The organism is Caldimonas mangrovi, from assembly GCF_023721835.1.
Lineage (GTDB): Bacteria > Pseudomonadota > Gammaproteobacteria > Burkholderiales > Burkholderiaceae_C > Caldimonas > Caldimonas mangrovi.
In genome coordinates this window covers 1-223,765 of record NZ_JAMKFE010000004.1, presented here as the reverse complement: position 1 = coordinate 223,765, position 223,765 = coordinate 1, and the positions used below count along the sequence as shown (strand labels likewise).

Genomic DNA, 223,765 nt, shown 5'->3' with positions numbered 1-223,765 from the left:
TTGCCGCGGCGGTTTGCATGGTGGCTGCGGCGCCCGTCGTGTGGGGGGCGCAATGCGACTGCCAGCAGGTGCTAGGCCAATGCACCGGCGCGGTCGAAGTCACGAAAACTTTCGGCAACGCGCCGAGCTACGGGGCCGAGATCGCTGTCTACAGCTCGGAGAAGGTCTGTTCGAAGGTCGAGTTCTATGTCGATTCCACGCCCTACCAGACGGTGCTGGTGAACAGGAACAAGGACACCGAGAACGTCTTTGGCACCAGTCCCGTCAAGAACGGTTCGGTCCGGTACATCGCATGTTTCGTCTGCAAGAACCTCGAAGGCCCGGGTTCCACGCAAGCCGCAAAGCAGGCCACTGAAACGCCACCCTTCCATGGCAGTTGGAGTGGCTACACCACCAGCCTTTTCGGCCGGCAGGACGGCGGCTTTCAGATCTCGGTCGCCGACGGCAAGATCGGCGGCACCTATCAGCATCCCAAGATGGGCACACTGAACCTTTACGATGCAGCGTACGCGGACGGAGTGCTACGCGTGAAGTGCGATTCGAAGGATGGCCCGGTTCAGTTCGTTCTCACGGTCAACGCCGATGCGATGCGGGGCACCTGGTCGGCAGGAATTTTCAGTGGTCAGGTCGAGATGACGCGGCGGTAGCGCGGGTCGCCGCCTCTCGCTCACGCGAGACACGAGGGCCAGGGCTTGCTGGGCCGGTCCCCGCGGGCGGGTACTGGCTCGACGTGCTTACTTCAGACCATAGGACTGCAAGGGCTCGCATGCTTCCTGCGTCGAACCCGAGTGCACGTATTCGGCCAAGCAGCCGGCGCTGCGCCGGGTTTGCTCGCGCTGCTGGGGTGACAACTCGGGCACGGCCGCGTCGGCGGCCAGCGCCGAGCGGTAGAGCTGCTCCGCCGAAGTCAAATCGCGCTGCTGGTGCTCGGCGTAGCCGTTCTCGCGTGCACGTGCCTCGCCGAGCAGTCGCAAATGCGCCTCGGCATACTCGATGAGCGTGGGAGCCGAAGGCCGGCGGATCGCGCTCTCGCCGAACGACTTGAGCGCCGGGCCCCAACGGCGCTGCTGCTTGCTCTGAATGCCCTGTTGGAACAAGGCCTGAGCGGCCTTCGTGTCCAGGGCATGCTTGTTTGCCGTCAACCACGCCGCCACCCGCTCGGGGTGGTGGAAGTCGCGCTGAGACAGCGGCGCGGCGGCGGCGCCGCATGCAGCGGCCAGCAGCGTTGCGCCGGCGAACCACGCTGTTCGTGCCCTTCGTTTTTTTCGTTGCCGACTTTCTGAAGCGGGAGGCATCGTAGTACTTCCCCAGCACCTGCTCTACCTGCGCGGTCGAGGGTGATGCGGTGTGGCGGTTGGTGAGGCTGTCGGCCATGGAAACGCTCATGGCTGGTGGTTTTGGCGGATGCGGCTTCGGTGATCGAGTTCGTCTGGGTGAAGTTGCGGCCTTGCACCGGGCAAGTGCGGCCCCGCTGTTCTGACCAACAGTTGCGGTACCGGGTTTTCGTCGTCCTGGTTCGTCGTCTCTCGGTCGCCGCCGCGGCCTGGCAAGTCACAGAAGCTCGCGAGGCGCGAGCTTGCGCTCGGCGGCCTGGTAGCTCAGCGGAGGGCGCACGCCCCGCTCAGCGAGGGACGTCACCCGTCTTCGCAACATGCTAAGCAGCCCGTACGCCCGTCCTGGATGACGTCATGGATCGCGTACGTCGCAATTGCACCACCAACAGACCCAGCCCGACGAGCAACAACGCGTAGGTTTCGGGCTCGGGAATGGCTTCCACGTGCCCTCCGGACAGCGTTATGGTGACTGGTCCAGTCGTCGCCGGTCCTATTGTCAGAATGTAGGTGTCGCCGTGCGATTGGCTTGAGCCAACCACTGGATGATCTGCGCCACCCATGTGCAGCGGGTCACCGACGCGAGCAAGATGGCTAAAGCTGCTCGCGGTACCGTCGTGGTCATGAGGTTTTCCGAGGTGCCGCGCTGTGACTTGCACCCGGGGTGCGAGCGGCACAACGGCAGGAAACGCTGACAGCGATGCGTCCCAGAACGTCAGTCCCGAATTCAGGCTGAGATCCATCTCGGTTTCCTGATCCCAGACCCATACAACGCGCAGCTCACTCACAGTGTCCTTGACTATGGTTCCAATAAGGCCCTGCGCGTAGGACGACGCGCAGAGTCCGACGGCTGAGACGATGGCAACAACGGCTTTGCTCAGGTTCATGGAGACCTCCGGAGAACGTGGCTATTGTGAAAGCACGACGGCGTCGGCAACCGACAGGTTTCATGATGCCGCCGCCAGTCGCAACGGTCTCTCTTGAACAGCATTCGAGAGATGGAACAGGGTAGCGATCAAGCGGCGTGCCATACCCCCCTTTTCCGGGGGAGCACCCACCGTTTCATCGAGCTCGTGTGCTACTACGCGCAAGTAGGCAATTCATCGCAAGGTCGCGGGTTGCTTGCCCCCGGGCCGGTTGCCTTCCGGTTGATGCCTTTGATGGCGCGCAGGTTTTTGCGCAGGCCTTGCTTCAAGCCCTCGATGCGTTCGCCCGATTTTTGGCGGTCGAGATACTCACGCTTCGCATAGGGCTCGGACGACTGAACTGGCGTGCTGAATGAAGGCTTCGACTTCCACAGGGCGAGATGAAAAGTCGTCCATGGCCTGGCCCAGATAGGCGGCCTTCGCGTCCGTCAGCAAGCCCTTGTGAGCGAGCGGGACCCGCTCGAGCAGCCAGTCCACTGCGGCATCCTTGGAGGCGATCTCATTCGTAGCGGCCGAGAACCAGATTCGCGCGAGCGCAAGGACGACGTTGCGTTCATCGCCGATCCAGGCGTCGGGCGCCGCCCACTGGGCCACGGTGTCCAGCAGCGCTTGCTTCAGGTCTGCAAGGGGCACTGCGTTGAACAGGGTCGAGGCGTCAGGACCGCGCAGAGCCAAGCTGTGCTTGCGCACCTTGGTCAGCAGGATCGCCAGATCATGATCCTGCATTGGCGGCTCGAAGATGCCGGACTGCAGGTCGTTGCGCAGCCACTCCCCAAATTGAAGCTGTCGTATTGCAGGATAGCGCCAGGGCAAGACGTCCGATTGCGCCACCACAGTCACTTCAAGCGGACGCAAACTCTTATCCTGAACGCTGCCACCCGAGGGGGCAGAAACGTTCAGCAAGGACATCATGAGCTCCTTGCGCTCGATGTCGGACAGACGAGATGAAACAGTCACCAAGATGTCGATGTCGCTGTTGGGCTTGAGTCCGCCCTCGACAGCCGATCCGAAGAGGTGGATGGCGACGAGAGATTTGCTGAGGTGACGGTCCAACTCTTCGAGGGCACGGGTCAACTGAAAGGCGATTCCGGAAGGTCCAGTCGTTCGATCCATCGTGTCATGATATTTTGCTTGGAGCATGCACAACGATCGTTCGTCAGCAGGCCCACCAGCGCCCCGGCCCCGGCGGCCAAAAGAACCCTCGTGGTTCTCAAGTTGCGCCCCCGACGTCGCTCAGCCCACGCTGAGCCACCCCCACCGCTGCCGATACGACGCCGCCTTGCGCTCGAACAGCTCCCGGTGCGGCACCAGCGGGTTCATCGCCAGCACCCCGCCATACAGCAGCTCCAGCCCGTTCGGCGCATACACCTGGCCCGGCCGCACGCCCACGCAGGTGGCCGGCACCAGAAAGCGCCGTATGCCGTCTTCCACGCTGCGCAGCGCGTCATACGGCTGCCCGAAATGCGCTTCGTACCAAAGGTGCACCCGCGCCTGGTTCGACGCTTCCACGGTGATGCCCAGGTCGCCCAGCACCTGCTCCACGCGCGCCTGCACGCGCTGCTCGCCGGCTTCGCTCAAGTCAGCGCCGTCGAAGTAGAACAAGTCGTAGTCCTTGATGTCCTGCTCGGGCGGCCGGCCGGACAGCAGGTTCCAGACGGACTGGAACAGGCAGCCGGCCACCAGCCAGCCGTGGGGCAGTGACAGGTCGTTCCAGCGGTCGAGGATGAGGCGGTTGTAGCGGTTGGCAAGAACGTCGGCCATGAAACGCTCATCGCCGATGGACTCGGCGAACAAGCGTCTCGCCGTATCGTCTTTCACCTCGAAATTTTTGGGATGCATCGGGGAAGTTTGCCACTGTCTCCCCACCATTCCGGCAGACGCCCTCACATGCGAGTGCCGCTTTGTGGGCACCGCCATGGGCCGGCTCAGCCGGCCCGGCGTCTCGCTTTGAGCCCGAGCAACAGCAGGCCCGCCGACATCAGCACGACGGTCTCGGGCTCGGGCACCGGTGTCAGCAGCAAGGTGCGGTAGTCCCAGGACGAGGGGTCATAGGCAGACACCAGGATCTGGCCGCGATCGTTGATGTCGTACGCGTCGTTGAGCACCCACCGGGCACTCACGGTGGGGTCCAGCAGCCCTTGCAGGTCGACCACCTTGCCGTCGCTCAACAAGTAAGCGCCGTCGCGTGCCCCTGAATGGTCGGTCAACCGGCCCACCACATCACCGTGCTCGTTGATCGCCATTGCGCTGCGCGTCAAGACGCCCGCCTCGAACGAGTCGATTCTGTGCATCTGCTGGGATTCGGGGTTCCAGATGAAGCCGAAGAGGTCGCCGTATTCGGCCGTGCCGACGACCTGCCCTCGGTTGTTGATGTCGTACGCCCAACTCATCATCCCGCCCGGCAGTGTGCCCAGATTGGTGAACTGGCCGCCGCGATATGCGAACGCGTTGGGGTAGGACCAGACCGACGCTTGGCTGCTGCCGACGATGTCGCCGAGGTCGTTGATAGCGTTCGCGCGATGGCAGCAATCGGTCCCGTCGACGATCTGCATGGTGCTGCCGTCGTGGACGAACGGCCGCGGGACGCCATCGGCCAGCTCGACTGTTCCCGTCATCTGGCCGCCGGCGTTGATGCCGTTTGCCCAGGAACTCAAAGCGCCCGGCGTGTCGAGGGCTCGCACGGCCCCCTGATCGTAGATGAAAGCGTGGCTGCGGCCATTGGCCAGCTGGTAGCTGCCGACGATCTGGCCGCGGTCGTTGATGTCCCGTGCCATGCTGCTGGTTCCACCCAGGGTGCCGAGGCCGAGCAGGCCGGTTTGACGGCCCCAGACAAAGGCCTGCTGGGCAGATCCTGGCCCTGCTTCGAGCCACCCGGTCACCTGCCCCTCTTCGTTGAGGGCCGACCCGATCGCACGAGGGCCCGATTCTCCGATGACGTCAGCGGTGTATCGCGGTGCCGCGGCGGCGCTCGCCTGCGGCAGCGGGGCGCCGAACAATCCCAAGCCGACAGCGAGGGTGGCCGACGCAAGAACGGGGCGGAAGCGGGACATGAGGTTCTCCTGTAGCGACGGCGCCATGTGCCCAAAGCTATGTCATAGGCGGCGTGCCGTGCCCCCTGGAACGCGGGGGGCACGCGCACTCATTTGTCATCGATTGCAACCTCCCCGTCGACGCCTTCGATCGCCGGAAGCACATTCAGCAAACCTTGCTTCAACGCTTCATAGGCCCACTGTGTTGTCGCGAGGGCTGGCCAGAATGGCGGCCCGGGCTCGAAGCGCGCTCGGCGGCCTCGGTGCCGACGGCGGTTCGCGCGCAGAGACAGGCCTTCGCCTCCCGTGGGCCTGCAGGCCGGGCGGCGCGACACAGTGCCATGGCGTGCGAACTGGCGCGCGAACCCATAGAACACAGGAGAGCCATCGATGTCGAACTCCATCGAAGCGATCGGCGGCCCCGGCGGCGCGAACATGGTGCGTCGCATCACGGACATGCTCGATCTGATGACACAGGCGGTGCAGCCCCCCAGCGGCGGCGCGTCGAACACCGGCAGCGACCTGCTGCAGCCCCTGGCCTCGCTGTTGATGCAGGTGCTCGGCAATGCAGCCAAGCTGCTCGGCGGCGGCCAGGAAGGCACCGCAGGCGCTGGTGCGGCGGGGCCGCAGCAAGACCCGGCAGCCGGCAAGCAGAACCTGGCGTTGCAGGCCGCGCTGCTGCAGATGCTCGGCACGCTGATGAAGACCGTGGCGGACGTTCTGCAGCCCGGCGCCGAGCAGCCGCTCCTGGCCACGCCCACCGCGCAGGGCGTCGGCCAGGGGCTGGGCCAACCTGGAGCGCCCGCCTCCGCAGGGCCGACGCCCCCGTCACCCGGTGCCGAGTCGCCTGGTACGCCGACCACCCCGAGCACTCGCCCTGCCGAAGCCACGCACGCCCCGACGCCTGCGGAGCCTGCCACCTCACCGGCCACACCCGGCGACCAGGCGCCCGCCCAAGCCGGCGCTGCCGGCACCACCCCGCAGTTCTCGATACCGGACGTGGGCAGTGGCGGCGACCTGTCGCCCAGCCAGATCGCAAGCACCTACGGCCGCGAGATCCAGCGCGCATCGGACGCAAGCGGCATCGACCCCTCCATCCTGGCCGGCATGATCTGGCAGGAGTCCAAGGGGCGGCCCGGAACGCCGAACGGCGGTCTGATGCAGGTCGGGCCGCACGAGTTCGAGACGTATGGCGGCGGCGACGTCTCGAACGCGGGCGACAACATCATGGCTGGCGCGATGTACATGAAGGAGCTGAAGGCCCAGTTCGGCAGCACCGAGGCCGCCTTGCGCGCCTACAACTCGGGGCCGAACGGGGTCGACCCGAACGACTTCCGCGCCACGCCGAAGGGCACCGGCGACCCGACCTACGTCGACAAGGTGCTCCAGGCCGCCGAGAAGTCAGGGCTCTGAGCGGCCGTGCCGAGCGCTACGACAGCGCGGGAGCGTCGTGCCTCCCCTCGCGGGCGCACTGCTCCCGCAGCCACTCGGCAAACACCTGCGCGGCAGGCGACCGCGGCGTATCGGGCAGCGACAGCAGCATGTAGCGCGCACGAGCAGGCACCCTGGTCCATTCCACATAAGGTGGCGCACCGTCCCAAGGCGAGGCATCGTTCAGGATGCGGCGGCCATCTGACCGCTGCAGCAGTTCGTCGGGCGGATGCCTGGCGAAGAAGTCCGGGCTGCCGACCGGCAGCAGCCATTCGTCCATCAGTGCCACCGTGTCGAACCCCGGGTAGGCTGCCACGTCGTAGCGGATCGCCAGGTGGGTACGCTCGCGGCGCATGGCCTCGGCCTCCAGGTGGTGGAACTCGGCCTTCACGCGCAGCTGGATGCCCGGATGGACCTGGTTGAAAGCACCCAGCCGCGGCACCAGCCACATCAACGCACCTTCCACCGCTTGCATCTGGCGTCTCCAGCAAGCGCCCGTTTCGCATGCAATCACATGAAGGCCGTGCGCATGCTCGGCCGCGTGCAGCGAAACGCACACGGCATCGCCAGGCGGTCCCCGGCCCGGCAACCGAAAGTGTGCCGCCGCCCGGCGCGGGCGTTCACGCCGACTCGCCGGATCTCTCGTCCGCCAGGGTTGCCACTTCCCAGTCGACCCCTTCAATGGCACGCAGGGTGTCGATCAGGCCTTGCTTCAACGCTTCGATGCGCTCACCCGCCAACCTGCCCTGCACGACCACCCGCACCCCGAGCCCATCGCTTTCGTCGAAGCGCACCACGGCGCCGTCGATGCGCGTTTCGTGGATGCCGAACGCGTCCTCGTCCACGGCCAGTGCTTCGGCATCCGGCCAGGGCTGGTAGAGCCGCTCCAGCAAGGCGGGGTCAGGCACGAAGCCCAGGCCCTCGGTCAGCCGGGCCCGTTCTTCGTTCACCTCCTTCTCCCAGTTGACGGACTGGTACCAGGCCAACTGACGCAGATTCCACAGGTGGTTGCGCTGCCGGTCGGCGCGCGTGAACCAGAACTGGGGCCACTCGCGCAGCGTGCGGCGCTGCCATCGCCACGTCGACACGTCGAGCGCCCACTCGTCGGTGCTGGCCCGCATGGGCTCGTCGGCCCCGGTGTAGACCTCGCCGCCCTGAATCACGACCTGCCCGGTGTCGGGCTCGTACCTCGCGGTGTGGCGCGAGATCCAGCCCGGCCCTTCGCCCTGTGTGCGCAGGCGGCGCACCTCGAACGTCGACAGGTCGAGCTCCAGCACCGGGGTGTCGCCGGGGCGCCGGTCGTCCAAATAGCCCAGGTTGCCGATCAGGACGAGCCGGTCGCCCACCAGCGTGGCCGAGTGGAAGTCGGTGGGCGGGAAGTCCTCACGCGGGTAGCCCAGGATGGTGAGGTTGCCATCCGGGTGCTCGACGATCACGTCGTTGTAGATGTAGAAGTCGGGGTCGTAGTAGTCCTCGTGCTCGCCCGCGACATACACGGTGCGGCCATCGGGCAGCACCGTACGGCTGGTGCCGAAGCGATGGAAGCACCACATCGGCCCGGCGGTGAACGAGCTGGGGCCCTTGAACCGCTCATTGGCGGTGTAGGCGTACAGCCGAGACCGCACCAGCCACGCCCACAAGGGGTTGCTGAAGTCGGTGGGGTGCCGCGTGCCGTAGCGCGGGGCGCGCCAGGCCAGGAATTCCTCGCGCGAAATGTCGGGCGCGGGCAGGTCGAAGTCGGGGTCGTCGTACGGGTTCATGCGTCGGCATCGCGCGGTGCGCGGGTGGGGTCACGGAACCACGCGGGTCGATGGATGGCGGCAGCGGCCTCGCCCTCCGGCTGACGGGACCGCGGCGCCCACCGGTCGGACGCCTCGCGCTGCAGCAACGCGCAGACATGGCCGCCCAGGTCGAGGCCCAGCGAAGTCGCCCTCTTCTTCATAGTAGGCCGAGACGTAGGCGTAGTAGCTTTCGTCGTCGTCGAACACGATGAGGATGCTTTTCTCGTCTTCCGGGAAGACGCACAGTTCGCGCAGCGTGGCAGCCACGCGTCGGCGAGCCTTGCCGATGAACCGGGCCGTCGCGTTGACCACGCTCCGCTCGAGCCCACCATTCATGGGTGGGAGTGTAGGGCGCTGTTGCTCCGTCCTCCACCCTGGTGGATGTGAATGTGGGCATGACGGGTGCACGCATTGCGCCGATCCAGACGCGGAGATCGCGCCGACCACACCCAAATGGATCATCTATGTTGTTGATTTGAAAGAAGTTTCAAAGTAAATTGCAGAAATGCTGATCAACTTTGAAACCATCACCTTGCCTGAAGGCGCCATGCGTCAGTACATCGACGCCCGGCAGGCGTTCACGGCTCTGGAGCAATTGCGCCCACGACAGAACGAGTTTCGCGGCGGCATGGTGTGGCGCACGTCCAAGGGACACCAGTATCTGGTACGTACGAGCCCTGGCGGGGCGCAGAAAGGCCTGGGCCGGCGCAGCCCGGAAACCGAAGCCATCTACGACAAGTTCGTCGGCGGCAAACAACGGGTTGCCGAAATAGCGTCCGGTCTGCGCGACGCAATCAAGCGCCATGAACGGGTCAACCGCGCCTTGTATGTCGGCCGCACACCCCGGATCATTGTCGAATTGTTGGCCGCGGTGGAAGCATCGGGGTTGTCGAGCCAGTTCATCGTCATCGGCACCAACGCGCTCTATGCGTACGAAACGGCCGCGGGCGTGCGTCTCGACCAGACCATCCTCGCCACACAAGACCTCGACCTGCTGTGGGACAACCGCAAGACCCTGAGCCTGGCGGTGCAGGAAGGGCCGCTGGCCGAAGGCATGCTGGGGCTGTTGCGCAAGGTGGACCCGACGTTCGAGCTGCGTCGAGACCAGCTGTACACCGCCGTCAACAGCAAGGGCTACGAGATCGACATCCTGCGCAGGCTCGGGCCCGGAAGCGACGAGCAGCCGCGCCAGTTGAAACCGGGCGCCGACGACTTCTGGGCGGTACAGGCGCGCAACTCCGACTGGCTGCTCAGTGCGCCGAAGTTCAGTGAGGTGATCGTCTCGGAAACAGGCGGCATGGCCCGCATGCACACGGTCGACCCGCGGGCCTTCGCGTTGTTCAAGCTATGGATGGCGCAAGACAAGGAACGCGAGGCGCGCAAGCGCCAGCGGGACGGCATGCAAGCGCGCGCGGTCATCGAGCTGATCGAAGAACGGCTGCCGCAGCTGCGCTTTGAGGACATCCACATGTTCCCGGCCGAGGTGCGCAAACAGGCCGAAGCCGTGACGCAGGACATCGCACGCGAAATGCCGGCCGGCCGGCGCACGCGCACACGCTGATCCGGCCGCGGGCTACCCGCCACCCCGGCGCGTATGCAGGTCGAAATAGCGCATGAACGCGTCACGCTCAGCCGGCGCCACGCCCTCGAAGCAAAAGCTCACGTGCAGCCGCGGAATGCGCACCAGCGCCATCACCCGGGGCGTCAGCACCTGCCACTGCAAGGCGAGCCGCCCCGGCCCCAGCGTCACCTGCGCACGGCCGGTCTCCACTTGCAGCGGTGCACCTCTCACCGCGCCGGGCAGCCATCGCAGCCACTCGGCTTCGGTGCAGCCCATCTCACGCTCGAAAGTGGGCGGGCAGGTGCCCTCGTCCGCCTTGCTCATCCACCGGCTATGGGCGGCCAGATCGCCAGCACGTCGCCTTCCTGCAGCCGGTGCCCGGCGCGCTGCTCGGGCGCGATGTAATGGCCGTTCACCAGCACCAGGTGCACCAGCTGGCGCGGCAGGTTGAAGGGCTCGGTCACCTGCTCGATGGTGGCGCCTTCGGGCACTTCCAGGTCGACCACGTTGCCGATGCGCGAGTGCGCGGGCAGGTAGTCGGTCAACGTGGCGTAGAGCTTGAACGTGATCTTCATGTCCATGGGTCAGGCCACCTTGGCGGCGGACCACCGGTCTTGCGCCTGCGCGCGGGCCAGGTAGGCCTCCATCAGGCGGGTCGGGTCGTGCAGCAGCCGGTCTTTCCAGTCGCCCAGGGGCACGCGGCCCTCCACCAGCCCGCGCATCACGCCCACGTGGTCGGTCCAGCCGATGCTGTTGCAGCCCACCAGCCGGTCGCCGTCGAACTGCAGGCTCAGATGGCGGAAGGCGTTTTCGTCGGTCAGCTCCGCGTGCTGGCCGCCGGGCACGCCCTGCCAGTCGCCGAAGCTGGCGGAAATGAGCCCCAGCGTGTCGAGCACGTTGATCTGGGTCACGCCTTTCAGCACCGCGGGCCGGCCGGCCATGTTCACCGCCGCCACGTAGGCCTGGTCGGCGGCGTTGGGCTGGATGGCGCTGACGATGGTCTTGCCGCTGACCAGGTCGTAGGCCTCGGCACAGTCGCCGGCCGCGTAGATGCCCGGCACGTTGGTCTGCATGTGCTCGTCGGTCAGCACGCCTTGCAGGCACTGCACGCCCGAGTTCTCGAGGAAGCCGATGCTCGGCTTCACGCCGGTGGCGCTGATGACGAGGTCGAAGCTTTCGTGCAGGCCGTTGGACAGGCGCACCGACAGCGGCGTGCCGCTTTCGATGGCTTCCACGCGGGTGCCGGTCAGCACGCGCACGCCCTTGTGCTCGCACCAGCGCTTGATCATGCCGCCGGCGGTGGGGCCCATCATGCGCGGCACCATGCGGTCGCCCATTTCCACCACGGTCAGTTGCACGCCGCGCGCGGCGAGCGCCTCCAGGATGATGCAGCCGATGAAGCCGGCCCCCATCTGCAGCACGCGCGCGCCGGGCGTGGCCAGGCGCTGGATGGCACGGGCGTCTTCGAGCGTCCAGCAGGGGTGCACCTGGGCCAGGTCCATGCCACGGATGGGCGGGCGCACCGGCCGGGAGCCGGTGGCGACCAGCAGCGTGTCGAAGTGGATCGCGGTGTTGTCGTCGAGCACCACGGCCCGCGCGGGCACGTCGACGCGCTTGGCGCGCTGGCGGCGCACGTCGAGGCGCAGGTTGTCGTAGTGCGCCGGGTGCTTGCGCAAATAGGTGCCGCGCTCGTCGATGCGGCCCACCAGCAGGTAGGGGATGGCCATGCGCGAATACGGCGGCTCGGGCTCGTCGCCGATCACGACGATGGCATCGTCGGGCGCGTGCTTGCGCAGCGTCTCGGCGGCGATCACGCCGGCCGGGCCGGCACCCAGGATCACATGTCTCTTCATTGCTGGTCTCCACCGCGCGCTTCAACAACGCGCGGGCACACCGAGGCGCTATCGCCCGAGTGACGCCGCGGATCCGGCTTTGCCGGTCCGCTGGTGTCGCCCCCTGGAGGGGGCGCGCGAAGCGCGTAGGGGGTGGGCCATCACAGCCCGAGGCGGGTGCGGGTCTCGGGCTTGAGCTGGCCGTTGGCGTCCCAGCCGCGCGCTTCGTAGTACTTGGGCAGCATCTCGCCCAGCTTGCTGGTCAGCCCCTTGGCCGGGCCGCTCTTGGCGCCTTCGGTCAACAGGCGCTTGGGCAGCATGTCGTCCTGGGCGGTGAAGCCGGCCTGGTTGTTGAAGTCGCGCTCCATGTTCCAGATGCGTTCACCGATGGTGTTCAGGTTGTCCATCGTGAACTCGGCGCCGCAGGCCGCGGCCACCTGCGGCTGCACGTCGGACAGCGTCCACGCGAAGCTGGTGAAGATGCAGATGCCGGCCGAGTCGAACACGGCGGTGGCGTCCTGGAAGGCCTTCACCAGCTCGGGCTTGCCGTCGGCGGTGAGCGGGTCGGTCTTGACCGGGATGCCCAGCACTTCGGATGCGACGGTGTAGCCGCGCAAATGGCATGCACCGCGGTTGCTGGTGGCATAGGCCAGGCCCATGCCCTGGATGCCGCGCGCGTCGTAGGCCGGGAACTCCTGGCCCTTCACGCTCATCGTCAGGTCGGGGTGGCCGTACTTGGCGGTCAGGCGCTTCGAGCCCTGCCCGATCTCCTTGCCGAAGCCTTCGCCGCGGGCGGTGATCTCCGCAAAGTAGGCCAGCGCCCGAGCCGAGCCGAATGGTGCCTCGATGCCGAGCTGCTCCTTCGTCAGCACGCCCATCTCGTACAGCTCCATCACGGCGCCCACGGTGGCGCCGAACGAGATCGGGTCCATGCCCTCTTCATTGCACAGCAGGTTGGCGTATTGCAGCACTTCCAGGTCGTTGACGCCGTTGGCGGCGCCCAGCGCCCAGGCGGCTTCGTATTCCAAGCCGCCCGAGGCTCCCCAGTACTGCGGCTTGTTCTCGACGCTGAAGTGCTTTTCGTCGATCTTGCTGATGCGCCCGCAGGCGATGGTGCAGCCGAAGCAGGCCTGGTTGGTCACCAGGTGGGGCTTGCCGTCGGTCTTGCGCGGCACGGCCATGGCTTCGGCCGAGATGTCCTTGGCGCCTTCGAACTGGCTGTCGCGGTGGTTGCGCGTCGGCAGCGCGCCCACTTCGTTGATGACGTTCATCAGCACCTGTGTGCCATAGGCCGGCAGGCCCTGGCCGGTGACGGCGTTGTCGGCCAGCACCTTCTTCTTCTCGAAGGTGACCTTCATGAATTCCTTCGGGTCGGCGATGTTGCCCACGCCCTGGGTGCCGCGCACGGCGATGGCCTTGAGGTTCTTGGCACCCATCACCGCGCCCACGCCCGAGCGGCCGGCCGCTCGGTGCAGGTCGTTCACCACGGCGGCGAACAGCACCTGCTGCTCGCCCGCCTTGCCGATGCACGACACGCGCACCAGCGGGTCCTGCAACTCCTTCTTCAGCGTGCCTTCGGTCTCCCACACCGACTTGCCCCACAGGTGCGCGGCGTCGCGCAGTTCCACCTTGTCGTCCTCGATGTACAGGAACACCGGCCGGGGCGACGCGCCCTCGAAGATGACCATGTCCCAGCCGGCCATCTTGAGTTCGGCGCCCCAATACCCGCCGGAGTTGGAGCACGCGATGGCACCGGTCAGCGGGCCCTTGGTCACCACCGTGTAGCGCCCGCCGGTGGACGCCATGGTGCCGGTCAGCGGCCCGGTCGACCAGATGATCTTGTTCTCGGTGGACAGCGGGTCGACCTTCGGGTCGATCTCGCTGGTGAGGTATTTGGTGGCCAGGCCGCGCGAGCCGAGGTAGGCGCGGGCCCATTCCATGTTCAACGGTTCGCTTTTCACCTCGCCGGTGGTGAGGTTCACGCGCAGGATCTTGCCGGCCCAGGACATGGTGCTTCTCCTTGAAGTGCGGTCGCGTCAGGCGGCGGGGTTGGCGGCATGGTTGCCCAGCTTGCCGGCCCAGGCGCGCATGCGGTCCAGCCCGGTCCAGTTGGCGTCCACATACGTGATGGCGGTGGTGGGGCAGGCTTCGACGCAGGCGGGCGCGCCGCCGCACAGGTCGCATTTCTGCACCTTGCCGGTCTCCTGCACGTAGTTCACGGTGCCGAACGGGCAGGCGATGGTGCACACCTTGCAGCCCACGCAGGTGCTGTCGTTGACCACCTTGGCGCCCGTCAAGGCATTGATGGTGATGGCCTCCACCGGGCAGGCGTGCAGGCACCAGGCTTCGTCGCACTGGGTGCAGGTGTAGGGCACCTTGCGGCCGGTGTCATGGAAGTCGAACACTTTGATGCGCGACTTGGCGGTGGCGTAGACACCGTAGTTCTCGTAGCTGCAGGCCATTTCGCACTGCAGGCAGCCGGTGCACTTCTCGGGGTTGATGTGCAGAACCTTTTGCATGGCTGGCCTTTCGGTTGGCTGGTGTGGGGTTCGTGCGTGGCCGGGCAGGACAAGGCCTGCGCGGCGGGCTATGAAATGTTGTTCCTAGGTGCGCGGCCGGGAAACTTAGGCGTAACCCCTAATAAAACGGCCTTGAAAGCGCCGGTTGCGCCAAGCTGGAACACTGTGCGCCAGAACGGCCCAGGGAATGTCCGAGTGGCAGGCTGCATTACTGGCAACACCGGAGCGTCAAAGCGGTGCCCAGGGCGCATCATCGGCGTCCAAGAGCCGCCCCACGCGAGGCGGCCACGCCGGAGACCCCCCGATGGCCCACCCCACGCCCTTGCAGGCTGCCGCCCTGCCGGCCCACACGCCGGCGCACGCGCAGTCCATCTCGCAGTCGCATGCACGTTGCCAGGCCATGGGCGTCGAAGAAAACCGCCTGCCCGACCTGAGCCCGGTCTCGCCCGGCGCCTTGCGAGACATGCGCGAGCGCAACCGGCGCTTGTTCGAGCACGCGGCGCCGGTGATGGAACTGCTGTTCGAGCAGATCGTCTCCACCCGCAGCCTGGTCGTGCTGACCGACACGCACGGCACCATCCTGCACAGCGTGGGCGACGACGGCTTCATGGAACGGGCGCAGCAGATCGCGCTGGCGCCGGGGGTCAACTGGTCGGAAGCGACCAAGGGCACCAACGCCGTGGGCACCGCGCTGTTCGACGAGGCCGCCACACTCGTGCACGGCAGCGAGCACTTCGTGCGCGCCAACCGTTTCCTGACCTGCTCGGCCTCGCCGATCTTCGACCACGCCGGCAAGGTGCTGGGCGTGCTGGACGTGTCAGGCGACCAGCGCTCTTATCACCCGCATACGCTGGCGATGGTGACGATGTCGGCACGCATGATCGAAAACCAGTGGTTCGCCGACAGGTTCCGCCACGGGCTGCGGCTGCACTTCCACCACCGCGTGGAATACCTCGGCACGATGCGCGAAGGCATGGTGGCGCTGTCGCCGGAAGGGCAGATCCTGGGTGCGAATCGCAGTGCGCTCGACCAGTTGCGCATGAGCCCGGCGGCGCTGCGCATGCGCGGGCTGGAGCCGGTGTTCGGCGTGTCGCTGGCCCACATCGTCGACCACTGCCGCCGGCACCACGACACCCCACTGCACCTGCCACCGGCCAATGCCGATGCGGCGGGGCCACCGTTGTATGCGCGGGCCTATTTCAACTGGCCGACACTGTGGCCGGCCACGGCGCCGGCCCCCTCGCCGCTGTCAGGCCCTCCCGCCCGGCCCGAAGCCGCGCCGACCGCACGGCTGGAAGACGTGGAACTGGCGACCATCCGCCGGGCGCTCGACGCGGCGAACGGCAATGTCTCCAAAGCGGCCCGTCAGCTCGGCATCGGACGCAACACGCTGTACCGCAAGCTGCGTAACAGCACGCAGGCGCCATAGCACCGGCCGGTCGGCGCTCCAGACCCGGCCACCGGGAATGGGATTTGCTGAGCTGTTGGCACACTGGGCAGGAAGGACGTGCCGGCAGACCGATGACTCAGCATGCGAGCCGTTCACAGGGCCATCGAGGCCGAAACGCCGCCAGCCTCGGCCGCTTGACCGAACGCAACGTCGAAGCGATCGTCGCGCTCGACCAGGCGGCCCGCGCCGGCACCAGCTTTTCGCAGCGCCTGGCGCGCCGCATTGCCACGTTCTGCGGCTCCATGCCTTTCATTTGGCTGCACGCGTTCGCCTTCGCGGCTTGGATCACGCTGAACGTCTGGCCAGGCGCCGATCATCCGGACCCCTACCCGTTCATCTTCCTCACGCTGATGGTGTCGCTCGAGGCCATCTTTCTGTCGACCCTCGTCCTGATCAGCCAGAACGACGATGCACGTGTGGCAGAGCGGCGCAACGCGCTGGACCTGCAGATCAACCTGCTGAGCGAACAGGAAAAACACCAAGATGCTGCAGCTGCTGGCGGCCATCGCACGCAAGCTCGACATCCCCGTCGACGATGACGGCGCGCTGTCGGTGCTGGAGCAGGCCACCCGCCCCGAGAAGCCGGCCGAGCAGATCGACCGGGCCGCCGCGCGCGGGCTCACGTCCGGCCATTCGCGCTCGTAAGCCCTCGCTTTGCACCGCTCAGCGCTCGTCGTTCGCGTTGGGAAAGAACAGCTGCTCGCCGTTGATCTTGTAGTCGGCAATCGTGGCCTGCCCCTTCGGCGAAACGACCCAGTCGGCGAAGGCCTGGGCCAGGTCGCGCTTGACGTGCGGGTGCTTCGCCGGGTTCACGACGATCACGCCGTACTGATTGAACAGGCGCTTGTCGCCTTCGACCAGCACCGCCAGCTGGCCGCGGTTCTTGAACGACAGCCAGGTGCCGCGGTCGGTCAGCACGTAGGCGTCGGTCGACGAAGCGATGTTGAGCGCGGGGCCCATGCCGCAGCCGCACTCCTTGTAGCCGGGCGCCCTGCCCGCCGGCGTGTCGATGCCGGCGGCCTTCCAGTAGCGCAGCTCGGCCGCGTGGGTGCCGCTCTTGTCGCCGCGCGAGACGAAGGCCGCGCTGCCGGCGGCCAGCCTGCCGAGCGCCGCCACGACGTCCCGGCCTCGGACGCCGGCCGGGTCGGACCGCGGGCCGACGATGACGAAGTCGTTGTACATGACCGGCCGGCGCATCAGGCCGTGGCCGTCGCCGACGAACTTCTCCTCGGCCACCCTGTCGTGCACGAACACCACGTCGGCATCGCCGCGGCGGCCCATGTCGAGGGCCTGGCCGGTGCCGAGCGCCACCACGCGGACCTCGATGCCGGTCGCCTGCCTGAAGGCCGGCAACAGATGGCCGAACAGACCCGACTGTTCGGTCGAGGTGGTCGAGGCCATCACGATGTGGCGCTCCTGCGCGCGGACTGCCACGCTCGACGCAGCGAGGACCATGCCGCAGCAGGCCAGCAGCGCCCGGCGGCGCAGGGACGGGGTCAACGCCATGGAAGTTCTCCTCGGAGAAAGAGTTCGGCTTCGCGCGGGAGCTCGCCGTGAAAGAAGCGCCCGGTGTCCACGTCGCACAGCAGGCGGCCTTGTTCGAGATAGATCACGCGGCCCGCCAGGCGCTTGACCTGGCCCAGGTTGTGCGAGCTCATCACCAGGGTCATGCCGGCGTGGGTGAACTCCTCGACCAGCGCCTCGACCTCGCGCTTGGCCGTAGGGTCGAGGCTGGCGGTGGGCTCGTCGAGCAGCAGCACGTCGGGCTGCAGTGCCCAGGCGCGCGCGAGCGCGAGGCGTTGCTGCTGGCCGCCGGACAGCACCCGCCCCGAGCGCCGCGCTTCGCCGTCCAGGCCCACGCGCCGCAGCGCCGCCTCGGCGCGTTCGCGCCGCTCGGCTCGCGCCACGCCGGCGAAGAACAGCGCCAGTTCGACGTTCGCACGCGCCGACAACCGCAGCATGAACGGCCGCTGGAACACCATGGCCAGCTGCAGGCCGGGCGCGACATCGCGGCTGCCCTCGGCCAGCGGCACCAGCCCGTGCAGCGCGCGCAGCAGCGTGCTCTTGCCGCTGCCGTTGGCGCCGACCAGCGCGATACGCTCGCCCGCTTGCACACGCACGTCGGCGCCGCACAGCGCGAGCTTGCGCCCGAAACGCACGCTTGCGCCGCGCAGTTCGATGCAGGGACCGGGTGCCGCCACCGAGTCGGCCCGGTTCGATGCGGCCGCGGGCTTGGAAGCCGGCGCCACGGCATGCGATTCAGCGTGTTTCATGCGTAGGCCTCGTCGGTGCGCGCCCGCCAGCCGCGCAGCACGGCGATCAGCACGTTGAGCACCAGCACGATGGACAGCAGCACCACGCCCAGCGCCAACGCGAGCGGCAGATCACCCTTGCTCGTCTCCAGCGCGATGGCCGTGGTCATCACACGCGTGACGCCATCGATGTTGCCGCCGACGATCATCACCGCGCCCACCTCGGACACCGCCCGGCCGAAGGCCGCGAGCGCGAGCGTCAGCAGCGCCATGCGCTCGTCCCACAGCAGGGTCAGCGCGCAACCGAGGCGCCCCGCGCCGAGCGAGCGCAGCTGTTCGCCGTGGTCGCGCATCGCGTCCTCGATGGCTTGGCGCGACAGCGCGGTGACGATGGGCAGCACCAGCACCGTCTGCGCGATCACCATGGCCGACGGTGTGAACAGGATGCCGAGCGTGCCGAGCGGCCCCGCACGCGACAGCAGCAGATAAATCACCAGCCCGACGACGACGGACGGCAGCGCGAGCAGCGTGTTCAGTACCACCAGCAGCGCGCGCCGGCCGGGAAAGCTGCTGACTGCAATCCAGGCGCCCAGCAGCAGCCCGGCCGATGCACCGATGAGGGTGGCCATGGCGCTGACGCTGAGCGACAGCCCGGCGATCTGCAGCAATTGCGGATCGAGCGTGACGAGCAGGCGCAAGGTGCTGCCGAAGGCTTCGAGGAAGGAATTCATGCGACCCTCAACCGCCGGAAATGCCGGGCGGCCGCGGCTATCCTAGGCGGGCCTTCGTCAACAGGCGATATGAACACGCATGCATAGGATCCAGCTCACCTACTCGCTCGGCCCCGAGAACGCGGCCGCGGGCGACCTGCAGCACCCGCTGCTGCACTTGCTGGAGGCCATCCATCGCAGCGGCTCCATCTCTGCCGCAGCGCGCGAGGTGCACTTGTCGTACCGCCACGTCTGGGGCGAGTTGAAGCGCTGGGAGCAGGAGCTCGGGCAACCGCTGGTGCTGTGGGCCAAGGGCCAGCGCGCGCAGCTCGCACCGTTCGGCGAAAAGCTGCTGTGGGCCGAGCGCCGCGCCCGGGCGCGCCTGGCGCCGCAGGTCGAGGCCCTGCGCAGCGAGCTGGAGCGCGCCTTCGCGGTGGCCTTCGACGCCGACGCCGGCGTGCTGACGGTCTATGCCAGCCATGACGCCGCGTTGCCGAAGCTGCGCGAGATGGCGGCGTCGCAGCACAACCTGCACCTCGACATCCAGTTCACCGGCAGCGTCGATGCCCTGGCGGCCTTGAACGAGGGGCGCTGCCTGATGGCGGGTTTTCATGCGCTGGTCGAGTCGCCGCTGCGCTCGCCGACCGCCCGGGTGTACCGGCCGATGTTCAAGCCCGGCATGCACAAGCTGATCGGTTTTGCCGAGCGCGCGCAGGGCCTGATCGTCGCCGCCGGCAATCCGCTGGGGCTGCAGACGCTGGCCGATCTGGCGCGGCCCGGCCTGCGCTTCGCGAACCGGCCACGCGGCACCGGCACGCGCGTGGTGCTCGAGCAGTTGCTGGCGAGCCAGCGGCTGGTGCCGTCGGCCCTCGCCACCTGGGAGCGCGCCGAGCCTTCGCACGAGGCCGCGGCCGAAGCGGTGGCGAGCGGCAGCGCGGACGCGTCCTTCGGCATCGAGCCGGCCGCGCGGCGGCGCGGGCTGGAGTTCATCGAGCTGGCGCGCGAGCAGTACTTCCTGGCCACGCTGCGCTCGCACCTGGAGCAACCCGAAGTGCTGAAGCTGCGCGCGCTGCTGCGCAGCCAGGCGTGGCAGCAGGTGCTGGCCGCCCTGCCCGGCTATGCACCGGCCCGCAGCGGCGAGGTGCTGTCGCTGCGGCAGGTGCTGCCGTGGTGGAGCTGGCGCAAGCCCAAGGGTTGAGCGCGCGTCAGGCGGCGCCGGCTTCAGGCAGTTTGGCGATCACCTTGATCTCGAACTGGAAGCCGTAGAGCCAGGTCACGCCGATGCCCGTCAGCGTCGGGTGCGGTGCTTCGCCCCAGTATTCGCCCACCACTTTCCAGATCGGTTCGAACTGCGATGCGGGGTCGACGATAAAGACCGTCACGTCGACCACGTCCTTGAAGCTGCAGCCCGCGGCCACCAGGATGGCGTTCAGGTTGTCGAACGCCAGCCGGACCTGCGCCTCCAGCTCGGGCTCCGGCGACCCGTCGGGCCGGCTGCCGACCTGCCCCGAAACGAACAGGAACCCGTTGGAACGGATGGCCGGCGAGTAGCGGTTCTTTTCGTACAAGGCCTGGCGCCCGGCCGGAAAAACGACATCACGTGCAGACATGCATCACCTCTTGCTTGGTATGGATGGATGGGATGACGGCACTCTAGAGGCGGGCTTCGTGCGGATAAACAAGCAGGACGCACAATCACTGTTTGCAGATTCCAAACAATCCTCGAAGCGCCAGGAGCCGACATGGACCGTTTCGATGCGCTGCGGGCCTTCGTCCGCGTGGTGGAGGCGGGCAGCTTCACCAAGGCGGCGCAGACGCTGCACATGAACAAGACCAGCGTGACGCAACTGGTGCAGCAGCTGGAGGCGCGGCTGCGCGTCCAACTGCTGCACCGGACCACTCGCCGGGTGCGGATCACCGCGGACGGTGCCGCCTACTACGAACGCGTGGTGCGCCTGCTGGCCGATCTGGAGGACGCCGACACCAGTTTGTCCAGTGCTTCCGTCTCACCCAGGGGCCGGCTGCGGGTGGACGTGCCGAGCCCGTTCGCACGCATGATCCTGGTGCCCGCCTTGCCGGCCTTTCACGCGCGCTACCCCGAGATCCAGCTCGACATGGGCGTCAGCGACCGCATGGTGGACCTGATCGGCGACAACGTGGACTGCGTGCTGCGCGGCGGCGAGCTGACGGACTCGTCCTTGGTGGCCCGCCGCGTGGGCGAGCTGCAACTCGGCGTCTACGCGGCCCCCGGCTACCTGCAACGCGCCGGCACGCCTGTGCATCCGCGCGAGCTGGAAGACACGCACCATCGCATCGTCGGCTACCTGCGCGCACGCAGCGGCAAGGTGGCGCCCGCCCCCATGTGGCGCAATGGCGAGCACCTCGACGTGCAGGGGCGCTACGTGGTGGCGATGGATGACGGCAACGCCTACCTGGCTGCCGGTCTGGCGGGCATGGGCGTCCTCTGGTTGCCGCACTACATGGCCGCGGCGCACGTGGCACGCGGCGAACTGGTGCCGCTGTTCGGCGACTGGCATCTGGAGCCGATGCCGATGTACGTGGCGTTCCCGCCGAACCGGCACGTCAGCGCCAAGCTGCGGGTGTTCGTCGACTGGGTGGTCGAACTGATGGTGCAGCACGCGCCGATCGCGGCCCGGCCCGATGTCGGTGCGGCCAGCCCAGGGCCTCAGAGCGCGCAGGACCGGAAACCGCTGAAGACGTCGTCGCGCTCGGGCCGATAGAAATTGCGGTACTTCACGTGCTTCATGCGCGGGCGGGTCGCGAACGAGCCGCCGCGCAGCACGCGATGCGTGCCGAACCACGGCTGCGAATAGTCGGCATACGGGTCGGCCTGGAATCCGGCGTAGGGCTCGAAGCGGCTGGCCGTCCATTCCCACACCTCGCCCCAGCGAAAGCCCCGGCTGCCGGCGATGCCGGCGGCCACTTCCCACTCGGCCTCGCTGGGCAGCCGGCGGCCGGCCCAGCGGCACCAGGCCTGGGCCTCGTGCCAGTTCACGTGCATCACCGGCGTGTTGAGCGCCGCGCGCACCAGCGCGTCGCCGCGCTGCACCAGCAGGCCGTGGCGCACCTGCTCGACGTGGCGCGGCGCACGCCGGCCGCTGGCCTGCAGCCAGGCCCAGCCCTCGGCCGACCACCACAAGGCTTCGTCGTAGCCGCCGTCCTCGATGAACTCGATGTACTGCGCCCAGGTGACCGGCTGCGCGTCGATCTCGAACTCGGGCACGCGCTGCTCGTGCGCCCATTTCTCGTTGTCGAACACGAAACCGTTGCCGGGCCGGCTGCCGAGCTGCCAGCGGGTGGCCGGCACACCGACGGCCGGGCGTTGCGCGACCGGAATGGGCCACGGCAGCTCGGGCATCGGCAGCCCCAGCGTCTGCGCCATGTAGGCGAAGGCTTCGGCATGCATGTCCTCGTGGAACAGCGCGAGGCGGAAGAAGTACAGGCCGTCGTCGGTTTCCGGGGCATGCGCCAGCATGTCGAGCGTCGATTCGAGCGTCTCGACGAGATAGGCGAGCGTGCTGTCGGGCTCGGGCAGTTCGAGGTGCCAGCGCTCGTCGTGCGACACGTTGGACGAGTCGTACAGCCGGTCGGCGGACGGTTCGATGGAGCCGAGCCGAGGGCGGGTGCGGTCGGCGGCCGGGCCGAGATGGCGCTCGACGTTGCGGCCGATCCAGTACTCCTGGAACCAGCCGACGTGACCGAGTTCCCACAGCGGCGGGTTGAGCTCGGCCATCAGCGGCACCTGCAAGGATTGCTGGTACATGCTGAAGCGATGCAACGTACAGTTGCGGCTGTCGATCAGGGCCAGCGACAGGAGGTCGCGGCCGCTGCGACGCATGTCTGGCGTATCGATGTCCACCTCTGCTGCACCTTCAGTCGTGATCGTGAGCCCGTCGCTGGCGCAGGCCAACAACGGCAACTGGCGTACAGCCTACCGCTGGTCGCGCTTTCTGGGCGGTCATTGTCGCACCCGCATCGTGACCGAATGGACAGGCGAGCCGTGCGATCTGCTGATCGCGCTGCATGCGCGCCGCTCGGCGGCGTCGCTGGCCCGGCACGCCGCCGAGACACCCGATGCGCCGCGCGTGCTGGTGCTCACGGGCACCGACCTCTACCGCGACCTGCCGTTCGACGAGAGCGCCCGGCGCTCGATCCAGCTCGCGAGCCGGCTGGTGGTGCTGCAGGAGGCCGCCGTCGGGCAGCTTCCCGAAGACCGGCGTCCGCACTGCGTCGTGATCTACCAGTCCGCGCCGCGCCTCGCCCCTGCCCCGACGCCCCGGCAGCGGCTGCGCGTGGTGCAGGTCGGGCACCTGCGCGACGAGAAGGACCCGCTCACTTTCATGCTGGCCGCGCAGCGGCTGGGCGACCGCAGCGACATTCGCTTCGAGCAGATCGGCGAGGCGCTCGACGAGATGCAACGCATCGCGGCACAGGCCTGCGCACAAACGCAGCCGAACTACCGCTGGCTGGGCGGAATGGCCCACCACCTCGTACGCCAGCGCATGCGCCGCGCCCAGGTGCTGGTCAACAGCTCGCGCATGGAAGGCGGCGCCCAGGTGATCGTGGAGGCGGTGCAGTGCGGCACCGCGGTGCTGGCCTCGCGCGTCGACGGCAACGTCGGCATGCTGGGCGCAGGCTACGACGGCTACTTCGAGCTGGGCGACGACGTGGCGCTGGCGCGGCTGATCGAGCGCTGCCGCGACGAGCCGACCTTCCTGGCGCACTTGCGCGGGCAGGGGCAGCAGCGCAGCTCGCTGTTCGAGCCCGACGAGGAACGGCGCCACGTCCTACACTTGGTGCACTCGCTTCTCTCTCCCTTCTCACGATGACTGCCTCCTCCCCCGTTGCCGCCCCCCGCCTCACGTCCTTGTCCCACGGCGGCGGCTGCGGCTGCAAGATCGCTCCCGGCGTGCTGTCGGAGATCCTCAAGGGCACGGCCGGCCTGCCGGTGCCGCCCGCGCTGCTGGTGGGCATCGAGACCGCCGACGATGCGGCCGTCTACCAGCTCAACGACGAACAGGCGCTGATCGCGACGACCGATTTCTTCATGCCCATCGTCGACGACCCGTACGACTTCGGGCGCATTGCCGCCACCAACGCGATCTCCGACGTCTATGCGATGGGCGGCCGGCCGATCATGGCGCTGGCGCTGGTCGGCATGCCGATCAACGTGCTGCCGCTGGACGTGATCGGCCGCATCCTGAAGGGCGGCGAAAGTGTGTGCGGCGAGGCCGGCATCCCGATCGCCGGCGGGCACACCATCGACTCGGTCGAGCCGATCTACGGCCTGGTGGTGATGGGGCTGGTGCACCCCTCGAAGGTGAAACGCAACGCCGATGCCAAACCCGGCGACGTGCTGGTGCTGGGCAAGCCGCTGGGCGTGGGTGTGCTGTCGGCCGCGCTGAAGAAGGAGCGCCTGGGTGACGAGGGCTATCGCCAGATGATCGCCAGCACGACGAAGCTCAACACGCCGGGGCCGGAACTGGCCGAGTTGCCCGGCGTGCATGCGCTGACGGACGTGACGGGCTTCGGTCTCGCGGGCCATGGGCTGGAACTTGCGCGGGGCGCCAAGGCGACGGTGCAGATCGATTGGGCGAGCGTGCCGCTGCTGCCCGGCGTGCGTGAGCTGGCATCGCAGGGTCTGGTCACCGGTGCTTCTGGGCGCAACTGGACGAGCTATGGCGAGCAGGTGCAGTTGCCCGAAGGATTTGCCATGGCCGAACAGGCCCTGTTGACCGATCCGCAGACGAGTGGCGGCCTGCTGGTGTCGTGCGCGCCGGAAGCCGCAGAGCGCGTGCTGCAAGTGTTCCGCCAGCGGGGGTTCGACATGGCGGCGGTCATCGGCTCGGTGGGCGAAGGGCCGGCGCGCCTGGTCGTGCGTTGACGTCCGCGGCCTGGGTGCCTCCGGCGGTGCAGCCGCCGATCGAGTTCACGACCGGGCGGCTGCGCCTGCGACGCTGGCAAGACGAGGACCGCGCTGCGTTTGCCGCCCTGAATGCCGACCCGCACGTGATGGCGTTCTTTCCGTCCACGTTGAGTCGCGAGCAAAGCGATGCTGTCGTGGACCGTCTGCAGGCGCACTTCGCGCGGCACGGCTGGGGCTTCTGGGCCGCCGAGTTGAAGGCGACGGCCCAGTTCATCGGATTCGTCGGGCTGAACGTGCCGGCGGCGCAGCTTCCTTGCTCGCCGTGCGTTGAAATCGGCTGGCGGCTTGCTCGGGCTCACTGGGGCCAGGGGTATGCCACCGAGGCCGCGCGTGCGGCGTTGCGCGTGGGCTTCGACCGATTGGCACTGGACGAGATCGTGTCCTTCACCGCGCTGGCCAACCTGCGCTCGCAGGCGGTGATGGAGCGGCTGGGAATGCGACGCGATGCGCAGACCTTCGAACACCCCGCCGTCCCCGCAGGGCATGCGCTGCGCGAGCATTGCCTGTACCGGCTCCGCCGCGGCTGGCGGCCGGCTCAGCAATAGCTCGGCACGGCGGTCTCCACGAGTTGCCGCATCGCCTCGCGCACCGTCGGGTCCGGGTCGTCCATCAGGGCATCCGCGGCCGACCGCCAGGTCGGGTCGCCGACCATGCGCAGGCACACCACCTTGGTCGAGGGTGACAGGTCTTCGGGCAGCTCGTTCATGTAGCGCAGCGCGTCGAGGTTCTGGCCGCGGCTCATCATGATGAAGGCCGGAATGACTTTGGTCAGCTCGGGAAGCGGCCCCAGGTATTGCAGCCGGTGCCAGTCGGCTTCGGCATCGTCAGCACGGCACTCGGCGCAGGCCTTGAAGATGGACTGGACCAGTTCCCGGGCTTCGGGTGATTCGATGTGGTTCATGCGGGGCCTCAGGTGAAGGCGGTTGCGCACCGGAGCGGCCGGCCGCGGTCGCCGCCGGCCGTGCCCGTCCACGCAGGCGTGTTCAAGCCTGCTGCGGCTTGGGCTGCTGCGGCGGGTTCAGGAGGCTGGAGATGATGGGCTGTGCGCCCGTCTGGAGGATTTGCCCCGCAGGGCTGTTGGCTGCGCCAAGCACGGTGCGGCCGACAGCGCCGAGCGCCGGGAGAACGGCGGGAAGAGCCATCGCGATTCCTTTCTATGCAATGAACTGCTGCGAGAGACGTCTCGCAGTCAGGTCACTGTGCTGAGGAAGGGTGATGACGAAGGGAGGCGGCGCGAAGGCGCTGGGGTCCACGCGAAGCGGGCCGCGCTCATTCTCGCTCGATCATCGCGAATGCCGAGTGGTTGTGCCGAGGGGGTACCGTCCAGCCATCGTCGGCGCAATGCGCCGGCGGCCTGGCGGCCGCGCTCATTCGCGCTCGATGATCGCGAATGCCGAGTGGTTGTGACAGTCGGCTGTAGCACGATCAGGGCCGACTGCCCAGCCACGGCCCGCGCATTCGCGCCGTGCGCATCCCTTCAGGCTGCGCTCATTCGCGCTCGATGATCGCGAATGCCGAGTGGTTGTGCCGGGGGGTACCGTCCAGCCATCGTCGGCGCAATGCGCCGGCGGCCTGGCGGCCGCGCTCATTCGCGCTCGATGATCGCGAATGCCGAGTGGTTGTGAATAGACTCGAAGTTTTCGACTTCGACGCGATAGCGCCCGATGCGCGGCTCGGCGTTCAGCCGCAGCGCCACGTCACGCACCAGATCTTCGACGAACTTCGGGTTCTGGTAGGCACGCTCGGTGATCCACTTCTCGTCGGTGCGCTTGAGCAGCGGCCAGATCTCGCTGGACGCGCTCTCTTCGGCGAAACGCACCAGTTCGTGCCAATCGAGGTTGCCGAGCAGCTCGGCGCGGATGGTCACGTGCGAGCGCTGGTTGTGGGCGCCGAACTCGGAGATCTCCTTCGAGCACGGGCACAGCGACTTGACCGGCACCACCACCTCCGCCCACACCGTGGTCTGGCCGGCCCGGGTCTCGGCCACCCACTTGCCCTGGTAGTCGAGCAGGCTCTGCACGCCGGACACCGGCGCCGTCTTCAGGATGAAGAACGAGAAGCGGGCCTCGATGCGGCCTTCGTTCGCGTTCAGCAGCTTGAGCATGCCGGCGAGGTCGTCGCGCAGGCCGGTGGCCTCGATCGGCTGGGCGTGGTGCTCGTTGAGCCAAGCCACGAAGCGCGACATGTGCGTGCCCTTCTGGTCGGCCGGCAGCGCCACGTCGAGGTTCCACACGGCGACGCTGGGTTGCACCTGGCCGCCGATGCGCAGCTGGATGGGGTAGCGCACGTCCTTGACACCCACGCGCTGGATCGCGAGGCGGCGCTCGTCGCGCGTGCTCTGCACGTCGGGCATGGCCTCGGACGAGGGCATCAGGTTCTTCAGGCTGGTCATGTCGTTCATCGTTGTCCTCAGCGACGGGCCGTGTCAATCGCCCGCGCGACAGTCTGAGGCCTTGGGACTTTCCCTAGGGCTTACAGGGGGATGGCGGCCCTCTCACTGGTTGGCCGCCGGCCGCACCAGCTCGAGCTTGCCGCCGAAGCGCTGCAGCACCGAGCGCTCGATGCCCGCGGCATCCAGGCCCTGCAGAGCCAGCAGCTTGGCCGGGTCGCCATGCTCGATGAATTCGTCCTTCAGGCCCAGCATCAGCACCGGCGTGGTCAGGCCGGCGGCATGCAGGGCCTCGGCGACCGCGCTGCCGGCGCCGCCCATCAGGCAGCCCTCTTCAATGGTCACGAGCGCATCGTGCGTACGGGCCAGCTGCTCGACCAGCGCGGTGTCGAGCGGCTTCACGAAACGCATGTTGGCCACCGTGGCATCCAGCTTCTCGGCGGCCTGCAGCGCGGGATACAGCAGCGTGCCGAAGGCCAGGAAGGCGATGCGCTGGCCGGTGCGGCGCACCTCGCCCTTGCCGAACGGCAAGGCGGCCATCTGCTGCTGCACTTCGACGCCGGCACCGGCGCCGCGGGGGTAGCGCACGGCGGTGGGGTGGTTCTGCTGGAACGCCGTGTACAGCAGCTGCCGGCATTCGTTCTCGTCGGCCGGCGTCAGCACGCCCAGGTTCGGGATGCAGCGCAGGTAGGCGATGTCGAAGGCGCCCATGTGCGTGGCGCCGTCGGCGCCGACGATGCCGGCGCGATCAAGCGCGAAAACCACCGGCAGGTTCTGGATCGCGACGTCGTGGATCAGTTGGTCGTAGGCGCGCTGCAGGAAGGTCGAGTAGATCGCGACCACCGGCTTCAGCCCTTCGCAGGCCATGCCGGCGGCGAAGGTGACGGCATGCTGCTCGGCGATGCCGACGTCGTGGTAGCGCTTCGGGAACCGCTTCTCGAACTCGACCATGCCCGAGCCTTCACGCATGGCGGGCGTGATGCCGACCAGGCGCTCGTCCTGCTCGGCCATGTCGCACAGCCACTGCCCGAACACCTGCGTGAACGTGGGCTTGCCGCCGGCCGCGGCCTTCTTCAACCCCTCCGCGGGATTGAACTTGCCCGGGCCGTGGTAGGCGATGGGGTCGGCCTCGGCCAGCTTGTAGCCGTAGCCCTTCTTCGTGACGATGTGCAGGAACTGCGGCCCCTTCAGGTTGCGCAGGTTCTCGAGCGTGGGGATCAGCGAGTCGAGGTCGTGGCCGTCGATCGGCCCGACGTAGTTGAAGCCGAATTCCTCGAAGATGGTCGCCGGGACGATCATGCCCTTGGCGTGCTCCTCGAAGCGGCGTGCCAGCTCGAACAGCGGCGGCGCGGCCTTCAGCACCTGCTTGGCGCCTTCGCGCGCGACGGCATAGAAACGCCCGGACATCAGGCGTGCGAAATACTTGTTCAGCGCCCCCACCGGCGGCGAGATCGACATGTCGTTGTCGTTCAGCACCACCAGCACGTCGGCCGAGCCCACGGCATGCGGGTCGCCGGCGTTGTTGAGCGCCTCGAAGGCCATGCCGGCGGTCATGGCGCCGTCGCCGATGATGGCGACCGCCTTGCGCTCTTCGCCCTTCTGCTTGGCGGCCAGCGCCATGCCGAGCGCGGCCGAGATCGACGTCGACGAATGCGCGGTGCCGAAGGTGTCGTACTCGCTCTCGTCGCGGCGCGGAAAGCCGCTCATGCCGCCGAGCTGGCGCAGCGAGGGCATGCGCTCGCGCCGGCCGGTGAGCACCTTGTGGGGGTAGGTCTGGTGGCCGACGTCCCACACCAGGCGATCGCACGGCGTCTCGAACACGTAGTGCAGCGCGATCGTCAGCTCCACGGTGCCGAGGTTGGACGACAGGTGCCCGCCGGTCTGCGAGACGCTCTGCAGCACGAAGTCGCGCAGCTCGTCGGCCAGGCGCTTCAGCTCGGTACGTGGCAGGCGGCGCAGGTCGGCGGGCGACTGGATGGTTTCGAGGAGGGGATACTTCATCAGCTTTGCCGATCCACGACTTTGTCTGCGAGCACGGCCAGCAGGCCGGCATCGCGAAGGCCGGCCCTCGCCAGCGCCTCGTGCGCCTGCTCGCGCAGTTGTGCCGCATAGCGACGCGCGGCGTCGAGCCCGAGCACCGACACGTACGTGGGCTTGCCGTTGTCGGCATCCTTACCGGCGGTCTTGCCCAGGGTTTCGGAGGCCTGCGTCACGTCCAGGATGTCGTCGACCACCTGGAAGGCCAGCCCGACGCTCCAGCCGTAGTCCGACAACGCGTCCCAGGCGGTGGCGTCGACAGGGCCGCACGCCGCACCCATCTGCACGCTGGCGCGCAGCAGCGCGCCGGTCTTGCGGCGATGCATGTCGCGCAGTTCGGTTTCGTCGAGCGAACGCCCGACGCTGGCCAGGTCGATCGCCTGGCCGCCGGCCATGCCTTCGTGCCCGGACGCCCGTGCGAGAAGGCGACACAAGATGGCCTGCAGCGCGGGCGGGACCGTCGCCTCGTCGGGCGTCAGCACGTCGAAGGCCAGCGCCTGCATCGCGTCGCCGGTCAGCATCGCGGTGGCCTCGCCGAACTTGACGTGCACGGTCGGCTTGCCGCGGCGCAGCACGTCGTCGTCCATGCAGGGCATGTCGTCGTGGACCAGCGAATAGGCGTGGATCAGCTCCACCGCGCAGGCGGCACGCAGCGCGGCGTCGGCATGGCCGCCGACGGACTCGGCCGCCGCCAGCACCAGCAGCGGGCGCAGGCGCTTGCCGCCGTCGAGCACGCCGTAGCGCATGGCCTCGCCCAGCCCGGCCGGCGCGTCGGCCGGCACCCATTGCGACAGCGCCGCCTCGACCCGTTCGAGCCGTACCTGCGCCCAGCGGTCGAAGCCGGCTGCGACGGGCGAGAGGGCGGCCACCAGGCCGCTCGAAGAAAGGCTCATGCTTGCATCCAGGGTTTCAGCTGGCCGTCTTCCAGCACCTTGACCTGCTGCTCCACGGCCTCGAGCCGGCCGCGGCAGTAGGTGAGCAACTGTGCGCCACGCTGGTAGCTCTGCAGCAGGCGGTCGAGCGGCAACTGGCCCGACTCGAGTTCGGACACCAGCCGCTCGAGTTCGGCCAGTGCGTCTTCATAGCTCGCCGGCTCGGTACCTGTCGGGGGGGGCGGGGTCTTCGGCATGACGTGCAGGTGAAACCACCCATTGTAGTCAGGGGCACCCGCACCAGCGCGGTGCATTCTGGAGCGTCAGGTCGAATTCGCCGGTGTGATGGCCGGTCGCCACCCCCTGCTTCTCCGTGCCGTTTAAAATGTCCGGTTCCCTTCGCAAATCATCGCGGCCTCGCATTCGACAGGAGGTTCCGGCCTTGCCGCGCCTGAAGTGCCTCGACCCGGGGAGATGGGCCCACCGTGGGGGTGGTTGGACATTGGTTTTTGGAGATCCTGGGGATCATGTCAGACCTAAGCATTGCCCTTGAGCAAAGCCACACGCAACTGCCGGTATCGGCATATTTCGACGGCGATCTGTTTCGCCGCGAGATGGAGCTCATCTTCCATGGCGGTCCCCGGTATCTCGGGCACGAACTCGCCGTGCCCGAGGTCGGGGATTACTACGCCCTGCCCCAGGAAGGCGAAGGCCGGGCGCTGGTGCGCACGCCCAACGGCGTCGAGCTGATCTCCAACGTCTGCCGCCACCGGCAGGCGGTGATGCTGCGCGGGCGCGGCAACACGAAGCGCAACATCGTGTGCCCGCTGCACCGCTGGACCTACGGCCTCGACGGGCAATTGCTCGGCGCGCCGCACTTCGCACAGGACCCGTGTCTGAACCTCAACAACTACAAGGTGCAGAGCTGGAACGGGCTGGTGTTCGAGGACAACGGCCGCGACATCGCCACCGACCTGGCTAAGCTGGGCCCGGCAGCGGAACTCGACTTCAGCGGTTATGTGCTGGACAAGGTGGAACTGCACGAGTGCGACTACAACTGGAAGACCTTCATCGAGGTTTACCTGGAGGACTACCACGTCGGCCCCTTCCACCCCGGCCTGGGCAACTTCGTCGCCTGCGACGACTTGCGCTGGGAGTTCGGGCGCGAGTATTCGGTGCAGACCGTCGGTGTGGCCAACGCGCTCGGCAAGCCGGGTTCGGACACCTATCGCAACTGGCATGACGCGGTGCTGCGCTTCAACGGCGGCGTGCCGCCGAAGCATGGGGCGATCTGGCTGACCTACTACCCGAACATCATGGTCGAGTGGTATCCGCACGTGCTGGTGGTCTCGACGCTGTATCCGAAGGGCCCGCAGAAGACGCTCAACGTGGTGGAGTTCTTCTACCCCGAAGAGATCGCCGCCTTCGAGCGCGAGTTCGTCGAAGCCGAGCAGGCCGCCTACATGGAGACCTGCGTCGAGGACGACGAGATCGCGCTGCGCATGGACGGGGGCCGCAAGGCGCTGTTCGAGCGCGGCGACAACGAGGTGGGCCCGTACCAGAGCCCGATGGAAGACGGCATGCAGCACTTCCACGAGTGGTACCGGCAGATGCTGCAATACAGGGGCTGACAGCCCTGCCCGAGACGCCCGGCCCGGCCGGGCGTTTTTCATTCTGCGCAGCGCACGGGGGTGGTCTTATCATCCTCGTCGTGTCGCCCCGACTCGCCTTAGCCTCCTCGTGAACGCCGCGCCCGCTGAACTGCAGCGCCGGTCCCTCAGCCGCACGCTGCCTGCAGCCGTGCTGCTGCTCACCATCGTGCCGCTCGTGATCGCAGGGCTGCTGTCGCTGACCGAGAACTCGCAGCGGCTGAAACGCGAACAGGAACGCCGCACCCGCCAGACGGCCGAGCTGATCGCCGGGCGGGTCCGGCAACTGATGCTGAGCGGCGAACAACTGGCGCGGATGGTCGCCGCGACGCCGGCTACCGTCGAAGTGCTGGCCGGCACCCTGCCGTCCGATGACAGCCTGCGCGCCGAGTTGCGCAGCCTGGTGCGCAGCCATCCCGAGATCGACCGTGTGCAGGTGCTCGACAGACACGGCCGCGCGCTCGTGAGATTTCCCGAACTCAGCACCCGCACGCCGGCCATCGGCTCGCTGCCCGCCACCACCACCTGGGTGGCTCGTCGCGCGCCGGACGGCGGCGCCGACGTGGTGCAGCCGGCGCGCGATGTCAACGGCGGCACGTCGCGCCTGCTGGGCTGGGTCGTCGTCGGACTGCCGCGAGAGGCCATCGCAACCACGATCGCCCTGCCGGCCGACGCCTCCGAAGAAGTACGCGCGCTGCTGCGCGACGACACGCAGGCGCTGGTTGCGTCGGTGGCGCGCTCGCCCGACGTCGGCGCCGCCGTGCCGATCGCGAACCGCAACGGCACGGCCGCCGACGCAGTGGTGGCCGAGGCTCCGGCGCACGCCGGCTGGAGCGTGCGGGTGATCGAGTCGCTGGACGCCTACCGCGCGCTGGTGCGCGAAGCACTGCTGAACTACAGCCTGATCGTGCTCACCGTTTCGTGCCTTGCGGCCGGCATCGCGTGGCGCTTCGCACGCGGGCTGGCGCACGACGTGCGCCACGTCGCACGGTCGGCACGGGCCATCCTGCGCGGCCACTACCTCAACGCGCACGTCGAGCTCGACCGCGACGACGAGCTCGGCCTGCTCGCGCGGTCGTTCAACCACATGAGCTGGGAGCTGGAAAAGCGCGAGCGCGAGCGCGACGTGTTCGGCCGGCTGGTGTCGCCGGAAGTGCGCGACCAATTGCTGCAGGGCGAGCTCATGCTCGGTGGCCACGAGGTCGAGGTGACCGTGCTGCTGAGCGACATCCGCGGCTTCTCGCAGTTGTGCGAAGCGATGAAGCCGCGCGACATCGTGCTGACGCTCAACGAATACTTCACCCGCATGACCGAAGCGGTCCAGCGCTACGGCGGGTACGTCAACAACTTCATGGGAGATGCGATGGTGGTGGTGTTCGGCGCCCCGACGCCCGACGAGCACCGGGTCGAGCGCGCGCTGTATGCAGCGGTCGAGATGCAGCGTGCGCTGGGAGAGTTCAATTGCGAGCGAGCGGCGTATGGTGCGCCGGCGTTGGTCGCCGGCATCGGTCTGGCGAGCGGCACCGCACTGGCCGGCCAGATCGGCTCGCCCGAGCGCTGCATTTACACGGTGATCGGCGATACGGTGAACATCGCGGCAAGGCTCGAAAGCCTGAGCAAGGAGCACCCGGAAGTCGCGCTGCTCGTCAATCGCCAGACCCGCGACCTGCTGCCCGAGGCCCTGGGCACGCTGCTGGCACCGCTCGGGGCACGGCAGGTCAAGGGCCGCGACAGCACGGTCGAGGTGTTCGCGCTGCCGCGCGATGCCGAGCTGCCGCCGCCACCCGCCCACCTGATGCGCATCGAGGAGGATGTGCTGTGAGCCAGGCGCCGGTGTTGATGATGCTCGCGTCCTTCCTGTTCGCGACGATGGGGCTGTGCGTGAAATACGCGTCGGCCTACTACTCGCCGGGCGAGATCGTGTTCTACCGTGGCCTGGTCGGCGCCGTGATGCTGTCGCTCCTCGCATGGCGGCGTGGCGGCACGTTGCGCACCCGCGTGCCGGCGATGCACTTCTGGCGCAGTCTGTCGGGCGTGGCAGCGCTGTGCATGTGGTTCTACGCGATCAGCAACCTGCCGCTCGCCACCGCGATCACGCTCAACTACATGTCGTCGGTATGGATGGCCTTGTTCCTGCTCGGCGGGGCCATCCTGCTCGGCGGTGCGCGCATCGACTCGCGGCTGATCGCGACCGTGCTGACCGGCTTCGCCGGCGTTGCGCTGATCCTGCGGCCGACGATCGACCAGCAGCAGTTGTGGCACGGCCTCGTCGGGCTGCTGTCAGGCATGCTGAGCGCCACCGCCTACCTGCAGGTCACGGCGCTGGGCCGTGCCGGCGAGCCGGAGTACCGCGTGGTGTTCTACTTCTCGCTCGGCGGCGTGGCGGCCGGTGCGCTGACGATGGTCTACACCGGCATCAGCGCGCACAGCGCCACCGGGGTGGCGCTGCTGCTGGCGGTCGGCCTGCTGGCGACCGTCGCCCAGCTGATGATGACGCGCGCTTATGCCACCGGCAAGACGCTCGTCAACGCGAGCCTGCAGTACCTCGGCATCGTCTTCGCCTTCATCTACGGGGTGCTGCTGTTCGATGACCCCGTCACCTGGATGGCGCTTGCAGGCATGCTGTTGATCGTCGTGGCCGGTGTTGCGGCCACGTTCCTGCGGGCCAAGGCCGCGCCGGCCACGTCCGCTACCAACACCACCGAGACATGAACACGACACCGCTGATTTCCGCCGAAGAACTGCTCGCCCAGGTGCGCGGCCCGCAGCCGCCCGTGCTGTGGGACGTCGGCTTCGACCTGGCCGACCCCTCGGCCGGCGAGGCGGCCTACCGCGCCGGCCACCTGCCGGGCGCGCACTATGTGCACCTCGACCGCGACCTCTCGGCCCCCAAGACCGGCCGCAACGGCCGCCACCCGCTGCCGCCGCGCGAGGCCTTCGCCGCCACCGCCACGCGCTTCGGCGTGACGCCGCAACGCCATGTGGTGGTGTACGACCGCCAGGGCAGCATGTACTGCGTGCGAGCCTGGTGGATGCTGAAGTGGCTGGGACACGACGCGGTGTCGGTGCTCGACGGCGGCGTCGCCGCCTGGCTGGCGGCCGGCGGCACGCTGAGCACCGACGGGCCGACACCGGTGCACGCGTCCACGTATCCCCTGAGCGAGCCACTGGTGGCCAGCATTGACGCCGCCGGGCTGCAGGCTCGCCTCGGTTCGCCGGCACTGCGCGTGCTCGACGCCCGCGCCCCCGAACGCTACCGTGGCGACACCGAACCGCTGGACCCGGTCGCAGGCCACATTCCCGGTGCAGCGAACCGCTTCTTCAAGGACAACCTCACGCCCGAGGGCCGCTTCAAGCCGGCGGCCGAACTGCGCCGCGAGTTCGAAGCGCGGCTGGCCGGGCTGCCGCCCGGGCAGGTGGTGCACCAATGCGGCTCGGGCGTCACCGCCTGCCACAACCTGCTCGCGATGGAGCTGGCCGGGCTCGGCGGCTCGGCGCTGTACCCCGGCTCGTGGAGCGAATGGTGCGCCGACCCGTCACGGCCGGTCGAGCGGGGTTGAGGGCAGCGCCTGGCGTGGCGCCGCCGGTGGGGACATCCGCGATTCCACGTGTGTGCTGCGGGGAGATGCGCTTGCGCGGCACGCTTGAGATGGGTCAACATGGTCGGGCTCGATGAGGGCACGATGCAGTGCAACGCCACCCGGATTCCAAACCACGGAGGTCTCCATGTACAAGCGCATCCTCGTTCCCACCGACGGCTCGGACATCACTCAGCGGGCCATATCCACGGCCGTGTCACTGGCGAAATTGACCGGTGCCGAGGTCTACACGATCAGCGTCAAAGACCCTTATCCGTACAGCGCGATCTCCGAGATGCAGCCGACGCTGCCGCAAGAGTTCCTCGACGCGCAGGAGCGCATGGCGAGCAAGAACGTCACCCAGGTGCGTGAAGCCTGTGCCGCCGCCGGCATTCCCTGCACCGGACACACCGTCGAGTCGGTCAGTGTCTGGGAGGCCGTGGTCGACCACGCCAAGCACAACCACTGCGACCTCATTGTGATGGCCTCGCACGGCCGCCGCGGCGTGCAGGCGCTGCTGCTCGGCAGCGAGACCAACCGCGTGCTCACCCACAGCGCCATTCCGGTTCTGGTGGTCAGGTAGGACCACCCCTACGCGCCGCGCGCGCCCCTCAAGGGGCAACACCAGCGGCCCGGCAGAGCCGGCTCCGCGGTGTTCGCTGGGCCGGCACGGGCCGTGCGCGGCAATCGTGCCTGCGCTCGGCCTGTGCGGAGCGCCTGAATGACTTCAATGCGAAAGGTAGTGGAGCTTGTGCCGCTGCCTGCTTCAAGCCAGAGGTGACGAGCGGCTGACGCCCTTTCCACGATGCTCGGCACCCCGCGTACGGCTTATGCCGGCCCAGCGAACACCGCGGAGCCGGCTCTGCCGGGCCGCTGGTGTTGCCCCCTGGGGGGCGCGCGCAGCGCGTAGGGGGGGACCCGTCAATGCCCGTGGAACTGCCCGACGATGAAGGTGATGAAGGCGAGGCCCGCGCCCAGCCACATCAGCTGGGACGCGGTTTCCTTGAGCGACAGGCGCCGCTGCAGCTGCGGGATCAGGTCGGCCACCGCCACGTAGATGAAGCTCGACGACGCGATCACGAGCAGGTAGGGGAACAGGTCTTCCCAGGGGCCGACGACGAAGTAGCCGAGCACGCCGCCGAGCACCGCGGCCAGCCCCGACAGCGCGTTGTAGGCCAAGGCCTTCGCGCGTGAGAAGCCGGCGTTGAGCAGCACGATGAAATCGCCCACCTCCTGCGGGATCTCGTGAGCGATCACGGCCAGGGCCGTGACGACCCCCAGGCGCGGTTCGGCCAGAAAGGCGGCGGCGATGATGATGCCGTCGCAGAAGTTGTGGATGCTGTCGCCCACCAGCACGCTCCAGCCGCCGCGCCCGGCCTGGTCGTGGTCGAAGCCGTGGTGGTGGTGGTCGCCGTCGCCTTCGTGGTGATGCCCGTGGCGGTACAGCTCGGCCTTCTCGAGCAGGAAGAAGAACAGCAGCCCGGCCAGCAACGTGAGGAACAGTTCATGCGCCCCGGCCGAGCTTTCGAAGGCCTCGGGCAGCACGTGCAGCAGGGCTGTGCCGAGCAGCACGCCGGCCGACAGGCTGACGAGGTGCCGCACCAGCTTGCTCAACACGGTAAGCGTCAGGCTCGCTGCGATCAGCACCGAGAGCACACCCCCCAACAGTGTGGCGAGGACGATATAGGTCAGCGTCATGTCGAACCAAAAAAAGAGCCGCAAGAACGAGGACCCCCAGGCCGGGCTGCGCCCTGCCCGCCCCCAGCGGGGTCAAGGAAACCTGGGGCGGCCCTGCTTTTCCTTGGGAGCGCGGCTCTTCACCGTGAAGTCAGGCGACACCGTGCTTCTTGAACCAGGCCGTGCAGCGCTTCCATCCGTCTTCGGCGGCTTCCTTTCGGTAGCTGGGCCGGTAGTCGGCGTGGAAGGCATGCGGCGCGTCAGGAAAGACCACGAACTCGGACTGCTTGGCAGCCGCGCTTCCTGCGGCCAATGCGGCCTTCATCTTATCAACGGTGTCAAGCGGAATGCCGGCATCCTGCCCGCCATACAGGCCCAGCACCGGCGCCTTCAACTCCTTGGCAAGATCGACGGGGTGCCTGGGGGTCAGCTCGGTATTGTTGCCGACCAGGCGGCCGTACCACGCGACGCCGGCCTTGACCGGCCCATGCGCGGCATAGAGCCAGGTGATGCGTCCGCCCCAGCAGAAGCCGGTGATGCCCAAGCGGCCGGTGTCGCCGCCATTGGCCTTGGCCCACGCCACCGCGGCGTCGAGATCGCCCATCACCTGGGCGTCCGGCACCTTGGAAATGACCTCCGCCTGCAGCTTGGCGATCTCGCCGTAGGACTGGGCGTCGCCCTGGCGCACGAACAGCTCGGGCGCAATCGCCAGGTAGCCCAGCTTGGCGAAGCGCCGCGCGACGTCGGCGATGTGCTCGTGCACGCCGAAGATCTCGGAGATCACCAGCACCACCGGCAGGTTCGTCTTGCCGGCAGGCTGCGCGCGATACGCCGGCATCTTGAAGCCGCCGACCGGCACCGTCACCTCGCCGACCGTCAGCCCTTCGCTGTCGGTCTTGAGGGTCTGCGCCGTCACCGGCAGCACGGCGGCGGCAAAACCGCTGCCCACGGCCGTTTTCACGAAGCTGCGACGAGAGAAGTCGCGGGTCGGCGTGAGGCTGTCCAAATCTTCCGTTTGCATCGTCAGATCTCCATCGGTGAAGAGCGCGGTCCAGCTGACGCCGCCCCAGCATCGGACCCGACCGCTTGGATCCGACGAGGCAACTACCGGGCAACGGCAGGAAGAGCCAAAGCCGCGCAGCGTACACGACCGACGCCGATCTTGCAGCGGGCTCTCGGCGTACCACCTGCAGCGTCACGAAATGCAGGGACAATGCGCGCCATGAGTTGGCACAGAACCGATCCGCAGACCACCGACACGCCCGCCCTGCTCGCTGCCGTGGACATGGGCTCGAACAGCTTCCGGCTGGAAATCGGCCAGGTGCAGCGCGGCCGCTATCGCCGGCTCGACTACCTGAAGGAGACCGTGCGGCTGGGCGGCGGGCTGGATGCGCACGGCATGCTGACCGAAGAGGCGACCCTGCGCGGCCTGGCCTGCCTGGCGCGCTTTGCCGAGCGACTGCATGGTTTCGGCCCGCACCAGGTGCGCGCGGTGGCGACCCAGACGCTGCGTGAAGCCAAGAACCGCGACGTGTTCCTGGCGCGCGCACAGGCTGTGCTGGGGCACCCGATCGAAGTGATCTCGGGCCGTGAGGAGGCCCGTCTGATCTATGCCGGTGTCGCCCGGTTGCTGCCGTCGAGTGCCGGCCGCCGGCTGGTGGTCGACATCGGCGGTCGCTCGACCGAGATGATCCTGGGCGAAGGTCGCACGCCGCTGGTGGCCGAGTCCTTTCAGGTCGGCAGCGTCAGCCTGTCGTTGCGCTATTTCGACAAGGGCCGCTTCACCGAAGCAGGCTTTCGTGCCGCGCAGATCGCGGCCGGGGCCGAGCTCGAAGAAGCGCTGGAGGTGTTCGCGCCGGGACAATGGCGCGAAGCGCTGGGCTCCTCCGGCACAGCGGGTGCGGTGTCGCAACTGCTGGCGGCCAGCGGCATCACGGACGGCACCATCACGCCCGATGGGCTGCGCTGGTGCATCGAGCAGTGCCTGAGCGCGGGCCGCGCCGAATCGCTGGCGTTGCCCGGCCTGAAGGACGACCGGCGCGCAGTCCTCGGCGGCGGCTTGTCCATCCTTTACACGCTGGCCATGCACTTCGGCATCGATGCGCTGCAGCCGGCACGCGGCGCATTGCGCCAGGGCGTGATCTTCGATCTGCACGAGCGCGCGCACGCCGCGCTCGACGCGGTGCATGCGCACGACATGCGCGACGACTCGGTGCAGCAGCTGCAGGACCGCTTTCATGTCGACACCGCACAGGCCGATCGCGTGCAGCAGGTGGCGCGCACGCTGTATGCGAGCGTCGAGCCGAAGGCGAAGCTGGACGCCCAGCGCGAGCTGCAATGGGCGGCGGCGCTGCACGAGCTGGGCATGATGGTCTCGCACCACGACCACCACCGCCACAGCGCCTACCTGCTCAGCCACGTCGACGCGGCCGGCTTCTCGCAGTCGCAGCAGCGGCGGCTGGCGGCGCTGGTGCTGGGCCACCGGGGCGGCTTGCGCAAGCTCGACGAGAGCCTGCGCGACGACAGTTCGGCATGGCAGGTGCTGTGTCTGCGCCTGGCGGTGCTGTTGTGCCACGCCCGGCGCATGCCCGAACTCGGCGCGCTCAAGCTGCAACGGCGTGGCAGCGCCGCCCAGCTGAGCTGGCCCGCGGACTGGGCCGAAGCGCACCCGCGCACGCTCTACCTGCTGCAGGAAGAACGTGCCGTGTGGGACCGCAGCGGGCCGTTGAAGCTGGTGTTGCCGGAGTGAACCGCGGGCGCAGGCGTTACAGGCAGTCGGGCGACTGCACCGCCTGCAGCACCACCTGGTCCTCGCCTTCGCGCACGCGCTGGCGCAGCCACCACACCGCCCCCTTCTTGATCGCCCACGGCTGAGGCTCGCAGGACAGCAGTTGCGACGCCACCATGCCGAGGGTCGGCTGGTGGCCGATGATCAGCACCGGCTCGCTGCCGTCGGGCCAGCGGGCGGCCTGCAAGATGGCATCGACCTCGGCTCCCGGGGCCAGCGTCGCCACCGTCTTGAACGGCCGGCCGAGAGCCTGTGCGGTCTGCTGCGTGCGCACCGCAGGGCTCACCAGCACGCGCGTGGACTGCGCCAGCCGCTGGTTGAGCCACTCGGCCATGCGGGTGGCCTGGCGCTCGCCCTTCGCGGTGAGGGCGCGTTGCAGGTCCTCCTCGGGCGTGTCCTTCTCAGGGCGCAGCATCTGCGCTTCCGCATGGCGCCAGAGGATCAGGTCCATCACACCACCGGCGGCGCACTGTAAACCGCCATCAGCGCCTGCTGCGCGCTGTGCCCGTCGATGTCGAGCCGCTCGTAGTGCCCGTCGGCCTGCAGCGTCCAGGCGTCCTTGGCGTCGTGCAGGTAGGGCACCAGGCACTCGTCGATGATGCGCTGGCGCAGCGCGACTTCACGCACCGGCCACGCCACCTCGATGCGGCGGAACATGTTGCGGCTCATCCAGTCGGCACTGGACAGGTAGAGCGCTTCGTCGGCCCCGTCCTCGCCCCAGCGGAAATACAGCACCCGCGTGTGTTCCAGGAAACGGCCGACCACCGAGCGCACGCGCACGCGCTCGGTCCAGCCGGCAACACCCGGCGGCAACATGCAGGCGCCACGCACGATCAGGTCGATCTGCGCACCGGCCTGCGCCGCCCGCACCAGCGCATCGATCAGCGGCACGTCGGTGAGCGCGTTGATCTTCACGACGATGCGCGCCGGCTTGCCTGCAGCAGCAGCCTCGCCGACCTGCTCGATGTGCCGCACCATCTGCTTGTGCAGCGAAAACGGCGCCATCAGCAGCTGCCGCGGCGTGCGCAGCTTGGTCAGGCTGGCCAGCTGCTGGAACACCGTGTCGGCATCGGCGGTGATCTCGGCATCGGCGGTCAGGTATCCGACGTCGGTATACAGCCTCGCCGTGCGCGGGTTGTAGTTGCCGGTCGACAGGTGCGCGTAGCGGCGCAGCACCGGGCCGCGCGTGCCCTCTTCGCGCCGCGTGATCAACAGCAGCTTGGCGTGCGTCTTGAGGCCGACGATACCGTAGACCACTTGTGCACCGACCGCCTCGAGCTGTTCGGCCCAATTGATGTTGGCCTCCTCGTCGAAGCGCGCTTTCAGTTCGACGACGGCCATCACTTCCTTGCCGCGACGCGCCGCCTCGAGCAGCAGGTCCATCAGCACCGACTCGGCGCCGGTGCGGTAGATGGTCTGCTTGATCGCGAGCACGTCGGGGTCGTAGACCGCCTCGCGCAGCATCTGCACGACCGGCTCGAAGCTCTCGAACGGGTGGTGCAGCAGCACATCGCCGTGCTGCAACTGTTCGAAGATCGGCACCGACCGCTGCAGCGCCGCGGGCCAGGCCGGCTCGTACGGCGCGAAGCGCAGCAGCGGCGCGTCGGCCTGGTCGATCAGCTGGTTCAGCCGCACCAGGTTGACCGGCCCGGCGACGCGGTACAGCGCCGCCTCCGGCAGGCCGAAATGGTGCAGCAGGTAAGCCGACAGCTCCGGCGGGCAGCTGTTGACCACCTCGAGGCGGATCGCCTGGCCGAAGTGCCGGGTGCTCAACGACGTGCGCAGAGCCTGGCGCAGGTTGGTGACGTCCTGCTCGTCGACCGCGAGGTCGGAGTCGCGCGTGACCCGGAACTGCGAGAACGCCTCGACCGATCGGCCGGGAAACAGCTCTTCGAGGTGCGCACGGATCACGCTGGACAACAGCACGAAGGCCTGCTGGCCGGGGGCGGCGAGCTTGTCCGGCAGCCGGATCACGCGCGCCAGCACGCGCGGCACCTTGACGATCGCGATCGAGTTCTCGCGGCCGAAGGCATCCTTGCCGCCGAGCTTGACGATGAAGTTGAGCGACTTGTTCGCGACCTGCGGAAAGGGGTGGGCCGGGTCGAGCCCCAGCGGCACCAGCAGCGGCCGCACCTGGCGCTGGAAGAACTGGTCGACCCAGCGACGCTGCTCTTCGTTGCGCTCGGCGTGATTGAGGATCACGATGCCTTCGCGCTGCAGTGCAGGCATCACCTCGTCGTTGAACAGCGCGTACTGCCGGTCGATCAGGTCGTGCGCGGCCGCCGCCACTTCGGCGAGGTCGCGCGCCGAGACGCCGGCGCCGGGCTGGCGCGACGCCTCGATGTAGTCGCCGAAGCGCACCTCGAAGAATTCATCGAGGTTGGACGAGACGATGCAGACGTATCGCAATCGCTCGAGGAGCGGCACGTCGGCCCGCTGGGCCTGGGCCAGCACGCGGTAGTTGAACTCGAGTATGGCGCGCTCGCGGTTGAGCAGCGTCAACCGGGCGCCTTGTTCCGACCCCTCAGTATTCATGAAATTCAGTATATGACCGGCGTATGACGGTTCTAAGACAGTGCGTAGCAAGCTGTTTGCCTTTTCAAGGGCCGGCGACGGCCCTGCCCGTCCTGGGAAAGGCCTCCTGCGCGGCCGGTACCAGGCAGGACAGGAACTGGTCGCATACCGCGGCCCAGTCGAAACTCGCCGCACGCGCCCGAGCGCGGTCGGACGCGATGCCCAGGGCGTCGATCGCCGCAGCACGCAGGTCTTCGCACAGCACCCCGCCGTCGGAGTCCGCGACCACGTCCAACGGGCCGGCCACCGGGAAGGCGGCCACCGGCGTGCCGCAGGCCATCGCTTCGAGCATCACCAGCCCGAAGGTTTCGGAGCGGCTCGGGAACACGAAGGCGTCGGCCGCGCTGTAGATGAACGGCAGTTCGCTGCGCGGCACGACCCCGCGCCAATGCACGCCCGGGTAGGCACGCTGCAGCTTGTCGAGCACGGGCCCGACGCCATAGACCACCTTGGAGCCCGGCAGGTCGAGCGCCAGGAAGGCTTCGAGGTTCTTTTCGTACGAGACCCGGCCGACATACAGGAACACCGGCCGCGGCAGGCCCAGGTCGGCGCCCTCGACCGGACGAAACAGGCTCAGGTCGACGCCGTGCGACCACTGCTTCAGCGAGACGAAACCGTGCTGCTGCAGCAAGGCATGCATGCCGGCGGTCGGCACCATCACGCCGGACGACGGCGCGTGGAAGCGGCGGAACCAGGCGTAGCCCCAGCGGTTGGGAATGTGCAGCGCCTGGGTCAGGATGTCGGGAAAGCGCGTGTGGAAGGCCGTGGTGAACGCGAGCCCGCGCCTCAGGCAGTAGCGCCGTGCTGCACTGCCCAGCGGGCCTTCGGTCGCGATATGGATCGCATCGGCCTGCGCGGCATCGAGCTGGCGCGCGACCTGCGCACCCGGCCGCCACGCCAGCTCGATCTCGCGGTAGCCGGGGCATGGAAAGGTGCGGAACTGCGACGGCTCGATCACCTCGACCCGATGGCCGCGAGCCTCGATGCCCTGCTGCAGTTCGACCAGGGTCGTCACGACGCCGTTGACCTGCGGCCGCCAGGCGTCGGTGACGAGCGCGAGCTTCATGCCTCGACTCCCCTCTGCACCGGTTCCGCCGCCGCGGGCCGACCTTCGCATTGCCAGGTCGACCAGTCGATGATCTCGAGACGGCCGTCGTGGTGCTCGACGAGCGCCGTGAGGCTCTCGACCCAGTCGCCGTCGTTGGCGTAGAGGATGCCGTCGATGTCGCGCAGCTCGGCGTGGTGGATGTGCCCGCAGACCACGCCCTGCACCCCGCGGCGCCGCGCCTCGCGTGCCACCGCGACCTCGAAATCGCTGACGTAGCTGACGGCGCGCTTGACCTTGAGCTTCAGGTACTTCGACAGCGACCAGTACGGCAGCCCCATGCGGGCGCGCAGCGAGTTGAACCAGCGATTGAGCTTGAGCGTGAACTCGTACAGCGAATCACCGACATGCGCCAGCCACCGGGCACACTGGATCACGCCGTCGAACAGGTCGCCGTGCGTGACCCACAGCCGCCGGCCGTCGGCCGTCACGTGGATGCAGTCCTCGACCACATCGATGCCGCCGAAGTTGTGTTGCACGTACTTGCGGGCGAACTCGTCGTGGTTGCCCGGGACGAACACCACGCGCGTGCCCTTGCGGGCCTTGCGCAGCAGCTTCTGCACGACGTCGTTGTGGGCTTGCGGCCAGTACCACGAGCGGCGCAATTGCCAGCCGTCGATGATGTCGCCGACCAGGAACAGGTGCTCGCAGTCGACGGCCTTCAGGAAGTCCATCAGCGGGCGCGCCTGGCAGCCGGGCGTGCCGAGGTGGATGTCGGAGATGAAGACGCTGCGCACTTGCAGCCTCGGGGGCTCCGGCGTCTCGGCCGGTTCGTCGATCGGCCCCAGCGGCAGCGCGGCGGCCGCGGCGCCGCCCGGCGGCTGGAACAGTTGCGAGTCTCGATGCCAGGGGATCCAACGCATGGACCCTCATGGTGGCGGCGGGCCGTGACGCCGCCGCGTCAGCCGGATGACGCTTTGGTGAAAAGCCACGCGGCCGGTGCAGGCGCGGTGCGTGCCCTACAGACCCTCGGTGGTCAGCGCCTCCCGGACGGCCGCCACCTGGCGGCGCGACACCGCAAGCCATTCGCCGATGCCTTCGACACGCACCGCCCAGCCTTCCTTGCCGGCGTCTTCGTCGTCACCTGCCACCATGCGCCGTTCGAGCGCCCGTATCGCGCGCCGCGCGACCAGCGCGTTGCGGTGGATGCGCAGAAAGCGCGGGCCCAGCCGCTCTTCCAGCTCGGACAACGAGTCGTCCAGCACGTAGGTGTGGTGCACGGTGCGCAGCGTGACGTACTTCAGCTCGGCCTTTAGATACAGCACCTCGGACAGCGGCACCCGCGTGACCCGCCCGCGGTCGTTGACGACCAGCACCGGCTCGTCGGACTCGGGGGCGGCGGCGCGGGTCTTGAGCCGCTCGGCCGCGCGTGCGAGTGCGGCCTGAAGCCGCTCGCGCCGTACCGGCTTGGTGAGGTAGTCCACGGCGTCGAGTTCGAAGGCGGTGACGGCGTGCTCGGCATGCGCGGTGACGAACACCACCGCGGGCGGGTCGGCCTGGCTGCGCAGTTGCTGCGCGAGCTGGGTGCCGTCGGCTCCCGGCATCTGCACGTCGAGCAGCACCACGTCGCAGCGGTGCTGCGCGAGCCAGCTCAAGGCCTGCACCGCACTGCCCGCTTCGCCGGCCACCTCGGCCGTCGGCGACTGGCATTCGCCGAGCAGGCTGCGCAGCCGCAGCCGCGCCAGTTCTTCATCGTCGACGATCAGCACCCTCAGCATCTGCGTCTACCCCTCCGCTTGTTCGGTTCACTCCACCGGCACGGCGATCTGCACGCGCCAGGTGTCACGCTCGGGCCCGGCAGCGAAATGCACGGTGACGTCGTGCATCAGCCGCAGCCGCTCCTTCACGTTGCGCAGCGCGATGCCGTGGCCGGCCGTGCTCGGGCCCGGCGCGCTGGGCATGGAATTGGTCACCGAGACGATCGCCTGCCCGCGGCGCAGCGTCGTGCGCACCCGCACCCAGCCTCCCTCGGGCGACGGCTCGACGCCGTGGCGCACCGCATTCTCCACCAGCGGCTGCAGCAGCAGCGGCGGCACGCGCGCCTTGCCGGCCGTGGCGTCGAGTTCCCAGATCACCTGCAGCCGGGTGCCGAAGCGGATCTGCTCGATCGCCAGGTAGCGCTGCGCGAGGTCGACCTCCTCGGCCAGCGTGACCGAACTGCCCGACTCGATGAGCGCCACGCGGAACAGCTCGGACAGGTCTTCGAGCACGCTTTCGGCGCGCGCCGGGTCGATGCGCACCAGGGCGATCGCCGTGTTGAGCGTGTTGAACAGGAAGTGCGGCCGGATGCGCGACTGCAGCTCGTTGAGGCGGGCCTGCGTGACGGCCGGCAGCTCGCTGCGCGACCGCAGCCTCAGCGCATAGAACAACGCCGCAGCGAGGCCGGCGCCGGCCAGCATCGGCGCGATCTGTGTCACCTGCTGCGTCAGTGGCAGCTCGAGCAGGCCGACCTGCCACCAGCCATAGGCGGCGCACAGCGCCCCCAGGCCGGCCGCCACCAGCCACTGCAGCGGCTCCGACAGGCGCGCGAGCGGCTTCTTGAGCGCACAGGCGACCACCAGCCAGGCCAGCGTGGCCGGCAGCGCGACGCCCGCGCCATAGGCGAAGCCGAGCAGCCAGCCGCCGAGGTCGGCGACGACAAAACTGATCGCCACCGCGACCACCGCATGCACGAACAGCACCGCCCGCAGCACGACGCCCACCTGGCAGGCGTCGAACGGCGACAGCGCGGCGGCCGCCTGGCTCGCCGCGGCCGCGCCGCCGACATGGTCGAAGATCGTGGTGGCGCCGAACTGGCTGGTCGGCTGGGTCGGCCGCGCCTTGCGGGCGGGCGTGCCGGGGGTGGGCAAGCGGGAGTCTCCTAGAATCTGGGCACTTTCGCGCCGCGTGGCGCCCAAGTGCAGTCCGCCGATTCTCCAAGACAGCCCCAGCCTGCGGCAAGCCTCATGCGCCGCGCCTGTCGGGCGCCACACCGCCGCTCATCATGTCCGCCAACCAACTCGACAAGAAATCCGAAGCCTGGTCCGCCCTGTTCTCCGAGCCGATGAGCGAGCTGGTCAAACGCTATACCGCGAGCGTGTTCTTCGACCAGCGCCTGTGGCGCGCCGACATCGACGGCTCGCTCGCGCACGCCGAGATGCTGGCCGCGCAAGGGGTGATTTCCGCCGACGACCATACAGCCATCCAGCGCGGCCTGGCTCAGATCGCCCAGGAGATCGAGTCCGGCGCGTTCGAGTGGAAGCTCGATCTGGAGGACGTGCACCTGAACATCGAGGCCCGCCTGACGCAGTTGATCGGCGACGCCGGCAAGCGGCTGCACACCGGCCGCTCGCGCAACGACCAGGTCGCCACCGACGTGCGGCTGTGGCTGCGCGGCGAGATCGACCTGATCGACGGCCTGCTCGGCGACCTGCAAGGCGCGTTGCTCGGGCTCGCCGACCAGAACGCCGAGGTGATCCTGCCCGGCTTCACGCACCTGCAGGTGGCGCAGCCGGTCAGCTTCGGCCACCACATGCTGGCCTACGTGGAAATGTTCGCGCGCGACGCCGAACGCATGGGCGACGTGCGCCGCCGGGTCAATCGCCTGCCGCTCGGTGCAGCCGCACTGGCCGGCACCAGCTACCCGCTGGACCGCGAACGCGTCGCGAAGACGCTGGCCATGGACGGCGTGTGCCAGAACTCGCTGGACGCAGTGAGCGACCGCGACTTCGCGATCGAGTTCACCGCCGCCGCGTCGCTGGCGATGGTGCACGTGTCGCGCCTGTCCGAGGAGCTGGTGCTGTGGATGAGCCAGAGCTTCGGCTTCATCGACATCGCCGACCGCTTCTGCACCGGCTCGTCCATCATGCCGCAGAAGAAGAACCCCGACGTGCCCGAACTGGCGCGCGGCAAGACCGGTCGCGTGGTGGGCCACCTGATGGGCCTGATCACGCTGATGAAGGGCCAGCCGCTGGCCTACAACAAGGACAACCAGGAAGACAAGGAGCCGCTCTTCGACACCGTCGACACGCTGAAGGACACGCTGCGCATCTTCGCCGAGATGGTGGGCGGCATCACCGTGAAGCCGGAAGCGATGGAGCGCGCGGCGCTGAAGGGCTATGCCACCGCCACCGACCTGGCCGACTACATGGTCAAGAAGGGCCTGCCCTTCCGCGACGCGCACGAGGTGGTCGCGCACGCGGTGAAGACGGCGTTGCAGCAGGGCGTCGACTTGTCCGAGCTGCCGATCGAGACGTTGCGCGGCTTCTCGCCGCTGGTGGGCAACGACGTCTACGAGGTGCTGTCGCTGCGCGGCTCGCTGAACGCGCGCAACATCCTCGGCGGCACCGCGCCGGCCCAGGTGCGGGCGCAGATCGCCCGGCACCGGGCGCGCCTGGCGACCTGAGCACGCCTCGCCCGGGCCGTGCCGGGCGGCCAGGCGTCTTGCACCAGCGCAAGGCGGCGATGACGCTGAGCGGGTCGTCGGGACCTGCGGAACCCGGAGCTGATCACGGGGTGCGCAGCAGCCGTTGCTCGTGAGCGGCGCGCGTCTCAGGCGTGGGCGTGAGCCCGCAGCTCGTGTCGAGCGCTGCGCAGCACCCGCAGGCCGCCCGAGACACCCAGCGCGGCGATGATGCCGGCCACGACGAGGTCGGGCCAGGCCGCGCCGGTGCCGAACACCCCGAGCGCCGCCAGCACGATGGCGATATTTGCCAGCGCGTCGTTGCGGGAGCACAGCCAGACCGATTCGGCATTCGCGTCGCCCTTGCGGAACCGGTACAACATGACGGCCACGCCGAGGTTGGCGACCAGCGCCAGCAGGCCGATGCTGCCCATGGTCGGCGCGTGGGGCGAGGAACCCTGCCACGCCAGCCAGCCGGCATGGACGAGCACGCCCAGGCCGTACAGCGCCATGGCCCAGCCCTTCAGCCACGCGACCCGCGAGCCCCACACAGCGGCAAGGCCGATGACGGCGAGCGACAGGCCGTAGTTGACGGCGTCGGCGGCAAAGTCGACGGCGTCGGCCAGCAGCGCGGCCGACTCGGCCGACAGGCCGCCGGTCACCTCGACGAGGAACATCCCGGCGTTGACGACGAGGGCCACCCACAACGCGCGGCGCCAGCGAGGGTCGCGCGCCTGGGAGGTGTCGGCGTTGCAGCCATGGTCATGACAATGTGCGGACATGGGTCACCTTTTTCGAAGTAGATTCGATTGAAAACCCTGTAGCCGCTCCAGAGTCAAGCATGAAAATCGGTGACCTTGCCACCGCCAGCGACACGCCGGTGGAAACCATCCGCTACTACGAACGTGCCGGCCTGCTGCCCGAGCCGCCGCGCACCGAGTCGAACTACCGCCGCTACGACGACGCGCACGTCGGCCGGCTGCGCTTCATCCGCCACTGCCGGGCGCTCGACCTGTCGCTCGACGAGATCCGCACGCTGCTGGCCCTGCGAGACCGTCCGCAGGACGACTGCGGCGAAGCGAATGCGGTCATCGACGAGCACCTCGACCACGTCGCGCAACGCATCCGCGAGCTGAAGCAGCTGCAGGCGCAATTGCGCGAGTTGCGAGTGGCCTGCACGCAGCCGGGAGCGGGCCGCGATTGCGGCATCCTCGAGCGGCTGGAGCAGCAAGACCCGGCGCCAGCCGTGGCGCCGGCCGGCGGCGCCACCGACCACATCGGGCGCGTGCACCGGCGCTGAAACCTCGAAGAAAAAAGGGCGGCCCCGCAGGGCCGCCGCGTTTCTCCCCGAGCAGGGTGCGTGCGTCAGTCGTCGAAGCGGATGACGCTGGCGTCGAGTTGGGCGCCGCTGTCGGTCAAGCCGCCCTCGACCTCGACACGCGCGCCGGTCTGCAGGTTCAACAGCGTGCCGCCCTCCAGCGTGGCACCCGCGAATTCGACCGTGACGCCCTGGACGACGAAGGTCTGCGCCAGCAGGTTGATCGATTCGATCAAGCCGCTGACTTCGAACTTGTCCTCGTCATCGTCGTCGTCCTCGAACTCGACCTTGCGTGCCACCAGCACACCGTCGAGGATCTCGCCCTCGACCTCGACGCGCACGCCGTCGACCACCCCGGCGCTGCTGCCGTCCTCGAAATCGACGCCGGCACCGGACGCATCGACCGGCAGGCCGTCGACCTGGAACTCCGCCAGCGAGGCGAACCCGCTGACGTAGCCCTCGACTTCGGCGGCCTCCACGTCCTCCACCTCGCGCCGCGAGTCGCGCAGTTCAGTGGCGACCCAGGCACCCGACTGCTGGGTCGTCTGCAGCAGCGCCCGCACCAGCAGGCCGTTCTCGAGTGGCGGCCGATCGCCGGACGCCACGGCGGCGTACGAAATGGTCGCGCCGCCGATCGTGAAGGTCTGCGCGCCGGTGTTGAGGTTCGCGACCCGCCCTTGCAGACGGTAGCCGTTCAAGTGGTCCTCGAACTCGACGCGGCTGGCCGCATAGGCGCCCGTCCCGGCGTCCAGGAAACCGGAGACCTCGACCAGATCGCCGACGTCGAGCCCCGCGCGCCCGCCGGTGAAGCCCTCGAATACCGTGATGGCGCTGAGCGACACCGTCTGGCCGAGCACCGTCATCGAATCGGCACCGAGCGCGGTCACGGGGCCGCGGATCTGGCTGGCGAAGCGCAACTCGCTCGCAGTGCTGCGCGGCACGCCGCTCGCGTCGACCGAGATCGGGCCGCCGACCACGTCGACGACGGTGCCCAGGCGCAGGTAGGCGCTGTTGACGGTGTTGCCGTCTTCGTCGCGCACGGTGGCTGACGCGTGGTCGTAGTGCACGCCGTTGACGACCACGGAGCCGTAGCCTTCGACACGGCCCGAGGCGTAGACACCGGCGCGCTGCTCGCCCCCGCCTCCGCCCCCGTCGTCATCGTCACCACCACCGCCCCCACCGCCGCAGGCGACCAGGGCCAGCGCAGACGCGAAGGCCAGCGCCGCGGTGCGCGCGCGGCGGTTGAGCACGCTGAAAGGCTGCAACATCTTGTACTCCTTGATATGTCGAATCTGTCAATGGGCGGACCATGGCGTCGGGTCCGCGGACTGCCGCTACGCCGCAGGCGGAGCGAGAAGGCCCAGATCAATCAGCGTGCCCGCCCGGCCCGGCGGCTGCCGACCAGGACGGACAACGCGGCGGCCCCCGGATGCCCGGGCTGGGGCGGGCCGGCTACCGGCAGGAAGGTGATCGCCCACGTCCGCCGTGGCAGCCGGCACCGCACGCAGCTGTACCGGTTGGTAACGGCATGGCTCGTTGCAACAGCGCGAAAAGAAAAAAGGCAGCGGGGCACCGCTGCCTGGTGGTCGCCCGGGCGGATCGATCAGCGCACGTTCACGCGAAACGTCAGCTCGGCAAGGGGCGCCGGCGCCCCGGATTGCGCCCGGTACGCCAGACGCAGCGTATAGGTCCCGGGCTGTGCGGGCTGATAGCGAAAGAGGTCGTAGCCGGTGCCGTTGGCGTCGGGGACGTGCACCGGCTCTCCCGTCGGCGCAAGTTGCGGCGGCGGGCCGTCGATCACCGCCCACCCGTAGCCCGCACTCGGTTGGCTGGCGAGCATCAGGACCACCTGTTGCCCGCTCGGCACGTCGACCGGCTGGGCAGCGTCGCCTTGCGTCAGCACGATGGCCGACGTCGGCAGGTTGTCAGGCACCCGCAGCAGACTGCGCGGCATGTGGGCCGGCAGGTCGCCCAGGTTGGCATCGAGCGCGCGCAGCACCCGCGGGCCGATCTGGCGAAAGCTGCGCCCGCGGCCGGGCTGCCCGGCGTCGAGCTGGATCACGAGGGCTTGCTGGTCCTGCGGCACGCCACGCCCGGAGCTCCAGGGCCCCGAACTGGTGAAGCTGCGGTCGCCATCGCGCGTGCCGAGGTAGGTCTGGATCAGCTCGTAGCCTGCCGGCGCGCCGCCCGGCTCGGTGTAGAGCAGCAGGTCGGCGCGCACGCCGCGGCAGTCGGCACACGGCAGGACACCGATGTAGCGGGCCGCGACCACGCGGTTGCCGGCCGGCTTGGCCTCCTGCCCGGGCGTGCTGCCGCACGCTGCAAGCACCACCGCCGCTGCCAGGATCCAGTACCGTCGCGTCCACATGCCGAGTCGCCCTCCGTTGTGACCATGGGAAAGGCTGCAACCGTAGCGGCAAAGCGGCCGGCGTGCAAACCCGCGCTCGGGTGGCGCAGGCTCAATCGCCCAGCGGCGAGACGCGGAATTCCTTGACGATTTCCAACGTGTCGAGCATGTCGGCCAGCGCGCTGGCGTTGGCCGCACTGCCGGTGCGCACCACCATGCGGTACTCGAAGAAACCGGCATCGGAGTCGAGCCGGTAGTTCAGGTTGGCGATGGTGAAGCCGTAGCGCTTGAGCAGGCGTCGCAGCTCGGTCTCGTCCATCTTCGCATGGCGGTCGAAGCGCACCGCGAAGTGCGCGTAGAACTGTGAAGGCATGCGGCTTTCGACCCAGCGGAACAGCGACAGCGTGCCCAGCGTCAGCACCGTCGCCAGCAGCGCCGGGAAGAAGAAGCCGATGCCCACCAGCACGCCGATCGCGGCGGTGGTCCAGATCGATGCGGCGGTCGTCAGGCCCCGCACCGACAGTCCCTCCTTCATGATGGTGCCGGCCCCCAGGAAGCCGATGCCGGTCATGATGCCCTGGGTCATGCGCGTCGGGTCGAGCGTGATGCGCCCCCCGGTCAGCTCCGGGAACCAGCGCGTCTCGTAGACGGTGATGAGCATCAGCAGCGCCGTCGACATGCACACCAGCGCGTGGGTGCGAAAACCGGCCGGGCGGCCGTGGTAGCTGCGCTCCAGCCCGATCGCGGCGCCGATCAGCAGCGCGGCGACCAGGCGCTGCGTCATGTCCAGATAGGCCGGGTCGGCCAGCAGCGTGCGTACGTCCATCTGCACGGCAGCCGTCGCCCGAGCGGGTGGACAGCCGCGTCTCCTTGTCTGTTCGTGAGGCGCCCGAAGGACGCTTGTGTCCCGATTCAAGCACGACCCGTACCGGGCGGCGAGGGCCGGCCCATTCTGCCCGTGATTTCGGTCACAGGCGGCCTGCGGCAGTTCTTACCGCCGCCTTTCCGTCACAGCGTCCCACGGCTGGCCGGGCGCCACCGCCGGCGCAGGCAGACCCAAGGCCGAGCGCAGGCCGGCCGCGTCGAAGGGCGCATGGACCTTGGCGTCGTTGTCGAAATAGCAGTACACGTCGCGCGAAGCGCGCGGGCGCGGCGCCCGTTCGGGGTCGATCAACCTGGCGTCGGCGGGCTGGTCGCCGCGGGCCCAGCGTTCCATGCGTTCTGCCCAGCGCGACAGCGCCTCGGGCGAGTAGCCGCTCGCATAGAGCTCCTGATCGCCATGCAGGCGCATGTAGACGAAATCGCCGGTGACGTCCTCGCGCCACGGCCACTTGCCAGCGGTGTCGGCCACGACCAGCGCCACCTTGTGACGACGCAGCAGCTTCACGAAGGCCGGGTCGAGGAAGCTGTCGTGGCGAACCTCGACCGCGTGGCGCAACGGCCGCTCGGCATCGATCGCCAGACAGGCGCGGCCCTTCATGCGCTCGTCGCGGCGGCGTGCCAGCGCCAGTGCCTGCCCCGTGTTTTGGGGCAGTAGGCGCAAAAAGGCATCGAAGGTCTGCGGCTCGAAGCGGAAGCTGGGCGGGAACTGCCACAGCAGCGGCCCGAGCTTGTCGCGCAGCTTGAACAGGCCCGAGGCGAAGAAATTCGCCAGGGCCTGCTCGGCGCCCTTCAATCGGAGCACGTGCGTGACATAGCGCGGTCCCTTGACCGCGAACACGAAGCCCGGCGGCGTCTCGTCGTGCCACTGTTCATAGTGTTGCGGACGCTGCAGCGAATAGAAGCTGCCGTTGAGTTCGATGCTGTGCGCAGTGCGGGACGCGTACGCCAGTTCCAGCCGCTGCGGCAGCCCTTTCGGATAGAAGACACCCCGCCACGGAGCGTAGCGCCAGCCCGAGATACCGATGTAAATTTTCCCCATGTGGCGGCAGAAGCTGCAAGCAGCGTGCGCGCCGCGGTGTGCACGGCGCCCGCTGCGCCGAAGTGCGGCCGCCGCGCCCCGCTGTTCCGGCGATCGCGGCGAGGTGTGGTTCCTAGACTCGGGATTCGCAATCCCGCGCCCACGCACACCCCGACCGCGATGACACATTCCTCCGCTGCCACCCTGAGCGTCGACTGGGAGTCCGGCGAAGGCCGGCTGGACATCGGCACGTTGCTGGCGCAGGCCCACCCTCGCCTGCGCCGCGACGTGCTCGCGGACTGGAAGGACGAGATCGAACGCCTGCTCGCCGAGGCTCAGACCGCCCTGCAACCCGACCAGCACGACGTCGAGCTGGTGCAGCAGCGTCAGCGCAACCTGCGACGTCGGCTGGTCTGCGAAAAGCTGGAGGAGCAGTCGATCCGGATGGCAGAGCCGCTGGTCAACGGCGACGTGCTGCTGCACTTGTCGGATGGCCAGGCAGTGGTGTTGTACGCATATGACGAGGACGTGAAACTCGAAGCGGTCGATGCACAACGCGCGCGCGCCCATGCAGCCGAGGCCGGCACCGGCGACTACTACGTGCGAGAGGATCTGCCGGAAGCGCCGGCCGTCGACGCGTATACACCGGTCTCGCTGGCCAGCTGACAGCGCGTCCGGCCGGGCGGGTACGGCACTTGCCCCTTGCTTGGCGCGCCGCCTGGGCGCTGCAGCCGGGAGCCGGAGTGGACTCAGAACAAGTGATGGAGCGCTTCTTTCGCATCGAGCGCTACCTGGACTGGGCGGCGCTGCTCGGCCGCAGCGCCCTCCGGGTGCCGCCGGCGCTGCGGCAATGCCTGGACGAACTGGAGCAACGCTCGGACGAGCTGAAGCACCTGGTCGCCCCGTCCTACGACCCGGCGGCCCTGACGGCCTGGGTCGACGCCCTGAAGCAGCTCGGAGACCGGGCCGCCGAAGCCAGCGAAGCCGCACAAGACCTCGACCGCGATCTGCGCAACGCGATCGAAGTGGCGCAGAACGAGATCGCGCACCTGCGGCGACAGCTGCACTGACGGCGCCGCGTCACCGCTGGATGCCGGGCTCCCGGCAAGCCGTTTCCACCAGGCCCCGGACCTCGGCCAGCCATCGGCTGCGCTGCTCGGCACTGCTGTCGCTGACCGGCCCGTACATCCGCCGCACCACGTTCGACACGCCGCACAGGCCGAAGACGCAACGCTTCCACAGGGCCTCCAGCGGATCGCCGAACACCTCGGCCTCGCGGGCGGCCGGTGTGTTGGAGGTGTTGAAGACCAGCGCGCAAGCCGCGCGCAGCCTGCCCTCCGGCACGCCGTCATAGCCCACCCCCGGCGGGTAGTCGTAGGCGGTGCCGAGCCGGAACACGCGGTCGATCCAGCCCTTCAGGATCGCGGGCGGCTGGCCCCACCAGTTGGGGTGGAACACCAGGATCAGGTCCGCCTGCGCGAGTTCGCGGCAGTGCTGCTCCACCAGCGGATCGGCGGACGAGGTGTTCTCGCTTTCGCCGTGCGCTTGCACCGGGTTGAACCGCTCGGCATACAGGTCGTGCACGACCACGTCGCAGCCCTGTGCGGCCAGCACCTCCTGTGCGCCAGCCGCCATCGCATGGCTGAAGCTGCGGGTTCCCGGGTTGGCGATGATCAGCAAGGAACGCATGAAGACCTACAGGCAGGCGAAGCATGCATTGTGCTGGTACGCACCGGACCGTGCTACACGATCAGCCAGCATGCCGCTCGACCACGCGCACCACGGTGTTCCAGCTGCGGGTGGTTGCCGGCAGCCCGAGCCGCTTCTCGAGCAAGGCGTTCGGGCTGCCGGGCGTGTTGCCGACCTTGCGGCTCACGCTCAGCACCTCGGTGCCGGTATGGCGCAACAGCTGCAGGTCACGGCGCGGCGATTCGAACGGCAACCCTTCGAGCGGCTCGCTGTGCGGGTGCAGGAAAGTCACGCAGCACTCGTAGACATCGCTCCGGTCGATGCCCCCGAACGGGTCGGCGGCCACCAGCGAGGCCAGCTCGTCGACCCGCCGCAGGAAAGCCGGCTCGCGCAGGCCGCAGGCTTGCCGCAGCAGCGCGCACGCACGCGACAGCAGCACGCGGGGCCGCCCGCCCGGCGCAGGCGCGAACACCATCGTTCCGTTGGTCAGGAACGACTGCGCCGACGTTGCACCCGCCGTCAGGAAGGCGGCTTCGAACTCCGTGCGTGTGGGGCAGTGCGGGCGCCCAAGGTTGAGGTTGCGAAAAAAAGCGACGTATTTCAAGACGGATCGAGGCCCGACAGGCGGCCCGGGTGCAGCAAGGCCCGCGAGCTTACCCGCAAAGAGCGGCGCGCTCCGGTACGCTTGCGGCTTCGATGTCTTCCGGCCCATGCCGTACCGGCCCTTTTCGATGTCCCGCCTGATCGCCCACCTCGACATGGACGCGTTCTATGCGTCGGTCGAGCTGCTTCGCTACCCGGAGCTGAAAGGTCTGCCGGTGGTGATCGGCGGCGGGCGCCGGCACCAGCCCGCGCTGCGCGACGACGGCACGCGCGAGTTCTCGACGCTGCGCAGCTATGTCGGCCGCGGCGTCATCACCACCGCCACCTACGAGGCCCGCGCACGGGGCGTGCATTCCGGCATGGGGCTGATGAAGGCCGCCGCCCTGGCGCCCGACGCGGTGTTGCTGCCGACCGATTTCGACGAGTACCGGCGCTATTCGCGGCTGTTCAAGGCGGCCGTCGCCGAGATCGCGCCGCACATCGAGGACCGCGGCATCGACGAGATCTACATCGACCTGAGCGACATGCCCGGCGCGCAGGAGGCCATCGGCCACGATGCGATGGGCGGCGTGCGAGCCCTGGCACAGGCGATCAAGGACAACGTGCGGCGCGCGACCGGCCTGAGCTGCTCGATCGGCGTCACGCCGAACAAGTTGTTGTCCAAGCTGTGCTCCGACCTGGAAAAGCCGGACGGGCTGACCTTGCTGGCCGAAGGCGACCTCGAAGCCCGCCTCTGGCCGCTGCCGGCCAAGCGCATCAACGGCATCGGCCCGAAGGCCAACGCGAAGCTGGAACTCTTCGGCATCCGCACCATCGGCGAGCTGGCCGCGGCCGACCCGCAATGGCTGATCTCCCAGTTCGGCGAGAGCTACGGCGCCTGGCTGCACGATGCGGCCCACGGGCACGACACGCGGCCGGTGGTCACCTACAGCGAGCCGAAGTCGCTGAGCCGCGAAACCACCTTCGAGCGCGACCTGCATGCCCGCCAAGACCGCGAGCGGCTGGGCGACATCTTCACCCGGCTGTGCGAACAGGTGGCCGCCGACCTGGCGCGCAAGGGCTACGTCGGCAAGACCATCGGGCTGAAGCTGCGCTACGACAACTTCAAGACCGTGACGCGCGACCATACCCTGCCCCACTACACCGACGACGCGAAGGTGATTCGCCATGCGGCCGGCCAATGCCTGAAGCGGGTGCCGCTGGAGCGGCGGCTGCGGCTGCTCGGCGTGCGGGTGGGCAGCTTGTGCAAGGCCTCGGAGGTGCCGGCGGCCGGGCTTCAGACTGGGCCGGCGACGAGCGAGAAGGCGACGCCGTATACGCTGCCGCTGTTCTGAAGCCCCTACCATAGCGCCATGTCCACCCCGCCCGACCTGCGCCTGCCCTCGCTCGAGGGCCTGCGTGCCTTCGAGGCCGCCGCGCGGCTGGGCACCTTCGAGCGGGCGGCGGAGGAACTGAATGTCACCGCCAGCGCCGTCAGCAAGCGCGTCGGCACGGTGGAGGAACTGCTCAACACCCAGTTGCTGGCGCGCAGCGGCAAGAGCCTCGCGCTGACCGCCGCGGGCAAGGAGTACCTGGCTCAGGTGCGCGCCGCGCTCGGGCTGCTGGCCGCCGTGCCGCTGCACCAGCGCGCCGCACAGCGGGTGCAGCGGCTGCGGGTGTGCAGCCCGCCGACCTTCGCGCGTCAGATCCTGGTGCCGCACCTGGAGGGCTTCACCGCCGCCCACCCCGACGTGGAGCTCGAAGTGGTGCTGAGCATTCCCTATCTCGACGCCGCACCGGCCGACGCCGACGTGGAGGTGCGCAACGGCGACCCGTTGGCCGTCGGCGCACGGCCGCTGATGCACGACGTGGTGGTGCCGGTCGCTGCGCCTGCGCTGCTGCAGCGCCTGCCGCCCATGCGCACACCGGCCGATCTCGCGCACGCGCCGTTGCTGCGCACCCCGCTGGAGCCGTGGGCACCGTGGTTCCGCGCGGCCGGGCTGGACGAGCCGGAACCGTCGCAAGGCCCCAAGCTGGTCGACCTGGGCCTGTTGCTCGAAGCCGCGGTCAGCGGCCAGGGTATCGCCCTGGCCCGGCCCAGCCTGGCGCGGCACTGGTTGCGCACCGGCACGCTGGTGCCGGTGTTCCGGCTGACCGCCCCACCCGTGCACCAGTACTACCTGCTGCCGCACGCGGCGCAGGGTGCGGCGCCGGCCTTCGCTGCGTGGCTGCAGCAGGTGTGCGCCCGGGTGGCCGCCGAAGGGGCGGAACTTCTTTCGCGCGGGACCTGAGAAACTTTCCGGGCGCACGGCCTGCGCCTTTCCTAGCATGGCGGCCACGGCTTGAGCCGATGGAGACGACCATGAACCCCCCCGTGACCTGCATCGAAGACCTGCGCCTGATGGCGAAGCGGCGTGTGCCGCGAGCCATCTTCGAGTACGTCGATCGCGGCTCGTACGACGAAGTGACGCTGCGCGCGAACAAGAACGACCTCGACGGGATCGCCCTGCGGCAGCGCGTGGCGATCGACGTCGAGCACCGCTCCACCGCCACCACGCTGCTCGGCGAGGCGGCGACGATGCCGGTGGCGATCGCGCCGACCGGCCTGACCGGACTGAACTGGGGCAACGGTGAAATGCTGGCCGCGCGCGCCGCGCAGCGCTACGGCGTGCCCTTCACGTTGAGCACCATGTCGATCTGCTCGATCGAGGACGTGGCCGGCTTCGTCGACCAGCCGTTCTGGTTCCAGCTGTACGTGATGCGTGACCGCGGCTTTGCAGCCTCGCTGATCGAGCGCGCCAAGGCCGCGAAGTGCTCGGCGCTGGTGCTGACGCTGGACCTGCAGATCCAGGGCCAGCGCCACCGCGACATCAAGAACGGGCTGGCGGTACCGCCCAGGCTGACGCTGGGGAACGCGCTCGACGTGGCCACCAAGCCAGCCTGGGCGCTGCGCGTGCTGGCCGGCAAGCGCAAGAGCTTCGGCAACCTCGACGGCTACGTCAAAGGCGCCGACACGCTGGCCACGCTGAGCCAGTGGATCGCCGGGCAGTTCGACCCGACCCTGAGCTGGGCCGACGTGGAATGGGTGCGCAAGCTGTGGGGCGGCAAGCTGATCCTGAAGGGCATCCTGGATGTCGAGGACGCCAAGATCGCTGCAAGCACCGGCTGCGACGCCATCGTCGTCAGCAACCACGGCGGGCGCCAGCTGGATGGCGCGGTCTCCAGCATCCGCGCGCTGCCCGAGATCGCGCAGGCCGTGGGCGACCGCACCGAGGTGCTGTTCGACGGCGGCGTGCGCTCGGGCCAGGACGTGCTGAAGGCCGTGGCGCTGGGTGCGCGCGGCTGCATGATCGGCCGCGCCTTTCTCTATGGGCTGGGTGCGATGGGCGAAGCCGGTGTGACCAGCGCGCTGGAGATCATCCGCCGCGAACTCGACGTCAGCATGGCGCTGACCGGCACGCGCGACGTGCAGGGCGTCGGCCCGCAGATCGTGCATCTGCCGCCCGGGCATGCGCTGGCACCGCTCGCCGTGACATCGACGCAGCCGCCCTCGCTGAAGGCGGCCTGACGACCGCTGCCGCCTGGGCGGCGGCGGGCGCTATTCCAGTTCCTCGATCGCCGCCTGCACCATCGCCTTGACCAGCGGCTCTTCGATCGGATGCCGGTAGCGGCACTTCAGATGCCGCACGCCCTTGCCGGTGCCCTCGAGCTGCGGGAACTGCGGCGCGATGCCCGCGCCCTGGAAGAACTGCAGGTTCGCATGCGTCTTGTGGGTGACGATGGCGAACGCATTGGTGCCGTGCCACGTGAACACGAGGTTGCCCCATTTCACGGTCTGCTCCAGCGCAGGGGCGGCGTCGAGCACCGCATGCTGCAGCGCCTGTGCGGTGACCCGCTCGTCGGGCAGCAGGTTGTCGAAGTAGGCCGCGACCAGGGCGGCGGGGCGGACGTTGGTTCGCATCGTGAAGCGGGTCCCTCTATCGGTGTCGTTCAGACCGGCCGCATCCCGCTGGCGGCCGGTTCTCGTCAAAGTTGCCTGGCGTCGAAGGTGTTGCACTGCTGCAGGTCGCCGCCTGCCAGGCCGCGCCGGAACCAGCCGACGCGCTGCGCACTGGTGCCGTGCGTGAAGCTCTCGGGCACCACCTCGTTGCCGGAGCGGCGCTGCAGCGTGTCGTCGCCGATCTGCGACGCGGCGTTGAGCGCCTCGTCCACGTCGCCTTGCTCCAGCACTTGGCGCGCCTTGTCTGCATGGTGGGCCCAAACGCCTGAAAAACAATCGGCCTGCAGCTCGAGCCGCACGCTGAGCGCGTTGTATTCGGCCTCGCTGACGCGCCCGCGCATCGCCTCGACCTTGCCGGTGATGCCGAGCTGGTGCTGCACGTGGTGGCCGACCTCGTGCGCGATGACGTAGGCCTGCGCGAAATCGCCCGGCGCACCGAGGCGGTGCTTCAAGGTCTCGTAGAACGACAGGTCGATGTAGACGCGCTCGTCGGCAGGGCAGTAGAACGGGCCCATCGCAGATTGCCCCTGCCCGCAAGCAGTGGGCGTCGCCCCGCGAAAGAGCACCAGCTTCGGTTCGCGGTACTGAACGCCGCTGCGCGCGAACACTTCTTTCCAGACGTCTTCGGTGTCGGCCAGCACGACCGAGACGAAGCGCGCCATCGTGTCGTCGGCCGGCGGGCGCTGTGCGGGCACCTGTTGCACCGCCCCCTCGCCGCCCTCGAGCACGCCCAGCAGCGTCAGCGGGTTGATGCCGAAGATCCAGCCGGCCAGCACGGCAACGACGACGGTGCCGAGGCCGATACCACGGCCACCGACGCGCATGCCGCTGCCGGACGCGCGGCGGTCTTCGACATTGCTGCTCTCTCGCTGGCCTTGCCACTTCATGATGATCGTCCTGGTGCCTGGCGGTGGGGAATATGCCGAGCAATCGTAGCGTGCGCCGGCGCACCGTGAAACTCCGACAGGCATCCTGCGGCGTGCAAAAACTACTTCGATACCGCGTCACCGATGCAGCAAGCATCGATCCAGCCCGCGTCGGGGCTGGCTGCGGCGGCGGCATACGGGTTGCTGGATCTGCTTCCATGGGCTCGCCCCAGGCGAAGGCCGGCCCCCAACCCACGAGGACTCCCATGGCCAACATCGATTTCTTCAGCGCGAAGGGCTGCCCGCTCGCCCAGCAGCGCTTCACCTGGAAGGACCTGAACCCCAAGCCGATCAGCAAGCTCGATGACGATGCGTTTACGCGGGTGCGCATCATCCTGATGAACGGACTCGAGATCGACGCGCTGCGGCTGAAGCACCTGATCGCGCGCTTCAATGGCGATCTGCGCGTGCCGTTGGCCGAGGTGCGGCGCATCGAGCATCACCAGGCGACGACGATCAACTGGATGATCGGCGCCGACCACTCGCCGATCGAGACCACGATCGCCTACGAGCAGGTCGCGATCGAGGTGACCGCCGCCGTGGCGCAGAACGAGCCCGACCCCTATCTCGCGCAGGCCTACCGTTTCGGTCTGCTGGAAGATTTCGATCACCTGTACCGCTACTCGGCGCTGCTCGACCGGCTCGAAGGCAAGGACGCAAACAACATCCTGCAGGGCTACACCGACATCGTGCCGGGCCGCCCGACGATGCTGGAGCATCGCGCGCCGATCGACGACGTGCGCGCGCCCTATGACCGCACGGCGGCCGCGACGCTGAGCAAGATCCACGCGGCCATGATCACCGCGGCCGAATACCAGACGCACGACTACTACATGAACATCGGCCCGTTGTTCGCCGACCCGGTCGCGCGCGAGCTGTACGCCGAGATCGCCTCCATCGAGGAGCAGCACGTCACGCAGTACGGATCGCTGGAGGACCCGAACGAGAGCTTCCTGGAGAAATGGCTCATTCATGAAGCGACCGAGGTCTATGCCTATCACTCGTGCGTCGAGCAAGAGAGCCATCCGCGCATCAAGGCGATCTGGGAGCGCTTCCTCGACTACGAGCTGGGCCATCTGAACCTCGTGAGCCGGCTGTTCAAGGACATCGAACGCCGCGACCCGGCCGAGGTGCTGACCGCGGTGTCCCCGATGCTGCCGTTCAAGAGCCAGCGCCCGTTCGTGCGCGACGTGCTCGAGAAGGAGGTCGGCTACCGCGCGGTGGGCACGCAATTCACGACCGACGGCAGCGAGAGCGAAGCCACGCTGGCCTATCGGCAGGCGATGAACGCGAAAGGCTCGCCGTCGCAGGCCGTCTCGGCCGGCTACCGGTGGGCGCCCGGCACCGAGCTGAGCCGCAAGGTCGCCAACTACTGACACGAGGAGCACCAGATGCAGAACGCCACCCACATGGGGATGAACCGCACCGGCGCGAAGATGTCCCCCATCGACGTCAGCCGCATGCAGGAAGCGGCGATGAACGCGCCCGAGACCCAACTCGAAGGGGCCAGCGCCGCGACGATGCGTGGCGAGGCGATCGCCGAGGCCGACCGCGTCGGCTCGGTGCCGCTCCCCGGCACGGTACGCGGCGTCGTCGCGACCGGAATATCCAAGCTCAAGGGCGAGAAGCCGGAAGTGCTGATCGACAAGCTGGGCGAGCGCCTGGCCTTCGAGCGCAGCGGCACGCGGCTGTACGAGGCGCTGATTGCCAAGTGCGAGCAGCCGCCCGACGAAGGCATGGTGCCGCCGCTGGTCGAGCTGCGCCGCATCCACGACGAGGAGGCGCAGCACTTCCGCCTGCTGACCGAGGTGCTCGAGTCGCTGGGGGCCGACCCGACCGCACAGACGCCGAGCGCCGACGTGTCGGCCGTGATGACGCAAGGCATTCTGCAGGTGGTCACCGACCCGCGCACGACCATCCCGCAGTGCCTGAACGCGATCCTGGTGGCCGAACTGACCGACAACGCGAGCTGGGAACTGCTGGTGCAGCTGGCCGACGACGGCGGACATGACGCGCTGGCCGAGCGCCTGCGCGGAGCGTTGGCCGAAGAGGCGCAACACCTGTTGAGCGTGAAGCAGTGGCTGGCGGCGGCACTGGCGAGCGAGGCGACGTAGGCGGGCGGGTGCGCCGGTACGGGCCGGCGGCCCGCCGTTCAGCTGCCGCCCCAGCCGGCGCAGGCCGCCGCGGCCCAGCGCCCGCCGATGGCGAGCACGCCGTCGCGATAGCCGCTGTCGACCGCACGACCGGGTGGCAGCGCCAGCACCCAGACGGTGCCCGCCGGGTCGACCCAGGCGATGCGCGCGTCCACCGCGTGCACGGCGGCCAGGGCCTGCGCCGGCCGCGTGCCGGGCGCCAGCAATAGCGTCAGACGATCTTCCGCACCGGGTGGCGGACGCGTCGCCCAGCCCGCTGCCGCGACCGTCACGGCGCCGAGCAGCACCGCCAGCCTGCCGGCCTTCCGCTCACGCCGCCCGGGGCCGCGTCCCAAGCGCCAGGCCGCGAGCAACGGCACCAGGCCGAAGGCTGCGAGCCAGCCCAGGTCCCACAGCAGCGGCTGCGCGGTGTCCATGCGGATGCGGTGCAAGCCGAGCCACCAGTGGCTGAGCACGGCATCGAGCAGATGCCAGGCGCCGAAACCGGTCAGCGCGGCGGCCAGCAGCCGCCGCTGCGAGCCCGGCCCCTGCAAGCACCGACGCGCGTGCACCAGCAGCCCCAGGCCGACCGCCGCAACGACGTACATGAAGAGGTGGAAGAGGCCGTCGGCCAGCACCTGCGTGCGCAGGTCCTGCCATCCCGGGCCGTCGAGCCCGCTGAGCAGGTGATGCCACTGCAGCACCTGGTGCAGCAGGATGCCGTCGAAGAAGCCGCTGAGCGCAAAGCCGATCAGCGCGCCGGCCCACAGCAGCCGGAGATCGCTGCGGCGGGGGCCGTTCAGCGGCGGGGGAGCGGTTCGCATACCGGCGCTCGGGCAAACCGCACGCCCGGTATGCGCAGGTCAGGGCGGCAAGCGTCAGTGCGTGCGCCGACGCAGGTGCTCCAGCGGCAGCAGGTCGTCGACGGGCCGAGACAGCGCCGCGCTCGGCTGCAATATCTCGATCAGCGGCGCGCGCTGCGCCCGCACGGCGGGTTCGCGCAGCGCCGCAAAGGCGGAGCCGGCAAATTCGGAAGGCACATCGTCCAGATACTCGATCACTTCAGGCAGCAGCATCATCTCGTTCCCCGTGTCTTTGCGCTGCCATGGCAGCCATGACGCAACGATAGGGGATGCTGCGGCGGCCGATCGGCCGATAAAGGCGGCTGCCGCGGCGCAGTTCGGCTCGACGCTCAATGCACGACGGCGAGGTCGAGGCAGCGGGACTGCAGGTCTTCGGCGCGCTGACGCAGCGGCTCGCAGCGGCTGGCCAGCGCCGAGGCGATGCAGCCGTCGGCATAGGCGGCATCGCGCTGGAGCCGCGTCAGGTCGACCCACCAGCCTTGGCCCGCCATCAGCCACTTGAAATCGACCAGCAGCAGGAAATCGACGGGCTGCTCCTGCATCCAGGTCGATGGAACGCATCGGGTGTTCATGCTTGCCTCCACTCGGTCCGACTCGACGTGACCATGCAGGCAACAGTAGACGAAGCGCCGCAGCACCGCCTCCCTAGAAGGGGTGGTGAGGCCCCCTCGTCTTCGGGGGGGTGGACAGGTTTTCGCAGCGTGGGCTTCGGCGCGGCCCACGCGCTCAGGTCTTGGGCAGCGTCACGCCGTGCTGGCCCTGGTACTTGCCGCCACGGTCCTTGTAGCTGGTCTCGCAGACCTCGTCGCTCTCGAAGAACAGCACCTGCGCACAGCCCTCGCCCGCGTAGATCTTCGCCGGCAGCGGCGTGGTGTTGCTGAACTCGAGCGTCACATAACCTTCCCACTCGGGCTCGAAGGGCGTGACGTTGACGATGATGCCGCAGCGTGCATAGGTGCTTTTGCCCAGGCAGATCGTCAGCACGTTGCGCGGAATGCGGAAATATTCGACGGTGCGCGCCAGCGCGAAGCTGTTGGGTGGAATGATGCAGACGTCGGACTCGATGTCGACGAAGCTCTTCTCGTCGAAGTTCTTCGGGTCGACCACCGTGCTGAAGATGTTGGTGAACACCTTGAACTCCCGCGCGCAGCGGATGTCGTACCCGTAGCTGCTGGTGCCGTAGCTGACGATCTTGTGGCCGTCAGCGGCATGGCGGACCTGGCCGGGCTCGAAGGGCTCGATCATGCCGTGCGCTTCGGCCATGCGCCGGATCCATTTGTCGCTCTTGATGCTCATGCGGTTCCCCGGAAGTCCGCGCATTGTAGGGAAGCACCGGCAGCGCCCCCTTGCGCCCGGTCGCTGCGCCGAAGCCCCGGGTAAACCTGGGTACGAAAGCTGCAACAAATGTCGGGATTTTGACGCTCCGGCATCGCCGAAAAGTCCTAGCATTGCGTCATACGCCTGTCGCAAAGGAGCAGGAGACCTCTCATGCGCACCGCCCTCGACCTTCTCACCCAGTACGCCGAATACCACCGCGATCGGCGCAACATCGCCACCCACTTCGTCGGCGTGCCGATGATCGTGTTCGCCGTCGGTGTGCTGCTGGCGCGGCCGTCGCTCGCCGTCGGCGACATGGTGCTCACCCCGGCCTGGATGGCGTTCACGCTGGCCGCGCTGTGGTACCTGACGCGCCACTTGACGCTCGGACTCGCGGTGAGCCTGGCGGTCGGCGTGCTGATCGCGCTGGGCCACGAGGTGGCACAGCGCAGCACGGTGGTCTGGCTCACCACCGGCATCGGCTTTTTCCTGATCGGCTGGATCACCCAGTTCGTCGGCCACTACTACGAAGGACGCAAGCCGGCTTTCGTCGACGACATCGTCGGCCTGCTGGTCGGGCCGATGTTCGTGGTGGCCGAGGCGATGTTCGCCATGGGCTGGAACCGTGAAATGCTGCACGAGATCGAAAAGCGCGCCGGGCCCACCATCCTGCGCGACCTGGCCAACGCGCGGCCCTGAGCCGCAGCTTTCCTGCCTCAACCGGCCGCCACGGCCGGGGGGGCGAGGTCGGGCTGCGCGGCGAAGCGGTCGCGCCCGGTGTAGAGCAGAAAGTGACGGTTGGTGCAGCGCGCGAACAGCGCCATGCCCAGGCGTTCGGCCAGGCGGTGGCCCATCTCGGTGATGCCCGAGCGCGAAACCACCACCGCCACCCCCATCTGCGCAGCCTTGATGACCATTTCGCTGGTCAGCCGGCCGGTGGTGTAGAGCGTCTTGCCGTCGCCGTCGACACCTTCGAGCCACATCCAGCCGGCGATCGCGTCGAGCGCGTTATGGCGGCCGACGTCCTCGGTGAACAGCAGCAGCTGCGGTCCCTGGAACAGCGCGCAACCGTGCACCGAACCGGCCGACTTGTAGACCGTCTCGTGTCGGCGCATCGCGTCGAGCAGGCCGTACAGCTCGGCTTGCGTGATCCGCGTGTCGCCAAGGCACAGCGAGTCGACCTCGTCCATCAGCCCGCCGAACACGGTGCCCTGCCCGCAGCCGGTCGTGACGATGCGGCGCGAGGTGCGCGCCTCGATGTCGCCGACGCCGCCGCGGGTCGTGATCGCGCACGCGTTGACGTCCCAGTCGACCTGCACGCTGTCGATCTGCCCGAGATCGTCCACCAGGCGCTGGTTGCGCAGGTAGCCGAGCGCCAGCAGCTCGGGCTGCCCGCCCATGGTCATCAGCGTGACCAGCTCGCGCTTGTCGAGGTAGAGCGTCAGGTCGCGCTCGGCCGGCATCTGCACCTCGCGCTCACGGCCGTATTCGTCGACGACGCTCGCGCCGTGGGTGAAACGTGCCGACGCGGCGCTCAGACGTGGGCGCTCGGGGCTGGGGACGAGATCTTCAGGCAGGGCAGACATGCGAGGCAGGCGGTGGGTCAGCATACCCGCAATGGCGCTGGCGCGGTCGCCCCGGTCGGCGACCTCACTTGCCGGGCGCCGGAGCCTGTGGGACCGGGCTGTTGTGGGGCTTCGCGGCCGTCTGCGCCGGCGAATGGGCACCGGCCTGCTCCAGCGGCGGTGTCGGCGCGGCATAGGGCCCGGGGTCGGCGCAGGCCGCGGTCTGCAACGGCGCAGGCGCGTCCTTGCCCTGCGTCCGGGCTTCGCGGCGGTAGTGTTCGGCGGCCCGGTCCTGCGCCAGACACAGCTTGTAGCCGTCGATCTTGGCGGTGTGGTCGGCCTTGGCCTTGGCCTGCGCCGCCTGGGCTTGCGCCTCGGGCGACGGTGGCGGAAGTTTGGCGGCGGCGATACCGGCCGCCAGGATCAGCGCCGCAGGCAATGCGGCAAGCACGGTTCGCTGCATCTCGATCCTCTCCTCAGGCAGACGGGGTGACGGGTCGCGCGGCCCCAGCCGCGGGCTGCGAGCGCTGCGCAGGGATCTTGCCGGCGCGGATGTCGTCGTACCAGAGCTCGTGGTGCTCGCGGGCCCAGGCCTCGTCGACATAGCCGGTCTTCATCGCGCGGTAGGCGCCTTTCATGCCGATCGTGCCCATGTAGATGTGGCCGAGGAACATGGCCATCATCAGCACCGCGGCCGTCGCGTGGACCATGTGGGCGACCTGCATCTGGCCGCGCGTGTCGCCCCAGCCCGGCACCAGCTTGTCGAGCACCAGGCCCGAGCCGACGACGACCAGGCCGAGCGCCAGCACGCCGGCCCAGAACACCAGCTTTTCGCCGGCATTGAAACGATGCGACGGCACGTGCGTGCCCGAAGCCAGCCCGCCGCCCTTGGCGAGCCACGTCAGGTCGTCGCGGCTGGGCAGGTTGTCCTTGATGAACGTCAGGATCACCACCAGCAGCGACACCGCGAACACCGGCCCGGCGAAGTTGTGCAGGTTCTTCAGCGCATAGGCCAGCCAGCCGAACACCGTGCCGCCGAGGATGGGCAGCAGGAAAAACTTGCCGAAGGCCATCACGATGCCGGAGATCGCCAGCACCGAGAACGCGATCGCGTTGGTCCAGTGGGCGGCACGCTCGAAGTAGGTGAAGCGCTCGATCAGGCGACCGGTGGGCGGCTCGTGCACGTCCATGGCGCCCTTGCGCCAGTAGAACAGGCCGATGGCCACGGCGACGATCAGTATCAGAGCGCCGCCGTACGGGATGATCCAGTCGTTGCGCACCTGGCGCCAGGCCTCGCCCGCCGTGGTGCGCAGCGAGCCGGGGTACTGCACGGTCTGCTGGATCAGCACGCCTGCCTCGCGCGCAGGCAGGCTGCTGTAGCCGGCCTGATCGCCGGAGTTGCGCACGGCGCGCCAGAACGGCGCGTTGTTGCCGGGCTGGGTGCGCGCGCGCTCGGCGTTGGTGTCGTCCGGCTTGGGCTCGGCCGGCGCGACCGAGCCCTGCGGTGCAGCGCCGGCCGGCACCGCTTGCGCGAACGCCCACGCCGGCAGGCACAGCGCCGCGGCAAGCATCACTCGGGGAATCAGGCGTTGCATGGCGTCTCCTGCCGCGGGTGGGCCGTCAGCGCACCCGCGCGTATTCGTTCTGCCCCTGCGTGCGGGCGCGGATTTGCTGCTCCCAGCTCTTCTCGTCGCCGCGCTGCCAGCCACCGGTCACGTAGGGGTTGTCGGTGCCCTGCCAGGCCGGCGTGTCGGCCTGCTTGCGCGCGGCGTCGGCGGTCTGTGGCCGCTCGGTGCAGCCACTCAGCGCGAGCGCGGCGAACGCGACTCCGACGACCCAGCGCGCCGGCCTCATGACTTGCCCCCTTCGGCCGCGGCCGCCGGCTGCGGCACGGCCCCGCCCTGGGCGGGTTTGCCGTAGGCCGTGCCCCAGCCCCACACCTCACTGCCCTTGCCTCGGGTCAGCACGCGGGTGCGGAAGATGTCGGCCACCACGTCGCCGTCGCCGCCGAGCAGCGCCTTGGTCGAGCACATCTCGGCGCAAGCCGGCAGCTTGCCTTCGGCCAGGCGGTTGCGGCCGTACTTCTCGTATTCCGCTTCGCTGCCGCTGGCTTCCGGGCCGCCGGCACAGAAGGTGCACTTGTCCATCTTGCCGCGCAGGCCGAACGTGCCGTTGGTCGGAAACTGCGGCGCGCCGAACGGGCAGGCGTACGAGCAGTAGCCGCAGCCGATGCAGATGTCCTTGTCGTGCAGCACCACGCCCTCGTCGGTGCGGTAGAAGCAGTCGACCGGGCACACCGCCATGCAGGGTGCGTCGGAACAGTGCATGCAGGCGACCGAGATGCTCTTCTCGCCCGGCACGCCGTCGTTCATCGTGACCACGCGGCGGCGGTTGACGCCCCAGGGCACGTCGTGTTCGGCCTTGCAGGCCGTGACGCAGCCGTTGCACTCGATGCAGCGCTCGGCGTCGCAGATGAATTTCATTCGGGCCATGTGTCTCTCCTGCTTCAGGCCGTGGCCTTCTCGATCTGGCACACCGTGGTCTTGGTCTCTTGCATCATCGTGACGCTGTCGTAGCCGTAGGTGGTCGCGGTGTTGACGGCTTCACCGCGCACCACCGGCGCCGCGCCCTGCGGGTAGTACTGCAGCAGGTCGTTGCCCTGCCAGCGCCCCGAGAAGTGGAACGGCAGGAACACGGTGTTGCGGTCGACCCGCTCCGTCACCAGCGCCTTGACGCGCAAGCGCGCGCCGGTGGGCGTCTTCACCCACACCGCCTCGCCGTCGCGGATGCCGCGATCGTTGGCGGCGGCCGGATTGATCTCGACGAACATCTCCTGCTGCAATTCGGCCAGCCAGGGATTGGAGCGCGTCTCCTCGCCGCCGCCCTCGTACTCGACCAGGCGCCCGGAGGTCATGACCAGCGGGTAGGTCTTGCCGATGTCCTTGTTCTGCTCCTGCAGCGTCTTGTAGAGCGTCGGCAGCCGCCAGAAGGCCTTCTTGTCGTCGTGCGTGGGGTACTTGGCCACCATGTCGGCACGCGGCGAATAGATCGGTTCGCGGTGCTGCGGAATCGGGTCGGGGAAGTTCCACACCACCGCTCGCGCCTTGGCATTGCCGAACGGGTGGCAGCCGTGGTTCTTCATCGTCACCCGGATGATCCCGCCCGACGGGTCGGTCTTCCAGTTCTTGCCCTCGGCCGCCTTCTGCTCGGCCTCGGTCAGCTCGCCCCACCAGCCCAGCTTCTTCAGCAGCACGTGGTCGAACTCGGGGTAGCCGGTGGTGATGTCGGCGCCCTTCGAATGCGAGCCGTCGGCCGCCAGCAGCGACACGCCGTCGCGCTCGACACCGAAGTTGGCGCGGAAGTTGCCGCCGCCGTCCATCACGTGGCGCGAGGTGTCGTAGAGGTTGGGCGACCCCGGGTGCTTGAGTTCCGGCGTGCCGAAACACGGCCAGGGCAGGCCGAAGTAGTCGCCGTCGAGCGAGTAGCCTGTGTCCTTGTCGACGCCACCCCGGGCGCGCAGGCTCTTGACGTCGAAGACGTGCATGTTGCGCATGTGGGCTTTCAGCCGCTCCGGGCTCTGGCCGGTGTAGCCGATGGTCCAGACGCTGCGGTTGATCTCGCGCAGGATCGACTCGGGCTCGGGCTCGAGCAGGCCGGCCTTGGCCGGCACCATCTTGTAGTTCTTGACCAGCTCCTTGCCGAAGCCCAGCTTGTCGGCGAGCTGGTACATGATCATGTGGTCGCTGCGCGACTCCCACAGCGGCTCGATGACCTGCTCGCGCCACTGCAGCGAGCGGTTCGAGGCGGTGCACGAGCCCGAGGTCTCGAACTGCGTGCACGCCGGCAGCAGGTAGACCGCGCGGTTGGGGTTCAGGTCTTCGGCCTTGCCGGGCATCGCCGCCATCGCCGCCGTGGCCGACGGGAAGGGATCGACGACGACCAGCAGGTCCAGCTTGTCCATCGCCGTCTTCATCTCGAGGCCGCGGCTTTGCGAGTTCGGCGCATGGCCCCAGAAGAACAGCGCCTTCAGGTTCGAGTCCTGGTCGATCAGCTCGTTCTTCTCGAGCACGCCGTCGACCCAGCGCGAGACGGTCATGCCGGACTTGCCCATCATGCCCGGCGCGTATTGCTGCTTGATCCAGTCGAAGTCGACGTTCCAGACCTTGGCGAAGTGCTTCCAGGAGCCCTCGGCCAGCCCGTAGTAGCCGGGCAGCGAATCGGGGTTGGGGCCGACGTCGGTGGCGCCCTGCACGTTGTCGTGGCCGCGGAAGATGTTGGCGCCGCCGCCCGACACGCCGATGTTGCCGAGCGCCAGCTGCAGGATGCAGGATGCGCGCACCATCGCGTTGCCGATCGAGTGCTGCGTCTGGCCCATGCACCAGACGATGGTGCTCGGCCGGTTCTTGGCCATCGTCTCGGCCACCTTCAGGCAGGTGGCCTCGTCGACGCCGCAGACCTCCAGCACCTTGTCGGGGGTCCACTTGGCCAGCACGTCCTCGCGCACCTTGTCCATGCCGTAGACGCGGTCCTCGATGTACTTCTTGTCTTCCCAGCCGTTCTTGAAGATGTGATGCAGCACGCCGAACAGGAAGGGGATGTCGGTGCCCGAGCGGATGCGCACGTAGTCGTCGGCCTTGGCCGCCGTGCGCGTGAAGCGCGGGTCGACGACGATCATCTTGCAGCCCGTTTCCTTGGCGTGCAGCATGTGCAGCATGGACACCGGGTGCGCCTCGGCGGCATTGGAGCCGATGTACAGCGCCGCCTTCGAGTTCTGCATGTCGTTGTACGAGTTGGTCATCGCGCCGTAACCCCACGTGTTCGCGACGCCGGCGACCGTGGTGGAGTGGCAGATGCGGGCCTGGTGGTCGCAGTTGTTGCTGCCCCACAGGCTCATCCACTTGCGCAGCAGGTACGACTGCTCGTTGTTGTGCTTCGACGAGCCGACCACGAACAGCGCGTCGGGGCCGCTGGTCTTCTTCAGGTCCAGCAGCCGGGCGCTGATCTCGTCGAGGGCCTGGTCCCAGCTGATGCGCTGGTACTTGCCGTCGACCAGCTTCATCGGGTACTTCAGGCGGTATTCGCCGTGGCCGTGCTCGCGCACCGCCGCGCCCTTCGCACAGTGCGCGCCGAGGTTGATCGGCGAGTCGAACACCGGCTCCTGCCGCACCCAGACGCCGTTTTCGACCACGGCGTCGATTGCGCAGCCCACCGAGCAGTGGCCGCACACGGTGCGCTTGACCTCGACCTTGGCCGCGGTGCCGTCGGCGGCCTTCGGCGCGTCGGCCGCGCGGGCCTTGCGCACCAGCGTCAATTGCGACGCGGCGAGCCCTGCGCCGACACCGATGCCGGAGCGGCGCAGGAAGGCGCGCCGGTCCATCGTCGGCACGGTGCGCGACAGGCCGCGCGCCAGGCTGGACACGAGGGTGGAGCCACGGGCGGCGTCGGCCGGCCCGGTCGATTTGCGGGTGAGCAGCATGATGTCTCCTGGCGGCTGCTGGGGACGGCGTCGGGCGAAGGCGCGCGCCTTCAGACGCGCGCTGTCTGGTAGTAGCGCTGTACGTGTTCGGTGAGCTGGTAGCCCTTGCGGCCGGGGTCGGCAGGCTCGGGCGGGGCTGCCACGGCTTCGGGTTCGGGCGCCTGCGGCACGAGAGCCGCTACGGCGGCCACGGCGGTTGCCGCTCCCGCACCGGCGAACAGGCGCCGCCGGGAAATCTGCGCATCTGGCTGGCTCATGGTCTTCTCCTGGACCTGCTTCGCTGTGGCGCGGCGTGCGACTCGTGGAGGGCGAAGCTGAATCATCCTATCGGCCTTGGCACCCGATTGCACGCCGCCGCGTACGCAGTTCGCGCGCAGCCAGGCAGAAACCACTGCTGCATCGCAGCATTGATGCTTCTCGCTGCCGCCGCTGTTCGAGCCGAAGCGGGTTCCGTGCCAGGCACCGTCGCCGTCGCTGCCGCAACGGGCGCTCCTCGGGTCGCCGGCCGCGTCCCTGCGCGGCCCCCACCCTGCTCCCGTCCCGTATGCGACAAATTGTCGCGGCTTGGTGGCGACAACTTGTCGGCTGCACCGCAGCATGGGTGCCTATGCAATTCGTTGCATACCCTACTGGATCACTTAGCTTTTTCGTCATCGGCAGGGCTCTTGAAACGCAGGCGGCAGCTCCTATCTCGCTTGTCAGATGCCGGCGCGCCGTGTCACGCCGGACCCGGCATCGAAACTGTCGAATGGAGGAACCGTCATGTATGAATCGATGCTCAGCTTCCCGGGCAGCCTGTTCGGAGAATTCGACCGTCTGCGCCGGGAGATGAACGACATCTTCGGCACGGCCGGCCTGCCGGCCAGCATCCGCTCGGTGGCGCCGGGCTCCTACCCCGCGCTGAACATCGGCAACACGCCGACCAGTGTCGAGGTCTACGCCTTCGCGCCCGGGCTCGACGCGTCGAAGATCGAGGTCTCGCTCGATCGCGGCGTGCTGACGCTCGCCGGCGAACGCTCGCCGGACCTGCCGCAGCCGGAAGGCAAGGCCACGGTCTACACCCGCGAACGCGTGGGTGGCAAGTTCAAGCGCGCGATCAGTCTGCCGCAGGACATCGACCCCTCGCGGGTCAGTGCCACATATCGTGACGGCGTGCTGCGCGTCAGTGTCGCGCGCCGCGAATCGGCTCAACCCCGGCGCATCGCGGTGCAGTGAGACGCGCCGACCAGATTCAGGAGAAATGCATCATGAATGACCGCCAACTCGCCAAACCGGGCGACACCGAAGTGCGCGCCATGGTGCCGCGCGTCGACGTGCTGGAGGACGATACCGGCATCACCCTGCTGGCCGACCTGCCCGGCGTGCCGAAGGAGCAGCTGGAACTGAAGGTCGAAGGCGACACCCTGCACATCGAAGGCGGCATGGCCCCGCAGCTGCCCGAAGGGCTGGAACCCGTGTACGCCGAAGTGCGCGTACCGCGCTATCGCCGCTCGTTCACGCTCAGCCGCGAGCTGGACGGGGCGCGCATCGAGGCCAACCTGAAGAACGGTGTGCTGGAGCTGCGCATCCCCAAGCAGGAACACGCGCAACCGCGCCGCATCGAGGTACAGGTCCACTAGGGCCTGTGTAGGGCTACCATCGCGGTCGCGGGCCCTTGACGCCCAGCGACCGCCGTGACCCTCCTCGCCCCCTCCACCGACCGCGCCGCCGACGCCTGGCGGCACAGCAGCGTGCTCGTCGTCGACGACGAACAGGGCATGCGCAACTTCCTCGAGAAGACGCTGGCACCCCGCTGCGGCGAGGTGCACGGCGCCGACAGCGCGGAAAGCGCCGAGGCACTGGCGCGCACGCACCGCTATGACCTGGTGATCCTGGACATCGCGCTGCCGGGCAAGAACGGGATTGCGCTGCTGCGCGAATTGCGCGAGCACGGCTACTCGGGCGAAGTGATCCTGATCACGGCGTTCGCCGACCTGGACACGGCGATCGAAGCGCTGCGTGCCGGCGCGTCGGACTTCATCCTCAAGCCTTTTCGCGTGACGCAGCTGCTGAACTCGGTGCAGCAGTGCCTCGAACGTTCGCGGCTGGCGCGCGAGAACTACGTGCTGCGGCGCACCATCTCGCAGCGCACACCGCCGTTCGCGGGGCTGGTGGGCCAGTCGACCCAGATGGTGGACTTGCAGCGCTCGCTGCTGCGCGTCGCGCAGGTCACCAGCACGGTGTTGTTGAGCGGCGAGTCGGGCACCGGCAAGGAACTCGCGGCGCTGGCACTGCACCGTCACAGCCCGCGCGCGAACGGCCCCTTCGTGCCGGTCAACTGCGCGGTGATGTCGCCCGAGCTGATCGAGAGCGAACTCTTCGGCCACGCCAAGGGCGCCTTCACCGGTGCGACGAAAAGCCGCGACGGGCTGTTCTATTACGCGCAGGGCGGCACGCTGTTCCTCGACGAGATCGGCGAGCTGCCGCTGACACTGCAGGCGACGCTGCTGCGCGTGCTCGACGACCGGCGCATCCGCCCGGTGGGCAGCGAGCAGCAGGTGCCGGTGGACGTGCGCATCATCGCTGCGACCAACCGCTCGCTTGCCGCGGAAGTCGCCGCCGGCCGCTTCCGCGCCGACCTGTACTACCGGCTGCAAGTGGTCGAGATCGCACTGCCGTCGCTGCGCGAGCACAAGCAGGACATCCCGGCGCTGGTGGAGCACTTCATCACCACGCTGGCGCCGCAGCTCGGCGTCGAGCCGATCGAGGTCACGTCCGAGGAACTGGACTACCTGCAGCAATATCACTGGCCCGGCAACGTGCGCGAGCTGCGCAACCTGATCGAGCGTTCGCTGATCCTCGGCTCGCTCAACGTCTCGGCGCTGTACCAGGGTCTGCCGCCGGCACCGCCGGCTGCCGGCAAAGCCACCGACCTGCACACGCTGGAAAAGCAGCACATCCTCTCGGTGCTGGAGTCGGTGCAGGGCGACAAAACGCGCGCCGCCCGGCTGCTCGGCATCTCGCGGCGCACGCTGGAGCGGCGCTGCGCGGAATGGTCGCTGTCGTGAGACGTCGCGTGTGGTGAAGTTCGAGCGCCTGCCCATTCGCGCCAAGCTGCTGTGGATGGTGCTGCTGCCGCTGGCGGTGGTGCTACCGCTGCTCGGCGTGATCCTGCTGTGGTGGAGCGATACCGCGATCGACCGCCTGCTGATCACCAAGGTGCGCAGCGATCTCGCTGTCGCACAAGGCTATTTCGAGCGTGTGCTCGGCGAGGTGGGCGCCGGCACCGACGCCGTGGCGCAATCGCACCCCTTGCACCTCACGCTGGCGCAAGGCACCTCACCGCAAATGCAGGCGCTGCTGCAGCGCTTCCAGCAACGGGCAGCGCTGGACTTCCTGAACGTCTACGACGCGTCCGGCCGGCTGGTCGCGGCAAGTTGGGGGGCGCCGGCCTCCACGGTGCAGGCACTCGATCGCGCTCCGGTGTCCGACGGGCCGCCGCAGGCCAGCGTCGAGTTGCTGGGCTTCGAGGAAGTCCGCCGCATCGCCCCACCGCTGGCCGAGCGGCTGGGCATTCCACTGGTGCCGACCGAAGGCGCGGCTCCGACCGACCGGCGCACCGAGGATCGCGCCCTGCTGGTGCTGGCGACGGCACCGGTGCTCGCCCCGGACGGCCGCCTGCTGGCGCAGGTGCGCGGTGGCGTGCTGCTGAACCGCAACCTCGGTTTCATCGACCACATCAACGAGATCGTCTACCCGGAAGGCTCGCTGCCCTTCGGCAGCCAGGGCACGGCCACGCTGTTCCTCGAGGACGTGCGCATCACCACCAACGTGCGCCTGTTCGGCAAGGAGCGCGCGATCGGCACGCGCGTCTCGCAGGCCGTGCGCGACGCCGTGCTCGGCCGCGGCAGCACCTGGCTCGACCGCGCTTTTGTCGTCAACGACTGGTACGTGTCCGCCTATCAGCCACTGCAGGACCGCCAGGGTCGGCGCGTCGGCATGCTCTATGTCGGCTACCTGGAACGGCCGTTCACGCTGGTCAAGTACGCCGCGCTGGCCAGCATCGGCGTGATCTTCTTCGGTGTCATGGTCGGCGCTGCCTGGGTGTCGCTGCGGCTGGCTCGCGGCATCTTCCAGCCGATCGAGCAGATGGCGCGCACGATGAGCGCGGTCGAGGCCGGCCATCCGCGAGCGCGCGTCGGCCCGGTCGCGTCGCACGACGAGATCGGCCGGCTGGCCGGCCACCTCGACCACCTGCTCGACGTCGTCGACGACAAGACCCGTGCGCTGCAGCGCTGGGGCGAAGAACTCGACCGCAAGGTGGCGGAGCGCACCCGCGACCTCGAACTGGCACAGCAGCAGCTGGTGAAAAGCGAGAAGCTCGCCGCGATCGGACAGTTGACGGCCAGCGTCGCGCACGAGGTGAACAACCCGATCGCGGTGATCCAGGGCAATCTCGACCTCGTGCGCGAGCTGCTCGGCCCGCATGCGCAGCGCGTGGCCCCCGAGCTGAAGCTGATGGACGAGCAGATCGAACGCATGCGCCTGATCGTCACGCAGCTGCTGCAGTTCGCCCGCCCCACCGAATACGCAGGCTATGTCGAGGCGGTCGACGTGCACGAAGCGCTGGAAGCCAGCCTGGTGCTGGCCAGCCACCTGCTCGCGAAGACGAAGATTCAGGTCGAACGCGATTTGCAGGCCACGCGGCCGGTGGGAATCAACCGGCAGGAACTGCAGCAGGTGCTGATCAACCTGATCGTCAATGCCGTGCAGGCCATGCCCGAGGGCGGCGTGCTGCGCCTGTCGGCGCGCGACTGGAGCGACGTCGGCGTGGTCGTCGAGGTGGCCGACACCGGGCCGGGGCTGAGCGAGGAGCTGCTCGCGGAGCTGTTCCAGCCGTTCGTCACACGCAAGAAGGACGGCACCGGCCTGGGCCTGTGGATCAGCCGCTCCATCGTGGAGCGGTATGGAGGCGACCTGAAAGGAACGAATCGGCCGGAAGGGGGAGCGCTGTTTTCAGTCTGGGTTCGAGGGGAGCCGTTCGACGGTGCGGCTTGAGGGACCGCCACGTCTTGCCGCAGCCCCCCGCGGCCGGCTCGCCGCGAACGGCGCCCGGTTCATGTCTCCTCCACCCAGGGCTGGAACCAGCTGTAGGGGATGTCGAGATTGCGCTCCGGTCCTGCCGGCGGTGTGACCGCCTTCAACGCCAGCGGCCCGAGCGCCAGGCTTTCGATGGCCGCAGGTCCCTCGTAGAGCGGCAGGGTGTTGCCGTCGCCGTCCTTCAAAGTGAGCGTATAGCGCGGGAATTCGTCGTGGTGGCACGTCACCTTCGCCGTCCAGGTGCCGATGCTGCTGGGTTGGATGCGCACGGTGAAGTCGAAGTTGATCTCGGAGCCCATCCATTGATCGAGCGGTTCATACAGCGAGTCTCTCCACCAGTCGAACCAGCCTTGCACGGCGGCGCCGAGGCCGCCGACGACATCGTCCACGCCGAGCTTTTCTGCCAGCACGGTCAGGACGCCCTGTTCGGCACTCGCCCGCTCCGCAATGTCGGCCAGGGTGTCCTGCGCCTGCCCGAGAAGGTCGTATGCCACGCCGACCCAGCTCATCGGCAACTTGGGCGAGCCCGTGAGCGAGACGACGTACGCGCCTTCCGCATCGATTTCGGCATGCCCGGCGAGTCGAGAGTTGTCGAACATCGTCTTGATGTTGGTGGGGCTCATGCCTGCCGCAGCCCACCAAGGCATCTCCGCGTTGCGCTCGACATGCGTGAGCGCGCCATACCGGACCTCGGTGGAATTGGGCAGCACGCTGTAGTTGAGCTGGCCGTTCTCGACCAGCACACCCACCTCGATCGAAAGCCAATGGTCGCCGATGATGGCGGGCAGCATCGCTGCCTGCAGCAACCGGATCAGTGCTCCCATCTTCTCAATGAGGAAGTCGAGCGTTTCCTGGCTGATCAGGCCCTCGGCGCCGAGCAGATCGATCAACGCCGACAAACCCTCGTAGATCAGCACGATCTCGCCCAGCCCGGGAACGGTGAGCGTCGCGAGATAGGTCAGCGCTTCGGTCAGCCCGGCTGTGTCCTCCGCGTCGAAGCCGACCTGCTCCTGCCAGCCAAGCATGATCTCCAAGGGCGTGGCGAGCAGAGTCGGCAGGTCCTGCGGGATCGCATTCCTGGCTGCGAAAGCCGGTGCCATCAGCACGCACGGATAAGGTACGGTGAGGTCGAGCACGAAATGCCGCTGCGGGGGGGCATCCTCCTCGTCCTCCTCGGGCTGCGGGACGGGCGCGGGTTCCGGTGCAGGCGGGGGGACGGGGGTCGGCTGCGGATCGGGTGGGGGCGCCGGCGTGGGCGTGGGCGCTGGCGGGTTGCCGGGCCCAGGCGACGGTGCGGGAGACGGTGCGGGAGACGAGGACGGCGCGGGTGCGGGCGCCTGCGGCTTCAGCAGGCCGGCGTTCATCAAGGCGCCGGTCATCGACGCCGAGGAAGCGACGTCGGCCGCCGTGGCGAACGCCTGCTGTGCAGCATTGAGCGCTGCCTGGTGCGCCGCGAGGGAGGCCGCGGTGGCAGCGTTCAGCGCGCCGATGTTCTCACCGCCGAAGCTCATGTCGCGAAAGATGTTGGCAGCCTGCAGCAGGCCCAGCGTGGCGCCGATGCCGGTCGGGTCTGGCATCGGGTTGGGTTGAACCAGATTGACGATCGGCGCGTCGAGCTGCCCGGGGGTGGGCGCGGACGTCGAGGTGTGCTGCCCGGCCTGCAGCGCCGCGATGGCGGGAGGAAGGAGCGGAATCGGCGATTCCTGCCAGTTCCAGAACCGCGTCAGGTCCAGCTTCTCCGCCGCATTGGAACGGCCGAGCACGGCTTCGGCGAACACACCGCCCGTGGGCAGCGGCACCAGGTCGTCGCGCTGGCTGTCGGGCCCGGTCAGGCCCCACTCGTCCAGTTCCTTCAGCCACGCGGCCTTGCCCGCGTTGTCGAGCAGCATCCTGAACACGGCGTGCGTGCCGGTCACTGCCAACAGACGCGGGTCGACTGTCGACAGCAGCGGGCGGCCCTGGTAGCGATACTGCGCGAGCAATGCGGAAAGCGTGGTCGTGTCCACGCGCTCCCAGATGCGGGCGGTGTACCAGGCCGCTTCGGCGATCAGGTGGGCACGCGCGAGGGCCAGATCGGTGGCGCTGACGTCCCCGCCCACGACCACCAGCGCCACCAGTTGAAGATGTTCCAGGTTGGGCTGCGCGCCGGCGGTCGGCATGGTGATGCGATAGCGCTCGGTGATGCTGCCTGCGGCGATGCCGAGTTCGAGCTGCACCTCGCTGGCGCCGAGTTCGGGAGGGATGAGTACGACCAACGACTCCACGTCCAGCACCGGCCGGTCCAGCGAAGTGCCGGCCAGGCTCACGGCCATGCCGTCGCTGAATGTCACGGTCACCGGGATACTGGTATCGCCCGCCTTGGCGGAGACCGTCTTGAACAGCGCGGTCGGCGTCACGCGCAGGGGGCCGGGAATCTCGGCCGCTGCAGTCGGATTGAACGAGTCCCACGAGGTGGGCGTGCCATTCACTTCCACGCCCGTCCAGCTGCCCGTGTCCAACCTGCGGGTTCTGTCGGCGGGCGCGAGTCCGGACGGGCCCTGAGGCGCGGAGGCCAGGCTCGGCAAGCGCTCGTAGCGAGCGCCGTTCACCGGTGCGACCAACGAGGTTCGTACCGGCATGCGGAGCATCTTGGCAAGGTGCGGGTCGCGGGCCACCTGCCGCAGGATCGGCGCGAACCGTTCGATCATCGCGTCATCTGAAAAATCGAGCGGCGTGATGGGCACGAACGCGCACTTCTCGGCACGGGCCACGCGCAGCGACACGCGATAGACCTGCACCACTTCGTAGTACAGAACGGACAGCGCGTGCATGTGGTTGTAGTTGGCGACCACGCGGGTCTGCAAGGTCTCACTGGTCGACTCGCGCACCTCCTGCACCACCGATGCCCGCCGGCTGCGCGCCGATGTGGCGTGCTGTTGCGTCGACTCGGTGATGTTCTGCGCGTACTCGGCAAACGTCTCCCGCGTGCCGGCCGTGTAAGTCACGGTGGTCGATTCCCCCGACGTGTTCGACGCCCCCGCTCCTGCACCAAAGCCGAGCGCCGCTGTGATGGAGGCCAGAACGGGCGTGTCGGGAATGGGAATCAACGCGCCCAGCCCCCCGGCGCCGCCGCCGGTGACCGCAGCGCCGGCCGTCGTCGAATGGGTGGAGGTGTTCGAGAACCCGTTCTGCACCTCGCTGGTCACGCCATGCGTCACCTCTGACAGGGCCCGTTTCTGCTCGGTGGAGGCCGACAGGGATTCGAGCTGATCGATGGATTCCGCCGTCGACGCCGACAGGGTGCGCGTCCAGTCCACGACGGCGATCATGGTGGCCTCGCCGGGAGCCAGCGCCAGCGAGTGCAGCAGGTTGCCCAGCACCAGCCCCTGGCCGAACCACACCTGCTCCCAGGTGACGTAGGCGCCGTAGCCGAAACCGCTTGCGGCGTCCGAGGTCACCAGGCTGAGGTCCAGACCGCCTGCCTTTTCGAGCGGGATGCCGTCCTCGGCATCGGCCAGCTTGCGCAGCAGGATGCTGCGGTAGTACGCTCGGTCGGTCGGGTACTGCCCATTGGCGGGCAGCAGGTCGGCCGGTGTCGACCCGTCATCGGGTTGAGGCGGTGCCTCCAGCCCGGCCGCCAGCTGCACGATCTCCTTGGCGTTGCGGTAGGGCTGCCAACCGGCCAGTTCGCCGATGGTATGCAGATCGAACTGCTGTGCCAGTTGAGACTCGACCTGCGGCCCCACTGCGCTGAGCAACGCCGTCCGCTGCAGCGGCCATTGCTCGACCGGCAACTGCGTCCCGCTTCCCTGTACGAGATCGCTGCCGACGCGGCCCAGGCGATGGAAAGGGTGCGAGGTGTCCTGCGCGGCACGCACCAGTTCCTCCGCGGCCATGAAGGCCGAGGCATGCGCAAGGTCGAAAATGCTGACGATGCCCAGGCGACGCAGCAGGCCGGCCCCCGGCAGGTCGATGCCGACGAAGGCCGTGACCGGTACGGACAGAAGGTCTTGGTACTCGGTTCGCTGCCACGCAGTGTGCAAGGCGGATCTCGGGTCGATCATGGCGTGTTCTCCCTGTGTTGCGAATCACGATGCAGGCGATCGCGACGCGGCCGCCATGCCGTGCCAGTGTGTGAAGCGCCACACCGGTTGACCATCGCATGGACGTGCGACCCCCAAACGGGGGAAGTGCGCCGCAAGATCGCCGCAGCGCCTGGAACATCCATCGGCCGCTGACTACACTGCCTGTCACTGCGGGCATTCATCACGACGCCGATGCAAGACATCCTGCTGGTCGAGGACGACGTGGCAACGCGCTCGCGGTTGCAGCATCTGCTGTCCGGCCGGCCGGGTGCCCGCGTCGCAGCCGCATGCTCGACGCTGAGTGACGCGCTCGACTGGCTCGCGTCGCACCGGCCCGACGTCGTGCTTGTCGACCTGGGCCTGCCCGACGGCTCCGGCCTGGACGTGATCCGCTTTGCAGCGGCCCGCCACCCCGGCTGCGACATCCTGGTGATCACCGTGTTCGGCGACGCCGCGCACGTGGTGGCCGCGATCGAGGCGGGAGCGACCGGCTACCTGCTGAAAGACTCGAGTCTCGACCACATCAACGAGCATCTACGGTACTTGCGTCTGGGCGGATCGCCGCTGTCGCCCCGCGTGGCCCGACTGCTCATTCGACGCCGGTCGGTCGCGGCGCCGCACGGCGAGCCGACGCCGCCGCCCGAGAGCCAACCGCTGTCCGACCGCGAACTGGAGGTGCTGACGGGCATTGCCAAGGGCTTCAGTTATTCGGAAGTGGCCGAGGCGCTGGTCATCTCCGCCAACACCGTGCGTACGCATGTGCGCCGCATCTACGAGAAGCTCGCGGTGAACTCGGGCAGCGAAGCCGTCTACGAGTACAACCGGTGGCGCGCGGCGCGCGGGCATCCCCCGCTGTGCTGAAGCCGAGGGGCGAAGCAGGCGCCAGGGCGCCTGCAGCAACGAACTGGCTCGCAGTCTTGCTTCTGCCGCCGCTGTGCGCCTGTCAGCCGCCGCCGGCGCCCGGCGGCCTGCGGCTCATCGAGGCGCAATCGCAGGAGAGCGGCAAGACGAACGGCGCCGCTCCATCCGCTGCGGCGACCTGGCGCGCGACGACACTGCCCGACAACTGGGACGGGCAGCGCCCCGGATACGAAGGTCACGTACGCTACCGGCTCACCTTCGACACATCGAGCCTGGCGGCGGGCCGGCTGGGGGTGTACCTGCCCGCGGTCGGAATGAACGCCTACCCGCTGGTCAACGGCGTGTCGCTCGGTGCGGTGGGGCGAATGCAGCCGCCCGTCACTCGCCATTTCTACACGCCGCTGCTGTGGGAGCTTCCACGAGGGCTGTTGAAGCCGGGGAACAACGAATTGACGGTGGTGGTGGCAGGCCACCCCGGATACCGGTGCGGCCTTGCCCCCGTGGAAATCGGCCCCTATGACTCCCTGTACCGTGCCTGGCAGATACGCGGCTGGCTGCAGAACACCGGCACCCTCGTGACGTCCACTCTCATCGGTGCACTCGGCGTGTACGTCTTGCTGCTGTGGCTGCGTGAAAGGAACAACCGCGTGTTCGGCTGGTTTGGTCTGGCTGCGGTCGTGTGGGGGGTGCGCAACCTCAACTACGTGATCACCGATCCGCCGTTGCCGTCGCTGCTATGGAGCCAGCTCACCGTGGCCGGCGCAGCGGTGTTCCAGGGGCTGTTTGCGCTGTTCACGCTGCACTACTGCGAGTCGGTCGATCCCGACGATCGCGCGCCCCGCTGGCTGGCACCGGCCCTGCTCGCGTACATGGCCGCCGCGCTCGTATGGTTCGTTGCCGCACCCGGTTTTGCCCAGTCGCGTGCGGGCTTCGTGCCTTTTGCCGTACTGGGCCTGGCCATCACGGCATGGAGCCAATGGCGGCTGGTGCGGCTGGCCGTCCGGCAGCGCCGAGCGGAAGTCGTCGCCATCGCAATGAGCGGCCTCCTCTACCTTGCGCTGGTGCTGCACGATTTCGCGATTGCGCGCGACATTCACAGTGTGGGCGAGGTCTTCCTCCGGCAATACGCATCGCTGCCGCTGTTCCTGTCGATCGGCTGGATGCTCACGCGCCGCTATCTCGATGCGCTCGAGGAGGCGCGCTCGGCATCTGCGCTGCTGCAGTCTCGGGTCGAAGAGCAGCGCAAGCTGCTGGAGCGCAACTTCCAGCAACTGCGCGCCGCCGAGCGCGAGCAGGCTCAGGCGGCCGAGCGTGACCGAGTGATGCGCGAACTGCACGACGGACTCGGCCTGCATCTCATCACGGCGTACGAGCAGTGCCAGCGCGCCGAGGTCGACCGGTCGAACATTGCCGAATCCCTGCAGGACTGCCTGACCGACTTGCGCGTGGCGATCGACTCGCTTGCGCCTGAAGAACGGGACCCGCTCGCCGTGCTGGGCAGCCTGCGCTTTCGCATGGCCCCCAGACTGGAGGCCTTCGGCATGCAGCTGCACTGGGAGGTGGACGGCGACGTCCCTGAACTGCCCGACCTGGATGCGGCACGGGCACTGCACCTGTTGCGACTGGTCCAGGAGGCCCTGACCAACGCATTGAGGCACAGCGGCGCAAAAACCGTGACGCTACGCGTGGAGGGGCAGACGGCGTCGGTGACAGTCATCGTGCGTGACGATGGGCGCGGCTTCGACCCCGGTCGGCCCGGCGGTCGCGGCCTTGCTCACATGCGGCAGCGTGCACGGCAGATCGGCGGGCAATTGAGCGTGAGGACGGGGCCTGAAGGCTCGGAAGTGAGACTCGAGATTCCTGTGTCGTGAGGCCGGCGTCGCGCGTGCATCTCCGCCCCGCCGGCCCGCACGGCCCGCCTATCCCGCCACCGTGGCGAGCACCGCCACCCAATCTCTGACAAACCGCTCGATCCCGAATCGCTCGTGCGCCACTCGCTGGCCCTCTTTGCCCCATGCCTGTGCCAGCGAAGGCTGCGCGATCAGCTGCTGCATCGCGTCGACCAGCACCGGTACACGCGTGTCCACAAACCCGCTCCCGCCGTTGCGTATGACGGTGACCAGCTCCGTGGTGGCCAGCCCCACCACCGGCACCCCGGCCATCATCGCCTCGATGATGGACAGCCCCAGGCTCGTGTACCGGATCGGATTGAAGAAGAACCGGTATTGAGAAACCACCTCGGCCAGGCGGTGGTTCTCCACCTCTCCCAGGCCGCCGGCATCCGCCAGCTCGAGCGACCCCATGCCGACCAGGCTCAGCGGCACCGCTTCGCGCGCCTGCAGGTAAACGTCCAGCCCCAGGCGCCGGCCGCGCCGCTTCAGGTTGTTGACGACGACGATGCCCTCGGCCTTGTCGCCGCGGTAGCTTGCAGGCGCCATCGGCTTCACGCCGTGCTCGACCACGCACGTCGGCGTCACGCCGCTGTCCCACATCAACGCGTTGAAGTGCGTGCAATGCACCAGCATCACGCCGCGGTCCTGCACCCAGTGTTTCGTGTTGGTCGGGTGCTCCTGCGGCGGGTCGTGCTCGAGGTACACGCGCGGCAGCGACAACTGCGCGGGACTCAGCAGCTCGTGCTGCTCGCGCTCCCAGGCATCGCGCGACTGGAACAGGATCACGTCGAACGCCATGTCGCGGATCTGCTCGACGTGCGCCTCGAACACGTTGTCGCCCCACGGCAGCGTGCCGCTGCGGCCGGTGTGGTGCGGCGAGCGTTCGGTGTCGGTGACGAGGTAGAAGTCGTGCGGCACCTGGGTCAGGTAGTACAGGTAGTTGCCGTGCACGTGCCAGGTCAGGATCTTCAGGCGCCTAGGCGGCATGGATGTTCTCTCCGAGTGAATCGAGCGCCGCCTCGACGACGGCGTCGGTGGACACCCCCAGGGCGCATTCGTGCGCCGACGGGCACAGATCGTGCGCACAGGGCCGGCACGGCACGTCGTGCCACAGCACGCGGTGGCGCCGCGCATCCAGCGGGCGCCACCGGGCGACGTCGCCACCGGAGCTGACCACCACGCTGGGCGTCCGCAGCGCAGCGGCCACGTGCGAGATACCGGTGTCGTTGCAGACGACCAGTTGAGCGCCCTCCACCAGCGCACCGAGCTCGAACAGGCTGGTGCACCCCGCCAGGTTGACGGCCGGCACACGCATGCGGCTGCGCAGTTCACGCACCAATGCGCGTTCCGCCGCCGTGCCGGTCAGCACCACGGTGCAGCCCAGCCGACCCAGCACATCGGCCACCTGCGCGAACCGTTCCAGCGGCCAGCGTCGGGAGCGCAACTGCGAGCCGGCGTGCACGACGACGTAGCGGCATTCCGGGTCGAACCCATGCCGGCGCAGTGCGCGGCGGTCGGTGTCGTGCACGGGGAATTCGAGCGAGGTGCCGCACTGCGGCAGGCCGAGCGCGTCGGTCAGGGACAGCAGGCGTTCGATCTCGTGGCCCTGCGTGGGCCACGGAACGAAGCTGTCGGGATCGGGGCAGTAGGCGCCGGGTACGAAGTAGCCCGCCGTGCGCCGGCCGCCGAAGCACATGACAAGCGGGTTGGCGATGGCGCCGCTGCCATGCATCTGCAGCACCAGATCGAAGCGCTCGCGCTGCACCCGCTCGAAAAATCCGGGCAGCGCGCAGAGGTCGCACGGCCGCTCCGGCAGACCGGGATAACCGGGGAAGGCGATGAAGTCGTCCAGGCAGTCCAGGCGCTGCGCCAGCTCAGCCGCCCACGGCAGGCCGATCAGCGTGATGCGCGCCGACGGGTATGCGGCTTTCAACGCGCGCCACGCCGGCACGGCGCACAGCACGTCCCCGAGCACCAGCGCGCGAAACACCGCGATGCGCTGGACGCTTTCGCGCACCGGCATGACGGCGGCCCCTTCAGAACGCTCCGCGGTACAGCGCGCAGTGGCGGCACACCGCAGGGGGGACGGGGCTCTCGAGCTGCGCGCGGAAATGCTGCGCCGCCTCGCCGTGCCAACGCGCCAGCACGCCGTCGTCTTCCACGTTGCCGAAGTTCGCCCGGTCGGGCGTGCCGGCCATGCAGCACGGCAGCATGTCGCCGCCGGCAGTGAGATAGAGCTGCTCCCAGGGCCACATGCAGCGAGGCGGCTGCGGGTTGGGCGACAGGCGCGGCAGGTGCAGCGTGACGCCCAGGGCGGCGGCCAGACGCGAGGCATGCGCGAAAACGGCGCGCGCATGCACCAGATCGGCCGGCGCCAGCTCGGCCTGGCGCACGTGGTCGCGGATCGGGATGTAGCGCGCCGGCAGGTCGGCCTGTTCGAGGTCGCTCGACAGGCGCTGCACCTGCACCGTGTGCACGCCGGAGCGCTGCGCAAGGCGCAGCACCGGCGCGAGCTGGTCGAGCGTGCGGCGCATCAGGACCATCACGAGCCTCACCTCCGGGCCGGCGCCGTGGGCCCGGGCCCGTGCCGCCGACAGCCGGCTCAGGTTGCGCACGACCTTGTCGTAAGAGGCCTGCACGCGGATCGACTCGTACACGTCACGGTCGGCCGCATCGATCGATATCGACAGTGCGTGCAGGCCGCTGTCGACGCAGCGCTGCGCGCGTTCCGGGGTCAGCAGCGTCAGGTTGGTGTTGGCCGACACCTGGATGCCCCGTGCACTGGCCCATGCGACCATTTCGAAGAACTGCGGGTTGAGCAGCGGCTCGCCGAGCCCCTGCAGGTGCAGCTCCTCGAGTCCCGGCAACTGCTCGACCCAGTGCTGGAACCGCTCCAGCGTCAGGTGGCGCGGCGCATCGGCGCGGTGGTTGACGGTGCACATCGGGCACGCCAGGTTGCAGATGCCGGTCGGCTCGATCTGCGCAAAGCGCGGCAGCGATGGTTGCCGGCGCGCCGGCACCGGGTCGGCAACGGGCACACCGGTCGTCATAGGCACCTCAGAGGAACGGTACGCGAAAGCGCAAGGCCCCCGCGATGCGCCAGAACACCGAAAGGAACGGAATCGCGGCCGAAGTGACCAGCATCTCCGCCACATGCCGCGGGGCATGCGAGGTGCCGTTCAGCCGCTGCCAGGCGAAGGCGCCGATGAAGCCCATCGCCACCAACGCGAGCAGCATCGCCCAGCCCGACGATCCGCCGAGCGCGCAGACGAGTGCACCGACCGTGGATGCCACGATCACGTAGTAGCGCCATGGCGGCAGCCGGCGGATCACTTCGCGGTACTGCTCGGGGTGCTTCTTGTAGAGCAAGGCGTCGAAGTACATGTTGGCCTGCTGCTTGAGGCTCACGCCCCACGGCGCGTCCCGCACGGGGTGGACGACCACCGCCGCGGCGACATGCGCGACCGTGCCGAACCGTCGCATCAGCGCGAAGTACAGGTCGGCGTCTTCGCGCCAGGCCCGCTTGAAGCGCTCGTCGAAGCCGCCGACCGCCTCCAGTGCGTCGCGCCGCACGAAACAGTTCGCGGTGACGAACTCCGCTCGCTCGAGGCCCTGGGTGTTCTTCTCGTGGTCGGTCGGCACCGACGGGGTCGGCACGACGATGCGGCCCCAGACGGCCGCGCGGTCGATGCTCATCGCGAGCACACCGTAGCGCAGCCAGTCGGCGTCGGGAATGGTGTCGTCGTCGGTGAACGCGACCACCGGCGCCTGCGCAGCGCGCCAGCCGCGGTTGCGCGCTGCCGCCGGCCCGCGCGTGCCCTCGGGCCGCAGGTAACGCACCTCCGGGTTGCCGCGGGTCTGCTCGGCGACCCGCGCGACGACCTCCTCGGTGTCCTCGCTCTGCCCGTCGTCGACCACAATGATCTCGTACCACGTCGGGTCGAGGCGCTGCTCCACCAGCGCGTCGAGACAGCGTCGCAGCAACTCGGGTCGCTGGTAGGTCGGGATCACGACCGACACGCGCAGACCGACCCCCACCGCCTCGCGCGGCGCCCCTTCGTCATAGGTCAGTGCAGGCGCGGACACGGCGGGCTCGGCCTCGGGCCGCTCGTAGCGCTCACGCGCGGCGGGCGTCAGGAACTGGTCGAAGGCGATGCCGTCTGCCGCCTCCAGCGGTCCGCTGTGCGAGTAGTTCATGTTCTTTTCTCCAGCAGAAAGGACCCGATCACCAGCGCGTCCAGCGGCGTGCTGTAGAACGCATTGATGGCATCGCGCGGCGTGCACACCACCGGTTCGCCGCGCACGTTGAACGACGTGTTGACCAGCACCGGCACGCCGGTCAGCGCACCGAAGGCCTTCAGCAGGTCGTGGTAGGGGGGGTTGGTGTCGCGCCGCACGGTCTGCACGCGAGCCGTCCGGTCGGCATGGCACACGGCCGGGATGCGCGGCGCCTGCTCGGGCTTCACGCCGTAGACGAACAGCATGAAGGGTGCTTCGCCGCCGTTCGCATCCGCCGGGGTGAACCAGTCGGCGAAGTCGTCCTGCGCAACGACGGGCGCCACCGGCCGGAAATCCTCCCGATCCTTGAGTTCGTTCAGCCGGGCCTGCATCGACGGGTCGATCGGCGACGCCAGGATGGAGCGAGCGCCGAGCGCGCGCGGCCCATACTCCATGCGGCCCTGGAACCAGCCGATGATGCGGCCGTCGGCCAGCAGCCTGGCCGTCTCGCTCGGCACGTCGGCCAGGCGCCGGTACGGCAGCTTGGCCCAGCGCAGCAGCGCCTCGACGGTGTCGTCGGCGTAACCGGGACCCCAGTACGCGTGCTGCATCGTCCAGCGCCGCGGCGCCGGTGCGCCGAGGGAAGCACTGCGCTCTCGCCAGTCGGTCCACAGCGCGGCGCCGAGCGCCGTGCCGGCATCTCCCGCGGCCGGCTGCACCCAAACCTCGTCGAAGATGCCGGCGTCGCGCAGCTTCGCGTTCATCACGCAGTTCAGTGCAACGCCACCGGCCATCGCAAGCCGGCGTTCGCCGCTGCACTCGCGCAGCCACCCTGCCAGCTTCAACACGGTCTCTTCGAGTACGGCCTGCAATGACGCGGTCAGGTCGAAGTGATGCTGCTCCAGCGGCGCGCCGCGCTCCCGCGCAGGCCCGAACAAGGCCACCGGGTCGAAGGCGGCGATCTCGTAGCGGCCTTCGGCACCGATACGCACGATGTGGCGGAATGCGTCGAGCCAGCGCGGACGGCCCAGCGCGGCCAGCGCCATCACCTTGTATTCGTCGCTCGAATGCAGGAAGCCCAGGTGGCTGGTGATACGCTCGTACAGCATGCCCAGCGAATGCGGCATGGTCACCTCGCCGAGCGACTCGTAGCGGCCCTCGTGGAAGCGGCCATAGGTGGTGGTGGCATCCTCGCCGCGGCCGTCCAGCGTCATCACCGCACAGCGGTCGAACGGCGCGGCGAGAAAGGCACTGGCTTGGTGCGACACGTGATGGTCGACGAAATGCCAGCGGAACGGGCCGTCGTGCCGCACGCCGGCGAAGCGCTTCTTCAGGTGGTGCGGCGCGCCGTCGGCCAACTGGCGCGGCGCATTGACGATGTAGCTCGCAAACAGCGGGTCCCACGCGCTTTCCCAATCGCCTGCGTCTACGGCAGCCGAGGGCTGCATCGGCAGGCTCACGCGGTCACCCCGTATGCGGTCGCGGATGAAGCGCTGCGGGTCGTAGCTGTAGGCGACGTGATCGACCTCGGCCAGGTTCACACCGGCCTCGGCGAGGCAGTAGTCGATCGCGTGGTACGGCAGCTCCCAGGCGCTGAAAGGCACCGGGCGCTTGCCGTGCTTGATGTGGGTGAAACGTTCCTCCTCGGCGGCCGCGATCAGCTCGCCGTCGCGCACCAGCGCAGCGGCACTGTCGTGAAAAGCGGCGTTGATGCCCAGCGTGATCATGCGTAAACGGCCTCCGTCGATGGGGATCGGCCTGCTGCGTGCGTCTCGCGGCGCTCGGCCAGCAGTTCGGCGGCGGCCGCGACGACCGCCCGCGGCTCGACCTTGCTCAGGCAGTCGTGGTGCCCCTGCGGGCAGACGCTCTTCAGGCAGTTGCGGCACGGCACGTCATGGTTCAGCACGCGGTGCGCCACGCGCCACGGCGTGTGCTGCGGGTTGGTCAGTGCGTAGAGATCGACCACCGGGGTACCGAGCGCAGCGGCCAGATGCACCGGGCCGCTGTTGTTCGAGACCAGCAGTTGCGCACGCTCGAGCACCGCCGCGAACTCGCCGAGCGACAGCCGGCCTGCCAGGGATACCGAGCGCTGCCGCATCGCGGCCTGTGCCTCCTGCACCAGCGGTTCCTCGTCGCGCCCGCCGGTGAACAGCACGGTACAGCCGCTGTCGCGTGCGATGGCGTCGGCAGCGACGCCGAAGCGCTGCGCCGGGTAGCGCCGCGAGGCCGCCGTTGCGCCGGGGTGCACGACGATGAAGCGCTCGCCCGGCGCAATGCCGGCACGAGGCAACAGCGCCTGCACCGCAGCGCGGTCGGCCTCCTCGCAGTTGAAGCGCAGGCGGTCGTCGCGGGTGCGCAGGCCGACGCTGCCCACCAGCGCGAGCTGCCGCTGCACCTCATGCCGGATCCCCTGCCCCGGCTCCGGGTCGGGCACCCAGTGGGTCAGCAGGTCGTACGGGTTCTCGCGGCTGTGCGCCAGCCGCAGCGGGATACCGGCGAGGCGGCACAGCATGGCCGCCGGCAGCGCGCTTTGCGTGTAGACGGTGAAGATCACGGCGGCGTCGAAGTCGCGCCGCGCCAGACGTTCCACCATCTCGAGGTCGTCGTCGACCGCTCGGGGGGCACGGCCCTTGACCCACGGCGCGTCGTAGACGATGGTCTCGTCGATGTCGCTCAGATGCCGGGCCACCGCGCCGCCGCTGGACGAGCACAGCAGTGCGATATGCGCTTCGGGCAGGCTCTCGCGCACCGCGCCGAGCGCCGGTGTCGTCATCACGACGTCGCCGAGGTTGTCCAGCCGTACCGCCAGCACGCGGCGCACGTCGCGCCAACCTTCTGCAAGAGGCATGGCGGTCTCAGGCGATCGGCTGCACGGCGACGGTTTCGCGGCCATGCGCCGGCAAGGTCGTGCGACCGTCCGCTGCAACGATGTGGCGTGCGGCGCCGAGCAGGTCGGTCGCGGTGTGGTGCGGCGCGCGCAGCTCCGACGTGCGCCAGACCGTCTCGTTGCCGACGTCGAGCATCACGGTGCGGCAACCGGCTCGCCGCCCTGCCTCGATGTCGTCGAGGATGTCGCCGATCATCCACGAGCGCGACAGATCCAAACTCAGTTCGTCGGCAGCGCGGTGCAGCAGCCCCGGTGCCGGTTTGCGGCACGCACAAGCCGGGCGTGACGGGTCCAGGCTGGGTGCGTGGGTGCAGGCATAGAAGCCGTCGAGCGGAATGCCGTGCGCGGCCAGCCGCTCGGTCAGCGCCTCCTGCAGCCGCGTCAGCGCTGGCTCGTCGAACAGCCCCAGCCCGACGCCCGGCTGGTTGGTGATCATCACCAGCCGATAGCCGGCGTCGGCCAGCCGCTGCAGGCCCTCGACGGCAAACGGCGTGAAGCGCAGCCTGGCCGGATCGACGTTGTAGGGCACGTTCTCGACGACGGTGCCGTCCTTGTCGAGGAAGACTGCGGGCGCATGGCCCGCCTCGCTGTGATTCAGGGCCATGAAGTCTCCATCACCGGCAGCACCATCATTTCGGGGATCACCGAGTCACGCGGCATCGTCAGCAGGAAACGCACCGCCTGCGCCACGTTGGCGGGCTCCTGCAGCGTGCTCTGGTCGATGCCTTCGAAACGGTCGAGCAGGAAAGGTGTGCGCATGCCACCGGCCACGAGCGTCGAGACGCGCACCCGGTGCGGCCGCAGTTCTGCATGCAGCGCGTGAGACAGGCCCACCAGGCCCCACTTGCTGGCGTGGTAGGCGCTGGCGTTGGGCCACGCGCGCTTGGCCGCGGTGGAAGCGACGTTGACGATCTGGCCGCCTCGCCCGCCATCGCCCTGGCGCAGCGCGTCGAGCGCGCACTTGCTCATCACGAAGGGACCGCGCAGGTTGGTCGCGATCACGCGGTCCCATTCGTCGAACGACAGATCGTCGATCGACTTGGTCACGTCGGTGCCGGCGTTGTTGATCAGGATGTCGAGCGAGCCGAAATGGCCCACCGTCTTCACGACGGCTTCGCTCGCCGCCTTCGGGTCGGCGACGTCGAGTACCAGCGGCAAGGCATGGCCGCCGGATGCGTCGATCTCGCCGGCCATCTTGTCGGCCGCCGCCCCCTTCAGGTCGGCGACGACCACGCGCACGCCGGACGCGGCGAGCGTGCGCGCGATCGCAGCACCCAGCCCCTGGCCGGCACCGGTGACCAAGGCCACCTGGTTCTCCAGCGAGGTCATCTCGGGAGCTTGGGGTGTCGTCATGCAGGTCTCTCCTTGTGATTTCAGGTTGTTGCGGTCTGGATGGCCGTGAGCCGCATCGCCGGCCGGCGTCGCATCGGCACGACGGTGGCCGAAGGCGCCGGCATCGTCACGCCGTGCAGCGCCGCGAGCGCTGCCGCGATCTGCGTCGCGACCCGGTCCCAGGTGAACATCGAGCGTGCACGCCGGATGCCGGCGCGCCCCAGGGCACGCGCGAGCGCCGGATTGGCCTGCAGCGCGGCCAGCCGTTCGGCCAGCGCCTGGGGGTCGTGCGGCGGCACCAGGTAGCCGGTGACGCCCTGCATCACCGTGTACTGGATGCCGCCGACCTCGCTGCCCACCACCGGTGCGCCGCAGGCCATCGCCTCCAGCGGCGTGATGCCGAACGGCTCGTACCACGGGGTGGTGACGAACACGTCGGCGGCACAGTAGTAGCGGCGCAGTTCGTGGCGTTGCCGACGGCCGGTGAAAGTGATGCGCGGCTCGACGCCGACGTCGCGCGCGACACCGCGCAGTCGGCCGATCTCGGGGGTGACGCGCTCGTCCGGCTCGTCCGATTCGCCGCCGACAACCAGCAGCCGTGCCGGCAGGTCGCGCGGCAGGTGGGCCATCGCGCGGATCACGTTGTCGATGCCCTTGCGCGGCACCAGGCGACCCAGCTGCAGCACGACAAATTCGTCCGGGTCGAGCCCCAGCTCGCGCCGCGCCGCGAGCCGGTCCATCGGGGCGAACTCGTCGGGGTCGAAGCCGCAGGGCACCATCACGGTCTTGCCGGGGTCGGCACCATACAGCCGGATCAGGTCGGTGCGATCCTGCGGGCATTCGGCGATGATGCAGTCGGCCTCTTCGACCAGCGTGCGCTCGATGTCGATGCGTTCGTCCGGGAACGCGTCGGCCGAGCGCTGGTGCTCGCGGCGCACCAGGCCGAGTGCATGGAAGGTGATCGCGAACGGCAGCCCGAGGGTCTGCTTCAGGTGCAACGCCACCCAGCCGGACATGAAGAAGTTCGCGTGCACGACGTCGTAACCGCCGACGTTGCGGCACAGCACCTCGCAGGCATGCGCGAACTCCGGCATGTGCTGCAGCAGTTGCTCCTTCGGCACGAAACGCGCGGGGCCGGCGTCGATGTGTATCACGCGCAGACCCGGGCGCAGATAGACGACGGTCGGCAGTTTCGTGTCGTCACGCCGTGTGAAGACATCGACCTCGTGGCCCGCATGCGCCAGGCACTGGGCGACGTGCATCACGTAGATGTTCTGCCCGCCCGCGTCGATGCCCCCCAAGGTTGCGAGCGGCGAGGCGTGCTCGCTGATCAGGGCAATCTTCATCGGGGACCTCCGTGGGCTGCGACTCATGGTGATGCGGGTGTCGAAGTGGTGACCGGTTTCTGGCAATCGGCGTGCCGCACCCCCCTTCGATCGAGGGCTGGACTTCAAGCGTTTTGCATGTAAGTTCCGCGGCCGCCGGGCGGTAAATCTTCCAGAAGCCCCCCTGCGCCGACGCGCCGCACGCGTCCGGACAAACAAGGCGGCCGCACCCCTGGTGGCAGGAATGCGGCCGCGACGGCCTTGCAGCCGGCAGGACTCAGAACGACGACGGCGCGCCGTTGCCGGTCAGCGGCGAACGCGACGTGGTCGGCGACGCGGTACCGATACCGGGGTTGCGGCCAGCGCCCGGCGTCGACAGGTCAGACGACGCCTCGTTGCTCCAGCGGTCGAGGTATTCCGGGCCCACCGCCGAGCGGCGTACGCGCTGGCGAGCCCGGTAGGCCGCGATGCTGGCACCGGCCAGCAGGCCGGCGCCCAATGCCATCCACAAGCTCCTGTTGCTCATGGCTTCACTCCCAGTACGGGCGGGTCTTGTAGTGCTGATGCACGCTCTGGTGCCAGCCCATGTCGGCGTCGCTCGGCCAGTGGTCCTTGTCGAACCCCGGCGCGTTCTCGAACATCGACTTGTCGGCGTCGAGCACGAAGCATTTGCGCTCGGTGTCGAGCGTCAGCGCGCTCCACGGGACGGCGAACAGCTTGTCGCCCATGCCGAGAAAACCGCCCGACGACATCACCGCATAGGCAATGCGCCCGCGCGGCACGTCGAGCATGATGTCGGTGACCTTGCCGAGGGTGTCTCCCTGGCGGTTCACGACCTTGTCGCCATCCAGCGTGTCAGCCGTCATCAGCCGGGGACCGGGACCGCTGGCGTTGATGTCGATGCGGGCGCCTTCGCCCGGAGAGATGTTCGCCATCATTGACTCCTTTCAGTTGACTTCAATGAGATAGAACTGGCGGCAGCGCGCGACCGTGAAGGTCACGCACCGCTGGCCAGCCGTCGGGCGCGAACCTGTTCCGAGGGCCATCGCCGCGCAGCGAGGCGGGCTGCGCGACCGGCTCCTGCGCCCGCCCTGCCGCCGCGTGCGCAGGCGAGTTGCGCATGGCGATCATGATTGCGATCGCCGCCATCCACAGCAGAAGAAAACGCAAGCCCATCGGCACACTCGCAAAGAAAAGGTTGCTATCGGGTACACGGCAAGCCCCATGCCCATACGGCCCCGATTCGTGCCGATGCGCGCAGGCCTGTGGAAAGGCCGGCGGGATGCCAGAGTCTGTATGCAACGGTTACATCCGAAGTGCCGTGCGGCGGCAGACTCGATGCCGGCGGAGCTTGATGCGGCAGGCACCGCCGCTACGTTCATCAGCCGCCGATCCGACTCCGTCCGAACTTCATGTCCGACCCGACCCGCAGCCGCCTGGGGCTTGCCAGCCGTCTTCGCAGCCTGTCGCCGCACCCGCGCGGCTGGCTGAAATGGCCGGCCTCGTCGCTGCGCGCCTATTTCGTGATCGTGATCCTCGTGGCGACCGTGCCGCAGGCGGCTTTCGTCTCCTACCTGATCTACCAGGAGACCCTGGCTGCGCGCACGCAGATCGAAGACGGGCTGCGCCGCACCGCCAGCACCTTCGCGCTGGCCGTCGAACGCGAAATCGTCTCGTCGATCGACGCGCTGGCCATCCTGGCGCAGCTCGACTCGCTGCAGACCGGTAACGTGCAGCGCTTCTATCGCACGCTGACGCAGCGGCCGACCATGCGCAACACATGGCGCAGCGCCTATCTCGTGGCCGACGACGGCCAGATGCTCTTCTCGACCGATCGACCGTTCGGCTCGTCGCTCGGCAACGTCGACGGCGCCCCCGAGTTCGAACGTATCAAGCGCACCCAGCGCCCGGTCGTCACCGATCTGGTGCTCGGGCACGACACCGGTGAACTCGTCACCGGCATCCAGGTGCCGGTGGTGGTCAAGGGCGAGTTGAAGTACGTGCTGGGCGCCCGCATCACGACCGCGGAGTGGCAGGCGTTGATGGGCCAGGCCAGCGTGCCCAAGGGCGGCTTCCTGTCGCTGTTCGACGCGAACTCGCGCATCATCGCGCACAGCCTCAACGCCGAGGCCTCGGCCGACGCGCTGGTCCCTTCGACACCGGGTGCCGATGGCGGCCCGTTGCACGACGCGGCGATGGTCGGCAGCACCACCTATGCGGCCTGGCACAAGGTGCCGCCGGCCGGCTGGGGCGTCGGAGTCGGCATTGCCGCCGAACCCCTGAACCGCGCCCAGCTGTCGGCCGTGGCGGCGGCGATGGGTGCCGGCTTGCTCTCGCTGTCGCTGGGGCTGCTGCTGGCCCTGGTGGTTGCCCGCCAGGTGACCGACCCGCTGCTGCTGCTGGCCAAGGACGGCCCCAAGTCGACACGCCGCCCGATCGTCGTGCGCGAGATCGCCGCGTTGCGCGACGCCCTCGTCTCGGCCGCCGACCAGCGCGAGGTGGTGCGTGCACGGCTGCAGGCCAAGGCAGACGAATTCGAAACGCTGTTCACCACCAGCCCGATCGGCTTGGCGATCGCCCAGGACCCGGAATGCCGCGTTTTGCTGATGAACCCGGCGCTCGCCGCCATGCTGGATGCCACTGCCGGGCGCAACGACATGGCGCGGCCGGCGCCGCCGGCCGGGGACTCGCCGCGGGTGTTCCGGCGCGGGCGCGAATTGCCGGTCGAGCAGTTGCCGATCCAGCAGGCCTGCCGCGAGGCGGTGGAGCTGCGCGACGTCGAACTCGACGTCGTGCATGCCGATGGCCGCACCATCAACGCGCTCGCCTACGCGGTGCCGCTGCTCGACGCCCAGGGCCGGCCGCGCGGCGCCATCGCCGCCTTTGCAGACATCACCGAGCGCAAGCGCGCCGAGGAACGGCTGATCGCGGCCGAACGGCAGTTGCGCGAAAGCCAGAACCTGGTCGAGCTGGCGCAGGAGGCCGGCCACGTCGGCTTCTTCGACTACCACTTTGCCGAAGACATGGCCATCTGGACCTCGGGCCTCGCCAAGCTGTTCGGTGTGCGACTCGATGAGATCGACCCGCGCTGGCAAGGCTGGGCCCGCCGGGTGGTCCCGGAAGACGCGCAGGCCGTGCGCGAGGCGGTCGATGCCGCCATCGCGCAGCACGCCGCGCAGACGATCTTCGAGTTCCGCGCCATACGGGCCGACGGGCAGATCCGCTGGCTCGCCAGCCGGGTGCTGCTGTCGTACGACGAGCAGCGCAGCGCGACGCGCATGATCGGTGTTGCCGTCGACGTGACCGACCAGAAGCTCGCCGAGCAGGCTCGCGCCGAACTGATCGCGCGCGAGCAGGCGGCCCGGCGCGATGCCGAGAACGCCAACCGCGCCAAGGACGAGTTCCTGGCCATGCTCGGCCACGAGCTGCGCAACCCGCTGGGAGCGATTGCAGCCGCCGTCGAGGTGCTGAACCGCGTCGGTGCGCAGAACGACACCGCGCAGAGCGCACGGCGCATCATCGGACGCCAGACCAGCCACCTGGCACGGCTGATGAACGACCTGCTCGACATGGCACGCGCGACCGCCGGCAAGATCACCCTGGCTCGCCAGGGCATGAACCTGGCGCAGCTGGTGCAGCGCCCGCTCGGCGCCCTCGACGTGTCCGGGGCGCTGAAGCAGCACACTGTCACGGTGGACCTGCAGGAAGTGTGGGTCGAGGTCGACGCGATGCGCATCGAACAGGTCGTGACCAACCTGCTGACCAACGCGGCGAAATACACGCCGGCGGGCGGCACGATCGCCGTACGCGTCGGGGTCGACGGCGACGAGGCGGTGCTGGAAGTGCGGGATACCGGCGTCGGCATTCCGCCGACCCTGCTGCCGCGCGTGTTCGACCTGTTCGTGCAGGGCGAACGCACGCTCGACCGCCGCCAGGGCGGTCTCGGCATCGGGCTGACGCTGGTGCGGCGGCTGGTCGAGCTGCACGGCGGCAGAGTGCAGGCGCAAAGCCCGGGGCCGAACCTCGGCAGCACCTTCACGGTGAGACTGAAGCGCGCCGCGCCCCCGTCCATGGCGCCGAACGCCACGGGTGCCGCCAGCACCGCCGCCAAGCACGTGGTCGTGGTGGAAGACAACGAGGACGCGCTCGCCGCGATCGAAAAGCTGCTGACATTGGCGGGGCATCGCGTCACGATCGCCAGCGACGGCGCAACCGGCCTGCAGAGGGTGATGGACGCATCACCCGATCTCGCATTGATTGACATCGGTCTGCCCGGTCTCAACGGCTACGAGGTGGCGCAGCGCCTGCGTGCTGCAGGTCGCAGCACGCGGCTGGTGGCGCTGTCAGGCTACGGGCAGCCGCAGGACATCGAACGGGCGCTGGCCGCCGGCTTCGATGCCCACATGGTGAAGCCGGTCGACGTCATGCAGTTGCAGGGCTTCCTGGCGCAGACCTGAGCCGTGCGGGCGCCGTGGCGAGATCGCCGAGCTGCGTCCGCGTGCAAGCGGCAACGGCCCGTGCAGCAGCCTGCATCGAACTCAGGGACGCCGATCCGCTGCGTCGTCCGGATCCTCGGCGGAGCCCTCGTCCTCGTCGACGACGAGGTTCTCCCCGGAGATGCCGTCGAACTCTTCTTCCGACATCGCTTCGAGTTGCGTCGCGTCGAGCGGGTCGAGTCTCTCGACGCGATCGGGCGAGATGTCGCCCGCCTCCTCGAAGCCGGCGTCCCGGTCGGCCAGCGCGCGCTCGCCGGTGCCGGTCGAATCGCTCTGCGCGTCGAGCTCCGGGTCGCCATAGTCCGCGCCGGCCCCCAGGCTGCGGTCGATGTCCGACGTGGTGCCTTCATCCAGTCCCTGGGCCTGCGCATCGGCAAGGCCGGGGCCGCCCATGATGTCGCTGCCGCTGTCGGAGGTGTCGCTCGGACCGAGCAGGCCCGCGCGGCTGCCTTCGTCGCGTTGCGGCATCCGGCGGCCGCCCGCCACGCTACTTTGTGCCATGTCGATACTCCTTCACTGGCTTGAACATGTGTCCGTACCGTCCAGCAAGCGAGGTGCCACAGGGAGCGCGGCGCGAGTCAATGGTAGGTCGCCGAGGCGTCCTCACCGCGAGATGCGGTGGCTACCGACGCCACCGGCCGGGCCAGGGCCGCCTCACCGGTGGTGTGAGCCGTGCGCATCAGCTTTTCGACCGGATAGCCTTCCCGGCGGGCCCGGTCGACCAAGGCGGCATACACGTCCTCGTCGATGCCTTGCACGCGCGACAGCACCCATAGCTCGTCGCGGTCGGGCGTGCCGACCAGCGCGGTGGTGTAGTCGTTGTCGACTTCCAGCACCCAATAGTCAGCCCACGCCCCAGGCCACCAGTGCAGCCATTTGGGGGCAAAGCAGACTTCCAGCCGCCCCGGCGACATCTCGTCTGCAATGCGGGCCAGGCCCTCGACTTCCTGCACCTCGCCGTCGCCGCGCACGCAACGGTTCACCACGCGCAAGCCGCCCTCGGGCAACCGCTCGTACAGCGCGTGCACGTCGCTGGCGCACTGGCTCTCGTGCCGGGTCGGCAGGCGGGCCACCTCGTACCACAGCCCGGCATAGCGGGCCAGGTCGACCGGCGCCACGGCCAGCCCCGCCGGTTCCGTGTGTGGAAACGGCAGGCCCAGCCGTGCCAGAAAGGAAGACCCCTTGCGACCGATCAGCGGCGTCACGAGGGATGCGGCCAGCGGCAGCAGCGCCGGCGTCAGCAGCGGGCGCAGCCAGCCGTAGCTGCGGCCGCCACCGTGGGCCGCCGCACGCCGGCGCTTGCGCCCGAGCCGGCGCAGCAGCAGCCCGCTGACCAGCGTGGTCGCCCCGCCGATCAGCACCGTGCGCAGCCGCTGCCCGCCCGCGACGCGCAGCTGCCGGCAACTCGCCAACGTGCGCGCGTCCTGGCGCTGCACGCGGGCCTCGGCCTCGCGGATGCGCTGCTCGATCTGGGTCAGCATCGAATTCAGCATGGTGCTCTCTTTCAGGACACGTGGGACCGCTGCGTGATCGACTGCAGCTGCCGGACGGTGGCAGGGAAGCCCAGCCGGGGCACGAGGCCGCGCATCGACCAGGCCAGGGCAGCAGCGGCAACGAGATTCAGCACGATCAGGACGGCCACCGCGACCGACCAGTGCATGCCCCCGTGCAGCACCAGCCAGGCGCCGATGCCGCCCACCAGCGCCAGCCAGGCGGTCACAGCAAGCACGGCCGCCATCACCGCATAGAGCACCAGCTGCACCAGCGTCAGGCCGGTGCGCTGGGTCTCCAGCGAGAAAAGTTGGGCGCGCTCCTGCAGGCTGGCGCGGAACTCGCTCCACGCCGAATTCGCCGCTTCCGAGAGCGACTCCGATGGCGTACCGGCGGATGCGGCTGCCGCCGCGGCGGCAACCGTCTCGCTCGCGGCAGCGGCGGGTTCGGCGGGCATGGTCGCGGCCATGATCAGCGGTTCGACGAGGTCATCTTGGCGATCAGCATGCCGGCGGCGGCGGCGATCGCCAGCGCGGTGAACGGATGCTCGCGCACGTAGCCGCGGGCCGATTCCAGCCACTGCTCCTCCATCGCGCCGAACTGGTCGGCCTTGGCATGCAGCTGCTCCTTGTAGCTGCTGGCGCTGCCGCGCACCTTCTCCATCGCCGGGCCGGCCTTCGCAGCCACGCGATCGATCGCCTCGTGCGCGCTCTGGGCCACGCGGTCGACGACGTTGGCGCTCGAACCGAGGCCGTTGCTGGAAGCGGTCGTGGTGCCTGTGCCGCTCATGGTTCCGGTGGTCGTTCCAGGCTGGTTTTCCATGATGGTGGGACTCCTGTTGTGCGGTTGCCCCGTGCCCGAAGGCTGGAAAGGGACAAGACCCGCTGGGTTAGTAGGAATTGCAGAGTGATTTGCACCGGGCCCCGTGCTTCATGAGCGAGGCAGCGCGCGGCTTCCATGCCGGGACACCGGCAACCGCGCACGCCCCGCCCTGACGTATCGCTCGGAGCTGTTCACGGCACGTCTACCGTACGCTGCCGCGCCGCAGCAGGTTGACGATGGCAAGCAGCACGATAGCGCCCACCAGCGACACCAGCAAGGCGCCGATGCTGAAAGCGTCCTCGTTGATGCTGGGGACCCCGACCAGCGGCGAGATCAGCCAGCCCCCCAGCGCGGCGCCGACGATGCCGACCACGACGTTGAGGATGACGCCCTGCTGGGCGTCGGTACGCATGATCATGCTGGCGATCCAGCCGACCACGCCGCCAACGACTAACCAAACGATGAAGTTGATCACGGGCATGCTCCTGTCAAGTTGGTGGGACAAATACGCGTGTGCAGCACTCTTGCGCCCGGCTCGCGCCGGCGGCACTGCTCACGACGGGTATCCAGCAACCGGCGTGCCGTTCGACGTCGTCGCGGGGTGCGAGCGGCCGCCGTGCACACTGGAATTCAGGATTTGCAGCACACCGCATGACCGTCCGCCGGGCTGGCCGACACCCCTCGAGTCCTGGCCGCACGCCAGGCTGCGGCCCGGCGCGTCGCTGGGCACGCAGCTTGCGTCTCGACAGCAAGCCCCCTCCAGGAGAAGTCTTCCATGTCCACGCCCAGCCGCCATGAAGATCCGCGCTCGCCGCCCGGCCGGTCGAGCGCTCTCGATCTCGTTGTCGGCGCCGCAGCGGCAGTCCCCCGGCAGGCGCCTTGCACTTGCGCCGCGGCGCTCGCCGGTTGCTGTGCCGGGTCCGAGGACGACGTCGCGCACCAGCAGCGGCAGCCACAGCCAGAGCCATGGCAGCGGTCGGCCCGGTACCGGTAGTGCGAGGAGCCTCGCAGCCACTGCCCGGTGTGACGGCCCTGCCCTGTCTGGCCCATTGAAAGCGGAGCATGCAGACGCATTCGCCTGCGAGTTCGACGGCGCCGTTTCTCGCCGATGCCGGCGTTTCGCTCGGTGAGCTGACCTTCGTCGCCGTCGAGTCGAGCGCCGACGGGCGTCCGTGGGTGGCCAGCGCCGCTGGCGCACTGAACGAGCTGTTGGGCAAGGAACCGACCGAGGTGCTCGGGCAACCGCTGAACAACCTGCTGGAGGGCGTCGATGAGCTGCTGGACGCCGCCGGCTCGACGGCCGATGCCTCGCACACCTCGATCGCCCGACTCAAGACCGGTTCACATGCACAAGGGTACGTGCGCGCCCAGCCGCTGCATGCGATCGCGAACACGGCCTGGCTGGTCAGCTTCCATACATTGCGTCCGTCGGCGGACGACGCGCAGCAGCGCTTGCCGGCGCTCGCAGGATTGCCCTTTGCGGGCCTTGCCCATGCAGTGCCCGCACTGCTGTTCGCCGCATCGCCCGACGGCGCCTCGGTGTACGTCAACCGCCACTGGTTCGACTACACCGGCTTGCCGACGCACCGCTCGCTGGCCGACGAGTGGCTCGCACTGATCCACCCGGACGACCATTCGTCGCTGATGCGGAGCTGGCACCATGCCGCCGCGCAGGGTGGCCGCTTCGAAGCCGAGTTTCGGCTGCGCAACGCCGACGGAGAGTTCCGCTGGCACCTGTGCCGCGCACGCCTGATCACCGACCACCTGGGTGAACCACTGCTGTGGGCCGGCATGGCGACCGAGATCGAGCACCAGAAGCGCGTCGAGGATGCGCTCGATCAACGCGAGCGCGAGTTCCGCACGCTGGTCGAGAACGCGCCGGACATCATCACGCGCCTCGATCGCGAGCTGCACCACGTCTACGCCAACCGCGCCACCGAGAACGCCTTCGGCGTGCCTCCCGCGCGCCTGATCGGCCGCACGCCGGAGCAAGCGGGGCTGCCGCGCGTCGTGGCCGACCATTGGCGCGCGGCAGCCGTCGCCGCCCTGGCCAGCGCCGAAGAGCAGGAGTGCGAGTTCAGCGTGAGCCAGCATCCTGGGCGTGCCGGGCCGGTCAGCCACTACATCTGCCGGCTGATCCCCGAGCGCAGTCGCGACGGCGAGGTGGAGACCGTGCTGTGCATCGGCTATGACATCACGCAGCGCCGCCGCGCGATGGCCGCGCTGGAAGAGAGCGAACTGCGCTTCCGGCAGTTCGCCGAAAGCACGGAGGACGTGTTCTGGCTGGCCGACGTGGCCACCGAGGAACTGCTTTACGTGAGCCCGGCCTTCGAGCGCGTATGGGGCATGGGCTGCCAGTCGCTGTACAGCGACCCGGCACGCTGGAACGAGGCCCTGCTGCCGCGCGACCGAGAGGAACTCCCCGAGCCCTTCTTCGGTGGCATCGGAGGGGGGACCAAGCCGCCGCCGGTGCGCGAGTACCGCATCCGCCAGCCGGGCGGGCAGGTGCGATGGATCCGCGACCGCCGCTTCCACCTGCGCGACGACGCCGGCCGGGTGGTGCGCGTTGGCGGCGTTGCCGAAGACATTACCGAACGCAAGGAGCGCGAGCTCGAGCGCGATGAGATGCTGGAGCGGGAACGTGCGCTGCGCGAGCAGGCCGAGGCGCTGACGTCGGCAAAGGACGAGTTTCTCGCGGTGGTTTCCCACGAGCTGCGCTCTCCGCTCAATGCCATTCGCGGTTGGGCTCATGTGCTGCGTCAGACAGGTCAGTATTCGGCGGCGCAGTTGCGTGCGCTCGACGCGATCGACCGCAACACGCAGACGCAGGCGCGCATGGTGGACGACCTGCTCGACATGCAGCGTGCCCTGCGCGGCAAGCTGCAGCTCGAAGCTCGTCGCACCGCGCTGGCGCCGATGCTGGAGCAGGCGGTCGACACCTTCCGGCCGAACGCCGAGGCCAAACGCATCGCGCTGGAGCTGCGGCACGACCCGGGCATCGACATGGTGTGTGTCGACGTCGACCGGCTGCGGCAAGCGCTGGTGAACCTCATCTCGAACGCCGTGAAGTTCACGCCGGAGGACGGCCGCATCGACGTGTCGAGCCGACTGCGGCCGCATGCGCTGGAGATCGAGGTGCGCGACTCGGGGATAGGCATCGAAGACACGGTGCTGCCGCAGTTGTTCGAGCGTTTCCGCCAAGCCGACGGCTCAAGCACGCGTCGCGCTGGCGGGCTGGGGCTGGGCCTGTCGCTGGCACGCCAGCTGATCGAGCTGCACGGCGGTCGGTTGAGCGCGCACAGCGAGGGCGTCGGGCGGGGAACGTCCTTCGTGATCGAGTTGCCGCGCCGCCTGGCCGAAGAGGCTCCATTGCCGGATGCAGCCGTGAACGGCGACACCCCGGCACTGGCCGGCAAGCGCCTGGTGGTGATCGAGGACGACGCCGACGGGCGCGAGATCCTCGGTTTCATCCTGAGCGACCAGAACGCACAGCTTTCCGCTTTCGACCGGGCCCCGGCGGCGTTTGAACATTTGTGCTCGCTGCAACCTGGACAGCGGCCCGATGCCGTGATCTCGGACATCGCGATGCCGGAGGAGGACGGCTACAGCTTCATGCGCCGCTGGCGCCGCTATGAGGCGGAGCACGGACTGCCGCGTGTGCCGGCGCTCGCATTGACGGCGTTCTCGAGCGCGTCGGAACGTGCCAAGGCGCTGAAGGCCGGTTTTGACGGGCACCTCGGCAAACCGATCGACTCGCCCGCATTGATTGACACGCTGTTGCAACTGCTGCGGCGGACTCAGGCAGCATAGTCGGCACGGTTCGCGCCTCGTGCCCGACCGCGCTGCAGGCCGATGCCCACACTTGGGGAAGGGCGTCACATCCTGCAAAACATACCGTCATAACTAGCAGGGTGCATTCTTCATCGAAATCATTGAAATGCCGGGCCCAAGTCCCATAATTGCCGCTCGTCGGGCGCAAACCGTGTGTGGCCTGCCAGGGCCGCGGCACTCGCGCCAGGCCGACGAGCGGGACCCGCGGCCGCAGGCGTACAGGATGTGCGACGGATCGGCGGGCAGGATGCATCAGAAGACTCCCAACCAACATGGGGGCCACCGAGGGACAGGGTCGTACCGGCGTTGCCGCGAACCGAGGTTGCCTTGGCATTCCCGCTTTCGGCATGCCGGATGCTTTTCAGCAGGCCGCCGCAGGGGCTTCACTGCGGCAGCTTGCGTCCACACGCGGATGCGAAGCCAGGCATCGTCCGCGTCATACGGAGGAAGAAGATGGGGCACGCACTCATCGTCGAAGACGATGCAGACTCGGCCGAAATGATGGCGGCACTGATCGCCAGTGAAGGGTTCACGGCGGCGACTGCGAACAGTCTGCGTGACGCACGCCGACAACTGGCGCTGCAGGAGCCGGACATCGTTCTGCTCGATCTGATGCTGCCGGACGGCAGCGGCATGGAGCTGTTCAACGAGCCGGAGACCCTGGCCAACACCGAGGTCGTGCTGATTACCGGGCACGCCAGTCTCGACACCTCCATCCAGGCGTTGCGCCTGGGCGCCGCCGACTACCTGATCAAGCCGGTCAACATCAAGCAGTTGCAAGGCATTTTGTCGCGCGTGATGCGTCCCTCGACGCTGAAAGCCGAGCTCGCCGACATGCGTGCCGAGTTCGAGCGCAGCGGCCGCTTCGGCATGCTGTGGGGCCGCTCGGGGGCGATGCAGCGCGTCTACGAGCAGGTCGCGCGGGTCTCGAGCACGGCAGTCACCGTGCTGATCACCGGCGAGAGCGGCACCGGCAAGGAAGTGGTCGCGCAGACCATCCACGAACTGAGCCGGCGACGCAAGAAGCCGTTCCTTGCGGTGAACTGCGGCGCCATTTCGCCGCAACTCATCGAAAGCGAGATCTTCGGCCACGAGAAAGGCGCGTTCACGGGCGCCGACCGCATGCACCAGGGCTTCTTCGAGCGGGCGCACGGCGGCACCTTGTTCCTCGACGAAATCACGGAGATGCCGCTCGAGCTGCAGGTAAAGCTGCTGCGTGTGCTCGAGACCGGCACCTTCATGCGCGTCGGCTCGACGCAATCGCAGGAAGCCGATGTCCGCGTGATCGCGGCGACCAACCGCGTGCCCGAACAAGCGGTGCAATCCGGCAAGCTGCGTGAGGACCTGCTGTACCGTCTCAACGTGTTCCCGATCAACCTGCCCCCGCTGCGCGATCGCACCGACGACGTGCCGCTGCTGGCCGAGCATTTCCTGCAGGACATCTGTCGGCGTGAAGGCGAGAACAAGCGCTTCGGCCAGCAGGCGCTGGACAAGATGCGCAGCTACCGCTGGCCCGGCAACGTGCGCGAGCTGCGCAACGTGGTGCAGCGCGCCTACGTGATGGAAGAAGGCCACACCATCGACGACGAGTGGCTGGTGTTCGACACGCCGGCGGTGCAGGAGCAGCGCGGCCCCTACATCACCGTGAGAGTCGGCACGCCGCTGGCCGACGTCGAGCGCTCGCTGATCCTTGCGACGCTGCAGCATTTCGGCAGCCACAAGGAGAAGACCGCGGCCGCGCTGGGCGTGAGCCTGAAGACGCTGTACAACCGGCTGAAGGAATATTCGCAGGAACCCGGCGGTACCGGCGGCGAGTCCTGAGCGCCAGGCCCCGCGGCCGAGCAAAGGGGCAGGCTTCGCAGCCTGCCCTTTCATTTTTTAGCTGTCGAGCGCGACGTTGACGAGCGTCGGCTGCAGCACGCGCACCACGTCCTTCGGGTCCATCGCGATGAGGAAGCCGCGCCGCCCCCCGTTGATGTAGATGCCGGGCAACGCCGCGATGCCCGCTTCCATGTAAACAGGCATCGACTTGCGAGTGCCGAACGGCGAGGTGCCCCCGACCAGATAGCCGGTGTGGCGCTGCGCCACCTCCGGTTGGCAGGGTTGCACCGTCTTGAGCTTCGCCTCGCGGGCGAGCTGCTTGGTCGAGACGCTGCGGTCGCCATGCATCAGCACGATCAGCGGCTGGCGGCGCTCGTCTTCCATCACCAGCGTCTTGATCACGCAGTGCTCGTCGACGCCCAGCTCGCGCGCCGACACGCGCGTGCCGCCGTGCTCCTCGTACTCGTACAGGTGCGGCTCGAAGGCGACGCCGTGCCGGCGCAGGAAGGCGGTCGCGGGCGTCTCGCTCGCGTGGTCTTTGCGTGCCATGCTGCCCTTCGACCCTTTACTGCGCCGGGTCGCGCATCTCCCAGCGGATGCGGTCGATCTGGGCAAGCAGCTCCTCGCTCAGCGTGGTGCCCCAGGCGTCGAGGTTCTCGTCGAGCTGGGCGCGGTTCGTCACGCCGATGATGGTGCTCGCGACCTGCCACTTGGTGTAGCAGAAGGCCAGTGCCAGGCGCGTGGGCGACAGACCGTGCTCGCGCGCCAGTTCGTTGTAGCGACGCGCAGCCGCCAGCGCCTCGGGCCGGCCCCAGCGCTGCTTGCGCATCGACTCGAACAACGCCATCCGGCCGGCCGGCTCGCCTTGCGACGCAATGCCGGACGTGTCGTATTTGCCGGTCAGCAGACCGAAACCGAGCGGCGAGTAGGCGAGCAACGACACGCTGTAGCGGTACATCGTCTCGTCGAGGCCGTTCTCGAGGCTGCGGTTGATCAGGCAGTACGGGTTCTGCACGCTGGCGATGCGGGGCAGGCCGTGCTGCTCGGCCACCCGCACGAACTCGGCCACGCCGTACGGAGTTTCGTTCGACAGGCCGATCGCCCGTACCTTGCCGTCACGCACCAGGCGGCCTAGCGCGTCGAGCTGCTCATGGATCGAGTTGACCGGCTTGTCGCGTTGCGGGTCGAAGTACAGGCTGCCGAACATCGGCACGTGGCGCACCGGCCAGTGGATCTGGTAGAGGTCGATACGGTCGGTCTTCAACCGCTTCAGGCTGTCTTCGCAGGCAGCGATGATGTCGGCCCCAGTCAGATCGGGGCTGGCATTGCGGATCCAGTCGTAGCCGCGCACCGGGCCGGCGACCTTGGAGGCCAGGACGACGCGCTCGCGCATGCCGGGGCGCGACGCGAGCCAGCGGCCGATGATGCTCTCGGTGTGGCTGTAGGTCTGTGCCCGCGGCGGCACCGGATACATCTCGGCGGTGTCGAGGAAGTCGACGCCGCGCGCCACGGCGTGGTCCATCAGGGCGTGCGCGTCGGCTTCGCCGACCTGTTCGCCGAAGGTCATCGTGCCCAGGCAGATCTTCGCGACCTTCAGGCCGCTTTGGCCCAGCGGGGTGTACTCCATTGCTCGTGCGTCCTCGTGCGGAATGAGAAGAAAGGCATCCAGTGTGCCGCAAGCGACGTGACCGTGCATATATGAACGACCTGGGTGCAGCCCGACAATTCTCGCTTTACTTTGTGTTTTTATCGTTTTACGATAAATAACTGTCACCTTCCCCCCATTGGAGTCGCCATGCCGTCCCTTCCTGTCCCGTTGGCGCGCGTGCGCCGGCTTTCACGCTGGATGCGCGGCCTTGCAGCCTTCGGCATCGCCACGCTGGGCGTCACGCCCTTCCTGCTGTGGGCCTCGCCCGAATGGATCCGCTTGCTCGCCAACGGTTATGGCCACTTCGCGCAGCACCCGATCACGATCAATCCTGTCGTGCAGGTGCTCGGCGCGCTGGCGATGCTGCCGCCGAGCGCGATCGGCATCTATGCGCTGGCGCAGGTCTGGCAGCTGTTCGGCGAGTACGCGCGCGGCGAAGTGTTCGGCGCGCGTGCCTGCCGCCGCCTGCGCCGCATGGCACTCGCATTGATCGCGGTCGCTGTCGCTCAGCCGCTGTCGCGCACGCTGACCGTGCTCGCGCTCACGCTGTACAACCCACCCGGCCAGAAGGTGCTGGCCATCGGCATTTCATGGCACGACTACACCTTTTTGCTGGTCGGCGGGGTGCTGCTCGCCGTCGCGTGGGTGATGGTCGAAGCGACGCGCCTGGCACAGGAACACGCGGAGTTCGTCTGATGCCCATCGTCGTCAACCTCGATCTGATGCTCGCCAGGCGCAAGATGCGCTCGCGCGAGCTGGCCGAGCGCATCGGCATCACCGAGCAGAACGTGTCGCTACTGAAGTCCGGCAAGGTGCGGGGCGTGCGCTTCGACACGCTGGAAGCGATCTGCGACGTGCTGCAGTGCCAACCCGGCGACCTGCTGGAATATCGCCCCGACGACGGCTCGCGGGCCTGACCGGTTGAACACCGCCGTCCTGCGGCCGGGTTTCGGCCGCCCCCCGTGGCTGCACGCCGGCTTTCTGCTGTCGCTGCTGGTGCACCTGGCCTTGCTGCTGTGGCTGGCAGGCTGGAAGGTGACGTCACCCGAGCCGGGCACGACGATACCCCGTCCTCTCGAAGTGAGGTGGCTGCCACCCGCCGAGCCGGCCGCCGCACGGCCACCGAAGATCGCTTCGAGGCCCGCCCGTACCCGGGCGAGAGAACGCATTGCGGTGGCGCCGCCGCAAGCCGCGACGACGGCGACGGTGAACGACACGACGGTGCCGCCCTCACCCGCACCACCCTCGGCCGCACCGCCCGCTGCGGCAGCGCCCTGGTCGCTCGATCTCCGTGTCCCGCCCGTCCCCGCGGCGCCGTCGCCGGCCGGGCAGGCGATGGCGGATCCGCGCGCGAACGTTCGAAGCGCCCCGGTCGACGCCATGGCTCGCCGGCTCACCGGGACCACGCACCGCACCGAACAACGCATGGCTCGAGGGTGGGTCGTGCGCGAAGGCACGCGTTGCTGGGAAGTGCGACCGGCACGCGCGAACGATCTGCATCCGTTCGATGCGACGATGCAGCCCATCCCCCATGGGGTGCGCTCTTGCGAAGACGATTGACGCACCGATGCAGCGCCGCTCGGCTCGCCGCCATGGCGGTGTGCCTCGGAGCGCGACCAACCTCAGCGCTTCGCTGCCGCCCGTTCTTCCTCGCGCAGCCTGAGCACCCGGCGCTGCACCTTGCCGGTGGTCGTCATCGGCAACGCGTCGATGAACTCGATCTCCTTCGGATACTCGTACGGGGCGAGCTTGCCCTTGACATGCTGCTGCAGGGCGTGCACCAACGCATCGTCGCCGGCGTGGCCGCAAGCGAGCACCACATAGGCCTTCACGACCGCGCCACGCTCGGCGTCGGGCTTGGGCACGACCGCCGCATTGGCCACCGCCGGATGCTTGACCAGGCAGTTCTCGATCTCGCTCGGCCCGATGCGGTAGCCCGCGGCCTTGAACACGTCGTCGCTGCGGCCCTGGTACCAGAGGTAGCCATCCTCGTCCATCACCGCGGTGTCGCCGGTGCGGCACCAGGAATTGTCGGGATCGCCGGTGAACTTGGCACGCGTGGCGCCGTCGTTGCGCCAATAGCCGAGGAAAAACACCGGGTCGGGGTCGCCGTGGATGTCGCAGCGGTGTACGGCCACGTCCCCCGGCGTGCCGGGCGGGCATGGATGCCCCTGATCATCGATCACCGCGACGCGATGACCCGGATAGGGCCGGCCCATGCTGCCGGGCCGAGCGGGCCAGCAGGCGCTGCCGTTGCCGACGATGTAGTTCATCTCGGTCTGCCCGAACATCTCGTTGATCGTGATGCCGAGTTGCTGCTGGCCGTACGCGAACACCGCGTCGCCGACCGCCTCGCCGGCGCTCATGATCGCCTGCAGCGCCAGGTCGTACTGCCGGCGCGGCTCGGGCACCGCCTTCATCATCGCCTTCAGCGCCGTCGGGAACAAAAAGGTGTGCGTGACGCGGTAGCGCTGCATCAGCTCGTAGGCTTTTTCGGCGCTGAAGCGGCCCTGGTAGGCGACGATGGTGCGGCCGAAGTACAGCGTGGGCAGCAAGGCGTCCATGAGGCCGCCCGTCCAGGCCCAGTCTGCCGGCGACCAGAAGATCTGGTCGCCGGCAGACTGGGCCGGGGGCCCCTCGTTGACGCCCCCCATCCCCCGCTCCCCCTTCCCCGAGGGAAGGGGGCCGGATGACGGGGGCGGAAAGCCGAACCAGTTCTGGCTGGCGGTGAAGCCGGGCAGATTGCCGATCAGCGCGCGGTGGGGGATCAGCGCGCCCTTCGGCGGGCCGGTGGTGCCGCTGGTGTAGATCAGCACGGCCGGGTCATCGGCCTTGGTGGCGCGGCCGACGTAGACCGAGGTTTCGCGCACCAGCATGGCGTCCCAGTCCATGTCGCCGCGGCCGGTGGCAGCGCCGGCGGCGATCACGTGCTGCAGCGCCGGGCAGCCCGTGCGGGCCGCGCACAGGTTCTCGATCGACGACTCGTCAGCGATCGCGACGCGGGCCTCGCTGTCCTGCAGCCGGTATTCGAGCGCGTCGGGCCCGAACAGCATCGACAGCGGCATGGCCACGGCGCCCAGTTGGTAGGCGGCGATGTGCGCAATCGCCGTCTCGAGACGCTGCGGCATGACGATCGCGATCCGGTCGCCGGGCCCCACGCCCAGGCGCTCCAGCGCATGCGACAGACGGTTCGCCCGTGCCTGCAGTTCGCCATAGGTCAGCTGCGTCCGATGGCCGTCTTCGTGCTCGTACAGGATCGCGACCCGTTCGGGCGCCTCGCGAGCCCATCGCGAGCAGCACAGCTCGCCGATGTTGAGGACCGGCGGGACCTGCCAGCGGAAGTCGCGGTAAAGCGCGTCGTAGAGATCGTTGTTGTCCTGGACCATCGCTGTCTCCTGAGGGCGCAGCTTAGCGAGCCGTCACCCGGCGGACTATCAGGGCTTGCAGGGGAGGCGCGCCGCAACGCCGGGCGGGCAGCATGCCACGCCGCCGGTTCAGCCCCGACGCGCCAGATGCAGCAGCGCGTCGTCGGTCACCCGGCAGAGGCGCCAATCCGGCATCACGGTGGCGCCCATCGCCTCGTAGAAGCGGATCGCCGGTTCGTTCCAGTCCAGCACGCTCCATTCGAAACGCCCGCAGCCGCGCTCGACGGCCAGGGCCGCCAGGTGTTTCAGCAGGAGCTTGCCGACGCCGGCGCCGCGGTGCGCCGGCAGCACGAACAGGTCTTCCAGGTACAGCCCCGGCTTGCACAGGAAGGTCGAGAAGTTGGTGAAGAACAGCGCAAACCCGACCGCGCACCGGTCGGCGCCCTCGCCGAGTTCAGCCACCACCGCCTCGGCGGGCGGACGGGCGCCGAACAACTGCGCTTGCAGCTTCTCGGGCGTGATCTGCAGCAGATGAGTCAGCTTTTCGTACTCGGCCAGGGCGGTGATGAGGCCGACCAGGGCGGGTACGTCGGTCGGGTCGGCGGGACGGATATGCAAGCTCATGCGCGGCATTATGGAAGGGTGTCCGGCCGGCCGCGGCCGAAGCGTGGAAAATCGCGCTCTTGGTTTCCACGGAAGTGGTGATGACCCACGACAAGCAATTCGACCTCTACAAGCGCGTCCTGGCCCGCTCGCGGCCCTATTGGCGCACCTTCGCGCTCGGCATCGCAGCGATGGTGCTGTATGCCGCCACGGAAACCGCACTGCCCGCGTTGTTGAAGGTCATGCTCGACGGCAGCTTCGTGGACAAGGACCCGCGTGTGATTCACCTGACGCCGGTGGCCATCGTGGTGCTGTTTCTCGTGCGCGGGGCCTCGGACTTCGTGCACACGACCGCGCTGAACAAGGTCGCCACCGGTGTGGTGCTCGACCTGCGTCGCGCGCTGTTCGACAAGCTGCTGCAACTGCCGACCAGCTACTACGACAACGAACCGAGCGCCCGGGTGATGTCGAAGCTGTCCCACAACGCGCAGCAGATCAGCCCCATCATCACCAGCGCGCTCATCACGATCGTCAAAGACAGCCTGACGGTGATGGGGCTGCTCGGCTACATGCTGTATCTGAACTGGCGGCTTTCCCTGCTCTTCTTCACGGTGCTGCCGGTCATTGCCTTGGTGATTCGTTCGGTGAGCCGGCGGCTGCGGCGCTTGAGCGGCGCGCAGCAGACGAGCATGGGCAACATGAACCACGTCATCAAGGAGGTGATCGGCGGCCACCGGGAGATCAAGATCTTCGGCGGCGAGGCCTATGAATCGCGGCGCTTTTCCGACGTGGCAGGCGGCCTGAGGCGCTACGCGATGAAGGTCGCCGCGACGTCGGCCGCCAACGGCCCGATCGTGCAGGGCATCGCCGTGCTGGCACTCGCGGCGATCATCTACTACGCCGCGCTGCAGTCACAAAGCAATGCGTTGACGGTCGGCGGCTTCGTCTCGTTCTTCGGTGCGATGGCGCTGCTGCTGGCGCCGTTGAAGCGTCTGTCGAACGTCAACGAGCCGCTGCAGCGCGGGCTGGCCGCAGCCAGCAGCGTGTTCGAGGTGCTCGACGCCCCGAGCGAGCCCGATGACGGCACGCGCGAACTGGAACACGTCGACGGGCGGCTCCAGTTCGTCGATGTCGGCTTCCGCTACCCGTCGACCGAGCGCGACGCGCTGAGCAGCGTCGACCTCGACATCCGGCCCGGGGAAACCGTCGCACTGGTCGGCGCCTCGGGCAGCGGCAAATCGACCCTGGTCTCGCTGATTCCCCGCTTCTACCCGCCGACGACGGGGACCATCCTGCTCGACGGCGTCGACACGCGGGAACTGAAGCTGGCGAACCTGCGCACCCACCTGGCGCTGGTGACGCAGCATGTGGTGCTGTTCAACGACACGGTGGCCGCCAACATCGCGTACGGTGGCCATGGCGACGTCGACGAAGCGGACATCATCCGGGCGGCCGAGGCGGCGCATGCGATGGATTTCATCCGCGCGCTGCCGCAAGGCCTGCGCACGCAGATCGGCGAGAACGGCGCCAGGCTGTCGGGCGGCCAGCGCCAGCGCATCTCCATCGCTCGGGCGCTGCTGAAGGATGCGCCGATCCTGCTGCTCGACGAAGCCACTTCGGCGCTGGACACCGAATCGGAACGCGCCGTGCAGGCTGCGATCGACAATCTGAAGCGGGGCCGTACGACCATCATCATCGCCCACCGGCTGTCGACCATCGTCAATGCCGACCGCATCGTCGTGCTGGACCAAGGCAGAATTGCCGAGGCCGGCACGCACCAGACACTGCTTCAACAGGGCGGCATCTATGCACGGCTGCACCGGCTGCAGTTCTCCAACGTGGAATGACCACCCCATGCGCATCCCCGACTACTCGACGCTCCGCCTGCTGGTCGCCGGCGACGTGATGCTCGACCGTTACTGGACCGGCAGCACGACCCGCATCTCGCCGGAAGCGCCCGTCCCGGTGGTCAACATCCGCCATGTCGAGCATCGCGCCGGCGGCGCCGCCAACGTGGCGCTGGGCCTGCGTGCACTGGGCGCCTCGGTCGAACTGATGGGCCGCGTCGGCGCCGACGACGGGGCGCGCACGCTCGCGCAGCTGCTCGACCACGCCGGCGTGCAGTGCCGCTTCGAGGAAGACGCCTCGCGCCCCACCATCGTCAAGCTGCGTGTGCTGAGCCATCACCAGCAAATGATCCGGCTCGACTTCGAGGACACGCCCGACGCCTCGGCCAGCCTGCCGGTACAGCGCTTCGAGCCCCTGCTCGGCGGCATGGACGCGGTGGTGCTGTCCGACTACGGCAAGGGTGCGCTGTTCAACGTGCCGGCGCTGATCGCATGCTGCCGCCGCGCCGGCCGGCCGGTCCTGGTCGACCCGAAGCAGGCGGACTTCGCCGTCTACCGCGGCGCGACCGCCATCACACCGAACCGCCATGAATTCGAACGCGCGGCCGGCGTCTGCCGCACCGAGCGGGAACTGGTGGACAAGGGCCAGGCTCTGCTCGAGCAGATGGAATGGCAGGCGCTGCTGATCACGCGCGGCGAAGAAGGCATGACCTTGCTCGAGCGCGGCGCATCCGCGGCGCACCACATTCCCGCCCGCGCACGCGAGGTCTACGACGTGACGGGCGCGGGCGACACCGTGATCGCCGTGCTGGCCGCCTGCATCGCCGCGGGGCTCGGGTGGCAGGCAGCAGCGGAGCTGGCCAACCTGGGTGCAGCGGTGGCCGTCGGCAAGGTCGGCACGGCCGCCGTGACACTCGCCGAACTGGCGCAGGCCGCCCGCGAGGCCGATGCCGCGTCGTCGGCGGGCCGAGCCTGAACCGATGGTGACGTCCATCCACGTGCTCGGCAGCCGCGAGCTGGGCGGCGCCGACCGCTTTTTCATCCGGCTGGTCGAGGCGCTGACGCGCGCCGGTCACCCGACACTCGCCGTCACCCGGCCGGGCAGCCCGGTTGCGCGCGAAATGCGGCCCGAGGTCGAGCAGCTGCACCTGCCGCTGGCCGCCAAGTGGGACCTGTATTCGCGCTGGCGTCTGACGCGGCTGATCGCCGAGCGCCGGCCGGACGTCGTGCAGACCTACATGGGCCGTGCCACACGCCTGACGCGCCTGCCGCGCCACAGCCCCGCGCTGCACGTGGCACGTCTGGGCGGCTTCTACAAGATCCGCGGCTACTACGAACACGCCCACGCCTGGGTCGGCAACACGCAGGCCATCTGCGACTACCTGAAAGCACAGGGCCTGCCGTCGGAACGCATCTTCCACATCGGCAACTTCGTGCCGCAGCCGCGCGACGTGAGCGCCGATGAACGCCGGGCGCTGCGGCAACAGCTCGGCCTGTCCGACGAGGCATTGGTCGTCTTCGCGCTCGGCCGGCTGATCGAGAAGAAGGGCTTCGCCGACCTGCTGCGCGCGTGGGCCGCCACGCCGGCCGATGCGGCCGGACCGCCCGCCGTCCTGGTGATCGCGGGCGACGGTCCGGACCGGCAGGCGCTGGAGTCGTTGAGCGGCGAGCTGGGCTTGCGCGAGCGGGTGCGCTGGGCCGGCTGGCAGAACGACCCGACGCCGTTCTACGCGCTGGCCGACCTGTTCGTCTGCCCGTCGCGCCACGAGCCGCTCGGCAACGTCATCCTGGAAGCCTGGCAGCACCGCCTGCCGGTGCTCAGCACGCGCAACGAGGGTGCCACCGAGCTGGTCGACGAAGGCGTCAACGGGCTGCTGGCACCGCTGTCGGACCCGGCGGGCCTGGCGCAAGCCCTGAGCGCGATGCTGGCGCTGCCGTCCGCAGAGCGCCGGCGCCTGGCCGATGCCGGCCACCGCACGGTGCAGGCCGAACACCACGAGAGCGCCGTCGTGAACGCCTACCTGGCCTTGTACGAACGGCTGGCCGCCGAACGCCGGTCGGGCCGATGAATCGCATCCTTGTCATCCGGCTGTCGGCGCTGGGCGACGTCGTCATGGCCTCCGGCCTGATCCCGGCGCTGCGGCAGCTGCACCCGCAAGCGCACCTGGCCTGGCTGGTGGAGCCGGCGGCCGCACCGCTGCTGCGGCACAACCCTCGCCTCGACGAAGTCATCGTATGGCCGCGCGGCGAATGGCAGGCCTTGTGGCGCCAGCGACGCCTGCCCGAGTTGTGGCGCCGCGCGCGCGACTTCCGGCGCGAGCTCAAGTCGCGCCGGTTCGACCTCGTCATCGACGCACAAGGGCTGTTGAAGAGCGCGGTGTGGGCTCGGCTGACGGGCGCACCGCGTCGCATCAGCCTGATCGGGCATGAAGGCAGCCACCGGCTGATGACCGAACGGGCGGTGCCGCCGCCCAATCCCACCAAGCCGATCGGCAACGAATACCGTTTCCTCGCGAAATACCTGGGAGCACCCGCTTCGTCGTTCCAGCTCGACCTTGCGCTCGGCGCAGCGGCGCGGGACACGGCCGCCGGCAGGCTGCAGGCAGCCGGCGCCGTGGGCCGGTTTGCTGCGCTGTGCCCCTTCACGACACGGCCGCAAAAACACTGGTTCGAAGACCGCTGGGCCGCGCTGGCGCTACGGCTGAAGCAGGCCGGCCTGGTGCCGGTGCTGCTCGGCGGCCCGTCGGACGCCGAGGCGGCTGCACGCATCACGGCGGCTGCGCCAGGCGCCGTGAACCTCGCCGGCGCCTTGAAGCTCGACGAAACGGCCGCCGCCATCGCGCGCTGCAGCGTGCTGATCGGTGTGGACACCGGGCTGACCCACATGGGCACTGCGCTGAAGGTACCGACCGTCGCGCTGTTCGGTTCGACCCGGCCCTACCTCGACGCACGCACGCCCACGACGCGCATCATGTACGAACGACTCGACTGCTCGCCCTGCCACCGGCATCCGACCTGCGACGACCGCTTCGATTGCATGCGGCTGCACAGCGTCGACGCCGTGTACGCCCAGGCGCTGGGACTGCTGGAGGCCCAGCCATGAAGGTCCTGCACGTCGAGGCGGGCATGCACCTGTATGGCGGCGCGCTGCAGGTGGTCTTCCTGCTGCAGGGACTGCACGGGGCCGGCGACCAGCACCTGCTCGCGTGCCCGACGGGCAGTGCGATCGCCGATGCCGCACGGCCGTATGCCACCGCGGTGCACGAGATGCCGATGAAGGGTGATGCCGACGTCGGGCTGGTCGGCCGGCTGCGCAAGCTGATCCGGCAGGAGCGCCCGGACGTCGTGCACCTGCACAGCCGCCGCGGCAGCGACCTGTGGGGCGGCCTGGCGGCGCGGCTGGAAGGTGTGCCCGCCGTGCTGAGCCGGCGCGTCGACAACCCCGAGTCGCGCGCCTGGGTGGCCCTCAAGTATCGGCTGTACCGACGCGTGATCGCGATCTCGAACGGCATCCGCGACGTGCTGCTCGACGAAGGCGTACCGGCCGACAAGGTCGTCTGCGTGCACAGCTCGGTCGATACCGAACGCTACCGGCCCGGCGGCGGCGACCGGCCCTGGTTCTTGTCGGAGTTCGGGCTGGAGCCCGGCCAACCGGTGCTGGCGATGGTGGCGCAGTTCATCGCGCGCAAGGGCCACCGTACGCTGATCGACGCGATGCCGGCGGTGCTGCAGGCTCATCCCCGCGCGCGCGTGCTGCTGTTCGGCCAGGGCCCGGAGCAACCGGCGATCGACGAACTGATCCGCGCCCGGGGGCTGCAGGGCAGTGTCGTGCTCGCAGGCTTTCGCAACGATCTGCAGCGGGTGCTGCCCTGCCTCGACGTGGTGGTCCACCCCGCTACGATGGAGGGCCTGGGCGTCGCGCTGCTGCAGGCCGCGGCCTGCGGCGTGCCGATGGTGGCAGCGCGCGCCGGTGGCATTCCCGAGATCGTGGTCGACGGCCGCACCGGCATCCTGATCGAGCCCGGCGATGCGCCGGCCCTGGCGCGTGGCATCGTCACCCTGCTCGACGCACCGGCACTGCGGGCCGAGTACGGCGGCGCCGGCCGTGCGCTGGCGCTGAACGAATTCTCGGTGGAGGCGATGGTGCGCGGCAACCGGGCGGTCTACCAGCAGGCCGTGGCCGGCCTCGGCAGGTGAGCCGACCACGAAGATGAGCATCGTCGCCGTCTACTTCGTCGCGTCACCGCTGCAGTACCTCGCGGCCCAGCAAATCGCCGCGCACTTCGAACCCGGCGCCCGGCAGGTATTGATCTGGTACAAGCGCAGCCTCGCAGCCATCGTCAGACCGGCACGCTGGGACGCCTGCGCCTACATGCCCTGGCCCCGGTGGGACCCGCTGCCCGGCTGGTTCGGACGTCACCGCCGGCTGCGCCAGAACGTGCGCCTGGTGGCCGAACTGGCGGGACGCTGCGACGAGCTGCACCTGCACAGCGCCGTGTTCGACACCGAGGCCATCAACTACTTCCTGCGTGCCTTGCCCCGTGCCTGCGGTGCGCGCACGTTGAGCGCGCGCATCCTGCCGGACGGCGTGATCAGCATCCGCAGGTACCCGTTGACACCGGCCAAGCGGCTGGCCCAGCACCTGCGCAAGCTGCGCCGCCTGGCCGCTCCCGAACTCGACTACACGACCTTCGCCGGCGACCGCATCGGCTCGGACGCCTCGTTCTGCGACCGCATCTACGTGTTGCCCGGCCTGCCGCACGAGTATCCCGCCGCCAAGGCCGTCACGCTGCCGCCGCTGGCCGCCGTGGCAGCATCGCCGGTACGGGGCGCGCCGAGGCGCGCGCTGGTGATCGGGCAGCCCCTCACCGGTTTTGGCCTGATGGACTCGGCAGGCATGCTCTCCGCGAGCGAAGAGATCGAGCAGTGGCTGCGCAGCCGGAACATCGACCAGGTGCTCTACAAGGGCCACCCCAAGGATGCGCAGCGCGAACTCTGGCGCCCGGGCTACGAGGTGCTCGACCTCGACGAACCGCTCGAATCCTGGCTGGCACACGAGCATTTCGATGCAGTGGCAGGCGTGCGCTCGTCGGCCCTGCTGTTCGCCAAACAGATCTACGGCGCCGACACCGAAGTGGCCGCGTTCGGATGGGATCGCATACGCTTCAAGTCGGACGCAGAGAAGCGCGATATCAGCGCCGTCTTCCAGGCCTGCGGCGTGGCCTTGCTGTAAGACGAACCGGGCACAATCGCGCATTTCAGATCCGAATTCCATGAAGATACTCGTCACCGGCGCGGCCGGCTTCATCGGCATGCACGTGTGTCAGCGCCTGTTGGCGAGAGGTGACGAGGTCACCGGCGTGGACGACCTGAACGACTACTATTCGCCGCAGCTCAAGGCCGACCGACTGGCGCAGCTGCAGCCGCAGCCGGGCTTCCGGTTCCAGCGGCTCGACGTCGCTGACACGAAAGCCATGCAGGCGCTGTTCGCAGAAGGGGGCTTCGAGAAGGTCGTCCACCTGGCGGCCCAGGCAGGCGTGCGCCACTCGATCCACCACCCGATGGCTTACGGCCACAGCAATCTGGTGGGATACCTGAACGTGCTCGAAGCGTGCCGGCATGCGACGGTGCAGCACCTGGTCTACGCCAGCAGCTCCAGCGTGTACGGCGGCAACACCAAGATGCCCTTCTCCGAGGACGACCCGGTGGACCGGCCGGTCAGCCTGTACGCTGCCACCAAGCGTGCCAACGAGCTGATGACCCACTCTTACAGCCACCTGTACGGCTTGCACGCCACCGGCCTGCGCTTCTTCACGGTCTACGGCCCCTGGGGCCGGCCCGACATGGCCTACTTCTCTTTCACCAAGGCGGTCCTCGAGGACCGCCCGATCGACGTGTTCAACCATGGCCGGATGGCGCGCGACTTCACCTACATCGACGATGTCGTCGAAGGTATCGTACGGGTCCTCGACCGAACGCCAGACGCCGGCGAAGGGCCCCCCTGCCGTGTCCTGAATATCGGCAATCACCAGCCCGAGCAGTTGCTGGACTTCATCGCCTGCATCGAATCGGCCACCGGCCGGCGAGCCCGCCTCAACCTGCTGCCGATGCAGGACGGCGACGTGCCGGCCACCTATGCCGACGTCGAGCGCCTCGAGCGCTGGGTCGGTTTTCGGCCGACGACGAGGCTGCAGGACGGCATCCGGCGGTTCGTCGACTGGTATGTCGGGTACTACGGCGCTCCAGCCGCCTGATCCCGTCCGCCGACTCGACATCCATGGGACTCGCGGTACTTGTCGGCAACGCCCCTCCACGCGAGGATCTGCGCCGCATCATCGACGGCGCCGACTTCGTCGCGCGCATCAACACCTGCGCAGCGCTTGGGGCAGAGTACGGCCGGCGCACCGACCGGGTGTACCTGTGCAACACCGGCGGTGTCGCCCGGCGATTCATCGGCTCGGAAGAGCTGCACCGCACGATCGCCGGCAGCGGCGCGCGCGACGTGGTGTTCAGCTACCCGCGCGTTCCGCTGCGGCGCCTGCTGCACTGCATCCTCCGCGGCAAGCGGGGCACCGGCGTGGACCGCACGCAAGCGTTGACGCAGGTGCTGTCCCACCACGGCCTGCGTTGCTCGCCGATGCCGCAGGAGGTGTTCGACGAGGTGGTCGCATTCGTGAAGGCGCAGCCGGGCTTCGACGGCTACCCCCGCAGGATGCCGTTGTGGACACCCAGCTCGGGGGGCGTTGCGCTCGCGCACCTGGCCCGGGACCCCGTCCTGGCCAGGCACTCGATTGCACTCGCCGGCTTCGGCTTCCAGGGCTGGGAAGGCCATCCGTGGTTCGCCGAGCGAGCGTACGCCGAACAGTTGCAGCAAGCCGGCCGGTTGTCCTTCCTGGACCGTTGAGCGAGGACCGTCACAAGAGATGAAGCGCTATACCCTCGTCAACGACACCACGCCCGACCTGCATATCGGCAGCGACGCGGTCGTCCGCACCATCCGCCAAGCCGCGAAGGTGCACGGCTACACCGAGGCGGCGGCGCACCGCGTCAGCACCGAAATCACCGGCAAGGACTACCACCGGCTGCTCTCGGGCTCCGAACTGATCGTCATCAATGGTGAAGGAACCCTGCACGGCGACAGCCGGGGGTGCAAGAACATCGCGCATTTCGCCGCGGTCGCGAAGTCGGAAGGCAAGCGCGTCGCGCTCATCAACAGCTGCTACAGCGACAACTCGCAGATCACAGCCGACCTGCTCATGCGCTGCGACCTGCTGGCGTTTCGCGAGTCGCACGCTGCGAGTTCCTTCTGCGCACAGCAACCCGACGCACAACCCTTGGTCGTCGGCGACCTCAGCCTGCAATCCTTTCCCCGCGCTGCCCGGTCCAGCAGCGGCGCCCGCATCGCCGTGACGGACTCGGTGCTCGACGACGCGACCCGCGCCCTGCTGCAGATCGGCCAGCACTTCGGCGCCGACTATGCCTGCGTGAAGGATTTCAAGCTGCTGTCCAGCAAGAACGTGCCGCTGCGCAGCGCGTGGCAGGTGTTCGCGCAAGGCGCGCGAAGGCTGCGGCCGCACCCCTCCTTGCTGCTCAACGTGTTGCGCCACCAGTCGCGCGCGACCTTTCATGCCAGCGCACAGCGCGCCGCGCTTCTGATCACGGGACGCTTCCATGCGGTGATGTACTGCCTGTGCAACCAGATGCCGTTTCTCTACATCGCATCGAACACCGCGAAGATCGATCACGTGCTGCGCGACGCCGGCCTCGACATCGCCCGTCGCAAGATCAGCGGGCTGGATGACGTGCGACGGCTCGGCGCGCAGCCCGCAGAACTGGTGCGCGCGGCGGCGTTCACACCGGCCGAAGAGCAGGGCCTGCGCCTGTACCTGCAGCAGCAGCAGGCAGCTGCGGACGCGCTGCTGCGCACTGTTTTCGCGTGAGCGCGCCAGCCAAGCGAACCGCCCCATGAGAAACCCGTTTGTCCTGCACAAGAAGAACCGGCTGCTGTCACGGCTCGAGACCCTCAAGCTCTACTATCGCAACCGCTCCTCGCAAGACCCGGTGACCGATCCTGCCGGGCCCGTGGTGTCGCTGACGACCTTCGGGCCTCGCATACCCATCGTCTACATCGCCATCGAATCGATCGGCCGGGGAACGCTGAAGCCCTCCCGCCTGATCCTGTGGCTCGACGAGGCCGAACGGGTTCGCGACCTTCCCGACACCCTGCGGCGCCTCGCGGCGCGCGGCCTGGACATACGGTATTGCGAAGATCTCGGCCCGCACAAGAAGTACTTTCCGTACGTGCAGTCCCAGCCGCATTTCGACCTTCCCCTGGTCACGGCCGACGACGACGTCATCTACCCGAAATACTGGCTGCAGGAACTGATGCAGGCCTACGCCGCCTATCCGGACTGCATCAACTGCCTGCGCGCCAAGCACGTCCGGCTGGACGGTGAGGGACTCGTCCCGTATGACAACTGGCGCTCATGCACCGACACGCGACCGAGCCACCTGCATTTCGCCACGGGCGTTTCGGGCGTCGTCTACCCGCCTGCGTTCCAGCAAGTGCTCAAGGACGCCGGCGACGGTTTTCGCAGCGTCTGCCCGCGGGCGGACGACATCTGGCTGCATGCTCAGGCGCTGCGGCATGGCTTCCGGGTTCGACAGGCCCGGCCTCGTGCCGTGCATTTCGTCGAGGTGCGGGGCACGCAGAAGAGCTCGCTGAACCGCAGCAACGTGCAAGGCGGCGGCAACGACCGCCAGCTGCGCGCGATGTACGACGCCAGCGACCTGGAGCGCCTGCGGCAGGAACTCGCGCAGTAGACTGACCGCGCCATCTTCTTCGAGCATGCACCTGGCATCCCCTCTCAAGCCGTGAGCACCCTTCCCATCGTCTGCCTCGCCCTGGGCGATTTCTACGGCCTGGGCGATCAGTACGTCGGCCGCATGTACGACATGCTCGCGCGTCATTGCGACCGGCCGTTCCGTTTGGTGTGCTACACCGACCGCCCGCGCAAGCTCCCGGCCGGCGTCGAAAGCGTCGACTGTTCCGGCTGGCGTGAACTCGATCGACCCGGCATGCGGGCCACGACGCGCAAGCTCGGGCTGTTCAACCCCGCCTACGTGCCGTTTGCCGAATTCCTCTACCTCGATCTCACCCTGGTGATCCGCGGCAGCATGCAACCGCTGCTGGACGTCGCTTTCGGCAGTGAAAAAGACTTGGTCATCGTCGACGACTGGCATCACGAGGGCTACAACTCCAGCGTCATGCGCATCCGGCCCGAGCCGCTGCGCTTCATCTACGATGCCTTCGTGGCCGGAGAGAGCTATGCGCAGAAGGTTGCGGGCGACCAGGACTTCATCCGTGCTGTGGTTGAAAAGCACTCGGCGCAGCAGCGCGTCGAGTTGTTCCCCCCGGGCCTGGTGGTCAGCTACAAAAATGCGGTGCGCACCGGCCGGCGCAACCCGGTCACAGCGCGCGCCATGGTCGACGGCGCCGTCATCGTGAAGTTCCATGGCCGGCCCCGCATGCACGAAGTTTTCGATCCGTTCCACCACTTCTGGCGCATCCGCCTGCGCGACCTTGTGCATGGCCGATTGCGCTCGCCGGTTCCCACCGCTGAACTCAAACGCGAGTGGCTAGGAACGGACGCGTCATAGCGCCGTGTGCAGCCGCTGCGGAGCCTTCGAGCGACCCGTCGCCTCGGCGTCAGCACGGGAGCGGCATTTCCGACACACTCTGTCCGCATGACGACCGACACGCCCTTCTACACCGAGCACCGCGCCAGATCTTCCCTCTCGCTGCCCGTCCGTGGCCTGCGCTACCACGTACACCGCTGGGGCCACCCGTCCGTCGCAACCCCAGAACGTCCGACGCTGGTGATGCTGCACGGCTGGATGGACGTCGGCGCGTCGTTCCAGTTCGTGGTGGACGCGTTCGCCGCCGAGCGGTACGTGATTGCGCCCGACTGGCGCGGTTTCGGGCTCACCGAAACCCCGAACACCGACACCTACTGGTTCCCCGACTACCTCGCCGACCTGGACGCCCTGCTCGACCAGCTGGTGCCCGGCCAGCCGATCGACCTGCTGGGCCACAGCATGGGCGGCAACGTCGCGATGCTGTATGCAGGCGTGCGCCCCGAACGGGTACGACGTCTGGTCAACCTCGAAGGCTTCGGCCTGCCCGACAGCCGGCCGTCGCAGGCGCCGAAGCGTTACGGACAGTGGCTCGACGACCTGAAGACCGCGCAGCAGCTGCGCAGCTACGACTCGCTCGACGCGGTGGCCGAGCGCCTGCGCAAGAACAACCCTCTGCTGCGCGCAGATCGCGCAGCCTGGCTGGCGGCGCACTGGTCGCGTCAGGACGAGCACGGCCGCTGGGTCATCCTCGGCGACCCGGCGCACAAGCGCGCCAACCCGGTGCTCTACCGCAAGGAAGAGGTGCTGGCCTGCTGGGAGCGCATCACCGCACCGGTGCTGTGGGTCGAGGGCGACCGCACCGACGTCACGAAATGGTGGGGCGATCGCTACCCGCGCGCTGACTTCGAAGCCCGTCTCGCTGTGGTGCCGAAGCTGGAACGCCACGTGCTGAGTCCTGCGGGGCACATGCTGCACCACGACCAGCCGGAGGCACTGGCCGAACGCATCGAGGCGTTCCTGAAAGCGACCTAGCGCCGGCGGGTTCTGCGTGCATGAGAAAATCGCCGGTTTCGCAAAGGACAAGACCATGGACGCAGAACGCATCAATGCCCTCGGGGCGGAACTCGAAGACCTGACCCGCCGGACCGCCGAACTACGGAGGTATCTTTGACTGGGAGACCAAATCCCACCGCCTGAGCGAGGTCAACGCGGCGCTGGAAGACCCCACCGTCTGGAACGACCCGAAACATGCCCAGGAACTGGGCCGTGAGAAGAAAACGCTCGAAGGCGTGGTGCTGACGATCAGCCGCCTCGCCTCGGAACTGTCGGACAACACCGAGCTGTACGAGCTGTCGCGCGAGGACGCCGACCACGACGGCCTGGCCCACATCGAGGCCGAGGTGCGCGAGCTGACCGAAGAGGTGGAACAGCTGGAGTTCCGCCGGATGTTCAGCAACCCGGCCGACCCGAACAACTGCTTCATCGACATCCAGGCCGGCGCGGGCGGTACCGAGGCCTGCGACTGGGCCAGCATGCTGCTGCGCCAGTACCTGCGCTACTGCGAGCGCAAGGGCTTCAAGACCGAGGTCATGGAAGAGTCCGAAGGCGACGTCGCTGGCATCAAGAGCGCGACCATCAAGGTCGAGGGCGAATACGCGTTCGGCTACCTGCGCAGCGAAACCGGCGTGCACCGGCTGGTGCGCAAGAGCCCGTTCGACTCTTCCGGCGGGCGTCATACCTCGTTCGCCAGCGTGTTCGTCTACCCCGAGGTGGACGATTCGATCGAGATCGAGATCAATCCGGCCGACGTGCGCACCGACACCTTCCGCGCTTCGGGCGCGGGCGGCCAGCACATCAACAAGACCGACTCGGCGGTGCGTCTCACGCACATGCCGACCGGCATCGTGGTGCAGTGCCAGAACGACCGCTCGCAGCACCGCAACCGCGACGAGGCCTGGCAGATGCTGCGATCGCGCCTGTTCGAGCACGAGATGCGCAAGCGCATGGCCGAGCAGCAGAAGCTGGAGGACTCCAAGACCGACGTCGGCTGGGGCCACCAGATCCGTTCCTACGTGCTGGACCAGAGCCGCATCAAGGACCTGCGCACCAACGTCGAGATCTCCAACACCCAGAAGGTGCTGGACGGTGACCTGGACGCGTTCATCGAAGCCAGCCTGAAGCAAGGCATTTGAAGCCAGGGGTCTCAGCGAGAGCAACCAGCCACGCCATGATCAAGATCCAGGCCGAAGATTTTCTCCTCCGACTGATCCCATCCGTTCGTCGGGTCGAAGGACAGGGTGGGCCCTATCTGGACTCGATCGAACTCGGTGTGGAGATACGGGTTCCCGGTTTTGAAGGCACGACGCAGTGGCAGGTCACGTCTGCGGAACTGGACCGGCACGTTCGAAGTTCAAGCGAACCCACCGGAAGGCGCGACACTGCGGGGCTCGTTCGGGCTGGACCAAACGTTTCTTCCAGGCATTTCGAAGCAGATCGATACTCTGTTGGAGTTCAGCTGACATCGAGTCTTTCCAGGGCGGACCGCATGGCCACATGCTGAACCGCCCTCAACCCAAAAGAATGTAGCGAGACCCACCATGCGTGAAGGCACTGCCACCGTCATCCGGCGCGAAGACTACGCCGCGCCGGCCTACTGGATCCGCTCGGTCGAACTCACCTTCGATCTCGACCCGGTCAAGACTCTCGTCACCAACCGCATGCAGGTCGAGCGCAATCCGCACGCGACCACGCAGACGTTGAGGCTGGACGGTGAAGACCTGAACCTGTTGCGGGTGCTGGTCAACGGCGAGTCGGTGTCGTTCCGCGTCGAGAACCAGCAGCTGGTGCTCGAGAACCTGCCTGCGGAGTCGTTCACGCTCGAGCTGCGCAACACCTGCTCGCCCGAGAAGAACACCCAGCTGTCGGGGCTGTACACCTCCAGCGGCGGTTTCTTCACCCAGTGCGAAGCACAGGGCTTCCGGCGCATCACCTACTTCCTCGACCGGCCCGACGTGATGGCCGTCTACACCGTGACGCTGAAGGCCGACCGCGCCAAGTACCCGGTGCTGCTGTCCAACGGCAACCTGGTCGAGCAGGGCCCGCTGGACAACGGCAAGCACTACGCGAAGTGGCACGACCCCTTCCCCAAGCCCAGCTACCTGTTCGCGCTGGTGGCGGCGAAACTGGTGTGCCGCGAGCAGAAGATCCGCGCCGCGTCCGGACGCGAGCACCTGCTGCAGGTCTATGTACGCGCCGGCGACCTCGACAAGACCGAGCACGCCATGCATTCACTGATCGCGTCGGTCGCCTGGGACGAACGTCGCTTCGGGCTGTCGCTCGACCTCGACCGCTTCATGATCGTCGCGGTCAGCGACTTCAACATGGGCGCGATGGAGAACAAGGGGTTGAACATCTTCAACACCAAGTACGTCCTCGCCAACCCCGCCACGGCCACCGACGTCGACCATGCCGGCATCGAGAGCGTGGTCGGCCATGAGTACTTCCACAACTGGACCGGCAACCGCGTCACCTGCCGCGACTGGTTCCAGCTCAGCCTGAAGGAAGGCCTGACGGTCTTCCGCGACCAGGAGTTCAGCCAGGACCTGGCCGGCACGCCGAGCGCGCGCGCCGTCAAGCGCATCGACGACGTACGCACGCTGCGCCAGCACCAGTTCCCGGAAGACGCCGGCCCGATGGCCCACCCGGTGCGCCCGGACAGCTATCTCGCGATCGACAACTTCTACACCGCCACGGTCTACGACAAGGGCGCCGAAGTGGTGCGCATGATGCAGACGCTGGTCGGCCGCGACGGCTTCGCGCGGGGCATGACGCTGTACTTCGAACGCCACGACGGCCAGGCCGTCACCTGCGACGACTTCGCGCAGGCCATTGCCGACGCCAACCCCGGCAGCGCATTGGCGCACAAGCTGGAGCAGTTCAAGCGCTGGTACAGCCAGGCCGGCACGCCGCGCGTCGCAGCCCGCGGCCTGTACAACGCCGAGATGCGCACCTACACGCTCGAGCTGAGCCAGCACTGCCCGCCCACGCCGGGCCAGTCCGAGAAGCAGCCTTTCGTGATCCCGGTCGCCCTGGGGCTGGTCGGCCGCAACGCGCAGCCCCTGCCGCTGCAACTCGTCGGCGAGAACGCCCCGGCCGGCACCGAGCGCGTGCTGGTGCTGAGCGAAGCGGCGCAACGCTTCGAATTCACCGGCATCGAGGTCGAGCCGGTGCCGTCGTTGCTGCGCGGCTTCTCGGCCCCGGTGATCCTCGAAGACACGCTGTCGGACGCCGACCTGCTGACGCTGCTGGCGCACGACGCCGACCCGTTCAACCGCTGGGAGGCCGGCCAGCGCCTGGCGCTGAACCGACTGCTCGCGGCGATCAAGGGCGACGGCGTGTTGCAGCTCGACGGGGCCTACGTCGACGCGATGCGCGCGGTGATCCGCCACCCGGCGCTGGACGCCGCCTTCAAGGAACTGGTGCTGACGCTGCCCGGCGAAAGCTACATTGCCGAACAGCTGGAAGAGGTCGACCCGCAGCGCATCCACGCGGTGCGCGAGTCGATGCGCCTGCAGCTCGCGCATGCGCTGCATGCCGAGTGGGAGTGGGCCTACGAGGTGCACCAGGACCAAGGCGGCTATTCGCCCGACCCGGTCTCGACCGGTCGCCGTGCGCTCGTCAGCCTGTCGCTCGCCTACCTGTGCCTGGCTGCGGCCGAGAAGCAGGTGCCGCTGTGGCCCGGCAAGGCCTACCAGCGCTTCAAGGACGCCGGCAACATGACCGACCGGCTCGGCGCGTTGAGCGCGCTGGTCGGCGCCCACAGCGAGCTGGCCGCTCCGGCACTGGAGCGCTTCCACGCGATGTTCAGGGACGAGGCGCTGGTGGTCGACAAGTGGTTCGCGCTGCAGGCCACCGCACCCGAGAAAGGCGGCCGCGTGTTCGCGCGCGTGAAGACGCTGATGTCGCACCCCGACTTCTCGCTGCGCAACCCGAACCGGGCCCGCAGCCTCGTCACTGCGCTGTGCTTCTCCAACCCGGCGGCCTTCCACCGCACCGACGCCGCCGGCTACGTGTTCTGGGCCGAGCGGGTGCTGGAACTCGACGCGATCAACCCACAGCTCGCCGCCCGCCTGGCGCGCGCGATGGACCGCTGGAAGCAGCTCGCCGAGCCCTACCGCAGCGCCGCACGCGAAGCGATCGCCCGCGTGGCCGCCAAGGGCGAACTGAGCGACGACGTGCGCGAGATCGTCACGCGCGCGCTGGCCGATTGATTCATCACTACATAGGGAGTCCGCAATGGGCAAACGAGTCAGCCTGACGCAATACCTCGTCGAGCAGCAACGCATGCACGGGCACATCCCCGGGCAGCTGCGCCTGCTGATCGAGGTGGTGGCGCGTGCGTGCAAACGCATCGCGATCAGCGTCAACAAGGGCGCCTTGGGCGACGTGCTCGGCAGCGCCGGCACCGAGAACGTGCAGGGCGAGGTGCAGAAGAAGCTGGACGTCATCTGCAACGAAGTGCTCATCGAGGCCAATGAATGGGGCGGCCACCTCGCGGCGATGGCCTCCGAGGAGATGGACGGCATCTACCTGGTGCCCAACCGCTTCCCGCAGGGCGAGTACCTGCTGCTGTTCGACCCGCTCGACGGCTCCAGCAACATCGACGTCAACGTCAGCATCGGCACCATCTTCTCGGTGTTGAAGAAGCCCGAAGGGCACACCGGCGTCAGCGAGGGCGACTTCCTGCAGCCCGGCCACCAGCAGGCCGCGGCCGGCTACTGCATCTACGGTCCGCAGACCACGCTGGTGCTGACCGTGGGCGATGGCGTCGCCATGTTCACGCTCGACCGCGAGCAGGGGTCCTGGGTGTTGACGCAGGACGGCGTCAAGATCCCGGAGGACACCAAGGAGTTCGCGATCAACATGAGCAACATGCGCCACTGGGCACCGCCGGTGAAGCGCTACATCGACGAATGCCTGGCCGGCAAGGAAGGGCCTCGGGGCAAGGACTTCAACATGCGCTGGGTCGCCTCGATGGTGGCCGACGTGCACCGCATCCTCACCCGCGGCGGCATCTTCATGTACCCGTGGGACAAGCGCGAGCCCGAGAAGCCCGGCAAGCTGCGCCTGATGTACGAGGCCAACCCGATGGGCTTCATCGTCGAGCAGGCCGGCGGCGCCGCGACCAACGGCCTGCAACGTGTGCTCGACCTCCAGCCGGGCAAGCTGCACGAGCGCGTCAGCGTGATCCTCGGCTCGAAGAACGAGGTCGAGCGGGTCACCTCGTACCACGTGGACGCGGCCGGCTGACGGGCTTCCATCCCGGTCGCAAAATTTGCTAGAATCGCGGTCTCTTTGCCGGTGTAGCTCAGTTGGTAGAGCAGCGCATTCGTAATGCGAAGGTCACCAGTTCGATTCCGGTCACCGGCACCAAGAGATGAAAGTGCAAGGGTCTGACGGCAACGTCAGGCCCTTTTTCATGGGGCCACGCATTGCCTTGAATGGCCTGGCCGATGCGCGCTGTCCGGACCGGTCGCGACGGCTTTCCTGCCGGGCGGGTTGGTCGGAAATGGCCCGCTCACCTGGCCGCGGTCGCAGCACGAACCGTGTGCCGGCGGGCCCCTGCATTGCTGCGCGACGGGAACGACCTGCCCCTTGCAGCACTGGAGCACACACGATGAAACGACTGATCGCCGCCGTGAGCCTGCTCGGCCTGTGCGCCGCCACGCTGGCCCAGAACCGATCCGCCTCGGCACCGCCACCGGACGTACAGACGCTCTACGAAACGTTGATGGATGCCACCATCCACAACAAGGTGGAGCGCTTTCACGACGCCTGCGACGAGAGTGTGCGTGCCGCCGTGACGCCGGAAGCGCTGGGCCGCGTCAGCGGCTCCGTACAGCCGGTGCTCGCGCCGGGCTACGACACGGACTACCTCGGCAATTACCGCAAGACAGGGCTCGACGTCCATCTGTACCGCGTCGACCCGAGCGCGGGCGAGGACGACCTGCTGGTGATGCTGGCGGTGCGAGACGGCAAATGCGCCGGCTTCCTGATGCGGTAGTCCATCGCGTGGGTGACGCGGGACCCCGTGAGACGGCGAACCCGGACCCTGTAGAAATTGCCGCAACAGCATTGCGCGCTCCCGTCACGACGACGGGGCCGGGGCCGAGCGTGGCAGCGCGAAGTGAAAGGTGGCGCCCTCGCCCGGCTTCGCTTGGGCCCACACGCGACCGCGATGGCGCTGCACGATGCGTTTCACGGAAGCGAGACCGATGCCGACGCCTTCGAACTCCGAGGCCGAGTGCATGCGAAAGAAGGCATTGAACAGCCGTTCGGCACGCTGGGGATCGAAGCCGACCCCGTTGTCCCGTACTGCATAAACGAGTTCGTCGCCCTGCGACGCACCCTCGACGTGTATGCGCGCCGGCTGCCGTGTCTGCGAATATTTCAGCGCGTTGGACAGCAGGTTGACCCACACCTGCCGCAGCAAGCGTTCGTCACCCTCGACCGGCGGCAGTTCGTCGATCTGCCATCGCACCGAGCCCTCCGGGCGTCGCCCCGCCAGCTCGTCCATCGTCTCGCGTGCCAGCTTCGTCATGTCGACCCGGGTGAACTGAGGCTCGGCCGCGCCGAGCCGCGCGAAGCGCAGGAAGTCGCCGATCAGCTCCCGCATGCGCACCGTCTCGGTGCGCATGGCAGTGAGGTACCCGGTTTCCTTCGGCTGCAACTGGCCACCGGCCGATGCCTGCAGCAACTCGACGAAACCCTCGACGTGCGCAAGCGGCGCACGCAGGTCGTGCGACACTGCCGCGCAGAAGGCGTCGAGTTCGGCGTTCGCCAAGGCCAGCTCCTCGTTGCGCCGCGCCAGCAGTGCGTTCACGGCCGACAGCTCGGCGGCCGCCCGCTCGCGCTCCTGCACCTCGTCCTTCAACCGCGAGCGCGCACGCTCCAGCTCGATGAAAACCTCGACCTTGGCGCGCAGGATGGCCGGCACGACCGGCTTGGTCAGATAGTCGACCGCCCCGGCGGAATAGCCCTCGAACATCATCTCGGTGCTCTTCTCGAGCCCGGTCAGGAAGATGATCGGCGTGGTCTGCGAGCGGCGGCGCGAGCGGATCAACGTCGCGGTCTCGATCCCGCTCATGTCGGGCATGCGCACGTCGAGCAGGATCACCGCGAAGTCGTCGTCCAGCACGCGCTTGAGCGCCTCGTGGCCCGACTCGGCGCGCACCAGGCGCTCGCCCAGCGGCTCGAGGACCGCCTCGAGCGCGATCAGGTTGGCTGGTTCGTCGTCGACGAGCAGCAGGCTCACGGTATGGCGGTCGTCCATGGTCGCCGCGCCTTCAACGCACCCGCCGGTAGAGCGGTTCGGCCGGATCCAGACGCTCGTAGTCCGGCCGGTGAAGCGCCTGCATCAGCGACTCGCTGTTGCCCAGCCCCAGAAAGCCGAGCGGCACCAGGCTGTCGTGGATGACTTCCAGCGCACGACGCTGCGCTGCTTCGTCGAGGTACATGAGCACGTTGCGACAGGAAATCAGGTGGAACTCGTTGAACGAGGCGTCCGTCACGAGGTTGTGTACCGCGAAGCTGGCTGTGCTCAACAACCCGGGCCGCAACCTCATGTATCGACCCTCGATCTCAAAGTACTCCCGCAGGCTGCGCTGCCCCCCCGCGAGCCGGTAGCCCGCTTCGTAGTCCTCCAGCAGGGAGGCATCGAGCGTGCCTGCACGTGCGAAATCGAGCACGCCGTCGCTCAGATCGGTGCCGTACAGCGCACAGCGATCGCCGAGCCCCGCCTCGTCGAGCAGGATCAGGTAGGAGTACAACTCCTGCCCGGTCGAGCAGCCGGCGATCCACAGGCGCGGATACGGGTAGGTCTGCAGCGACGGCAGCACCCGCTCCTTGATCAGCCGGAAGAAGGCCGGGTCGCGGAACATCGACGTGACGTGCAGCGTGAGCGCCGCACGCAGGCGCAGCAGGCAGTCCGCATCGCGGCGTGCACAGTCGAGCAGCCCGTGCAGCGAGCCTGCGTTCTCGGCCTCGACGCATCGCAGCACCCGTCGCAGCATTGACGGATGCTTGTACTGACGGAAGTCCTCGCCGGTGCGCTCATAGACCAGTTCGAGCAGCGCCGAAAGTTCCGCGCGCGTCTCGTCGAGCGAGCTCATGTATTCCTGCGTCATCGCGCTGCCGCCGTGGTCAGCCACACCCGCAGCATCGCGCGCAGGCGGTCCATGTCGACCGGTTTCGTCAGGTAGTCGGATGCCCCGGCGTCCAGGCAGCGCTGCCGGTCGCCGGGCATTGCCTTCGCGGTGATGGCGATCACCGGCGTGCCCTGGTAGCCCGGCATCCTGCGCAGGCGGCGCATCGCCTCGAAGCCGTCCATCTCCGGCATCATCACATCCATCAGCACGGCGTCGAGATCGGCTTCCCGTCCCGCGGTATCCAGCGCGGCCGCTCCGCTGTCGGCATGCAGCACGTGCACGCCATAAGCTTCCAGCGCCGCGGTGATCGCAAAAATGTTGCGCACGTCGTCGTCGACCACCAGCACCCGGCGCCCGCCGAGCACCGGGTCTTCCTCATGGCCGCGTTCGATCATGCGCTGCTTGCGCTCCGGCAGGCGCGACTGCTGGCGGTTCAAGAGCAGCGCCGTCTCGCTGAGCAGCCGTTCCGGCGAACTGGCCCCCTTGACGATGATCGCATCGGACACCGCCTTCAACCCCGCCTCCTCGGCACGCGTCAGGTCGCGGGCGGTATAGACCACCACCGGCGGGCAGCGTGCGCCGAAGCGCTCGTGCATCGCCCGCAGCAATTCGGCTCCTTCCATGTCGGGCAGGCCGAGATCGACGACGACGCTGTCGTACACGGTCCCGGCCATCTCGTCGAGGGCCGCGTGGCCGGAGCCGACGCCGGTGGCCTTGACGTCGCCGTTGCCGATCAGGTCCAGGATCGCCGCACGCTGTGCATCGTCGTCCTCGACCACGAGCAGCCGGCGGAAAGGCCGCGCCAGCCGTTCCAGGTGCGAGCCCAGCACCTCCTCGATCGCCTGCGGCGTCAGCCCGCTGCTCGGCATCGTGGAAGCCGCACCCAGCCGCAGCGCGCGTTCGCGCGCGCCGTGCTCGCAGACCAGCAGCACCGGCACATGACGCGTCGCAGGGTTCTGCTTCAGCAGGCCCAGCGCCACCCAGCCCTGGTCGTCCTCCATCGCGGCCTCGAGCACGACGAGCATCGGGTTCAGACGCTGGCACAACGGCGCGATCTTGCCGAGCTCGGACACCGCCACGACGTCGAAGCCGCGCGGGCGTGCCGTTGTCGTCACGTGGTGGACCACGGTGCCGTCGCGGTGCGCGACCACCACACTGCGCGCCGAAGCCGCGACGGGTGCCGGTGCCAGCGCCGGCGCGGGTGCTGCAGGCACGGCGGCCGCCGTTGCCGGCCGCGGCGCCAACGCTTGCGCCGGCTGCACCTGTTGCGGCAGATACAGCGTGAAGGTGCTGCCCTCGCCCGGCCTGCTCGTGACCTCGATCACCCCCCCCATCAATTGCGCCAGCCGCTGACTGATCGCCAGACCCAGCCCGGTGCCGCCGAACTTGCGCGCAGTGCCGCGGTCACCTTGATGGAACGACTCGAAGATGCGCGCCTGCTGCTCCGGCGGGATACCGACGCCCGTGTCCGAGACGGCAATCGACAGCCATGCGCGCTCTGACGCGTCCTGCAGACCACGCGGTGCCGCGGCGGCGTCGATCGACAGCACGACGCGGCCGCGCTCAGTGAACTTGAAGGCGTTGGACAACAGGTTCTTGACGATCTGCCACAGGCGCCGCGTGTCGGCGTGCAGATGCTCCGGCAGGCCAGGGCCGGTGCGCAGCTCGAAGCCGAGCCCCTTGGCGTCGGCCATCGCCCGGAAACTGCTGTCGGCCGAGCGCATCAGCTCACCCAACGGCATGTCTTCCCACTCGATCTCGACGGTGCCCGACTCGATCTTCGCCAGGTCGAGGATGTCGCTGATCAGCGCCAGCAGGTCTTGGCCGGCATCGTGTATCGTGCGCGCGTACTGCACCTGCTTGTCGGTCAAGGTTCGCTCGCGATTCTCGGCCAGCAGCTGCGACAGGATCAGCAGGCTGTTGAGCGGCGTGCGCAACTCGTGCGACATGTTGGCGAGAAACTCCGACTTGTAGGCCGATGCCGCTTCCAGTTGGCGCGTGCGCTCCTCCAGCACCGTGCCGGTCTGACGCAGCTCGGCGTTGACCTGTTCGTACTCGTCGTTGGCCTGTCGCAATTCGTCCTGCTGCTCGCGCAACAGCTGCCCCGACTGCCGCAGCTGCTCGGCCTGTGTCTCCAGTTCTTCGTAGCTCTGCGACAGCTCGTCCTGCTTGCGCTGCAGGTCCATCGCCAGCCGGCGTGATTCTTCCAGTGCGGACTCGAGTTCCTGCCGTGCCTCGACGCCGTTCAAGGCCACCGCCAGGCTGCCCATCAGCCGCTCCAGGAACTCACACTCCCGCGCATTCGGCGGCTGCAGGAACGCCAGTTCGAGCACTGCGCGGACCTCGCCCTCGAACGAGGCGGGCAGCACCAGGATTTCACTCGGCACCGACTCGCCCAGCGCCGATGCGACGCGCACGTGCCCCCGTGGCAGCGGGCACAACCGCAGCGTACGGGCCTCCAGTGCCGCTTGCCCGACGGCCCCCTCGCCGAGGGCGACGCGCTCGGGCGCCCGGTCTGCCGCGAAGCTGCCGCAGCGCACCAGGCTGTCGACGCCCTCGGACCGTGCACGGCGGTACAGCACCGCATGCGGCATCTGGATGCACCGGGCCAACTCGGACAGCACCTCGCGGCAGAACGGCTCCAGCCGCCGGTTTGCCTGGTAGATCGGCGGAAAGCGGGCCAGGCTGGTCTTGATCCAATCTTCGTCGGAGAGTTTCAGCTCGCGCTCCTGCACCTGCTCGGTCATCCGGTTGAACACTTCCGCCACCTGGCCGAACTCGCTGGCGTCTTTCGGCACGCGGTGGCGATAGTCGCCGGCACCGACACGCTGGGCGCCGAGCTTGAGCTGCTCCAACGGGCGCAAGATGCTGCGCGCCGTCAACACGAAGCCCATCAGCACGACAAAAAAGGTCAGCAGCGAGACCCCGGTGATGAGCGTTTCCGTCGCCTGGCCCGTTCGGCGCGCCTGCTCGCGGCGCTGCTCCAGCAGGCCGCGCTCCGTCTTCTGCAGCTCGGCGAGCAGTTCGCGGCTGCGCTGCGCGTAGCGCTTGCTGCTTCCCAGCAACTGCGCGCTGTGTTCGGTGGACGGGCCGTCGCGGCGGCGGTGGTCGATCAGTGACTCCAGCGCCTGCAGCCTGCGCGAGATCAAGGGCTCGAGTTCGGCCAGCGTGGCCTGCTGCTGCGGGTTGTCTCGCGTCAGGTTGCGCAGCGCGGCCAGATCCTGGTACAGGCGCCCGGCAGCCGCCTCGTAGCGCTCCAGGAAGTCCACATCCTCGGTCAGCCGAAAACCTCGATTGGTGCTCTCGGCTTCCGCGAGCCCGGTGGCCGTCCGCTCCAGGCGCTGCAGCACCTCGACCGTGTGCGTGACCGATCGCCCGTCGGCGTCGACGGCCTCGAGGCTGCCGAGCGCCACCACGCCGACGACGGCAAGCGCCGCCAGCGCCGGCGCCAGCCCAAGCGCCAGCCTCGAACGGATCGACAATCGCATGCAAGCTCCTCCCGTGCGTCGGATGCCGCGGCGCAGGCCTGCCGCGGGCAACCAGGCCCTGCAACGAGGGCCGGCAAGCCCTGTTCCCGCGGGGCACCCAGGCTGGATAGACTTCGGGGCGCCAACCGAAACCTCCGCCATGCCCTGTCACATCGATCCGTACGCCGGCTCCGCGCCCTCCCCGGCGTCAGCGCCGCGCCGCCCATGCTGAGCGCCCTCGAATGGGAAGCGCTGGGCCTGAGCCTGCAGGTGGCGCTCTGGGCCACCCTGTTGAGCCTGCCGCCGGCCGTCGGTGTCGCCTGGCTGCTGTCGCGCACGGCCGTGCCCGGCAAGGCCCTGCTGGAGGCGCTGGTCCATGCGCCGCTGGTGCTGCCACCGGTGGTGGTCGGCTACCTGCTGTTGATCACGTTGGGCACCCGGGCACCGCTCGGGCGCTGGCTGAAGGAACACCTCGACGTGCAGCTGATCTTCACCCTGCAAGGCGCGGTGGTGGCCGCCGCCGTGATGTCGTTTCCGCTCATGGTGCGCGCCATCCGGCTGTCGCTCGAAGCGGTGGACCGCGGGCTCGAAGTGGCAGCCCGCACACTGGGCGCGAGCCGTTGGGATGCGTTCGCGACCGTCACGCTGCCGCTGATGCTGCCGGGCATCCTGTCGGGCTGCATGATGGCGTTTGCCGCCAGCCTCGGCGAATTCGGCGCGACGATCACCTTTGCGTCCAACATCGAAGGCGAGACGCGCACCCTACCGCTCGCGATCTACACCGCCACCCAGACTCCGGACGGCGACGCGCTCGCGCTGCGGCTGGTCGCGTTGTCGATGGTGCTGGCGCTCGGCGCACTGGTGACCTCGGGGCTGCTGGAACGCCGCACGCGCCGCTGGCTGGGGCGCACATGATCGAACTCGATTTTCGCCGCCGGCTCGGGCCCTTGCTGCTGCAGGTACAGGTGAGTGTGCCCTCGCAGGGCATTACCGCGGTCTTCGGCCGCAGCGGCTCCGGCAAGACCAGCCTGATCAACGCCGTGGCCGGGTTGCTGCGGCCCGACGAAGGCCGAATTCGTGTCGAGCAGCGCGTTTTCTTCGACGCCGCCGCACGTGTCGACATCCCGATGGAGCAGCGCGGTATCGGCTATGTGTTCCAGGATGCGCGGCTGTTCCCGCACCTCAGCGTGGCAGGCAACCTGCGCTATGGACTGAAGCGCAGCGGGCGCACGGCAGCCATCGGGTTCGATGCGGTCGTCGAGGTGCTCGGCATCGCCCCCTTGCTGCACCGCCGCCCGCATGCGCTTTCTGGTGGCGAGCGCCAGCGCGTGGCGCTCGGCCGCGCGCTGCTGCGTCAGCCGACGCTGCTGCTGATGGACGAACCGCTGGCGGCGCTCGATGCACCGCGCAAGACCGAAGTGCTGCCCTACATCGAACGGCTGTGCCACGAGTTCCATCTGCCGGCGCTGTACGTCAGCCACTCGGTCGACGAGATCACGCGGCTGGCCCAGCACCTCGTGATCGTCAGCGAAGGCCGCACCGTCGCCTGCGGTGAACTCACCGAAGTGATGTCCGAGCCCGAACATGCGCCGCTGATCGGGCGTTTCGAAGCAGGCGTCGTGATCGATTGCCGTGTGGCGCGGCACGACGTGCACTATCAGCTCTCGACGCTCGCGTTTGCCGACGGCGAACTGCGTGTGCCGCTGGTCGACCTGCCCGAGGGCACGTCCGTGCGTGCGCGCCTGCGGGCACGCGACGTCGCGCTTTCGCTTTCGACGCCCACCGACCTGAGCCTCAGCAACCGGCTGCACGGCGCGGTGGTTTCGATGACGCCCCGCGAAGGACCGTACGTTGATGTCGCGATCGGCCTCGGCTCGACCGTCGTGCGCGCGCTGGTCACGCGGGAATCCTGTGACCGGCTCGGGCTCGCGGTGGGACAGCCCGCGTGGGCCATGGTCAAGTCGGTCGCCCTCGACAGCCGCAGCGTGGGTTTCGCCCGCCGTCCGCGGCCGGCCGACGGCTCGGCCGCATAGCGCTGCGGCTCTACGCGGTCGGCTCTTCGACCGGCGGCGGCGCGGGCGTCGCGAGCAGCTTGTCGACCCGTTTGCCGTCGAGGTCGACGACCTCGAAGCGCCACCCTTCCCACTCGACCGCGTCGGCCGTTTTCGGCAGGTGTCCCAGCAGCAGCATCACCATGCCTGCCAGCGTGTTGTAGCGGCCGCGATCTTCCTCGGGCAGCGTCTTCAGCAGCAGGCGGTCCTTCAGCTCGTGGACCGGGATCAGGCCGTCGATCAGCCACGAGCCGTCTTCGCGGCGCACCATCCAGGCATCCTCGGGCGCGGCGGTCGTGAATTCGCCGGTAATGGCCTCCAGCACGTCCTGCAGCGTGATCATCCCCTGGATCTCGCCGTATTCGTCGACGACGAACACCATCTGCATGTCGGACGCACGAAAGCTCTCGAGCAGCTCCATCCCGGTCAGCGTCTCGGGCACGAAGACCGGAGATTGCAGCCCTTCGGTGAGCTGCAGGCTGCGGCCCTGCGACAGCTGCTGCAGCAGCTGTCGCGCGGTGATCACGCCGATCACGTCGTCCAGGCCCCCGCGGCACACCGGGTAGCGCGAGTGCTCCGTCTCGGCGATCACGGCCAGCGCCGCCGGCGCCGGCTCGGACGCGTCGAGCCAGGCGATGTCGCCGCGCGGGATCATCATCGAGGTGATCTGCCGTTCGTCGAGCCGGAACACATTGCGCACCATCTGGTGCTCGTGCGCCTCGATCACGCCGGCGTCGAGCCCTTCCTCCAGGCTGGCGGCGATCTCTTCCTCGGTCACCATGCGCACCGGCATGTCCTTGATGCCGAGCAGGCGCAGCACGGCGTGGGTCGCCGCCGTCAGCACCACGACGAAAGGCTTGACCGCATACGACAGCCAGTTCATCGGCTGCGCAACGATGCGCGCGACGGTTTCGGGGTACATCTGCCCCAGCCGCTTGGGCACCAGTTCGCCGAAGATGATGGTCAGGAAGGTGATGCTGACGACGACAAGCGCGGTGGCCGCAATGCCGGAAGCCGCCTCGGACAGCCGTGACGCCTGACTCAACCACACGGCCAGCGGCTCGGCGAATGCGCCTTCGCCGACGATGCCGTTGAGCACGCCGATCGAGGTGATGCCGATCTGCACCACCGACAGGAATTTCGTCGGGTTCTCGTGCAGGTCCATGGCGGCCTGCGCACCCGACTCGCCGCTCTCGACCATCACCTGCAGGCGTATCTTGCGTGCCGCCGTCAGCGCCATCTCGGACATGGCGAACAGGCCGTTGAGCAGGATGAGAAAAATCAGTAACGCAGCGTCCATCCGCGGCCGAAGAAGAGAACTCCGGTAAAGGGCCAAAACCCGGGCAGCGTAGCAGAATCGCATGATGATCTACCTCATCGGCGATTTGCAGGGCTGCTGCGATGCACTGGAGCGCTTGCTCGCGACCCTCGATTTCAGCCCTTCGCGCGACCGGCTCTATCTGCTGGGCGACCTGGTCAACCGGGGGCCGCGCTCGAAGGACGTGCTGCACACCTTGCAGCGTTGCGGAGACGCCGCCGCCTGCCTGCTCGGCAACCACGACCTGCACCTGCTCGCGATGGCGCACGGCGCCAGCCCGGTGCGCCGCGGCGACACCGTGCAGGACATCCTGGACGCCCCCGACCGCGACGACATGCTGCAGTGGCTGCGGCACCAGCGCCTGGCGCTGCAGGAGCACGGCTGGCTGATGGTGCACGCCGGCGTGGCGCCGCAGTGGGACGCCGCGCTGACGCTGAAGCTCGCGGGCGAAGTCGAGGCCGAGCTGCGGGGCGCGCAGGCCGGCGAGTTCCTGCGCGTGATGTACGGCAACGAGCCGGCCCGCTGGACCGATGCGCTGCAGGGCCACGACCGCCTGCGCAATGCCGTCAACACGCTGACGCGGTTGCGTTTTTGCAGCGTCGACGGACACATGGAGTTCGCCGCGAAAGAGTCCGCCGAGCAGGCGCCCACCGGCTACCTGCCCTGGTTCGAGGTGCCGGGCCGCAAGACCGAGGGCGTGCCGATCGCGTTCGGGCACTGGTCGACACTCGGGCTCGTCAACCGGCCCGACCTGCTCGCGCTCGACACCGGCTGCGTGTGGGGCGGACAGCTCACCGCGGCACGCGTCGACGGCGGGCGGCGCGAGATCATCCAGGTGCCCTGCGAGCAAGCCCGGAAGCCCGGGTGACGGGGTCGCCCGAGTAGAATCGGCGCTCTTCGACCGGAGGCGTGCCCGAGTGGTTCAAGGCACGGGTCTTGGTCAACGCCTCCATATGGAGGCAGAGGCGTTGGGCGGAGTTCATATCGCGCAAGCGATGTGAACGCAGACCAAAACCAGCGCCGCCATCGAAGAGTTGAGTGCTGGAGGTGTGGCCGAGTGGTTTAAGGCACTGGTCTTGAAAACCAGCGAAGGGGCAACCCTTCCGTGAGTTCGAATCTCACCGCCTCCGCCAGCCCTTCGCTCTCACCCACGTCGCGCGAACGCCCACACCATCACCGGATATTCCGGCTCGTTGCGCATGTCGCGGTAGAAGCCGTAGTCACGCACCGGCCCGCCTGCGTGCGCCCGTACGCACGCACGGTTGCCCCAGCTGTGCACGCTGACCTCGTTGTCGCCGAAACCGCCGTCGAGCAACAGTTGACGCAGCCCTGCCTCGGTCCAGCGGTGATAGTCGTGCGGGCGCGCATGCACGCGGAACAGGAACGGCGTCGCGATCAGCGCGTGGCCGCCGGGCGCCAGCATTTCGCGCACGTTGCGCACCGCCCGCACCGGAGCCGGCACGTGTTCCAGCACCTGGTCAGCAATGACGATGTCGAAACGCCGTGGCAGCACGTCGCGGCAGATGTCGAATCCAGGGTAGTCGACCGTCGTGTAGCTGGCCGCGGGCAGCTGCTTCCATGTCCGGTTCCATCCAGGGGAGATCTCCAGCACGTCACCGATGGGGCCACGCGACTGCAGGAACCCGTTGAAAGAATCGATCTGGCGAACGCGCAGCCAGTTGCGTTCGTCGTAGCCGACACGCGCCAGCCACCGTTTGATGCGTCGCAATCCCCGCATGTATGCCCTCGCTCGCGAAACCTGTCAGGCCGCGAACGATAGCAGCAGGGTTTACCCCAAATACATCATGGTTGTAAGCGCACACATACGTGAACGGGCTTGACCATCAGGAGGAAGACCGGCGCGCTTCCAGGCGCGCCGACGGCTTGACCGGCGCTCGGCGCAAAGCATCGCCTGCGCGGGGCTCTCTGACCCACGCGACGGCCGGCTCGGCCCATTGCGCAAATCCCCGCTCGATCGAACGCAGCAGGCGCTTCGCTGTCGATGGCGCCGCCGCGGACGCCGCACGGCTTTCGATGTAACGCCACCAAGCCGTCCGCAACGCCTCACGGACATCCTGGCTGGCGCCCCGGCCGACGAAGTGCAACTGCCATTGCGACAGCGCGTCGCCCAGTTCACAGGTGGCATCGTCGGTCCCGGTCCAGCGGACCAAGTCGCGAAAGGCGGTGCTGCCGCCGGGCTGCGCCATCAGCCAGTTGCGAAAGCTCGGGGGAATACTCATACGACGTCTCCTGCCTGCATTCGGACGCATCTTATTCGTATGGGATTTTTTTACATGCAACCAAATGAAACCAATTCCTCTCGCAGCAGCGCCGAGGGGCACCGCAGTTGCTGGGAACTTCGCATCGACCACGACAGCAGGAGAAAAACGCCATGTCCGCCATCGGAGCCACGGTGTGGGCCATTGCCGAGGGGTACATCCCCGGGCACAGCACCGGCGACGGCCCGGCCCTCGAAAGCCACGAAACCGCCTGCCTGTTGAACACCGGGGACACGCCGGCCCAGGTGCGCATCACGCTGTATTTCAAGGACCGGGCGCCTGCCGGACCGTACCGCGTCGCCGTCAAGCCGAGGCGCACGCTGCACTTGCGGTTCAACGACTTGAAAGACCCGGAGCCGGTACCGCGTGACACCGACTATGCCAGCGTCATCGAATCCGACGTGCCCATCGTCGTGCAACACACGCGGCTGGACTCGCGCCAGCCTGCGCTGGCGCTGCTGAGCACGGTGGCATTCCCGGCCGCACCGTGATTCACGCGACGCAGGTGCGGTTCTTTCCGGTGCGCTTGGCCTCGTAGAGCGCCTCGTCGGCGCGATCGAGAGTTTCCTCGAGCCGCTCCCCGGGGCGATACAGCGTGACGCCGGCCGAGAACGTCACGAACACTTGCTGCTCCTCGTGCATGAAGAAGCTCGCGGTCAGGGTGCGCTGCAGCCGCGTCAGCACGACGCAGGCTTCGTCGGTGGTGGTCTCGGGCAGCAGCACGACGAACTCCTCGCCACCGTACCGGGCCACCGTGTCCATCGGCCGCAACGCCTGCTTGACGTTGTTGGCGAGGAACTTCAGCGCCTGGTCGCCGGTCTGGTGGCCGAGCGTGTCGTTGAGTTTCTTGAAGTTGTCGATGTCGAGCAGGCCCACGGCCAGCTCGCGGCCGCTGCGCTGCGTGCGTGCGTGCTCGGTGTCGAAGGCCTGGATCAGGCCGCGCCGGTTCGCGATCTCGGTGAGCTGATCGGTCGACACTTCGGTCGACAGCCGCTGCAGCTCGGTCTCGAGTTCGCGCACGCGCTCGTGCAGGTGGTCGGCTTCGGCGTGCTCGGCCTGCAGGCGCTGCTGCGTCTGCCCGACCTTGTGCTGCACCGACTTGGTCTCCTCGACCAGTTCCTTGACCATGCCGGCCAGGCTTTCCAGGGAGTCGGCCTGCTCGATCGCGACTGCGTAGCGCCCCATGTTGTCCTGGAAGCGATCGGTGTGCACGCCCAGCTCGCCGATCTCCTGCAGCATCGCGTTGATCGCCTGCTTGAGCAGGTCACGGGCATGGTTGCGCTGGGTCTTCAGCTCGTGCTGCTGCGTGCGCGTCGAATGCAGCATGTGGCTGACGGAACGCACGGTGCGGGCGGTCAGCCCTTCCTGCAGCTTGCTGCGCATCGCCTCGCACTGGCCTTGCACCCAGGAGCTGTCTTCCGACAGGTCGGCCAGGCCGGCGGTGAGCTCCTCGCACAGCAGCCGCAGCTGTTCGGTCAGGTGCTGGCGGTGTTCCAGCAGACGCTGTGCGTCGCCGGCCCAGCCGCGCCAGTCTTCGGCCAGGTCGTCGTCGGCATCGGTGGCAAGCGGCAGCCGCAGTTCGGCCAGGCGCGAACCGAGCCGGGCACACCGGGGGTCGTCGGCCGGTAACGCGGGTTCGATCGCGTCGGCCAGGTCGCCGACCACCGCCTGCCAGGCCGGTGCAAGCAGCGGTTCGTCGATGCCGGGCAACAACGTCACCGGGGGGGCGACGGTGGCGACCGGCCCGAGTTCGGCCGGCGCCGTGGCGGGCCCGGCGGCGGACAACACGTCGGCGAGCAGCGGGTCGGCCTGGGTGGCGGCGTCGGCCAGCGTGTCGCTGTCCCAGCTGGCGGCCAGCTGCGTCAACCGCTGCTGCAAGCGTTGCGGGTCGCTGCGGCTGCCGGCAAGCACACGCTGGAGGCTGTCTTTCTTGCGGCCGCTGGTCCACTGGCGGCCGCCACGCTCGATGCCCTTGACCAGCCGGCCGATCAACGCAGCCCAGGCTTGTGCCTGCGCGGCGGCAGCGTCGCCGTCGGCAGCACCCGCCAGCAGGCGGTCGGCCTGCTCCCAACGACCTTGCTGGATGGCTTCGAGCAGGCCCGGCGCCGCGGCGCCGACCTGGCCGCCGCCCAGCCGCTCGAGCAGGCGCTGGGCGGCGGCCGGCAGCGGCGCGTCGCCATCGGGCGGCTCGCCCGCCTCGGCGCGGTAGGCGCGGCGATAGTTCTCGGGCGTCGGTTCCAGACGCTCCTGGGCCAGCCGGCGCAGCGCGGCCTTGGCGAGTTGAGCGGGCGCGGTGGCCGGGCCGGCGAGCGGCGCAGGCTGGGTCGCGCGGCTGGCGGAACCGGGCGTGGACTCCATGTCGGTCTGTGTTCTTCAGTGCACGGGTTTGCCGCGTGTCGGCAGGTCAAGGCGCGCGATCGCGCCGTCTGACGTGCCGTCGCGAGAGGAACTGGCGACGGCAGGGCTCCACGGTGCCTTGCGGGGCAGCACCGTCTCGCGGATCCACTGTTCCAGTGCCGCAGCAGGCAGCGGCTTGCTGAACAGAAAGCCCTGCATGATGCCGCAGCCGAGGCGGTTGAGCACTTCCATCTGCAGCGCCGTCTCGACACCTTCGGCGATCACGCGGATGCCGAGCGAACGGGCCAGCGCGATGATGGCGGTGACGACCGCGGTGCTCTCGGGACGGTGGCCCAGTTCGCGCACGAAGGAACGGTCGATCTTCAGCTCGCTGATCGGCAGCGTCGTCAGGTAGGCCAGCGACGAATAGCCGGTGCCGAAGTCGTCGATCGAGATCTCGACACCCAGGCTGTTGAGTCGCTTGAGCGCCGGGATCACGTTCTGCAGGTCCTTCATCAACCCCGTCTCGGTGATCTCGAGTTCGAGGCAGCGCGGGTCGACCTGCTGCTCGGTCAGCGCACTCTGGATCTTTTCCATCAGGTCGCTGCGCTGGAACATGCGGCTGGGCATGTTGACGGCGATCGACGCGTCGAAGCCGAAGGAGTTTTGCCACGCACGGGCCTGGCGCATCGCCTCGCGAATGGCCCAGTGGCTCATCGGTATGATGAGACCGGTCTCCTCGGCCAGCGGGATGAACTCGCCCGGCGGCACGATCTGGCCGCCGCGCTGCCAGCGCATCAGCGCCTCGGCGCCCATGAAACGGCCGGAGCGCACGTCGATCTTCGGCTGGTAGTACAGCACCAGTTCCTCGCGCTCCAGCGCCTTGTGCAACGCGGTCTCGAGTTCCAGCTTCTCGCGGCCCTTGCCGGCAAGCTGCGGCGTGTACACCGAAGCGGCGTTACGTCCCTGTGCCTTGACCGAGTACATCGCGACGTCGGAATTGCGCAACAGGTCGGCCACGGTCGTGCCGTCGCGCGGGTACAGCGCGATGCCGACGCTCGCGGTCACGAAACACTCCTGCCCGCCCACCAGCACCGGTTCGCGCAGCGATTCGAGGATGCGCATCGCGACGCGTTCGGCATCCCGCTCGTCGCCCACCTCGGACAGCAGCGCAACGAACTCGTCGCCGCCGAGCCGGCCGACCGCCTCCAGCGTGCGGTGCGCGCGCGAACCGGGGGTATCGACCGTGGCGTCGATGACCTGGTCGGAATGGCGCACGCAACCGCGCAGCCGACGCGCCACCTCGACCAGCAGCTCGTCGCCGGCGGCGTGCCCGAGCGTGTCGTTGATGATCTTGAAACGGTCCAGGTCGATCAGCAGCAGGCTCACCTGGTGCCCCATGTGGCGGGCATGGTCGATCGCGCGCTCGGCGCGCCAGATCAGCTGGCGCCGGTTCGGCAGGCCGGTCAGCGAGTCGAAGTTGGCCAGGTGCTTGATCTTGTCTTCCGCGATGCGGCGGTCGGTCACGTCCTGCACGACGCCGTTGTAACCGTACACCGCGCCGTGCTCGTCGAACTCCGGCTCGGCCTCGAGATGCAGCACGCGTTGTCGACCATCGAGCAGCCGCACCGGTACGTCGGTGCACAGCACGGTGTAGTGCGTCAACACTTCGCGCAGGATGGCGAAGAAGCCATTGCGTTCGTCGCGAGGGATCATGCGCAGCGCGCCGCGCATCGTCAGGTGGTCGCTGGGGCTGAGCCCGAGCACGCGCAGGCCTTCGACCGAGAACAGCAGCTCGCCACGGCCCGGGCGCCAGTCGAAGCTGCCCATGCGGGCCAGGTCCTGGGCGCGCGCGAGCTGCGCCTTGCTGCGCTCGAGCTCCAGCCGGGTGCGCGACGATCGCAGCAGGTAGCGCAGGCGTCCGGCCAGCAGGCTCCACTGGTTCGACTTGACGAAAAAGTCGGTCGCGCCGGCCTCGTAGGCGCGGTTGATCGAGGCCTCGTCATCGAGGCCGGTCAGCATCAGCACCGGGATCGACTGGAAACCGGGCATCGCGCGCAGTTCGCGGCAGCAGGAAAAGCCGTCCAGCCCCGGCATGATCGCGTCGAGCACGACGACGTCGGGCGACCAGTCGGCCAGCAGCGCGAGCGCGCGCTCGCCGCTGGCGGCTTCGGTGATCGCGAAGCCGCGCTCGCGCAGCGCGATCGAGGTCAGCAGCAGATTCACCTCGTCGTCGTCCACCAGCAGCACGGTCGGCTGCTCGAGGTCGGCGTCGTCGGTGAGGGAAGGAGTCATCTGTCGGATCCCAGCAGGATGCGCAAGCTTTCCAGCACCCGGTCGGTTTCCTGCCGGATCGCGTGGATGCGTTGTTCGAAGGGCCCGGATTGCCCCGAACGGATCATCGATTCGATTTCGGCGCATTGCACCGACAACTTGAGCGCCCCGACGCTCGCGCAGGACGATTTGAGCGTGTGCGCCGTCAGCCGGATTGTGGCCAGATCATTGATTTCGTGCGCTTCCTCCATTTGGGGGACAAGGCGCAGCAAGGACGTGTGAAAAGTCCGGAAAAGCCGACTCAGCAGCTGGTTCTCACCCTGCGGGTCGAGTTCGCGCAGCCGGGCGACCGCTTCGGCATCGAAAACCAGCGGGTCGGGTTGGATCATGTTCGGCTCCCCATCGTCGGTCTGTACGGCTTCCACGCCTGCCCGGGCCTTGATCGGTGAAGCATTTGGCGCGCCTGCTTCACGGGGCTCCCCGGCGCTCGTGCGTAGCCAGTGGGTCAGCACCGCCAGCAGCTGATTCTGGCGGAATGGCTTGGACAGATAGTCATTGAAGCCGTGCGCCAGAAAACGCTCCTCGTCGCCGCCGAGGGCATTCGCGGTGACGGCGAGTACCGGCGTATCGGGCGGCGTCAGGAAGGCAAAGCGGCCGCCCGGGCCGCGACGGAACCAGCGCAGGGTTTCGACCCCGTCCATGCCGGGCATCTGGATGTCCATCAGCACCAGGTCAAAGCGATGTTCGCATAACGCGCGCAACCCCTCCACCCCCGACTGCGCCAGATGCGTCCGGCAGCCGAGCCGGCGCAGCATCTGATGGATGACTTCCTGGTTGACCGGGTTGTCCTCGACGACCAGCACATGCCGGTCGAGCCGCGGCAGAGGCTGCTCGCGCTCGCGCACGGGCAGCGCCGACAAGCCCAGGATGGCCTGGCGGAGCTCCACCTTGCGCACCGGTTTTGCGACGAAACGGTGGAAGCCCGCCTCGTGCGCGACGCGCACGTCGTCCGGGCTGGACACCGACGACAGCAGCATCAGCTTCAGGTGCCGCCAATGCGGCGAATCGCGCAACGCCCGGGCGAACTGCACGCCGTTCATGCGCGGCATCGACATGTCGACCAGCGCCAGATCGAAACCGCCCCCGGCCTCGCGTTCGCGCTCCAGGACTTCCAGCGCTTCGACGCCGTCGCGCGCCAGCGCCACCCGCATGCCCCAGGCGCCGAGCATGTTCTCCAGCACGGTGCGGTTGGTGTCGTGATCCTCGACCACGAGCACCCGCAGTGCGGGCATTTCCAAGGCCTCGGTCGGCGCCAGGCCGGCGCCGTCGGCGGTCAGCCCGAGCGGCAGGCTGAAACTGAACTGCGAGCCGAGCCCCGGCATGCTGCTGGCCCGGATGTCGCCCCCCATCATCTCGACCAGCTGCTTCGAGATCGCCAGCCCGAGCCCGGTGCCGCCGTAGCGCCGCGCCATGCCGCCGTGCGCTTGCGTGAACGCGTGGAACAGGCGCGGCAACAGTTCCGGCGCGATGCCGATGCCAGTGTCGCGCACCGTGAACTCGAGCAGCACCTGGCCGTCGGCCGCCACCCTGTCGGGTACACGCTGCACGTCGACCACGACCTCGCCGCGCTCGGTGAACTTGATCGCGTTGGCCACCAGGTTGGTGAGCACCTGGCGCAGCCGCAACGGGTCGCCGTGCAACACACCCGGCAGACCGGGCTGCTCGCGGAAACTCAGCTCCAGCGACTTTTCGTGCGCGCGCGGCGCCATCAGCTCCAGCGTGTCCTCGACCACCGCACGCAGAACGAAATCAGCCGGTGCGAGCTCCAGCTTGCCGGCCTCGATCTTGGAGAAGTCGAGGATGTCGTTGATGATTTCCAGCAGGCTCTCGCCGGAGCGGTACACCGCGTGCGCGAAGCGTCGTTGTTTCTCGCTCAGCGAGGTTCCGAGCAGCAGCTCGGTCATGCCCAGGATCCCGTTCATCGGGGTTCGGATCTCGTGGCTCATGTTGGCCAGGAACTGGCTCTTGGCCTGGCTGGCAGCCTCGGCGGCGTCACGCGCGCGCTGCAGCTCCTGCTCGCGTTCGTGTTCCTCGGTGATATCGGTGCACAGGCCGTAGACACGGACTTCGCCGTTCGGCAGACGGCGGGCGCGCGTGCGCGTGTGCAGCCAGCGCAGGCCGCGCGCCGGGTGGTGCAGCCGGTGCACGAAGTCCACCGGCAGCAGCTGGCGCTCGCGCATGGCGCGCTCGTCGAGCAGATGACGGTCCTCGGGCGGGATGTTGTCGAGGTAACCGACCGGGTTGCGCGCGTGCTCGTCGGGCGTCACGCCCCAGAAGTCGTACAGCCGGTTGCTGACATACAGGAAGTGGGAGCGGTCGGGGTTGCTGATGAAAAGATGGTCGTCGACGGCGTCGGCGAACTCGCGGAAACGGGCCTCTGACTCCACCAGCGCGCCTTCCGCGCGGCGGCGCTCGGTCAGGTCCCGGGCGATGATGATCACCGCCCGAGGCGTGCCATCGGTGTGACGCAAGGCGATGTAGCGCGCGTTCAGGTGCCGGTCGCCGCGCCGGTGCGAGCGCCAGAGGAACTCGTCTTCGATCGGCTCGCCGCCGTCCAGCGCATTGCGCACCGAAGGCAGGATCAACGCGGTCAGCTGGCGACCGAGCGCCTCTTCGGCGCGCAGGCCGATCATCTCCTCTCGACGGATGCCGAATTCCCGTTCTGCATGACGGTTGACCGCCATCAGCCGCAGCTCGGTCGGCTCCATCACGTACAGGCTGACCGGCAGGTGCTCGATCAGCTCATTGAGATGGGTGCGCTCGCCCTCCAGCTGATCGGCGCGCTGCTGCCGCTCGGTTACGTCGGTCAGCACGCCGAGAAACAGGAAGCGCGCGCCCTGCTCGTCGAGCACGTGCGTGACATCGATCTCGCCCCAGTAGGGCTCGCTGCCGCCGTCGGCAAAGCGCCGGCGGCCCGCGTACTCCAGCTTGAAGTCCTCGCGCTTGGCGATGGCCTCGCTGAGCGCGTGGCCGGCGCGCGGGTCGGTCATCAGGGTCCAGCATTCGCGCCCGATCACTTCCTCGGGCGCCCAGCCGGTGATGCGTGTGTAGGCTTCGTTGACCCACTCGATGCGCCCGCTGCGGTCGGCGATGATCACGCCGCTCGACACGCGAGCAGCGACCATCGCGAGCCGGCGCGAGCGCTCCTGGCTCAGTTCCATGCCCGAACGCGCGACATCACGCCGCGCCAGCAATGACAGTTGCGCCATCGCGACACCGAGCAGATGCTGCACATGCTCGTGCGCCGGCGAGACCTGCGGGTCGTACCACTCGACCACCGCGACCGGCGCATCGTCGGACCACACCGGCACGGCGACGGCACGGCGGGCGCCGGCCGGTCGCAGGCGGTGTCCGCCGACGCCGGCATTCGCGAGGTCGGCGCAGATCGTCACGGCATGGCTGGCGATCGCGGTGCCGGTCAGCCCATCGCTGCCGTGCGCGGTGCCGAGCAGACTGAGGTCGACATGGTTCTCGCGTCCGCCGCCCCGTTCGTCCCAGGGGAATACCAGCCCTGTCTCGCCGTTCCAGTCGTCGACACGCAGCACGGCAAAGGCGTGTGCCCCCAGGTGACGACCGATCGCACGGCTGACGCCCTCCATCGCCGTGCCGAGCGTGCCGGCCCCGTTGACGGCGGCAATGATCGCCTCCAGTGTGTCGAAGCGCTGCGACAGCCCCTGTGTCGGCGCATGCATCTCGTCGCGCAGGGCCGGCAGGAAGGACGACAGCGCTGAGTCACCGGCAGACCGGCGCACCGGGGCGCGCCAGGCCCAGCCCAGCGCCGCAGCGGCAAGCGCCAGCGAGCCGGCGATGGCCAGCGGGCCCTGGCCCAGCAGCGCCGTCAGCCAGCCGGTCAGCCCGAGCGCGCCGGCCGCCATCAGGCGCAAAGTGGGTGTTTGGTTCCTCGGCATCTGATTCCCCAGGCCTGGTTTCTACCGGCCCGCCCGGTGTCCCACGCCCGCGGGGTCCTACTCCATCTGCGTTTTCGGTATGCCCTGCCCCGGACTTGAGGCATCTTGCTCGAAGCGGGCGCGGTTCAGCATGTCTGGCTGGCGCGAACTGTGCGATCCGTCAGGAATAAATGCGAGAGCCGCTACTTACAATCGGCCCGATGGATCGCGCCCCCGCCTCTGACGAGATTTCCCAAGGCAAGCGCTTGCTCCTCGCCGCGGGACTGGGGGCTGGGCTGACCCTGGCCTGGGTCGGCTTGAGCCTGGCCGGCGCCGCATGGCTGGCCCAGTCCTGGGCCGACGGCCTGCGCGCGCTGGTCGAGTCCGGCCTGCTGCTGCTCGTATTCGTGCTCGGACTGGTGCTGATGCTCGGGCTGGCATGGTGGTTCGGCCGCCGCCTCGATACGCTCGCTTCGCTCGGACGGCTGGCACAGGCGCAGCAGCGCAGCCTGCTGCAGTTGCTGCCCGACTGGTACTGGGAGACCGACGCACGCCACCGGTTGACGCTGCTGCGCCCTCCCCCGGGCGCAGATTCGCGCGACTGGCAGGTCGAACCTCGCCTCGGCCGCACGCTGTGGGACGACTTCGACAGCGACGTCCAGCTGTGGCAGGCGCATCGCCAGATACTGGACGCCCAACGCGGCTTCGAAGCACTGCCCGCACATCGCCGTGAACCCGATGGCCGCAACAGCCTTTGGCTGCTGCGGGGCGTACCGCGCTTCGATGCAGACGGCCGCTTCGCCGGCTACCAGGGCACCGCGCGCGATGTCTCCAGCCGCGCGGAGCTGCAGTTCGAGCGCCAGATCGGGCTGCAGCTGCTCGATGCGGTGCCGAGCGCGGTGGTGCTGGCAGAGTCGGCGTCAGGCGAACAGCCGCTGCGCTACGTGATCCGCCACTGCAACGACCTGGCTGCGCGCCGCATCGGCGAATCGGCCGCCAAGCTGCTCGGCCGGGACATGCTCGGCGAGCTGAAACGCGTGGCGGAATGGCCGCTCGCGCCGGTGTGCGAGCGGCTCGGCGCCGAACCGCCCGAGCGTGACGCCCCGCCGAGCGCCCCCACGCCGTGGCAGGCGCATGTGGACACCTTCACCTTCGAGCATGGCGGTACGCGCCGGCATGCGCTGCTGGCGATCTTCACGCCGTCGACGGTGCAGGCCGACGAGGCCGCGCAGCTGGAGCGGCAGGCGGCCGAGCGTGAACTGGAGTCGTTCAGCTACACCGTCTCGCATGACCTGCGCGCTCCGATCCGGGTGGTCGAAGGCTTCACGAAGATCCTGAAGGAAGACTACGGCCGCGCACTCGACCGCATCGGCAACGACCACCTCGACCGCGTGCTCGGTGCTGCCGCGCGCATGAACGGCATGATCGACGCGCTGCTGGCGCTGTCGCAGTTGTCTGCCAAGCCGGTGCAGCAGCAGCCGGTCAACCTGACCCAGCTGGCCACCTACGTCATCGACGACCTGAAGCGTCAATCGCCGGAGCGGCTGGTCGACGTGCGCATCGAACAGGGCATGAGCGCGCAGGGGGACCCGACGCTGCTGCGCGTCGCGCTGGAGAACCTGCTCGGCAACGCCTGGAAGTACAGCGGCAAGCGCGACCGCGCGGTGATCGAGTTCGACTGCGAGAACCAGGGCGGGCGTTTCGTCTACCGTGTGCGCGACAACGGTGCGGGCTTCGACATGCGCTTCGCCGACCGCCTGTTCGGCGTGTTCCAGCGCTTGCACAGTGCCAATGACTTCCACGGCACGGGAGTCGGGCTTGCCAGCGTGCAGCGCATCGTGCGCCGGCACGGCGGGCAGATCTGGGCCGAGTCCGAGGTCGGCGAGGGAGCCACCTTCTACTTCACGCTGAGCGAGCCGAAACGCTCGAAGTAGCGCCGCGCGTTATCCGATTCAGCCGTCGCCGGGAGCACTGAGGGTTTCGAGCGCGGTCACGAATCGCCGGCTCTGTTCATCGAGCGAAACCTTCTCCTGCGCGGCCTGGCGGCGCAGGCGATCGAGCGCCTGCCCGCGGGTCAGCGAGAAGCGGTGCATGGCGATGCCGACCGCGATCGCGACGACCTGCTCCAGCACTTCGTTGCCGGTGGCGGGAGCGGCAGCGGCAGGCTCTGGCTGCGCGCGGCTGGCGAAGGCCGCCTCGACGGCCGGCACGATCTGGCGGATGTCCAGCGGCTTCACGAGATAGGCCACCGCGCCGAGTTCCTTGACCTTGTCAAGCGTCTGGTCGTCGGAGAAGGCCGACAGGAACATGAACGGGATCTGGAGGTACTGCCGCAGATAGGCCGCGACGTCGAAGCCGCTCTTGCCTTCCATGCGGATGTCGAGCAGCGCGAGCGCCGGGCGGTGTTCGCGCGCGAGCAGGATCGCATCATCGCCGTTGTCGGCGTCGATGATGTCGTAGCCTGCCTGCGACAGGCCGTGCGTCAGGGTGGCCAGGACCAGCCGGTCGTCGTCCACCACCAGGATCTTGCCTTTGCCGGACACGATGCTCACTCACGATAGCGGCGCAGCGCCGATGGGCGATTGTGGCGCAAAAAAGAACCACCCCTGCGCGCTACGCAGGCCTTGCAGGCCACGCCGGACCGGGAGGTCCGGCCCTTCGCCAGGCGCGATCAGTCCGCAGGGACTGTTCGCGTCCGGGCTCAGCCCCTCGAGGCGCGGCACTGGCGGACCGGCGAAGCCGGATCCGCGGTGCCTGTGCGAACAACACGCGAAGGGTGTACGCCTTCCTATAGCGCAGTGAGGCGTGTGACGCCGGGCGGGGTCAGCCGCACCACGGCACGCACGCGGTCGGCGTCGTTGTCGAGCGTCAGCCGCGCACTGCGGCGCGGCAGCAGCGCACGGATCAGGCCGAGGCCCGACACCCCGCCGGGAAACTGGGCGAGCGTGAAGCCTGGCGGCAACTGTCCCGGATTCGAGACTTCGATCTCCACCGCGTCGTCCTCGCACTGCAGCCGGCAGCCCACGTCGCCGGAAGCACTGTGCTTGATCGCGTTGGTCAGCAGTTCATTGAGCGTCAGCGCGATGGGGATGGATTCGGCCTCCGGCAGCGCCCATTCCTGGACATGCTCGCCCTCGATGGTCAGCGCGATGGAGCGGTCGAAGGTCTTCTGCACCGAGCCGGTGATCGCCTCGACGACCCGCTTGAGCCGCAGAGGACCCACCGCGCCCACCTGCAGCCCGTACACATGTGCGATCGCCTGCACCTGGCCTGCAACCTCGCTGATCGGCCCGGCCATCTCCGGCTTGCGGCCGGCGATCTGCTGCAGCAGCCCGGCAACGCCCTGCAGGTTGTTCTTGATGCGGTGGTGCACTTCCTTGACGAGCAGCTCGCGCTGCGAGATGGCTGCCTCCAGCCGGGCTTCCTGCGCCGCACGCTGCTCGGTGACGTTGGCCGCCACCAGCAGCAGTTGGTCGGGCGGCTGCCCGGAGCGCGACAGCGGCAGATAGCGCGCGTCCCACACCGTCGGCTGGCCGTCGATCGTCACGCGGTACTCGCGCTGCGTCACGCCTTCGACCGCCAGGGCCGCCTCCATGTCGCCACGGTACATCTCGGCTTCCTGAGCCGGGTACATGTCCTCGGGCGCACAGCCGACCAGTTCGCCGGCCTCGCGGCCGCTCAGCGCCGCCGCGATCGGGTTGATCTGCAGGATGCGCAGCGTGCGCGCGTCGCGCAGAGCGATGGCCAGCGGTGCGAGATCGATCAGCCGACGCAGCGAGGCCTGCGCGTCGGCGATGCGCTGCTCGGCCTGGCGGCGGCTGTCGATGTCGAGCAGCGCATAGGTGATCTCGCGCCCGCGCGGACCGACGCCGGTGACCACGGCATTGCCGACCACCCAGAAATTGCGGCCGTCGCGCGCCATCACCTGGCATTCGAAGGTCTGCGTCTGGCCATGCTCCAGGTGTTCGACGGCCAGGCGCTGGAACGGATGCGACGGGTCGCTCGAGGCGACCACGTTGATGGGCCGGCCGGCGAAGTCGGCGAGGTCGCCGCCGAACATGCGCCGCGCCGAGCGGTTCATCCATTCGATGCCATGCGCACCGACCGTCACGATGCCAACCAGCACCGAGTCGAGGATGGCACGTGTACGCTCGGCCTGCGTCGCCAGCGCCTGCTCGGCAAGACGCCGTGCATCGACGTTGACGTAGGACGCGATCACGCCGCCTTCGGGGTCGCCCTCGTGCACCAGACGCTTGTGCACCTGCACCCAGCACTGCGTGCCGTCCTTGCGTCGCAGCAGGCGTTCCCCGGTCCAGCGGCCTGTCTCGAGCAACGCCTCGGTGTGTTCGGCACGCAAGCGCTGGTAGTCGTTGTCGTCGGTGAAGAGCGCACGCTCTTCCAGCGTCTCCAGCTCGCCCGCGCCGTAGCCGCTCAGCAGGCAGAAGCCTTCACTCGCGCGTTGCACGCGCCCGTCGCGCAGGAAGGCGATGCCGACGTCGGACAGGCTGAACATCAACTCGCGGTCGCGCGCCAGCGCCTCCAGTTCGGCCTGCTGCATCTTCAGCCGGGTCACGTCGGCCAGCACCACGATCGACTCGATCTCGGACCCGCCCGCCTCCATGCGCCGCATCGACAGCGCGCACCAGCGCAACGGCTGCCCGGGCAGGCTGATCTCGATTTCGGTCTCGTACAGCGTCGTGCCGGCCAGCACCTGCATGGCCTCGTCGACCAGGCGCTGGGCGTCGACACTGGCCGGCAGCAGATCGCCGAAGCGGCGGTCGAGCGCCGCGTCGGGCTCCAGGCCCAGCATGCGTTCGAACTGGCGGTTGTAGCGCAGCAGCGTCTCGCCGCGCAGGTAGGCGATGCCGGTGGTCGTGCTTTCGAGGATGGTGGTCAGCTCGCGCAGCAGGCGCTCGCTTCGCTGCTGCATCAGATGCTGCTCGGTGACGTCGAGCGTCACCACCGAGGTGCTGCGCTTGCCCGAGTTGAGCATGCGCGGCTCGACCCGCGTCTGCAGCCAGCGCGTACCGAGCTCGGGGTGCTGGATCGCGTACCGGGCGTCGACCCGCTCGCCCTGGCGCACCGCCTGCTGCACGCGATCGAAGTCGGGCAGCGTGTCGCTGCGCACCAGGTCGCGGCTGATCGCCTTCAGCTCGCTCGACACCAGCCCATCGCCGGCGCCGCGTGCGGTCCTGCGGTCGAACTGGAAGCGGCCGGTGTGTTCGTTGAAGGTCGCCAGGCCCGCCTGCGCGGTCTCGGCCAGTGCACCGAGCTGCGACTGCGCCATGTCGAGCCGGTCTTCCGCAGTACGGTCCTCGATCACCACCATGTAGCGGCGATGGCCATGGCGTTCCTCGAGGCAGCGTACGACGGCGTGCAGCGCGCGGTCCTCGTCCTCATGGTCGACCCAGCCGTGGCGGTGCAACGGCTCGCTGTCGGGGTGCAGCGCCGCGAGCGGCCCGCCGGCATACCAGCCCAGCAACTCCTGCAGGCTCACGTGGGCCTTCGCCAGCGAGAACGGGACGCGGCCGATCAATTGCTGCAGCGCCGGATTGGAGCGCACCACCAGGCCGTCCTCGTCGAACAGCATCATGCCGACCGGCGTCAGGTCGAACCACTGATCGAGTTCGTGCACCGAGCGGTCGGCGCGCTCGCGCGCCTGATGTTCGGCAGTGCAGTCGTGCAGCACCGTCAGCGACATCGCCTGCCCGTCGCTGCCGTAGACGCGACGGTGCGCGGCGCGGTACCAGCGCGTCTGCCCGCCGGCGTCGAGAAAACGGCGCTCGGTCATCGGCGAGCTTTCCGCGCGCTCGAGATCGAGTTCGAGCTGCCGGCGCACGCTCTCGTGCTGCTCGCGGTCGTCCGGATGGAACAGCACCATCGGGTCGAGCCCGATCAGGTCCGAGCGGGCATATCCGCTGTAGTCGAGGAAGGCCTGGTTGACGTCGACGACCCGGTACTGCGCGTCCTGCAACACCACCGGGAACGGCGAGTACCAGAACATGCGCCGCAGCTCGCGCAGCGCAATGTCATCCGCGCGCTCGGGCGGCTCAGCCTCGGCATGGTCCGCGCGACGCGGCGCCGGGGCCGGCGTGCCGCCGGCGCGTTCGAACCGCAGCGTCCACTGACCCGGCGGCTCGCCGGCAAGGCACAGCCGTACCGGCACGCCGGAAGGCAGCATGACGCGCGGCCCGGTGACCGCCGCGAGTGCGAAGCCCGGCTCGCGGGCAGCCAGGCGCAGGTGACTGAGTACCCACTGCACCGCTGTGAGGCCGAGCGGCGCGACCAGCGACGACACGCTGGTGTTGGCGGGAATGTTCAGCAGCGCACGCAGGCTCGCGTTGGCCCGGACCACGGCGCCGGAAGGCGTCAGTGCCAGCATGGGCACCGCGGCACGCTCGAAGGCCTCGTCCCGATCGGCGGGGGAGTGGCTTTCGTGCTGCGCGCTCATCGACGGTCCCGGCGTTCAGAACGCCACGAAGCGGCGCCGCCCCGTGCATGCGGGCCGGCAAGAATCGATGCTGGGATGAAGACTGCGCTGCCGTCGTGCCGGGAGCATCTCCCGGTCCGGCTGCATGTCCGGCTCAAGGCCGTGAGGAAGACTGCGCATCGGGCCACCGTCGGCTGAAACAGGCCCAAGTGTAGAGGCAGTGGGCGCCGAAGCCTGCTCCGGCACCCACGGCGTGGCGTCTCACTCGAGTTGCGCGGCCATCGTCAGCGTGCCGAGCACCGCCCGGTTGACCTCGAGCAGGCTCATCAGCAGCGTTTCGGCGTACTCGTTGATGACCGGGGCGGTCTCGGTCTCGACGGCCTTGGTCAGTTCGAGATAGGGATGGTAGGGGCCGGCACTCTCCACCAGGGCCTGGTAGACGCGTTCGGGCACCGGGATGGTCTTGAGCAGCTCGTCGAAAGGCTTGTTGAACAGCCGGTCGAGCAGCGAGAACACGCCGCAGATGAAGACCTCGCCGCGCATTTCCTCATCGCCCGAGTTCGCGACCAGTTGTTCCATGAACAGCCCGCGCCGCACCGAAGCGAACATCACGGGCCGCATGTTGACGTCCTTGCTCGCCGTGGCGAGCAGCAACGCCAGCCAGCGCTTCAGGCGCTTGTAGCCGAGCAGCATGATCGCGTGCCGGAACGAGCTGATCTCGACCGACAGCCCGAAGGCCGGCGAGTTGATGTAGCGCAGCAGCTGGAAGGCCAGCGTCGGGTCGCGCTTGAGCACGGCGTCGAGCTTGTCGACGTCCTCGGCATCGTCGACCCGCCGAATCAGCTCCACCAGCACCGCCATGTCGGGCTGGCCGGCACGGCCGCCGGACTGCGACACCACGTCCTCGATGGGCCAGCCGAGGATCGCAACCGCGCCGCGGCCGAAGCTGGCCTCCATCTCGGCCGTGGTGCGTACGCCGCTCTGGACGAACCCCACCGAGCGGGTGACACCGGCGGCCTCGGCCTGACCGGCCACCTCATTGCGGCGACGGTCGTCCGCCAGGTCGACGATCGAATACTTGAAGCGCGGCAGCAGCTCGCGCGGCAGCATCGAGGGCGGGCGCCCATGCAGCAGCAGCGTGTTGCCCTGCAGCTGCAGGATCGCGTCGGTATTCACGGGGTCGCAGGCGATGAACGACGGAATCTCGATCATCACGTTGGACAGCGGCTTGGCGCGCAGCAGGTCGTTCAGCAACGTCTCGCTCATGACGTTCAGCGAAACGCGCGTGCCCCCCTCGGGCCAGACCTCGGCAATGGCGGCCAGCAACTGGTCTGCCTGCAGCGGGCCACCGGTGCGCAGAGCAGACACGGTCAGGCGGGTGGCCACGACCGCTCGGTTGCGGTCGATCATCGGCGAGTAGCTCAGCGCGATGTTGCGCAGAACGTCGTTTTCCATGCAGCAGCCTTCTTCTCTACGCGCAGCACCGCTGCACGCCACTCAACCCAGGTACTGGAACAGCGACAGCCGCTGCACCTGTGCGTAGGTTTTCAGAACGGCATCGTAGCCGGTTTGCTTGCTCTGAAAGTCGCTGATTCCCTGCACCATGTCCAAATCTTCCGCATTTGAGCGTTCTGTTTTTGCATGGAGTTCCGTGGCGCTGAGCCGGTCGGCAACGCTCTCGGCCCGGTTGAGCGTGTCGCCGACAGCGCTGCGCACCGATTGCAGCCGCCCGAGCACCGCGTCGACGTCGCGCAGGCCGTGCGCGACGGTCTGCGCGACGTCGGAGCTGTGGGCGAAAGGCTCGCGCAGTTCAGCGATCGCGCGGTCGAGCGCATCGAACACCGTCAACGACTGCGTGCTCGGCACGGTGCGGAATTCGTCGCCGTTGGCCGGGGCGCCGCTGACCGTGAACGACATGCCGTCGATCTCGATCGCCGTGCCGGCCTGGTAAGGGCCGGTCACCGGCGCGCCATCGACGGTGCCGTCGAGTTGACGTCGCTGGATCGAATAGGTCGTGACGCTGCCCGCGACGTTGAAGGTGATGTCGTAGCGGCGGTCCTGGATCGCCGAGGGATCGGACACGCGTCCGACGTCGATCCACGCAGTGCCGTTGTCGGTGACCACCTGGGTCTCGAACACGCCATTGCCGGTCGGCGCCCGCATCCAGGCGTTCGCGCCGTTGACGGTGATCGGCAGCACCTCCCCGGCCGCCACCGAGCTCTCGCCGTCGAGCCCACGGAACTGCACGCCACCCGCGGTGTCGACGAAGGGGGCACCGTTCGAGCCTTGCCCTGAGAACAGGTAGGTCCCCGCCCCGTCCTCGCGATTGGCAATGGCGAGCAACTGGTTGCGGTACAGCTGCAGCTGATCCGCCAGGCCCCGCCGCTCGGCGTCGGTATAGCTCGCGTTACCGGCCGCGACGATGCTTTCGCGGGCCGACTGCACGGCCGACACCGCGTCGCCAAGCGCGCCTTCGGTCAGCTCCATCGCCGTGCGGCTGGCTTCGACCGAGCGCTGCGAGACGGCGGCCCGCTCGGCCGAGGCCAGCGAACGCTCGGCACGCGCGGCGGCTGTCGGATCGTCACTCGCACGCAGCACGCGCTTGCCGGTGGTCAGCCGGGTCTGTGAATCGGACAGATCCTGCTGGCGCTTCTGCAGGTTGGCGATCGAATTCTCGTAGGCCTGGGCCGTCGCGATACGCATGGTGGAAGGTCCTCAGTCTGTGTCGTCAGCCGGCGGCGGTCTGCAGCAGCGTGTCGAACACCGACTGCGCGATCTGCAACACCTTGGCTGCTGCCTGGTAGCTCTGCTGGAACTGGATGAGCCGGGCGGCTTCTTCGTCGAGGTTGACGCCGGCCACGCTGGTGCGCGCTGCATCGGCATCGTTGGCGATTGCCTGGGACATCTCGGCCGAGGCCTTGGCACCCTGCACGCGGATGCCCACCGAGGCCATCACGCTCGCGTAGGCGTCGGTCACCGTTTCACCGCCCGTCGGCACCCCGCCCGAGAGCTGCTGACCGACCATCGGTGCATCGCGCAATGCGAGCATGCCCAACGCGTTGCCATTGTTCGAGGGCGTCACGGTCGCCGGGTCGATGCGTACGCGGTCGCCGGCCTGCGGCGTGCCGCTCAGGCGCAGCTCCCAGCCGTTGATGACGATCGGCTCGCCGGGCGTCAACGTCATCGACGGCGCGCCGGTCACGGTGCCGCTGATCGTGAAGGTGGTCGGCGACGTAAAGGTCAGCTCGATGGGCTGGGCCAGGTTGGCGTCGGCCTGCTTCGGAATCAGGCTCGTGATCGCAGCGGTACCCGCATTGTCGACGTTCACCGTCGCGATCACCGGCGAGGCGACCGCGAGCCCCCGCGGGTCGGCCAGTTCGCGCTGCACGTCGCGCGCCGCCAGGCGCGTGGCTTGCAGCAGGAAGCGGTCGCCTTCGGCCGGTGTGCCGCTGGGCACCGTGATGGTCACCCCGTCGAATTCCGCGCCGGGCGTGTACGGACTGCTGGCGCCGTCGGACAGCCGAGTGATCTGCCAGGCACCGCCCTGGTAGCGCAGCTCGTAGTCGCTGGCCCGCAGCAGGTTGGCCGACGTGACCGCCAGGCCGACGGAGGCGCTGCCCGTGTTGTTGACGTTCGGCAGCGCTCGCGGCGGATCGGTCGAGAACAGCGCAGCCCCCGGGTTGCCGTTCTGGTCGAGACCGAGCGCGTGCTGTCCGTTGATGGCCGACGAGAACGCCAACGCGAGCCGACCCAGTTCGTTCTGCGCAGCGGCGAGGTCGTTGCGCTGGAAGCGCAGCAGGCCGGTGATCGAGCCGCCCGTCAGCGCGGCCTCGGGCACGACGCGATCGACGCCTCCTTCGCGCACGCCGAGCCTGGTGATGCTCGCGTCGTATTCGTCAGGAATTGCGCGCAGCTCCAGCGCGTTGTTGCCCAGCACGAAACGTTGGCCGCCGCCGAGGAACAGGCCGACCGTGCCGTCGTCGGCCGGAATCTGCGTGACCTGCACGTACTTGTTCAACTCGCGCACCAACTGGTCGCGCTGGTCCAGCAGGTCGTTCGGCTCGTGTCCGAGGCCTTTCACGCGTGCGATCTGCTGGTTCAGGTCGGCGATGCGGCGGCCCAGCTCGTTGGCGGCAGCCACCGAAGTCTTCAGCTCCTGCGTCACCCCGGCCTGCAGGCTGGTCAGCTCTTCGGATGCAGAGCGAAAACGCGATGCCAGTTCTTCCATGCGCGACAGCGCTACCTGGCGGGCGGACGAATCGCCCGGCTTGCTGGCGAGGTCGGTGAAAGCATTGAGCACCTGCCCGGCGGCATAACCGAGGCCGGCCTCGCCGAGGTCGAACACCTGTTCCAGCCGCTGCAGCTGCGTCAGGCGCGCCGTGTCCATCGACGCCACCGCCTGCGTCGTGGCCGCCTCGCGCGTCAGGAACGCGTCGTGCGAACGAGTGACGGTGGTGATGTTGACGCCGTTGCCGAAGAAGCCCGCGCCGCTGAACTGCCCGCCCGCGGTCTCGAGCTGCACCGTCTGGCGCGAATAGCCGGGCGTGTTCGCATTCGAGATGTTCGCCGCCGCGGTGTTGAGCTGGGCTTGCGCGGCGTACATCGCGCGCGTGCCGAGGTTGATCATCCCTGCCATGGCGTCCTCACATCACCGCGCGCTGCAGGCGCAGTGTGGTGTTGATGATCCGTTCGAGCTTGTCGGCGTACGCCGGGTCGGTGGCGTAGCCGGCCTTCTGCAAACCCTGCGCGAAACCTTCGGCCGTCTGGCCGCGTCGCACCACGTCGGCATAGCGGTCGTTGTTCTTCAGCAGCCGCGCATAGTCGCGGAAGGCGTCTTCGTACGAGTCGTAGGCGCGGAATTTCGCGGTCACCTTGCGCGGCTGGCCGCCCACGTATTCGGTGGTCGTGATCTCGGCCACCTTGCCGGTCCAGCTGCCGGTGGCCTTGATGCCGAACAGGTTGCGCGACGACGACCCGTCGGCCATGCGGATCTCGCGCTGGCCCCAGGCCGATTCGTGCGCGGCCTGGGCCAGCACGAACTGCGCGGGGATGCCGGTTTCCTGTGTCGCCACCTGCGCCGCGTCCCAGTGCTCGCGCAGGAAATCGCCCTGCCGGCCCGGTGCGCGCGGCGCCGCGATGTCCTGCGGCATCCGGGCAAAGCGTGCCGGCAGGCTGCGGGTCAGCTCGGCGCTGGTGGTCGCCTCGGCGCCGCCCATCTGGCGCGACAACTGCTTCGCGATCAGATCGGCCAGCCCGCCGGGCAGGCCGCTCATCTGCGTCGCGTACTGCGTGTCCAGCATGTCGCTGGCCATGTCCGAGCCTTCGCTGTCGAACATGCCCGACTTCATCGTCGCCTCGCGCATGCTCTTCATCAGCTCCTGCATGAACACGGCCTCGAACTGCTTGGCGGCTTCCTTGATGGCCGCCTTCGGGTCCTTCGCGGCGGCGCTGCGCAGCGAGTCGAGCGACTTCACATCGCTCGTCAAGCCCTGCGGCGGCAGATTCACCGGTTTCATGCCGTCCGTCCTGCCTTGAACGCAGCGGCCATATCCGAGCGGACACCGCAGATCCGGCTTTGCCGGTCTGCTGGTGTCGCCCCCTCGAAGGGGGCGCGCGAAGCGCGTAGGGGGTGGGCCATCAAATCACCTCCAGCTCGGCCTGCAGCGCCCCTGCGGCCTTCATCGCCTGCAGGATCGCCAGCAGGTCCTGCGGCGTCGCGCCAAGCGAGTTCAACGCCTTGACGACGTCGGTCAGCTTGGTGCCGGCCGGCATCTCGATCAGCGAGCCGGCCTGCTGCGAAATCTGGATGTCGGCGCGCTCGGCCACCACCGTCTGGCCGCCCGACAGCGGCCCCGGCTGGCTGATCACCGGCGTCGAGCTGATGCTCACGGACAGGTTGCCGTGCGCGACGGCGCAAGCGCCGAGCGTCACCGCCTGGTTCATCACGACGGATCCGGTGCGCGCATTCAACACCACCTTCGCTGCCGGCGCCGCCATGTCGATGGGCAGGTTCTCGATATCGGCCAGGAAGGCCACGCGGTCGCCGCCCGCCAGCGGCATGCGCACGCGCACGGCGCGGCCGTTGAGTGCTTCAGCCACACCGTCGCCCTTGGCGCGGTTGATGGCCTGCACCACCTGGCGCGCGGTGCTGTAGTCGTCGGCGCTCAGGTCCAGCTGAATGTGATCGCCATGCTGCAGCGGCGTGGGCACGCTGCGCTCGACCGTCGCGCCGTCCGGGATGCGGCCGGCGCTCAGGTGGTTGATCTGCACCTTGCTGCCGCCTTGCGAAGCGCCGGCGCCGCCGACGATCAGGTTGCCCTGCGCCAGCGCGTAGATCTGGCCGTCGGCGCCCTTCAGCGGCGTGGCGATCAGGGTGCCGCCGCGCAGCGACTTGGCATTGCCCATCGACGAGACGTTGACGTCGATCGGCTGGCCGGGCTGGGCGAAGGGGGGCAGTTGGGCGGTCACCATCACCGCGGCGACGTTGCGCAGTTGCATGTTGGTGCCGGGGGGAATGGTCACGCCCATCTGCTGCAGCATCGCGGCGATGCTCTGCGTCGTGAAGGGCGTCTGGGTGGTCTGGTCGCCGGTGCCGTCAAGGCCCACCACCAGGCCGTAGCCGACCAGCTGGTTGGTCCGCACGCCCTGCACGGCGGCGACTTCCTTGATGCGCAACGCCTGCGCGGACGCCGGCCACCACAGCGCGGCGCTGGCGAGCACGGCCGCCAGGACGACGGCACGGCGCAGGAGCTTCTCGGGGGTGATCTTCATCGGCGGACTTTCCTCAAGCTTGAGGAAAGTGTCACCGCCATCACAACGGCAGAACGCTCAAAAAGAACCGTGCGAGCCAGCCAATTCCCTGCGCTTCGGCCTGCTGGCCCTGGCCCTTGTACTGGATGCGCACATCGGCGATCTGGGACGAGGCCACGGTGTTGCCGGCCTGGATGGAGCGGGGATCGACTCGCCCGGAAAAGCGCATCACCTCGACGTTCTTGTTCAGGCCGATCTGCTTTTCGCCGGCGATCACGAGGTGGCCGTTCGGCAGCACCTCGATCACGGTGGCCGTGATGGTGCCGGTGAAATTGTTGGACGCCTCGGTGCCGCCCTTGCCCTGGAAGGTGTTCGACGACGAGCCGGAAGCGCTGGCCCGGTTGAACGAATTCGGGTTCAGGAACGGCAGGGCCGTGACGCCGGCCTCGATGCTGCCGGTCTTGTCGACCGTGGTCGACGACTTCTGGCTGGCCTGCACGCGTTCGACGATGTTGATCGTCAACGTGTCGCCCGCCAGCCGCGCGCGGTGATCCTCGAACAGCGGCCGGTAGTTGACCGCCTGGAAGATGGCGCCATTGCTGGCCTGCACGTCGGGCACCGGCCGCGGACGCATGGTGCGCTGCTCGGCCACCTCGACCTTGGGGTCCAGGGTCTCGCAACCGGTCGACAGCAGCGACAGCGCGCACAGCGCCGGCACGAGCAGCTTGCGGGATGTGTTCATCTTGCGTCTTTGGTTCGTCAGATCTGGCTCAGGCGCTGCAGCATCTGGTCGGACGTCTGGATCGCCTTGGAGTTGAGTTCGTAGGCGCGCTGGGTCTGGATCATCGCGACCAGTTCCTCGACCACGTTGACGTTGGAGGTCTCGAGCGCGCCCTGTTGCAGCAGGCCCAGGCCGTCGCTGCCCGGCGTGCCGGCTGTCGGCGTGCCGGAGGCCGCCGTCTCGGTGTACAGGTTCTGCCCGCGCGGCTCGAGGCCGCCCGGATTGACGAAGCTGGCCAGCTGCAGGTTGCCCAGCACGACCGGCTGGGCCGACCCGCTGACGACGGCGCTGACCGTACCGTCCGGCGCGATCGTGAGGCTCTGCGCGTTCGGCGGTACCGTGATGCCGGGCGCCACCGCATAGCCGTTGTTGGTGACCAGTTGGCCGTTGGCGTCGGTCTTGAACGCACCGTCTCGGCTGTAGGCGGAGGTGCCGTCCGGCATCTGGATCTCGAAGAAGCCGTTGCCGTTGATGGCAACGTCGAGCGTGTTGCCGGTCTGCTGCAGGTTGCCCTGCGCGAAGCTGCGCGCCGTGGCGACTGCGCGCGTACCGAGGCCGACCTGCAGGCCGGTCGGCAGGCTGGTCTGCTCGCTCGAGTTGGCGCCGCTCTGGCGCAGGTTCTGGTACATCAGGTCCTCGAACTGCGCACTGGCCCGCTTGTAGCCGGTGGTGGCCGCGTTCGCGAGGTTGTTCGACACATGGTCGAGTTGCACCTGCTGGGCTTCCATGCCCGTCTTCGAGATCCACAGCGATCGCATCATGGCGTCGGCTCCTTGCTACTTCACGTTGCGTTGTTGGACAGCAGGCTGCCGGCCGCCTGCTCGTTGCGTTCGGCCGTCTGCAGCATCTTCATCTGAGCCTCGAACTGCCGCGCCGCGGCAATCATCGAGACCATGGTGTCGATCGCACTGACGTTCGAGCCTTCGAGCGCCCCGTCCTGCACGCGGGCATTCGGGTCGGCAGGCAGGTCTTCTCCCTGCGCCGAGCGGAACAAGCCGTCGGTGCCGCGCTGCAGCGGCTCTTCGGGGGTGACCAGCTTGAGCCGTCCCAGGGGCGTGACCGGCCCGGTCGGGCCCTTCGCGCTGACGGTGCCGTCGGCCGCGATCGCGACCGTGGCGTTGTTCGGTACCTGGATCGGCCCGCCGTCGCCGAGCACGACCAGGCCGTTGTGGGTCATCAGCGTGCCGTCGGTGCCGACCGTCATCGCGCCGTTGCGCGTATAGGCTTCAGTGCCGTCCAGCGATTGCACCGCCAGCCAGGCATTGCCCTGCATCGCCACGTCGAGCGGGCGGCCGGTGTTGGTGATCACGCCGGGCGCGTCGCTGTGGCCGAGGGTCGTCTCCAGCGCGTACACCCGGGTGCTGGCGCCGTCGCCGCGCACCGGCACGGCGCGAAAGGCCTGCAGCTCCGCGCGAAAGCCGGTCGTCGAGACGTTGGCGAGGTTGTTCGCCAGCGACTCCTGCCGCTGCATCGTGGCCTTGGCCCCCGACATCGCGAGGTAGATCATGCGGTCCATGTGCGGCTCCGGCGTCTAGGGGTGCGGTACGTCAGCGCAGGTTCACCAGCGTCTGCAACACCTGGTCCTGCGTCTTGATGGTTTGCGCGTTGGCCTGGTAGTTGCGCTGTGCGGTGATCATGTTGACCAGTTCACCGGTCAGGTCGACGTTCGACTCTTCCAGGGCGCCCGCCTGCAGAACGCCCATGTTGCCGGAGCCCGGCACGCTCAGCGTCGGGTCACCCGAGGCGAAGGTGCCGATCCAGGCATTGCCGCCGATAGGCTGCAGGCCCTGCGGGTTGCGGAAGGTGGCCAGTTCGACCTGGCCCGCGGCGCGCGACTGCCCGTTCGAGAAACGGGCCATGACGACGCCGCTGTCGTCGATCGTCACGCCGACCAGCTGGCCGGGCGCGAACCCGTTCTGCGTCAGGTTGGTCACGCCGAACACGGTGCCGTACTGTGTCGCGCTGCCCATGTTCAAGTCCACGCCGGTGATCGGCAGCGTGGTGCCGCCGTCGGGCCGCGTGGTGGCGGGAATGTCGAGCGGAATGCGGCCGTCGGTGGAGGTGCCGCCGCCGCCCATGAAGTACTGAATGTTGCCGCCGCCGGTGGCAGTCGGGTTGCCGCCGGTGGTCGGGAAGTTGATCGTCGCGACCGGTGCAGGGTTGCCGCCGCCATCGGTTCTCAGAGGCGTACCGCTGGCGGTGGCATAGACGTTCCAGGTATTGGCCGCCGTCTTTTGCATGTAGTAGGTCACCGCGACGTCCTGACCGAGCGAGTCGTACATCGTCACCGAGGTGGCGTTGTTGTAGCTGGTGGGGTCGTTGAAGTTGATGTTGGTCGCGGTCGGGCCCGTGACGGCCGCTCGCGAGTCGACATTGAATTCGAGTTGCACGCCGCTGGTGGCCTGGGGGTTGATGCCGGCCGTCGGCAACTGGATCGGTCGGGCCTGCTGCGGCGCGATGATGCCGTTGGTGTCGGCCATGTAGCCCAGCAGCACCTGCTGCTGGTTGTTGACGATGAAGCCGTTGCGGTCGACCTTGAACTGGCCGTTGCGGCTGTACATCGGGGCCCCGTCCATCTGCGGCGTCGCGTTCGGCGCCGCGTTCGGGTCACGCACCACGTTGGCGATCTGGAAGAAGCCCGAGCCGTTGATCGCGAGGTCGAGCGCGTTCTCGGTGGTCGTGATGTTGCCCTGCGAGAACTGTTGCGCCACGGTGCTCAGCGCGACGCCGATGCCGATGTTGCCGGCACCGGTGCCGTTCATCGCCGCGGCGTAGACGTCGGCGAATTCCGCCCGGGCCGTCTTCGCACCGAAGGTGTTCGCGTTGGCAACGTTGTTGCCGATCACGTCGAGGTTCTTGCTGGAGGCGTTCAGCCCGGAGAGGCCTTGTTGGAAACCCATGGTGCGAGTCCTTTCGGATGGAATGCGTTGATCTGGCAGGCCGTCAGACGACCGCCTTGACCTTGTCGTAGGAGACCGTGCTGCCGCTGTACAGGTCGAGTTCGAGCGAGCTGCCGTTGGCGCTGACCGCGCCGACGGTGTCGCGCGTATAGGTAGTGACGGGGATGCTGCTCTGGCCGGAGGTCGCGGTCATGCGGTAGCTCACGACTGCGGGCACATCGTCGACGTCCTCGGGCTTCCACTGGAAGTGATGCCGGCCCTGCTCCATTGCGCCGAGCTCGATGGTGTCCAGCACCTTGCCGCTGGCGTCGAGCACTTCGACGGTGACCTTGTCGGCCTTGCCGGCCAGCTCGAAGCCGGCGCGGCCCTGGCCCTCGACCATGTACATGCTGCTGCCGGGCACCAGCACGTCCCGGCCGACCAGCGACGCGCCCTGCATCGCCTGCGCCTGCACCATCTGCGACATCATCGAGGTGATGCTGGTGTTGAGCTTCTCGATGCCGGTGACGGTGTTGATCTGCGCCATCTGGCTGGTGACCTGCGCGTTGTCCATCGGGTTCAGCGGGTCCTGGTTCTGCATCTGCGCGACCAGCATCGTCAGGAAGCGGTCCTGCGCCGACACCTCGGACTTCTTCTTGGTCGACGTCGCCTCCCCCATGTTCTCCAGCCCGGTGGTGCCGGAAGTGACGTTGCCGTTGACGGTGGTGCTCATGAATGCTGTTCCTCGTTCACTGGCCCATCTGCAGCGTCTTCAGCAGCAGCGATTTGGCCGTGTTCATCACTTCGACGTTGTTCTGGTACGACCGCGAAGCGGAGATCATGTTGACCATCTCCTCGACCGCGTTGACGTTGCTGTAGGTGACGTAGCCCTCGGCGTCGGCCTGCGGGTGCTGCGGTTCGTGCACGCGGCGTCCGGGGGTCTGGTCCTCGGCGATCTGGTTGACCTTCACACCGGCGGCGCCCTGCTCGCCCATCAGCACGGTCTGGAACACCACCTGCCGCGCCTTGTAGGCCTGCCCGTCGGGGCCGGCCACGCTGTCGGCGTTGGCCAGGTTGCTCGCGACGACGTTGAGCCGCTGCGACTGCGAGCTGACCGCGCTGCCGGAGATGTTGAAGATCTTGAACATCGACATGGCGTGCTCCTCGATGGCCCTCACTGGCCGGTGATGGCGGTCAGCATCGTCTTGACGCTGCCGTTGATGAAACGCAGCGTCGCTTCGTAGCGCACCGTGTTGTCGGCGAAGTTGGCGCGCTCGCGGTCCATGTCGACGGAGTTGCTGTCGAGATTGGTCTGCGCCGGCTGCGCGTAGTTCAGCTCGACCGGAGGCCGGCCGTTCACCGTGTTGGAGATGTGTCCTGGCGCCGTCGTCGCGACGGCGGACGCCGCGCCGGTCCCGCCGGTGCCCACCGCCTGGCGCAACGCCGCGGCGAAGTCCATGTCGCGCGCGACATAGCCCGGCGTGTCGGCGTTGGCGATGTTGCTGGCGATCAGGCGTTGCCGCTCGGCGCGAAGCACGAGCGCTTCCGTCTGGAAGTTCAGCGTACTGGTGAGTCGGTCGAGCATGGCGATCAGCCCTCTGGTCTGGCACTGCGGAAGTCGGGCACCCGCTCGGCGCGGATGCTCGTATCGATGTCAGCCATTGTCTGGATCGGCCAGCGGAACATGAGCGCGAATAGCGGGCCAAAACGCGCCCAATTCGGCGCCTGGCGCGGCCCGGGTCTATTTACAGTCAACCCGTCACATTCAGTTTCGCCATGCCAACCCTCGCGTCTGCCCTCACCGTCCTCGCCCGTCGCTTCGCCGCGGCGGCGACACTGTGCGCGCTCGTGACGACGGGCGCCCAGGCCAGTGACGAGCTCGACATCGAAGGCAGCGTGCGCACGCTCGCCGAGGCGCACGCTGCCAAGGCGGGCCCCAACGGCACGGGCGCCGGCATGCCCCGCATCACGCGCGTCGAGGTCCAGGTCGGAGAGTTCGACAGCCGGCTGAAGCTCGCGCCCTGCCGGCGCATGCAGCCCTACCTGCCGCCCGGGCTGAAGGCCTGGGGGCCGACGCGCATCGGTGTGCGCTGCGTGGAAGGCCAGAAGCGCTGGAACGTCTTCCTGCCCGTCACCGTCCGGGTGTTCGCCGAGGCCTGGGTTGCCAGCGCGCCGCTGTCGGCCGGCGTGCTGCTCGCGCCGTCCATGGTGCGACGCGCCGAGGTCGACCTTGCGGCCTCGCCATCGCCCGCGGTGCTGGACTTGTCCCAGGCGGTCGGCCGCAAGCTTGCCACCCCCCTGTCTGCGGGGGAGGCCCTCAGGTCCGGCCATTTGCGGCCGAAACAATGGTTTGCGGCGGGCGACACTGTGAAAGTGGTGGCGCGCGGGCGCGGGTTTTCAGTCAGCGGCGAGGGCCGGGCCCTGATGGCAGGGCTCGACGGCCAGTCGGTGCGGGTGCGCACCGACGCGGGCCGCGTGCTGACGGGCGTGGCGCGCGCGGAACGAACCGTCGAGATACGGCTGTGAAGCGGACTTTCAAAAAAATCGGGGTCAGCCCTAAAGTCCGGCGCACCGGTGACGAAATACCGTCCATGGCGGACAGGAAAGCTTCCGCCCAGCGGTCAAGGAGAAGCTCATGAAGATCGGCAACCCCATCGAGAAGCCCGCCGTCAATGGCGGCAGCGGCGCTGCGTCGCGCCCGGGGGTCGGCGAAGCCGGCGGTACGGCCAAGCCGGCTGCCACCGGCGGGCCCGCCAACGAAAGTGCCACGGTGCAGCTGTCGAGCACGGCGGCAAGCCTGATGTCGGGCACGCCGGATTTCGACGCCGAGAAGGTCAACCAGGTTCGTCAGTCGATCGCCGATGGCAGTTTCAAGATCAATGCGGAAGCCATCGCCGACAAGCTGATCGCCAACGCCCGCGAACTGCTGGATCGCAGCAATTCGCACTGACGCGCCGCCCTTCCTTCCGCCTTCAACCGCCAGTGCAATGCATCCCATGACCGCCGCCCCGATCTCCGATGAACGCCAGCTCGAACCTGTCGTGCTGGCGGTGGAAGCGCGCCTGCAGGCGCTCGGGCAAGCCTTGCTGCAGCGTGACAGCGCTGCCGTCGAGCAATCGGCCTCCGAGCTGCACCGCGCATTGACGGATGCGGTCGACGCCTTCCGGCTCGCGGCTCGCCAGGGCGCAGTCGCGCCGGCGCTGCGCCAGCGCCTGATGAGCGCGACCGGCCAGGTCGCCGCACAACGCGAGAGCTTGGCGCGCGCCACCGCCGCGCTCGACCGCGCGATGGACGTGCTGCTGCCGCGCTCGCAAGACGCGGTCTACTCGGCGCAGTCCGGCGTTTCGGCCTACACAGCGGTTCCCCGCAGCCAGCGTTCAGCCAGCGCCTGACGCACGCTTGCTCCCGGCGCGCACTTGCTGCGCAAACAACAACGCCCGCTCGAAGCGGGCGTTTTGCCTGGGTGGGCCGCCCCACGGCGGCGTGCAGCGAAACGCTCAGGCCGCCTTCAGCGCCCGGTGCCGACGGCGGGTGCGCCATGCCAGCGCCCCGAGGCCTGCCACGAACAGCGCCAGAGTCTCGGGCTCGGGTGCCGGCGACAGCAGCACGGTGCGGCCGTCGGATGCATAGGCGAGGATCTGCCCGGACGCGTTGATGTCGCGCGCATCTCGGATGTCGTAGCCGGCGGGCTTCAGGACGGTGTTCAGGAAGGTCTTCTGACCCTGCTCCCAGAGGAAAGCGCCCTCGCCCACCGTCAACCCGACGACGGTGCCCGCGTCGTTGATCGCATGCGCATAGCTTTGCGCCGACGGATCACCGGCATCCAGGTCGACGAGACCGGTCTCCGGGTTCCAGACGAAGGCGTGCGGGGTCTCTTCGGTCCAGCACAGGCTGTCGTGGCATACCTCGGTGGGGTTGGTGCCGGCTGTGCCGACCACCCACCCCTGGTTGTTGATGTCCGACGGGCCGGACCAGCTGCCATCCAGCGTGCCGAACTCGGACTGCTGGCCGTCGCTGAACCGCACGAAGGGCGTCACCGGGCTGTAGTGGTGGCCCAGGATGCTGCCCTGGTCGTTGATGTCCGTCGGGAAATAACCCACGCCCCGAGCTTCGTCGCCGAGCGCGACGGGCTGCAGGCCGCCGTTCTCGTTCCAGGTGTAGATGCTGTCGGCCGCCGAGAAGCGCACCTTCAGCAACACCGTGCCTTGCCGGTTGATACCGACCGCTTCGCCGTACAAAGCGCTGGCAGGCAGGTCGATCGCCCGCATGCCGCGACCTTCGCTCCAGACAAAAGGCGTCGCCGGTGCGCCGTTGCCGTAGGAATGGCCGACCACCACGCCGTTGCTGGAGATGGCCGCCGGCTGCACCCAGGCGCCGCCGGGGGTGCCGAGTTCGCGAAAGCCCTGCTTCGCATCCCAGACGAAGCCGGCGAAGCCGCCGCCGGTGCGCTCGCGGGTGCCGACCACCTGCCCGGCATCGTTCAGGCTCACACCGCTGACGTGACCCAGGTCGGTCACGGTGTAACGGTGGGCGTGCGTCGTGGCCGCCCCAGCGACGGTGGTCATGGCCGCGAACACTGCACCCGCCAGGATGGGAGCGAGCCGCCGTGTGATGGTCCCCTGCATGGAAGCCTCTCTTGCTGTAAGAAAACGCGATGTGGAACAACAGCCCATGCAAGCGTCCCACATGCTGGTTTCACGGGGCTGTGCAGGTCTGCAAGTACACACATAGGAATCATCATGGAACGCCCTGGAAAGGGTTGTTACCGAAGGTGGCGCGGGTGCAGGCAAGCAACGCCAAAGGGCGTTTTTCGTGAGGCAAACCACGAAACGCGCGGGCTGCCCCCCCTGAACAGGGGTGGTACGCGTCGCCGATACGTCGCGTCCCGGAGACGAAAAACCCAACGCCATCAAAGGCTGACCGGGACATGGCGGACATTCCGGCCTTCGGCCGGGACGCCGGGCGTCCGGGCCGGAAGCGGCGAAGGCCGAGGGATCGGTTCGATCCTTCACAAGCGTCATCGTCCGGGTGCGGCCGACACTCGTTCAGGCATGTCGATTGCTATGGCCATTGCGCCGCCGGCCTGCGCATCACGGCCGACCACGGAGACCACGGAGACCACGGCCATGATTTTCTCGTTCCATGGGTTCCCCCATCTGGCCTCGCGGGCCGGGACCCGACCCGCATGACGCCCTCGCCGGTCAATGCCGACGGATGGTTGACGCGCGCCCGCGTGCAGTTGATCGCGCTCGCCTCGCTGACGGCGCTGGTGCTGTATCTGTGCTACCTGATCACGCTGCCCTTCCTGCCGGCGCTGACTTGGGCGGTGGTGCTTGCAGTGATTGCCCACCCGCTGCACGAGCGCATCCGCGACAAGGTGCATGGCAAGTCGGTCGTCGCTGCCCTGGCGGTGCTGACGGTGACGGTGGCCTTGGCGGTGCCCACGGTGCTGGTGGTGCGCGAGATCGCCCAGCAGGCGACCGAGAAAGTCGAGAAGATACGCGGCGATCCGGCCGAGAAGCTGTGGTCGGAGACGAAGCAGCGCTATCCCCGCTTCGTTCCGCTGATGCGCTGGGCCGAACGCGAGATGAAGATCCGCGAGCAGATGACCCGCTTCTCCGAGTACGTGCTCGAAGGCGCGCGGCGCTTCGTTTCCGGCTCGGTGTATGCCGTGGTCGGAGGCCTCGTCACGTTGTACCTGCTGTTCTATTTCTTCCGCGACAAGGAAAAGACGCTCTCCGCGCTGCGCCGGCTGGTGCCGCTGTCGCCGCGCGAGACCGAACAGGTGTTGCACGGCGTGCGCGACACCATCTACGCCATCGTCTACGGCACCTTGGTCGTCGCGCTGGCGCAGGGCCTGCTCGGCGGTCTGATGTTCTGGTGGCTGGGCCTGCCGGCGCCGCTGCTGTGGGGCGCCGTGATGGCCTTTCTGGCGATCCTGCCGCTGCTCGGTGCCGCCATCGTCTGGGTCCCCGCGGCGATCGCGCTGGCCTTCGAGGGGCAATGGGACAAGGCCCTGCTGCTGACGGCCTGGGGCAGCATCGTCGTCGGGTTGATCGACAACCTCTTGTATCCCATCCTCGTGAAGAACCGGCTGCGGCTGCACACCGTGCCGGTGTTCATCGCCGTGATCGGCGGGCTGCTGGTGTTCGGCAGTGCGGGTGTCGTGCTGGGGCCGGTGGTGCTGGCGGTCGCGATGGCGCTGCTGGAAGTCTGGCGCCGGCGGCTGGCACTCACCGAGCTGCCGGAAGCCCTGCCCCAGCATCCGCCCTCCGACGAGGCGGCACCGACGGCCTCCGCCGAGGCCACGCCGGCGAAGCACCTGGCCGACGCGTAAGCGGTGGCTCGAGCCCGGCGCTGCCGGGCTGTCAGAACGCGATCGCGAAACGCAAGCCGCCCCAGTGGCGCCCGCCGACCGTGATCGGCGCGGCGATCTCCTTCATCAGCACGAACTTGCCGCCGCCCATGTCGCGCCGGTAGGTCTGCAGCAGGAAAGGCTTGTGGTTGCGCGCCGAGGCCAGTGCCGTGCGGTCATTGAAGATGCGGCGGTTGCGGCAGTTCGCGGCGTTCCACACCGGGTCCCCGCGCCGCTGCGCGTGGCTGTACTTGCGGTTGTGTGTCGGCAGGTAGCCGTTGCGGTCGACCGCCGCACAGTAGAAGGTCTTGCTCGACATGCCGAGCAGGCGCTCCTGCACCGGCGGAAACAGCCGGTCCGTCAGCTCGGCGAAGCGCGTCATGTGCTGCTGCGGATTGGTGCCCTCGATCGCGCGGTAGTTCTCGTCGAACAGGTCGGCCATCGAGATCTTTCCTTCGCGCAGCGCCCCGTCGAGCAGTTGGCTGAGCTCGGCCGCCCCCTGCTGGGCGGCCTTGATGAAGGCCGAATCCTCGGTCTCGATGCCGCATGCGGCGATCACCTCCATCAGGTGCTCGCTGACCTTGAGGAAGGCTTCGCTGCGCACCATTGCGTTCTGCAACGCTTCGGTCGCCTGGCGCGATTCACGGTCGATCAGGCTCATGTGCCCGCTCATCGCATCGCTGACGCCGCGGCTTTCGCAGGCGGCCTCCGTGATGTGGTGCACATCGGTCTCGACGGCCGTCAAGGCCTTGTGGAAGGCGCCCTGGCGACCGGCACTTTCGTCGGTGCGAATCTCTCGGGACAGAGCGTCGATGCGCGAGTCGAGCGTGCCGACGGTGCTCATGATCTCCTTCGACGAAGCTTCCACCTTGGCGGCCAGGTCCTTGACCGCATCGGCCACGACACCGAAACCGCGGCCCGCTTCGCCGGCCCGCTTGGCCTCCACCGAGGCATTGAACGCCACCAGCCGGGTCTGTATCGCGATCTGCGTGATCTGCTGCGCGGCGTTCGCCACCTCGCGCAGCGTGTCGACGATCGCGCCGACCTCGCGGCCGACTTCCTCGACCGCCTGGCGGGCCTGGCCGACCGATCGCAGGCTCTGCTCGCTGAAGCTGCCGATCGCGGCCTGCGAGCGCTGGATACCCTGCAACTGCTGCGCGAGCGAACCAACCGCCTCGGTCTGGCGCGACGAGATCCGGATCGTGTCGTCAATCACGCCGCGCACTTCGGCCGCTTCGCGTCCGAGGCCGGAGGCCTCTTTCTGCAGCGACTGCACCAGCGCGCGCGCGTCGATGGCCGGCGCGCCGGGCATCTCGTCCACGCGCGAATCGTTCGCGGGCACCGGCGCAGTCTTCTTGAACACCGCAAGCATGCTTGTCTCCTATGGGAGGTGGGAGGGTCTGTTGCCCTCGCGTCACCACTCTCGCAGTTTCACTCTCAAACGGGCGATCGACTGACTGTGCAGTTGGCAAACCCGTGATTCGGTCACGCCCAGCACGGCGGCGATCTCCTTCAGGTTCATGTCGCGTTCGTAGTACATGCTCATGACGAACTGCTCGCGCTCGGGCAAGGTCTTGATCGCTTCGACCAGCGCCTCGCGCAGCCGGTAGTCGTTGAGCTGGCTCAACGGGTCGGCTTCCTTGTCGGCGACGTGGCGGTCCAGGTAGTCGTCGTCGCCGTTGTCACTGCTCATGTCTTCGAGGTAGACGAGCTGGGTGCCGCGCACCTTGTTCAGCAGGTCCTGGTATTCGGTCAGCGAAACTCCCATTTCCTTGGCGATCTCGCTTTCGTGCGGCGCACGGCCCAGCTTCTGCTCGAGCCGGTGCACGGCGGCCTCGATCGACCGTTGCTGCTTGCGGGTGCCGCGGCTCATCCAGTCCGCGCCGCGCAACTCGTCGAGCATCGCACCGCGGATGCGCTGCGTCGCGAAGGTCTCGAACTGCACGCCTTGGGCCGCGTCGAAGCGGCTGAGTGCATCGTTCAGGCCGATCATGCCGACCTGGATCAGGTCGTCGATCTCCACATTGGCCGGCAGCTTCGCGATCATCTGATGCGCGAGCCGCCGCACCAGCGGGCTGTACTGCTTCAGCATCGAAGGGGTGTCGAGGCGGCCTTTGGCGGTGTACATGTTCTTGCGCTCCGATGGATCAGTTGAACGCGTGGTGGGCGGCAGCGCTGGCCGCTTGTGCAGGGGGCAACGCGCCCCAGGCGCTGCCCTCGCCATCCTGGAGCGAGAACGGCAGCGCGTAGTGCAGCAGGCTCATCGACAGCTGGTGCAGTGTCTGCGCCAGTGTCGGTTCGTCGTTTTCGGCGGTGCTGGTCACGGCGGCCAGCTGGGCCTCGCCGCGCAGGAAGTCCCCGACGCAGCGCATCAGGCGCAGTGCTGCCGGCGGCACGCCCAGCGACTGTTCGGCGGTGTCCATCACGATGGCGTGGTGGAGCAGTCCGGCCTGGCGCGCCAGGATCTTGATCGACGCGTAAGCATGCGTGACGGCGTGCGGGTCGTCGCCGCCCAGCACCAGCGGGCGCACGCGGCGTTGATCGAACAGACCGGCCAGAACACTCGCATCGGCATGGAACAGCACGACATCGGCCGACGGTGCCGCTTCGCGCAGCGCCTCGAACAGCAGCGTCGAAGCCCCCTCCGCCTGGCCGAAGAAGGCGAGCGTCGGGCCGGCCGCGAGCACTGAGGTGTAGGGGTCGAACTCGTCGATCCACTGGCCGAGGTCGAGGTCGCGTGCGATCGCGCCGGCCACATCGACGCCGCTGCCGTAGGGGCCTTGCACGGCATCGATCACCAGCGTGTGCAAGCCTTGTGCAGCCAGCCCCTGGCACAGCCCTTCGAGCAGGACATGGCTGCCCGGCACGTGCGGGTTGGCCGTCACCGGCAGCAGGTGCACGGTGTGGTGGGCGAACAGTCGGCGCAGCCCGTGCGCCTGGTCGAAGCCGCGCTCAAGCATGCAGGCCTCCGGTTTCGATGCCGGCACGCTGCGGCGGCGCCGTGAACACCAGATTGACGTCGTCGCTGTCCATCCGGTAGGCCGAGCTGCCGCCGCCGCGCAGCGCGCGGTGCACCAGGGCCTGTGACGACATTCGGTGCCAGTCTTCCGGCACGCGCTGGCCGTTGGCGACACCGACGACCTTCAGCTTGTGGCGGATCATCGCGTCGAGCGCGGGCCCCAGCTTGACGGCCTCGTCGAGCTTGGACAGCACCACACCCTTGCACTGGTTGGCGCGGTAGGAGATCAGCACGTCCTCGATCGTCTCGCCCTGCGAGGACGCGTTGGCCACCAGCAGGCGCTGGATGCTGCGATGGCCGACCATCTCCAGCAGTTCCTGGGTCCGGCTGTCGCGCTGCGCGATGCCGGCGGTATCGATCAGCACCATCTTCTTGGCCGACAGCAGGTCGAGCAGGTCTTCCAGCGCCGAGCGGTCATGCGCGGTGTGCACCGCGACGCCGATGATGCGGCCATACGCCCGCAACTGTTCATGGGCGCCGACGCGATAGGCATCGAGCGTGATCAAGCCGAGATTGGACGGGCCGTACTTGGCGGCAAAGGCGGCTGCCAGCTTGGCGGTCGACGTGGTCTTGCCGACACCGGTGGAGCCGACCAGCGCGTAGACACCGCCCTGGTCTTCCAGCGGCGCTTCGCCTTCGCCGGTCAGCAGGTTGCGTTGCAGCACGCCGGCCACCCAGGCGTCCAGATCCGCCACGTCGGCCGGCGTGTTGGCCGCCAGCTTGCGGATCAGCGCCGGCGAGAAGCCGCAGTCCAGCAGCTTCTGCGTCAGCTTCGCCTGGTGCGGGTTGCGCTGCAGCTTTTCCATAAAGGCAAGCGCGCCGAAGCGTTCCTCGATCAGGCCCTTCATCTCGCGCAACTCGTTGAGCATGGCGCGCTGTTCCTGGTCGTTGCCGCCGGCCTGCGCGAGCGACGGCACTGCGGCGGCGACGGGCTGCCAAGCCGGAGCGTCGTGCAGCGACGGCACCGGTGCCGCACGGGAGGGGGCCGGGCGGCGGTCGATCATCGGCGCAGCCGGCGCATCGGGCTGTGCGGTCTGTTCCTGTGCAAGCCGTTCCGCCTTGCGCAGCGCAGCACGCTCGGCCAGGCGCTGCTCGAGCGGCTGGGCAGCGGCCGGGACGGCAGGTGCAGCGGCGCGCGGCGACGGCATCGCCTCGGGTGCCGCAGGCGGCTGGATGGCGGCCTGGCGGCGCTTCAGCATGCGTTCGCGCACGTAGTCCTGGAACGACAGCGTGCTCATGGCCAGGCGTTCGACGTCGCGCTCCACCGGCGCCGGTTTGACCACGCGGGTCTCGACGGCCGGTTTGGCCGGCGCCGCGGGCTGCTTCGCGTCGAACTTCTCGATTGCGGCGACGCTGTCAGGCTCCATGGCCAGCACCTCGACGCCTTCGTTGCAGGGGCGGGTCGACAGGATGACCGCGTCTTCGCCGAAGGCCTGGCGCACCTGCACCAGGGCATCGCGCGAAGTGCGGCCCACAAATCGCTTCACATTCATGACCGCCCCTCGTTCGCGGAGTACCCCGACCGATCCCCCGAGGGGATCTCGCCCGCCTTGGGGCGGCCCGGCGTCGGGCTCGAACACGACCGCCCCTCGTTCGCGGAGTACCCCGATCGATCCCCCGAGGGGATCTCGCCCGCCTTGGGGCGGCCCGGCGTCGGGCTCGAACACGACCGCCCCTCGTTCGCGGAGTACCCCGACCGATCCCCCGAGGGGATCTCGCCCGCCTTGGGGCGGCCCGGCGTCGGGCTCGAACACGACCGCCCCTCGTTCGCGGAGTACCCCGACCGATCCCCCGAGGGGATCTCGCCCGCCTTGGGGCGGCCCGGCGTCGGGCTCGAACACGACCGCCCCTCGTTCGCGGAGTACCCCGACCGATCCCCCGAGGGGATCTCGCCCGCCTTGGGGCGGCCCGGCGTCGGGCTCGAATGGGTGTTCACGGCATCAGTCATGCTGCTCCTCCGATGATCGAACCGATCCGGATGGTGTGGGTGTCAGGAATCTCGCTGTGGCCCAGCACCGCCAGGCGGGGCGCGGCGCGCTTCAGCAGGCGCGCCATCGGCGCGCGGATCATGTCGGGCACCAGCAGGCAGGCGGGCACGCCCATGTCTTCCTGCTTCTTCGAGGCGTTGGCTGCCGAGCGGGTCAGCGTCTCGGCCACGCCGGGGTCGAGTGCAGCGCCGTGCGGCGAGGTCAGGGCCTGGGTGATCAGCCGCTCGAGTTCGGGTTCGATCGCGATCACGTCGAGTTCCTTCACCGCGCCGTAGATCTGCTGCACGATGGCCGGCGCGAGGCTCACGCGGATGCGCTGGGCCAGGTCCGACGGGTCGGTGACGGTGCCGTGCTCTGCCAGGCTTTCGACGATGGTGCGCATGTCTCGGATGTGGACGGACTCTTCCAGCAGCAGTTGCAGCACCCGCTGGAGCGTGGCGACGCTGACCATCTTCGGCACCACGTCTTCCATCAGTTTCGGAGCGAGCTTCGTCACGTGTTCCACCAGTTGCTGCGTCTCTGCGCGACCCAACAACTTGGCCGCGTGGACTTGCATCAAGTGTGAAAGATGGGTCGCCACCACGGTCGAGGAATCAACGACCGTAAATCCGGCCATTTGGGCGCTTTCTTTCTGGCGCTCCTCGATCCAGACGGCAGGCAGCCCGAAGGCCGGATCGGTCGTCTGCGTGCCGATCAGCGGCGTCGTCGCGTGGCCCGGGTTGATGGCCAGGGACATGCCGGGGAAGCACTCGCCCTCGCCGATCACCGCGCCGCGCAGCGTGATGCGGTACATGCTGGGCTTGAGCTCCAGGTTGTCGCGAATGTGCACGGCCGGCGGCAGGAAGCCGACGTCCTGCGCGAACTTGCGCCGCACGCCCTTGATGCGTGCGAGCAGGTCGCCCTGGCGCTCCTTGTCGACCAGCTGGATCAACCGGTAGCCGACCTCCAGTCCGAGGATGTCGACCGGCTGCAGGTCGTCCCAGGTGGCCTCGGCGTTCGGGTTGGGCTGCGCGGCGCCGGCGGCCGGCTCCGGCGTGCGCTTGGCGCGTTCGTTGCGCTGGTGCATCCAGTACGCGGCATAGCCCAGGCCGCCCGCAATCGCCAAAAAAGTCACATGCGGCATGCCGGGGATGATTCCCATGAAGCCGATCACGCCGCCGGTGATGCCCAGCGAGCGGGGCGAGCTGAACACCTGCCGCATGATCTGGCTGCCGACGTCCTGCTCCTTGCCGACCCGCGAGACGACCATCGCCGCCGCGATCGAGATCAACAGCCCCGGGATCTGTGCGACCAACGCATCGCCGACGGCGAGCAGGATGTAGCTGTCGGCCGCCTGGCCCAGCGACAGGCCGTGCTGCGCCACGCCGACGATCAGCCCGCCGATGACGTTGATGACCAGGATCAGCATGCCGGCGACCGCGTCGCCGCGCACGAACTTCGAGGCACCGTCCATCGAGCCGAAGAACTCGGCCTCCTCGCCCACCTCGGCACGGCGGCGCTTCGCCTCCTTCTCGTCGATCAGCCCCGCGTTCAGATCGGCGTCGATCGCCATCTGCTTGCCGGGCATCGCGTCCAGCGTGAAGCGCGCACTGACCTCGGCGATGCGCTCGGCACCCTTCGTCACGACGATGAAGTTGATGACGACCAGGATCGCGAAGACGATCAGGCCGACCGCGAAATTGCCTCCGATCAGGAAGTGGCCGAACGACTCGATGACCTGACCCGCTGCGCCGGTGCCCGTGTGCCCTTCCAGCAACACGACACGGGTGGACGCCACGTTCAGCGACAGCCGCAGCATGGTGGTCAGCAGCAACACCGCCGGGAAGGCCGCGAAGTCGAGCGGCCGCACCATGTAGGCCGACACCATCATGACCATCAGCGCCAACGCGATGTTGAAGGTGAACAGCACGTCCAGCGCGAACGGCGGCAGCGGCAGCACCATCATCGCGAGGATCATGATCACCACCAGCGGCGCCGCGAGCATCTTGATCGGCACCGCGCCGAGCACGGACTGGAATGGACGCAGGGTCGGGTTCATCGGGGTCAGGCCTCTTCAGGGGTCTTGCCGTGGTGGGGATCCATCTCGACCGGCACGTTCAGTTCGGGCAGGGCGCCGGGCATCGGTGCGCGGCCACCCATGGCGGCGCGCAGCTGGTACACGTAGGCGAGCACCTGCGCCACCGCGCCGTACAGCGCCATCGGGATCTCGCGGTCGATGTCGGCGTGCGCGTAGAGCGCGCGCGCCAGCATCGGCGCCTGCAGCACCGGCACCTTGTGCTCCTTGGCGAGGTCGCGGATCTGCATGGCGATCAGGTCGGCGCCCTTGGCGACGAGGCGCGGGGCTCCCATCGTCGCTTCGTCGTACTTCAGCGCCACCGCGTAGTGGGTCGGGTTCATCACGACCAGGTCGGCGCGCGGCACCTCGGCCATCATCCGGCGCTTGACCATCTCACGCATGCGCGCCTTCATCTTGACCTTGACCTCCTGGTTGCCCTCGAGCTCCTTGTGCTCCTGCTTGGCCTCCTGGTGCGACATCTTCAGCCGCTTGGCCAGCAGGTGGCGCTGCAGCGGCACGTCGACGACGGCCGACAGCGCGAGGATCAGCAGCATCAGCGCCAGGCCCTTCAGCATCACCTGTCCCATTTCGGCGATCGCCGTGGGCAGGGCCATGCCGAGCGCGAGCTGGAAGGCGTCGAGATGCGTATAGAGGTACAAGCCCCCCACGGTGCCGATGGCGACCGCGAAGCTGCTGGCCTTCAGCGCCTCCAGGATCTGCTCCTTCGAGACGACACGACCGAGGCCGCTGATCGGGTCGAGCTTCGAGAACTTGGGCGCGAGCGGCTTGAGGGTCCAGTTCCATCCGCCCGAGGCAATGTTCGCCGCCACCACACCGGCCGCCATCACGGCGCCGAGCGGCACCGTCACGACCAGGAACTTGCTGGCCGCCGCCCCGAGCCGTTCGGTCATCTGCGCCGGCGAGGCGAGGTCCGCGGCCCGAAAGCTCAGTTCGTTGCTCAGCAGGTCCTGCAGCCAGCCGGCCAGCCACGGCGCCCCGATCGCCAGGGCGGCCAGACCCGCACCGACGATCAGGAAATGCCCGAGATGTCGCGAACGCGCGACCTGGCCGTCCTCGCGCGCCTTTCGGATCTTGCGCTCGGAAGCTGGCAGGTTGCGGTCTTGCTGGTCTTGGTCGGCCATGGCGATGGAAGGGGAGTCCTCGCCATTGTGTGAAGGCCGCCGGAATTCTTAAGCGCGAATAGAAGGAGGGAAACCGCGCTTTTGCCGGCCCGGGAAAAGGCTGGCAGGATGGGTTTCAATCCCCCGGTGAACTTTCGAACCGAGGGCAGGCCGGCGGGCAAAGCCCCATCGAAGAGCCAGAAGCCCGCGCGCGGCTTGTGCCGGCCCAGTGAACGCCACGGAACCGGCTTTGCCGGGCCGTAGGCGTTGCCCCCTTGAGGGGGCGGGCGCAGCCCGTAGGGGGTGGGCCAACAACCAGCAAAAAAAACGCCCTGCCTCTACGTGCAGGGCGTTTCCCCCTCTCCATGGCCCACTCAAGGGCCGGGTTCTCTCGATACTCAGAATCCGAGGCTGGCCAGCAGGTCGTCCACCTGCTCCTGGTTCGCCACCACGTCGGTTCGCCCTTCCGGGTTCACCACCGGCCCGTTCAGGAAGGTCTGCTCGACCTTGGGTGCATGCCCCGGCGGTGCTGTCTTCAGCAGCAGACTGACCAGTTGGTCCTCGATATCTGCGGCAAGCTTCACGACCTTGGCAACCACCTGGCCGGTCAGGTCGTGGAAGTCCTGCGCCATCATGATGTCGGTCAGGTGCTGGTCGATACGCGCAGTCGCGGCATCGACATCGCCGACGAAATTCATCACGTCGCCGCGCGCCACCGCCTTCACCGGGTCGGCGACGATCGCCTCGGCGATGCGACGGGTCTCGGCAGCCACGCGGCCCTGCTCGGCCTTGGCCTGGTCGACCAGGTTCAGCACCTTCTCGGCCGCTTCGCCGGTCTTCTCGGCGATGTAGGTCAGCCGGCTGCGGGCGTCCGGCAGGCTGTCGGTGATCTCGCCGAGGCGCGGCATGAAGCCGAGCTGCGTCAGCGTGTCGTGCAACTGGCGGGTCATCTCGCCGAGCTGCTGGTACACCTCGGGTGAGGTGGTGGCAGCAGGGGCTGTATCGGGCATGTTCTGGGGCTTCATCGCGGGGCCTTTCTTACTTACCCAACTTCTGCATGATCTTCTGGACTTTTTCTTCCAGCGTCGCTTTCGTGAAAGGCTTCACGATGTAGCCCGCCGCGCCGTCCTGCGCTGCTCGCACGATGTCTTCCTTGCGTGCTTCGGCCGTCACCATCAGCACGGGCAGATGCTTCAGCGCGTCGTCCTGCTTGATGTTCGCCAACAGCTCGAAGCCGTTCATGTTCGGCATGTTGATGTCGCTGACGACGAAGTCGTAGGCGCCGTTCTTCAGCATCTGCAGGGCAACGGCGCCGTCTTCGGCTTCTTCCGCGTTCTGGTAGCCGATCTCCTTGAGCAGGCCCCGCACGATGCGGCGCATGGTCGAGAAGTCGTCGACGATGAGGAATTTCATGTCGGCTGCGGTGCTCATGGGCAGGGTCCTCGGGGAGAAAAGGTGTTCGGTGTGTTTATCGGTTGACCGGCGTCAAACTTGAGGGCCGGATGTCCGGAATGCCGGGTAACGGCTCGGACGGCACCGCCGGCGGGCTCACGTCGCCGCCGAGCTCGTGGCGCTCTTCGGCTTCCTGGTTCATGACAATGATGCTGATGCGGCGATTCGCGGGGCTCATCGGGTTGTCCTTGTCGAGCAGCGAACTCGACGCCAGGCCCAGCACCCGTACCACCTGCCGCTCGTTCAGACCGCCGGCGATCAGTTCGCGGCGCGATGCGTTGGCGCGGTCGGCCGACAGTTCCCAGTTGCTGTAGCCGCGCTCGCCCGAGCTGTACGGCGCGGCGTCGGTGTGGCCGGCCAGCGTGATTTTGTTGTCGACCTCGGCCAGCGACTTGCCGACCTCGCGCAGGATCTGCCGCATGTGGTCCTTCACCAAGGCGCTGCCGGAATCGAACATCGGCCGGTTCTGCGCATCGACGATCAGGATGCGCAGGCCGTCAGCGGTGATGTCGAGGCGTATCTGCGAGGTGAACGGAGCGAGCTGGGGGTTGTTCGTCAGCGCGCTTTCGATGCGCTGCTTCAGCTGTTCCATCCGCTGCATCTCCAGGCGCTTCTGGTTCTCCTTCAGCGCCTGCAGGTTGACCGTCTTGCGACGCGCGTCGATGTCGCCCATCTTGACCTGGCCGGTGGTGCGCGACAGATCGGTACCGCCGCCCTTGATGACGTGCGACGAGTCGCCCGAGCCGCTGCCGCCGCCGAGCAGCGACACCTTCAGCGGCGAGTTGAAGTAGTCGGCAATGCCCTTGCGGTCGCCCTCGGTGGTCGAGCCCAGCAGCCACATCAGCAGGAAGAAGGCCATCATCGCGGTGACAAAGTCCGCGTACGCGATCTTCCAGGCGCCGCCGTGGTGGGCATGGGCCGCCTTCCTGACGCGCTTGACGATGATCGGCTGCAGTTTCTTGGAGTCCCCGGCCATGATGGTGTCGCTCCGGCCGTCAGGCCTTCTTGCCCTTCACGTGGCCTTCGAGCTCGGAGAAGCTCGGGCGCTCGGTGGAGTACAGCACCTTGCGGCCGAACTCCACGGCGACCTGCGGGGCGTACCCCTGCATGCTGGCCAGCAGCGTGGTCTTGATGCACTGCAGCTCTTTGGTGCCCTCGTCGTTCTTCTGCTCCAGCAAGCCGGCGAGTGGCTCGACGATGGCGTACGCCAACAGAATGCCGAGGAAGGTGCCCACCAGCGCCGAGCCGATCATCCCGCCCAGCACCGCCGGCGGCTGGCCGACCGAGCCCATGGTGTTGACCACGCCCAGCACGGCCGCCACGATGCCGAAGGCCGGCAAGCCGCCGGCGACCCGCTGGATCGCCGCCGCCGGGGCGTGCGCTTCGTGGTGGTGCGTCTCGATCTCGCTGTCCATCAGCGACTCGATCTCGTGGGCGTTCAGGTTGCCCGACACCATCATGCGCAGATAGTCGGTGATGAACTCCACCACATGGTGGTCATGGCCGACAGTGGCGTACTTCTGGAACAGCGCAGACTCGTGCGGCGCATCGACATCCTTCTCGATCGCCATCAGGCCCTCCTTGCGCGCCTTCTGCAGGATCTCGTAGAGCAGCGCCATCAGCTCCATGTAGCGAGCCTTGGTGTACTTGGAGCCCTTGAGCAGCTTGGGGACGGCGCCGAGCGTGGCCTTCAGCACCTTGGGCTGGTTGTTGACGATGAACGCGCCCAGCGCACCGCCGCCGATGACCATGGTTTCGGTCGGCAGGGCCGCGAGCACCACCCCCATGTTTCCGCCATGGAGGATGAAGCCGCCGAAGATGCAGCCCAGCGCCACGATGTAGCCGATGATGACGAACATGAGCGATGTACTTTCCGAGGTGCGTCGCGCGGCACGCTTGTATCCGTTGGCCGCTTATGCTGGAAGTTTTATCGGCGCGCCTCACGGCATCTTGAGCGCGTGCGGGTGTTTCTAACGCCGGAAAAGAACCGTGGAGCCGGGAGCTGAAACGCCGCGTGACGGTGTCGAGCCGTGCGCCGCGGCGGCAATGTTCGGACCGGGAAGCCCGGACCGACTGGCGTCAGGAGCCGTCGACCGCCATCATCCGACGGCGCTTCTGGGTCTGGTCGATGAAACGCTGCAGCATGCGCAGCGACTCGCCGCTCATGCTCTCCATCTCGCAGCCGATGCGCACGCCCTGCGCATCGCCGTTCATCGAGGTGATGTGGGCGACCCGCAGCGTCGCACGCAGCTGCGTCTCGGCATCGAGGTCGATCACGGCGTCGTTGATGGTGCTACCCGGCTCCAGCGCCAGCGCGTCGGGCGGCAGGAACAGCGCGATGCCGCCGATGCTGACGTCGATCACGCGCAGTTCGAGCCGGATGTCCGGTGCGGCCGGGTGGCCGAAGCACGCGTGCGGCGGTGTCGTCATGAGCGGCCGCACCCGGTAGCTGTTGCGGCGCTGGAAGCGGAACATCTCATGCGGAAAACTGCAGTTCAGTGCGCTGATCCCGCCACCGGCGTGCACGTGCACCAGCCCGTCGACGTCGAACTGGATCTTGATGCTGTCCAGATAGCTGACGGCCACCGCATCGTCGGCGTCGAGCACACGCTCGAGCTGCGGGTCGTTCCGGTCGGCGCTGAAGCGCACGACACCCTTGGCGCGGTCGACTTCCCACACGCTGGTCGTGTAGCTGGCGCCACCGGGTGTCGCGATGGTCACGAGCACGCGGAGTTCGGCCATGCGCCGCAACAGCGTCAAAATCTCGAAGGGTTCACTGACGCGGAAGTCGTCGAGCGAGGCACGGGCCTCGGGCTCCGACGGCAGGGGCATCGGCATCGTTTCCATGGGCAGTGGCCCCTTGGGCAGGTCAGTGAACCGACTTCGGCGAACCGGCCAGCAGTCGGTCGAGGTCTTCGAGCCAGGGCTCGGCCAGGTTGCGGATCTGGGCGTCGTTCTGCAGGATGCGGCGCATGATCTTGCTCTTCGTGCGGGCTTCCTGCGCGTCGAGTTCGCGGCCGGAGGCGGCATGCTTGAGCTGGGAGATCAGCACCGCGCATGCGCCTTCGAGCTTGACCACGCGGTCCCAGTCGCCGTCGCGGGCGGCCTGCAGCATGTCTTCACTGGCACGCTCGATGGCTTCGTAGAACTCCAGGAGCGTGTCGTCTGCCATGGCGGCCACCGTGTCGTTGCAGGGGTAGGAAGAGCTGTCGAGGAATTTCATGCGGCTTGCCTCTGGGGCGTGATCATCTTCCAGGCATCGCGCAGCGGGGTCAACAGTTCGATGCACTCGCGCAGTGCGGCGTCGTCGTTGTGCAGGTTGGCGTGCGTGAGTCGCCGGGTGACATAGGCGTACAGGGCACCCAGGTTGTCGGCGAGTTGGCCGCCTGCCTGAGGATTCAAGCCGCCGCGCAGCCCCTCCTCCACGATGCGTACGGCCTTGCTGATCGCCACACCCTTGCCCGGCACGTCGCCGCGCTGCAGGGCGCCGCGAGCGGCGGAGATCGCGTCGATGGCGCCGTCGTAGAGCATCGCCACGAGGCGATGCGGGTCGGCGGCGGAAATGCCGGTCTCGACGTTCACGCGGTGGTAGGCGGCGGTTTGGCTTCTGTGAGGAGCAAACATCTCGGGTCCCTTGTGGTCGTTCAAGCTGTTGAAGGGGTTATCGGCGCCTCGTTCCCCGAACTTGAACCTCTGATCCTGATTTTTGGGGGGTGTGACCCCCGCCTTTTTCGCAGACGGCCGGGCGGCCAAATGACACGGCCCCGGAACCCCGCCAGACGACGGGTGCAACGGGGCCGGCCGACCTCGCGATGGAACCGGGCTCACTTGCCGGATTTGTTGTTCCAGAGCGTGACTTGCTGGTTGACGTAGCTGCTCAGCCCGTTCAACGATGTGAGGCTGTTGTCGAGTGCACTGTACTGCCGCAGCAGGCGCTGCTCGACAAGCGCGACCCGGGCTTCGTACTTCTCGGCCTGCAGCTCGTTGCGACGGATGCTGGCACGCAGCCCGTCGGTGCGCGTCGTCACCAGGCCGTCGGTGCGGGTCAAGGACGCGGTCAGCGCCTTCATCCGCACCGCAAAACCGTTGTTCGCCGGGTTCGTGGCATCGGACTTCGAGAACGCAGCGCTGACCTCGCTGCGATTGTTCGCCAACGCGTCCGACAGCTTGCTGTCGTTCACCTTGAGCGAGCCGTCGCTCTGAAGCTGCAGCCCGAGGTCGGAGATGCGCTGGAAGGTGCCCGAAGCGCCGCTGATGCCCGTCACCATCTGGCGCAGCTGGCCCTGCAACGACAAGGTGGAACGATCGCCCTGCAACGTGGCAGCCGCCTTGGTGTCCGGGTTGTACTTGGTCTGGTCGGCAATGTACTTGTTGATGTCGTTGTAGGCTTTGACGAAGTCGTTGACGGCCTTCTTCATCGACTCGGTGTCGACGCCCACGCGGATCTCGGCCGGTGCGGTGGTGACCTTCGACACCGTGAACTTCAGGCCGTCGACGACATTGTTGAAGACGTTCGTCGCCGACGACACGCTCAAGCCGTTGACCGTCGCCACGGCGTTGCGCGCAGCCAGGTTCTCGGTCATCTGGCCCGCAGCGGAAGGCGGATCGTACGCCAGCGCCGACAGGCCGAGTGCGTCGCCCGCGTTGCCGTCGTCGTCGGTCGTCGCCGTGATGCGCACCGCGTTCTCGGCGCCGGTTTCGTTCGATCTCAGCACCAGCCGGGCGCCGGACGTGTCGTTGACGATGGACGCGGTGACGCCGGCGCTCGCCTTGTTGATGGCGTCGCGCACCTCGGCCAGCGAGTCGGCTCCGGCGGGGATGACGACGTCGACCGCCGTGGCTCCGCTTTTTGCCGTGAAGGCGGTCTTGTCGGCATTCCACGTGCCGAGCTCGATGTGGAGCGTGCCGCTGCCGACCGCCGTGCTGCTGCTCGCATAGGCCTTGGAAGAGATCGACTGTGCCTGCGCGAGCTGGCTGACTTCGACGCTGTAGCGGCCGCTGACCGCGTCTGCCGTCGAGCTGGCGCTGATGCTGATGTCGGTCGTCGACGCCGAAGTCTTCTGCCACAGCGTGGCATCGGTCAGGCGGTTCACCGCGTCGTGCACGTTCACCGTGTAACTTTGCAGCAGCCCGAAGGCGGACAGCCGCGACTGCAGCTTGGTCGTCTGCTCGCCGATCAGGTCGATGGGCCGCCGTTCGATCGCGACGAGCCTCTCGACGATGCTGCTGACGTCCAGGCCACTACCCAGGCCCGGGGACGAGATGGCCATCCGGATGCTCCTTCACTTTGTAAGTCCTATCGGCACGCGCCGACGGAACTTGAGTTTTCAAGCGACGAAAAGCCCGCCGAGGGGTTCCCGGAGGGCTTTGCGCTCGAGGCCGGCGGCAAGGCTGCGTTAGCCTTGCAACAGCGACAGCACCTGCTGCGGCAACTGGTTGGCCTGGGCCACCATCGCCGTGCCGGCCTGCTGCAGGATCTGCGCCCGCGACAGGTTGGCGGTTTCCGCCGCGAAGTCCGCATCCATGATGCGTCCACGCGCCGCAGCGGTGTTCTCCGACTGGATCTGGATGTTGGACACGGCGTTCTCGAAGCGGCTCTGCACCGCACCGAGCGTCGCACGCGCACTGTTGACCTGGTCGAGGGCATCGTCGATCTGCTGGATCGCCAGCCATGCATCCTCCGACGTCTCGATCGACAACTCGTCGATGCCGCCGACGTTGGTGGCCGTGGTGTCCATGTCGGCCGCGCTGACGCCGGTGGTTTCCGTCGCGAAGCCGCTGAAGGTGACGTCCAGCGCGTCGCCGTTCTCGTCCAGCGCGGACGAGCGGATCTGCATCGTGTAGGTTCCGTCGTCCTCGCGCGCCAGGTAGGCGGTCACGCCGGTGTCGGCGGAGCGCCGGTTGATCGCCTCGACCGTCTGTCCGAGGCGCTCTTCCGCGGTGGCGGCCTCGTTGATGGCCGGCAGCTCGAATTCCTCGGTGTCGACGAAGATGCTCAGGTCGCCCGCGGCGATCTCGTCCAGGCTGGTCACGGCGGTCGCGTCGATGGAAGCCACCTCCGCCTCGCCGTAGTTGATGTCGGACAGGCCTTCGGCGGATGCATCGGTCAGCGCCGCGACCGTGATGCTTTCACCGGAATTGGCACCGATCTGGAAGGTCGCCGCAGAGAAGGAGCCGTCCAGCAGTTTCTGTCCGTTGAACGCCGTCTGCTTGGCCACACGGTTGATTTCGTCGCGCAGCTGCTGCACTTCGGCCTGCAACGCGCCGCGGTCGGCTTCGCTGTTCGTCGCGTTGGCGGCCTGCACGGCCAGCTCACGCATGCGTTGCAGCATATCGCCGACCTTGCCCAGCGCGCCTTCGGCCACCTGCGCCAGCGAGATGCCGTCGTTCGCGTTGCGGGCGGCGACATTGAGGCCGCGCACCTGCGTGTTCATGCGTTCGGCGATCGCCAGCCCCGCGGCGTCGTCCTTGGCGCTGTTCACACGCAAGCCCGAGGACAGCCGCTGCATCGACGTTGCCAGCGAGCTCTGCGAAGAGTTCAGATTTCGCTGAGCGGTCAGCGAATTGATGTTGGTGTTGATGGTTTGAGGCATGGCAGCTCTCCTTAGAACCAGGATCAAGATCCGGCTCTGGCGCCGGGACTACCGCTTTCGGTCCATCAATTTTCGGCAGGCCCGCGCCGGACCAAGCCGCGAAAAAGGGGGAAAAACCGGGCCAGTTGATCGCTGATTCCGATGCCCGGCCATGCCGCCCCGGGGACACGCCTGGCCCGGTCGAGCACAAAGCAAAACGCCCGGCGGGGCCGGGCGTTTTCTGGAGCTGCCCCTCTGACGAGGGCAGCGTGCCGCAGCGATCAGCGCAGCAGCGACAGCACTTGCTGGGGCATCTGGTTGGCTTGCGCCACCATCGCGGTACCGGCTTGCTGCAGGATCTGCGCCTTCGACAGGTTCGCGGTTTCCTGGGCGAAGTCGGCGTCGACGATACGGCCGCGGGCTGCTGCGGTGTTCTCCGCCTGGATCGCGATGTTGGACACCGCGTTCTCGAAGCGGCTCTGCACCGCGCCCAGCGTCGCACGGGCGCTGTTCACCTGGTTCAGCGCGTCGTCGATCTGCTTGATCGCCAGCCACGCGTCTTCGGCGGTCTCGACCGACAGCTCGTCGATGCCGGTGGTGTTGGTCGCGGTCGTGTCCATGTCGGCCGCCGTCACGCCGGTGGCTTCGGTCGTGAAGCCCTCGAAGGTCACGTCCAGCGCCTCGCCATCCTCGTCCACGGCGGACGAACGGATCTGCATCGTGTACGTGCCGTCGTCTTCCTTGGTCAGGTAGGCGGTCACGCCGGTGTCGGCAGAGCGGCGGTTGATCGCTTCAACCGTCTGGCCCAGACGCTCCTCGGCGGTCGCGGCTTTGCTGATCTCGGCCAGGTCGTACGAATCGCTGTCGACGTGGATCTTCAGGTCACCGGCGTCGATCGAATCGAGCGACGTCACGTCCGCGGAATCGATCGAGGCGATCTCGGCTTCGCCGTAGTTGATGTCCGACAGACCTTCCGAGGAAGAATCGGTCAGCGCGGCGATCGTGATGTTTTCGCCGGCATTGGCGCCAACCTGGAAGCTGGCTGCAGAGAAGGAGCCGTCGAGCAGCTTCTTGCCGTTGAACGAGGTCTGCTTGGCGACGCGGTCGATTTCGTCGCGCAGTTGTCCGACTTCCTGTTGCAGGGCCTTGCGGTCATCTTCGCTGTTGGTCGCGTTGGCCGACTGCACGGCCAGTTCACGCATGCGCTGCAGCATGTCGCCGACCTTGCCCAGCGCGCCTTCGGCCGTCTGCGCCAGCGAGACGCCGTCGTTGGCGTTGCGCGCCGCGACGTTGAGGCCCTTCGTCTGGGCGTTCATGCGCTCGGCGATGGCGAGGCCGGCGGCGTCGTCCTTCGCGCTGTTGACACGCAGGCCTGAAGACAGGCGCTGCATCGAAGTGGCCAGGGTGCTCTGCGACGAATTCAGGTTGCGTTGCGCCGTGAGCGAAGCCACGTTGGTGTTGATGGTCATTGCCATGATGGATCTCTCCTATATACACAGACTCCCGGCGAGGACGCCGGCTTTGCTTTGCCTCGGCAACCGGGTCGCCCCGATCACCGCGCCTGCCGCCTGCCCGGACCTGCCGCATCGCATCGATGCACCCTGTCCTGGCCGGTGGCCTGCTGCGCCCGGCGGCAGTCTTCTGGGTGGCTTAGGTGCCTTGCGACACCGCTGCGCCCGTTGGCTGTTCCGGACCACGAGATGTGGAATGTTCATCTCGTTGGTGCTGATATCGACCCGCCCCGGCGGGAACTTAAGTGCGTTCGTGCACGAAGGTGAAAAAAGCCGTGCCAGAAGCGCGTCCGTGTGGCAAGTCGAAATGGCCGCGAACCCTGCCACTTATTGCGGGATGTTCACGCCTGCGCTTGTCTAGATTCGGTGCCATCGACAAGAGTGCGGGTCTCGCCCGCCGCCCTGCCTTATGCAACGCCACGTCTCTCCCACCCAGCCGGACCGCGAGCGCCACTATCTACAGTCGCGCCGGCGCGCCTACGAATGTGTTATCGGCGGGCAATGGCAGGAAGCGGAGCGCGAACTGGCGCGGCTGTCGCCCGACCAGCGCTTTTCCGTGCAGGATTGGGTGACTCTCGCCTCGGCGCGGCTGAACCTGGCGCAGTTCGACGGCGCGCTGAGCGCGGCCGAGCGGGCGCTGCAACTCGAGCCGCACAACTTCAAGGCCGGCCACGTGGCCTGCCTGGCACTGGTGGCGCAGAACCGCTGGGCCGAGGCCTTGCCGATGTTCGAGCGCATGGCCGGCCTCGGCGGGCGCCAGCAGTTCAAGTTCATGCTGAATTTCGGCGTCGCCCTCACCCGGCAATCGCGCCACGAGGAAGCCGTGGCGGTGCTGCTGGAAGCCATGGCGCTGGAGGTCTCGAACCCGGTGGTGCATGTCCGCCTGGGCCTGGCGCTGCGCGGCATGAAGCTCTATACAGAGGCGGCCGAGAGCCTGGACACCGCCGCCACGCTCGACGAACACGACCTGTCGTCGCGCCTGATGGCGCTGCACATGCGCCAGCACGCCTGCGACTGGCGCCGCTTCGACGCGGCGTGCGCAGCCTTGCTGCAGGGCCTGCGCACGATGGAACTGGAGGGTGCCGAGCGCGCGGAAGGCGGCGTGTTCGCGCTGGCCGCGCTACCGCATCCGCCGTCGGCCTTCCGGCAGGCGGCGCGGCACGCGGCGTTGCTGCACGCGCGCGGCGTCGTGCCGCTGGAAGGCGCGCCCGCGGTCGGTGCGGCCGGGTGTCCCATCCGCGTGGGCTACGTCTCCAATGATTTCCACAACCACGCCACCGCCATGCTGATGGTGGGGGCGCTGGAAGCACGCAACCGTGAACGGTTTCACGTCACGTTATATTCGTACGGCCGCGACGACAACAGCGCGATGCAGCAACGGGTGCGAGCCGCCTGCGACCGCTTCGTCGACATGCGCGCCGTCAGCCTGCGCGAGATGGCCGAACGCATCCGCGCCGACGGCATCGACATCCTGGTCGACCTGAAGGGCCACACCCACGACAGCCGTATCGGCGTTTTCGCCTACCGGCCCGCGCCGATCCAGGTGGCCTTTCTCGGCTTTCCGGGCACTTGCGGCGCCGACTACATCGACTACGTCATCGGCGACCGCTGGGTCACGCCGCTGGAGCACGCGCCCCACTACACCGAAAAGATTGCGCAGATGCCCCAGTGCTACCAACCGAACGACCTGCAACGGCCCTTCCCCGAGCCCGCCACCCGCGGGCAGTGGGGGCTGCCGGCCGACGCCCTGGTCCTCGGCTGCTTCAACCAGGCCTACAAAATCGTCCCCGAGACCTTCGACAGCTGGATGCGCATCCTGCAGGCGGTGCCCGACAGCTGCCTGTGGCTGCTGGAGGACAACCCCCAGGCCACGGCCAACCTGCGCCGCGAAGCCGAAGCCCGGGGCGTGTCGGCGCGCCGGTTGATCTTTGCGCCCAAAGCCGGCTTCGCGAAGCACCTGGCCCGGCTGCCGCTGGCCGACCTGATGCTCGACAACTGGCCCTACAACGCCCACACCACCGCCAGCGATGCGCTGTGGATGGGCGTGCCGATCGTGACCTACGCGGGGCCCACCTTCGCCTCGCGGGTCGCCGCCAGCCTGCTCGACGCGGTCGGCCTGCCCGAGCTCATCTGCGACTCGCCGGCCGGCTACGAGGCCACCGCGATCGGGCTGTTGCGCGACCGCCCGAGGCTGGAGCGACTGCGCCGGCACCTGCGCGAAGGCCGCCTGCACTTCCCGGTGTTCGACGGCGCGCGCTTCGCCGCCGGCCTGGAAGGCCTGTACCAGCGCATGGCCGAACGGGCCCGCGCCGGGCTGCCGCCCGAGCACCTGCCGGCGGCCCCGCTGAATTGACCCCACTTCCGGCCTGATTTCCGGCCTTCGCTGCCGGCCGCCTTCGGTAACTTGTGAACGTGCGCAAGGGCCCATGCGGGCCGCATTCATGAAGGACAGCGATGAAGGCAGTCATTCTGGCGGGGGGACTCGGTACCCGCCTGGCGGAGGAAACCTCGGTACGGCCGAAACCCATGGTCGAGATCGGCGGCAAGCCGGTGCTGTGGCACATCCTCAAGCTCTACTCGCACCACGGCATCAATGACTTCATCGTCTGCCTGGGCTACAAGGGCTACATCGTCAAGGAATACTTCGCCAACTATTTCCTGCACATGTCGGACGTCACGTTCGACCTGGCGGAAAACCGCATGGAAGTCTGCCATCGCCACTGCGAGCCCTGGCGGGTGACGCTGGTGGACACCGGCGAGCAGACGCAGACCGGCGGGCGCCTGAAGCGTGTGAAGGACTATCTCGACGAGAGCCCGTTCTGCTTCACCTACGGGGACGGCCTGTCCAACGTCGACATCACGCGGCTGGTGAAATTCCACAAACAGCAAAAGCGCATGGCCACCGTGACCGCGGTGCAGCCGCCCGGGCGTTTCGGCGCGCTGGACATCGAGGACAAGCGCATCACCCGCTTCGAGGAAAAGCCCCAGGGCGACGGCAGCTGGATCAACGGCGGCTTCTTCGTGCTGGAACGCGAGGCGATCGAGTTGATCGACGGCGATCGAACGACCTGGGAACGCGAGCCGCTGGAAGCGCTGGCGCGCGACGGGCAGCTCTCGGCCTACACGCACGAGGGCTTCTGGCAGCCGATGGACACGCTGCGCGACAAGATCAGGCTCGAGGAGCTGTGGCAGGGCAACGAGGCGCCCTGGAAGGTGTGGGCATGAACGACTGGTTCTCGCGGCTCTTCGCCGGGGCCTACGTCGGCCGGCGCGTGCTGGTCACGGGCCATACCGGCTTCAAGGGCTCGTGGCTGGTGTTGTGGCTGCAAGCGATGGGCGCCCGCGTCTGCGGCCTGTCGCTGCCCGCCGAGGGCAGCCACAGCCACATGCGTGCACTGGACCTGCCGATCGAAGAGGCGCTGGTCGACCTGAACCACGCCGGTGCCGTGCGCGAAGCCGTGCAGCGCTTCGAGCCCGAGATCGTGTTCCATCTGGCGGCGCAGTCGCTGGTGCGCAAGGGCTATCGCGAACCGGCCGGCACCTTCCAGACCAACGTCATCGGGCTGGTCCACCTGCTCGAAGCCGTTCGCGCGATGCCGAGCGTGCGCGCCGTCGTCAACGCGACGACCGACAAGTGCTACGAGAACCTCGACAACGGGCGGGCCTATGTCGAAACCGACGCGCTGGGGGGGCACGACCCCTACAGTGCGTCGAAGGCCTGCGCGGAGCTGGTGTCCGCGAGCTACCGTGCCAGCTTTCTCGGCGCTGCAGCGTCCGGCCGCCCGGTCGCGCTGGCCACGGCGCGAGCGGGCAACGTCATCGGCGGCGGCGACTGGTCGGAAGACCGCATCGTGCCCGACCTGGTGCGCGCAGCGTTGAATCAGGGCGCCACCACGGTGCGCTACCCGCATGCCGTGCGGCCATGGCAGCACGTGCTGGAGCCGCTGTCGGGTTACCTGCTGCTCGCCCAGCGCCTGCTGCAAGAAGGCGAGATCCACGCGCAATCGTGGAACTTCGGCCCCAGCAGCTGCGCCCACCTCACGGTGTTGCAACTGATCGACCGTTTCGCGCAGCATTGGCCGGCCGTGCGGCACCGCGTGGACCCGAGCCCGCAGCCGCACGAGGCACACCTGCTGCACCTCGATTGCCGCAAGGCGCGCGAGCAGCTCGGCTGGCACCCGGTGTGGAATGCCGACACCATGCTGGCGCGCACCGCGCAGTGGTACCGCGCCTATCACGAGGCCGGCCGCATCGCGAGCCACCACGACCTGCAGCAATACGTCGCCGACGCGCAGCGCGCCGGACTGGCCTGGGCCCGCACATGAAGCTGACGCCCGCCCCCTTGCACGGCATGTGGACCGTGCAGACATCCGCCCGCGGCGACGAGCGCGGCCGCTTCGCGCGGCTGTTCTGCAGCGAGGCCTTCGCCACCATCCGCCCCGACCTGCGCTTCGTCCAGGTCAACCACTCGGTGACCGCCCGACGCGGCACCGTGCGCGGCCTGCACTACCAGACCGCGGCTCATGCCGAGGCCAAGCTGATCCGCTGCCTGCGCGGCCGCGTGTTCGACGTGGCCGTCGACTTGCGCCCGCAGTCGCCGACCTTCGGCCGCTGGCACGCAGTGGAGCTGACGGACGACAACGACCTGCAGGTGTTCATCCCGGAAGGCTGCGCGCACGGTTTTCAGGCGCTCACCGACGACGCGCACCTGCTTTACCAGCACACCGCCGCCTACGCTCCCGAGGCCGAGGGTGGAGTGGCCCACGACGACCCCGGCCTCGCGATCGCATGGCCGCTGCCGGTGACCGTTGTCTCGGAGCGCGACCGCGCCCTCCCGCACTTGCGGTCGCTGCGCGAAGGGACGGCCGCATGAAGTGCCGCCACTGCGCCGCCGGACTGCACGACGTGTTCGTCGACCTGGGCTCGGCCCCTCCGTCCAACGCCTTCCTGCGCCGCGAGGACCTCGACCGGCCGGAGCTGTACTTCCCGCTCAAGGTCTATACCTGCGGTACCTGCCATCTGGTGCAGGTCGACGAGGTGCAACGGCATGACGCGCTGTTCTCGAACGACTACGTGTACTTCTCGTCGTACTCGCCGAGCTGGCTCGCGCATGCCGCGCGCTATGTCGACGAGGCAGCCCAGCGGCTGCAGCTCGGGCGCGACTCGCTGGTGATGGAAGTGGCCTCGAACGACGGCTACCTGCTGCAGTACGTGCGCGACCGCGGCATCCCCTGTGTAGGCATTGAGCCGACCGCCAGCACCGCGCAAGCGGCACGTGCGCGCGGCATCGAATCGATCGAACGCTTTTTCGGCGCCTCCTTCGCGCGCGAGTTCGTCGCGCAGCGCCGCCGTGCCGACCTCGTGCTGGGCAACAACGTGCTGGCGCACGTGCCCGACATCAATGACTTCGTCGCCGGCCTGCGCGAGGCGCTGGCACCGCAGGGCACCGTCACGGTCGAGTTTCCGCACCTGTTGCAACTGGTGCAGCAGTCGCAGTTCGACACCGTCTATCACGAGCATTTCTCGTATCTGGCGTTTCACACCGTGCAGCGCATCTTCGCGCAGCAGGGACTGGTGGTCTGGGACGTGCAGGAGCTGCCGACCCATGGCGGCTCGCTGCGCGTGTGGGCGCAGCATGCGTCGCACACCCGCCCGGCCGGCGAACGGGTGGCCGCGATGCTCGACAAGGAGCAGCGCGCCGGCATGCTGGAGCCGTCGTTCTACCGCGGGCTGCAGCCCCGGGCCGAACGCATCAAGGACGAGCTGCTCGGCTTCCTGATCGAACACAAGCGCGCCGGCCGTACCGTGGCCGGCTATGGCGCAGCGGCCAAGGGCAACACGCTGTTGAACTACGCCGGCGTGCGGCCCGACCTGCTGCCCTTCGTCGTCGATGCGTCGCCACACAAGCAGGGCCGCTTCCTGCCCGGCTCGCGCATCCCCGTGGTCGACGAATCGCACCTGCGCCGCGTCCGGCCCGACGTCGTGCTGATCCTGCCGTGGAACCTGCGCAGCGAGATCACCGCGCAGCTGGACTACATCCGCGACTGGGGCGGCCGCTTCGCGACCGCGGTGCCGGCGCTGGAGCTGACATGAACCGCATCCACTACACCCGCCCGTCGATCACCGAGCTCGAAGTCGAGTACGTGAGCGACGCTGCCCGGCACGGCTGGGGCGAGCGCTGCTACGAATACATCCAGCGCTTCGAGGCCGGCTTTCGCGCCCACCTGGGCGTGCGGCACGCGATCGCCACCTCCAGCTGCACCGGTGCGATGCACATGGGCCTGGCCGCCCTGGGGGTGGGCGCCGGCGATGAAGTCATCCTCGGCGACATCAACTGGATCGCGTCGGCGGCACCCGTCACCTACCTCGGCGCAAAGCCGGTGTTCGTCGACGTGCGGCCCGACACCTGGTGCCTCGACCCGGCATGCGTCGAGGAAGCCATCACGCCGCGCACCAAGGCCATCATCGCGGTGCACCTGTACGGCAACCTGTGCGACATGGATGCGCTGCTCGAGATCGGCCGCCGGCACGGCATTCCGGTGGTCGAAGACGCCGCCGAGGCGATCGGCTCGGCATGGCAGGGGCGGCCTGCCGGCTCGATGGGCGCCTTCGGCACGTTCTCGTTTCACGGCACCAAGACGCTGACGACCGGCGAGGGCGGCATGTGGGTGTCGCAGGACGCGCAGCTGCACGAGCGCGTGCTGACGATGAGCAACCACGGCCGGGCCGCCGGCCAGAGCCGCCAGTTCTGGCCCGACATGCTGGGCTTCAAGTACAAGATGTCCAACCTGCAGGCCGCCGTGGGCTGCGCGCAGCTGGAGCGCATCGACGAACTGATCGCCGCCAAGCGAGGCGTGTTCCGCGCCTACGCCGAACGCCTGCGCGGATTGCCGCTGTCGATGAACCCCGAGCCCGCCCACTGCGTGAACGGCTACTGGATGCCCACCGTCGTGGTCGACGAGGGTGTGCCGTTCGACCGCGAAGCGCTGCTCGCTGCCTTCCAGACCGACCGGATCGACGGCCGGGTCTTCTTCTGGCCGCTGAGCCAGTTGCCGATGTTCGAGGCTCGTCCGCGCAACCGCGTGGCCTACGGGCTGCCCGCCCGCGGCGTGAACCTGCCGAGCTACCACGACCTGACCGAAGCCGACATCGACCGCGTCGTCGCCCATGTGCGGCGCGCGCTGCACGCGTGAAGAACCACGATGAACCAGCCTCTCCTAACCGACGCCCAACGCCGCGCCTTCGCCGAGACCGGCCTGCTGGTCGTGCCCGGCTTCTACGATCTCGGCGCCGACATCGAACCGGTGCAGCGCGGTATCCACGCGGTGATCGGCCAGGTGATGGCTCGGCATGGCCTGCCCGACCAGCGCGGCCCCTGCGTGCCGGCCGAGTTCGACGGCGGCTATCTCGACCTCATCCGCACCGACCGGGCCTGGGGCGGTGAGGTGTACGACGCCGTCAAGCAAGTGCCGGCCTTCGTGCGCCTGGTGGCGCACCCTGCACACGAACAGCTGATGCGCGAGCTGCGCCCGGGCAGCCAGCCGGGCATCGCCGGCGGTGGCTACGGCATCCGCATCGACAACCCCGACGAAGACCGCTTCCGTGCCCAGTGGCACCAGGAATACCCGGCGCAACTGCGCAGCCTCGACGGCCTGGTGTTCTGGAGCCCGCTGGTGCCGCTGACGCCCGAGATGGGGCCGGTGCAATTCTGCCCCGGCTCCCACCGCGAAGGGCCGGTGCCGGTGTACACCGCCGATCCGGGCCGCCCCGAGCGCAGCGGCGCGTACAGCCTGATGCTGAAGGACGAGGAAGCGCTGCTGGCCCGTTACGAGCGCGTCGCGCCGCTGCTGCAACCGGGCGACCTGGCCGTGATCGACTTCCTGCTGCTGCACGCGTCCGGGCACAACCGCGGCCGGCGCTCGCGCTGGTCGATGCAATTCCGCTACTTCAACTTCGCCGAGCCGGTCGGCCGCTCTCACGGCTGGAAGGGCTCTTTCGCGGCCGGTGTGGACTTCCGCACCGTGCACCCCGAGTTGTGCGCCAATTGACCCATAGACATGGATTGCAACGTTTGCCGCACGCCGCTGGGCGACCCGATCTACGACGCCGGCTCCGACCGGGCACTGACCTCGTTGTGCGAATTCCGCACGGGGCGCACGCGCGTGTGGTCGTGCCCGCACTGCGGGCACCTGCGTGGTGAGGCGCTCGACGACACCGACCGCTACTACGCGTCCGATTACCGCATCCTGCTCGACCAGGACGACGAGGACCAGATCTACGAGGTGCACGGCGAGCGTATCGTCTACCGCACCGATCATCAGGTCAGCACGCTGGCGTCCAAGCTGGCGCTGCCCGAGGGCGCGCTGCTGCTCGACTACGGTTGCGCCAAGGCCTCGACGCCGCAGCGCCTGCTCGCTCAGCGCCCCGACCTGCAGGTGCACCTGTTCGACGTGAGCGCGATGTACACCGCCCACTGGGACCGTTTCGTGCCACCGGAGCGCCGCGCGATGCACCTCACGCCGCCACACTGGGAAGCACGCTTCGACGCCATCACCTCGTTCTTCGCACTCGAACACATCCCAGACCCCGGCGGCACCGTCGAGAAGGTGGCGCGGCTGCTGAAGGCGGATGGCATCTTCTACGGCGTCGTGCCGGATACTTTCGGCAACGTGGCCGACTTCGTCGTCATCGACCATGTGAACCACTTCACGCCGTCATCGCTGCACGTGCTGCTGCGCGGCGCCGGTTTCGAATCGATCGACATCGACGCCACCGCGCACCGCGGCGCGCTGGTCTTCGTGGCGCGCAAGCAGGGGCCGCGCACGCCTTGCCCGGACGTGCGGGATGCCGTGCAGCGGTCGCTCGAACTCGCCCGCTACTGGTCGAGCCTGGAAGCGCGCATCGCCGAGGCCGAACGGGCCACCGGCGACGCGCCTGCGGCGGTCTACGGCTCCGGGTTCTACGGTGCCTACATCGCCAGCACGCTGCGATCGACGCAGCCGCTGCGCTGCTTCCTCGACCGCAGCCCGTTCCAGCAGGGCAAGACGCTGTTCGGCAAGCCGGTGCTGGCACCCGAGCAGTTACCGGACGACGTCCGCACGCTGTATGTCGGCCTGAACCCGGCCATCGCCCGTGCAGCGATGCAACCCATGGGCTGGCTGCGCTCGCGCGGCGTGCAACTGGTGTACCTGGACGGAGTGCCCGCATGATGGCCGGCGAGACCGTGCGCCTGCGCGCCTGGTGCGAGGCCGACCTGCCGGCGCTGCTGCGCTGGCGCAACGACGTGGCGCTGCAGGCCCAGCTGCTGGCCCGCGCACGCGGCAGCAACGAAGCGCAGGTGCGCGAATGGCTGCGCGAGCGCGCCTGCGGCAGCAACCTCTTTTTCGTCGTGGCCGACCGGCACACCGATGCGGCGCTCGGGTATCTGCAGTTCACCGGCCTCGACTCCGTGGACCGCCGTGCCGACCTCGGCATCTGCCTGGCCCCCGAGGCCCAGGGCCGGGGCGCCGGCAGCGAAGCGCTGCGGCTCGCCTTCGCCTATCTGCGCGAGACCTGGAACCTGCGCAAAGTGAGCCTGCGTGTGCGTTCGGACAACGAGCGCGCCGTGCGGTGCTATCGACGGCTCGGCTTCGAACCCTGCGGCCTGCTGCGCGAGCACGTCTGCATCGAAGGCAGCTGGCGCGACGTGGTGCTGATGGACCTGTTTCTCGGCCCGGCCGCGCCCGGCGCGCTGCCATGAGCCTGCGCATCGTCATCTCGCAATCCATGCTGTTCCCCTGGGTGGGCCTGCTCGAACAGGTGCGCCTGGCCGACGTGTTCGTCCACTACGACGACGTGCAGTTCTCGAAGGGCAGCTTCGTGAACCGGGTGCAGCTGAAGACGCCCCGGGGTGTGCGCTGGATGACCGTGCCGCTGCAAGACCTGCATCTCGGGCAGCGTATCGACGAGGTGCAGATCGCACCTGCCGCCGCCTGGTGCGCCCGGCATCTCGACCTGTTGCACCGCAGCCTGGCGCAGGCCCCGTACCGGGCCGACGCCCTGCGGCTCGCGGAAGAGGTGTACGCCGGCAACCACCCCCACGTCGGCTCGCTCGCCCGCGCCTCGATGATGGCGCTGGTGCGCTACTTCGGGCTGGACGCCGGCACACGTTTCGTCGACGTGCGCGAACTCGGCATCCCGGGCGACAGCAGCGAGCGGGTGCTCGCGGTGGTCCGGCGCCTCGGCGGCGACACCTACGTCACCGGCCACGGCGCGGCACGTTACCTCGCCCACGAAACGTTCGAGCAGGCCGGCGTCGACGTACAGTACATGGACTACCGCCGTCTGCCCTACCCGCAGTCGCACGGCGAATTCACGCCGTATGTCTCGGGTCTCGATCTCGTCGCGCACTGCGGACGCGACGGGGCACGCCATCTCTGTTCCGACACCGTTTCCTGGAGGACCTTTGTGCATGAACCCGCATGAGCAATTCGAGCAGGAAGTGCGCAGCAATGTCGACGGCCTGAAGGCCGACCGCGACGTGCAGGCGCTGTCGCGCATCTGGCTGCGAGAGATCACGCCGCACAAGTACGCATACAACTTCACCTGGATGGGTCGGCCGATCATCCAGTTCCCGCAGGACATGATGGCCATGCAGGAGATCGTCTGGCAGGTCAAGCCGGACCTGATCATCGAGACGGGCATTGCGCACGGCGGCTCGGTGCTGTACTACGCCTCGCTGCTCGAATTGGCCGGGCACGGCGAAGTGATCGGCGTCGACATCGACATCCGGGCCCACAACCGCGAGGCCATCGAGGCGCACCCGATGAGCCGTCGCCTGCGCATGATCCAGGGCTCGTCCATCGACGCGGCCGTGATCAGCCAGGTGCACGAGCTGGCACGCGGCAAGCGAGCCATCGTCGTGCTCGACTCCAACCACACCCACGAGCATGTGCTGGCCGAACTTCGGGCCTATGCGCCACTGGTGTGCGAGGGCGGCTACTGCATCGTGATGGACACGCTGGTCGAGGACATGCCGGCGCATTTCTTCACCGGCGAACGGCCGTGGAAACCCGGGGACAACCCGAAGACGGCGGTACGCGCGTACTTGCAGGAGAACGACAGCTTCGTGGTCGATGAAGACCTGGAAGCCAAGCTGCTGATCACGGTGGCGCCGCAAGGCTACCTGAAGCGCGTGAAGGGCTGACGCCCGCACGGCTGGCGGAACCGGAAGGTTCCGCCCGTCCGCCAGCCGGTCAACAGGCGAACTTCGCCATCAGGTCGGCTTCGCGGACCACGTGCACGTTGCGCTGCGCGAGCAGCGGCTCCATGTCCAGGCCTTCGACCGCCTTCGCGTCGCGCACGAAGACCAGCGCATCGCTGAAATGCTGCAGGTCCGGCAGGCTGTCGTAGAAGCTCACCTCGCCCGCCCCCTGCTGCGCCAGGCCGCGGCGCACGCCGTCCTCGAAGCTGCCGATGCACACGAGCCGGCGCTTGTCGCGGTTGAGCTCGGCATCGTGGGTGAGGAAATGCAGCGCCGCCCGCGAGCGCAGGTGCTGCATCGGTTCCGGCAGCCCGCGCGCTGCGCCGAGGGCCGTGGCCCGGGCCGCGAGGTAGAAGGTGTCGACCGGGTCGGCCCGGCTCCGCAGGCGCAGCTTCACCGCCATCGCCATGCGCTCGCCGATGAACGACGAAATCCGGGTCAGGTAGGCGTTGCGTTCCTCGGGCGCCAGCGTCGAGGCGAAGCGCGACATCAGGTATTCGAGGCCACCTCGGTAACGGTCCCATGCCTGCATCGCTTCCTGGGTGCCGGTCTGTGCGCGCTTGTCGCCGTGGAAATGACGCACCACGAAGACGTAGAACGGATCCTTGAGAAAAACGACGTCGGACCGCGACAGGTATTCGCCCGCGTGCACGAAGGCATAGAACGCGTGCTCCGGCACGCGCGGCATGACGCGGTGCAGCAGTTGGCGGCGCACGATGCCGATCTCCGGCCAGATGCGGTGTTGCAGCACCCCGTCGAGCAGCGCCCGGTGATCGCCCTGCGGCACCAGGAAGTCGTCCGGGTGGGTATAGAACAGGCCGAGCTTCTTGTCCGACGGCAGGTCGTACAGCACCCAGGGCGCGAAGGCGGCACCGACGCTCGGCATCGCGTTGAGGCAGTGGATCGCCTGTGCGGTCTGCTCGCCCAGCAACGCATCGTCGTCGCCCAGCGAAATGATGAACTCGCCCTGCGCCCGCGTGACGACGAAGTGCCAGTTCGCCGCGCCGCCGATGTTGCTGTCTTGCCGGTAGTGACGGATCGGCAACGACGAGGCGAAGCGCGCGATGACGTCCGGCGTGTCGTCCGGCGACGCGTTGTCGGAAATGACGATCTCGTACGTATGCGGAAAACCCGCGAGCTGGTCGTGCAGGCTGGTCAGGAGCGACTCCAGATAGCGGCTGCGGTGGTAGGTCGGGATGCAAATGCTGACCAGGGGCTCTGACATGAACGCTCCTTTGGGTGTTGGGCCGATTATCGAAACCCGTCCCCCCCGCAAAGCGCCGATCAACGCCGTTTTGCCCCGCCATTCCTGACGCCGGGCCCGCTCGGCCGCGACGGAACAAACCTGAACCGGAAATGACCGGTACACAGGACGCTTTTGTAGGGATCTGTCCGACACGGCGGCACCTGCGAAGCGACGCTGGGCACAGAACGCCCCTGATATCGCGCCCCCGGGGGGTTCGCCAGAATTCATCCCATCGAACAGCCCCTTGGGCCCCCGCCAGACCGCAGCAAGACAGGAGTCCCGAATGACCACCGCCGAACAGATCCTCACCGAAATCCGCGAAGCCAACCTGTCGTACCTGATGCTGGCGCAGAACCTGATCCGCGCGGACCGCGACGAGGCGCTGTTCCGCCTGGGCATCAGCGAGGACACCGCCGAGATGCTGGCGATCCTGACCCCGGCGCAAATGATGAAGATCGCTTCGGGCAACACGCTGCTGTGCCGCTTCCGCTTCGACGACGAACTGGTGTGGGGCCTGCTGACCAACCATGGCAAGGCCGCGGCCAACGACGGCACCTCGCGACTGCACGCCTCCATCGTGTTGGCCGGCCGGCACCGGGAAGCCGCCTGACAGACCACCCCCTACGGCCTGCGGCCGCCCCCTCGAGGGGGCGACGCTGGCGGACCGGCAAAGCCGGATCCGCGGCGTCACTCGGTTGATCCGTGACCTGCAGAACCTTTGAGCACCAGCGAAAGCCCAGTCTTATGCGTAACAAGAGCATCCTCACCGAAGCCCGCCAGATCGAGCGCGCGGTCACCCTGATCCACCTCGGCGCCCGCCTGCAGGTGCTGGAGTCCGAGACCGACCTGTCGTACGAACGGCTGCTGCGGCTGTACAAGGAAGTCTCCGGCAAGTCGCCGTCGAAGGGGCAGCTGCCGTTTTCCACCGACTGGTTCATGACCTGGCAGCCGAACATCCATGCCAGCCTGTTCCTGAACATCCACGAATACCTGAACAAGGTGGCCGAGCTCGACGAGATCGACACCATCATCAAGGCCTACCGGCTGTACCTGGAGCAGACGCAGGCGCAGTCGCTGGAGCCGCTGTTGTCGGTCACCCGCGCGTGGCGCCTGGTGAAGTTCATCGACAACGGCATGCTGTCGATGACCAAATGCAGCAAATGCGGCGGGCACTTCGTGACCCACCCGCACGAGATCGCGCGGCACTATGTGTGCGGCATGTGCAATCCGCCGGCGCGCGCCGGCAAGGGCAAGGCAAGCGGGTCCTTGCAACTGCAATGAGTTTTCCTGTGGGACGTTGTTGGGGTTTGTCTGTTGTAAAAGTCTCCTCCTGAGAAGCACAGTCAAATGTGCTGTTCGCGGGTCGCCCGTTACGGGGCGGCCCGCATTTTTTTGGCTGGTGAGACCACCCCCTACCGGCTTCGCCGGCCCCCTCAAGGGGGCAACACCAGCGGACCGGCAAAGCCGGATCCGCGGTGTTCGCTGGGCCGGCACAAGCCGTGCGCCGGAGCCTCTCTTCGTGGATCTTGCCGCGTATGCGCGCAGGGGCATTTCAGGGGGGAGCATCTGCACGCCCCGGCGCTTCCGCGAAGGTGTGGGCGGGTGGCGGGCGGCGCGCCTGTGCGGCGGCGAGGCGCGCAGGGGTCGGGGCCCGCGCGCTGTCACGCGCGCTTCGTGATCTGACTCGCGGCGGCTGTCTGAACGCAGCGGCGCAGCCGCGTAGTAAGTTCTGCCGCGGGGCCCTGGGCCCGAGCACCGCAGCGCACCCTCGCGCCAGCGAGGGCGCCGCACCGAAGCGCCGACGGCCGCTCGCCCGCGCCTGAGCCGCGCCAGGCCTGGACCCGTCGGGCGCCCCTCACACCTGCATGTTCATGATGTCCGAATACGCCTGCACCATGCGGTTGCGCACCTGCAGCGTCGCCTGGAACCCGATTTGTGCCTTCTGCATGGCCACCATCGTCTCTTCGAGCGACACACTGGGGTTGTCCAGTTGCACCTGGCGTTGCATTTCGGTGGCCTGGCCCTGCGCCTGGCTGACCGACTTCAGGGCATTCGTCAGCGCCTGCGAGAAGCCGACCTGCGTGCCCGAGCCCTCGACCTTGCCGGCCCCACGCTGTGGCGTCGGCAGCACCACGCCGCTGCGGGCCAGCGCCTGGTCGAAGTTGAAAGGTTTGAGTCTGACATCCATGACACGCACTCCATGAGGGACGGACGCCCCCCGATGACGTGAACGGATCTTAGGGTCGGAGCCGGCCGCCCAATGCGGCGAACTGGGACCCCTTTGCCGCCCTCTTCCAGCCATCTTGGCCACGTGTGCTTTCGAATAATCCATCCCAAGACGAAGTACCGCTGGGACGATCGATGGACAACGCTGTCGCACTGCAACCACCCAACCTGCCCGCACCGGCCGCTGCCGCGCCCGTACCCGCGGGCCTGCTGGGCAACCTGAGCGCCCTGCCCGCGTCGCGCAAGCTGACGCTCGGGGCTGGCGTCGCAGGGCTGGTGGCCATCGTCGTCGCACTGTCGCTGTGGTCGGCCCAGCCGGACTACAAGGTGCTGTACGCGAACCTGTCGGACAAGGACGGCGGGGCGATCATCGCGCAGCTGTCGCAGATGAACGTCCCGTACCAGCACGCCGACGGCGGCGCCGCGATCCTGGTGCCGGCCGACAAGGTGCACGACGCGCGTCTGAAACTCGCCTCTGCCGGGCTGCCGAAAGGCTCCACGGTCGGCTTCGAACTGATGGACAACGCGCGCTTCGGCATCACGCAATTCCAGGAACGCCTGACCTTCCAGCGTGGGCTCGAAGGCGAGCTGACGCGCTCGATCGGCGCGATGTCCGCGGTGCAGAGCGCCCGGGTGCACCTCGCGCTGCCCAACCAGAACGGCTTCTTCCGCGAGCAGCAGAAGCCTTCGGCCTCGGTGCTGCTGACGCTGTACCCGGGGCGCACGCTGGATCGCGCGCAGATCGCCGGCATCGTGCACCTGGTGTCCTCCAGCGTGCCCGAACTGGCGCCCAAGGCCGTCAGCGTGGTCGACCAGTCGGGCGCATTGCTGACCGAGTCGGCCGACGGCCAACACGGCATGGGGCTGGACGCGAACCAGCTGCAATACGTGACCCAGATCGAAGCCTCGTACACCCGCCGCATCGTCGATCTCCTCGAGCCGGTGCTGGGACGCAACAACCTGCGCGCGCAGGTCACTGCCGAGGTCGACTTCTCGCAAAGCGAATCCACCTCCGAGCAGTACCGCCCCAACCAGGGCAACGAGCCAGCCGCGATCCGCAGCCAACAGACCTCCGAGTCGAGCCAGCCCAACGGCGGTGCCGCCACCGGCATCCCGGGCGCGGCGAGCAACCAGCCGCCGGTGCCTGCGACGGCCCCGGTGAACGGGGCGGCCCAGCCGCTGCAGGCGGCCGGCGGCGCGGCCGCGGCAGCCGCTGCGAGCATGAAGCGCGACGCGGTGACCAACTACGAAGTCGACAAGACCGTGCGCGTCACCCGCAACGCGACCGGCACCGTCAAGCGCTTGAACGCCGCCGTGGTCGTCAACCACCGCACCAACACCGCCGCGAACGGCAAGACCTCGACCGCTCCGCTGTCGGCAGAGGAAGTCGAGAAGCTGACGGCGCTGGTGCAGGAAGCCATCGGCTTCAGCAGCGAGCGAGGCGACTCGGTGAAGGTGGTCAACGCCCCCTTCCGGGTCGAAAAGATCGACACCCCGGACGACCTGCCGCTGTGGAAGCAGCCGCAGACGCTCGACCTGCTGCGCGCTGCCGCGGTGCCGGGGGCACTGACCGCACTGGCGCTGCTGATCGTGTTCGGCGTGGTGCGCCCTGCATTGAAGGCAGCCGGCGCGACGCAGTCGGCACGCAACGGGACGCTCGACGCGACCGTGGACGACCCCGAGGTGCTGCCGGCCCTGCCGGGCGGGCCCTCGCAGACGCTGCCCATCCTGGCAGCGCCCATGTCCAGCGACAAGCTCGAGGCAGCGCGGCAGCTGGCACGCGACAACCCGGGCGCGGTCGCCAACATCGTGCGCAACTGGGTCAGCAAGGAAGCCGCGGCGTGATGTGCCGGGCCCACGACATGACGAACCACTCCGGACCCCACCATGGATGAAGCAGGACTGCAGGACTCGGCGATCCTGCTGATGTCGCTCGGCGAAGAGGACGCGGCCGAGGTGTTCAAGCACCTGTCGCCGAAGGAAGTGCAGCGCCTGGGCGAGACGATGGCCAAGATGAAGGTGATCCCGCGCGACCGCGTCGAGGACGTGCTGAAACGCTTCACGACCGACGCCTCCGAACAAAGCATGCTGGTCAGCGACAGCGACGAGTACGTCAAGACCGTGCTGCGCCGCGCGCTCGGCGACGACAAGGCCAACCTGCTGATCGACCGCATCATGCAGGGCAGCGACGTCACCGGCATCGAGAGCCTGAAGTGGATGGATCCGTCCTCGGTGGCCGAGTTGCTGCGCAACGAACACCCGCAGATCGTCGCGGCGATCCTGGTGCACCTCGACTTCGATCAGAGTTCGCAGGTGCTCAAGTGCTTCACCGAGCGCCAGCGCAACGAGGTGCTGATCCGCATCGCCACGCTCGACGGCATCCAGCCTTCGGCGCTGAAGGACCTGAACGAGGTGCTGTCCAAGGTGCTCGCCGGCGGCGACAAGCTGCGCAAGGCGTCGCTCGGTGGTGCCAAGACCGCGGCCGAGATCATCAACATGCTCGGTTCGAGCGTGGAGAGTGCGATCCTCGACTACATCCGCCAGAGCGATGCCGAACTGGCGCAGAAGATCATGGACAACATGTTCACCTTCGACGACCTGATGAAGATGGACGACCGCGGCTTCCAGATGTTGCTGAAGGAAGTGCAGACCGAATCGCTGGTCATCGCCCTCAAGGGCGCCTCGCCGGAACTGCGCGAGAAGATCTTCGGCAACATGTCGAGCCGCGCGGCCGAAACGCTGCGCGAAGACCTCGACTCGCGCGGTCCGGTGCGGCTGTCCGAGGTGGAAGCCGAGCAGAAGGAACTGCTGAAGATCGTCCGCCGCCTGGCAGACGAAGGCCAGGTCGTGCTGGGCATGGGCGGCGATGACAGCTTCGTCTAACAAATTCGCGTCGCGCACGCTCTACAGCCGGTTCATTCCGCGCGAGGAGCTGCACTCCTTCTCGGCCTGGAACCTCGGCTCGCTCGAGGACGGCGAAAGCGGCCCGGTACAGGCCGAGGCGCCGGCGCCCCCCGTTGAGCCCGAGCCGATCTCCGAGGAGCAGCAGGCCGCGCTGCAGCAGGCGCGCCAGGCCGGCTACAAGGACGGCTACCGCGACGGCCTGTCGGCGCTGGAAAGCTTCAAGCAGAGCTACGCCGCGCAGATCACCGCCCAGGTCGGGCAGGTGGCGCAGGCCTTCCAGGCGCAGCTCGAACTGATGGAACAGCAACTCGCCGGCTCGCTCGCGCTGGTGGCGAGCGAACTCGCTCGTCAGGTCGTGCGCAGCGAGCTGCAGACGCAGCCCGCCCTGATCGAGGCGGTCGCGCAGGAAGCGCTGTCGACGCTGCTGCATTCGGCACGCCACATCCGCGTGCACGTGCACCCGGACGACCATCAATTGCTGGCCGAGCAGGGTCAGCTCGACCTCGAGTCGCGCCAGGCCCGGCTGGTGCCGGACGCGTCCGTCAGCCGCGGCGGCTGTGTCGTCGAATCCGACATCGGCGTGATCGACGCGGCCATCGAGACGCGCTGGCGCCAGGCCGTCTCCGCGCTCGGCCAGAACAGCGAATGGACCACCGGCAGCGAAGGCAGCGAGGAACCGGCATGAACGGACTCGCGCCCACCCCCGCCGAAAAGCTGCGCGACTGGCAGCAGTACATGGCCGACCTGCGCGCCTTCGCCGGTGCGCCGATCGGGCTGGAGATGCAGGGCACGCTGGTCAAGGTGGCCGGCCTGGTGCTGGAGGCCGCCGGCATCCGTGTACCGGTCGGCTCCGTCTGCGAGGTGCGCATGGACGGCCAGCCCCCGGTGCAGGCCGAGGTGGTCGGTTTTGCCGGCGACCGTGCCTACCTGATGCCCACCGGCGAGGTGCATGGCCTGGCCAGCGGCGCGCGGGTGGTGCCGATGAGCAGCCCGATCGTTCCGCCCCGCCTGGGCCAGCCCGCCCATCCGTGGCGACGCAGCGAAGACCGCAGCCTGCACCTGCCGATGGGCGATGGCCTGCTCGGCCGCGTGGTCGACTCGCACGGCCGGCCGATGGACCGCAAGGGGCCGCTGCAGTTCGTGCACAACGAGCCGCTGGTGCGCCGCCCGATCAACGCGATGGACCGCGACCCGGTGCGTGTGCCGCTGGACACCGGCGTGCGTGCGATCAATGCGATGCTGACCGTCGGACGCGGCCAGCGCCTGGGCCTGTTCGCCGGCTCCGGCGTCGGCAAGTCGGTGCTGCTGGGCATGATGGCGCGATACACCGCAGCCGACGTGATCGTCGTCGGGCTGATCGGCGAGCGCGGCCGCGAAGTGAAGGAATTCATCGAGGACATCCTCGGCGAGGAAGGCCTGGCGCGCTCGGTCGTGGTGGCCGCACCGGCCGATGCGCCGCCGCTGACGCGCATGCAGGGCGCCAGCTACGCCACCGCGGTGGCCGAGCACTTCCGCGACCGCGGCGCGCACGTGCTGCTGCTGATGGACTCGCTGACGCGCTACGCGATGGCGCAGCGCGAAATCGCGCTGGCGATCGGCGAACCCCCGGCCACCAAGGGCTATCCGCCGAGCTGCTTCGCGAAGCTGCCGCAACTGGTCGAGCGCAGCGGCAACGGGCTGAACGGTGTCGGCTCGATCACCGCCTTCTACACCGTGCTCAGCGAAGGCGACGATCAACAGGACCCGATCGCCGACGCCGCACGCGCCATCCTGGACGGCCACATCGTGCTGACGCGCGAACTGGCCGAAAGCGGCCACTACCCGGCGATCGACGTCGAGAAGTCCGCCTCGCGCGTGATGCACAACGTCGCGAGCCCGCAGCACATCGAGGCCGCGCGCCGCTTTCGTCAGATGTACGCGCGCTTCAACCGCAGCCGCGACCTGCTGCAGATCGGCGCCTACGCGCCGGGGCAGGACGCCGAACTCGACACCGCCGTGCGCGCCTTCCCCGCGATGCGCGCACTGCTCCAGCAAGACATGCAAGTCTGCGCGCCGCTCGGTGACAGCGTGGCGCAGATGCAGTCGACCGTGTTCGCCGCCAGCGGCGATCCGGCTCGCCACCCCCGTTGAACCGTCGCTTGAGGATTACCGATGAGCCGCATGCAAGCCTTGACCGTCGCCCTGGAACACGCCGAGAAGGAGCGCGACGCCGCCCTGCTGGTGATGCAGCGCGCTGCCGCCCAGCTCGACGCCGCCCAGCGCCAGGCGACCCAGTTGCACGACTACCGCGCCGAATACCAGCAACGCTGGAGCACGCAATTCAAGCGCGAAGGCACGATCGACATCCTGCACTGCTACCAGAACTTCATGGCACGCCTGAACACCGCCATCGAACAGCAGCAACGCATCGCCGAGCAGGCACGCCTCGGCCACCAGCGCGCCCAGGAAGCGCTGATGGAACGCGAGACCCGCGCTGCCTCGATCCGCAAGCTGATCGAACGCCGCGCCGCCGAGCAGGCGCTGGCCCAGGGGCGCCACGATCAGAAAGCCACCGACGAGCAGGCCTCGCGCATCTCGTGGGCCAGCCGCGCCCATCTGCTGACCGCCTGACACGCGCCGATTCCCGAAGCCGATCTCGCCGCCAATGACCTCCGCCCCATTCCTGTTCCTGTCGGGCAGCGCCGAAGGCGCCGCGCCACGTGCCCCGGCACAGCCACCGGCGCCCCCGCCGTCGCGAGCGTTCTCCCAGGCGTTGCAGCAGGCCCGCGAGCGGCCCACGCGGGAAACGCTGCCGCCCCCCGAGCGTGCGGCAGCCGACAAGGCGAACGAACGCGAAGACGCCGAGGCGCCCGAAAACGACGAGACGCACGACGCCTCCGAGACCCGCGCGGTGGATGAATCCCTGCTCGTGTTCGCGGCGGCATCATCGATGCCGACAAATCCCGCGACGGCCACCGCGCCGCCGACCGGCGAGGCAGACGTTGCCGCGGCCGGCCTGGCGGCCGAGCCAGCCACCGCCGTCGCCGGGCGGGCCAAGATGCAGGCAGACACCGCGCAGATCGGCGCGTCCGCCACCGACGCGTCGAAGAGTGACGCTGCTGCGCTCGACGCCTTGTCGCCGGGCTCGATCGACCTGTCGGGCGTGGCCGACGAGGCATCGGCCCTCGCGGCCGAAGAAGCGGATGCACTCCTGCACGCAGTTCAGGAGGCCATTGCCGCCACGTCCGCGCGCGCGCCGGCTGCACCGAACCGCGCGCACGACGCCCCGGTCGGCCTGGCGGCATTGCAAGCCATGGCGCCGACGCAGACACCATCGGCTCCGGCGACCGCCCTCGCCATGCGGCAGCTCGACACGCCCGTCGACTCGCCGGACTTCCCCGACACCTTCGCCGCGCAGATCGGCTACCTCGCGCGTGACGGCGTGCAGCAGGCCCGGCTGACGCTGAATCCGGCCGAGATGGGCCCGATCAGCGTGCAGATCGCCGTGCAGGGACAGCAGGCCCAAGTGGACTTTGCCGCTGCGTCGGCCGCCACCCGCGCCGCCATCGAAAACAGCCTGTCGCACCTGGCCGCCGCGTTGCAGGAAGCCGGCCTCACGCTCAGCGGCGGCGGGGTGTCGCAGCATCACGGGTCGGGCCAGCAGGCCCGAGACGGCAGCCCGACACGCGCCGGCGTGTTGCGCGGCGAGGCACTGGAAGCTGCCGAGCCCGCGCGCAGCAGCGCCCCGGCCCGCCGCGTCAACGGCGCACTGGACTTGTATGCCTGAACGCCGCGCTGCTGCCGTGAACCGGCCGCCATCGCCTGCCGCGCCGAAAACGACCGTTTTCCCGTCCTTTTCCCGGCTTCGCTACGGCCGCACCTTCCAATAATCGAAACATCGCGCTGAGTGCGTCCCCAACGGACCTTTACCGCCTTTTGCGCCCCGAAGGAAATCACATGCCCGCCCCCGCTGCCGCTGCCGCTGTCGACGTCGTTCCCAAGAGCGGCGGCAAGAAGAAGCTGCTGCTGATCATCGTCACCGTGTTGGTGCTGCTGGCGGTCGCCGCCGCGGCCGCCCTGGTGCTGCTCAAGAAGCGCCAGGCCGCAGTGCTCGACGAAGAGCTGGACGAAGACGTCGTGACGGTGGACGAGGCCGTCTCCGAGATGCACACCGGTGTGCCGCCCGTGTTCCTGGCGCTCGACCCGTTCACCTTCAATCTGGCCGACAAGAATGTCGAACGCTACGCGCAGATCGGCATCACGCTCGAGCTCGAGTCGGCGGAAACAGCTGAAAAGTTCAAGGCCTACATGCCGGCCGTGCGCGGCAACATCCTGATGCTGCTGGCCCACAAGAGCGCCGAAGACTTGCTCGACCGTGTCGGCAAGGAGCGGCTGGCCGCCGAGATCATGCGCGAAGCCGTGCGCCCGATGGGCATCAACCTGCCGCCCGTGGACGCCGAAGGCGCGGAAGGCGCCGCCAGCGCCCCGGCCGGCAAGAAGCGCAAGTCCAAGGTGCACAGCCCGGTCACGCGCGTGCATTTCTCGAACTTCATCATCCAGTGAACCCGGCGGCATGACCACCCCCCGCGGGACCGCACGATGAATCAGCAAATCCTCTCCCAGGACGAAGTCGATGCCCTGTTGCAGGGCATCACGGGCGAAAGCCAGAAGCTCGAGGAAGTCGAGGAGCAGGTCGGCGGCATCCGCAACTACGACATCGCGAGCCAGGAGCGGATCGTTCGCGGGCGCATGCCCACGATGGAGATCATCAACGAGCGCTTTGCCCGCAATGTCCGCATCGGCCTGTTCAACCTGATCCGCAGGAGCCCCGAGATCTCGGTCGGCGCGATCAAGGTCCAGAAGTACAGCGCCTTCCTGCGCGAGATCGTCGTGCCGACCAACTTCAACATCGTCTCGGTCAAGCCGCTGCGCGGCTCCGGGCTGATCGTCTGCGATCCGACACTCGTGTTCGCGGTGATCGACTCGCTGTTCGGCGGCACAGGCAAGTTCCATACGCGCATCGAGGGCCGCGACTTCTCACCGACCGAGCAGCGCATCATCAACCGTCTGGTCGACGTGATCCGCGAGGAGTACAAGAAGGCCTGGCACGGCATCTACCCGCTTGAGCTGGAATACCAGCGCTCGGAGATGCAGCCGCAGTTCGCCAACGTCGCCACGCCGAGCGAGATCGTCGTGACCACCTCGTTCACGCTGGAAGTCGGTGACAACTCCGGCACCATCCATTTCTGCATCCCGTACGCCACGCTGGAGCCGATCCGCGACGTGCTGTATTCCACGGTGCAGGGCGACTCCGTCGGCACCGACCGGCGCTGGGTCAAGCTGCTCACGCACCAGATCCAGGCCGCCGAGGTGGAAGTCGCCGTCGAACTCGGCCATGCGCCGGCCACCGTCGAGCAGTTGCTGGCGCTGAAGCCCGGCGACTTCATCGAGCTGGACCTGTCGCCGCTGGTGCAGGCCAAGGTCGACGGCGTTCCGGTATTCGACTGCCACTACGGCACCTCCAACGGCAAGTACGCCATCAAGATCGAGCAAATGTTGACCGGCAGCGATTTCGGCTGGTTGGGAGAAACCAATGTCACTTGAATCCTCCAAGCCCACCGACGAACAGGACGCGATGGCGGCCGAGTGGGAGGCTGCACTGGCGCAGCAGACCGGCGGCGGCTCGACCTCCTCGATCAACGAGGTGATCAGCACCCCGGCCGAGCAGGTCTCGCCCGCGTCGTTCACGAATTTTTCGTCGACCGGCCCGAGCACCGCCGGCAACGACATCAACATGATCCTGGACATCCCGGTGCAGCTCACCGTGGAGCTGGGACGCACGCGCATTCCGATCAAGCACATCCTGCAGCTCGCCCAGGGCTCGGTGATCGAGCTCGACGCGCTGGCCGGCGAGCCGATGGACGTGCTGGTCAACGGCTACCTGATCGCGCAGGGCGAGGTGGTGGTGGTCAACGACAAGTTCGGCATCCGCCTGACCGACATCGTCACGCCGTCCGAACGCATGCGCCGCCTGAGCCGGGGCATGTGAGGTTCAGCGCTTTTTGAAGCAACAAGGGGGCCTTTGGCCCCCTTGTTCCTTGCATCGCGCCGGCGCCGCTTGCAGAGAATGACAGCCAGTGCCATCGCTGTGATGGCGACCGCTCGCTCACAGACCCTCCCTGCCTGCCATGTCCTCTGCCGGTACCTCCGCCCTGTGGTTCCTGTTCATCATCGCGATGATTCCCGTGGCCTTGTGGCTGCTCAAGCGCTCGCCGGTCGCCGGCCTCGGCGCCATGGGCACGCACCAGGTCACCCGCGTGATCTCGACGACCGGCCTCGGGCCGGGCCAGCGCCTCGTGACGGTCGAGGTGGGTGAAGGCGAGGCCCGCCAGTGGCTGGTGCTCGGTGTGACGGCACAGGCCATCACGACGGTGCACACCCTGCCCGCGCAGCCGGTGCCCCCGGCCGCGCCCCTGCAGGTGCCGGGCCTGCCGGCCTCGTTCTCGTCGCTGTTGAACAAGGTGCGGAAGGACCGTTGATCATGCGCCGTCTGACCGAATTTTCATGGCGTCGCGCCGCCCTCTTCGTCGCGGGTGCCGCGCTCGCGCTGATCGCCGCGCTGCCCGACATGGCGGCCGCACAACAGGCACCGGTGCCCGGCGGCTCGCTGCCGCTGGTGATCGGCCAGGGCGCCGGCGGCACCAGCTATTCGGTACCGATCCAGACGCTGCTGTTCTTCACCGCGTTGAGCTTCATCCCCGCGGTGGTGTTGCTGATGACCGGCTTCACCCGCATCGTGATCGTGCTGTCGATGCTGCGCCAGGCGCTCGGCACGCAGGCCGCCCCGCCCAACCAGGTGATCATCGGCCTGTCGCTGTTCCTGACCTTTTTCGTGATGAGCCCGACCATCGACCGGGTCTATGCCGAGGCGTACCAGCCGTACGCCGCGCAGCAGATCCCGTTCGACCAGGCACTGCAGCGCGCCGAGGTGCCGATGCGGCAATTCATGCTGAAGCAGACGCGCGAATCGGATTTCGCGCTGTTCGCCAAGCTCGCAAAGCTGGATCCGTCAGTCACCGCCGAGACGGCCCCTTTCCGCGTCATCGTGCCGGCTTTCGTCACCAGCGAGCTGAAGAGCGCCTTCCAGATCGCCTTCATGATCTTCATCCCGTTCCTGATCATCGACATGATCGTCGCCAGCGTACTGATGAGCCTGGGGATGATGATGCTGTCGCCGGTGCTGGTGGCATTGCCGTTCAAGCTGATGCTGTTCGTGCTGGCCGACGGCTGGAACCTGCTGCTCGGCTCGCTGGCCGCGAGTTTTGCCACCTGAGGTTGTCGAGATGGATGCTCAACAGGTTTTCACTTTCGGGCAGCAGGGCCTGTACCTGCTGCTGACGATCGCAGCGCCGATGCTCATCGTGGTGCTGGCGGTGGGCGTGCTGGTCAGCGTGCTGCAGGCGGCCACGCAGATCCACGAGGCCACGCTGTCCTTCGTGCCGAAGATGGTGGCGGCGGTGGCGGTGCTCGCCGTGGCGGGGCCCTGGATGTTGACCACGCTGGTGGAATACATCCAGAGGACGATCCTGTCGATTCCGTCGATGGTGGGGTGATGCGCCGGTTCGCCTCGGCGATGCCGGGTCTCGCCCCGCGCGCGCGGCATGCCTGCGGTGAAGAACGCGCCAAATGCTGACCTTCACCGACCAGCAGTTGATGGCCTGGATCACGCCGATCCTGTGGCCCTTCCTGCGCACGCTGGCACTCTTCACCAGCGCCCCGGTCCTGTCGATGCGGTCCACGCCGGTGCGCGTCAAGGTCGCCCTCGCCTTTTTCATCGCGCTGGCATCGCAGGTCTCGATGCCTCCGCCACCGCCGATCTCGCTCGAATCGCCCGAACTGTTCGCGGTGATCGTGCAGCAGCTCGTGATCGGCATCACGATCGGCTTCACCGTGCGCCTGGTCTTCGCGGCCATCGAATTCGCCGGCGAGCTGATCGGCCTGCAGATGGGCCTGGGCTTCGCGTCCTTCTTCGACCCGTCCTCCGGCGGCCAGACCAACGCCCTGAGCCGAGTGTTCGGCGCGACCGTCTCGCTGCTGTTCATCGTGATCAACGGCCACCTCATCCTGATCGCCGCCGTGATCCAGAGCTTCCATGCCTTCCCGGTCTCGCCGGAGCCGATGGCCTTCCTGCACGCCGTTCAGGCGCACAGGCTGGGGGCGGAGGTGTTCAAGATCGGCGTCTGGATCGCACTGCCGATCATGGCGATGCTGCTGTTCGTGAACCTGGTGCTCGGCGTGATCTCACGCGTCGCCCAGCAGATGAACATTTTCGCCATCGGCTTCCCGATCACGCTGTCGGTCGGCCTGCTCGGCGCCGTGGTGTCCCTGCCGCTGCTCGAAAAGCCCTTCACGATGGCCCTCGAACAGATGCTCGCGCACTTCCAATAGTGCTAGGCAAGCGCACCAGCGCCCGCGCACCGCGGACACAATTCGAGTGACGCCGCGGAGCCGGCTCCGCCGGTCCGCCAGCGTCGCCCCCTCGGGGGGCCGGCGCAGCCGGTAGGGGGGGTCCCTACACCAACCCGTTCCGTATCGCGTAAACCGTCAGTTCCGAGTTGTTGGACAAACCGAGCTTCTCCAGCACCCGCGCCCGATAGACGCTGACCGTCTTGGGGCTCAGCGTCAACTCCTCGGCGATGTCGGACAGGCGCTTGCCGGACGCGATCAGCACCAGCGTCTGCAGTTCGCGGTCGGACAGACGCTCGTGCGCGGCCTCGCTGGCCGGCGCGGTCAGGCTCTCGACCAGCATCTGCGCCATGTCGGGCGTGACGTACTTGCGGCCCTGCGACACCATGCGCACGGCAGCCACCAGTTGTGCCGGGTCGCCGCCCTTGTTGACGTACCCGAACGCGCCCGCCTTCAGCGCCCGGATCGCGTACTGGTCTTCGGGATACATCGAAACCACCAGCACCTTGACCGGCGAGCCTTCGTCCTTCAGCACGTGCAGCACGTCCAGGCCGCTGCGTCCGGGCAGATTGATGTCGAGCACCAGCACGTCGCATGCCTGCGTACGCAACAGGCTGCGCAGTTCGCCATAGTCGCCCGCCTCTCCCACGACGTCGATGTCCGGCACATCGGCCAAGGTGTCGCGGATGCCGCGACGGATCAGCGCATGGTCGTCGCACAGGATCACTTTGATCATAGTTCTCCCCAGAACGTCGGGTCGTCGTCCGAGCGCACCTCGTCCTGCGACGCATCATCGCTTGGCTGGGCGTCGTCGGTCAACGGCACCAGCAGGATCAGGGTCGTCCCGTTGGGGCTGCTGCTCAGGTCGACCCAGCCGCTCACGGTGCCGGCGCGCTCGTGCAGCCCGCGAATGCCGAACGAGCGGGCCTTGGCGAGGTCGCCCGAACTCAGGCCGCGCCCGTTGTCGCTCACCTCGAGCGACAGCACGCCGCCGGCCATCGTCAGATCGACCTTGACCTTCGTCGCCTGCGCGTGTTTGGTCACGTTGGTCAGGGCTTCTTGTGCGGTGCGGTATGCCACCAGAGGCACCCCTGCAGGAAGTTGCAGTTGCTCGTGACTCGAATGAAAGGTAGTAATGATGCCGGTGCGCTTCTCGAAGGTGCTCGTCATCCACTGCAACGCGGCGACCAGGCCCTGTTCCAGGATGGCTGGGCGCAGGTTGTGCATGATGCGCTTGCTCGCATCGAGTGCCTGGCTCACCGTCTCCAGCGCAGACTGCGCGCGCTGGCGGACGGCCTCGTCCTGCGCATGGCGGGCGATCCAGGCGATGTCGAACTTGAGTGCGGTCAGCGAGCCGCCGACGTCGTCGTGCACCTCGCGGGCAATCGCCGCACGCTCGGCCTCGACGCTGGTCTGCAGGTGCTGCGCCAGTTCGCGCAGCCGCTCCTTCGATTGCTTCAGCGCCGCGTCGGCGGCCTGCTTCGCGCGCACGGCCTCCTGGGCATCGATCGCATGCAGCGCCGCCGGCGCCAGCCGGTTCAGGTTGTTCTTCAGCAGGTAGTCGCTGGCGCCGTTGCGCATCGCCTCGACAGCGACGTCCTCGCCGATCTCGCCGGAAACAATGATGAAAGGGACCAGGCGCCTGCTGGCACGCAGCATGTCGAGCGCCATCAGGCCGGAGAAACCCGGCAGGTTGTAGTCCGACAGGATGATGTCCCAGTCGCGCCCGCCGCAGCCGTCGCGCAGCGCGGCGTCGAATTCGGCCGCGGTCTCCACCCGCAGTGCCGTGATGTCCAGCCCGGCGCGCTCGAGCTGGGTCACCATCAGCTGGTGGTCCAGCTCGGAATCCTCGATGTGCAGCACCTTCAGGGCGCGGCGGGGGGGCTTGGCGTTCATGGCATGAAGCATCGCATGTTTGACCGGGGCCTGCTCGCTGGGCCTTCTGTCGTATGAGCAAGCCCCGATCCGAGAAAAAAGTCCTACAGGGCGACCCCATCCATGCCGAATAGCTGTCTGATTCCTTGCCTTATCGGGCGTACGCCGAGGCCGGGACTGCTGAAAATTCTACTGGGACGCCTGAAGCGAAAGCCCTCAACGTGGAGACCCGTGTTGATGAACGACACACCATCGCCTGACGAGGGCTGCGCCATTCCATTGCTGGTGGCGGCGGACCTGCAGGATCACCTGATGACCGCCACCAACGACCTGGAGCGGCTGCACACGTTGCTGGCCGACGCGAGCGACAACCTGATGCAGCGCTTCTCGACCGCGGTGGAACAGATGCAGACGCTGATGGCCGCGGCCACGGACCACCGCATCCAGACCAACGAGCTGACGCCGGTGGTGCAGAACCTCGGCGCGGCGGTGGTCGCGCTGCAGTTCCAGGACATGGCGTCGCAGCTGATTGCCCACACCAACCGGCGGCTGCGCAATTGCGCCGACCAGCTGGCACGCGAAGCGATGGGCGACGACGAGGACGGTGCGGCCGTCGTCGAGTCGCCCCCGCTGCGGCCCAACCCCGTCACACAGGCAGAGATGGACGCCGGTTCCATCGATCTGTTCTAAAGATTTCCCGGCAAGTTCCGAAATTGGCGAAAACGGAGAGAGCTATGCATTCAATCCTTGCCGTGGACGATTCGGCATCGATGCGTCAGATGGTCGCGTTCACGCTGAAGAGCGCCGGCTACAACGTCGTCGAGGCGGTGGATGGTCAAGACGCATTCGAGAAGGCGGGCAGCCGCAGCTTCGACCTGGTGCTGACCGACCAGAACATGCCCCGCATGGACGGTATCAGTCTCACCAAGAAGCTGCGGGAGAACCCGCAGTTCAAGGCCACGCCCATCCTGATCCTGACCACCGAGTCGAGCGACCAGATGAAGCAGGCCGGCCGCGCCGCAGGCGCCACCGGCTGGCTGGTCAAGCCTTTCGATCCCAGCAAGCTGATCGAAGTGATCCAGAAGGTCATCCGCTGATGCGCCGGACGTTCCGCCAGAAAGCAAGCACAAGGAGTACGCCATGGGCGAAATGACGTCCGAAGGCTCGCAGTTGAGCGCCGGCATCGACCTGAGCCAGTTCTACCAGGTCTTTTTCGAAGAAGCAGGCGAGAACCTCGACCGCATGGAGCAGTTGCTGCTCGGGCTCGACATCGAGGCTGCCGACGACGAAGAGCTCAACGGCATCTTCCGTTGCGCACACTCGATCAAGGGCGGTGCCGCCACCTTCGGGTTCGCCGACGTGGCCGAACTGACGCACCAGATGGAAACGCTGCTGGACAAGCTGCGCCGCCACGAACTGCAGCTGACGGCCGAGATGGTCGACGTGCTGCTGTCGTCCGGCGACGCGCTGAAGGCCCAGCTGAAGCGGCACCAGACCGGCATCGGCGACGAGATCGACACCACCGAACTGCTGTTCAACATCCGCGCGATGGTCGCCGGCGAAGCGCCGGTCGCACTTGCCCCGGCGTCGGCCGCGGCTGCGCCCGTCGCGGTGACGCCCGCCGCCGCCGCCGCGCCGGCACCCGGCCCGCGCACGCTGGAGCTGACGGTCGGACCGCTGAGCGACCCGTCCCAGGCCGACAACCTGCAGGACCTGTTCAAGGAGATCGCCGACCTGGGCACGATCGAGCCGCTGGACGGCGGCAAGGCCGAAAACGGCGTGCGTCGCTTCAAGGTTGTCACCAGCAGCCACGAAAACGAGCTGCTGGACCTGTTCACATTCCACGTTTCGCGCGAGCACGTACGCTTTGCGCCCATGACCGGCGCCGAGACGGCGGCTGAAGCACCCGACGCCGCAGACGCCGCTGCCACGGACGATCCCGGCTATGGCTTCTTCGAAGATGCGCCGGGCGCGCCGCTGCCGACACTGAAGCCCGGTGATCCCGGCTACGGCTTCTTCGAGAACAACCCCGGCGCGCCGGCGGTCCAGCATGACGCTGCGCCGAGCGCGCCACAGCCGGCCGCCAAGCCGGCGGCGCCGAAGACCGGCGCCAAGGTCGAGGCCAAGGGCAACAGCTCGCTGGACGCCGCGACCATCCGCGTGTCGATCGAGAAAGTCGACCAGCTGATCAACCTGGTCGGCGAACTGGTCATCACGCAGGCGATGCTGGCACAGAACAGTCGCGGGCTGGACCCGGTGGTGCACCAGCAGATGCTCGCCGGCCTGACCGACCTCGACCGCAACACCCGCGACCTGCAGGAAGCGGTGATGTCGATCCGCATGATTCCGATGTCGACGGTGTTCAGCCGCTTTCCGCGCATGCTGCGCGACCTGGCTGCCAAGCTGGGCAAGAAGGTCGAGCTGGTCACGCAGGGGGAAGCGACCGAACTGGACAAGGGACTGGTCGAAAAGATCACCGACCCGCTGACCCACCTGGTGCGCAACTCTTGCGATCATGGCATTGAGCTGCCGGCAGAGCGGCTGGCCAAGGGCAAGGCCGAAACCGGCACGATCACCCTGGCAGCCTCGCATCAGGGCGGCTCCATCGTCATCGAGGTGCGCGATGACGGCCGCGGCCTGTCGCGCGAGAAACTGCTGAAGAAGGCCCGCGAGCGAGGCATTCACGCGCCCGACACGCTGACCGATCCGGAAGTGTGGAACCTGATCTTCGAGCCGGGCTTCTCCACCGCTGACGAGGTGACCGACGTGTCGGGCCGCGGGGTCGGCATGGACGTGGTCAAGAAGAACATCGCTTCGCTCAACGGCACCGTCGAGATCGACTCGGCAGAAGGCTACGGCATGCGTGTCTCGGTACGCCTGCCGCTGACGCTGGCCATCATGGACGGCATGAGCGTGGGCGTGGGCGAGGAGGTCTATATCCTGCCGCTGTCTTCGGTGGTCGAGAGCTTCCAGGTCCAGCCGGGCATGGTCAAGACGATCGGCAACAGCGGCCGCGTGGTCGAAGTGCGCCAGGAGTACATGCCGGTGATCGAGGTGGAGCAGGTGTTCAACGTGCCTCGCTTCGACTTCGAGCATGTCAGCTCGATCATGGTAGTGGTCGAGGCCGAAGGCGGCCGCGTCGCGCTGCTGGTGGACGAGCTGCTGGGCCAGCAGCAGGTGGTGGTCAAGAACCTCGAAGCCAACTACCGCAAGATCACCGACGTCTCGGGCGCCACCATCATGGGCGACGGCCGGGTGGCGCTGATCCTCGACGTCGGCAGCCTGGTGCGGCGCTCGCGCCACTGATGCCGGCGTGCGACCGGCGATCCACGATCGGATGAAAGTCCTTATGAAGGTGAACCTAGCGAAGCAGCGGCCGCTGCGCCCCATCGCGCGGACTCTCACGCGCGTCGGGGGGGCAGCCATTCTTGCAATGACGCTGCTGGTCACCGGCGTGTTCTATGTCCTTGCCGCCCGCCAGCATTCGCAGGAGGCTGCTCGTTATGCGCATGTCCAAGCGCAAGCCATTGCTCGGTCGATCGACGTGTTCGACGAAGCAATGAAGATCACGGCCGAGAACGCCCACGGCGTGTTCCGCAAGCAGTTCGCACCGACGCTGTCGCTCCTGGACGAAGCCACCGGCACGCTGACGAGCTTCGGCTCCATGGTCAATGACAACACCGCCGAGGTGGATCGTTTCGCGCAGGACTTCCCGGGCGGCAACGCGACCATCTTCGTCACCAAAGGCGAGGACTTCCAGCGCATCACCACCTCGGTGAAAAAGGAAAACGGCGAGCGCGCCGTGGGCACCCTGCTGGCCCGCACCAGCCCGGCCTACACCGAGCTGCGCGCCGGCCGGAAGTTCGTGGGTCGCGTGATGCTGTTCGGCAAGCCGTTCATGACGGTGTACGCACCGATCCAGGATGACGCCGGCCGCGTGGTCGGGGTCTCCTATGTCGGGCTCGACATCTCGGGCCAGCAAGCTCGTCTGGTCGACACGATCAACAACACACGGGTCTACGAATCGGGCGGGCTGTACGTGGTCGCCCCGGCGACGAAGGCTGCCGATTCACTGCTGGTCTTTCACCCCCGGGCTGCCGGCAAGAAACTCGGCGAGGTCGTGCCTGAACAAGCGGCCCAGTGGATGGCCCGACTCCGCGGCGACCAGGGTGTCCATCTCTCCGATGCTCCGGCCGTATTGGACATCGGGCACACCGGCAGCCACTTCGCGAGTGTCGCGCGTAGCGAGGCGACCGGCTGGCTGGTGGTTGCAGAAGTGCGGGACGCCGAGGCGCTCGCCGCGCTGTACCGGCAGGTCGGCGTTCTCGCTGCCTTCATTGCTGCAACCGCGGGCTTGCTCGGCATCGGGCTGATCCTCTTCATTCGTCGCGTCGTGAGCCCTTTGCAAGGACTCAGCACCCAGGTGCAGGCCATCGGTGCCGGGGATCTTTCCCGTTCGCTCGATTCTTCGCGTGATGACGAGATCGGGGTCACCACCCGCGCCGTGGAAGCCATGCGCTTGAGCCTGCTCGAGAACCTGCGCACAGTGCAGGCGGCCAGCGACAGCATACGAACCGCCTCGCAGGAGATCGCCACCGGCAACACCGACCTGTCGTCGCGCACCGAGGAAGCCGCTTCCAGCCTGCAGCAGACCGCCTCGTCGATGGAGCAGCTCACCGGCACCGTCAAGCAGTCGGCCGACGCCGCCCGCCAGGCCAACCAGCTGGCGTCTTCCGCCTCGTCCGTCGCCTCGCGCGGCGGCCAGGTCGTCTCCCAGGTGGTCGCCACCATGGACGAGATCAACACCTCCTCCAAGAAGATCGCCGACATCATCGGCGTCATCGACGGCATCGCCTTCCAGACCAACATCCTCGCGCTC

The 223,765-nt window shown here is 68.2% G+C and carries 211 protein-coding genes and 2 tRNA genes (1 of these 213 cut by a window edge); 96 read left to right on the top strand and 117 right to left on the bottom strand.

The features are described from left to right. Window positions 1–647, top strand: the 3' portion of a protein-coding gene (locus M8A51_RS08485) for a hypothetical protein (protein WP_251777771.1). The gene continues 43 nt to the left of window position 1, outside the view; only the last 647 of its 690 coding nucleotides appear in the window; its start codon lies beyond the left edge, outside the window; the stop codon is at window positions 645–647. Window positions 648–734: 87 nt separating this feature from the next. Here the strand turns inward: M8A51_RS08485 and M8A51_RS08480 are convergent, their stop codons facing one another. The 6 genes from M8A51_RS08480 to M8A51_RS08455 all read right to left on the bottom strand — a co-directional run bounded on the left by M8A51_RS08480 (window position 735) and on the right by M8A51_RS08455 (window position 5,690). Beyond that, window positions 735–1,295 carry a hypothetical protein gene (locus M8A51_RS08480; protein ID WP_251777770.1) on the bottom strand — a complete coding sequence of 187 codons (561 nt, stop codon included), beginning with the start codon at window positions 1,293–1,295 and terminating at the stop codon, window positions 735–737. A gap of 359 nt (window positions 1,296–1,654) precedes the next feature. Next, window positions 1,655–2,218, bottom strand: coding sequence for a PEP-CTERM sorting domain-containing protein (locus M8A51_RS08475; protein WP_251777769.1), 564 nt, complete (start codon window positions 2,216–2,218; stop codon window positions 1,655–1,657). Window positions 2,219–2,566: 348 nt separating this feature from the next. After that, a complete protein-coding gene (locus M8A51_RS08470) occupies window positions 2,567–3,370 on the bottom strand; it encodes an aminoglycoside adenylyltransferase family protein (protein WP_251777976.1) in 804 nt (267 codons plus the stop codon). Between the two features lie 120 nt (window positions 3,371–3,490). Continuing rightward, window positions 3,491–4,018: a nucleotidyltransferase family protein gene (locus M8A51_RS08465; protein ID WP_251777975.1), complete on the bottom strand. Its 528-nt coding sequence runs from the start codon at window positions 4,016–4,018 to the stop codon at window positions 3,491–3,493. A 164-nt stretch (window positions 4,019–4,182) separates the two neighbouring features. After that, complete coding sequence (locus tag M8A51_RS08460; protein ID WP_251777768.1) at window positions 4,183–5,307, bottom strand: PEP-CTERM sorting domain-containing protein; 1,125 nt, start codon at window positions 5,305–5,307, stop codon at window positions 4,183–4,185. A gap of 89 nt (window positions 5,308–5,396) precedes the next feature. Next, window positions 5,397–5,690 (bottom strand): hypothetical protein, encoded by a 294-nt coding sequence (locus M8A51_RS08455; protein WP_251777767.1) that lies wholly within the window; start codon window positions 5,688–5,690, stop codon window positions 5,397–5,399. On the opposite strand from M8A51_RS08455, the gene M8A51_RS08450 reads away from it, so the two are divergent. Then, window positions 5,677–6,699, top strand: coding sequence for a transglycosylase SLT domain-containing protein (locus tag M8A51_RS08450; protein ID WP_251777766.1), 1,023 nt, complete (start codon window positions 5,677–5,679; stop codon window positions 6,697–6,699). The genes M8A51_RS08455 and M8A51_RS08450 overlap by 14 nt on opposite strands. 16 nt (window positions 6,700–6,715) lie before the next feature. On the opposite strand, the gene M8A51_RS08445 is transcribed toward M8A51_RS08450, so the two are convergent. From M8A51_RS08445 to M8A51_RS08435, 3 genes are all read right to left on the bottom strand, one after another. Beyond that, the gene (locus M8A51_RS08445) at window positions 6,716–7,192 is read right to left on the bottom strand and encodes a LysR substrate-binding domain-containing protein (RefSeq protein ID WP_251777765.1); all 477 of its coding nucleotides are present in this window, start codon (window positions 7,190–7,192) and stop codon (window positions 6,716–6,718) included. A 145-nt stretch (window positions 7,193–7,337) separates the two neighbouring features. Next, complete coding sequence (locus M8A51_RS08440) at window positions 7,338–8,477, bottom strand: hypothetical protein (RefSeq protein WP_251777764.1); 1,140 nt, start codon at window positions 8,475–8,477, stop codon at window positions 7,338–7,340. Window positions 8,478–8,507: 30 nt separating this feature from the next. After that, a complete protein-coding gene (locus M8A51_RS08435) occupies window positions 8,508–8,810 on the bottom strand; it encodes a hypothetical protein (RefSeq protein WP_251777763.1) in 303 nt (100 codons plus the stop codon). 193 nt (window positions 8,811–9,003) lie between these two features. Here M8A51_RS08435 and M8A51_RS08430 point away from each other — a divergent pair, with 193 nt between their 5' ends. Beyond that, window positions 9,004–10,059, top strand: coding sequence for a GSU2403 family nucleotidyltransferase fold protein (locus M8A51_RS08430; RefSeq protein ID WP_251777762.1), 1,056 nt, complete (start codon window positions 9,004–9,006; stop codon window positions 10,057–10,059). 12 nt (window positions 10,060–10,071) lie between these two features. Here M8A51_RS08430 and M8A51_RS08425 read toward each other — a convergent pair whose 3' ends face one another. From M8A51_RS08425 to M8A51_RS08405, 5 genes are all read right to left on the bottom strand, one after another. Further along, entirely contained in the window at window positions 10,072–10,383 is a 312-nt protein-coding gene (locus M8A51_RS08425; RefSeq protein WP_251777761.1) for a hypothetical protein, read from the bottom strand. Beyond that, on the bottom strand, window positions 10,380–10,634 hold the full coding sequence (gene thiS / locus M8A51_RS08420; RefSeq protein ID WP_251777974.1) for a sulfur carrier protein ThiS: 255 nt from the start codon (window positions 10,632–10,634) through the stop codon (window positions 10,380–10,382). Before thiS ends, M8A51_RS08425 begins: the two co-directional genes overlap by 4 nt. 9 nt (window positions 10,635–10,643) lie before the next feature. Next, entirely contained in the window at window positions 10,644–11,912 is a 1,269-nt protein-coding gene (locus tag M8A51_RS08415; protein ID WP_251777760.1) for an NAD(P)/FAD-dependent oxidoreductase, read from the bottom strand. Window positions 11,913–12,052: 140 nt separating this feature from the next. Further along, the gene (locus tag M8A51_RS08410) at window positions 12,053–13,900 is read right to left on the bottom strand and encodes an aldehyde ferredoxin oxidoreductase family protein (protein WP_251777759.1); all 1,848 of its coding nucleotides are present in this window, start codon (window positions 13,898–13,900) and stop codon (window positions 12,053–12,055) included. 27 nt (window positions 13,901–13,927) lie between these two features. Further along, window positions 13,928–14,410 (bottom strand): 4Fe-4S dicluster domain-containing protein, encoded by a 483-nt coding sequence (locus M8A51_RS08405; protein ID WP_251777758.1) that lies wholly within the window; start codon window positions 14,408–14,410, stop codon window positions 13,928–13,930. Between the two features lie 304 nt (window positions 14,411–14,714). Between M8A51_RS08405 and M8A51_RS08400 the strand changes: the two genes are divergently transcribed. From M8A51_RS08400 to M8A51_RS08390, 3 genes are all read left to right on the top strand, one after another. Beyond that, complete coding sequence (locus M8A51_RS08400; RefSeq protein WP_251777757.1) at window positions 14,715–15,839, top strand: sigma-54-dependent Fis family transcriptional regulator; 1,125 nt, start codon at window positions 14,715–14,717, stop codon at window positions 15,837–15,839. A gap of 92 nt (window positions 15,840–15,931) precedes the next feature. Beyond that, the gene (locus M8A51_RS26485) at window positions 15,932–16,399 is read left to right on the top strand and encodes a DUF1003 domain-containing protein (protein WP_368408531.1); all 468 of its coding nucleotides are present in this window, start codon (window positions 15,932–15,934) and stop codon (window positions 16,397–16,399) included. Next, window positions 16,344–16,505, top strand: coding sequence for a hypothetical protein (locus tag M8A51_RS08390; protein WP_251777756.1), 162 nt, complete (start codon window positions 16,344–16,346; stop codon window positions 16,503–16,505). The genes M8A51_RS26485 and M8A51_RS08390 overlap by 56 nt, the downstream gene beginning before the upstream one ends. 18 nt (window positions 16,506–16,523) lie before the next feature. Here M8A51_RS08390 and M8A51_RS08385 read toward each other — a convergent pair whose 3' ends face one another. From M8A51_RS08385 to M8A51_RS08375, 3 genes are read right to left on the bottom strand one after another with little or no spacing between them, the layout of a single operon-like run. Beyond that, window positions 16,524–17,366, bottom strand: coding sequence for a substrate-binding domain-containing protein (locus M8A51_RS08385; RefSeq protein ID WP_251777755.1), 843 nt, complete (start codon window positions 17,364–17,366; stop codon window positions 16,524–16,526). Then, complete coding sequence (locus tag M8A51_RS08380) at window positions 17,357–18,133, bottom strand: ATP-binding cassette domain-containing protein (RefSeq protein ID WP_251777754.1); 777 nt, start codon at window positions 18,131–18,133, stop codon at window positions 17,357–17,359. Before M8A51_RS08380 ends, M8A51_RS08385 begins: the two co-directional genes overlap by 10 nt. Continuing rightward, window positions 18,130–18,843, bottom strand: coding sequence for an ABC transporter permease (locus M8A51_RS08375; RefSeq protein ID WP_251777753.1), 714 nt, complete (start codon window positions 18,841–18,843; stop codon window positions 18,130–18,132). Before M8A51_RS08375 ends, M8A51_RS08380 begins: the two co-directional genes overlap by 4 nt. 79 nt (window positions 18,844–18,922) lie before the next feature. Here M8A51_RS08375 and M8A51_RS08370 point away from each other — a divergent pair, with 79 nt between their 5' ends. After that, the gene (locus M8A51_RS08370) at window positions 18,923–20,020 is read left to right on the top strand and encodes a substrate-binding domain-containing protein (protein WP_251777752.1); all 1,098 of its coding nucleotides are present in this window, start codon (window positions 18,923–18,925) and stop codon (window positions 20,018–20,020) included. Between the two features lie 7 nt (window positions 20,021–20,027). Here the strand turns inward: M8A51_RS08370 and M8A51_RS08365 are convergent, their stop codons facing one another. Continuing rightward, window positions 20,028–20,432, bottom strand: a complete 405-nt coding sequence (locus tag M8A51_RS08365; RefSeq protein WP_251777751.1) for a RidA family protein — start codon at window positions 20,430–20,432, stop codon at window positions 20,028–20,030. Between the two features lie 132 nt (window positions 20,433–20,564). On the opposite strand from M8A51_RS08365, the gene M8A51_RS08360 reads away from it, so the two are divergent. Then, window positions 20,565–21,563, top strand: coding sequence for a LysR family transcriptional regulator (locus M8A51_RS08360; protein ID WP_251777750.1), 999 nt, complete (start codon window positions 20,565–20,567; stop codon window positions 21,561–21,563). Here M8A51_RS08360 and senA read toward each other — a convergent pair. After that, window positions 21,509–22,702, bottom strand: a complete 1,194-nt coding sequence (senA, locus tag M8A51_RS08355; protein WP_368408530.1) for a selenoneine synthase SenA — start codon at window positions 22,700–22,702, stop codon at window positions 21,509–21,511. The two genes, M8A51_RS08360 and senA, sit on opposite strands and share 55 nt — an antisense overlap. Between senA and senB the strand changes: the two genes are divergently transcribed. Genes senB through M8A51_RS08340 form a run of 3 tightly spaced genes read left to right on the top strand, consistent with a single transcriptional unit; the run spans window position 22,695 to window position 25,314 of the window. Continuing rightward, entirely contained in the window at window positions 22,695–23,672 is a 978-nt protein-coding gene (senB, locus tag M8A51_RS08350) for a selenoneine biosynthesis selenosugar synthase SenB (protein ID WP_251777749.1), read from the top strand. The genes senA and senB overlap by 8 nt on opposite strands. Next, a complete protein-coding gene (selD, locus tag M8A51_RS08345) occupies window positions 23,669–24,727 on the top strand; it encodes a selenide, water dikinase SelD (protein ID WP_251777748.1) in 1,059 nt (352 codons plus the stop codon). The genes senB and selD overlap by 4 nt, the downstream gene beginning before the upstream one ends. Beyond that, window positions 24,724–25,314 (top strand): GNAT family N-acetyltransferase, encoded by a 591-nt coding sequence (locus M8A51_RS08340; RefSeq protein ID WP_251777747.1) that lies wholly within the window; start codon window positions 24,724–24,726, stop codon window positions 25,312–25,314. The genes selD and M8A51_RS08340 overlap by 4 nt, the downstream gene beginning before the upstream one ends. Here the strand turns inward: M8A51_RS08340 and M8A51_RS08335 are convergent. The 5 genes from M8A51_RS08335 to xseB form a co-directional block, all read right to left on the bottom strand. Further along, window positions 25,305–25,670 (bottom strand): HrpB1 family type III secretion system apparatus protein, encoded by a 366-nt coding sequence (locus M8A51_RS08335; protein WP_251777746.1) that lies wholly within the window; start codon window positions 25,668–25,670, stop codon window positions 25,305–25,307. The two genes, M8A51_RS08340 and M8A51_RS08335, sit on opposite strands and share 10 nt — an antisense overlap. Before the next feature lie 684 nt (window positions 25,671–26,354). Then, the gene (folE2, locus tag M8A51_RS08330) at window positions 26,355–27,170 is read right to left on the bottom strand and encodes a GTP cyclohydrolase FolE2 (RefSeq protein ID WP_407062214.1); all 816 of its coding nucleotides are present in this window, start codon (window positions 27,168–27,170) and stop codon (window positions 26,355–26,357) included. Between the two features lie 93 nt (window positions 27,171–27,263). Further along, window positions 27,264–29,159, bottom strand: coding sequence for a 1-deoxy-D-xylulose-5-phosphate synthase (dxs, locus tag M8A51_RS08325; RefSeq protein ID WP_251777745.1), 1,896 nt, complete (start codon window positions 29,157–29,159; stop codon window positions 27,264–27,266). Then, the gene (locus M8A51_RS08320) at window positions 29,159–30,088 is read right to left on the bottom strand and encodes a polyprenyl synthetase family protein (protein WP_251777744.1); all 930 of its coding nucleotides are present in this window, start codon (window positions 30,086–30,088) and stop codon (window positions 29,159–29,161) included. The genes dxs and M8A51_RS08320 overlap by 1 nt, the downstream gene beginning before the upstream one ends. Then, complete coding sequence (xseB, locus tag M8A51_RS08315; RefSeq protein WP_251777743.1) at window positions 30,085–30,324, bottom strand: exodeoxyribonuclease VII small subunit; 240 nt, start codon at window positions 30,322–30,324, stop codon at window positions 30,085–30,087. The genes M8A51_RS08320 and xseB overlap by 4 nt, the downstream gene beginning before the upstream one ends. Window positions 30,325–30,594: 270 nt before the next feature. On the opposite strand from xseB, the gene M8A51_RS08310 reads away from it, so the two are divergent. The 5 genes from M8A51_RS08310 (at window position 30,595) to M8A51_RS08290 (ending at window position 35,877) form a co-directional block, all read left to right on the top strand. Further along, a complete protein-coding gene (locus M8A51_RS08310; RefSeq protein ID WP_251777742.1) occupies window positions 30,595–31,698 on the top strand; it encodes an aromatic ring-hydroxylating oxygenase subunit alpha in 1,104 nt (367 codons plus the stop codon). A 109-nt stretch (window positions 31,699–31,807) separates the two neighbouring features. Then, the gene (locus tag M8A51_RS08305; RefSeq protein WP_251777741.1) at window positions 31,808–33,538 is read left to right on the top strand and encodes an adenylate/guanylate cyclase domain-containing protein; all 1,731 of its coding nucleotides are present in this window, start codon (window positions 31,808–31,810) and stop codon (window positions 33,536–33,538) included. A gap of 17 nt (window positions 33,539–33,555) precedes the next feature. Beyond that, on the top strand, window positions 33,556–34,428 hold the full coding sequence (locus tag M8A51_RS08300) for a DMT family transporter (protein ID WP_251777970.1): 873 nt from the start codon (window positions 33,556–33,558) through the stop codon (window positions 34,426–34,428). Then, complete coding sequence (locus M8A51_RS08295; protein WP_251777740.1) at window positions 34,425–35,276, top strand: sulfurtransferase; 852 nt, start codon at window positions 34,425–34,427, stop codon at window positions 35,274–35,276. The genes M8A51_RS08300 and M8A51_RS08295 overlap by 4 nt, the downstream gene beginning before the upstream one ends. Window positions 35,277–35,442: 166 nt before the next feature. After that, window positions 35,443–35,877, top strand: coding sequence for a universal stress protein (locus M8A51_RS08290; RefSeq protein WP_251777739.1), 435 nt, complete (start codon window positions 35,443–35,445; stop codon window positions 35,875–35,877). A 338-nt stretch (window positions 35,878–36,215) separates the two neighbouring features. Here M8A51_RS08290 and M8A51_RS08285 read toward each other — a convergent pair whose 3' ends face one another. Both M8A51_RS08285 and M8A51_RS08280 read right to left on the bottom strand, forming a co-directional pair. Then, entirely contained in the window at window positions 36,216–36,992 is a 777-nt protein-coding gene (locus tag M8A51_RS08285; protein ID WP_251777738.1) for a ZIP family metal transporter, read from the bottom strand. A 130-nt stretch (window positions 36,993–37,122) separates the two neighbouring features. Further along, window positions 37,123–37,992 carry a dienelactone hydrolase family protein gene (locus tag M8A51_RS08280; RefSeq protein ID WP_251777737.1) on the bottom strand — a complete coding sequence of 290 codons (870 nt, stop codon included), beginning with the start codon at window positions 37,990–37,992 and terminating at the stop codon, window positions 37,123–37,125. Window positions 37,993–38,193: 201 nt separating this feature from the next. On the opposite strand from M8A51_RS08280, the gene M8A51_RS08275 reads away from it, so the two are divergent. Beyond that, window positions 38,194–39,720 (top strand): Ppx/GppA phosphatase family protein, encoded by a 1,527-nt coding sequence (locus M8A51_RS08275; protein WP_251777736.1) that lies wholly within the window; start codon window positions 38,194–38,196, stop codon window positions 39,718–39,720. Window positions 39,721–39,736: 16 nt separating this feature from the next. Here the strand turns inward: M8A51_RS08275 and sixA are convergent, their stop codons facing one another. From sixA to M8A51_RS08245, 6 genes are all read right to left on the bottom strand, one after another. Next, window positions 39,737–40,210 (bottom strand): phosphohistidine phosphatase SixA, encoded by a 474-nt coding sequence (gene sixA, locus M8A51_RS08270; RefSeq protein WP_251777735.1) that lies wholly within the window; start codon window positions 40,208–40,210, stop codon window positions 39,737–39,739. Next, window positions 40,210–42,294, bottom strand: coding sequence for a polyphosphate kinase 1 (gene ppk1 / locus M8A51_RS08265; RefSeq protein WP_251777734.1), 2,085 nt, complete (start codon window positions 42,292–42,294; stop codon window positions 40,210–40,212). Before ppk1 ends, sixA begins: the two co-directional genes overlap by 1 nt. A 64-nt stretch (window positions 42,295–42,358) precedes the next feature. Further along, the gene (locus M8A51_RS08260) at window positions 42,359–43,399 is read right to left on the bottom strand and encodes a glycosyltransferase family 4 protein (protein ID WP_251777733.1); all 1,041 of its coding nucleotides are present in this window, start codon (window positions 43,397–43,399) and stop codon (window positions 42,359–42,361) included. After that, on the bottom strand, window positions 43,396–44,301 hold the full coding sequence (locus tag M8A51_RS08255; RefSeq protein ID WP_251777732.1) for a UDP-2,3-diacylglucosamine diphosphatase: 906 nt from the start codon (window positions 44,299–44,301) through the stop codon (window positions 43,396–43,398). The genes M8A51_RS08260 and M8A51_RS08255 overlap by 4 nt, the downstream gene beginning before the upstream one ends. Before the next feature lie 96 nt (window positions 44,302–44,397). Further along, window positions 44,398–45,156, bottom strand: a complete 759-nt coding sequence (locus M8A51_RS08250; protein WP_251777731.1) for a LytR/AlgR family response regulator transcription factor — start codon at window positions 45,154–45,156, stop codon at window positions 44,398–44,400. A 27-nt stretch (window positions 45,157–45,183) separates the two neighbouring features. Further along, the gene (locus tag M8A51_RS08245) at window positions 45,184–46,287 is read right to left on the bottom strand and encodes a sensor histidine kinase (protein WP_251777730.1); all 1,104 of its coding nucleotides are present in this window, start codon (window positions 46,285–46,287) and stop codon (window positions 45,184–45,186) included. A 134-nt stretch (window positions 46,288–46,421) separates the two neighbouring features. Here M8A51_RS08245 and argH point away from each other — a divergent pair, with 134 nt between their 5' ends. Next, entirely contained in the window at window positions 46,422–47,822 is a 1,401-nt protein-coding gene (gene argH / locus M8A51_RS08240; protein ID WP_251777729.1) for an argininosuccinate lyase, read from the top strand. Window positions 47,823–47,968: 146 nt separating this feature from the next. Here the strand turns inward: argH and M8A51_RS08235 are convergent, their stop codons facing one another. Next, complete coding sequence (locus M8A51_RS08235) at window positions 47,969–48,601, bottom strand: cation transporter (RefSeq protein ID WP_251777728.1); 633 nt, start codon at window positions 48,599–48,601, stop codon at window positions 47,969–47,971. Window positions 48,602–48,660: 59 nt separating this feature from the next. Between M8A51_RS08235 and cadR the strand changes: the two genes are divergently transcribed. Further along, window positions 48,661–49,119 carry a Cd(II)/Pb(II)-responsive transcriptional regulator gene (gene cadR / locus M8A51_RS08230; RefSeq protein ID WP_251777727.1) on the top strand — a complete coding sequence of 153 codons (459 nt, stop codon included), beginning with the start codon at window positions 48,661–48,663 and terminating at the stop codon, window positions 49,117–49,119. Window positions 49,120–49,184: 65 nt separating this feature from the next. Here the strand turns inward: cadR and M8A51_RS08225 are convergent, their stop codons facing one another. The 4 genes from M8A51_RS08225 to M8A51_RS08210 all read right to left on the bottom strand — a co-directional run bounded on the left by M8A51_RS08225 (window position 49,185) and on the right by M8A51_RS08210 (window position 53,405). Beyond that, entirely contained in the window at window positions 49,185–50,405 is a 1,221-nt protein-coding gene (locus M8A51_RS08225; RefSeq protein ID WP_251777726.1) for a DUF5666 domain-containing protein, read from the bottom strand. A gap of 335 nt (window positions 50,406–50,740) precedes the next feature. After that, entirely contained in the window at window positions 50,741–51,505 is a 765-nt protein-coding gene (locus tag M8A51_RS08220; RefSeq protein ID WP_251777725.1) for a copper resistance protein NlpE N-terminal domain-containing protein, read from the bottom strand. 91 nt (window positions 51,506–51,596) lie between these two features. Continuing rightward, window positions 51,597–52,310 carry an MgtC/SapB family protein gene (locus M8A51_RS08215; RefSeq protein ID WP_251777724.1) on the bottom strand — a complete coding sequence of 238 codons (714 nt, stop codon included), beginning with the start codon at window positions 52,308–52,310 and terminating at the stop codon, window positions 51,597–51,599. Window positions 52,311–52,475: 165 nt separating this feature from the next. Further along, the gene (locus M8A51_RS08210) at window positions 52,476–53,405 is read right to left on the bottom strand and encodes a DUF72 domain-containing protein (protein ID WP_251777723.1); all 930 of its coding nucleotides are present in this window, start codon (window positions 53,403–53,405) and stop codon (window positions 52,476–52,478) included. 159 nt (window positions 53,406–53,564) lie between these two features. Here M8A51_RS08210 and M8A51_RS08205 point away from each other — a divergent pair, with 159 nt between their 5' ends. Next, window positions 53,565–54,050: a hypothetical protein gene (locus M8A51_RS08205; RefSeq protein WP_251777722.1), complete on the top strand. Its 486-nt coding sequence runs from the start codon at window positions 53,565–53,567 to the stop codon at window positions 54,048–54,050. A 77-nt stretch (window positions 54,051–54,127) separates the two neighbouring features. Next, the gene (locus tag M8A51_RS08200) at window positions 54,128–54,454 is read left to right on the top strand and encodes a hypothetical protein (RefSeq protein ID WP_251777721.1); all 327 of its coding nucleotides are present in this window, start codon (window positions 54,128–54,130) and stop codon (window positions 54,452–54,454) included. A 10-nt stretch (window positions 54,455–54,464) separates the two neighbouring features. Here M8A51_RS08200 and M8A51_RS08195 read toward each other — a convergent pair whose 3' ends face one another. Next, window positions 54,465–55,073 (bottom strand): NAD(P)H-dependent oxidoreductase, encoded by a 609-nt coding sequence (locus tag M8A51_RS08195; RefSeq protein ID WP_251777720.1) that lies wholly within the window; start codon window positions 55,071–55,073, stop codon window positions 54,465–54,467. Window positions 55,074–55,134: 61 nt separating this feature from the next. After that, window positions 55,135–55,677, bottom strand: coding sequence for a DUF1697 domain-containing protein (locus tag M8A51_RS08190; RefSeq protein WP_251777719.1), 543 nt, complete (start codon window positions 55,675–55,677; stop codon window positions 55,135–55,137). A 127-nt stretch (window positions 55,678–55,804) separates the two neighbouring features. On the opposite strand from M8A51_RS08190, the gene dinB reads away from it, so the two are divergent. From dinB to M8A51_RS08175, 3 genes are all read left to right on the top strand, one after another. After that, window positions 55,805–57,010 carry a DNA polymerase IV gene (dinB, locus tag M8A51_RS08185; RefSeq protein ID WP_251777718.1) on the top strand — a complete coding sequence of 402 codons (1,206 nt, stop codon included), beginning with the start codon at window positions 55,805–55,807 and terminating at the stop codon, window positions 57,008–57,010. Window positions 57,011–57,028: 18 nt separating this feature from the next. Continuing rightward, window positions 57,029–57,946 carry a LysR substrate-binding domain-containing protein gene (locus tag M8A51_RS08180; protein WP_251777717.1) on the top strand — a complete coding sequence of 306 codons (918 nt, stop codon included), beginning with the start codon at window positions 57,029–57,031 and terminating at the stop codon, window positions 57,944–57,946. Window positions 57,947–58,017: 71 nt separating this feature from the next. After that, window positions 58,018–59,223, top strand: coding sequence for an alpha-hydroxy acid oxidase (locus M8A51_RS08175; protein WP_251777716.1), 1,206 nt, complete (start codon window positions 58,018–58,020; stop codon window positions 59,221–59,223). Between the two features lie 30 nt (window positions 59,224–59,253). Here M8A51_RS08175 and M8A51_RS08170 read toward each other — a convergent pair whose 3' ends face one another. Then, entirely contained in the window at window positions 59,254–59,616 is a 363-nt protein-coding gene (locus M8A51_RS08170; RefSeq protein ID WP_251777715.1) for a DUF1801 domain-containing protein, read from the bottom strand. 65 nt (window positions 59,617–59,681) lie between these two features. Then, window positions 59,682–60,542: a KPN_02809 family neutral zinc metallopeptidase gene (gene ypfJ, locus M8A51_RS08165; protein ID WP_251777714.1), complete on the bottom strand. Its 861-nt coding sequence runs from the start codon at window positions 60,540–60,542 to the stop codon at window positions 59,682–59,684. Between the two features lie 245 nt (window positions 60,543–60,787). Here ypfJ and M8A51_RS08160 point away from each other — a divergent pair, with 245 nt between their 5' ends. Further along, entirely contained in the window at window positions 60,788–61,957 is a 1,170-nt protein-coding gene (locus M8A51_RS08160) for a hypothetical protein (protein ID WP_251777713.1), read from the top strand. A gap of 15 nt (window positions 61,958–61,972) precedes the next feature. Next, window positions 61,973–62,695 carry a ferritin-like domain-containing protein gene (locus M8A51_RS08155; protein ID WP_251777712.1) on the top strand — a complete coding sequence of 241 codons (723 nt, stop codon included), beginning with the start codon at window positions 61,973–61,975 and terminating at the stop codon, window positions 62,693–62,695. 38 nt (window positions 62,696–62,733) lie between these two features. Here the strand turns inward: M8A51_RS08155 and M8A51_RS08150 are convergent, their stop codons facing one another. The 4 genes from M8A51_RS08150 to dcd all read right to left on the bottom strand — a co-directional run bounded on the left by M8A51_RS08150 (window position 62,734) and on the right by dcd (window position 64,872). Continuing rightward, window positions 62,734–63,537, bottom strand: a complete 804-nt coding sequence (locus M8A51_RS08150) for a DUF2243 domain-containing protein (RefSeq protein ID WP_251777711.1) — start codon at window positions 63,535–63,537, stop codon at window positions 62,734–62,736. 54 nt (window positions 63,538–63,591) lie between these two features. Next, window positions 63,592–63,909, bottom strand: coding sequence for a hypothetical protein (locus M8A51_RS08145; RefSeq protein ID WP_251777710.1), 318 nt, complete (start codon window positions 63,907–63,909; stop codon window positions 63,592–63,594). Beyond that, window positions 63,906–64,148, bottom strand: coding sequence for a hypothetical protein (locus tag M8A51_RS08140; protein WP_251777709.1), 243 nt, complete (start codon window positions 64,146–64,148; stop codon window positions 63,906–63,908). Before M8A51_RS08140 ends, M8A51_RS08145 begins: the two co-directional genes overlap by 4 nt. Window positions 64,149–64,302: 154 nt before the next feature. After that, the gene (gene dcd, locus M8A51_RS08135; protein ID WP_251777708.1) at window positions 64,303–64,872 is read right to left on the bottom strand and encodes a dCTP deaminase; all 570 of its coding nucleotides are present in this window, start codon (window positions 64,870–64,872) and stop codon (window positions 64,303–64,305) included. A gap of 192 nt (window positions 64,873–65,064) precedes the next feature. Here dcd and M8A51_RS08130 point away from each other — a divergent pair, with 192 nt between their 5' ends. After that, complete coding sequence (locus M8A51_RS08130; protein WP_251777707.1) at window positions 65,065–65,592, top strand: Mpo1 family 2-hydroxy fatty acid dioxygenase; 528 nt, start codon at window positions 65,065–65,067, stop codon at window positions 65,590–65,592. Window positions 65,593–65,609: 17 nt separating this feature from the next. On the opposite strand, the gene M8A51_RS08125 is transcribed toward M8A51_RS08130, so the two are convergent. From M8A51_RS08125 to M8A51_RS08095, 7 genes are all read right to left on the bottom strand, one after another. Continuing rightward, on the bottom strand, window positions 65,610–66,479 hold the full coding sequence (locus M8A51_RS08125; RefSeq protein WP_251777706.1) for a formate dehydrogenase accessory sulfurtransferase FdhD: 870 nt from the start codon (window positions 66,477–66,479) through the stop codon (window positions 65,610–65,612). 64 nt (window positions 66,480–66,543) lie between these two features. Beyond that, entirely contained in the window at window positions 66,544–66,921 is a 378-nt protein-coding gene (locus M8A51_RS08120) for a hypothetical protein (RefSeq protein WP_251777705.1), read from the bottom strand. A 13-nt stretch (window positions 66,922–66,934) separates the two neighbouring features. After that, window positions 66,935–68,053 carry a formate dehydrogenase subunit gamma gene (locus M8A51_RS08115; protein WP_251777704.1) on the bottom strand — a complete coding sequence of 373 codons (1,119 nt, stop codon included), beginning with the start codon at window positions 68,051–68,053 and terminating at the stop codon, window positions 66,935–66,937. A gap of 25 nt (window positions 68,054–68,078) precedes the next feature. Then, window positions 68,079–68,312, bottom strand: coding sequence for a hypothetical protein (locus M8A51_RS08110; RefSeq protein WP_251777703.1), 234 nt, complete (start codon window positions 68,310–68,312; stop codon window positions 68,079–68,081). After that, window positions 68,309–68,950 (bottom strand): formate dehydrogenase FDH3 subunit beta, encoded by a 642-nt coding sequence (gene fdh3B, locus M8A51_RS08105; RefSeq protein ID WP_251777702.1) that lies wholly within the window; start codon window positions 68,948–68,950, stop codon window positions 68,309–68,311. Before fdh3B ends, M8A51_RS08110 begins: the two co-directional genes overlap by 4 nt. 14 nt (window positions 68,951–68,964) lie before the next feature. Then, window positions 68,965–71,934, bottom strand: coding sequence for a formate dehydrogenase subunit alpha (locus M8A51_RS08100; RefSeq protein ID WP_251777701.1), 2,970 nt, complete (start codon window positions 71,932–71,934; stop codon window positions 68,965–68,967). 50 nt (window positions 71,935–71,984) lie between these two features. Next, window positions 71,985–72,191 carry a formate dehydrogenase gene (locus M8A51_RS08095; RefSeq protein WP_251777700.1) on the bottom strand — a complete coding sequence of 69 codons (207 nt, stop codon included), beginning with the start codon at window positions 72,189–72,191 and terminating at the stop codon, window positions 71,985–71,987. Window positions 72,192–72,696: 505 nt separating this feature from the next. On the opposite strand from M8A51_RS08095, the gene M8A51_RS08090 reads away from it, so the two are divergent. From M8A51_RS08090 to M8A51_RS08075, 4 genes are read left to right on the top strand one after another with little or no spacing between them, the layout of a single operon-like run. Continuing rightward, window positions 72,697–73,149 carry an Hsp20/alpha crystallin family protein gene (locus tag M8A51_RS08090; protein ID WP_251777699.1) on the top strand — a complete coding sequence of 151 codons (453 nt, stop codon included), beginning with the start codon at window positions 72,697–72,699 and terminating at the stop codon, window positions 73,147–73,149. Window positions 73,150–73,181: 32 nt separating this feature from the next. Next, window positions 73,182–73,553, top strand: coding sequence for an Hsp20/alpha crystallin family protein (locus M8A51_RS08085; RefSeq protein ID WP_251777698.1), 372 nt, complete (start codon window positions 73,182–73,184; stop codon window positions 73,551–73,553). Window positions 73,554–73,607: 54 nt separating this feature from the next. Then, on the top strand, window positions 73,608–74,981 hold the full coding sequence (locus tag M8A51_RS08080; RefSeq protein ID WP_251777697.1) for a sigma-54-dependent transcriptional regulator: 1,374 nt from the start codon (window positions 73,608–73,610) through the stop codon (window positions 74,979–74,981). A gap of 13 nt (window positions 74,982–74,994) precedes the next feature. Continuing rightward, entirely contained in the window at window positions 74,995–76,971 is a 1,977-nt protein-coding gene (locus M8A51_RS08075) for a sensor histidine kinase (RefSeq protein ID WP_368408529.1), read from the top strand. Window positions 76,972–77,030: 59 nt separating this feature from the next. Here M8A51_RS08075 and M8A51_RS08070 read toward each other — a convergent pair whose 3' ends face one another. Next, window positions 77,031–81,056: a hypothetical protein gene (locus M8A51_RS08070; RefSeq protein ID WP_251777696.1), complete on the bottom strand. Its 4,026-nt coding sequence runs from the start codon at window positions 81,054–81,056 to the stop codon at window positions 77,031–77,033. 213 nt (window positions 81,057–81,269) lie between these two features. Between M8A51_RS08070 and M8A51_RS08065 the strand changes: the two genes are divergently transcribed. Further along, the gene (locus M8A51_RS08065) at window positions 81,270–81,938 is read left to right on the top strand and encodes a response regulator transcription factor (protein ID WP_251777695.1); all 669 of its coding nucleotides are present in this window, start codon (window positions 81,270–81,272) and stop codon (window positions 81,936–81,938) included. A 56-nt stretch (window positions 81,939–81,994) separates the two neighbouring features. Continuing rightward, a complete protein-coding gene (locus tag M8A51_RS08060) occupies window positions 81,995–83,809 on the top strand; it encodes a sensor histidine kinase (RefSeq protein ID WP_251777694.1) in 1,815 nt (604 codons plus the stop codon). A gap of 48 nt (window positions 83,810–83,857) precedes the next feature. On the opposite strand, the gene M8A51_RS08055 is transcribed toward M8A51_RS08060, so the two are convergent. From M8A51_RS08055 to M8A51_RS08005, 11 genes are all read right to left on the bottom strand, one after another. Beyond that, a complete protein-coding gene (locus tag M8A51_RS08055) occupies window positions 83,858–84,817 on the bottom strand; it encodes a glycosyltransferase family 4 protein (protein WP_251777693.1) in 960 nt (319 codons plus the stop codon). Then, a complete protein-coding gene (locus tag M8A51_RS08050) occupies window positions 84,807–85,853 on the bottom strand; it encodes a glycosyltransferase family 9 protein (protein ID WP_251777692.1) in 1,047 nt (348 codons plus the stop codon). The genes M8A51_RS08055 and M8A51_RS08050 overlap by 11 nt, the downstream gene beginning before the upstream one ends. 13 nt (window positions 85,854–85,866) lie before the next feature. Further along, window positions 85,867–86,880: a radical SAM protein gene (locus tag M8A51_RS08045; protein WP_251777691.1), complete on the bottom strand. Its 1,014-nt coding sequence runs from the start codon at window positions 86,878–86,880 to the stop codon at window positions 85,867–85,869. A 7-nt stretch (window positions 86,881–86,887) separates the two neighbouring features. Continuing rightward, complete coding sequence (locus tag M8A51_RS08040) at window positions 86,888–88,027, bottom strand: glycosyltransferase family 2 protein (RefSeq protein WP_251777690.1); 1,140 nt, start codon at window positions 88,025–88,027, stop codon at window positions 86,888–86,890. Then, window positions 88,024–89,775 (bottom strand): carbamoyltransferase family protein, encoded by a 1,752-nt coding sequence (locus M8A51_RS08035; protein WP_251777689.1) that lies wholly within the window; start codon window positions 89,773–89,775, stop codon window positions 88,024–88,026. Before M8A51_RS08035 ends, M8A51_RS08040 begins: the two co-directional genes overlap by 4 nt. Further along, window positions 89,772–90,896, bottom strand: a complete 1,125-nt coding sequence (locus M8A51_RS08030; protein WP_251777688.1) for a glycosyltransferase family 9 protein — start codon at window positions 90,894–90,896, stop codon at window positions 89,772–89,774. The genes M8A51_RS08035 and M8A51_RS08030 overlap by 4 nt, the downstream gene beginning before the upstream one ends. A 7-nt stretch (window positions 90,897–90,903) precedes the next feature. Beyond that, a complete protein-coding gene (locus M8A51_RS08025; protein WP_251777687.1) occupies window positions 90,904–91,539 on the bottom strand; it encodes a D-glycero-alpha-D-manno-heptose-1,7-bisphosphate 7-phosphatase in 636 nt (211 codons plus the stop codon). After that, window positions 91,530–92,288, bottom strand: coding sequence for an SDR family oxidoreductase (locus M8A51_RS08020; protein WP_251777686.1), 759 nt, complete (start codon window positions 92,286–92,288; stop codon window positions 91,530–91,532). The genes M8A51_RS08025 and M8A51_RS08020 overlap by 10 nt, the downstream gene beginning before the upstream one ends. A 20-nt stretch (window positions 92,289–92,308) precedes the next feature. Beyond that, a complete protein-coding gene (locus M8A51_RS08015; RefSeq protein WP_251777685.1) occupies window positions 92,309–93,613 on the bottom strand; it encodes a glycosyltransferase family 4 protein in 1,305 nt (434 codons plus the stop codon). Window positions 93,614–93,869: 256 nt separating this feature from the next. Further along, window positions 93,870–94,118 carry a hypothetical protein gene (locus M8A51_RS08010; RefSeq protein ID WP_251777684.1) on the bottom strand — a complete coding sequence of 83 codons (249 nt, stop codon included), beginning with the start codon at window positions 94,116–94,118 and terminating at the stop codon, window positions 93,870–93,872. A gap of 4 nt (window positions 94,119–94,122) precedes the next feature. Next, complete coding sequence (locus M8A51_RS08005) at window positions 94,123–94,530, bottom strand: PRC-barrel domain-containing protein (protein WP_251777683.1); 408 nt, start codon at window positions 94,528–94,530, stop codon at window positions 94,123–94,125. Window positions 94,531–95,004: 474 nt separating this feature from the next. Between M8A51_RS08005 and M8A51_RS08000 the strand changes: the two genes are divergently transcribed. Further along, window positions 95,005–98,049, top strand: a complete 3,045-nt coding sequence (locus M8A51_RS08000) for a hybrid sensor histidine kinase/response regulator (RefSeq protein ID WP_251777682.1) — start codon at window positions 95,005–95,007, stop codon at window positions 98,047–98,049. Window positions 98,050–98,130: 81 nt separating this feature from the next. Here the strand turns inward: M8A51_RS08000 and M8A51_RS07995 are convergent, their stop codons facing one another. The 5 genes from M8A51_RS07995 to M8A51_RS07975 all read right to left on the bottom strand — a co-directional run bounded on the left by M8A51_RS07995 (window position 98,131) and on the right by M8A51_RS07975 (window position 100,873). Continuing rightward, complete coding sequence (locus tag M8A51_RS07995) at window positions 98,131–98,589, bottom strand: hypothetical protein (protein ID WP_251777681.1); 459 nt, start codon at window positions 98,587–98,589, stop codon at window positions 98,131–98,133. A gap of 77 nt (window positions 98,590–98,666) precedes the next feature. Beyond that, on the bottom strand, window positions 98,667–99,581 hold the full coding sequence (locus M8A51_RS07990) for a lipocalin family protein (protein ID WP_251777680.1): 915 nt from the start codon (window positions 99,579–99,581) through the stop codon (window positions 98,667–98,669). Window positions 99,582–99,592: 11 nt separating this feature from the next. Next, window positions 99,593–100,036: a phage holin family protein gene (locus M8A51_RS07985; protein WP_251777679.1), complete on the bottom strand. Its 444-nt coding sequence runs from the start codon at window positions 100,034–100,036 to the stop codon at window positions 99,593–99,595. A 14-nt stretch (window positions 100,037–100,050) separates the two neighbouring features. Continuing rightward, window positions 100,051–100,401 carry a hypothetical protein gene (locus M8A51_RS07980; RefSeq protein ID WP_251777678.1) on the bottom strand — a complete coding sequence of 117 codons (351 nt, stop codon included), beginning with the start codon at window positions 100,399–100,401 and terminating at the stop codon, window positions 100,051–100,053. Window positions 100,402–100,603: 202 nt separating this feature from the next. Then, on the bottom strand, window positions 100,604–100,873 hold the full coding sequence (locus M8A51_RS07975; protein ID WP_251777968.1) for a GlsB/YeaQ/YmgE family stress response membrane protein: 270 nt from the start codon (window positions 100,871–100,873) through the stop codon (window positions 100,604–100,606). Between the two features lie 590 nt (window positions 100,874–101,463). Between M8A51_RS07975 and M8A51_RS07970 the strand changes: the two genes are divergently transcribed. Next, entirely contained in the window at window positions 101,464–104,211 is a 2,748-nt protein-coding gene (locus tag M8A51_RS07970; protein ID WP_251777677.1) for a hybrid sensor histidine kinase/response regulator, read from the top strand. Between the two features lie 474 nt (window positions 104,212–104,685). Further along, window positions 104,686–106,053, top strand: coding sequence for a sigma-54-dependent transcriptional regulator (locus M8A51_RS07965; RefSeq protein WP_251777676.1), 1,368 nt, complete (start codon window positions 104,686–104,688; stop codon window positions 106,051–106,053). Window positions 106,054–106,110: 57 nt separating this feature from the next. Here the strand turns inward: M8A51_RS07965 and ybaK are convergent, their stop codons facing one another. Then, window positions 106,111–106,602, bottom strand: a complete 492-nt coding sequence (ybaK, locus tag M8A51_RS07960) for a Cys-tRNA(Pro) deacylase (RefSeq protein ID WP_251777675.1) — start codon at window positions 106,600–106,602, stop codon at window positions 106,111–106,113. 16 nt (window positions 106,603–106,618) lie between these two features. Beyond that, entirely contained in the window at window positions 106,619–107,680 is a 1,062-nt protein-coding gene (locus M8A51_RS07955; RefSeq protein ID WP_251777674.1) for an aldo/keto reductase, read from the bottom strand. Between the two features lie 168 nt (window positions 107,681–107,848). Here M8A51_RS07955 and M8A51_RS07950 point away from each other — a divergent pair, with 168 nt between their 5' ends. From M8A51_RS07950 to M8A51_RS07940, 3 genes are read left to right on the top strand one after another with little or no spacing between them, the layout of a single operon-like run. Next, a complete protein-coding gene (locus M8A51_RS07950; RefSeq protein WP_251777673.1) occupies window positions 107,849–108,397 on the top strand; it encodes a DUF2975 domain-containing protein in 549 nt (182 codons plus the stop codon). Continuing rightward, window positions 108,397–108,618 (top strand): helix-turn-helix domain-containing protein, encoded by a 222-nt coding sequence (locus tag M8A51_RS07945; RefSeq protein WP_251777672.1) that lies wholly within the window; start codon window positions 108,397–108,399, stop codon window positions 108,616–108,618. The genes M8A51_RS07950 and M8A51_RS07945 overlap by 1 nt, the downstream gene beginning before the upstream one ends. A gap of 4 nt (window positions 108,619–108,622) precedes the next feature. Beyond that, a complete protein-coding gene (locus M8A51_RS07940; protein ID WP_251777671.1) occupies window positions 108,623–109,261 on the top strand; it encodes a hypothetical protein in 639 nt (212 codons plus the stop codon). Window positions 109,262–109,323: 62 nt separating this feature from the next. On the opposite strand, the gene M8A51_RS07935 is transcribed toward M8A51_RS07940, so the two are convergent. Both M8A51_RS07935 and M8A51_RS07930 read right to left on the bottom strand, forming a co-directional pair. Continuing rightward, the gene (locus M8A51_RS07935) at window positions 109,324–111,087 is read right to left on the bottom strand and encodes an acyl-CoA synthetase (RefSeq protein ID WP_251777670.1); all 1,764 of its coding nucleotides are present in this window, start codon (window positions 111,085–111,087) and stop codon (window positions 109,324–109,326) included. 108 nt (window positions 111,088–111,195) lie between these two features. Beyond that, window positions 111,196–111,699: a GNAT family N-acetyltransferase gene (locus M8A51_RS07930; protein WP_251777669.1), complete on the bottom strand. Its 504-nt coding sequence runs from the start codon at window positions 111,697–111,699 to the stop codon at window positions 111,196–111,198. A gap of 71 nt (window positions 111,700–111,770) precedes the next feature. Between M8A51_RS07930 and msbA the strand changes: the two genes are divergently transcribed. The 17 genes from msbA to M8A51_RS07845 all read left to right on the top strand — a co-directional run bounded on the left by msbA (window position 111,771) and on the right by M8A51_RS07845 (window position 130,218). Continuing rightward, window positions 111,771–113,516, top strand: coding sequence for a lipid A export permease/ATP-binding protein MsbA (gene msbA / locus M8A51_RS07925; protein ID WP_251777668.1), 1,746 nt, complete (start codon window positions 111,771–111,773; stop codon window positions 113,514–113,516). 7 nt (window positions 113,517–113,523) lie between these two features. Further along, window positions 113,524–114,492: a D-glycero-beta-D-manno-heptose-7-phosphate kinase gene (gene rfaE1 / locus M8A51_RS07920; RefSeq protein ID WP_251777667.1), complete on the top strand. Its 969-nt coding sequence runs from the start codon at window positions 113,524–113,526 to the stop codon at window positions 114,490–114,492. Window positions 114,493–114,496: 4 nt separating this feature from the next. Next, window positions 114,497–115,585 carry a glycosyltransferase gene (locus M8A51_RS07915; protein WP_251777666.1) on the top strand — a complete coding sequence of 363 codons (1,089 nt, stop codon included), beginning with the start codon at window positions 114,497–114,499 and terminating at the stop codon, window positions 115,583–115,585. Next, window positions 115,582–116,619: a glycosyltransferase family 9 protein gene (locus tag M8A51_RS07910; protein ID WP_251777665.1), complete on the top strand. Its 1,038-nt coding sequence runs from the start codon at window positions 115,582–115,584 to the stop codon at window positions 116,617–116,619. Before M8A51_RS07915 ends, M8A51_RS07910 begins: the two co-directional genes overlap by 4 nt. After that, complete coding sequence (locus M8A51_RS07905; protein WP_251777664.1) at window positions 116,616–117,713, top strand: glycosyltransferase; 1,098 nt, start codon at window positions 116,616–116,618, stop codon at window positions 117,711–117,713. Before M8A51_RS07910 ends, M8A51_RS07905 begins: the two co-directional genes overlap by 4 nt. A 13-nt stretch (window positions 117,714–117,726) precedes the next feature. Further along, complete coding sequence (locus M8A51_RS07900) at window positions 117,727–118,749, top strand: alpha-2,8-polysialyltransferase family protein (protein ID WP_251777663.1); 1,023 nt, start codon at window positions 117,727–117,729, stop codon at window positions 118,747–118,749. A 40-nt stretch (window positions 118,750–118,789) separates the two neighbouring features. After that, the gene (locus M8A51_RS07895) at window positions 118,790–119,770 is read left to right on the top strand and encodes an NAD-dependent epimerase (protein ID WP_251777662.1); all 981 of its coding nucleotides are present in this window, start codon (window positions 118,790–118,792) and stop codon (window positions 119,768–119,770) included. 23 nt (window positions 119,771–119,793) lie between these two features. Continuing rightward, entirely contained in the window at window positions 119,794–120,420 is a 627-nt protein-coding gene (locus M8A51_RS07890; RefSeq protein WP_251777661.1) for a hypothetical protein, read from the top strand. Window positions 120,421–120,439: 19 nt separating this feature from the next. Next, a complete protein-coding gene (locus M8A51_RS07885; protein ID WP_251777660.1) occupies window positions 120,440–121,456 on the top strand; it encodes a polysaccharide pyruvyl transferase family protein in 1,017 nt (338 codons plus the stop codon). 25 nt (window positions 121,457–121,481) lie between these two features. Next, complete coding sequence (locus M8A51_RS07880; protein WP_251777659.1) at window positions 121,482–122,339, top strand: hypothetical protein; 858 nt, start codon at window positions 121,482–121,484, stop codon at window positions 122,337–122,339. A gap of 51 nt (window positions 122,340–122,390) precedes the next feature. After that, on the top strand, window positions 122,391–123,176 hold the full coding sequence (locus M8A51_RS07875; protein ID WP_251777658.1) for a hypothetical protein: 786 nt from the start codon (window positions 122,391–122,393) through the stop codon (window positions 123,174–123,176). A gap of 87 nt (window positions 123,177–123,263) precedes the next feature. After that, on the top strand, window positions 123,264–124,187 hold the full coding sequence (locus M8A51_RS07870) for an alpha/beta fold hydrolase (RefSeq protein WP_251777657.1): 924 nt from the start codon (window positions 123,264–123,266) through the stop codon (window positions 124,185–124,187). 55 nt (window positions 124,188–124,242) lie between these two features. After that, a protein-coding gene (gene prfB, locus M8A51_RS07865) for a peptide chain release factor 2 (protein ID WP_251777656.1) occupies window positions 124,243–125,347 on the top strand; the annotation gives its coding sequence in 2 pieces (ribosomal slippage) (window positions 124,243–124,323 and window positions 124,325–125,347; 1,104 coding nt in all). Between the two features lie 405 nt (window positions 125,348–125,752). Beyond that, entirely contained in the window at window positions 125,753–128,425 is a 2,673-nt protein-coding gene (gene pepN / locus M8A51_RS07860) for an aminopeptidase N (RefSeq protein ID WP_251777655.1), read from the top strand. A gap of 25 nt (window positions 128,426–128,450) precedes the next feature. Continuing rightward, entirely contained in the window at window positions 128,451–129,464 is a 1,014-nt protein-coding gene (locus M8A51_RS07855; RefSeq protein ID WP_251777654.1) for a class 1 fructose-bisphosphatase, read from the top strand. Between the two features lie 47 nt (window positions 129,465–129,511). Further along, a tRNA-Thr gene (locus M8A51_RS07850) sits at window positions 129,512–129,587 on the top strand. 244 nt (window positions 129,588–129,831) lie between these two features. Further along, window positions 129,832–130,218 (top strand): hypothetical protein, encoded by a 387-nt coding sequence (locus tag M8A51_RS07845; RefSeq protein ID WP_251777653.1) that lies wholly within the window; start codon window positions 129,832–129,834, stop codon window positions 130,216–130,218. Window positions 130,219–130,302: 84 nt separating this feature from the next. On the opposite strand, the gene M8A51_RS07840 is transcribed toward M8A51_RS07845, so the two are convergent. The 3 genes from M8A51_RS07840 to M8A51_RS07830 are packed head-to-tail and all read right to left on the bottom strand — an operon-like array spanning window position 130,303 to window position 135,849. Further along, window positions 130,303–131,487, bottom strand: coding sequence for a sensor histidine kinase (locus M8A51_RS07840; RefSeq protein ID WP_251777652.1), 1,185 nt, complete (start codon window positions 131,485–131,487; stop codon window positions 130,303–130,305). Window positions 131,488–131,500: 13 nt separating this feature from the next. Further along, window positions 131,501–132,364, bottom strand: a complete 864-nt coding sequence (locus M8A51_RS07835; protein WP_251777651.1) for a CheR family methyltransferase — start codon at window positions 132,362–132,364, stop codon at window positions 131,501–131,503. After that, entirely contained in the window at window positions 132,337–135,849 is a 3,513-nt protein-coding gene (locus M8A51_RS07830) for a response regulator (RefSeq protein ID WP_251777650.1), read from the bottom strand. Before M8A51_RS07830 ends, M8A51_RS07835 begins: the two co-directional genes overlap by 28 nt. A 204-nt stretch (window positions 135,850–136,053) precedes the next feature. On the opposite strand from M8A51_RS07830, the gene modB reads away from it, so the two are divergent. Continuing rightward, window positions 136,054–136,743: a molybdate ABC transporter permease subunit gene (modB, locus tag M8A51_RS07825; protein ID WP_251777649.1), complete on the top strand. Its 690-nt coding sequence runs from the start codon at window positions 136,054–136,056 to the stop codon at window positions 136,741–136,743. After that, the gene (modC, locus tag M8A51_RS07820) at window positions 136,740–137,861 is read left to right on the top strand and encodes a molybdenum ABC transporter ATP-binding protein (RefSeq protein ID WP_251777648.1); all 1,122 of its coding nucleotides are present in this window, start codon (window positions 136,740–136,742) and stop codon (window positions 137,859–137,861) included. Before modB ends, modC begins: the two co-directional genes overlap by 4 nt. Window positions 137,862–137,871: 10 nt before the next feature. On the opposite strand, the gene M8A51_RS07815 is transcribed toward modC, so the two are convergent. After that, window positions 137,872–139,179 (bottom strand): hemolysin family protein, encoded by a 1,308-nt coding sequence (locus M8A51_RS07815; protein WP_251777647.1) that lies wholly within the window; start codon window positions 139,177–139,179, stop codon window positions 137,872–137,874. Window positions 139,180–139,243: 64 nt separating this feature from the next. On the opposite strand from M8A51_RS07815, the gene M8A51_RS07810 reads away from it, so the two are divergent. Both M8A51_RS07810 and M8A51_RS07805 read left to right on the top strand, forming a co-directional pair. Next, window positions 139,244–140,065, top strand: a complete 822-nt coding sequence (locus M8A51_RS07810; protein WP_251777967.1) for a symmetrical bis(5'-nucleosyl)-tetraphosphatase — start codon at window positions 139,244–139,246, stop codon at window positions 140,063–140,065. A 175-nt stretch (window positions 140,066–140,240) separates the two neighbouring features. After that, window positions 140,241–140,330, top strand: a tRNA-Ser gene (locus M8A51_RS07805). Window positions 140,331–140,341: 11 nt separating this feature from the next. On the opposite strand, the gene M8A51_RS07800 is transcribed toward M8A51_RS07805, so the two are convergent. Beyond that, window positions 140,342–140,935 carry a class I SAM-dependent methyltransferase gene (locus M8A51_RS07800; RefSeq protein ID WP_251777646.1) on the bottom strand — a complete coding sequence of 198 codons (594 nt, stop codon included), beginning with the start codon at window positions 140,933–140,935 and terminating at the stop codon, window positions 140,342–140,344. 106 nt (window positions 140,936–141,041) lie between these two features. Next, complete coding sequence (locus M8A51_RS07795) at window positions 141,042–141,437, bottom strand: hypothetical protein (RefSeq protein WP_251777645.1); 396 nt, start codon at window positions 141,435–141,437, stop codon at window positions 141,042–141,044. A gap of 152 nt (window positions 141,438–141,589) precedes the next feature. Here M8A51_RS07795 and M8A51_RS07790 point away from each other — a divergent pair, with 152 nt between their 5' ends. After that, window positions 141,590–141,967, top strand: a complete 378-nt coding sequence (locus M8A51_RS07790) for a sensory rhodopsin transducer (protein ID WP_251777644.1) — start codon at window positions 141,590–141,592, stop codon at window positions 141,965–141,967. 1 nt (window position 141,968) lies between these two features. Here M8A51_RS07790 and M8A51_RS07785 read toward each other — a convergent pair whose 3' ends face one another. From M8A51_RS07785 to M8A51_RS07775, 3 genes are read right to left on the bottom strand one after another with little or no spacing between them, the layout of a single operon-like run. After that, complete coding sequence (locus M8A51_RS07785) at window positions 141,969–143,834, bottom strand: GGDEF domain-containing protein (protein WP_251777643.1); 1,866 nt, start codon at window positions 143,832–143,834, stop codon at window positions 141,969–141,971. A gap of 15 nt (window positions 143,835–143,849) precedes the next feature. Then, window positions 143,850–146,108, bottom strand: coding sequence for a putative bifunctional diguanylate cyclase/phosphodiesterase (locus M8A51_RS07780; protein ID WP_251777642.1), 2,259 nt, complete (start codon window positions 146,106–146,108; stop codon window positions 143,850–143,852). Continuing rightward, window positions 146,105–150,055: a response regulator gene (locus M8A51_RS07775; RefSeq protein ID WP_251777641.1), complete on the bottom strand. Its 3,951-nt coding sequence runs from the start codon at window positions 150,053–150,055 to the stop codon at window positions 146,105–146,107. Before M8A51_RS07775 ends, M8A51_RS07780 begins: the two co-directional genes overlap by 4 nt. A 200-nt stretch (window positions 150,056–150,255) precedes the next feature. Between M8A51_RS07775 and M8A51_RS07770 the strand changes: the two genes are divergently transcribed. Beyond that, entirely contained in the window at window positions 150,256–151,968 is a 1,713-nt protein-coding gene (locus tag M8A51_RS07770; RefSeq protein ID WP_251777640.1) for a sensor histidine kinase, read from the top strand. An 18-nt stretch (window positions 151,969–151,986) separates the two neighbouring features. Here the strand turns inward: M8A51_RS07770 and M8A51_RS07765 are convergent, their stop codons facing one another. The 14 genes from M8A51_RS07765 to flgB all read right to left on the bottom strand — a co-directional run bounded on the left by M8A51_RS07765 (window position 151,987) and on the right by flgB (window position 168,459). Continuing rightward, on the bottom strand, window positions 151,987–152,586 hold the full coding sequence (locus M8A51_RS07765; protein ID WP_251777639.1) for a response regulator: 600 nt from the start codon (window positions 152,584–152,586) through the stop codon (window positions 151,987–151,989). Window positions 152,587–152,822: 236 nt separating this feature from the next. Continuing rightward, window positions 152,823–156,485 carry a PAS domain S-box protein gene (locus M8A51_RS07760; RefSeq protein ID WP_251777638.1) on the bottom strand — a complete coding sequence of 1,221 codons (3,663 nt, stop codon included), beginning with the start codon at window positions 156,483–156,485 and terminating at the stop codon, window positions 152,823–152,825. 240 nt (window positions 156,486–156,725) lie between these two features. Beyond that, window positions 156,726–157,919 carry an EAL and HDOD domain-containing protein gene (locus tag M8A51_RS07755; RefSeq protein WP_251777637.1) on the bottom strand — a complete coding sequence of 398 codons (1,194 nt, stop codon included), beginning with the start codon at window positions 157,917–157,919 and terminating at the stop codon, window positions 156,726–156,728. 42 nt (window positions 157,920–157,961) lie between these two features. After that, the gene (gene flgL, locus M8A51_RS07750) at window positions 157,962–159,167 is read right to left on the bottom strand and encodes a flagellar hook-associated protein FlgL (RefSeq protein ID WP_251777636.1); all 1,206 of its coding nucleotides are present in this window, start codon (window positions 159,165–159,167) and stop codon (window positions 157,962–157,964) included. 25 nt (window positions 159,168–159,192) lie between these two features. Further along, window positions 159,193–161,100: a flagellar hook-associated protein FlgK gene (gene flgK / locus M8A51_RS07745; protein WP_251777635.1), complete on the bottom strand. Its 1,908-nt coding sequence runs from the start codon at window positions 161,098–161,100 to the stop codon at window positions 159,193–159,195. A gap of 7 nt (window positions 161,101–161,107) precedes the next feature. Then, a complete protein-coding gene (gene flgJ, locus M8A51_RS07740) occupies window positions 161,108–161,980 on the bottom strand; it encodes a flagellar assembly peptidoglycan hydrolase FlgJ (RefSeq protein ID WP_251777634.1) in 873 nt (290 codons plus the stop codon). A 121-nt stretch (window positions 161,981–162,101) separates the two neighbouring features. Then, window positions 162,102–163,235, bottom strand: a complete 1,134-nt coding sequence (locus M8A51_RS07735; protein ID WP_251777633.1) for a flagellar basal body P-ring protein FlgI — start codon at window positions 163,233–163,235, stop codon at window positions 162,102–162,104. Between the two features lie 40 nt (window positions 163,236–163,275). Continuing rightward, a complete protein-coding gene (locus M8A51_RS07730) occupies window positions 163,276–163,956 on the bottom strand; it encodes a flagellar basal body L-ring protein FlgH (protein WP_251777632.1) in 681 nt (226 codons plus the stop codon). A gap of 17 nt (window positions 163,957–163,973) precedes the next feature. Next, complete coding sequence (gene flgG, locus M8A51_RS07725) at window positions 163,974–164,756, bottom strand: flagellar basal-body rod protein FlgG (protein ID WP_251777631.1); 783 nt, start codon at window positions 164,754–164,756, stop codon at window positions 163,974–163,976. A 20-nt stretch (window positions 164,757–164,776) separates the two neighbouring features. Then, window positions 164,777–165,511 carry a flagellar basal-body rod protein FlgF gene (gene flgF / locus M8A51_RS07720; RefSeq protein WP_251777630.1) on the bottom strand — a complete coding sequence of 245 codons (735 nt, stop codon included), beginning with the start codon at window positions 165,509–165,511 and terminating at the stop codon, window positions 164,777–164,779. A 31-nt stretch (window positions 165,512–165,542) separates the two neighbouring features. Continuing rightward, the gene (flgE, locus tag M8A51_RS07715) at window positions 165,543–166,895 is read right to left on the bottom strand and encodes a flagellar hook protein FlgE (RefSeq protein ID WP_251777629.1); all 1,353 of its coding nucleotides are present in this window, start codon (window positions 166,893–166,895) and stop codon (window positions 165,543–165,545) included. Window positions 166,896–166,938: 43 nt separating this feature from the next. Then, window positions 166,939–167,607 (bottom strand): flagellar hook assembly protein FlgD, encoded by a 669-nt coding sequence (locus tag M8A51_RS07710; protein ID WP_251777628.1) that lies wholly within the window; start codon window positions 167,605–167,607, stop codon window positions 166,939–166,941. A gap of 16 nt (window positions 167,608–167,623) precedes the next feature. Continuing rightward, entirely contained in the window at window positions 167,624–168,028 is a 405-nt protein-coding gene (gene flgC / locus M8A51_RS07705; RefSeq protein WP_251777627.1) for a flagellar basal body rod protein FlgC, read from the bottom strand. Between the two features lie 20 nt (window positions 168,029–168,048). Continuing rightward, on the bottom strand, window positions 168,049–168,459 hold the full coding sequence (gene flgB / locus M8A51_RS07700; RefSeq protein WP_251777626.1) for a flagellar basal body rod protein FlgB: 411 nt from the start codon (window positions 168,457–168,459) through the stop codon (window positions 168,049–168,051). A 191-nt stretch (window positions 168,460–168,650) separates the two neighbouring features. Here flgB and flgA point away from each other — a divergent pair, with 191 nt between their 5' ends. From flgA to M8A51_RS07685, 3 genes are all read left to right on the top strand, one after another. After that, the gene (gene flgA / locus M8A51_RS07695) at window positions 168,651–169,400 is read left to right on the top strand and encodes a flagellar basal body P-ring formation chaperone FlgA (RefSeq protein ID WP_251777625.1); all 750 of its coding nucleotides are present in this window, start codon (window positions 168,651–168,653) and stop codon (window positions 169,398–169,400) included. 109 nt (window positions 169,401–169,509) lie between these two features. Then, window positions 169,510–169,824 (top strand): flagellar biosynthesis anti-sigma factor FlgM, encoded by a 315-nt coding sequence (gene flgM / locus M8A51_RS07690; RefSeq protein WP_251777624.1) that lies wholly within the window; start codon window positions 169,510–169,512, stop codon window positions 169,822–169,824. A 46-nt stretch (window positions 169,825–169,870) separates the two neighbouring features. Further along, complete coding sequence (locus tag M8A51_RS07685; protein WP_251777623.1) at window positions 169,871–170,266, top strand: hypothetical protein; 396 nt, start codon at window positions 169,871–169,873, stop codon at window positions 170,264–170,266. 105 nt (window positions 170,267–170,371) lie between these two features. On the opposite strand, the gene M8A51_RS07680 is transcribed toward M8A51_RS07685, so the two are convergent. Then, on the bottom strand, window positions 170,372–171,499 hold the full coding sequence (locus M8A51_RS07680; RefSeq protein ID WP_251777622.1) for a PEP-CTERM sorting domain-containing protein: 1,128 nt from the start codon (window positions 171,497–171,499) through the stop codon (window positions 170,372–170,374). A gap of 560 nt (window positions 171,500–172,059) precedes the next feature. Here M8A51_RS07680 and M8A51_RS07675 point away from each other — a divergent pair. Then, complete coding sequence (locus M8A51_RS07675) at window positions 172,060–173,211, top strand: AI-2E family transporter (protein WP_251777621.1); 1,152 nt, start codon at window positions 172,060–172,062, stop codon at window positions 173,209–173,211. 31 nt (window positions 173,212–173,242) lie between these two features. Here the strand turns inward: M8A51_RS07675 and M8A51_RS07670 are convergent, their stop codons facing one another. The 16 genes from M8A51_RS07670 to M8A51_RS07595 all read right to left on the bottom strand — a co-directional run bounded on the left by M8A51_RS07670 (window position 173,243) and on the right by M8A51_RS07595 (window position 190,912). Next, on the bottom strand, window positions 173,243–174,601 hold the full coding sequence (locus M8A51_RS07670) for a methyl-accepting chemotaxis protein (RefSeq protein WP_251777620.1): 1,359 nt from the start codon (window positions 174,599–174,601) through the stop codon (window positions 173,243–173,245). A gap of 42 nt (window positions 174,602–174,643) precedes the next feature. Beyond that, a complete protein-coding gene (locus M8A51_RS07665) occupies window positions 174,644–175,357 on the bottom strand; it encodes an RNA polymerase sigma factor FliA (protein WP_251777619.1) in 714 nt (237 codons plus the stop codon). 19 nt (window positions 175,358–175,376) lie between these two features. Then, a complete protein-coding gene (locus M8A51_RS07660; protein WP_251777618.1) occupies window positions 175,377–176,189 on the bottom strand; it encodes a hypothetical protein in 813 nt (270 codons plus the stop codon). Further along, a complete protein-coding gene (gene flhF / locus M8A51_RS07655) occupies window positions 176,182–177,741 on the bottom strand; it encodes a flagellar biosynthesis protein FlhF (RefSeq protein ID WP_251777617.1) in 1,560 nt (519 codons plus the stop codon). Before flhF ends, M8A51_RS07660 begins: the two co-directional genes overlap by 8 nt. Before the next feature lie 451 nt (window positions 177,742–178,192). Then, window positions 178,193–180,274: a flagellar biosynthesis protein FlhA gene (flhA, locus tag M8A51_RS07650; RefSeq protein WP_251777616.1), complete on the bottom strand. Its 2,082-nt coding sequence runs from the start codon at window positions 180,272–180,274 to the stop codon at window positions 178,193–178,195. A gap of 5 nt (window positions 180,275–180,279) precedes the next feature. Further along, complete coding sequence (locus M8A51_RS07645) at window positions 180,280–181,434, bottom strand: EscU/YscU/HrcU family type III secretion system export apparatus switch protein (protein ID WP_251777615.1); 1,155 nt, start codon at window positions 181,432–181,434, stop codon at window positions 180,280–180,282. Between the two features lie 377 nt (window positions 181,435–181,811). Then, window positions 181,812–182,438: a protein phosphatase CheZ gene (locus M8A51_RS07640; protein ID WP_251777614.1), complete on the bottom strand. Its 627-nt coding sequence runs from the start codon at window positions 182,436–182,438 to the stop codon at window positions 181,812–181,814. Window positions 182,439–182,451: 13 nt separating this feature from the next. After that, window positions 182,452–182,844 carry a chemotaxis response regulator CheY gene (gene cheY, locus M8A51_RS07635; protein ID WP_251777613.1) on the bottom strand — a complete coding sequence of 131 codons (393 nt, stop codon included), beginning with the start codon at window positions 182,842–182,844 and terminating at the stop codon, window positions 182,452–182,454. 37 nt (window positions 182,845–182,881) lie between these two features. After that, window positions 182,882–183,841: a flagellar motor protein MotB gene (gene motB / locus M8A51_RS07630; protein WP_251777612.1), complete on the bottom strand. Its 960-nt coding sequence runs from the start codon at window positions 183,839–183,841 to the stop codon at window positions 182,882–182,884. Window positions 183,842–183,860: 19 nt separating this feature from the next. Beyond that, the gene (gene motA / locus M8A51_RS07625) at window positions 183,861–184,724 is read right to left on the bottom strand and encodes a flagellar motor stator protein MotA (protein WP_251777611.1); all 864 of its coding nucleotides are present in this window, start codon (window positions 184,722–184,724) and stop codon (window positions 183,861–183,863) included. A 220-nt stretch (window positions 184,725–184,944) separates the two neighbouring features. After that, complete coding sequence (locus M8A51_RS07620; protein ID WP_251777610.1) at window positions 184,945–185,697, bottom strand: flagellar brake protein; 753 nt, start codon at window positions 185,695–185,697, stop codon at window positions 184,945–184,947. A 37-nt stretch (window positions 185,698–185,734) separates the two neighbouring features. Further along, the gene (locus M8A51_RS07615; RefSeq protein ID WP_251777966.1) at window positions 185,735–186,037 is read right to left on the bottom strand and encodes a flagellar protein FliT; all 303 of its coding nucleotides are present in this window, start codon (window positions 186,035–186,037) and stop codon (window positions 185,735–185,737) included. Between the two features lie 47 nt (window positions 186,038–186,084). Then, window positions 186,085–186,489 carry a flagellar export chaperone FliS gene (gene fliS, locus M8A51_RS07610; RefSeq protein ID WP_251777609.1) on the bottom strand — a complete coding sequence of 135 codons (405 nt, stop codon included), beginning with the start codon at window positions 186,487–186,489 and terminating at the stop codon, window positions 186,085–186,087. Between the two features lie 200 nt (window positions 186,490–186,689). Continuing rightward, window positions 186,690–188,135, bottom strand: a complete 1,446-nt coding sequence (gene fliD, locus M8A51_RS07605) for a flagellar filament capping protein FliD (protein WP_251777608.1) — start codon at window positions 188,133–188,135, stop codon at window positions 186,690–186,692. A gap of 126 nt (window positions 188,136–188,261) precedes the next feature. Further along, window positions 188,262–189,458 carry a flagellin gene (locus M8A51_RS07600; protein WP_251777607.1) on the bottom strand — a complete coding sequence of 399 codons (1,197 nt, stop codon included), beginning with the start codon at window positions 189,456–189,458 and terminating at the stop codon, window positions 188,262–188,264. 260 nt (window positions 189,459–189,718) lie between these two features. Then, the gene (locus M8A51_RS07595) at window positions 189,719–190,912 is read right to left on the bottom strand and encodes a flagellin (RefSeq protein WP_251777606.1); all 1,194 of its coding nucleotides are present in this window, start codon (window positions 190,910–190,912) and stop codon (window positions 189,719–189,721) included. A 445-nt stretch (window positions 190,913–191,357) separates the two neighbouring features. Here M8A51_RS07595 and M8A51_RS07585 point away from each other — a divergent pair, with 445 nt between their 5' ends. From M8A51_RS07585 to M8A51_RS07535, 11 genes are all read left to right on the top strand, one after another. Beyond that, window positions 191,358–193,301: an O-linked N-acetylglucosamine transferase, SPINDLY family protein gene (locus M8A51_RS07585; protein WP_280926032.1), complete on the top strand. Its 1,944-nt coding sequence runs from the start codon at window positions 191,358–191,360 to the stop codon at window positions 193,299–193,301. Between the two features lie 101 nt (window positions 193,302–193,402). Beyond that, window positions 193,403–194,173 (top strand): glucose-1-phosphate cytidylyltransferase, encoded by a 771-nt coding sequence (gene rfbF / locus M8A51_RS07580; RefSeq protein ID WP_251777605.1) that lies wholly within the window; start codon window positions 193,403–193,405, stop codon window positions 194,171–194,173. Further along, complete coding sequence (rfbG, locus tag M8A51_RS07575; protein ID WP_251777604.1) at window positions 194,170–195,273, top strand: CDP-glucose 4,6-dehydratase; 1,104 nt, start codon at window positions 194,170–194,172, stop codon at window positions 195,271–195,273. Before rfbF ends, rfbG begins: the two co-directional genes overlap by 4 nt. Beyond that, window positions 195,270–195,821 carry a dTDP-4-dehydrorhamnose 3,5-epimerase gene (gene rfbC / locus M8A51_RS07570; protein WP_251777603.1) on the top strand — a complete coding sequence of 184 codons (552 nt, stop codon included), beginning with the start codon at window positions 195,270–195,272 and terminating at the stop codon, window positions 195,819–195,821. The genes rfbG and rfbC overlap by 4 nt, the downstream gene beginning before the upstream one ends. After that, window positions 195,818–197,041 carry a class I SAM-dependent methyltransferase gene (locus M8A51_RS07565; protein WP_251777602.1) on the top strand — a complete coding sequence of 408 codons (1,224 nt, stop codon included), beginning with the start codon at window positions 195,818–195,820 and terminating at the stop codon, window positions 197,039–197,041. The genes rfbC and M8A51_RS07565 overlap by 4 nt, the downstream gene beginning before the upstream one ends. Beyond that, window positions 197,038–198,141, top strand: a complete 1,104-nt coding sequence (locus M8A51_RS07560) for a DegT/DnrJ/EryC1/StrS family aminotransferase (RefSeq protein ID WP_251777601.1) — start codon at window positions 197,038–197,040, stop codon at window positions 198,139–198,141. Before M8A51_RS07565 ends, M8A51_RS07560 begins: the two co-directional genes overlap by 4 nt. A 9-nt stretch (window positions 198,142–198,150) precedes the next feature. After that, complete coding sequence (locus tag M8A51_RS07555) at window positions 198,151–198,996, top strand: phytanoyl-CoA dioxygenase family protein (protein ID WP_251777600.1); 846 nt, start codon at window positions 198,151–198,153, stop codon at window positions 198,994–198,996. Between the two features lie 9 nt (window positions 198,997–199,005). After that, entirely contained in the window at window positions 199,006–200,157 is a 1,152-nt protein-coding gene (locus M8A51_RS07550) for a class I SAM-dependent methyltransferase (RefSeq protein ID WP_251777599.1), read from the top strand. Continuing rightward, window positions 200,154–200,687 carry a GNAT family N-acetyltransferase gene (locus M8A51_RS07545; protein WP_251777598.1) on the top strand — a complete coding sequence of 178 codons (534 nt, stop codon included), beginning with the start codon at window positions 200,154–200,156 and terminating at the stop codon, window positions 200,685–200,687. Before M8A51_RS07550 ends, M8A51_RS07545 begins: the two co-directional genes overlap by 4 nt. Further along, on the top strand, window positions 200,684–201,412 hold the full coding sequence (locus tag M8A51_RS07540; RefSeq protein WP_251777597.1) for a WbqC family protein: 729 nt from the start codon (window positions 200,684–200,686) through the stop codon (window positions 201,410–201,412). The genes M8A51_RS07545 and M8A51_RS07540 overlap by 4 nt, the downstream gene beginning before the upstream one ends. Then, window positions 201,399–202,133: a cephalosporin hydroxylase family protein gene (locus tag M8A51_RS07535; RefSeq protein ID WP_251777596.1), complete on the top strand. Its 735-nt coding sequence runs from the start codon at window positions 201,399–201,401 to the stop codon at window positions 202,131–202,133. The genes M8A51_RS07540 and M8A51_RS07535 overlap by 14 nt, the downstream gene beginning before the upstream one ends. Window positions 202,134–202,182: 49 nt before the next feature. Here the strand turns inward: M8A51_RS07535 and M8A51_RS07530 are convergent, their stop codons facing one another. After that, on the bottom strand, window positions 202,183–203,415 hold the full coding sequence (locus M8A51_RS07530) for a glycosyltransferase family 2 protein (protein WP_251777595.1): 1,233 nt from the start codon (window positions 203,413–203,415) through the stop codon (window positions 202,183–202,185). Window positions 203,416–203,719: 304 nt separating this feature from the next. On the opposite strand from M8A51_RS07530, the gene flhD reads away from it, so the two are divergent. Both flhD and flhC read left to right on the top strand, forming a co-directional pair. After that, complete coding sequence (flhD, locus tag M8A51_RS07525; protein ID WP_251777594.1) at window positions 203,720–204,046, top strand: flagellar transcriptional regulator FlhD; 327 nt, start codon at window positions 203,720–203,722, stop codon at window positions 204,044–204,046. 134 nt (window positions 204,047–204,180) lie between these two features. Further along, window positions 204,181–204,717: a flagellar transcriptional regulator FlhC gene (gene flhC, locus M8A51_RS07520; RefSeq protein ID WP_251777593.1), complete on the top strand. Its 537-nt coding sequence runs from the start codon at window positions 204,181–204,183 to the stop codon at window positions 204,715–204,717. A gap of 574 nt (window positions 204,718–205,291) precedes the next feature. Here the strand turns inward: flhC and fliE are convergent. After that, window positions 205,292–205,624, bottom strand: a complete 333-nt coding sequence (gene fliE / locus M8A51_RS07515; RefSeq protein WP_251777592.1) for a flagellar hook-basal body complex protein FliE — start codon at window positions 205,622–205,624, stop codon at window positions 205,292–205,294. A 173-nt stretch (window positions 205,625–205,797) separates the two neighbouring features. Here fliE and fliF point away from each other — a divergent pair, with 173 nt between their 5' ends. From fliF to fliR, 13 genes are all read left to right on the top strand, one after another. Beyond that, on the top strand, window positions 205,798–207,507 hold the full coding sequence (gene fliF / locus M8A51_RS07510; RefSeq protein ID WP_251777591.1) for a flagellar basal-body MS-ring/collar protein FliF: 1,710 nt from the start codon (window positions 205,798–205,800) through the stop codon (window positions 207,505–207,507). 42 nt (window positions 207,508–207,549) lie between these two features. Then, window positions 207,550–208,545, top strand: a complete 996-nt coding sequence (gene fliG / locus M8A51_RS07505) for a flagellar motor switch protein FliG (RefSeq protein WP_251777590.1) — start codon at window positions 207,550–207,552, stop codon at window positions 208,543–208,545. Next, window positions 208,529–209,251, top strand: coding sequence for a FliH/SctL family protein (locus M8A51_RS07500; RefSeq protein ID WP_251777589.1), 723 nt, complete (start codon window positions 208,529–208,531; stop codon window positions 209,249–209,251). The genes fliG and M8A51_RS07500 overlap by 17 nt, the downstream gene beginning before the upstream one ends. Beyond that, a complete protein-coding gene (gene fliI / locus M8A51_RS07495; protein WP_407062213.1) occupies window positions 209,248–210,696 on the top strand; it encodes a flagellar protein export ATPase FliI in 1,449 nt (482 codons plus the stop codon). Before M8A51_RS07500 ends, fliI begins: the two co-directional genes overlap by 4 nt. A 21-nt stretch (window positions 210,697–210,717) precedes the next feature. Beyond that, a complete protein-coding gene (fliJ, locus tag M8A51_RS07490) occupies window positions 210,718–211,176 on the top strand; it encodes a flagellar export protein FliJ (RefSeq protein WP_251777588.1) in 459 nt (152 codons plus the stop codon). 34 nt (window positions 211,177–211,210) lie between these two features. Then, window positions 211,211–212,332 (top strand): flagellar hook-length control protein FliK, encoded by a 1,122-nt coding sequence (locus tag M8A51_RS07485; RefSeq protein WP_251777587.1) that lies wholly within the window; start codon window positions 211,211–211,213, stop codon window positions 212,330–212,332. Window positions 212,333–212,502: 170 nt separating this feature from the next. Continuing rightward, the gene (locus M8A51_RS07480; protein ID WP_251777586.1) at window positions 212,503–213,108 is read left to right on the top strand and encodes a flagellar basal body-associated FliL family protein; all 606 of its coding nucleotides are present in this window, start codon (window positions 212,503–212,505) and stop codon (window positions 213,106–213,108) included. A 36-nt stretch (window positions 213,109–213,144) separates the two neighbouring features. Further along, window positions 213,145–214,149, top strand: coding sequence for a flagellar motor switch protein FliM (fliM, locus tag M8A51_RS07475; protein ID WP_251777585.1), 1,005 nt, complete (start codon window positions 213,145–213,147; stop codon window positions 214,147–214,149). Further along, window positions 214,139–214,594, top strand: coding sequence for a flagellar motor switch protein FliN (gene fliN / locus M8A51_RS07470; RefSeq protein WP_251777584.1), 456 nt, complete (start codon window positions 214,139–214,141; stop codon window positions 214,592–214,594). Before fliM ends, fliN begins: the two co-directional genes overlap by 11 nt. Before the next feature lie 139 nt (window positions 214,595–214,733). Beyond that, window positions 214,734–215,084: a FliO/MopB family protein gene (locus tag M8A51_RS07465; protein WP_251777583.1), complete on the top strand. Its 351-nt coding sequence runs from the start codon at window positions 214,734–214,736 to the stop codon at window positions 215,082–215,084. 2 nt (window positions 215,085–215,086) lie between these two features. Further along, window positions 215,087–215,878 carry a flagellar type III secretion system pore protein FliP gene (gene fliP, locus M8A51_RS07460; protein ID WP_251777582.1) on the top strand — a complete coding sequence of 264 codons (792 nt, stop codon included), beginning with the start codon at window positions 215,087–215,089 and terminating at the stop codon, window positions 215,876–215,878. Between the two features lie 10 nt (window positions 215,879–215,888). After that, window positions 215,889–216,158, top strand: coding sequence for a flagellar biosynthesis protein FliQ (gene fliQ, locus M8A51_RS07455; RefSeq protein WP_251777581.1), 270 nt, complete (start codon window positions 215,889–215,891; stop codon window positions 216,156–216,158). A gap of 73 nt (window positions 216,159–216,231) precedes the next feature. Continuing rightward, window positions 216,232–216,993 (top strand): flagellar biosynthetic protein FliR, encoded by a 762-nt coding sequence (fliR, locus tag M8A51_RS07450; RefSeq protein ID WP_251777580.1) that lies wholly within the window; start codon window positions 216,232–216,234, stop codon window positions 216,991–216,993. Window positions 216,994–217,117: 124 nt separating this feature from the next. On the opposite strand, the gene M8A51_RS07445 is transcribed toward fliR, so the two are convergent. Both M8A51_RS07445 and M8A51_RS07440 read right to left on the bottom strand, forming a co-directional pair. Then, window positions 217,118–217,747, bottom strand: a complete 630-nt coding sequence (locus M8A51_RS07445) for a response regulator (protein WP_251777579.1) — start codon at window positions 217,745–217,747, stop codon at window positions 217,118–217,120. After that, window positions 217,744–218,907, bottom strand: coding sequence for a hybrid sensor histidine kinase/response regulator (locus tag M8A51_RS07440; protein ID WP_251777578.1), 1,164 nt, complete (start codon window positions 218,905–218,907; stop codon window positions 217,744–217,746). The genes M8A51_RS07445 and M8A51_RS07440 overlap by 4 nt, the downstream gene beginning before the upstream one ends. A 216-nt stretch (window positions 218,908–219,123) precedes the next feature. Here M8A51_RS07440 and M8A51_RS07435 point away from each other — a divergent pair, with 216 nt between their 5' ends. The 4 genes from M8A51_RS07435 to M8A51_RS07420 all read left to right on the top strand — a co-directional run. After that, complete coding sequence (locus M8A51_RS07435) at window positions 219,124–219,576, top strand: hypothetical protein (RefSeq protein ID WP_251777577.1); 453 nt, start codon at window positions 219,124–219,126, stop codon at window positions 219,574–219,576. Between the two features lie 44 nt (window positions 219,577–219,620). Then, on the top strand, window positions 219,621–219,983 hold the full coding sequence (locus tag M8A51_RS07430; RefSeq protein WP_251777576.1) for a response regulator: 363 nt from the start codon (window positions 219,621–219,623) through the stop codon (window positions 219,981–219,983). 43 nt (window positions 219,984–220,026) lie between these two features. After that, window positions 220,027–222,192 (top strand): chemotaxis protein CheA, encoded by a 2,166-nt coding sequence (locus M8A51_RS07425; RefSeq protein ID WP_251777575.1) that lies wholly within the window; start codon window positions 220,027–220,029, stop codon window positions 222,190–222,192. 43 nt (window positions 222,193–222,235) lie between these two features. Next, window positions 222,236–223,765, top strand: a 1,530-nt coding sequence (locus M8A51_RS07420; protein WP_280926021.1) for a Cache 3/Cache 2 fusion domain-containing protein, incomplete at its 3' end; no start/stop codon positions are given.

Excerpts from the sequence above, each read along its gene's own strand:
- M8A51_RS07795 (WP_251777645.1), bottom strand. The coding sequence starts at position 141,437 with ATGAGTATTCCCCCGAGCTTTCGCAACTGGCTGATGGCGCAGCCCGGC.
- M8A51_RS07890 (WP_251777661.1), top strand. The coding sequence starts at position 119,794 with ATGGGACTCGCGGTACTTGTCGGCAACGCCCCTCCACGCGAGGATCTG.
- M8A51_RS07950 (WP_251777673.1), top strand. The coding sequence starts at position 107,849 with ATGCCGTCCCTTCCTGTCCCGTTGGCGCGCGTGCGCCGGCTTTCACGC.
- fliI (WP_407062213.1), top strand. The coding sequence starts at position 209,248 with ATGAACGGACTCGCGCCCACCCCCGCCGAAAAGCTGCGCGACTGGCAG.
- M8A51_RS07815 (WP_251777647.1), bottom strand. The coding sequence starts at position 139,179 with ATGGACGCTGCGTTACTGATTTTTCTCATCCTGCTCAACGGCCTGTTC.
- flgF (WP_251777630.1), bottom strand. The coding sequence starts at position 165,511 with ATGGACCGCATGATCTACCTCGCGATGTCGGGGGCCAAGGCCACGATG.
- fliE (WP_251777592.1), bottom strand. The coding sequence starts at position 205,624 with ATGGATGTCAGACTCAAACCTTTCAACTTCGACCAGGCGCTGGCCCGC.
- M8A51_RS08215 (WP_251777724.1), bottom strand. The coding sequence starts at position 52,310 with ATGGACGTACGCACGCTGCTGGCCGACCCGGCCTATCTGGACATGACG.
- fliM (WP_251777585.1), top strand. The coding sequence starts at position 213,145 with ATGAATCAGCAAATCCTCTCCCAGGACGAAGTCGATGCCCTGTTGCAG.
- M8A51_RS08025 (WP_251777687.1), bottom strand. The coding sequence starts at position 91,539 with ATGGCCCTGAATCACAGCGAGGCGGGCCATGCGCCCGCAGTCTTCCTC.
- M8A51_RS07645 (WP_251777615.1), bottom strand. The coding sequence starts at position 181,434 with ATGGCCGACCAAGACCAGCAAGACCGCAACCTGCCAGCTTCCGAGCGC.
- M8A51_RS07845 (WP_251777653.1), top strand. The coding sequence starts at position 129,832 with ATGAAACGACTGATCGCCGCCGTGAGCCTGCTCGGCCTGTGCGCCGCC.
- M8A51_RS08095 (WP_251777700.1), bottom strand. The coding sequence starts at position 72,191 with ATGAGCCAGCCAGATGCGCAGATTTCCCGGCGGCGCCTGTTCGCCGGT.
- rfbG (WP_251777604.1), top strand. The coding sequence starts at position 194,170 with ATGAACGACTGGTTCTCGCGGCTCTTCGCCGGGGCCTACGTCGGCCGG.
- M8A51_RS08310 (WP_251777742.1), top strand. The coding sequence starts at position 30,595 with ATGTCAGACCTAAGCATTGCCCTTGAGCAAAGCCACACGCAACTGCCG.
- M8A51_RS08055 (WP_251777693.1), bottom strand. The coding sequence starts at position 84,817 with ATGCCGCCTAGGCGCCTGAAGATCCTGACCTGGCACGTGCACGGCAAC.
- M8A51_RS08180 (WP_251777717.1), top strand. The coding sequence starts at position 57,029 with ATGTCCACCCCGCCCGACCTGCGCCTGCCCTCGCTCGAGGGCCTGCGT.
- M8A51_RS08120 (WP_251777705.1), bottom strand. The coding sequence starts at position 66,921 with ATGCAGCGAACCGTGCTTGCCGCATTGCCTGCGGCGCTGATCCTGGCG.
- M8A51_RS08090 (WP_251777699.1), top strand. The coding sequence starts at position 72,697 with ATGTATGAATCGATGCTCAGCTTCCCGGGCAGCCTGTTCGGAGAATTC.
- M8A51_RS08375 (WP_251777753.1), bottom strand. The coding sequence starts at position 18,843 with ATGAATTCCTTCCTCGAAGCCTTCGGCAGCACCTTGCGCCTGCTCGTC.
- M8A51_RS08085 (WP_251777698.1), top strand. The coding sequence starts at position 73,182 with ATGAATGACCGCCAACTCGCCAAACCGGGCGACACCGAAGTGCGCGCC.
- M8A51_RS07465 (WP_251777583.1), top strand. The coding sequence starts at position 214,734 with ATGTCCTCTGCCGGTACCTCCGCCCTGTGGTTCCTGTTCATCATCGCG.
- M8A51_RS08380 (WP_251777754.1), bottom strand. The coding sequence starts at position 18,133 with ATGAAACACGCTGAATCGCATGCCGTGGCGCCGGCTTCCAAGCCCGCG.
- M8A51_RS08155 (WP_251777712.1), top strand. The coding sequence starts at position 61,973 with ATGCAGAACGCCACCCACATGGGGATGAACCGCACCGGCGCGAAGATG.
- M8A51_RS08110 (WP_251777703.1), bottom strand. The coding sequence starts at position 68,312 with ATGAGGCCGGCGCGCTGGGTCGTCGGAGTCGCGTTCGCCGCGCTCGCG.
- M8A51_RS07585 (WP_280926032.1), top strand. The coding sequence starts at position 191,358 with ATGCAACGCCACGTCTCTCCCACCCAGCCGGACCGCGAGCGCCACTAT.
- M8A51_RS08130 (WP_251777707.1), top strand. The coding sequence starts at position 65,065 with ATGCGCACCGCCCTCGACCTTCTCACCCAGTACGCCGAATACCACCGC.
- M8A51_RS07910 (WP_251777665.1), top strand. The coding sequence starts at position 115,582 with ATGAATCGCATCCTTGTCATCCGGCTGTCGGCGCTGGGCGACGTCGTC.
- M8A51_RS07665 (WP_251777619.1), bottom strand. The coding sequence starts at position 175,357 with ATGTACACCGCCAAAGGCCGCCTCGACACCCCTTCGATGCTGAAGCAG.
- M8A51_RS07560 (WP_251777601.1), top strand. The coding sequence starts at position 197,038 with ATGAACCGCATCCACTACACCCGCCCGTCGATCACCGAGCTCGAAGTC.
- M8A51_RS08465 (WP_251777975.1), bottom strand. The coding sequence starts at position 4,018 with ATGGCCGACGTTCTTGCCAACCGCTACAACCGCCTCATCCTCGACCGC.
- motA (WP_251777611.1), bottom strand. The coding sequence starts at position 184,724 with ATGTTCGTCATCATCGGCTACATCGTGGCGCTGGGCTGCATCTTCGGC.
- fdh3B (WP_251777702.1), bottom strand. The coding sequence starts at position 68,950 with ATGGCCCGAATGAAATTCATCTGCGACGCCGAGCGCTGCATCGAGTGC.
- fliS (WP_251777609.1), bottom strand. The coding sequence starts at position 186,489 with ATGTTTGCTCCTCACAGAAGCCAAACCGCCGCCTACCACCGCGTGAAC.
- M8A51_RS08115 (WP_251777704.1), bottom strand. The coding sequence starts at position 68,053 with ATGCAACGCCTGATTCCCCGAGTGATGCTTGCCGCGGCGCTGTGCCTG.
- M8A51_RS07780 (WP_251777642.1), bottom strand. The coding sequence starts at position 146,108 with ATGACTCCTTCCCTCACCGACGACGCCGACCTCGAGCAGCCGACCGTG.
- M8A51_RS08040 (WP_251777690.1), bottom strand. The coding sequence starts at position 88,027 with ATGAACTACTCGCACAGCGGACCGCTGGAGGCGGCAGACGGCATCGCC.
- M8A51_RS07425 (WP_251777575.1), top strand. The coding sequence starts at position 220,027 with ATGGGCGAAATGACGTCCGAAGGCTCGCAGTTGAGCGCCGGCATCGAC.
- M8A51_RS07640 (WP_251777614.1), bottom strand. The coding sequence starts at position 182,438 with ATGAAGCCCCAGAACATGCCCGATACAGCCCCTGCTGCCACCACCTCA.
- M8A51_RS08255 (WP_251777732.1), bottom strand. The coding sequence starts at position 44,301 with ATGCGTTGGATCCCCTGGCATCGAGACTCGCAACTGTTCCAGCCGCCG.
- M8A51_RS07775 (WP_251777641.1), bottom strand. The coding sequence starts at position 150,055 with ATGCCGAGGAACCAAACACCCACTTTGCGCCTGATGGCGGCCGGCGCG.
- M8A51_RS08175 (WP_251777716.1), top strand. The coding sequence starts at position 58,018 with ATGAACCCCCCCGTGACCTGCATCGAAGACCTGCGCCTGATGGCGAAG.
- fliJ (WP_251777588.1), top strand. The coding sequence starts at position 210,718 with ATGAGCCGCATGCAAGCCTTGACCGTCGCCCTGGAACACGCCGAGAAG.
- flgJ (WP_251777634.1), bottom strand. The coding sequence starts at position 161,980 with ATGAAACCGGTGAATCTGCCGCCGCAGGGCTTGACGAGCGATGTGAAG.
- flhF (WP_251777617.1), bottom strand. The coding sequence starts at position 177,741 with ATGAATGTGAAGCGATTTGTGGGCCGCACTTCGCGCGATGCCCTGGTG.
- M8A51_RS08065 (WP_251777695.1), top strand. The coding sequence starts at position 81,270 with ATGCAAGACATCCTGCTGGTCGAGGACGACGTGGCAACGCGCTCGCGG.
- M8A51_RS08100 (WP_251777701.1), bottom strand. The coding sequence starts at position 71,934 with ATGCTGCTCACCCGCAAATCGACCGGGCCGGCCGACGCCGCCCGTGGC.
- thiS (WP_251777974.1), bottom strand. The coding sequence starts at position 10,634 with ATGAAGATCACGTTCAAGCTCTACGCCACGTTGACCGACTACCTGCCC.
- M8A51_RS08140 (WP_251777709.1), bottom strand. The coding sequence starts at position 64,148 with ATGAACACCCGATGCGTTCCATCGACCTGGATGCAGGAGCAGCCCGTC.
- fliF (WP_251777591.1), top strand. The coding sequence starts at position 205,798 with ATGGACAACGCTGTCGCACTGCAACCACCCAACCTGCCCGCACCGGCC.
- M8A51_RS08035 (WP_251777689.1), bottom strand. The coding sequence starts at position 89,775 with ATGATCACGCTGGGCATCAACGCCGCTTTTCACGACAGTGCCGCTGCG.
- M8A51_RS08400 (WP_251777757.1), top strand. The coding sequence starts at position 14,715 with ATGGCCCACCCCACGCCCTTGCAGGCTGCCGCCCTGCCGGCCCACACG.
- argH (WP_251777729.1), top strand. The coding sequence starts at position 46,422 with ATGTCCGCCAACCAACTCGACAAGAAATCCGAAGCCTGGTCCGCCCTG.
- M8A51_RS07480 (WP_251777586.1), top strand. The coding sequence starts at position 212,503 with ATGCCCGCCCCCGCTGCCGCTGCCGCTGTCGACGTCGTTCCCAAGAGC.
- M8A51_RS08170 (WP_251777715.1), bottom strand. The coding sequence starts at position 59,616 with ATGCGAACCAACGTCCGCCCCGCCGCCCTGGTCGCGGCCTACTTCGAC.
- M8A51_RS08410 (WP_251777759.1), bottom strand. The coding sequence starts at position 13,900 with ATGTCCTGGGCCGGCAAGATCCTGCGCGTGAACCTCACCACCGGCGAG.
- M8A51_RS07905 (WP_251777664.1), top strand. The coding sequence starts at position 116,616 with ATGAAGGTCCTGCACGTCGAGGCGGGCATGCACCTGTATGGCGGCGCG.
- M8A51_RS07670 (WP_251777620.1), bottom strand. The coding sequence starts at position 174,601 with ATGCTTGCGGTGTTCAAGAAGACTGCGCCGGTGCCCGCGAACGATTCG.
- M8A51_RS26485 (WP_368408531.1), top strand. The coding sequence starts at position 15,932 with ATGACTCAGCATGCGAGCCGTTCACAGGGCCATCGAGGCCGAAACGCC.
- M8A51_RS08430 (WP_251777762.1), top strand. The coding sequence starts at position 9,004 with ATGCTGATCAACTTTGAAACCATCACCTTGCCTGAAGGCGCCATGCGT.
- M8A51_RS07800 (WP_251777646.1), bottom strand. The coding sequence starts at position 140,935 with ATGCGGGGATTGCGACGCATCAAACGGTGGCTGGCGCGTGTCGGCTAC.
- ppk1 (WP_251777734.1), bottom strand. The coding sequence starts at position 42,294 with ATGAATACTGAGGGGTCGGAACAAGGCGCCCGGTTGACGCTGCTCAAC.
- M8A51_RS07530 (WP_251777595.1), bottom strand. The coding sequence starts at position 203,415 with ATGTCAGAGCCCCTGGTCAGCATTTGCATCCCGACCTACCACCGCAGC.
- M8A51_RS08020 (WP_251777686.1), bottom strand. The coding sequence starts at position 92,288 with ATGACGACACCCCAAGCTCCCGAGATGACCTCGCTGGAGAACCAGGTG.
- fliG (WP_251777590.1), top strand. The coding sequence starts at position 207,550 with ATGGATGAAGCAGGACTGCAGGACTCGGCGATCCTGCTGATGTCGCTC.
- modB (WP_251777649.1), top strand. The coding sequence starts at position 136,054 with ATGCTGAGCGCCCTCGAATGGGAAGCGCTGGGCCTGAGCCTGCAGGTG.
- M8A51_RS07870 (WP_251777657.1), top strand. The coding sequence starts at position 123,264 with ATGACGACCGACACGCCCTTCTACACCGAGCACCGCGCCAGATCTTCC.
- M8A51_RS08160 (WP_251777713.1), top strand. The coding sequence starts at position 60,788 with ATGGCCAACATCGATTTCTTCAGCGCGAAGGGCTGCCCGCTCGCCCAG.
- M8A51_RS08275 (WP_251777736.1), top strand. The coding sequence starts at position 38,194 with ATGAGTTGGCACAGAACCGATCCGCAGACCACCGACACGCCCGCCCTG.
- M8A51_RS08300 (WP_251777970.1), top strand. The coding sequence starts at position 33,556 with ATGATGCTCGCGTCCTTCCTGTTCGCGACGATGGGGCTGTGCGTGAAA.
- M8A51_RS07790 (WP_251777644.1), top strand. The coding sequence starts at position 141,590 with ATGTCCGCCATCGGAGCCACGGTGTGGGCCATTGCCGAGGGGTACATC.
- M8A51_RS08385 (WP_251777755.1), bottom strand. The coding sequence starts at position 17,366 with ATGGCGTTGACCCCGTCCCTGCGCCGCCGGGCGCTGCTGGCCTGCTGC.
- M8A51_RS08220 (WP_251777725.1), bottom strand. The coding sequence starts at position 51,505 with ATGTGGACGCGACGGTACTGGATCCTGGCAGCGGCGGTGGTGCTTGCA.
- M8A51_RS07855 (WP_251777654.1), top strand. The coding sequence starts at position 128,451 with ATGGGCAAACGAGTCAGCCTGACGCAATACCTCGTCGAGCAGCAACGC.
- M8A51_RS07555 (WP_251777600.1), top strand. The coding sequence starts at position 198,151 with ATGAACCAGCCTCTCCTAACCGACGCCCAACGCCGCGCCTTCGCCGAG.
- dinB (WP_251777718.1), top strand. The coding sequence starts at position 55,805 with ATGTCCCGCCTGATCGCCCACCTCGACATGGACGCGTTCTATGCGTCG.
- M8A51_RS08335 (WP_251777746.1), bottom strand. The coding sequence starts at position 25,670 with ATGAACCACATCGAATCACCCGAAGCCCGGGAACTGGTCCAGTCCATC.
- M8A51_RS07770 (WP_251777640.1), top strand. The coding sequence starts at position 150,256 with ATGGATCGCGCCCCCGCCTCTGACGAGATTTCCCAAGGCAAGCGCTTG.
- M8A51_RS08030 (WP_251777688.1), bottom strand. The coding sequence starts at position 90,896 with ATGCCTCTTGCAGAAGGTTGGCGCGACGTGCGCCGCGTGCTGGCGGTA.
- M8A51_RS08445 (WP_251777765.1), bottom strand. The coding sequence starts at position 7,192 with ATGCAAGCGGTGGAAGGTGCGTTGATGTGGCTGGTGCCGCGGCTGGGT.
- M8A51_RS07995 (WP_251777681.1), bottom strand. The coding sequence starts at position 98,589 with ATGGCACAAAGTAGCGTGGCGGGCGGCCGCCGGATGCCGCAACGCGAC.
- rfbC (WP_251777603.1), top strand. The coding sequence starts at position 195,270 with ATGAAGCTGACGCCCGCCCCCTTGCACGGCATGTGGACCGTGCAGACA.
- flhC (WP_251777593.1), top strand. The coding sequence starts at position 204,181 with ATGCGTAACAAGAGCATCCTCACCGAAGCCCGCCAGATCGAGCGCGCG.
- M8A51_RS08450 (WP_251777766.1), top strand. The coding sequence starts at position 5,677 with ATGTCGAACTCCATCGAAGCGATCGGCGGCCCCGGCGGCGCGAACATG.
- M8A51_RS08415 (WP_251777760.1), bottom strand. The coding sequence starts at position 11,912 with ATGAAGAGACATGTGATCCTGGGTGCCGGCCCGGCCGGCGTGATCGCC.
- M8A51_RS07945 (WP_251777672.1), top strand. The coding sequence starts at position 108,397 with ATGCCCATCGTCGTCAACCTCGATCTGATGCTCGCCAGGCGCAAGATG.
- M8A51_RS08015 (WP_251777685.1), bottom strand. The coding sequence starts at position 93,613 with ATGAAGATTGCCCTGATCAGCGAGCACGCCTCGCCGCTCGCAACCTTG.
- M8A51_RS07935 (WP_251777670.1), bottom strand. The coding sequence starts at position 111,087 with ATGGTCCAGGACAACAACGATCTCTACGACGCGCTTTACCGCGACTTC.
- sixA (WP_251777735.1), bottom strand. The coding sequence starts at position 40,210 with ATGGACCTGATCCTCTGGCGCCATGCGGAAGCGCAGATGCTGCGCCCT.
- ybaK (WP_251777675.1), bottom strand. The coding sequence starts at position 106,602 with ATGGCACGCAAAGACCACGCGAGCGAGACGCCCGCGACCGCCTTCCTG.
- M8A51_RS08405 (WP_251777758.1), bottom strand. The coding sequence starts at position 14,410 with ATGCAAAAGGTTCTGCACATCAACCCCGAGAAGTGCACCGGCTGCCTG.
- M8A51_RS07660 (WP_251777618.1), bottom strand. The coding sequence starts at position 176,189 with ATGCTTGAGCGCGGCTTCGACCAGGCGCACGGGCTGCGCCGACTGTTC.
- M8A51_RS07755 (WP_251777637.1), bottom strand. The coding sequence starts at position 157,919 with ATGGAAAACGACGTTCTGCGCAACATCGCGCTGAGCTACTCGCCGATG.
- modC (WP_251777648.1), top strand. The coding sequence starts at position 136,740 with ATGATCGAACTCGATTTTCGCCGCCGGCTCGGGCCCTTGCTGCTGCAG.
- fliN (WP_251777584.1), top strand. The coding sequence starts at position 214,139 with ATGTCACTTGAATCCTCCAAGCCCACCGACGAACAGGACGCGATGGCG.
- motB (WP_251777612.1), bottom strand. The coding sequence starts at position 183,841 with ATGGCCGGGGACTCCAAGAAACTGCAGCCGATCATCGTCAAGCGCGTC.
- rfaE1 (WP_251777667.1), top strand. The coding sequence starts at position 113,524 with ATGCGCATCCCCGACTACTCGACGCTCCGCCTGCTGGTCGCCGGCGAC.
- flgC (WP_251777627.1), bottom strand. The coding sequence starts at position 168,028 with ATGTCGATGTTCAAGATCTTCAACATCTCCGGCAGCGCGGTCAGCTCG.
- M8A51_RS07900 (WP_251777663.1), top strand. The coding sequence starts at position 117,727 with ATGAGCATCGTCGCCGTCTACTTCGTCGCGTCACCGCTGCAGTACCTC.
- M8A51_RS08050 (WP_251777692.1), bottom strand. The coding sequence starts at position 85,853 with ATGCCGGTGCGCGAAAGCGTCCAGCGCATCGCGGTGTTTCGCGCGCTG.
- senB (WP_251777749.1), top strand. The coding sequence starts at position 22,695 with ATGTCCACCTCTGCTGCACCTTCAGTCGTGATCGTGAGCCCGTCGCTG.
- selD (WP_251777748.1), top strand. The coding sequence starts at position 23,669 with ATGACTGCCTCCTCCCCCGTTGCCGCCCCCCGCCTCACGTCCTTGTCC.
- M8A51_RS07680 (WP_251777622.1), bottom strand. The coding sequence starts at position 171,499 with ATGCAGGGGACCATCACACGGCGGCTCGCTCCCATCCTGGCGGGTGCA.
- M8A51_RS07550 (WP_251777599.1), top strand. The coding sequence starts at position 199,006 with ATGGATTGCAACGTTTGCCGCACGCCGCTGGGCGACCCGATCTACGAC.
- M8A51_RS08070 (WP_251777696.1), bottom strand. The coding sequence starts at position 81,056 with ATGATCGACCCGAGATCCGCCTTGCACACTGCGTGGCAGCGAACCGAG.
- flgB (WP_251777626.1), bottom strand. The coding sequence starts at position 168,459 with ATGCTCGACCGACTCACCAGTACGCTGAACTTCCAGACGGAAGCGCTC.
- M8A51_RS07435 (WP_251777577.1), top strand. The coding sequence starts at position 219,124 with ATGAACGACACACCATCGCCTGACGAGGGCTGCGCCATTCCATTGCTG.
- flhA (WP_251777616.1), bottom strand. The coding sequence starts at position 180,274 with ATGAACCCGACCCTGCGTCCATTCCAGTCCGTGCTCGGCGCGGTGCCG.
- M8A51_RS07955 (WP_251777674.1), bottom strand. The coding sequence starts at position 107,680 with ATGGAGTACACCCCGCTGGGCCAAAGCGGCCTGAAGGTCGCGAAGATC.
- M8A51_RS08470 (WP_251777976.1), bottom strand. The coding sequence starts at position 3,370 with ATGGATCGAACGACTGGACCTTCCGGAATCGCCTTTCAGTTGACCCGT.
- M8A51_RS07710 (WP_251777628.1), bottom strand. The coding sequence starts at position 167,607 with ATGAGCACCACCGTCAACGGCAACGTCACTTCCGGCACCACCGGGCTG.
- M8A51_RS07600 (WP_251777607.1), bottom strand. The coding sequence starts at position 189,458 with ATGCCTCAAACCATCAACACCAACATCAATTCGCTGACCGCTCAGCGA.
- M8A51_RS07760 (WP_251777638.1), bottom strand. The coding sequence starts at position 156,485 with ATGAGCGCGCAGCACGAAAGCCACTCCCCCGCCGATCGGGACGAGGCC.
- rfbF (WP_251777605.1), top strand. The coding sequence starts at position 193,403 with ATGAAGGCAGTCATTCTGGCGGGGGGACTCGGTACCCGCCTGGCGGAG.
- M8A51_RS08285 (WP_251777738.1), bottom strand. The coding sequence starts at position 36,992 with ATGACGCTGACCTATATCGTCCTCGCCACACTGTTGGGGGGTGTGCTC.
- M8A51_RS08010 (WP_251777684.1), bottom strand. The coding sequence starts at position 94,118 with ATGAGCAACAGGAGCTTGTGGATGGCATTGGGCGCCGGCCTGCTGGCC.
- M8A51_RS08365 (WP_251777751.1), bottom strand. The coding sequence starts at position 20,432 with ATGTCTGCACGTGATGTCGTTTTTCCGGCCGGGCGCCAGGCCTTGTAC.
- pepN (WP_251777655.1), top strand. The coding sequence starts at position 125,753 with ATGCGTGAAGGCACTGCCACCGTCATCCGGCGCGAAGACTACGCCGCG.
- M8A51_RS08195 (WP_251777720.1), bottom strand. The coding sequence starts at position 55,073 with ATGCGTTCCTTGCTGATCATCGCCAACCCGGGAACCCGCAGCTTCAGC.
- M8A51_RS08360 (WP_251777750.1), top strand. The coding sequence starts at position 20,565 with ATGGACCGTTTCGATGCGCTGCGGGCCTTCGTCCGCGTGGTGGAGGCG.
- M8A51_RS08125 (WP_251777706.1), bottom strand. The coding sequence starts at position 66,479 with ATGTCTGCCCTGCCTGAAGATCTCGTCCCCAGCCCCGAGCGCCCACGT.
- M8A51_RS08225 (WP_251777726.1), bottom strand. The coding sequence starts at position 50,405 with ATGTTGCAGCCTTTCAGCGTGCTCAACCGCCGCGCGCGCACCGCGGCG.
- M8A51_RS08480 (WP_251777770.1), bottom strand. The coding sequence starts at position 1,295 with ATGCCTCCCGCTTCAGAAAGTCGGCAACGAAAAAAACGAAGGGCACGA.
- M8A51_RS07970 (WP_251777677.1), top strand. The coding sequence starts at position 101,464 with ATGCAGACGCATTCGCCTGCGAGTTCGACGGCGCCGTTTCTCGCCGAT.
- M8A51_RS08425 (WP_251777761.1), bottom strand. The coding sequence starts at position 10,383 with ATGAGCAAGGCGGACGAGGGCACCTGCCCGCCCACTTTCGAGCGTGAG.
- M8A51_RS08475 (WP_251777769.1), bottom strand. The coding sequence starts at position 2,218 with ATGAACCTGAGCAAAGCCGTTGTTGCCATCGTCTCAGCCGTCGGACTC.
- M8A51_RS08250 (WP_251777731.1), bottom strand. The coding sequence starts at position 45,156 with ATGCTGAGGGTGCTGATCGTCGACGATGAAGAACTGGCGCGGCTGCGG.
- M8A51_RS07990 (WP_251777680.1), bottom strand. The coding sequence starts at position 99,581 with ATGCTGAATTCGATGCTGACCCAGATCGAGCAGCGCATCCGCGAGGCC.
- fliP (WP_251777582.1), top strand. The coding sequence starts at position 215,087 with ATGCGCCGTCTGACCGAATTTTCATGGCGTCGCGCCGCCCTCTTCGTC.
- cadR (WP_251777727.1), top strand. The coding sequence starts at position 48,661 with ATGAAAATCGGTGACCTTGCCACCGCCAGCGACACGCCGGTGGAAACC.
- M8A51_RS07620 (WP_251777610.1), bottom strand. The coding sequence starts at position 185,697 with ATGCCCCTGCCGTCGGAGCCCGAGGCCCGTGCCTCGCTCGACGACTTC.
- ypfJ (WP_251777714.1), bottom strand. The coding sequence starts at position 60,542 with ATGAAGTGGCAAGGCCAGCGAGAGAGCAGCAATGTCGAAGACCGCCGC.
- M8A51_RS08210 (WP_251777723.1), bottom strand. The coding sequence starts at position 53,405 with ATGGGGAAAATTTACATCGGTATCTCGGGCTGGCGCTACGCTCCGTGG.
- M8A51_RS07545 (WP_251777598.1), top strand. The coding sequence starts at position 200,154 with ATGATGGCCGGCGAGACCGTGCGCCTGCGCGCCTGGTGCGAGGCCGAC.
- msbA (WP_251777668.1), top strand. The coding sequence starts at position 111,771 with ATGACCCACGACAAGCAATTCGACCTCTACAAGCGCGTCCTGGCCCGC.
- M8A51_RS07500 (WP_251777589.1), top strand. The coding sequence starts at position 208,529 with ATGACAGCTTCGTCTAACAAATTCGCGTCGCGCACGCTCTACAGCCGG.
- M8A51_RS08290 (WP_251777739.1), top strand. The coding sequence starts at position 35,443 with ATGTACAAGCGCATCCTCGTTCCCACCGACGGCTCGGACATCACTCAG.
- M8A51_RS07785 (WP_251777643.1), bottom strand. The coding sequence starts at position 143,834 with ATGGAGTCCACGCCCGGTTCCGCCAGCCGCGCGACCCAGCCTGCGCCG.
- flhD (WP_251777594.1), top strand. The coding sequence starts at position 203,720 with ATGACCACCGCCGAACAGATCCTCACCGAAATCCGCGAAGCCAACCTG.
- M8A51_RS07430 (WP_251777576.1), top strand. The coding sequence starts at position 219,621 with ATGCATTCAATCCTTGCCGTGGACGATTCGGCATCGATGCGTCAGATG.
- M8A51_RS08000 (WP_251777682.1), top strand. The coding sequence starts at position 95,005 with ATGTCCGACCCGACCCGCAGCCGCCTGGGGCTTGCCAGCCGTCTTCGC.
- M8A51_RS07445 (WP_251777579.1), bottom strand. The coding sequence starts at position 217,747 with ATGATCAAAGTGATCCTGTGCGACGACCATGCGCTGATCCGTCGCGGC.
- M8A51_RS07840 (WP_251777652.1), bottom strand. The coding sequence starts at position 131,487 with ATGGACGACCGCCATACCGTGAGCCTGCTGCTCGTCGACGACGAACCA.
- dxs (WP_251777745.1), bottom strand. The coding sequence starts at position 29,159 with ATGAAGTATCCCCTCCTCGAAACCATCCAGTCGCCCGCCGACCTGCGC.
- flgE (WP_251777629.1), bottom strand. The coding sequence starts at position 166,895 with ATGGGTTTCCAACAAGGCCTCTCCGGGCTGAACGCCTCCAGCAAGAAC.
- M8A51_RS07675 (WP_251777621.1), top strand. The coding sequence starts at position 172,060 with ATGACGCCCTCGCCGGTCAATGCCGACGGATGGTTGACGCGCGCCCGC.
- M8A51_RS08320 (WP_251777744.1), bottom strand. The coding sequence starts at position 30,088 with ATGAGCCTTTCTTCGAGCGGCCTGGTGGCCGCCCTCTCGCCCGTCGCA.
- M8A51_RS07895 (WP_251777662.1), top strand. The coding sequence starts at position 118,790 with ATGAAGATACTCGTCACCGGCGCGGCCGGCTTCATCGGCATGCACGTG.
- M8A51_RS07595 (WP_251777606.1), bottom strand. The coding sequence starts at position 190,912 with ATGGCAATGACCATCAACACCAACGTGGCTTCGCTCACGGCGCAACGC.
- M8A51_RS08005 (WP_251777683.1), bottom strand. The coding sequence starts at position 94,530 with ATGATGGCGAACATCTCTCCGGGCGAAGGCGCCCGCATCGACATCAAC.
- flgL (WP_251777636.1), bottom strand. The coding sequence starts at position 159,167 with ATGCGTATCGCGACGGCCCAGGCCTACGAGAATTCGATCGCCAACCTG.
- M8A51_RS07615 (WP_251777966.1), bottom strand. The coding sequence starts at position 186,037 with ATGGCAGACGACACGCTCCTGGAGTTCTACGAAGCCATCGAGCGTGCC.
- M8A51_RS08150 (WP_251777711.1), bottom strand. The coding sequence starts at position 63,537 with ATGCGAACCGCTCCCCCGCCGCTGAACGGCCCCCGCCGCAGCGATCTC.
- M8A51_RS07730 (WP_251777632.1), bottom strand. The coding sequence starts at position 163,956 with ATGAACACATCCCGCAAGCTGCTCGTGCCGGCGCTGTGCGCGCTGTCG.
- M8A51_RS07880 (WP_251777659.1), top strand. The coding sequence starts at position 121,482 with ATGAGAAACCCGTTTGTCCTGCACAAGAAGAACCGGCTGCTGTCACGG.
- M8A51_RS07915 (WP_251777666.1), top strand. The coding sequence starts at position 114,497 with ATGGTGACGTCCATCCACGTGCTCGGCAGCCGCGAGCTGGGCGGCGCC.
- M8A51_RS07930 (WP_251777669.1), bottom strand. The coding sequence starts at position 111,699 with ATGCCGCGCATGAGCTTGCATATCCGTCCCGCCGACCCGACCGACGTA.
- xseB (WP_251777743.1), bottom strand. The coding sequence starts at position 30,324 with ATGCCGAAGACCCCGCCCCCCCCGACAGGTACCGAGCCGGCGAGCTAT.
- flgA (WP_251777625.1), top strand. The coding sequence starts at position 168,651 with ATGCCAACCCTCGCGTCTGCCCTCACCGTCCTCGCCCGTCGCTTCGCC.
- M8A51_RS08260 (WP_251777733.1), bottom strand. The coding sequence starts at position 43,399 with ATGAAGCTCGCGCTCGTCACCGACGCCTGGCGGCCGCAGGTCAACGGC.
- fliD (WP_251777608.1), bottom strand. The coding sequence starts at position 188,135 with ATGGCCATCTCGTCCCCGGGCCTGGGTAGTGGCCTGGACGTCAGCAGC.
- M8A51_RS08045 (WP_251777691.1), bottom strand. The coding sequence starts at position 86,880 with ATGACGACCGGTGTGCCCGTTGCCGACCCGGTGCCGGCGCGCCGGCAA.
- M8A51_RS07535 (WP_251777596.1), top strand. The coding sequence starts at position 201,399 with ATGAACCCGCATGAGCAATTCGAGCAGGAAGTGCGCAGCAATGTCGAC.
- folE2 (WP_407062214.1), bottom strand. The coding sequence starts at position 27,170 with ATGAACGACATGACCAGCCTGAAGAACCTGATGCCCTCGTCCGAGGCC.
- M8A51_RS07965 (WP_251777676.1), top strand. The coding sequence starts at position 104,686 with ATGGGGCACGCACTCATCGTCGAAGACGATGCAGACTCGGCCGAAATG.
- M8A51_RS07810 (WP_251777967.1), top strand. The coding sequence starts at position 139,244 with ATGATCTACCTCATCGGCGATTTGCAGGGCTGCTGCGATGCACTGGAG.
- M8A51_RS08390 (WP_251777756.1), top strand. The coding sequence starts at position 16,344 with ATGCTGCAGCTGCTGGCGGCCATCGCACGCAAGCTCGACATCCCCGTC.
- M8A51_RS07885 (WP_251777660.1), top strand. The coding sequence starts at position 120,440 with ATGAAGCGCTATACCCTCGTCAACGACACCACGCCCGACCTGCATATC.
- M8A51_RS07565 (WP_251777602.1), top strand. The coding sequence starts at position 195,818 with ATGAAGTGCCGCCACTGCGCCGCCGGACTGCACGACGTGTTCGTCGAC.
- M8A51_RS08280 (WP_251777737.1), bottom strand. The coding sequence starts at position 37,992 with ATGCAAACGGAAGATTTGGACAGCCTCACGCCGACCCGCGACTTCTCT.
- M8A51_RS08295 (WP_251777740.1), top strand. The coding sequence starts at position 34,425 with ATGAACACGACACCGCTGATTTCCGCCGAAGAACTGCTCGCCCAGGTG.
- M8A51_RS08440 (WP_251777764.1), bottom strand. The coding sequence starts at position 8,477 with ATGAACCCGTACGACGACCCCGACTTCGACCTGCCCGCGCCCGACATT.
- M8A51_RS07830 (WP_251777650.1), bottom strand. The coding sequence starts at position 135,849 with ATGCGATTGTCGATCCGTTCGAGGCTGGCGCTTGGGCTGGCGCCGGCG.
- M8A51_RS07485 (WP_251777587.1), top strand. The coding sequence starts at position 211,211 with ATGACCTCCGCCCCATTCCTGTTCCTGTCGGGCAGCGCCGAAGGCGCC.
- dcd (WP_251777708.1), bottom strand. The coding sequence starts at position 64,872 with ATGAGCATCAAGAGCGACAAATGGATCCGGCGCATGGCCGAAGCGCAC.
- M8A51_RS07980 (WP_251777678.1), bottom strand. The coding sequence starts at position 100,401 with ATGGAAAACCAGCCTGGAACGACCACCGGAACCATGAGCGGCACAGGC.
- fliR (WP_251777580.1), top strand. The coding sequence starts at position 216,232 with ATGCTGACCTTCACCGACCAGCAGTTGATGGCCTGGATCACGCCGATC.
- M8A51_RS07985 (WP_251777679.1), bottom strand. The coding sequence starts at position 100,036 with ATGCCCGCCGAACCCGCCGCTGCCGCGAGCGAGACGGTTGCCGCCGCG.
- M8A51_RS08235 (WP_251777728.1), bottom strand. The coding sequence starts at position 48,601 with ATGTCCGCACATTGTCATGACCATGGCTGCAACGCCGACACCTCCCAG.
- M8A51_RS08205 (WP_251777722.1), top strand. The coding sequence starts at position 53,565 with ATGACACATTCCTCCGCTGCCACCCTGAGCGTCGACTGGGAGTCCGGC.
- flgM (WP_251777624.1), top strand. The coding sequence starts at position 169,510 with ATGAAGATCGGCAACCCCATCGAGAAGCCCGCCGTCAATGGCGGCAGC.
- M8A51_RS07540 (WP_251777597.1), top strand. The coding sequence starts at position 200,684 with ATGAGCCTGCGCATCGTCATCTCGCAATCCATGCTGTTCCCCTGGGTG.
- M8A51_RS08370 (WP_251777752.1), top strand. The coding sequence starts at position 18,923 with ATGCATAGGATCCAGCTCACCTACTCGCTCGGCCCCGAGAACGCGGCC.
- M8A51_RS07685 (WP_251777623.1), top strand. The coding sequence starts at position 169,871 with ATGACCGCCGCCCCGATCTCCGATGAACGCCAGCTCGAACCTGTCGTG.
- fliQ (WP_251777581.1), top strand. The coding sequence starts at position 215,889 with ATGGATGCTCAACAGGTTTTCACTTTCGGGCAGCAGGGCCTGTACCTG.
- flgG (WP_251777631.1), bottom strand. The coding sequence starts at position 164,756 with ATGATGCGATCGCTGTGGATCTCGAAGACGGGCATGGAAGCCCAGCAG.
- M8A51_RS08455 (WP_251777767.1), bottom strand. The coding sequence starts at position 5,690 with ATGGAGTTCGACATCGATGGCTCTCCTGTGTTCTATGGGTTCGCGCGC.
- M8A51_RS07735 (WP_251777633.1), bottom strand. The coding sequence starts at position 163,235 with ATGAAGATCACCCCCGAGAAGCTCCTGCGCCGTGCCGTCGTCCTGGCG.
- flgK (WP_251777635.1), bottom strand. The coding sequence starts at position 161,100 with ATGGCAGGGATGATCAACCTCGGCACGCGCGCGATGTACGCCGCGCAA.
- M8A51_RS07440 (WP_251777578.1), bottom strand. The coding sequence starts at position 218,907 with ATGAACGCCAAGCCCCCCCGCCGCGCCCTGAAGGTGCTGCACATCGAG.
- cheY (WP_251777613.1), bottom strand. The coding sequence starts at position 182,844 with ATGAGCACCGCAGCCGACATGAAATTCCTCATCGTCGACGACTTCTCG.
- M8A51_RS08460 (WP_251777768.1), bottom strand. The coding sequence starts at position 5,307 with ATGTCCCGCTTCCGCCCCGTTCTTGCGTCGGCCACCCTCGCTGTCGGC.